191 protein-coding genes and 8 pseudogenes (2 of these 199 running past the window's edge) are annotated in these 230686 nt (G+C 61.9%); 90 read left to right on the top strand and 109 right to left on the bottom strand.

The genetic code is table 11. The annotated features are described in order from the left end of the window. The 3 genes from BLQ92_RS05885 to BLQ92_RS05875 form a co-directional block, all read right to left on the bottom strand. A protein-coding gene (locus BLQ92_RS05885) for an undecaprenyl-phosphate glucose phosphotransferase (protein ID WP_090682493.1) crosses the window boundary here: on the bottom strand, nucleotides 1-959 show its 5' portion. 421 nt of this gene lie to the left of the window's left edge; the window shows 959 of its 1380 coding nt (coding positions 1-959); its start codon is at nucleotides 957-959; its stop codon lies beyond the left edge, outside the window. Between the two features lie 45 nt (nucleotides 960-1004). Beyond that, entirely contained in the window at nucleotides 1005-2519 is a 1515-nt protein-coding gene (locus tag BLQ92_RS05880; protein WP_090682492.1) for a mannose-1-phosphate guanylyltransferase/mannose-6-phosphate isomerase, read from the bottom strand. An 86-nt stretch (nucleotides 2520-2605) separates the two neighbouring features. Beyond that, nucleotides 2606-3619, bottom strand: a complete 1014-nt coding sequence (locus tag BLQ92_RS05875; RefSeq protein ID WP_090682490.1) for a GlxA family transcriptional regulator — start codon at nucleotides 3617-3619, stop codon at nucleotides 2606-2608. 958 nt (nucleotides 3620-4577) lie between these two features. Here BLQ92_RS05875 and rfbC point away from each other — a divergent pair. Further along, a complete protein-coding gene (gene rfbC / locus BLQ92_RS05870) occupies nucleotides 4578-5126 on the top strand; it encodes a dTDP-4-dehydrorhamnose 3,5-epimerase (protein WP_090682488.1) in 549 nt (182 codons plus the stop codon). Nucleotides 5127-5582: 456 nt separating this feature from the next. Further along, nucleotides 5583-6386: a helix-turn-helix domain-containing protein gene (locus tag BLQ92_RS05865; RefSeq protein WP_244106089.1), complete on the top strand. Its 804-nt coding sequence runs from the start codon at nucleotides 5583-5585 to the stop codon at nucleotides 6384-6386. Nucleotides 6387-6426: 40 nt separating this feature from the next. Here BLQ92_RS05865 and BLQ92_RS05860 read toward each other — a convergent pair whose 3' ends face one another. The 3 genes from BLQ92_RS05860 to BLQ92_RS05850 form a co-directional block, all read right to left on the bottom strand. Continuing rightward, nucleotides 6427-6729: a hypothetical protein gene (locus BLQ92_RS05860; protein WP_090682485.1), complete on the bottom strand. Its 303-nt coding sequence runs from the start codon at nucleotides 6727-6729 to the stop codon at nucleotides 6427-6429. 333 nt (nucleotides 6730-7062) lie between these two features. Further along, nucleotides 7063-7452 carry a response regulator gene (locus BLQ92_RS05855; protein ID WP_090682483.1) on the bottom strand — a complete coding sequence of 130 codons (390 nt, stop codon included), beginning with the start codon at nucleotides 7450-7452 and terminating at the stop codon, nucleotides 7063-7065. A gap of 249 nt (nucleotides 7453-7701) precedes the next feature. Further along, nucleotides 7702-7959: a hypothetical protein gene (locus tag BLQ92_RS05850; protein ID WP_090682481.1), complete on the bottom strand. Its 258-nt coding sequence runs from the start codon at nucleotides 7957-7959 to the stop codon at nucleotides 7702-7704. Nucleotides 7960-8638: 679 nt separating this feature from the next. On the opposite strand from BLQ92_RS05850, the gene BLQ92_RS05845 reads away from it, so the two are divergent. Together BLQ92_RS05845 and BLQ92_RS05840 are read left to right on the top strand one after the other, a co-directional pair. Then, on the top strand, nucleotides 8639-9061 hold the full coding sequence (locus BLQ92_RS05845) for a DUF2844 domain-containing protein (RefSeq protein WP_090682480.1): 423 nt from the start codon (nucleotides 8639-8641) through the stop codon (nucleotides 9059-9061). 10 nt (nucleotides 9062-9071) lie between these two features. Continuing rightward, complete coding sequence (locus BLQ92_RS05840) at nucleotides 9072-10325, top strand: DUF3443 domain-containing protein (protein WP_090682478.1); 1254 nt, start codon at nucleotides 9072-9074, stop codon at nucleotides 10323-10325. 62 nt (nucleotides 10326-10387) lie between these two features. Here BLQ92_RS05840 and BLQ92_RS05835 read toward each other — a convergent pair whose 3' ends face one another. Then, nucleotides 10388-11515, bottom strand: coding sequence for a branched-chain amino acid ABC transporter substrate-binding protein (locus BLQ92_RS05835; protein ID WP_425194896.1), 1128 nt, complete (start codon nucleotides 11513-11515; stop codon nucleotides 10388-10390). A gap of 571 nt (nucleotides 11516-12086) precedes the next feature. Here BLQ92_RS05835 and BLQ92_RS05830 point away from each other — a divergent pair. From BLQ92_RS05830 to BLQ92_RS05810, 5 genes are all read left to right on the top strand, one after another. Then, nucleotides 12087-13349 (top strand): multidrug effflux MFS transporter, encoded by a 1263-nt coding sequence (locus BLQ92_RS05830; protein ID WP_090682475.1) that lies wholly within the window; start codon nucleotides 12087-12089, stop codon nucleotides 13347-13349. 455 nt (nucleotides 13350-13804) lie between these two features. Next, on the top strand, nucleotides 13805-15205 hold the full coding sequence (locus BLQ92_RS05825; protein WP_090682473.1) for a TIGR00366 family protein: 1401 nt from the start codon (nucleotides 13805-13807) through the stop codon (nucleotides 15203-15205). A 544-nt stretch (nucleotides 15206-15749) separates the two neighbouring features. After that, nucleotides 15750-16097: a DUF4148 domain-containing protein gene (locus tag BLQ92_RS05820; RefSeq protein WP_090682472.1), complete on the top strand. Its 348-nt coding sequence runs from the start codon at nucleotides 15750-15752 to the stop codon at nucleotides 16095-16097. 127 nt (nucleotides 16098-16224) lie between these two features. Then, nucleotides 16225-16950 carry an alpha/beta hydrolase gene (locus BLQ92_RS05815; protein WP_090682959.1) on the top strand — a complete coding sequence of 242 codons (726 nt, stop codon included), beginning with the start codon at nucleotides 16225-16227 and terminating at the stop codon, nucleotides 16948-16950. 219 nt (nucleotides 16951-17169) lie between these two features. Then, the gene (locus BLQ92_RS05810; protein WP_090682470.1) at nucleotides 17170-17838 is read left to right on the top strand and encodes an RraA family protein; all 669 of its coding nucleotides are present in this window, start codon (nucleotides 17170-17172) and stop codon (nucleotides 17836-17838) included. Between the two features lie 78 nt (nucleotides 17839-17916). Here the strand turns inward: BLQ92_RS05810 and BLQ92_RS05805 are convergent, their stop codons facing one another. The 3 genes from BLQ92_RS05805 to BLQ92_RS05795 all read right to left on the bottom strand — a co-directional run bounded on the left by BLQ92_RS05805 (nucleotide 17917) and on the right by BLQ92_RS05795 (nucleotide 21468). After that, a complete protein-coding gene (locus BLQ92_RS05805; RefSeq protein WP_090682468.1) occupies nucleotides 17917-18951 on the bottom strand; it encodes an L-idonate 5-dehydrogenase in 1035 nt (344 codons plus the stop codon). Nucleotides 18952-19026: 75 nt separating this feature from the next. Next, nucleotides 19027-20139, bottom strand: coding sequence for a porin (locus BLQ92_RS05800; protein WP_425195060.1), 1113 nt, complete (start codon nucleotides 20137-20139; stop codon nucleotides 19027-19029). Nucleotides 20140-20259: 120 nt separating this feature from the next. Further along, nucleotides 20260-21468: an aspartate transaminase gene (locus tag BLQ92_RS05795; protein ID WP_090682465.1), complete on the bottom strand. Its 1209-nt coding sequence runs from the start codon at nucleotides 21466-21468 to the stop codon at nucleotides 20260-20262. Nucleotides 21469-21744: 276 nt separating this feature from the next. Between BLQ92_RS05795 and nac the strand changes: the two genes are divergently transcribed. The 16 genes from nac (at nucleotide 21745) to BLQ92_RS05715 (ending at nucleotide 35413) form a co-directional block, all read left to right on the top strand. Beyond that, nucleotides 21745-22671, top strand: a complete 927-nt coding sequence (nac, locus tag BLQ92_RS05790; protein ID WP_090682957.1) for a nitrogen assimilation transcriptional regulator NAC — start codon at nucleotides 21745-21747, stop codon at nucleotides 22669-22671. 137 nt (nucleotides 22672-22808) lie between these two features. Further along, entirely contained in the window at nucleotides 22809-23285 is a 477-nt protein-coding gene (accB, locus tag BLQ92_RS05785; protein ID WP_090682463.1) for an acetyl-CoA carboxylase biotin carboxyl carrier protein, read from the top strand. A gap of 73 nt (nucleotides 23286-23358) precedes the next feature. Beyond that, nucleotides 23359-24711 carry an acetyl-CoA carboxylase biotin carboxylase subunit gene (gene accC, locus BLQ92_RS05780; protein ID WP_090682462.1) on the top strand — a complete coding sequence of 451 codons (1353 nt, stop codon included), beginning with the start codon at nucleotides 23359-23361 and terminating at the stop codon, nucleotides 24709-24711. An 89-nt stretch (nucleotides 24712-24800) separates the two neighbouring features. Further along, complete coding sequence (gene pxpB, locus BLQ92_RS05775) at nucleotides 24801-25472, top strand: 5-oxoprolinase subunit PxpB (protein ID WP_244106090.1); 672 nt, start codon at nucleotides 24801-24803, stop codon at nucleotides 25470-25472. After that, on the top strand, nucleotides 25469-26476 hold the full coding sequence (locus BLQ92_RS05770) for a 5-oxoprolinase subunit C family protein (protein ID WP_090682459.1): 1008 nt from the start codon (nucleotides 25469-25471) through the stop codon (nucleotides 26474-26476). The genes pxpB and BLQ92_RS05770 overlap by 4 nt, the downstream gene beginning before the upstream one ends. Nucleotides 26477-26483: 7 nt before the next feature. Further along, on the top strand, nucleotides 26484-26936 hold the full coding sequence (locus BLQ92_RS05765; protein WP_090682457.1) for an acetyl-CoA carboxylase biotin carboxyl carrier protein: 453 nt from the start codon (nucleotides 26484-26486) through the stop codon (nucleotides 26934-26936). 13 nt (nucleotides 26937-26949) lie between these two features. Continuing rightward, entirely contained in the window at nucleotides 26950-27717 is a 768-nt protein-coding gene (locus BLQ92_RS05760) for a LamB/YcsF family protein (RefSeq protein ID WP_090682455.1), read from the top strand. A 148-nt stretch (nucleotides 27718-27865) separates the two neighbouring features. Beyond that, complete coding sequence (locus BLQ92_RS05755; protein ID WP_090682453.1) at nucleotides 27866-28624, top strand: SDR family oxidoreductase; 759 nt, start codon at nucleotides 27866-27868, stop codon at nucleotides 28622-28624. 38 nt (nucleotides 28625-28662) lie between these two features. Further along, on the top strand, nucleotides 28663-29673 hold the full coding sequence (locus BLQ92_RS05750; RefSeq protein WP_090682452.1) for a 2-hydroxyacid dehydrogenase: 1011 nt from the start codon (nucleotides 28663-28665) through the stop codon (nucleotides 29671-29673). A gap of 330 nt (nucleotides 29674-30003) precedes the next feature. Next, on the top strand, nucleotides 30004-30705 hold the full coding sequence (locus tag BLQ92_RS05745; RefSeq protein WP_090682450.1) for an amino acid ABC transporter permease: 702 nt from the start codon (nucleotides 30004-30006) through the stop codon (nucleotides 30703-30705). A gap of 2 nt (nucleotides 30706-30707) precedes the next feature. Further along, entirely contained in the window at nucleotides 30708-31457 is a 750-nt protein-coding gene (locus tag BLQ92_RS05740) for an amino acid ABC transporter permease (RefSeq protein ID WP_208449338.1), read from the top strand. A 27-nt stretch (nucleotides 31458-31484) separates the two neighbouring features. After that, the gene (locus BLQ92_RS05735; protein WP_090682448.1) at nucleotides 31485-32213 is read left to right on the top strand and encodes an amino acid ABC transporter ATP-binding protein; all 729 of its coding nucleotides are present in this window, start codon (nucleotides 31485-31487) and stop codon (nucleotides 32211-32213) included. An 87-nt stretch (nucleotides 32214-32300) separates the two neighbouring features. Beyond that, nucleotides 32301-33149: a transporter substrate-binding domain-containing protein gene (locus BLQ92_RS05730; RefSeq protein ID WP_175772134.1), complete on the top strand. Its 849-nt coding sequence runs from the start codon at nucleotides 32301-32303 to the stop codon at nucleotides 33147-33149. A 49-nt stretch (nucleotides 33150-33198) separates the two neighbouring features. Further along, nucleotides 33199-33681: a gluconokinase gene (locus tag BLQ92_RS05725; protein ID WP_244896622.1), complete on the top strand. Its 483-nt coding sequence runs from the start codon at nucleotides 33199-33201 to the stop codon at nucleotides 33679-33681. A 45-nt stretch (nucleotides 33682-33726) separates the two neighbouring features. Further along, the gene (locus BLQ92_RS05720; RefSeq protein ID WP_244106091.1) at nucleotides 33727-34500 is read left to right on the top strand and encodes a glucose 1-dehydrogenase; all 774 of its coding nucleotides are present in this window, start codon (nucleotides 33727-33729) and stop codon (nucleotides 34498-34500) included. A 370-nt stretch (nucleotides 34501-34870) separates the two neighbouring features. Beyond that, on the top strand, nucleotides 34871-35413 hold the full coding sequence (locus tag BLQ92_RS05715; protein WP_090682443.1) for an AidA/PixA family protein: 543 nt from the start codon (nucleotides 34871-34873) through the stop codon (nucleotides 35411-35413). Between the two features lie 53 nt (nucleotides 35414-35466). Here the strand turns inward: BLQ92_RS05715 and BLQ92_RS05710 are convergent, their stop codons facing one another. The 5 genes from BLQ92_RS05710 to BLQ92_RS05690 all read right to left on the bottom strand — a co-directional run bounded on the left by BLQ92_RS05710 (nucleotide 35467) and on the right by BLQ92_RS05690 (nucleotide 43636). Then, on the bottom strand, nucleotides 35467-37704 hold the full coding sequence (locus BLQ92_RS05710) for a TOMM precursor leader peptide-binding protein (RefSeq protein ID WP_090682441.1): 2238 nt from the start codon (nucleotides 37702-37704) through the stop codon (nucleotides 35467-35469). A 111-nt stretch (nucleotides 37705-37815) separates the two neighbouring features. Next, the gene (locus BLQ92_RS05705; RefSeq protein ID WP_090682440.1) at nucleotides 37816-38169 is read right to left on the bottom strand and encodes a BMA_0021/BMA_0022 family TOMM bacteriocin; all 354 of its coding nucleotides are present in this window, start codon (nucleotides 38167-38169) and stop codon (nucleotides 37816-37818) included. Between the two features lies 1 nt (nucleotide 38170). Continuing rightward, a complete protein-coding gene (locus tag BLQ92_RS05700; protein WP_090682438.1) occupies nucleotides 38171-38536 on the bottom strand; it encodes a BMA_0021/BMA_0022 family TOMM bacteriocin in 366 nt (121 codons plus the stop codon). Nucleotides 38537-38570: 34 nt separating this feature from the next. Continuing rightward, nucleotides 38571-42638 carry a TOMM system kinase/cyclase fusion protein gene (locus BLQ92_RS05695; RefSeq protein WP_090682436.1) on the bottom strand — a complete coding sequence of 1356 codons (4068 nt, stop codon included), beginning with the start codon at nucleotides 42636-42638 and terminating at the stop codon, nucleotides 38571-38573. Next, the gene (locus BLQ92_RS05690) at nucleotides 42635-43636 is read right to left on the bottom strand and encodes an FHA domain-containing protein (protein WP_090682435.1); all 1002 of its coding nucleotides are present in this window, start codon (nucleotides 43634-43636) and stop codon (nucleotides 42635-42637) included. Before BLQ92_RS05690 ends, BLQ92_RS05695 begins: the two co-directional genes overlap by 4 nt. A gap of 584 nt (nucleotides 43637-44220) precedes the next feature. Here BLQ92_RS05690 and BLQ92_RS05685 point away from each other — a divergent pair. Continuing rightward, entirely contained in the window at nucleotides 44221-45129 is a 909-nt protein-coding gene (locus BLQ92_RS05685) for a TauD/TfdA dioxygenase family protein (RefSeq protein ID WP_090682954.1), read from the top strand. A gap of 86 nt (nucleotides 45130-45215) precedes the next feature. Here the strand turns inward: BLQ92_RS05685 and BLQ92_RS05680 are convergent, their stop codons facing one another. The 3 genes from BLQ92_RS05680 to BLQ92_RS05670 are packed head-to-tail and all read right to left on the bottom strand — an operon-like array spanning nucleotide 45216 to nucleotide 48177. Further along, a complete protein-coding gene (locus tag BLQ92_RS05680; RefSeq protein ID WP_090682434.1) occupies nucleotides 45216-46250 on the bottom strand; it encodes an ABC transporter substrate-binding protein in 1035 nt (344 codons plus the stop codon). Between the two features lie 41 nt (nucleotides 46251-46291). Continuing rightward, a complete protein-coding gene (locus BLQ92_RS05675; RefSeq protein WP_090682433.1) occupies nucleotides 46292-47122 on the bottom strand; it encodes an ABC transporter ATP-binding protein in 831 nt (276 codons plus the stop codon). Further along, nucleotides 47116-48177, bottom strand: coding sequence for an ABC transporter permease (locus tag BLQ92_RS05670; RefSeq protein WP_090682431.1), 1062 nt, complete (start codon nucleotides 48175-48177; stop codon nucleotides 47116-47118). The genes BLQ92_RS05675 and BLQ92_RS05670 overlap by 7 nt, the downstream gene beginning before the upstream one ends. A gap of 333 nt (nucleotides 48178-48510) precedes the next feature. On the opposite strand from BLQ92_RS05670, the gene BLQ92_RS05665 reads away from it, so the two are divergent. Next, nucleotides 48511-49713, top strand: a complete 1203-nt coding sequence (locus BLQ92_RS05665; protein WP_090682430.1) for a porin — start codon at nucleotides 48511-48513, stop codon at nucleotides 49711-49713. Nucleotides 49714-49796: 83 nt separating this feature from the next. On the opposite strand, the pseudogene BLQ92_RS05660 reads toward BLQ92_RS05665, so the two are convergent. The 4 genes and pseudogenes from BLQ92_RS05660 to BLQ92_RS05645 form a co-directional block, all read right to left on the bottom strand. Then, nucleotides 49797-50397: pseudogene (locus BLQ92_RS05660) on the bottom strand (SDR family NAD(P)-dependent oxidoreductase). A gap of 46 nt (nucleotides 50398-50443) precedes the next feature. Beyond that, the gene (locus BLQ92_RS05655) at nucleotides 50444-50692 is read right to left on the bottom strand and encodes a hypothetical protein (protein WP_090682429.1); all 249 of its coding nucleotides are present in this window, start codon (nucleotides 50690-50692) and stop codon (nucleotides 50444-50446) included. Between the two features lie 142 nt (nucleotides 50693-50834). Further along, nucleotides 50835-50933: pseudogene (locus BLQ92_RS40575) on the bottom strand (c-type cytochrome); the annotation flags it as partial. 167 nt (nucleotides 50934-51100) lie between these two features. Continuing rightward, complete coding sequence (locus tag BLQ92_RS05645; RefSeq protein WP_175772138.1) at nucleotides 51101-51502, bottom strand: transposase; 402 nt, start codon at nucleotides 51500-51502, stop codon at nucleotides 51101-51103. A 321-nt stretch (nucleotides 51503-51823) separates the two neighbouring features. On the opposite strand from BLQ92_RS05645, the gene BLQ92_RS05640 reads away from it, so the two are divergent. The 5 genes from BLQ92_RS05640 to BLQ92_RS05620 all read left to right on the top strand — a co-directional run bounded on the left by BLQ92_RS05640 (nucleotide 51824) and on the right by BLQ92_RS05620 (nucleotide 54961). Then, nucleotides 51824-52402, top strand: coding sequence for an isochorismatase family protein (locus tag BLQ92_RS05640; protein ID WP_090682426.1), 579 nt, complete (start codon nucleotides 51824-51826; stop codon nucleotides 52400-52402). A 2-nt stretch (nucleotides 52403-52404) separates the two neighbouring features. Further along, a complete protein-coding gene (locus BLQ92_RS05635; protein WP_090682424.1) occupies nucleotides 52405-53376 on the top strand; it encodes a GlxA family transcriptional regulator in 972 nt (323 codons plus the stop codon). Nucleotides 53377-53542: 166 nt separating this feature from the next. Next, nucleotides 53543-53794, top strand: coding sequence for a hypothetical protein (locus BLQ92_RS40570; protein ID WP_244106092.1), 252 nt, complete (start codon nucleotides 53543-53545; stop codon nucleotides 53792-53794). A 36-nt stretch (nucleotides 53795-53830) separates the two neighbouring features. Continuing rightward, nucleotides 53831-54172 carry an ABC transporter substrate-binding protein gene (locus tag BLQ92_RS05625; protein ID WP_244106093.1) on the top strand — a complete coding sequence of 114 codons (342 nt, stop codon included), beginning with the start codon at nucleotides 53831-53833 and terminating at the stop codon, nucleotides 54170-54172. A 219-nt stretch (nucleotides 54173-54391) separates the two neighbouring features. Then, complete coding sequence (locus BLQ92_RS05620) at nucleotides 54392-54961, top strand: phasin family protein (RefSeq protein ID WP_090682420.1); 570 nt, start codon at nucleotides 54392-54394, stop codon at nucleotides 54959-54961. Nucleotides 54962-55122: 161 nt separating this feature from the next. Here the strand turns inward: BLQ92_RS05620 and argG are convergent, their stop codons facing one another. The 13 genes and pseudogenes from argG to BLQ92_RS05555 all read right to left on the bottom strand — a co-directional run bounded on the left by argG (nucleotide 55123) and on the right by BLQ92_RS05555 (nucleotide 70372). Further along, the gene (gene argG, locus BLQ92_RS05615) at nucleotides 55123-56457 is read right to left on the bottom strand and encodes an argininosuccinate synthase (RefSeq protein WP_090682418.1); all 1335 of its coding nucleotides are present in this window, start codon (nucleotides 56455-56457) and stop codon (nucleotides 55123-55125) included. 141 nt (nucleotides 56458-56598) lie between these two features. Continuing rightward, complete coding sequence (locus tag BLQ92_RS05610) at nucleotides 56599-57150, bottom strand: GNAT family N-acetyltransferase (protein ID WP_090682417.1); 552 nt, start codon at nucleotides 57148-57150, stop codon at nucleotides 56599-56601. Nucleotides 57151-57188: 38 nt separating this feature from the next. Next, entirely contained in the window at nucleotides 57189-58229 is a 1041-nt protein-coding gene (locus BLQ92_RS05605) for an LLM class flavin-dependent oxidoreductase (RefSeq protein WP_090682416.1), read from the bottom strand. A 90-nt stretch (nucleotides 58230-58319) separates the two neighbouring features. Beyond that, nucleotides 58320-59261, bottom strand: coding sequence for an ABC transporter substrate-binding protein (locus BLQ92_RS05600; RefSeq protein WP_244106105.1), 942 nt, complete (start codon nucleotides 59259-59261; stop codon nucleotides 58320-58322). A gap of 43 nt (nucleotides 59262-59304) precedes the next feature. Then, complete coding sequence (locus BLQ92_RS41055) at nucleotides 59305-61176, bottom strand: amino acid ABC transporter permease/ATP-binding protein (protein WP_090682413.1); 1872 nt, start codon at nucleotides 61174-61176, stop codon at nucleotides 59305-59307. A 31-nt stretch (nucleotides 61177-61207) separates the two neighbouring features. After that, nucleotides 61208-62530, bottom strand: coding sequence for an LLM class flavin-dependent oxidoreductase (locus tag BLQ92_RS05590; RefSeq protein ID WP_090682411.1), 1323 nt, complete (start codon nucleotides 62528-62530; stop codon nucleotides 61208-61210). Between the two features lie 48 nt (nucleotides 62531-62578). Further along, entirely contained in the window at nucleotides 62579-63580 is a 1002-nt protein-coding gene (locus tag BLQ92_RS05585; RefSeq protein WP_090682409.1) for an LLM class flavin-dependent oxidoreductase, read from the bottom strand. A gap of 138 nt (nucleotides 63581-63718) precedes the next feature. After that, nucleotides 63719-66262, bottom strand: a complete 2544-nt coding sequence (locus BLQ92_RS05580; protein WP_090682407.1) for a TonB-dependent receptor plug domain-containing protein — start codon at nucleotides 66260-66262, stop codon at nucleotides 63719-63721. A 137-nt stretch (nucleotides 66263-66399) separates the two neighbouring features. Further along, nucleotides 66400-67353 carry an ABC transporter substrate-binding protein gene (locus BLQ92_RS05575; RefSeq protein ID WP_090682406.1) on the bottom strand — a complete coding sequence of 318 codons (954 nt, stop codon included), beginning with the start codon at nucleotides 67351-67353 and terminating at the stop codon, nucleotides 66400-66402. A 539-nt stretch (nucleotides 67354-67892) separates the two neighbouring features. Continuing rightward, nucleotides 67893-68237, bottom strand: coding sequence for a DUF3088 domain-containing protein (locus tag BLQ92_RS05570; protein WP_090682404.1), 345 nt, complete (start codon nucleotides 68235-68237; stop codon nucleotides 67893-67895). 128 nt (nucleotides 68238-68365) lie between these two features. Beyond that, a pseudogene (locus BLQ92_RS39225) lies at nucleotides 68366-68509 on the bottom strand (acyl-CoA dehydrogenase family protein); the annotation flags it as partial. Between the two features lie 278 nt (nucleotides 68510-68787). Further along, nucleotides 68788-69231: a hypothetical protein gene (locus BLQ92_RS05560; protein ID WP_090682401.1), complete on the bottom strand. Its 444-nt coding sequence runs from the start codon at nucleotides 69229-69231 to the stop codon at nucleotides 68788-68790. 211 nt (nucleotides 69232-69442) lie between these two features. After that, complete coding sequence (locus tag BLQ92_RS05555; RefSeq protein WP_090682400.1) at nucleotides 69443-70372, bottom strand: LysR family transcriptional regulator; 930 nt, start codon at nucleotides 70370-70372, stop codon at nucleotides 69443-69445. 181 nt (nucleotides 70373-70553) lie between these two features. Between BLQ92_RS05555 and BLQ92_RS05550 the strand changes: the two genes are divergently transcribed. After that, nucleotides 70554-71258 carry an SDR family NAD(P)-dependent oxidoreductase gene (locus BLQ92_RS05550; RefSeq protein ID WP_090682398.1) on the top strand — a complete coding sequence of 235 codons (705 nt, stop codon included), beginning with the start codon at nucleotides 70554-70556 and terminating at the stop codon, nucleotides 71256-71258. A gap of 115 nt (nucleotides 71259-71373) precedes the next feature. Then, a complete protein-coding gene (locus BLQ92_RS05545; RefSeq protein ID WP_090682397.1) occupies nucleotides 71374-72324 on the top strand; it encodes an alpha/beta fold hydrolase in 951 nt (316 codons plus the stop codon). A 149-nt stretch (nucleotides 72325-72473) separates the two neighbouring features. Here BLQ92_RS05545 and BLQ92_RS05540 read toward each other — a convergent pair whose 3' ends face one another. Continuing rightward, the gene (locus BLQ92_RS05540) at nucleotides 72474-73340 is read right to left on the bottom strand and encodes an NmrA family NAD(P)-binding protein (RefSeq protein WP_090682395.1); all 867 of its coding nucleotides are present in this window, start codon (nucleotides 73338-73340) and stop codon (nucleotides 72474-72476) included. A 156-nt stretch (nucleotides 73341-73496) separates the two neighbouring features. On the opposite strand from BLQ92_RS05540, the gene BLQ92_RS05535 reads away from it, so the two are divergent. Continuing rightward, nucleotides 73497-74411, top strand: coding sequence for a LysR family transcriptional regulator (locus BLQ92_RS05535; protein WP_090682952.1), 915 nt, complete (start codon nucleotides 73497-73499; stop codon nucleotides 74409-74411). On the opposite strand, the gene BLQ92_RS05530 is transcribed toward BLQ92_RS05535, so the two are convergent. After that, nucleotides 74404-75372: a LysR family transcriptional regulator gene (locus BLQ92_RS05530; protein ID WP_090682394.1), complete on the bottom strand. Its 969-nt coding sequence runs from the start codon at nucleotides 75370-75372 to the stop codon at nucleotides 74404-74406. The genes BLQ92_RS05535 and BLQ92_RS05530 overlap by 8 nt on opposite strands. Before the next feature lie 123 nt (nucleotides 75373-75495). Between BLQ92_RS05530 and BLQ92_RS05525 the strand changes: the two genes are divergently transcribed. Next, a complete protein-coding gene (locus tag BLQ92_RS05525; RefSeq protein ID WP_090682392.1) occupies nucleotides 75496-76020 on the top strand; it encodes a hypothetical protein in 525 nt (174 codons plus the stop codon). Nucleotides 76021-76065: 45 nt separating this feature from the next. Here the strand turns inward: BLQ92_RS05525 and BLQ92_RS41345 are convergent. Next, nucleotides 76066-76155 (bottom strand): annotated as a pseudogene (locus BLQ92_RS41345) (protease); the annotation flags it as partial. Nucleotides 76156-76441: 286 nt separating this feature from the next. On the opposite strand from BLQ92_RS41345, the gene BLQ92_RS05520 reads away from it, so the two are divergent. Further along, nucleotides 76442-77653: a hypothetical protein gene (locus tag BLQ92_RS05520; RefSeq protein WP_090682391.1), complete on the top strand. Its 1212-nt coding sequence runs from the start codon at nucleotides 76442-76444 to the stop codon at nucleotides 77651-77653. A 55-nt stretch (nucleotides 77654-77708) separates the two neighbouring features. Here the strand turns inward: BLQ92_RS05520 and BLQ92_RS05515 are convergent, their stop codons facing one another. After that, nucleotides 77709-78632, bottom strand: coding sequence for a transposase (locus BLQ92_RS05515; protein WP_143016512.1), 924 nt, complete (start codon nucleotides 78630-78632; stop codon nucleotides 77709-77711). Between the two features lie 643 nt (nucleotides 78633-79275). Here BLQ92_RS05515 and BLQ92_RS05510 point away from each other — a divergent pair. The 3 genes from BLQ92_RS05510 (at nucleotide 79276) to BLQ92_RS05500 (ending at nucleotide 84372) form a co-directional block, all read left to right on the top strand. Beyond that, nucleotides 79276-81198 carry a putative bifunctional diguanylate cyclase/phosphodiesterase gene (locus tag BLQ92_RS05510; RefSeq protein WP_090682387.1) on the top strand — a complete coding sequence of 641 codons (1923 nt, stop codon included), beginning with the start codon at nucleotides 79276-79278 and terminating at the stop codon, nucleotides 81196-81198. A gap of 295 nt (nucleotides 81199-81493) precedes the next feature. Next, nucleotides 81494-82552 (top strand): ABC transporter substrate-binding protein, encoded by a 1059-nt coding sequence (locus BLQ92_RS05505; RefSeq protein WP_090682385.1) that lies wholly within the window; start codon nucleotides 81494-81496, stop codon nucleotides 82550-82552. Next, nucleotides 82552-84372 (top strand): PAS domain S-box protein, encoded by a 1821-nt coding sequence (locus BLQ92_RS05500; RefSeq protein WP_208449344.1) that lies wholly within the window; start codon nucleotides 82552-82554, stop codon nucleotides 84370-84372. The genes BLQ92_RS05505 and BLQ92_RS05500 overlap by 1 nt, the downstream gene beginning before the upstream one ends. Before the next feature lie 18 nt (nucleotides 84373-84390). On the opposite strand, the gene BLQ92_RS05495 is transcribed toward BLQ92_RS05500, so the two are convergent. The 3 genes from BLQ92_RS05495 to BLQ92_RS05485 form a co-directional block, all read right to left on the bottom strand. Continuing rightward, the gene (locus BLQ92_RS05495; RefSeq protein ID WP_090682383.1) at nucleotides 84391-84639 is read right to left on the bottom strand and encodes a hypothetical protein; all 249 of its coding nucleotides are present in this window, start codon (nucleotides 84637-84639) and stop codon (nucleotides 84391-84393) included. Nucleotides 84640-84811: 172 nt separating this feature from the next. After that, a complete protein-coding gene (locus BLQ92_RS05490; RefSeq protein WP_090682381.1) occupies nucleotides 84812-85444 on the bottom strand; it encodes a response regulator in 633 nt (210 codons plus the stop codon). 268 nt (nucleotides 85445-85712) lie between these two features. Beyond that, complete coding sequence (locus BLQ92_RS05485) at nucleotides 85713-86051, bottom strand: hypothetical protein (RefSeq protein ID WP_090682380.1); 339 nt, start codon at nucleotides 86049-86051, stop codon at nucleotides 85713-85715. A gap of 353 nt (nucleotides 86052-86404) precedes the next feature. Between BLQ92_RS05485 and BLQ92_RS05480 the strand changes: the two genes are divergently transcribed. Then, nucleotides 86405-88726 (top strand): PAS domain-containing sensor histidine kinase, encoded by a 2322-nt coding sequence (locus BLQ92_RS05480; RefSeq protein ID WP_090682378.1) that lies wholly within the window; start codon nucleotides 86405-86407, stop codon nucleotides 88724-88726. 20 nt (nucleotides 88727-88746) lie between these two features. Here BLQ92_RS05480 and BLQ92_RS05475 read toward each other — a convergent pair whose 3' ends face one another. Further along, on the bottom strand, nucleotides 88747-89025 hold the full coding sequence (locus tag BLQ92_RS05475) for a hypothetical protein (RefSeq protein ID WP_090682377.1): 279 nt from the start codon (nucleotides 89023-89025) through the stop codon (nucleotides 88747-88749). Nucleotides 89026-89096: 71 nt separating this feature from the next. Continuing rightward, nucleotides 89097-89627, bottom strand: a complete 531-nt coding sequence (locus BLQ92_RS05470; RefSeq protein WP_090682375.1) for a lecithin retinol acyltransferase family protein — start codon at nucleotides 89625-89627, stop codon at nucleotides 89097-89099. A gap of 467 nt (nucleotides 89628-90094) precedes the next feature. Here BLQ92_RS05470 and BLQ92_RS05465 point away from each other — a divergent pair, with 467 nt between their 5' ends. After that, nucleotides 90095-90385, top strand: a complete 291-nt coding sequence (locus BLQ92_RS05465) for a hypothetical protein (protein ID WP_090682374.1) — start codon at nucleotides 90095-90097, stop codon at nucleotides 90383-90385. A gap of 5 nt (nucleotides 90386-90390) precedes the next feature. Beyond that, on the top strand, nucleotides 90391-91161 hold the full coding sequence (locus BLQ92_RS05460) for a PP2C family protein-serine/threonine phosphatase (RefSeq protein WP_090682372.1): 771 nt from the start codon (nucleotides 90391-90393) through the stop codon (nucleotides 91159-91161). Nucleotides 91162-91176: 15 nt separating this feature from the next. Here the strand turns inward: BLQ92_RS05460 and BLQ92_RS05455 are convergent, their stop codons facing one another. The 9 genes from BLQ92_RS05455 to BLQ92_RS05415 all read right to left on the bottom strand — a co-directional run bounded on the left by BLQ92_RS05455 (nucleotide 91177) and on the right by BLQ92_RS05415 (nucleotide 103485). Next, nucleotides 91177-92469, bottom strand: coding sequence for a sigma-54 interaction domain-containing protein (locus tag BLQ92_RS05455; protein WP_090682370.1), 1293 nt, complete (start codon nucleotides 92467-92469; stop codon nucleotides 91177-91179). Continuing rightward, complete coding sequence (locus tag BLQ92_RS05450) at nucleotides 92466-95525, bottom strand: peptidase domain-containing ABC transporter (protein ID WP_090682368.1); 3060 nt, start codon at nucleotides 95523-95525, stop codon at nucleotides 92466-92468. The genes BLQ92_RS05455 and BLQ92_RS05450 overlap by 4 nt, the downstream gene beginning before the upstream one ends. Before the next feature lie 34 nt (nucleotides 95526-95559). Further along, the gene (locus BLQ92_RS05445) at nucleotides 95560-96312 is read right to left on the bottom strand and encodes a peptidylprolyl isomerase (protein WP_090682366.1); all 753 of its coding nucleotides are present in this window, start codon (nucleotides 96310-96312) and stop codon (nucleotides 95560-95562) included. 76 nt (nucleotides 96313-96388) lie between these two features. Continuing rightward, entirely contained in the window at nucleotides 96389-97762 is a 1374-nt protein-coding gene (locus BLQ92_RS05440; protein WP_090682364.1) for a beta-barrel domain-containing protein, read from the bottom strand. After that, on the bottom strand, nucleotides 97740-100238 hold the full coding sequence (locus tag BLQ92_RS05435) for an FHA domain-containing protein (RefSeq protein ID WP_090682363.1): 2499 nt from the start codon (nucleotides 100236-100238) through the stop codon (nucleotides 97740-97742). The genes BLQ92_RS05440 and BLQ92_RS05435 overlap by 23 nt, the downstream gene beginning before the upstream one ends. A gap of 203 nt (nucleotides 100239-100441) precedes the next feature. After that, nucleotides 100442-101821: an efflux transporter outer membrane subunit gene (locus BLQ92_RS05430; protein ID WP_090682949.1), complete on the bottom strand. Its 1380-nt coding sequence runs from the start codon at nucleotides 101819-101821 to the stop codon at nucleotides 100442-100444. Nucleotides 101822-102030: 209 nt separating this feature from the next. After that, complete coding sequence (locus tag BLQ92_RS05425) at nucleotides 102031-102300, bottom strand: hypothetical protein (protein ID WP_244106095.1); 270 nt, start codon at nucleotides 102298-102300, stop codon at nucleotides 102031-102033. Between the two features lie 288 nt (nucleotides 102301-102588). After that, nucleotides 102589-103014: a DUF4399 domain-containing protein gene (locus BLQ92_RS05420; RefSeq protein ID WP_090682359.1), complete on the bottom strand. Its 426-nt coding sequence runs from the start codon at nucleotides 103012-103014 to the stop codon at nucleotides 102589-102591. A gap of 45 nt (nucleotides 103015-103059) precedes the next feature. Continuing rightward, nucleotides 103060-103485, bottom strand: coding sequence for a DUF4399 domain-containing protein (locus BLQ92_RS05415; protein WP_090682358.1), 426 nt, complete (start codon nucleotides 103483-103485; stop codon nucleotides 103060-103062). Nucleotides 103486-103837: 352 nt separating this feature from the next. On the opposite strand from BLQ92_RS05415, the gene BLQ92_RS05410 reads away from it, so the two are divergent. Next, complete coding sequence (locus BLQ92_RS05410; protein ID WP_090682357.1) at nucleotides 103838-105763, top strand: SUMF1/EgtB/PvdO family nonheme iron enzyme; 1926 nt, start codon at nucleotides 103838-103840, stop codon at nucleotides 105761-105763. Nucleotides 105764-105813: 50 nt separating this feature from the next. Here the strand turns inward: BLQ92_RS05410 and BLQ92_RS05405 are convergent, their stop codons facing one another. Beyond that, entirely contained in the window at nucleotides 105814-107949 is a 2136-nt protein-coding gene (locus tag BLQ92_RS05405; protein WP_090682355.1) for a serine/threonine-protein kinase, read from the bottom strand. A 299-nt stretch (nucleotides 107950-108248) separates the two neighbouring features. On the opposite strand from BLQ92_RS05405, the gene BLQ92_RS05400 reads away from it, so the two are divergent. After that, nucleotides 108249-108467 (top strand): hypothetical protein, encoded by a 219-nt coding sequence (locus BLQ92_RS05400; RefSeq protein WP_090682354.1) that lies wholly within the window; start codon nucleotides 108249-108251, stop codon nucleotides 108465-108467. An 11-nt stretch (nucleotides 108468-108478) separates the two neighbouring features. On the opposite strand, the gene BLQ92_RS05395 is transcribed toward BLQ92_RS05400, so the two are convergent. Both BLQ92_RS05395 and BLQ92_RS05390 read right to left on the bottom strand, forming a co-directional pair. Continuing rightward, the gene (locus BLQ92_RS05395; protein ID WP_090682352.1) at nucleotides 108479-108937 is read right to left on the bottom strand and encodes a (2Fe-2S)-binding protein; all 459 of its coding nucleotides are present in this window, start codon (nucleotides 108935-108937) and stop codon (nucleotides 108479-108481) included. Between the two features lie 15 nt (nucleotides 108938-108952). Next, entirely contained in the window at nucleotides 108953-111232 is a 2280-nt protein-coding gene (locus BLQ92_RS05390; protein WP_090682350.1) for a xanthine dehydrogenase family protein molybdopterin-binding subunit, read from the bottom strand. 306 nt (nucleotides 111233-111538) lie between these two features. Here BLQ92_RS05390 and BLQ92_RS05385 point away from each other — a divergent pair, with 306 nt between their 5' ends. Both BLQ92_RS05385 and BLQ92_RS05380 read left to right on the top strand, forming a co-directional pair. Then, the gene (locus BLQ92_RS05385) at nucleotides 111539-113857 is read left to right on the top strand and encodes a hypothetical protein (protein WP_090682349.1); all 2319 of its coding nucleotides are present in this window, start codon (nucleotides 111539-111541) and stop codon (nucleotides 113855-113857) included. Between the two features lie 35 nt (nucleotides 113858-113892). Beyond that, entirely contained in the window at nucleotides 113893-114831 is a 939-nt protein-coding gene (locus tag BLQ92_RS05380; protein WP_143016511.1) for an NAD(P)/FAD-dependent oxidoreductase, read from the top strand. A gap of 66 nt (nucleotides 114832-114897) precedes the next feature. Here the strand turns inward: BLQ92_RS05380 and BLQ92_RS05375 are convergent, their stop codons facing one another. The 7 genes from BLQ92_RS05375 to BLQ92_RS05345 form a co-directional block, all read right to left on the bottom strand. Next, nucleotides 114898-115158 (bottom strand): hypothetical protein, encoded by a 261-nt coding sequence (locus tag BLQ92_RS05375; protein WP_090682345.1) that lies wholly within the window; start codon nucleotides 115156-115158, stop codon nucleotides 114898-114900. Between the two features lie 62 nt (nucleotides 115159-115220). Further along, complete coding sequence (locus BLQ92_RS05370) at nucleotides 115221-115481, bottom strand: hypothetical protein (protein WP_090682344.1); 261 nt, start codon at nucleotides 115479-115481, stop codon at nucleotides 115221-115223. A gap of 62 nt (nucleotides 115482-115543) precedes the next feature. Continuing rightward, the gene (locus BLQ92_RS05365) at nucleotides 115544-115801 is read right to left on the bottom strand and encodes a hypothetical protein (protein ID WP_090682342.1); all 258 of its coding nucleotides are present in this window, start codon (nucleotides 115799-115801) and stop codon (nucleotides 115544-115546) included. A gap of 355 nt (nucleotides 115802-116156) precedes the next feature. Continuing rightward, nucleotides 116157-119519: an efflux RND transporter permease subunit gene (locus BLQ92_RS05360; RefSeq protein ID WP_090682340.1), complete on the bottom strand. Its 3363-nt coding sequence runs from the start codon at nucleotides 119517-119519 to the stop codon at nucleotides 116157-116159. 10 nt (nucleotides 119520-119529) lie between these two features. Next, the gene (locus tag BLQ92_RS05355; protein ID WP_090682339.1) at nucleotides 119530-120804 is read right to left on the bottom strand and encodes an efflux RND transporter periplasmic adaptor subunit; all 1275 of its coding nucleotides are present in this window, start codon (nucleotides 120802-120804) and stop codon (nucleotides 119530-119532) included. Between the two features lie 75 nt (nucleotides 120805-120879). Next, nucleotides 120880-122376: an efflux transporter outer membrane subunit gene (locus BLQ92_RS05350; RefSeq protein WP_244106096.1), complete on the bottom strand. Its 1497-nt coding sequence runs from the start codon at nucleotides 122374-122376 to the stop codon at nucleotides 120880-120882. A gap of 319 nt (nucleotides 122377-122695) precedes the next feature. Then, nucleotides 122696-123115 carry a winged helix-turn-helix transcriptional regulator gene (locus tag BLQ92_RS05345; RefSeq protein ID WP_090682335.1) on the bottom strand — a complete coding sequence of 140 codons (420 nt, stop codon included), beginning with the start codon at nucleotides 123113-123115 and terminating at the stop codon, nucleotides 122696-122698. Between the two features lie 105 nt (nucleotides 123116-123220). On the opposite strand from BLQ92_RS05345, the gene BLQ92_RS05340 reads away from it, so the two are divergent. Both BLQ92_RS05340 and BLQ92_RS05335 read left to right on the top strand, forming a co-directional pair. Beyond that, nucleotides 123221-124105, top strand: a complete 885-nt coding sequence (locus tag BLQ92_RS05340; protein ID WP_090682334.1) for an SDR family oxidoreductase — start codon at nucleotides 123221-123223, stop codon at nucleotides 124103-124105. Between the two features lie 460 nt (nucleotides 124106-124565). Beyond that, a complete protein-coding gene (locus BLQ92_RS05335; protein ID WP_090682332.1) occupies nucleotides 124566-125285 on the top strand; it encodes a transposase in 720 nt (239 codons plus the stop codon). Nucleotides 125286-125459: 174 nt separating this feature from the next. On the opposite strand, the gene BLQ92_RS05330 is transcribed toward BLQ92_RS05335, so the two are convergent. Beyond that, complete coding sequence (locus BLQ92_RS05330) at nucleotides 125460-126536, bottom strand: porin (RefSeq protein WP_090682331.1); 1077 nt, start codon at nucleotides 126534-126536, stop codon at nucleotides 125460-125462. 92 nt (nucleotides 126537-126628) lie between these two features. Beyond that, nucleotides 126629-127915, bottom strand: coding sequence for an MFS transporter (locus BLQ92_RS05325; RefSeq protein ID WP_090682329.1), 1287 nt, complete (start codon nucleotides 127913-127915; stop codon nucleotides 126629-126631). 180 nt (nucleotides 127916-128095) lie between these two features. Here BLQ92_RS05325 and BLQ92_RS05320 point away from each other — a divergent pair, with 180 nt between their 5' ends. Next, nucleotides 128096-128569: a MarR family winged helix-turn-helix transcriptional regulator gene (locus tag BLQ92_RS05320; RefSeq protein WP_074266757.1), complete on the top strand. Its 474-nt coding sequence runs from the start codon at nucleotides 128096-128098 to the stop codon at nucleotides 128567-128569. Nucleotides 128570-128617: 48 nt separating this feature from the next. Here BLQ92_RS05320 and BLQ92_RS05315 read toward each other — a convergent pair whose 3' ends face one another. From BLQ92_RS05315 to BLQ92_RS05290, 6 genes and pseudogenes are all read right to left on the bottom strand, one after another. Then, nucleotides 128618-130783, bottom strand: a complete 2166-nt coding sequence (locus BLQ92_RS05315; RefSeq protein WP_090682328.1) for an acetate--CoA ligase family protein — start codon at nucleotides 130781-130783, stop codon at nucleotides 128618-128620. 18 nt (nucleotides 130784-130801) lie between these two features. Then, nucleotides 130802-131638, bottom strand: a complete 837-nt coding sequence (locus BLQ92_RS05310; RefSeq protein WP_090682947.1) for a p-hydroxycinnamoyl CoA hydratase/lyase — start codon at nucleotides 131636-131638, stop codon at nucleotides 130802-130804. Between the two features lie 76 nt (nucleotides 131639-131714). Next, nucleotides 131715-133187: a benzaldehyde dehydrogenase gene (locus BLQ92_RS05305; protein ID WP_090682327.1), complete on the bottom strand. Its 1473-nt coding sequence runs from the start codon at nucleotides 133185-133187 to the stop codon at nucleotides 131715-131717. 36 nt (nucleotides 133188-133223) lie between these two features. Next, entirely contained in the window at nucleotides 133224-133991 is a 768-nt protein-coding gene (locus BLQ92_RS05300; RefSeq protein WP_090682325.1) for a coniferyl-alcohol dehydrogenase, read from the bottom strand. Nucleotides 133992-134110: 119 nt separating this feature from the next. Then, nucleotides 134111-134260: pseudogene (locus BLQ92_RS40555) on the bottom strand (2Fe-2S iron-sulfur cluster-binding protein); the annotation flags it as partial. Nucleotides 134261-134351: 91 nt separating this feature from the next. Further along, nucleotides 134352-136442: an FAD-dependent oxidoreductase gene (locus tag BLQ92_RS05290; RefSeq protein ID WP_090682322.1), complete on the bottom strand. Its 2091-nt coding sequence runs from the start codon at nucleotides 136440-136442 to the stop codon at nucleotides 134352-134354. Between the two features lie 536 nt (nucleotides 136443-136978). Between BLQ92_RS05290 and BLQ92_RS05285 the strand changes: the two genes are divergently transcribed. Together BLQ92_RS05285 and BLQ92_RS05280 are read left to right on the top strand one after the other, a co-directional pair. Then, nucleotides 136979-137290, top strand: coding sequence for a BufA1 family periplasmic bufferin-type metallophore (locus BLQ92_RS05285; RefSeq protein ID WP_090682321.1), 312 nt, complete (start codon nucleotides 136979-136981; stop codon nucleotides 137288-137290). Between the two features lie 202 nt (nucleotides 137291-137492). Next, complete coding sequence (locus BLQ92_RS05280; protein WP_090682319.1) at nucleotides 137493-137996, top strand: DoxX family protein; 504 nt, start codon at nucleotides 137493-137495, stop codon at nucleotides 137994-137996. 93 nt (nucleotides 137997-138089) lie between these two features. Here BLQ92_RS05280 and BLQ92_RS05275 read toward each other — a convergent pair. From BLQ92_RS05275 to BLQ92_RS05255, 5 genes and pseudogenes are all read right to left on the bottom strand, one after another. Then, a pseudogene (locus tag BLQ92_RS05275) lies at nucleotides 138090-138527 on the bottom strand (patatin-like phospholipase family protein); the annotation flags it as partial. Nucleotides 138528-138745: 218 nt separating this feature from the next. Further along, nucleotides 138746-138994, bottom strand: coding sequence for a DUF4148 domain-containing protein (locus tag BLQ92_RS05270; protein WP_176072116.1), 249 nt, complete (start codon nucleotides 138992-138994; stop codon nucleotides 138746-138748). Nucleotides 138995-139241: 247 nt separating this feature from the next. Next, nucleotides 139242-139883: a DUF1109 domain-containing protein gene (locus tag BLQ92_RS05265; RefSeq protein ID WP_090682316.1), complete on the bottom strand. Its 642-nt coding sequence runs from the start codon at nucleotides 139881-139883 to the stop codon at nucleotides 139242-139244. Then, on the bottom strand, nucleotides 139880-140452 hold the full coding sequence (locus BLQ92_RS05260; RefSeq protein WP_090682315.1) for a sigma-70 family RNA polymerase sigma factor: 573 nt from the start codon (nucleotides 140450-140452) through the stop codon (nucleotides 139880-139882). Before BLQ92_RS05260 ends, BLQ92_RS05265 begins: the two co-directional genes overlap by 4 nt. 100 nt (nucleotides 140453-140552) lie before the next feature. Further along, on the bottom strand, nucleotides 140553-141233 hold the full coding sequence (locus BLQ92_RS05255; RefSeq protein ID WP_090682946.1) for a peroxiredoxin-like family protein: 681 nt from the start codon (nucleotides 141231-141233) through the stop codon (nucleotides 140553-140555). Between the two features lie 218 nt (nucleotides 141234-141451). Between BLQ92_RS05255 and BLQ92_RS05250 the strand changes: the two genes are divergently transcribed. The 4 genes from BLQ92_RS05250 to BLQ92_RS05235 all read left to right on the top strand — a co-directional run bounded on the left by BLQ92_RS05250 (nucleotide 141452) and on the right by BLQ92_RS05235 (nucleotide 146369). After that, entirely contained in the window at nucleotides 141452-142144 is a 693-nt protein-coding gene (locus tag BLQ92_RS05250) for a DUF1223 domain-containing protein (protein WP_090682313.1), read from the top strand. A 32-nt stretch (nucleotides 142145-142176) separates the two neighbouring features. Then, nucleotides 142177-144366 carry a protein-disulfide reductase DsbD family protein gene (locus tag BLQ92_RS05245; RefSeq protein WP_218133028.1) on the top strand — a complete coding sequence of 730 codons (2190 nt, stop codon included), beginning with the start codon at nucleotides 142177-142179 and terminating at the stop codon, nucleotides 144364-144366. Then, nucleotides 144326-145465 carry an HD-GYP domain-containing protein gene (locus BLQ92_RS05240; RefSeq protein ID WP_244896621.1) on the top strand — a complete coding sequence of 380 codons (1140 nt, stop codon included), beginning with the start codon at nucleotides 144326-144328 and terminating at the stop codon, nucleotides 145463-145465. Before BLQ92_RS05245 ends, BLQ92_RS05240 begins: the two co-directional genes overlap by 41 nt. Nucleotides 145466-145556: 91 nt before the next feature. Then, on the top strand, nucleotides 145557-146369 hold the full coding sequence (locus tag BLQ92_RS05235; protein WP_244106098.1) for a YkgJ family cysteine cluster protein: 813 nt from the start codon (nucleotides 145557-145559) through the stop codon (nucleotides 146367-146369). A gap of 123 nt (nucleotides 146370-146492) precedes the next feature. Here BLQ92_RS05235 and BLQ92_RS05230 read toward each other — a convergent pair whose 3' ends face one another. Next, nucleotides 146493-147086 carry a TetR/AcrR family transcriptional regulator gene (locus BLQ92_RS05230; RefSeq protein ID WP_090682308.1) on the bottom strand — a complete coding sequence of 198 codons (594 nt, stop codon included), beginning with the start codon at nucleotides 147084-147086 and terminating at the stop codon, nucleotides 146493-146495. A gap of 302 nt (nucleotides 147087-147388) precedes the next feature. On the opposite strand from BLQ92_RS05230, the gene BLQ92_RS05225 reads away from it, so the two are divergent. From BLQ92_RS05225 to BLQ92_RS05195, 7 genes and pseudogenes are all read left to right on the top strand, one after another. Beyond that, nucleotides 147389-147934 carry a sigma-70 family RNA polymerase sigma factor gene (locus tag BLQ92_RS05225; RefSeq protein ID WP_090682943.1) on the top strand — a complete coding sequence of 182 codons (546 nt, stop codon included), beginning with the start codon at nucleotides 147389-147391 and terminating at the stop codon, nucleotides 147932-147934. Further along, on the top strand, nucleotides 147931-148572 hold the full coding sequence (locus BLQ92_RS05220) for a DUF1109 domain-containing protein (protein ID WP_090682306.1): 642 nt from the start codon (nucleotides 147931-147933) through the stop codon (nucleotides 148570-148572). Before BLQ92_RS05225 ends, BLQ92_RS05220 begins: the two co-directional genes overlap by 4 nt. Before the next feature lie 259 nt (nucleotides 148573-148831). Beyond that, on the top strand, nucleotides 148832-149755 hold the full coding sequence (gene bufB / locus BLQ92_RS05215; RefSeq protein WP_090682305.1) for an MNIO family bufferin maturase: 924 nt from the start codon (nucleotides 148832-148834) through the stop codon (nucleotides 149753-149755). Further along, nucleotides 149745-150524 (top strand): HvfC/BufC N-terminal domain-containing protein, encoded by a 780-nt coding sequence (locus BLQ92_RS05210; RefSeq protein WP_090682303.1) that lies wholly within the window; start codon nucleotides 149745-149747, stop codon nucleotides 150522-150524. The genes bufB and BLQ92_RS05210 overlap by 11 nt, the downstream gene beginning before the upstream one ends. A 23-nt stretch (nucleotides 150525-150547) precedes the next feature. Next, nucleotides 150548-150763, top strand: a pseudogene (locus BLQ92_RS05205) (hypothetical protein); the annotation flags it as partial. Between the two features lie 84 nt (nucleotides 150764-150847). Beyond that, nucleotides 150848-151489: a DUF1109 domain-containing protein gene (locus BLQ92_RS05200; RefSeq protein WP_090682302.1), complete on the top strand. Its 642-nt coding sequence runs from the start codon at nucleotides 150848-150850 to the stop codon at nucleotides 151487-151489. Between the two features lie 120 nt (nucleotides 151490-151609). Further along, nucleotides 151610-153307: a methyl-accepting chemotaxis protein gene (locus BLQ92_RS05195; RefSeq protein WP_090682300.1), complete on the top strand. Its 1698-nt coding sequence runs from the start codon at nucleotides 151610-151612 to the stop codon at nucleotides 153305-153307. Nucleotides 153308-153848: 541 nt separating this feature from the next. Here BLQ92_RS05195 and BLQ92_RS05190 read toward each other — a convergent pair. The 4 genes from BLQ92_RS05190 to BLQ92_RS05175 form a co-directional block, all read right to left on the bottom strand. Further along, nucleotides 153849-154223, bottom strand: coding sequence for a response regulator transcription factor (locus BLQ92_RS05190; RefSeq protein ID WP_090682299.1), 375 nt, complete (start codon nucleotides 154221-154223; stop codon nucleotides 153849-153851). Nucleotides 154224-154299: 76 nt separating this feature from the next. After that, entirely contained in the window at nucleotides 154300-154926 is a 627-nt protein-coding gene (locus BLQ92_RS05185; RefSeq protein ID WP_090682941.1) for a response regulator transcription factor, read from the bottom strand. A 93-nt stretch (nucleotides 154927-155019) separates the two neighbouring features. Beyond that, on the bottom strand, nucleotides 155020-156525 hold the full coding sequence (locus BLQ92_RS05180) for an ATP-binding protein (RefSeq protein WP_090682297.1): 1506 nt from the start codon (nucleotides 156523-156525) through the stop codon (nucleotides 155020-155022). 494 nt (nucleotides 156526-157019) lie between these two features. Continuing rightward, on the bottom strand, nucleotides 157020-157490 hold the full coding sequence (locus tag BLQ92_RS05175) for a hypothetical protein (protein ID WP_090682296.1): 471 nt from the start codon (nucleotides 157488-157490) through the stop codon (nucleotides 157020-157022). Between the two features lie 311 nt (nucleotides 157491-157801). On the opposite strand from BLQ92_RS05175, the gene BLQ92_RS05170 reads away from it, so the two are divergent. The 3 genes from BLQ92_RS05170 to BLQ92_RS05160 are packed head-to-tail and all read left to right on the top strand — an operon-like array spanning nucleotide 157802 to nucleotide 162555. Further along, nucleotides 157802-160153 (top strand): FdhF/YdeP family oxidoreductase, encoded by a 2352-nt coding sequence (locus BLQ92_RS05170; RefSeq protein ID WP_090682294.1) that lies wholly within the window; start codon nucleotides 157802-157804, stop codon nucleotides 160151-160153. Next, on the top strand, nucleotides 160140-161537 hold the full coding sequence (locus BLQ92_RS05165) for a cytochrome ubiquinol oxidase subunit I (RefSeq protein ID WP_090682293.1): 1398 nt from the start codon (nucleotides 160140-160142) through the stop codon (nucleotides 161535-161537). Before BLQ92_RS05170 ends, BLQ92_RS05165 begins: the two co-directional genes overlap by 14 nt. 25 nt (nucleotides 161538-161562) lie before the next feature. After that, nucleotides 161563-162555 (top strand): cytochrome d ubiquinol oxidase subunit II, encoded by a 993-nt coding sequence (locus tag BLQ92_RS05160; RefSeq protein ID WP_090682291.1) that lies wholly within the window; start codon nucleotides 161563-161565, stop codon nucleotides 162553-162555. Nucleotides 162556-162585: 30 nt separating this feature from the next. On the opposite strand, the pseudogene BLQ92_RS05155 reads toward BLQ92_RS05160, so the two are convergent. The 13 genes and pseudogenes from BLQ92_RS05155 to poxB form a co-directional block, all read right to left on the bottom strand. Beyond that, nucleotides 162586-162865: pseudogene (locus tag BLQ92_RS05155) on the bottom strand (transposase); the annotation flags it as partial. 167 nt (nucleotides 162866-163032) lie between these two features. After that, complete coding sequence (locus BLQ92_RS40395; protein WP_090682289.1) at nucleotides 163033-163266, bottom strand: hypothetical protein; 234 nt, start codon at nucleotides 163264-163266, stop codon at nucleotides 163033-163035. A 185-nt stretch (nucleotides 163267-163451) separates the two neighbouring features. Further along, nucleotides 163452-163871 (bottom strand): DUF3331 domain-containing protein, encoded by a 420-nt coding sequence (locus tag BLQ92_RS41340; RefSeq protein WP_090682288.1) that lies wholly within the window; start codon nucleotides 163869-163871, stop codon nucleotides 163452-163454. Nucleotides 163872-163886: 15 nt separating this feature from the next. Continuing rightward, entirely contained in the window at nucleotides 163887-164105 is a 219-nt protein-coding gene (locus BLQ92_RS05140; protein ID WP_090682286.1) for a hypothetical protein, read from the bottom strand. Then, nucleotides 164092-165048, bottom strand: coding sequence for a helix-turn-helix domain-containing protein (locus BLQ92_RS05135; protein WP_090682285.1), 957 nt, complete (start codon nucleotides 165046-165048; stop codon nucleotides 164092-164094). Before BLQ92_RS05135 ends, BLQ92_RS05140 begins: the two co-directional genes overlap by 14 nt. Nucleotides 165049-165391: 343 nt before the next feature. Further along, nucleotides 165392-166090: a response regulator transcription factor gene (locus BLQ92_RS05130; protein WP_244106099.1), complete on the bottom strand. Its 699-nt coding sequence runs from the start codon at nucleotides 166088-166090 to the stop codon at nucleotides 165392-165394. Further along, on the bottom strand, nucleotides 166080-167666 hold the full coding sequence (locus tag BLQ92_RS05125) for a PAS domain-containing sensor histidine kinase (protein WP_090682281.1): 1587 nt from the start codon (nucleotides 167664-167666) through the stop codon (nucleotides 166080-166082). Before BLQ92_RS05125 ends, BLQ92_RS05130 begins: the two co-directional genes overlap by 11 nt. A gap of 412 nt (nucleotides 167667-168078) precedes the next feature. Then, nucleotides 168079-168516, bottom strand: a complete 438-nt coding sequence (locus BLQ92_RS05115; RefSeq protein WP_090682939.1) for a PRC-barrel domain-containing protein — start codon at nucleotides 168514-168516, stop codon at nucleotides 168079-168081. Nucleotides 168517-168702: 186 nt separating this feature from the next. Beyond that, the gene (locus tag BLQ92_RS05105) at nucleotides 168703-169662 is read right to left on the bottom strand and encodes an HlyD family secretion protein (protein ID WP_090682277.1); all 960 of its coding nucleotides are present in this window, start codon (nucleotides 169660-169662) and stop codon (nucleotides 168703-168705) included. A 57-nt stretch (nucleotides 169663-169719) separates the two neighbouring features. Beyond that, the gene (locus tag BLQ92_RS05100; RefSeq protein WP_090682275.1) at nucleotides 169720-169920 is read right to left on the bottom strand and encodes a DUF1656 domain-containing protein; all 201 of its coding nucleotides are present in this window, start codon (nucleotides 169918-169920) and stop codon (nucleotides 169720-169722) included. After that, nucleotides 169904-171403: an efflux transporter outer membrane subunit gene (locus BLQ92_RS05095; protein WP_090682273.1), complete on the bottom strand. Its 1500-nt coding sequence runs from the start codon at nucleotides 171401-171403 to the stop codon at nucleotides 169904-169906. The genes BLQ92_RS05100 and BLQ92_RS05095 overlap by 17 nt, the downstream gene beginning before the upstream one ends. Continuing rightward, a complete protein-coding gene (locus BLQ92_RS05090) occupies nucleotides 171400-173577 on the bottom strand; it encodes an FUSC family protein (RefSeq protein ID WP_090682271.1) in 2178 nt (725 codons plus the stop codon). Before BLQ92_RS05090 ends, BLQ92_RS05095 begins: the two co-directional genes overlap by 4 nt. Before the next feature lie 96 nt (nucleotides 173578-173673). Beyond that, nucleotides 173674-175395, bottom strand: a complete 1722-nt coding sequence (gene poxB, locus BLQ92_RS05085) for a ubiquinone-dependent pyruvate dehydrogenase (RefSeq protein WP_090682270.1) — start codon at nucleotides 175393-175395, stop codon at nucleotides 173674-173676. A gap of 291 nt (nucleotides 175396-175686) precedes the next feature. Here poxB and BLQ92_RS05080 point away from each other — a divergent pair, with 291 nt between their 5' ends. Further along, nucleotides 175687-176607 (top strand): LysR family transcriptional regulator, encoded by a 921-nt coding sequence (locus BLQ92_RS05080; RefSeq protein ID WP_090682268.1) that lies wholly within the window; start codon nucleotides 175687-175689, stop codon nucleotides 176605-176607. A 7-nt stretch (nucleotides 176608-176614) separates the two neighbouring features. Here BLQ92_RS05080 and BLQ92_RS05075 read toward each other — a convergent pair whose 3' ends face one another. After that, a complete protein-coding gene (locus BLQ92_RS05075; protein ID WP_090682267.1) occupies nucleotides 176615-179608 on the bottom strand; it encodes an ATP-binding protein in 2994 nt (997 codons plus the stop codon). 287 nt (nucleotides 179609-179895) lie between these two features. On the opposite strand from BLQ92_RS05075, the gene BLQ92_RS05070 reads away from it, so the two are divergent. The 6 genes from BLQ92_RS05070 (at nucleotide 179896) to BLQ92_RS05045 (ending at nucleotide 185818) form a co-directional block, all read left to right on the top strand. Further along, nucleotides 179896-180651, top strand: a complete 756-nt coding sequence (locus tag BLQ92_RS05070) for a TetR/AcrR family transcriptional regulator (protein WP_244896620.1) — start codon at nucleotides 179896-179898, stop codon at nucleotides 180649-180651. Between the two features lie 199 nt (nucleotides 180652-180850). Beyond that, nucleotides 180851-181336 (top strand): VOC family protein, encoded by a 486-nt coding sequence (locus BLQ92_RS05065; RefSeq protein ID WP_090682263.1) that lies wholly within the window; start codon nucleotides 180851-180853, stop codon nucleotides 181334-181336. Nucleotides 181337-181338: 2 nt separating this feature from the next. Then, on the top strand, nucleotides 181339-182562 hold the full coding sequence (locus BLQ92_RS05060; protein WP_090682261.1) for an FAD binding domain-containing protein: 1224 nt from the start codon (nucleotides 181339-181341) through the stop codon (nucleotides 182560-182562). A gap of 73 nt (nucleotides 182563-182635) precedes the next feature. Beyond that, the gene (locus BLQ92_RS05055) at nucleotides 182636-182998 is read left to right on the top strand and encodes a DUF485 domain-containing protein (RefSeq protein WP_341806637.1); all 363 of its coding nucleotides are present in this window, start codon (nucleotides 182636-182638) and stop codon (nucleotides 182996-182998) included. Nucleotides 182999-183003: 5 nt separating this feature from the next. Then, a complete protein-coding gene (gene actP, locus BLQ92_RS05050; RefSeq protein WP_090682938.1) occupies nucleotides 183004-184650 on the top strand; it encodes a cation/acetate symporter ActP in 1647 nt (548 codons plus the stop codon). Nucleotides 184651-184687: 37 nt separating this feature from the next. Continuing rightward, the gene (locus BLQ92_RS05045) at nucleotides 184688-185818 is read left to right on the top strand and encodes an amidohydrolase family protein (RefSeq protein ID WP_090682258.1); all 1131 of its coding nucleotides are present in this window, start codon (nucleotides 184688-184690) and stop codon (nucleotides 185816-185818) included. Here BLQ92_RS05045 and BLQ92_RS05040 read toward each other — a convergent pair. Then, nucleotides 185815-186249: a DUF3331 domain-containing protein gene (locus tag BLQ92_RS05040; protein WP_244106101.1), complete on the bottom strand. Its 435-nt coding sequence runs from the start codon at nucleotides 186247-186249 to the stop codon at nucleotides 185815-185817. The genes BLQ92_RS05045 and BLQ92_RS05040 overlap by 4 nt on opposite strands. Before the next feature lie 200 nt (nucleotides 186250-186449). Here BLQ92_RS05040 and BLQ92_RS05035 point away from each other — a divergent pair, with 200 nt between their 5' ends. The 4 genes from BLQ92_RS05035 (at nucleotide 186450) to BLQ92_RS05020 (ending at nucleotide 191923) form a co-directional block, all read left to right on the top strand. Beyond that, nucleotides 186450-187577 carry an FAD binding domain-containing protein gene (locus tag BLQ92_RS05035; RefSeq protein WP_090682256.1) on the top strand — a complete coding sequence of 376 codons (1128 nt, stop codon included), beginning with the start codon at nucleotides 186450-186452 and terminating at the stop codon, nucleotides 187575-187577. A gap of 194 nt (nucleotides 187578-187771) precedes the next feature. Further along, complete coding sequence (locus BLQ92_RS05030; RefSeq protein WP_090682255.1) at nucleotides 187772-188731, top strand: LysR family transcriptional regulator; 960 nt, start codon at nucleotides 187772-187774, stop codon at nucleotides 188729-188731. A 187-nt stretch (nucleotides 188732-188918) separates the two neighbouring features. Next, entirely contained in the window at nucleotides 188919-189833 is a 915-nt protein-coding gene (locus tag BLQ92_RS05025; RefSeq protein WP_090682253.1) for a helix-turn-helix domain-containing protein, read from the top strand. A 266-nt stretch (nucleotides 189834-190099) separates the two neighbouring features. Further along, a complete protein-coding gene (locus BLQ92_RS05020) occupies nucleotides 190100-191923 on the top strand; it encodes an ATP-binding protein (protein ID WP_090682251.1) in 1824 nt (607 codons plus the stop codon). Here BLQ92_RS05020 and BLQ92_RS05015 read toward each other — a convergent pair. After that, a complete protein-coding gene (locus BLQ92_RS05015; RefSeq protein WP_090682250.1) occupies nucleotides 191913-192734 on the bottom strand; it encodes an alpha/beta fold hydrolase in 822 nt (273 codons plus the stop codon). The two genes, BLQ92_RS05020 and BLQ92_RS05015, sit on opposite strands and share 11 nt — an antisense overlap. A 333-nt stretch (nucleotides 192735-193067) precedes the next feature. Here BLQ92_RS05015 and BLQ92_RS05010 point away from each other — a divergent pair, with 333 nt between their 5' ends. From BLQ92_RS05010 to BLQ92_RS05000, 3 genes are read left to right on the top strand one after another with little or no spacing between them, the layout of a single operon-like run. Then, complete coding sequence (locus BLQ92_RS05010; protein WP_090682249.1) at nucleotides 193068-196259, top strand: efflux RND transporter permease subunit; 3192 nt, start codon at nucleotides 193068-193070, stop codon at nucleotides 196257-196259. Between the two features lie 24 nt (nucleotides 196260-196283). After that, the gene (locus BLQ92_RS05005) at nucleotides 196284-197564 is read left to right on the top strand and encodes an efflux RND transporter periplasmic adaptor subunit (protein WP_090682247.1); all 1281 of its coding nucleotides are present in this window, start codon (nucleotides 196284-196286) and stop codon (nucleotides 197562-197564) included. Between the two features lie 26 nt (nucleotides 197565-197590). Next, nucleotides 197591-199060 (top strand): efflux transporter outer membrane subunit, encoded by a 1470-nt coding sequence (locus tag BLQ92_RS05000; RefSeq protein ID WP_090682246.1) that lies wholly within the window; start codon nucleotides 197591-197593, stop codon nucleotides 199058-199060. A 219-nt stretch (nucleotides 199061-199279) separates the two neighbouring features. On the opposite strand, the gene BLQ92_RS04995 is transcribed toward BLQ92_RS05000, so the two are convergent. The 10 genes from BLQ92_RS04995 to BLQ92_RS04950 form a co-directional block, all read right to left on the bottom strand. Continuing rightward, nucleotides 199280-200320, bottom strand: coding sequence for an alpha/beta hydrolase (locus BLQ92_RS04995; RefSeq protein WP_090682244.1), 1041 nt, complete (start codon nucleotides 200318-200320; stop codon nucleotides 199280-199282). Nucleotides 200321-200679: 359 nt separating this feature from the next. Beyond that, nucleotides 200680-206265 (bottom strand): trifunctional serine/threonine-protein kinase/ATP-binding protein/sensor histidine kinase, encoded by a 5586-nt coding sequence (locus tag BLQ92_RS04990; protein ID WP_090682242.1) that lies wholly within the window; start codon nucleotides 206263-206265, stop codon nucleotides 200680-200682. After that, nucleotides 206262-206432 (bottom strand): hypothetical protein, encoded by a 171-nt coding sequence (locus BLQ92_RS04985; protein WP_244896619.1) that lies wholly within the window; start codon nucleotides 206430-206432, stop codon nucleotides 206262-206264. Before BLQ92_RS04985 ends, BLQ92_RS04990 begins: the two co-directional genes overlap by 4 nt. A 381-nt stretch (nucleotides 206433-206813) precedes the next feature. Continuing rightward, nucleotides 206814-208535 (bottom strand): FAD-dependent oxidoreductase, encoded by a 1722-nt coding sequence (locus tag BLQ92_RS04980; protein ID WP_090682241.1) that lies wholly within the window; start codon nucleotides 208533-208535, stop codon nucleotides 206814-206816. Nucleotides 208536-208593: 58 nt separating this feature from the next. Further along, a complete protein-coding gene (locus BLQ92_RS04975) occupies nucleotides 208594-210126 on the bottom strand; it encodes an alginate export family protein (RefSeq protein WP_090682239.1) in 1533 nt (510 codons plus the stop codon). Beyond that, a complete protein-coding gene (locus BLQ92_RS04970) occupies nucleotides 210116-211063 on the bottom strand; it encodes a VOC family protein (RefSeq protein ID WP_090682237.1) in 948 nt (315 codons plus the stop codon). The genes BLQ92_RS04975 and BLQ92_RS04970 overlap by 11 nt, the downstream gene beginning before the upstream one ends. A gap of 126 nt (nucleotides 211064-211189) precedes the next feature. After that, nucleotides 211190-211441: a DUF1427 family protein gene (locus BLQ92_RS04965; RefSeq protein ID WP_090682236.1), complete on the bottom strand. Its 252-nt coding sequence runs from the start codon at nucleotides 211439-211441 to the stop codon at nucleotides 211190-211192. A gap of 28 nt (nucleotides 211442-211469) precedes the next feature. After that, complete coding sequence (locus BLQ92_RS04960; protein WP_090682234.1) at nucleotides 211470-212111, bottom strand: HD domain-containing protein; 642 nt, start codon at nucleotides 212109-212111, stop codon at nucleotides 211470-211472. Nucleotides 212112-212484: 373 nt separating this feature from the next. After that, nucleotides 212485-214353, bottom strand: coding sequence for an amidohydrolase (locus BLQ92_RS04955; RefSeq protein WP_425194897.1), 1869 nt, complete (start codon nucleotides 214351-214353; stop codon nucleotides 212485-212487). 75 nt (nucleotides 214354-214428) lie between these two features. Beyond that, nucleotides 214429-215118, bottom strand: a complete 690-nt coding sequence (locus BLQ92_RS04950) for a hydrolase (protein ID WP_090682230.1) — start codon at nucleotides 215116-215118, stop codon at nucleotides 214429-214431. Nucleotides 215119-215423: 305 nt separating this feature from the next. Between BLQ92_RS04950 and BLQ92_RS04945 the strand changes: the two genes are divergently transcribed. Next, complete coding sequence (locus BLQ92_RS04945; protein WP_090682229.1) at nucleotides 215424-215942, top strand: Dps family protein; 519 nt, start codon at nucleotides 215424-215426, stop codon at nucleotides 215940-215942. A 66-nt stretch (nucleotides 215943-216008) separates the two neighbouring features. On the opposite strand, the gene BLQ92_RS04940 is transcribed toward BLQ92_RS04945, so the two are convergent. After that, on the bottom strand, nucleotides 216009-216929 hold the full coding sequence (locus BLQ92_RS04940) for a LysR family transcriptional regulator (protein WP_090682227.1): 921 nt from the start codon (nucleotides 216927-216929) through the stop codon (nucleotides 216009-216011). Nucleotides 216930-217047: 118 nt separating this feature from the next. On the opposite strand from BLQ92_RS04940, the gene BLQ92_RS04935 reads away from it, so the two are divergent. From BLQ92_RS04935 to BLQ92_RS04905, 7 genes are all read left to right on the top strand, one after another. Then, on the top strand, nucleotides 217048-217701 hold the full coding sequence (locus BLQ92_RS04935; RefSeq protein WP_090682225.1) for a DsbA family oxidoreductase: 654 nt from the start codon (nucleotides 217048-217050) through the stop codon (nucleotides 217699-217701). Further along, the gene (locus BLQ92_RS04930) at nucleotides 217698-218846 is read left to right on the top strand and encodes an FAD binding domain-containing protein (RefSeq protein ID WP_090682224.1); all 1149 of its coding nucleotides are present in this window, start codon (nucleotides 217698-217700) and stop codon (nucleotides 218844-218846) included. Before BLQ92_RS04935 ends, BLQ92_RS04930 begins: the two co-directional genes overlap by 4 nt. Before the next feature lie 36 nt (nucleotides 218847-218882). Beyond that, nucleotides 218883-220097, top strand: coding sequence for an MFS transporter (locus BLQ92_RS04925; RefSeq protein WP_090682222.1), 1215 nt, complete (start codon nucleotides 218883-218885; stop codon nucleotides 220095-220097). Between the two features lie 150 nt (nucleotides 220098-220247). Beyond that, nucleotides 220248-221390 (top strand): alkene reductase, encoded by a 1143-nt coding sequence (locus BLQ92_RS04920; RefSeq protein ID WP_090682220.1) that lies wholly within the window; start codon nucleotides 220248-220250, stop codon nucleotides 221388-221390. Between the two features lie 75 nt (nucleotides 221391-221465). Then, nucleotides 221466-222755: a c-type cytochrome gene (locus tag BLQ92_RS04915; protein ID WP_090682218.1), complete on the top strand. Its 1290-nt coding sequence runs from the start codon at nucleotides 221466-221468 to the stop codon at nucleotides 222753-222755. Further along, nucleotides 222752-223264: a (2Fe-2S)-binding protein gene (locus tag BLQ92_RS04910; RefSeq protein WP_090682216.1), complete on the top strand. Its 513-nt coding sequence runs from the start codon at nucleotides 222752-222754 to the stop codon at nucleotides 223262-223264. Before BLQ92_RS04915 ends, BLQ92_RS04910 begins: the two co-directional genes overlap by 4 nt. After that, nucleotides 223261-225525 carry a xanthine dehydrogenase family protein molybdopterin-binding subunit gene (locus BLQ92_RS04905; protein ID WP_090682215.1) on the top strand — a complete coding sequence of 755 codons (2265 nt, stop codon included), beginning with the start codon at nucleotides 223261-223263 and terminating at the stop codon, nucleotides 225523-225525. Before BLQ92_RS04910 ends, BLQ92_RS04905 begins: the two co-directional genes overlap by 4 nt. A 324-nt stretch (nucleotides 225526-225849) precedes the next feature. Here BLQ92_RS04905 and BLQ92_RS04895 read toward each other — a convergent pair whose 3' ends face one another. Continuing rightward, nucleotides 225850-226845: a LysR family transcriptional regulator gene (locus tag BLQ92_RS04895; protein WP_090682211.1), complete on the bottom strand. Its 996-nt coding sequence runs from the start codon at nucleotides 226843-226845 to the stop codon at nucleotides 225850-225852. A 384-nt stretch (nucleotides 226846-227229) separates the two neighbouring features. On the opposite strand from BLQ92_RS04895, the gene BLQ92_RS04890 reads away from it, so the two are divergent. Together BLQ92_RS04890 and BLQ92_RS04885 are read left to right on the top strand one after the other, a co-directional pair. Continuing rightward, nucleotides 227230-229734, top strand: coding sequence for an ATP-binding protein (locus BLQ92_RS04890; RefSeq protein ID WP_244896618.1), 2505 nt, complete (start codon nucleotides 227230-227232; stop codon nucleotides 229732-229734). A gap of 224 nt (nucleotides 229735-229958) precedes the next feature. Beyond that, nucleotides 229959-230686, top strand: partial view of an alpha/beta hydrolase gene (locus tag BLQ92_RS04885; protein ID WP_090682208.1) — the 5' portion only. The gene runs 313 nt beyond the window's last position; the window shows 728 of its 1041 coding nt (coding positions 1-728); it begins with the start codon at nucleotides 229959-229961; its stop codon lies beyond the right edge, outside the window.

Raw genomic sequence — 230686 nt, 5'->3', positions numbered from 1 at the left:
TTGTAGATTTTGAACACCCGTCCATCGGCCCCTTTGCGGAACTGTGTAAAGAACACCGGACCAGGCGACGAAAGCTTTACAGCGATCGCAATGATCGTTAGCAGCGGCGCCAACGCGATCAAAGCCAGAGCAGCAAAGATGCGATCAAAGATTTCCTTTTGCACCAGCGCATGCTGCGACAGCGGCGAGGCCACCAGGTTGATTGCCGGCTCGCCGATCAAATCGATCATGCTGCTATCAAACAAGGCCACGCTTTGCACATCCGGAATGAAGCGGATGTTCACGAGCTCATCGCGGAACTCGTTGACGAAACGCAAGATAGTCGACTCTTCCGACAGCGGTAGCGCCAACCAGATTTCCTGCACGTCATTGCTTCGCACATACTCGGAAAAACTCTTCAGATCGACATACACTGGCACGCCCGATGGTGCAACGCCCGCCATGGGCCGCAAGTCGAACATCGCGGATACACGAAATCCGCCGGCCGGCGAGGCCTCCATCTTGCGGACGACGCGCTGGCAGTGAGAGCCATATCCAACCACGGCCACGTTGCGCAGGTTCATCCCAGCGTATCGCACGCTTCGCAGCACCCCGTAGGCCGTCAAACGCGACGCGATGAGCGCTCCACCTGTGATCGCCGTCCAGTATGCGAACCACAACCGCGAAATAAAATCGGTGCGATGGAGCGAGAACATCAACACCAGGCCACAGGCCTGAACCACCAGCCATGCCAGCGAAACCAGGCCGATCAGCCGCAACATCGAACGGCCTCGCCAGGATTGATACAGTCCAAAGACGGGAAACGACGCCAGCGCGAACGCGACAGAAAACGTGATGAACGCCCCATCGAGTCGGCTTTGCACCAGGCCCTCAAAACGGACATGCGACGCCAATACCGCCCCAACGACAATCAGAACGACGTCCACAAGCCGCGCCAACAACCCCTGTATGCCAAGCATCTTGCGACCCCCGCTTAAAGTTGGACTGCATCACACGCCAATGCGTCACGCGCGACCGTACGTATCGTCAAACCGAACGATGTCGTCCTCGCCGAGGTACGATCCGGACTGCACTTCAATGAGTTCGAGCGGCAGCTTGCCTGGATTCTCCAGGCGATGCGTTACGCCCAAGGGAATGAACGTCGACTGGTTTTCGCTGAGCATGAATTGCTCGTCGCCGCGCGTGACCAGCGCCGTGCCGCTGACCACAATCCAGTGCTCCGCGCGGTGGTGATGCAATTGCAGCGACAAGCGTCCGCCCGGATACACGACGATCCGCTTGACCTGAAAGCGATCTCCGTGATCGATCGAGTCGTAGTAGCCCCACGGTCGCCGCACCTTTCGGTGGGCCTCCGCCTCGGGTGCCTGTTGGGCCCTGATCCTGCTGACCAGCCCCTTGACGTCCTGCACACTCGAGCGGTCCGCAACCAGCACGGCATCGTCGGTCTCCACGACGACCACATTGGTGACGCCAACGCACGCAACCAGTCGGCCCTCGGAATGCGCGAAGCTCGAGGTCGTACCTTCGAACACGACGCGACCGCGCGAGACGTTGCCATCGGCGTCCTTGTCCAGGGCATCCCATACGGCGCCCCACGAACCGAGATCGGACCAACCCGCTTCGAGCGGCACGACCACACCCGCTGCCAGTTGCTCGCCTGAGCCAAGCCGCTCCATAACCGCGTAGTCGATCGAGTCGGATGGCGACTGTTTGAAAGCATCGGCGTCCGGCCGGAAGAATGGCCCGTCGGTCGTCCCCGAAGCGTGCGCCAATGCACATGCATCATGCATTGCTGGCTGAAGGGTTCTAATGGTCGCGAGCCATACGCTTGCGCGTACCACAAAAATTCCGCTGTTCCACCAGTACTGTCCCGACGCGAGGTACTGCGCCGCGAGTTCAGCGGCCGGCTTTTCCACAAAGCGCTCGATCCGATGAGCACCTGCGTCAATCGCCTGCCCAAGCTTGATATAGCCAAATCCTGTATCGGCCCGCGTCGGCGGCACACCCAGCGTGACGATCGCGCCGTCCTGCGCGTGCTCCACGGCAAGCGCAATTGCCCGTTGAAACGCGGCCACATCAGCGATCGCGTGATCGGCAGGCATGGCGACGACGATCGCGTCCTCGCCGTCCTCACAGGCAACCTTGGCAGCAAGCGTGAGCGCTGGCGCCGTGTCGCGCCGCATAGGCTCGACGACGATGCGCGCGTCGATGCCGCTGGCGCGGAGTTGTTCTGCGGTCACGAAGCGGTGTTCGTCGCCGCACACGATAATCGGCGCACCCGCAAGACCTGTTTTGACAGGAAAACCCCGCAGCCGCGCAACCGTGTCCTGCAGCAAGGATTCGGGGCCGAGTATGCCAATCAGTTGTTTCGGATACTGTTCGCGCGACATCGGCCATAACCGCGAACCTGAGCCACCGGCCAGAACAACAGGCGCGAGGCGCACTGACGCCCGAGCCGTATCGAGCTCACCACGTCCGGCCTCGCTGGCGTGATCCAATTCACCTGTCAATGTAGCCATGCTAAGTACTCCTACCATTGAGAATCAGAAGCATCACCAAGCGGTACCTAACCTGATGGAATTCAGTGACGCAGGGTTCTTTTAAATTACGGTGAATCGTCCAACGCCGCACTGCGATTGCGCATGCGGTATTCCGAAGGCGTCAGCCCCATGCGTTTGCGGAATATCTTGGCGAGACGATCGCCATTGATCCAACCGCAGCGCTTCGCAATCTTGTCAATCGGGGAATCGGTTTCCGCGAGCAGCCGTGACGTCATCTCCAAACGGGTCTGAAGCAGAAACTCAGACGGTGTCATACCAATTTCCTGCTTGAAGCAGCGCAAGAAGTTTCGCTCGCTCATCGCCGCTACCCGTACTGCATCGCTCACCGAGATCGGCCGGCCACAATTCTCTTTTAGCCAGCGCGCCGACGCCCGCACCTTCTCGACCCGCGTCGCTGGGTTCGAATCCGACAAAAACGACGCAAGGATCGCTGAACCATTCAACGAAAGACGTCCTGCCGTCTCCCGCGCGACCTCGATGCCAAGATCACGCTTGACCAGGGTCAGAGCTGTCTTGGCCGGCTCGTAACGATCAGCGGCATCACCCATCTCGCCTCCCACGATTCCCGCGAATTCCGGCGGTAAGCCGTCGAGGCCAGTGGTCTCGCGCGACCGATCGATACCGGCAGCGGCCAACAGCATCCAACCTTCTCCGATCGGCTTCACCACCTCGCTAAGCGGCAGCACTTCGCGCAGCCAACCGACCACGCGCTCGTCGCGAGCCGCGTTTTGCGCGCCCTCTCCGCCCACGATGAACAACGCGTCAAAGCCGTTGCCGTTTCGCGTATCGCAGGCATACGTCCAGACACTGATCGATGATGAACACGCCACACGCCCTCCCTCGGCCGAGTAAAAGCGAACGTCGTAGAATGCATCGCCTCTCGATCGTGAAGCACATATCTCGTTGGCCATCTGGAACACCTCCGGAATCACTCCGGCGGTTAGCAGCGAGAACCCTTCGAAAAGAACCACGCCAACGTCTCGAACCGAGCGTCTGCGCTTTTTCCCTGTAGCGGACACCGCTCCGTTATCCGGATTGTCGAGACCTGCATACGCCATAAAGCTCCTCTCAGACGTTATTGGTTTAGCGATGTCTCATTCGCAACGAGGATTGCCGCCAGTTGCAGTGCATCATACATAGGCCGCCAAATGGCGTAACGTGACTGACGGAAACCGCCAACATGTTGGCGGATTAACCCACAGCCTCATACGTGACCGATGAGGTTGCGAATTGCCATACGGCGGAATGCCTCGTTTTCGCATAAGCGCCGAAACACTGGATTTGCGCGCTCCTTAATTGAACAAAATTCGTTTCTAAAAAAATTATGAAAAATCTACTTGTTAGTGCGCTTTCTTGATCTTTACCGTCATTATTTCCGATATCACAATGCAACCGACACGCGCCTGATGAGCGCTGCAGCGCTGAGCGCGTTTTGGCAACTATGGTTAGCAGACGACCTGGCTCCCCTGCGGATGAGCTCGAGCCAAAGCCAGCGTGTCTGTCCGGGCCGTTGCCGTCGCCATGGCAGGTTCGGCCAGACATTCTGCAGATTTTCCTGCTTAGACGGCACAACACAGCGGTTCAACGATACGAAGTGTGCTCATGCACTGGCCTCCAAAACGCCCCCGCATTTGCGTCCCATATCTTTAGTTGTCGAGAGAAAAGAAAAATGAAAATGGGGAAGAGATCGCTGTAGATATTCGTTGCTTAACATTCTTCGGGATGTCATCCGAGGATGAGATGGTGCAACGCGTGAGCAACTTTTGCCTTATTAGCATACCCACGTGGCATGCCGGACATGCGCAAGGTGGGGACTCAAATGCTAGCGCTAGTCCGCCAACGACGTCACAACACCAGGAAAAATGCGGCAGCGCACGAAGTCACTTTAACTCGCTACCAGAAGGCAGATGGCGTCCTACTCCACTGCTTTGGCGGAATCGACACAGGCTCGAGTTGTACGATTGAAGCGATGCGCTACAACCCACAATTTTGCAGCTTCCATTCCGACCGCCGTCTATGACCATTAAGGTTCACCACACGCAGATTCGCGACGTCAAGCTAATCGAGCCATACATCCACAGCGATGCCCGCGGTGCGTTCTTCGATAGCTTCGATCAAACCGAGTTCGACGAGAAGGTGGCTCGCGGCCACCTCTTTTGTCAGGAGTACCACACGGTATCGTCCCGCAACGTGCTTTGCGGCCTGCACTATCAGATCCAGCATCCTCAGGGCAAACTGGTCCGGGTCGTAGCGGGTGAAGTGCTCGACGTGGCGGTAGACCTGCGTCGTTGGTCGTCCACCTTCGGCCGGTGGGTCAGTGCGCGGCTATCAGCGGCGAACTGTCATCAGTTATGGATTCCACCCGGTTTTGCGCACGGCTTCCTGGTGTTATCGGAAATCGCAGAGGTGTTGTGCAAAGCCACTGAGCGACGCATTCCCGAGCAGGAGCGCACGCTGCGATGGGACGATCCAGACATCAACATTGCGTGGAATCTCGATCACCCGCCGATCCTCGCCACAGGGCATGCGAGCGGCGTACTTTTTAGCGCGGCCGAAGTCTACTAAGTCTACTAATAGCGCCCACAGAACGATTTTCTCTATATCGCGGGAACGCTCCGTGCGGCGCTATCTCGAGCAGGCACGCCTCGCGCTGACAAAGCATGCCAAGGGGACACCGCGAGATTCGCCCGTGCCCGCCAACGTATTAGCCTAATCGGTCAGCTCCCGGCCTTACCCAAAAACCGTGTGTAGGATGGCCTGCTAAAGAGAACCGGCGTGCACGCTGGAGGAGGCCACTTGTCTTGGGGGGATGCTTGGATGGCAGCTTTTCCGGATCGCTATAGCTTGCCTGGCCTTCAAACTCAGGGCTTACCGACTGGCCGTGCCGTGAAACATATCGGCATAGTCCTGTTTAACGGCTTTGCATTGCCTGAAGCGGCTGCGGTGGCGGAGATCTTCCAATCCGCCAATGCGCTTGGCGAGACCACCCGGGGCAGCGCCGTACGGTACAACGTCTGCCTCGTGTCGATCATCGGCGGCAGAATCTCAAGTTCCTCGTCGGCCTTGGTCTGGACTGAGCGGATCAACACCCGGTGTGGTGCAGACAACTTCCACGCATTGTTCGTTGCAGGCGGCGCCGGTGTGAAGGCGGCGCTAAGGGATGAGACGCTCGTCAGTTGGCTGCGGCGCATTTCCTCCTACGCGGAGCTGATATTTCCGATCGCCGAAGGGCGTCTGCTGCTCGATGCAGCCGGACTCGGGCCCGTTGCGGACGAACCGCGGCACGGTGAGCCGCCCTCTTCGCCAGTATCGAGCGACGAGTTAAGGGCTGGGACGTCTCCCGACATCATCAATCCCCTGCAAGCTGCGCTAAAGATAGTCGAAAGCGACCTCGGCGTCGGCATCGCCCACCATATCGCCAGCGGTATCGAGCCTCCGTTGGAAACGCAGTTCACTGCCATCCTGCGCAAGAACGCGTCGGCCAACGTCAGTGAAAAAATCCAGGCCTCGGCGCGGTGGCTGGCGATGAACGGTAACCGGCCAATCACGATGGATGAAGCAGCGAAGGTTGCCGCAATGAGCTCGCGCAACTTCTTGCGGCGCTTCAAGATGGAAATCGGCGTGACGCCTTCCGATTACCTCTTGTTCGTGCGACTGGACATGTGTTGCCGTCTGCTTGCCGAAACAGCTCTGCCAGTCGACAAAGTGGCGCGGCGCTGCGGCATCGGCAGTGGCGGGCGGCTCTCGAAAATTTTTCGCAGATATCTCGGGACAACGCCGACTGCGTATCGCGCGATCAAGCGCAGATTGGCGGCTCCGGCATAGCGGCCGGCTGATCGTCACGGCGCCACTCACGGGGTGCGGGTTACTCGAAGCCGAGTCGATGACTCAGAATTGGCGCACAGAATAGTGCAATGGCACACCCAAGCGCCTTTCCTTCGAATTCCGCCACCGCCACGCGCACCCGGTACGATTGCGTCAGCAGATCGAACAGCTGCGGAAAACAGTACAGCACCGCTAGAGCGATGAAGCATTTCTCGACGGTCCCGATGCGCCAGCCCTTCGAGAGCGCGACGGCCGCCCCGACAACACGTAGTACTCCAAATATTACGAGCGCACCCACCGCTGCTTGTTCACGTAGCAAATACGCAGGGATAAATTCATCCATCTTTCTTTCGCGTCTGAGATGTTGCCGGTGAGAAAGTCCGATCACCAACGTCCTCTCATACGCACAGAGAGAAAAACCTGGATGGACGCTTAGCTGGGCAATCGACCGCTGCATAGTACATAGCGGTTTCGCGGTCGAAGATTGAATGGCCGAATCCACCACCATGTTGGCGGATTCGGCGAAGGCATGCCGAAAGGACACTGCCTTGAGCGCATCCCATTCGCCTGCTGCGGGATGGCGTGACTGGACGCTTTGACGGTCACTACGGCCGCGTTGATGCGCAACGAATCACTGCGTCGTGCCAACGTGGCCTGCTGCGGCTTGCTATGCCATTTAGCTTACAACAGATGTGGCGTACGAATTGCTGTTGCGCCCCAAAGCATGAATATGCGTCAGCGACTTGCCGCAACTCAGCGGCTTCTCGAGACAGATGTTCGCGCCGCTATTCAGTCCTGAGACGATGGCGTCGTTCGAGGTACTCGACGTGACGCACAGGACGATTGGAGTGATGGGGCGGTACTTGGCGAGGTACCGCAGAGTGTCGTATCGGGCTGCGTCCGGAGCCGACCAGTCGAGGATGATCAAGTCGAGGGACACCTGTTCGAGCACTTCCTGTAATGACTTGTCAGTTAGTGCTCCAAAGCAGAGATGCCCTGCCGACGACAACAGTTCAAGCGCGCGATCCAGTGCTCTGAGATCGGATTCCAGTATTGCGATTTGCATAAGATCGGGTGCGCTCGCTGAGCACAGCGATGAGGGCAGTTTGAACGCGTAAGCGCACAAACGTCTCTTACCATGCTATGCAGAACGCACTGGTACGTTTTGACGCTCCGAGTTTACGCGAAAGTGCGCAAGAGAATTGTTAAACATTACCTGCCAGAGGGAGTTTGGCCACCCGAGTGACGGTAAAACTTCCCGATTAGCTCACTGGAGATGTTGGGCGAATCTTTCCCTATGCTTTCAGCATAATCCTCACAAGATGGCCAGACGGACGATGCTCAACGCAATACCTAGAGGCAGCGCCAAGACCGCCGATATCGCCATCCGCTTGAGCAAGCGTGCCCTCGCGGCCTCCCTGCTGCCACGCGCGCGGTGCGGCTGGAGTTCAAGAACGACAAATCCGCCACTATGTCGCGCCCCCGTCCAGATGGCGGATCGAAAACTGTAAGCCAGATAGACAAGGACCCATGCAAAGCAAAGTCCGGAAAGAATCGAAAGAACAGTATCCATATGGCCCCTCGTTATGTGGTCGGCTCAAACAGGCGAGCGCGGTCTAGCCTGATCGCGTACAGCGTATGCTGCAATGCCGCACGTTGGGTAGGACAACGTGTGGGCCTTATCCGCCGGTCTCATTTCGACCCATTTCATTGGGAGCGCTTTGCCGTCTCAAGCTTGCGACAGGTTGTACGGCGCCTTACGCCCTGTTAGCAGCCATCCAGATGCCCCGGAGAACGCGGCAGCCGCCCGCGCGAGGCTTATGTGCCGGACCCTGGCGGACAAGCACACACTCACCACACCATCGCGCAACCATCGTTTTACGCGCGGTCGGATCGCTAATGTGTAGCGGTTCCGAAACATTGGGGGCCGCCCCGGCACTCATCGAGCCGCCCGGCGCAAGCAAGCTCTCCGCGCAGCAAGCGTTTGAGCCCACATGGCACGGCCGTTGCAATACGACCGTCACGCACCTATTCGCGGCTTCCGATCTGTAGACCTGAGCAATCCAGTCCAGGGCAGCGAGCCCAGACGTAGCACGCGCGACTGGGGAAACGATCGCGCGGCGGCAAGGAAGTCTCGGGGCCGTTGGAAATAAACACCTCAAGATGTTTTTAAAATAATTCGTAGTACGTATTAGCGTCAAGTCAGGGGAAAACTCTTGAAATCGAATCGTCATATCGGCATTGCTTGCGCAATGTTTGTGGCGGGCTGCGCGCTGTCAATCTCAGCGCAAGCCACCTTGGGCCAGAACGTCGGCAGCGTCGCGGGCGATCTGGTGCTCATGCACGCCGTCGCGCATACCATCGACACGCGACCGGGGTACGCCATGCACCGGATCACGCTCCCGTCCGGCACGCTGGTGCGCGAGTACGTTGCGCCCGGCGGCCAAGTGTTTGGCGTTGCATGGGAAGGGCCGACTCTGCCCGATCTGAAGACCGTGCTCGGCACCGCCTTCGATCAGTACGTAGCGGCTAACGCGACGCGCCGTGCAACGCCGCTTGCCGTGTCGAACAGCGATCTGGTGATTTTCTCGAGCGGCCATTTGCGCGCATTCGCGGGCCGTGCTTACCTGCCTCTGGCGGTGCCCGCGGACGTCGATCCCGGCGTCATCCAATAGCGGAGCCATCATGCGCTGCAAGCATTCGTTCATCACGGCCCTGCTCGGGATACTCGTTGCTCTGCTCCTGACCGCTTGCGGTGGCGGCGGAGGCAGTGGCGGCTCCTCCAGCACGCCAGCACCTGCGGCGTCGGCTACGAACGCTTCCCCAGCGGCGGCGGCATTAGCCGCTAACGCCGCAGCGGTCGCGGTCGATTTCGGCGTGATCGGCGTGCAGAACATGCCCTTCGTGAGCGTCACCGTCTGTACGCCGGGTACCACGCAGTGCCAGACCATCGATCATGTGCTGCTCGATACCGGCTCCTGGGGGCTGCGCGTGTTTGCCTCGCAACTGCCGGCGTCGCTGGCGCTGCCGCAGGAGACGGACGCGTCCGGCAATCTGCTGGCCGAATGCATGCAGTTCTTCGACGGCTATACGTGGGGCTCGGTGCGGCTTGCCGATGTGCAGATTGCCAGCGAAAAAGCGGCGCAGTTGCCGATTCAGGTGATCGACCCGGGTTATAGCTCGACGCCGTCGGATTGCAGCAGTATCGGGGCGTCGCGTAACACCCCCACCACCCTGGCGGCCAACGGTGTCCTCGGAATTGGCGTGTTCAAGCACGACTGCGGCCCGAACTGCGTGCAGCAGGCGCTGCCAGCCACCTACTATGCCTGCGCCGGGAGCGCTTGCACCTCGATCGCGCTCGCCGAGGATTTGCAGGTTGCCAATCCCATCCCCTACTTCAGCACCGACAACAACGGCTCGATCCTGATGCTGCCTGCGGTCGCGTCAAGCGGTGCGGCCTCGCTCAGCGGGCAACTGGTGTTCGGCATCGGCACGCAGAGCAACAACGGTCTGGGCAGTGCTCAGGTGATCGGAGTCAGCACGTCGAACGGCACGTTTAAGACGGTGCAAAATGGCACAACCTACGCGAGCAGCATCATGGACAGCGGCTCAAACGGGCTCTTCTTTCAAACCAGCGGGCTGCCGGTCTGCGCGAGTCCGAACACCGCGTATTACTGCCCGAACTCGACCGAGCAGTTGAGCGCTGTGATTGAAGGCGTGAACGGTGCCAACAGCGCGGTGTCGTTCGAGGTAGGCGACGCCGCAACGCTGTCACAGGCCGACACCGGCGATTCGGCGATGCCGCTGCTCGCGGGGCCCGCGTACGTCAACTCGGCTATCTTCGACTGGGGGTTGCCGTTCTTCTACGGCCGCAACGTCTACGTGGCCGTCGAGCAGGAGTCGACGCCTGGGGGCATGGGGCCCTATGTCGCATACTGATCTGATGTCTCGGGCCGAGCATGCGAGAGACGCGGCATGCCCGGCCCGGTTGCTGCGACAGCTTACATCTTGACGACGTCGAGCAACGTCTTCTTGCCGCTCTGGTAGGTGTACAGCGTGATCACGCCGTGCTTCAGGTCACCCTTCGGATCGAACGTCGTTTCGCCGATCACGCCCTTGTAGTCGGTCGTCGGCATCGCGGCGAGGATCTTCGCAGCATCGGTCGAGTTGGCGCGCTTCATCGCATCGACGATGATGTACACCGAGTCGTACGTAAACGGCGCGTACAGCTGGATATGCTGGCCGAAGCGCTTCTCGTACTTCGCCTCGAACGCCGCGCCACTTGCCATCTTTTCGAGCGCCATGCCAGCTTCCGAGCACACGATGTTATCGGTGCCGGCGCCGCCAAGGTTAGCAAGGCTGCTGGTGCAGACGCCGTCGCCAGCCAGAATCTTTGCGCGCAGGCCGAGCTGCTTGGCTTGCTTGGCGAACGGGCCGCCGGTGGCGTCCATGCCGCCGTACATGATCGCGTCCGGATTCTCACCCTTGATCTTGGTCAGAATCGCGCGGAAGTCGATAGCCTTGTCGTTCGTCGCATCATGCGAGACCACGGTAAGACCCAGCGACTTGGCGGTCTTTTCGAATTCATTTGCCAGACCCTGGCCGTACGCGGTCGAGTCGTCGACGATCGCGACGCTCTTCACCTTCAGATCCTTGGCGGCGTAGTTAGCCAGCGCCGGACCTTGTTGTGCGTCGGTCGCCACGACGCGAAAGGTCGTCTTGAAGCCTTGCTGCGTGTACACCGGATTGGTTGCCGACGGCGAGATCTGCACGATGCCTGCATCGCTATAGATCTTCGAGGCCGGGATGGAGGTGCCCGAGGTTTCGTGACCGACGACCGCCACAACCTTGTCGTCGACCAGCTTCTGGGCGACCTGGGTGGCCGTACGCGGGTCGCCGGCGTCGTCTTGCGCGTCGAGCTGCAGCGTGACCTTCTGACCGTTGATTGTCAGACCCTTCGCATTGATTTCTTCGACGGCCAGCTGCGCACCGTTCTCGTTATCCTTGCCTTGTTGAGCAGAACCGCCGGTCAAGGGCGACACATGACCAATCTTGACGACCGTGTCCGCCGACGCGACACCGCACACAGCGAACATCGCCAACGCCGCGAGCGCGGACTTCTTTGTCATGCACACATTCATTACTGCTTCTCCTTGGTTAATGCTTTTTGAAAAACTGTACGATGCACAGCACCCGTTGTCTCACCGGGCGCCATGATCCGAAACTGAGTGTCGCCGCAATTGACCTGCAAGCCCTTGAGTTTCGACAATCCCGTAGCGATTCGTCGAGCCGTTGCCGGCCCCGCTCTTGTATAAATTGGGCTTTTAGTGCGTGACGACCTGGAAACGCTCGAATCAGCCAATGTTCGAGAGCCGAGATAATCTTGGCAGGATGAGTAAAACTCCAATGCAAATTGGGCATAGGCCATGCAAAAATTGCATAATCGAGCCAAACCCCCGCGCCCAAAGGAAATCTGCTATTGAATTAGCGTTTCCCCGAATACCGATGCTCTGCGGTCATGAACCAATGCGGCTGACAGGCTACGCGATTTCCCCGTCGACCGGACGCTTCAAAAGCAGCTCTGGCACAGAAAGCGGCAACAACAGGCACAATACATGGCGATGGCGCCATCCACACGCCGCGTTCGACACTCGCACCGAATCATCTCGCGTGCCGAGAATCTGCTCCTTCGATGCTCTCATGAACCACGATATCCCCGAGCGCGACGCCCTTCTCGCGCGCACACCGAACTCGCCGCGCTTCCTGCTGTTCCTGATCTGCATGTTCGCCTCCGCCGGGCAGCTCGCGATCGACATCTACGTGCCCGCGCTACCCGAGATGGCTCGCTTCTTTACGACATCGCCTCAAGCGATCCAGTCGAGCGTGTCCGGCTACATGGCGGCTTACGCATTCGGCCAACTCGTCTTCGGGCCCGTCGCCGATGCTTACGGGCGCAAGCGCGTGCTGGCTTTCGGTCTTGTCATCTTCACAATCGGCTGCTTGCTGTCGCTCGCCGCGCCGAATCTGGAGACGTTCCTCCTCGCCCGCTGCCTGCAGGGCTTCGGCATCGCTACCACCAACCTGCTCGCGAAGGCGATCATTACCGATTCATTCTCCGGGCAGGCGCTGATTCACGCGTTCACCTACATGGCAATCGCGTGGGGGCTGGCGCCAATCGTTGCGCCGGTGATTGGCGCCCACCTGCAGACGTGGTTTGGCTGGCAGGCATGCCTTGTTTTCCTGCTTGTCTACTCGCTGGTGATGTGGGGTGTGGTATGGCGCTATCGTGAGACCTTGCGGCGCCCGGTGCGACTCGCGCCGCGCACGCTGCTGACGAACACGGGCAAGGTGCTCTCGAGCCCGGTGTTCCAGAGCTGCTTTCTCGCGCAAGGGCTCTGCTACAGCATCCTGCTCGTGTTCAACATCGTCGGACCGTTCATGGTCCAGAACACCTTGCACAAGCCGCCGACCTATTTCGGCTATCTCGCGCTCGGCATCGGGATGATGTACTTCCTGGGTGGCCTGTCGAACCGCATACACGGCCCGCGTCTGCCGAGCGCGGAGCAGCGCCTGCTTATCGGTTCGCGCGCGATGGCGGTTGCGTCGATCGCGATGCTGGTGCTTGCGATGACGGTGGGCCTGCGCGTCTGGACGCTCGCCACGCCTGTGCTCGCCATGGGGTTCTGCGCCGGCGCCATGTATCCCACCTTGATGGCCAAGGGCAATTCGCTGTTCCCGCATATCGCCGGCCTCACGAGCGCGATCCTCGGGTGCGCGCTGCTGCTGGTGTCGTCGGCGATGATGGGGCTCGCCGGCTTCGTGTCGGTGCAGGTGCTGATGCCGCTCGCGGTGTTCTTCGTGATCCTCGCGCTCACTGTCGTCGGGATGGTGACGAAGCTGCTGCGACATCTGGCGCAGCTGCAGCCCGCGTCCGTCGTGCGCTCCGGCGGCGAGGTGGTGTAAGTCAGCGGCACATGAAACCGCTCAAGCCATGACTCGCGGATAGATCGCGCACATCGAGAGTAGCGCCGTGCTGTACGAACGCATGGGGTGCGGCCCAGTTCCAGAACGAAACGCTCGCGGGCCTCGCTAGAGGCGCTTGACCAGCAAGGTCGCCGGATCGCTATCGTCGAACTTGACGGTCCGCTTTTCTTCGGCTCGGCGGAAAGGGTTGAGCGAGTGGTTGGAGACGAATTGTCCGCTAGCGACTGGGTGTTGCTCGCTGCGATCCTCCCCCAATGACGGGCTGTCACGTCGCCTTGACATGCAATACGGATAAGGCGAATAATGAGATGTTCGTTTAACGAAACCGTGTTCGCATACAGAACACCGGAAAAGAACCCAGGATTCCCGCCGCACGGCGCACCGATCCGGTTCGTACCGTCCAGCAAAGGGCCGGACGCCATCTAGAGCAAAACATGAAGCGAGACACCACCCCCACTGTCGCCGGCCAGCTTGCCGCCCCCCGCGGAATCGTGGCGGGCCTGGTTTACGTTTTCGAGCGGGTCATGCCGGACCCGTTCGTACTCTCCATCTTCCTGACGTTCTTCGTGGCCGCGCTGGCACTCCTGATCGGACCGCTCGGGACCGTGCCGACGCTGCTCGACTCCTGGTACACCGGCACCTTCGGCATCCTCGGCTTCGCGCTGCAGATGATCCTCATCCTCGCGACCGGTTACGCAATCGCCGAGGCGCCCATCGTCCAGCGCGGACTGCGTGCGCTGGCGGCGAACGCGCAGACGCCGGCCCGCGCCGCGCTGCTGGTGTTTCCGGTCGTCGCGATCGCAGCGTGGCTCAACTGGGGACTCGGCCTGATTGTCGGCGCGCTGTTATCGCGGGAAATTGCCCGCCGGGTGAATGTCGATTTCGCCTGGCTCGTAGCCGGCAGCTATTCGGCGTGGTCCATCTGCAATAGCGGGCTGTCCAGCTCGATTGCACTGTCGCAGGCCTCGCACGGTAATGCGCTCAATCTCGTCGAGAAGGCCACCGGCCACGTCGTGCCGCTCAGCCAGACCATTTTTGCGCCGTTCGTTTTCATCCCAACGGTGCTGGTGGTGGTCGTGATGACCGCCATCTTCATCAAGATGCATCCGAAGCCCGAGAACGTGGTCGCGTTCGGCGCTGCCGCTGACGACGCCGGTGATGCCGATAACGCGGCCGACGCCGATCCGCATGCGCGTAGCAGCGGTTCCTCCTCGTTCGCATCCCGCCTTGAACAGTCGATGCTCGGCACCCTGCTTCTGCTTGCACTCGGCGTTGGCTATCTGGCGATGACATGGTCCAGCAAAGGGTTCGACCTCGACATCAACAACACGATCCTGATCTTCCTGCTCATCGGTCTGGCGCTGCAGCGCACGCCGATCGCCTATGCGGGCGCGATCCGGCGTGCGGCGCGCCAGACCGGGTCGATGCTGCTGCAGTATCCGGTCTATGGCGGCATCATGGGGATCATGAAGGGAACCGGATTGGCTTCGATGATCGCCAAAGCCTTCGTCACGATCGCCACGCCCGCCACGCTGCCGATCTGGAGCTATCTGAGCTCGCTGATCATCACCCTGCTCGTACCTAGCGCCGGTGGTCACTGGGCCGTGCAAGGGCCGTTTGTGCTGCCTGCGGCGCTGAGCCTGCACGCCTCGGTGCCGCATACCGCGATGGGCGTGGCCATGGCCGAAAACGTCTCGAACATGCTGCAGCCGTTCTGGGCGGTGCCTATCGTCGCGATTGCCGGCATCCGGATTCAGCGTGTGATGGGGTATACGGCGGTCACCTTTGCTGTGTCGCTGGTGATTTATGCCGCGGCCCTGTGGCTCATACCTTGAGAAAAGTTGCACGTCGACGTGTTGCGGCGGCAGTCAGCCCCGCCCACTCATATTCCGCACGCTATTCATAACAAGTAATCGTCGTTATCCGCTCGACCCTGCGCGTTTGCGAACGCCCCAGCATAGGGCTGCCGAGGTACACGACACGTGGATACGGAATCTTGCACACCTGTGCCGGGAGAAGCGCGACGCCCATCCCGGCAGATACCAGACCGACCATGCGGGACACACGGAGTTTCGCGACCTTTCAGAAGCATTTCGCGACGCATATGGCCGATTGGTCGCAAATCGCTGGAGACCGGGACGTGCAGGCGCGAATATTCGTCTGTCGCAAGAAATTGATGTCCGGTCCCAGCCAGTAAGGCGTTACCGGGACCTGACCAGCAAATTTTGATCAGTTTCGAAAAAAACCCGGAATAAACCCTTGGACCGTGTGTTCGCCCTTACGTAGACGCAGCACGCAGATCTCCAACCCTTGTTTACCCCCAGCTTGAAGTCGGTTTTCACCGTCAATTTAATCTCACATTACTAAGGAGTCTTAATCATGTCGAAGATGCTCGTAGGTCTTGCTCTCGCCGCTGCCACGCTTGGCGCCCCGGTTCTCAGCTTCGCCCAGTCGAATACACCACTTACGCGTGCAGAAGTACGTGCCGATCTCGCTCGTGTCGAGCAGGCCGGCTATGCCCCGGGTGCAAGCGATATCAACTACCCGGCTGACATTCAGGCAGCTGAAGCCAGGATCGCTGCGCAGAACGATCAGCAACTAACCAATGAGGCCGTCGGCGGGGTGGCCCAGAACGGTGGCACGGCATCGGGTACGGCATCCCATACGGCGATGCGCTCCGGCTGCGTCGGACCGGTCAGCTTCTGCAACGTGTTCTTCGGTAGCTAAGTGGTTACCGGTCAAGCCAGCTATTTTTCGCATTCCCCCTTATTGATGGAGTTTCGCCGTGAAGATTTTGCCTATCGCAGCATCGATTCTTTCATTGTCCGCTTGCCTGTTTGCATCAACAGGTGCCATGGCTCAGGATACGCAGTCCGCTAGCGCCCCGATCAAGAACATTGTTCTGGTACACGGTGCGTGGGTGGATGGCTCGGGCTGGAAGCCGGTCTATGACATCCTCACCAAGGACGGCTACCACGTGACCATGGTGCAGGAACCGCTGACCTCACTGGACGACGACGTTACCGCCACCAAGCGCGTGATTGACCTGCAGGACGGCCCGGCCATTCTCGTGGCGCATAGCTACGGCGGCTCGATCATCACCGAAGCCGGTGTCGATCCGAAGGTGGCGGGCCTGGTGTATGTAGCCGCGCATGCGCCGGCTGTCGGCGAAGACGAGTCGGACCTCGGCAAGCAATACCCCAGCTACACATTGAAGCAGCCGGGCGCCATCAAGAAGACCGACGACGGCTATACATACCTCAATCCGGCAGACTTCCCGAAGGATTTCGCTGCTGATCTTCCGCTCAAGCAAGCGCAGTTCGAAGCGCAGTCGCAGATCCTGACGGGGGCGAAGGTTTTCTCGGCGCCGATGACAGTCGCAGCGTGGACCACCAAGCCGAGCTGGGGCATCGTGGCCGCTGACGACAAGATCATCAATCCGGATCTCGAACGCTTCTACTATCAGCGTGCCCATAGCCACACCACGGTGCTGGCGGGAGCAAGCCACTCGGTCTACGAGTCGCGTCCGAAGGAAGTAGCGGCTGTGATCGAAGACGCAGCGAAGCATGCCCAGCAGTAACGTGGCCAAGGAGAGTCAGATGTGCAGCCGTATCGAAATATCCGTCTGCACGACCGCCTGAGCTGCGCCATCGCGTCGCTCGTCATAAGCGTTTCGTATTGCGACAGATCGATTTCATGTTGGCGCGCCCGGCGTGGGGAGCCTACCGTTATGGCTGTAGTACCGCCCGGGTTTGCGCGTGCGGAGCTATTTCCTCCCCTCACGAAACGAACACTGACTATGTACAAAGCCATTCGCAAGAACCCTTCGGCGGCTCAAGCCGATGCAGGGATACTGAACGCATTGCGCGACATCCCGGTCTCCGCGCTCAGCGATAACATGCATCGCAATGTCGGTAGTGTGGGATTGCACCCCTACCAGCGACCCGGCAAGAAAACGATGGCGGGTACGGCCGTCACGGTCAGGTCGCGGGGTGGCGACAATCTGACCTATCTGCGTGCTCTGGAGTTTTGTCGCCCGGGCGATGTCCTCGTTCTCGATGCGGGGGGCGATCTCAACAACGCGGTGGTCGGCGGCATCCTGTCGTTCTATGCGGCCAGTATCGGTGTAGCCGGCATTGTGATTGACGGCGCGATACGCGATGTCGCCGAAATCCGTGACCGCGACTTCCCGGTCTATGCGCGTGGCGTGACCCACCGTGGCCCTTACAAGGACGGTCCCGGTGAAATCAACGTGCCGGTCTCTGTCGGCGGCATGGTGGTCAATCCGGGCGACATCGTCGTTGGCGACCAGGATGGATTGCTGGCCATTCCTCAAGCGGACGTCGAGCAGGTGACCGAGAAAGCTCGCGCAGTTCTAAAGGCAGAGGCCGAAACCATGCGCGCAATGAAGGAAGGCCGCTGGGACCGCGCATTCATTGACGCGCTAGAGGCACGATGCAATAACTAGGCAGAGAATTGCGAGGGTCACGCGACGGTTACTGATTGCCAGGTAACCGTCGCAATTCATTCAGTTAGAGATACCGCGTTACTCGAAACTGACCAGCACCTTCATCGATTTCGTCCGGTCCCCCGCAGCTTGAAACGCCGCGACCGAATCCCGATACGGGAATACGCCCGAAATCAGCGGCTTGACGTCGATCAGATCTTTGTTCAGCAATTCCACCGCCACAGCAAACTCTTCGTGAAAGCGAAACGCACCGCGCAAATCGAATTCCTTGGCAACAATGACGTTGATCGGCAAGCTGATATCGCCTCCCAGTCCCACCTGAACGATTACGCCGCGCGGACGGAGTACGTCGAACGCACCGCGCAACGCAGCGGCGTTTCCGCTCGCCTCGAACAGGACATCGAAGCTCCCCTTCTCGGCGGAGAACGGCACCAGGGCGTCGGGCTGTTCGGCGATGTTGAACGCGAGGTCGGCGCCTACGCGCAGCGCGCTCTCGAGCGGCAACGCGCTGACATCGGTTGCAACGATGGTCGCTGCCCCTGCGCGACGAGCCGCGGCCACGATCAACGCACCGATCGGTCCGCATCCCGTAACAAGCACCCGTTTGCCCAGCAGCGGTCCTGCGCGCCGCACCGCATGCAGTGCCACTGAGAGCGGTTCCGCCATGGCGGCCTCCGCGTCGCTCAGGGTGTCGGCGACAACATGAGCCTGTGACCGATCGATGACGATTTCCTGGCGGAACGCCCCTTGTACATGGGGTGTGCGCATGGCGCTGCCGTAATATCGCATATCCAGGCAGTGATTCTGCAACCCCTGCTGGCAATATTGGCAGAGCCCGCATGGCCGGCTCGGACTGATGGAGATACGCGTGCCGATGGGCATGTCCGTCACGCCCGAACCGGCGCCCGCCACCACGCCCGATACCTCGTGACCCAGGACCATCGGCTCCTTGATGCGCACGGTGCCGAACCCGCCGTGATTGAAGTAATGAAGATCGGAGCCGCAGATCCCTCCGGCGCGAACGCGTATCAGCAACTGGCCGGCCTCGGGTGCAGGGGTCGGAATGTCCTCAATGCGTAAATCGAGGGGAGCGTGAATGACGAGTGCATGCATGGCAAGGTTCTCTGTCGGTGAATCAGTGGTCAGAGAAGACCATCATAGTCTTCTCCATGTAGAACAGTTCATCGTTCAGAACTTGTGCCGCAGGCCGATATCCGCCTCAAACAGCGAGTTGTGCCCGTAGAACGGCTGATTGGAACCGGAAGCGGCAGCCAGCGTCGTCCACGCACCGGTCAGATGGTTGTAGTCGGCACCGATATAGATGTCGGTCCGCTTGCTGAGGAAGTAGTCGATCGTCGGGCCACCGGTGATACGTGTACCGCTCTGGCCGGCGTGGTGCACGAAGTCGACATAAAGCGGCAGGTCGAGGGCAAGCGCAGGGGTGAAGTAGTATTGGAGAGCCGTGGAGAACGAGTCGTTGCGGTAGTCCGCCGGATAGACGTGACTGAAGATATAGGAACCAAAGACCTTGGCCGAACCGAACTGATAGGTCGCGCCAGCCGTGAAGACCTTCTGCGAGCTATCCGGAATCGTGAGACCGAAGTAGGTGCTGCCATACTCGGTCGTGGCCGGCGTCAGACCACCAATGTCGTTGATCACCTGATAGGCCGCACCCACGCTCAAGGGACCGTGGTCATACGAAAGACTGACCGCGGGCGACGAGTACTGGTGGAAATCGCCTGCGGTTTGGCCAAACGTGTAGGCACCTTTGGCGGTAAAACCGGCAATCGTCGGCGACGTGTATCGAACCGTATTGTCCAGGCGTCCGCCACCGGTTTCGCCTGCGCCCTGGAAACCGACCGTGCCGGTGTAATTGGCAAACGCATAGATGTCGTGCGTCCAGCCCATTTCGTGCACCAGGGTGTATTGACGTCCCAAGGTCACCGTGCCGTACTGGGTGCTGAGGCCAACCAGAGCAGTGCGGCCGAAGAGTCGGGCCGTGCCGGAAGGTGTCGATTGCTGGGTCGCACCGGTATTGGGCGTGAACCCGCCCTCAAGCTGGAAGATCGCCGCCATGCCGCCACCGAGGTCTTCCTTTCCCTGCATACCCCAGCGGCTGCCCTGAATTTCACCACCGCTTCCCATCGTGAAAAGACTACCGTTGCCGGTCTTCGTCTGATGGTTGTCGTAGCGCGCCGCCTCGTCGATGATGCCGTACAGCGTGACGCTCGACTGCGCATACGCAGTCCCCGACAATGCCATGCCAATTCCAGTAAGCACACCTAATGTATTCTTTTTCACGAGAAGATCCCCTTACGGTTTGAAGAAAATGGAAAATTTCAGGTCGACTGCCGCATCCCGCCGGTGCGGCATGTTTTTATTTGAGGATGCGACGCGGGATACCGCGCCGCATCGTTTCTCTCAGTTCAACGCCGCCACAGCTGCTGCGATCTTGCTGCAGCCTTCATCGATGACCTCGACGCCCGTGGCAATCGACATCCGGAAGAAGGGAGATACGCCATACGCCGAACCTGCCACCACCGCGACTCCGGCATGTTCAAGCAGGTAAAGCACAACATCGGCATCGCCTTCGAGGCGTTTTCCCTGCGGCGTGGTGCGGCCGATCATGCCGCTGCAGTTCACATACAGATAGAAAGCGCCGCCCGGCGTCCGGCAACTGATACCCGGAATCGCATTGAGTGCTTCCAGCGCGCGGTCACGTCGTTGCCGATAGATCCGTACGGACTCGCTGATGAAGCTCTGGTCGCCGGTCAGCGCGGCGAGCGCAGCCGCCTGGCTGACGGAGCTGGCGTTACTGGTCGACTGGGACTGCAGCGTGTCCATGGCTGCGATCAGATCGGCCGGCCCGGCGGCATAGCCGATTCGCCATCCGGTCATCGCGTAGGTTTTCGACACGCCGTTGACGACGAGAGTCCGGTCCGCCAGTTCCGGCTCGACCGACAGCAGATGTTGCGGGGCATCGCCGTCGAAGCGAATATGCTCGTAGATATCGTCCATCATCACGAGCACACGAGGATGACGCAGCAGGACATCGGCCAAAGCGCGTAGTTCGGCAGACGTATAGGTGGCGCCAGTCGGATTGGTCGGCGAGTTGATGATCAGCCAGCGCGTGCGCGGCGTGATAGCGGCCTCAAGGCTCGCAGGCGTCAGTTTGAAGCCGTCGTTCTCGGTGCAGGGCACCACTACTGGTACGCCGTCGCAGGCCAGCGTCATGTCCGGGTAGGACACCCAATAAGGCGCGGGAATCAGCACTTCGTCACCGGCTTCCACTGTGATGGCAAGGGCGTTGAAGATCGCGTGCTTGGCGCCGCACGTGACGATGATGTGCCTGGGATCGTAAGACAGCCCGTTTTCCCGCTTGAGCTTTTCGGCGATGGCGGCGCGCAGTGCCGGCGTGCCGGCGGTTGGCGTATAGCGTGTTTCGCCGCGCTCCATGGCTTCGAAAGCCGCGCGACGAATATGCTCGGGCGTATCGAAGTCGGGTTCACCAACGACCAGATTGACGATGGTTTTGCCCTGACGCCGCAGCTCGGCGGCACGGTCGGCCGCAGCACTGCTAGGCGATGGTTTGATTCGCTGGACGCGGGCAGCGATGCGCGATGCACTCACACTGGACTCCTATTCGGCGTTTAACGAGCCCTAACAGTAAGTGCGCAGAAAAGTTGGCGCTAAGAGGTCTTTCCGCTGGCGTAATAGCATCCACTTATGACGCGACGAAGTACGCGCCGCACTCAATCGCACGCCTCGCTGTCCGTGTTGCAGAGCAGTAACGCAGTCCGGCCGGCCGGCGATTCGTCGGAGTACGGGTTTTTTTCGGGCTGTGCGTCGCTCGGCGCTTGCCCTATGATTGTTGCAATCCTGTCACCAACGATGGATGCGACCACCGTGAACCTGCGGCGTTTGAAGTACTTTGTGAAAATTGTCGATATTGGCAGCCTGACTCAGGCGTCCGAAGTGCTGCATATCGCGCAGCCCGCGCTGAGCCAGCAGCTCATCACGCTTGAAGACGAGTTCCAGCAGCAGTTGCTGGTGCGAACCAAACGCGGCGTGACTCCAACGGAAGCGGGCGCCACCCTGTATCGCCATGCGCAATTGATCCTGCGTCAGTATGAGCAGGCTCAGGCCGACGTCAAGAGCGCCGGCCAGACCCTGTCGGGCCAGGTGTCGGTTGGTCTCGCGCCGGGCACTGGGGCGTCTGCCCTTTCGTTGCCGCTGTTGCGCACGGTGCGCGCCCGGCACCCGGATATCCTGCTCTACATCAACGAAAACTTCGGGACCACGCTCAGCGAGCTGATCATGAACGGCCGTATGGACATGGCGGTCCTGTATGGCGACAAGCCGGTCCACGGCCTGTCGTTCCAGCTTCTGATGAACGAGGAACTGTTCCTCGTCGCGCCGCGCAGCATGGGTATCACGCAGGAGCAGATCAACGTGACCGCCTTGCGCGACGTGCCGTTGCTGCTGCCGCGGCCTTATAACTACCTGCGCAAATACGTGGACGAAGGTTTCGCCCGGGTTCAGATGATCCCCAAGGTGGTGGCCGAGATCGAATCGGCGTCTACCCTTTCGGCCGCCGTGGGCGCGGGCATCGGTGCGACCATCCTGCCGGACTCCACTGCCCGGGTGGTCGCCGCGGCCGGCGATATCGTCCAGTGCCGCATCGTTTCCCCCGTGATCAAGATCCCTCTCTCGGTCTGCCTGTCAGATCACCTGCCCCTTTCCGAGCCCGCCGCAGCCGTCAAGGACATCCTGCTGGAGCTGGCGGGAGACCTCGCGCTCGACGTGCGTTCAGAGCCCGGCGCCGATACATAAGCGCGCCTTATCGCTACAAAGCCAAACCGTCTTGGTGCAATTTTTATGCGCCGGATACATTGAGTCCATCGTCGCTCACGCGGTTCGAATCGAGCCGGAGCGACATGCGTTTAACCGGGCCACGCACGGACTCAAAGATGGATCTCCAGAAAATTAAGGGCCTTATTGACCTGCTAGCCGAATCGCCGCTTGCCGAACTCGAACTGATCGAGGGCGAGGAAAAGGTCCGGCTGGTCAAGGCGCAGCGGCGCGGCCGGCTTGCCGCCTCCACTGCAAGCGAGGACGTCGCGGCCGCGACGCGTTTGACGACTAACGACGAATTGGGGTTGCTTACGACTCCCGCCCCCTCCTCCTCGCCCCCTACCGCCGCAGCGAGCGGGCCACGGCTGATTTGCGCACCCATGTTTGGCGTAGTTCATCTGACGCCTGCGCCAGGCGAGCCGCCATTCGTGAACGTGGGCGACGCTGTCGAGGAAGGACAGGTGCTGTGCACGATCGAGGCAATGAAGATGTTCAACGCGATTGAAGCCGAGTTCAAGGGAACCGTTGTCGAGATTCTCGTCAAGCCGGGCAACGAGGTGGAAGCGGGCCAAGCGCTTCTTCGTATCGGGTGATGACTATGCTTGAGTTAGTCGAGGTGTCGCAGTTCCGTTGCGACGAAGTGCCCTTTTTCCCGGTCGAGTGACGATGTTCAACAAGGTACTGATTGCCAACCGCGGTGAGATTGCGCTTCGGATCCAGCGCGCCTGTCGCGAACTGGGGCTCAAGACGGTAGCGATTCATTCGGAAGCGGATGCGCACGCGCGCTACGTGCGGCTGGCCGACGAGGCTTTGTGCATTGGCCCCGCAGCGCCGGGGCAGAGCTATCTGAACCGTGCGGCGATCCTGTTTGCTGCGCACGTCAGCGGTGCGCAGGCCATTCATCCCGGCTACGGCTTCCTTTCGGAAAACGCCGACTTCGCCGAACAGGTCGAGGCAGCGGGGTTGAGTTTCATCGGCCCGCACCCCCACTCCATCCGCACCATGGGCGACAAGGTGGCGGCCAAGCGAGCCATGCACGCCGCCGGTGTGCCGTGCGTGCCCGGTCCGGATGGCAGCCTGCCTGACGATCCGGCGGCGATCCTGCAGATCGCCGAAGAGGTTGGCTTCCCGGTCATCGTCAAGGCGGCGGGCGGCGGCGGCGGACGCGGCATGCGCGTCGTTCGAAGTGCCGGGCAGTTGCTGGAAGCGGTGTCCGTGACGCGAGAGGAAGCACGCCGTGCGTTCGGCAAGCCGGAGCTCTACGTCGAGAAGTTTCTCGAGCATCCCCGCCATGTCGAGATTCAGGTCCTGTGCGACACCCACGGCAATGCCCTCTGGCTGGGTTCGCGCGACTGCTCGCTGCAGCGGCGTCATCAGAAGGTGCTGGAAGAGGCGCCCGCGCCCGGCATCGATCCGGAGCTGATCCGCCAGGTCGGCGAGCGCTGCGTAGAGGCGTGCCGGCAGACCCACTACCGCGGAGCCGGCACGTTCGAGTTCCTGTTCGAAGACGGCGAGTTCTATTTTATCGAAATGAATACCCGGCTGCAGGTCGAGCACCCGGTGACGGAGATGACCTCCGGCATCGACATCGTTCGCGAGCAGATTCGCATCGCGCAAGGGCATGCACTCACGGTAACGCAAGCGGAGATCCGCACGCTTGGGCATTCGCTCGAATGTCGTATCAATGCCGAGGATCCCTTCAGCTTCATCCCCTGTCCGGGCAAGGTCACTGCGTGGGAACTGCCCGGCGGCAACGGTGTACGGGTGGACTCGCACGTTAGCAGCGGCTCGGTGGTGCCGCCGTACTACGATTCATTGATCGCCAAGGTCATCACCCATGGAGCGACCCGCAACGAGGCCATCGCGCGCATGCGGCTCGCACTCTCGGAGATGCGGGTCGAAGGTATCCGTACCAACGTGCAGCTCCATCAGGCCGTGCTGGAAGACAAAGGATTTTGCGCGGGCGGCGTCGATATTCATCATCTGGAGCGCTGGCTCGCCAAGAGGAATGAGACATGACGTCCATCATTGAGCGTGCGGCGATTGCGCACGCCGAAGCAGCTGGGCGAGTGCGACTGCGACCGGATTCAGAAAGGACTGCCCCTGCAATGAAACAAAACGATTCCGACGCTCAGCTTTGTATCAGCATGCTGGGCACGACGGCCATGTTGTTCGAAGCGCCCGGGGCGCTCGATCTGCATACGCAACGCCGCATCTGGACGTTGGCCCGTGAGGTCGAGTCGTGGCCGGGTGTGCGTGAGGCGGTGCCGGGCGTGACCAACCTGATGCTGACTTTCGCCACTCCACCTGCCGATCCGGACTCGCTTGGCGCCGCTTTGCGCGACGCATGGGCCGCTGCGGTCGAACTGCAGATCGAAGGGAAAGTCGTGGAGCTGCCGGTGGAATATGGCGGCGAGTTCGGACCGCATCTACACGACGTGGTCGCGCATACCGGTTTGTCCGTCGACGAGGTCGTGCAGTTGCACTGTGCGCCGCTCTATACCGTCTACGCGCTCGGCAGCCACCCAGGGTACTGCTATCTCGGTGGCATGGATCCGCGTATCGCCACGCCGCGCCGCAAGGTTCCGGTGCTCGGCCTGCCGGGTGGCGCGGTGTCGATCGGCGGAGTGCAGACGGGGGTTTCCGCGTCGACCGGGCCCAGCGGCTGGAACACCATCGGCCATACCTCGATGTCGTTCTTCGATCCAACCCGCGACAACCCGGCCACCCTCGCACCCGGCGACATGATTCGCTTTCGCGTCGAGAGGATCGTCCCATGATTGAGATCTTGTCTTCATCCGCGCTCGCAACGGTGCAGGATCAGGGGCGCGAAGGCTATCTGCGCTACGGCGTCGGCACCAGCGGTGCGATGGACCGCCTGGCGCTCTCGATAGGCAACCTCCTGCTTGGCAACCCCGAGGACGCAGCGGGAATCGAAATCCCGATGTTTCCGTTCCGCGTTCGCTTTCTTGAAGATCTCGCGTTCGCGATCACCGGTGCCGATTGCTCCGCGCGTCTGGGCGAACGGCCGGTGCTCCCCTGGTGGACCGCGCAGGCGAAGAAAGGCGACGTGCTGACGATTGGCATCCCGGCGAGCGGCACGCGCTGCTATCTGTCGCTCGCAGGCGGCGTCGACGTGCCAGTCGTGCTCGGCTCGCGCAGTACCCAGTTGCGCGGGCAATTCGGCGGCTACAACGGGCGTCAGCTGCAGAAAGGCGACGTGGTGCAGGCGATTGGCCTCGGCGGTCGTAAAGCGCTGACTGAGCAGGCCTGGGATGCGGGGTTCGGCACCGTCCCGCCTGAGTATTCGCTGCGCACTCCGCTTGCCACGCCGGCGGCCGACCCGGCTGAGACTGTCGTACGCGTGCTGCCCGCAGCCGAATACGACAGTTACGCCCAGGAATCGCTCGACGCTTTCTGGCGCGAAGGATGGAAGGTCACGCCGCAAAGCGATCGATATGGATACCGTCTCGCGGGACCGACCTTGAACGCGACGCATACGATCGAAAAGCGCTCGCACGGCATCGTGCCCGGCGTCATTCAGGTGCCGCACAGCGGACAGCCGATCATTCAGTTGCGCGACGCGCAGCCCTCGGGCGGCTATCCGAAGATCGGCACGGTGATCGAAGCGGACCTGTGGCGGCTCGCCCAGGCACGGATTGGTACGAAGATCCGCTTCGTCCAGACGACCTATCCGGAAGCGGTCGCCGCACTCGAAGAAGTGGAGCGCTATCTCGTCAAGGTCCGCAACCTGGTTGGCCTTTTTCGCGGTTCCAGACACTGAATGAAACATGACACAAAAAATCGAAGTGGAAATCGGCGAACTTCGGCAGATCACGTCGTGGCTGGCAGCGTGCGATGTTGAATTCATCGAGATCAGCAAGCCCGGGACGACCATTCGTCTGACGACGGAGCAGGAATCGTGCGTCGCCCCGGGCGGATTGCCGCCTTCCGCGCAGACGGTGCGTTCTGCCAGGGCGGTCGATGCGCCGAACCGCACCGAGAAGCAGACGACGACGTTGACTGCAGCCTCGGCAGGTGTCTTCCTGGCAGCGCATCCGGCACGCTCCACGCTACTGGTAGGCCTCGGCGGTCAGGTCACCCAGGGGGAGGTTGTCGGCCTGTTGCAGATTGCGCAGCTATGCGTACCCGTAGTCGCGCCGGTGGATGGGATCGTCACCCGGATGCTTGCCGTGCACGGTGAGACCGTCGGCTACGGATCCCCATTGCTTGAGCTTGAATAACGGAGAACGGATTGTGGAAATCGACCTTAACGCCGACCTTGGCGAGGGCTTTGGCCCCTACACCATGGGCGAAGACGAAGCGATGCTCGACATCGTCTCCTCCGCCAACATCGCATGCGGCTACCACGCGGGCGACCCGGTCATCATGGACAGGACGGTACGCATGGCGCTCGCCCGGCAGATCGAGATTGGCGCCCATGTCGGCTTTCCCGACCTGATGGGTTTCGGCCGGCGGCAAATTCAGGCCGATCCGCTGGAGCTGGCCAAGTACGTTCTGTACCAGATGGGCGCGCTGGCCGGTATCGCCAAGGCCGCGGGACACCACGTCACGCACATGAGCTTTCACGGTGCGCTCGGCAACATGGCCGCCGCGTCCTACGCGCTGGCCGAACCGCTGGTGCGGGCGGTAGCCGAGTTCGACCGCGACCTCGTGATCAGCGTCTCGACCAACACGGAAATCGAACGGGCCGCCGAGCGGGTGGGCATCCGCACCGCCAATACGTTCCTCGCGGACCGCGCATATGACGATCAGGGTGCGCTGGTGTCACGCAAGCTGGACGGCGCGGTGATCAAGGACCGGGCGGCGGTGCTGGCGCGCGTCAAGGAACTGCTCGAGGAAGGGACGATTACGACGATTGCGGGTAACAAGCTCAAGATCGCCGTCCAGTCAATCCTGCTGCACGGGGATACCCCCGGTGCGGTCGAACTCGCGCGCACCGTGCGCGGCGCGATCGAATCGGCGGGCGGACGAGTCGTGCCGATGTCGAAGCTGGTGCGTTGAGCATGGCGCCCGCCAGTCATAAGGCCGCCTTATCCCTACAGGCTCAATTCGTCTTGGCGCCAGATTTTCACGCCGTATACATTGAATATCGGGGTGCTCATACACCTCGAAGTGCGACATTTCACAGAACCAGAGACAGAGGTGATTCATGCCGTTTTCAGACTACAAGACCGCGCTGGTGACAGGTGCTTCGACCGGAATGGGCGCGGCAATTGTCGAGCGCTTCTGCCGCGAAGGGCTCGAGGTGCATGCCCTCGCCCGCAATGCCGAGCGTCTGAATGAGCTGGCCAGGCGCACCGGTTGCATTGCGCACGCGATCGATGTTTGCGATCTGGCAGCCGTGACGAAGCTGACGCAAGAAGTGCCGTTCGACATCGTCGTGAACAATGCCGGCGTCTCGCGCAAAGGCTCCATTCTGAATGCGGGTGTCGAAGATATCGACGTCCAGGTGGAAGTAAACCTGCAAGCGGTTCTGCATCTCGTGCGGCTGACCATGCCGGGCATGGTGGCGCGCGATCGCGGTCACATCGTCAATATCAGTTCGATTGCGGCGATCTACAACTTCAATGGCAATTCTATTTACCACGCCACCAAGGCAGGCATTCATGCGTTGTCGCGTCAGTTGCGGGTTGATGCTACCGGCAAGCGGGTGCGCGTAACCGAGATCTGTCCGGGGCGCGTCGCCACCGATATCTTTGGCCACGTGCACGGCGACATCGACGCGGCACGCAAGCAATTCATCGAGGGCTTCGAGCTGCCCCAACCCTCCGATATCGCCGACGCAATTGCCTTCGCGATTGCCGCGCCGCTAGCCGTCAACATCAGCAACATGGAAATCCTGCCAACGCTGCAGGTTCCCGGCGGACTGACAACGATCAAACGTGAGCCAGCGGATCACGACCAGTAAGCACCGGTTCGATCCGAATCCAACAAGGAGGTTTTCCCATGCGAGCATCGGTCCTGGTCACCCGTGCATCCTTTCCCGACATCGTTGACCGCTTGCGTGCCCATTTCGAAGTCACCGATAACCCCGAAGACACCCTCTGGACGCAGCCCGAACTCATTGCGCGGTTACAGGGCAAGACTGCAGCGGTGACAGCGGGCAGCGACCGGATCGACGCGACATTGCTCGACGCCTGCCCACAGCTCAAAGCAGTCTGCAATATCGGCGTGGGCTACAACAACATCGACGTCGAAGCCTGTACGTCCCGTGGCGTGCTGGTCACCAACACGCCCGACGTCCTCACCGACACTACCGCAGACTTCGGCTTCGCCTTGATGATGGCAACCGCGCGCCGCATCACAGAGTCGGAACGTTTCCTGCGCCGCGGCGAGTGGACCAAAACCGGACGCTACGACATGTTCGTCGGCGGTGACGTGCACGGCGCGACGCTGGGGATACTCGGCATGGGCCGTATCGGCCAGGCTATCGCCAGGCGCGGTGCGCTGGGTTTCGGCATGCAGGTGATCTATCACAACCGCTCGCCCCTCTCGCCCGCGGTCGAGGCAAGCAGTCGCGCGCGTTATGTCGACAAGGACACGCTGCTGCGCGAATCTGATCATCTGATCATCGTCGTGCCCTACTCGGCGAGTTCGCATCACGCCATCGGCGCGCAGGAGCTCAAGCAGATGAAGTCGTCTGCGACGCTCACCAATATCGCGCGCGGCGGCGTAGTCGACGATGCCGCCCTGGCAGTGGCGCTGGCCGAAGGCAGCATCGCGGCGGCGGGGCTCGATGTATTCGAGGGCGAGCCGGCCGTGCATCCCAGGCTACTCGGTTTGAGCAACGTGGTGTTGACTCCCCACATTGGCAGCGCTTCGGTCGCCACCCGGCGCGCGATGGCGGCGCTTTGTGTAGACAACCTGATTGCCGCGCTTGGCCTTGGCGCTACGCCCGGCAATCCGCCGACTCCCGTCAACCCGCAGGTGCTTAGGCGTTCGCCCACTGCCGCCTGAGCGCGCCTTGGAACCCCATTCTCAAGCTTGATCTGTGCCGCGCTCCTGCCTCGATGCAGGAGCGCATTTTAAAAAATGGCCGAAAACGAGCCAGATATTGGAGACAGAAACCATGCAAAGCCTCATCGAGAAAGCCGTCAACGATTCTTCACCGGTGTCATTCGTGAAACTTATTGGACCAGAAGAAAGGCGTCTGCAAACGCCAATTTTCGCGAGCTAGTATGAAATCAATGCGGGAGTCAACGGTGTCTTCCGCCTTGAAAACGATGTGACCGCTGATCAGGCGAGACAGGGAACATCGGTTCGAGCCGAACCATTGGGGCGTGCAATATGAAACTTCATTTTGACCTGGCAACCGTGCTGCAAGGCGACTACGGCGCGCTATTTCTACACGGGATCGAGCTCACCCTGGCGATGGCCGTGTTGGCATGGTTGCTGTCTTTGGTAGTAGGCATTCTGCTGACGCTGATCCGCATGACCAACAATCGCATCGCCACCGCCTTCGTGTCTGCGTTCGTTGCCTACCATCGCAATGTCCCGATGCTGGTCCAGATCCTGTTCTGGTACTTCGGGATTTCCAATGTGTTGCCGCAGGGACTGCAAACGCTTTTGAATGACTATAACGGCCAGTTCGTGTTTGCAGTGATCGCAATCGGACTGTGCAGCGCCGCCTACCTGTCCGAGGATATCCGCAGCGGACTACGTGCGATTCCCTACTGCCAGTATGAAGCGTCGCGGGCACTTGGGTTGAATTTCCTCAACGGCATGCGCTACGTCGTTCTGCCTCAGGCACTGCGCAATGCGATTCCGCCAATGGTCAATCACGCCGTCTTGCTGTTCAAGAATACGAGCCTCGCCATGGCGATCGGCGCTGCGGAGCTGACCTATGTCACCCGGCAGATCGAGAACGAAACGTTCCTCTCCTTTGAATCGTATTTTGTCGCCACGGTGGTTTACCTCTCCGTTTCTCTCGTCATCATGCTGGCGGGAGCCAGGCTCGCCACACACTACCGCATTCCTGGAGTGAAGTGACCATGTTCGAGATCTTGCGCGACAACTGGGCACTGTTGCTTATCGGGCAGTATCCGCATGGACCACTGGGCGGCATCGTCCTGACGATTCTGCTTTCGCTGGCCGCACTGCTGATCGCCTTCCCGCTCGGCATCCTGGTTGCGCTGGCGCGGGTGAGCCCGTTCCCGTTCCTGCGGGCGCCGGCCACCGGGCTCGTCTACATGGTGCGAGGCATCCCGCTGTTGATGGTGATTTTCTGGGTGTACTTTCTGGTTCCCGTGCTGACTGGCTATCCCGTCACCGGGTTCGTGACGATGTTGTGCGCATTGGTGGTTTATGACTCTGCCTATCTTGGGGAGATCATTCGTGCGGGCATCGAGGCGCTTCCGAAAGGTCAAGCCGAAGCGTCGCGCGCACTTGGCATGAGCTACCTGAGGACGATTCGCTCGGTGATTCTTCCGCAGGCGCTCTATAACGTCGTCCCGAGCATGGTCACGCAGTTCGTGTCGACAGTGAAGGAAACCTCGCTTGGTTACATCATCAACGTGCAGGAAATCTCGTTTGCGGCCGATCAGATCAACAACCGTCTGTTGACGAAGCCCTTTTCCGTGTACCTGATTCTCGCGCTGAGCTACTTCGTGCTGTGTTATGCGCTGACTCAGCTCGCGCAGTACCTGGAGCGTCGCGTGACGCGCAAACGTGCAGGCGGGGCTGCAAGCAATCGCGCGACAGCCGTTGCTCCTCTGGCCGACCCGCTCCCCACCGAGAACTAGGCGGTTCACTCCTTCCAAGGAATTCGCATGATCAAGTTTTCCAGCGTCAACAAATGGTACGGCGAATATCACGCGCTCGTGGACGTGAACGCCGAAGTGCGCAAAGGCGAAGTGGTCGTCGTATGCGGGCCGTCCGGATCCGGCAAATCGACGTTGATCCGCACCGTCAACCGGCTCGAGGAAATCGACCGGGGCCAGATATCCTTCGACGGTCAGAACATTCATGAGAAGAAGCTCAAGCTGAACGCTTACCGCAGCCGCATCGGATTTGTCTTTCAGCAGTTCAACCTGTTTCCGCACCTCTCGGTGATGGAGAACATCACGCTGTCGCCAATGCGGGTGAATGGTCTCAAACGTGCGGAGGCGGAACGCAAAGCGGCCGATCTTCTGGCGCGGGTCGGACTGTCTAACAAGGCCAACGCTTATCCTCCGCAACTGTCCGGCGGGCAGCAGCAGCGTGTCGCGATTGCCCGGGCGCTAGCGATGGATCCTCCCGCCATGCTGTTCGACGAGCCGACCAGCGCCCTCGACCCGGAGATGGTCGGTGAGGTACTGAACGTCATGAAGAGCCTCGCCCAGGAAGGGATGACGATGATGTGCGTGACCCATGAAATGGGTTTTGCACGCGAAGTCGCGGACCGCGTCTGGTTCATGGATGCCGGGCAGATCCTGGAGACGGCGGAGCCCGAGGAATTCTTTTTACGTCCCAAACATACGCGCGCGCAGAGATTCCTCTCGGACCTCCGTACGCATTGACGCAGCGCTTCTTGCGCTCACGAGTCGAGGTAAAGTTGCTGGACCATCGGATTGATTACTGCATTCATATACGTTAGGAGCATGACGATGCAAGGGAAGAAGATTGTTGCGGGGATGTTGGTCCTCGGTGGTGCCGCTGTCTGTTTTACGTCTGCTTACGCGGACCAACTGGCCGATATCAAGAGCCACGGCGAGTTGACCTGTGGTGTCTATTCGAACGTTGAGCCGTTTTCGTATCCGAATGCCCAGACGCGTCAGCTCGAAGGGATGGACGTCGACCTGTGTAACGCGATTGCCAGGCATATCGGTGTCAAGGCAAAGCTCGAGCCGCTTGCCGTCGAGGCACGCATTCCGCAGTTGAAGCTCGGCCGGGTCGATGTGGTGGTGGCTAACCTCGCCTATACAAAAACGCGGGCCAGCCAGATTGCGTTCAGCGACTCGTACTACTCGACCAAGGAAGTGCTCGTCGTCAAGAAAGCGGATGCGGCGAAGAAATTGACCGATTTCACGGGGCAGAAAATCAGTGCGGCGGACGGCTCGACCTCCGCGCAGTCCATTCCTCTGTCCATCAAGAATGGGCAGGCCGTGACGTTCCACGATACGAGCTCGGCATTCCTTGCTCTTGAGCAGGATAAGGTAAAGGGTTTCGTCACGAATCAGATGACAGCCACGAAAATCGCCAAGCAGGTGGACGGAACGGACGGCGCCGTCGCGATTGCTGCGGAGCCGATGCTGATCGAGCCGATCGCGGTGGGTCTGCGCCAGAACGAGCCGGCCATGCTCGATGCGGTCAACAAGGCCCTGGCGACGATGGAGCAAAGCGGCGAGATGAGCAACATCTTCAATAAGTGGCTTGGCCCGAAGACGGCATATGGTCTGGTGAGAACCGACAAGGTGACGCCGATCAGCCAGCTCAAGTTCACGCCGGTGTCTTGAGGAAGACACCACGGCTGAAGCGGGCAACACGATGCATAAGATAGTGGTAATGGGCGTCTCAGGCTGCGGCAAGACGACGCTCGCGCGCAAGCTTGTCAGGGTGTTGCAGGCGTCTTTTATCGAAGGAGATGACCATCACTCCGCCGAAAGTCGTGACAAGATGTGCAAGGGGATCGCGCTGTCCGACCGTGACCGCGAGCCGTGGCTGGATATTCTGGCGAACCGTCTTACCAGCGCACCCGGTGCGGCGGTACTCTCCTGCTCGGCTTTAAAGCGCAGCTACCGCGACCGGCTGCGCGGCCGGGTGAGCGGTGTGAAGTTCGTGTTTCTTGAGATTGCCTTACCGGAGGCTGTTGCCCGAGTGTCCGGACGGACCGATCATGAGTTTCCGGCCACGCTGGTTGCGGATCAATTCGACACCCTCGAGTCGCCCGTCGGCGAGGCTCATGTTCTTCATCTTTCGGCGATGTGGGATCACGAGGACAATGTGCGGGAGGTCATCCGATGGTTGAGTACGATCCACTGCAACTGATGATCGCTGCGTGTAATACAAACATACAGACGAAAGGGACTTGAGATGAATAACATCCTGGGCATGTTCGATCTTTCCGGACGCCGTGCATTGATCACGGGTTCAAGCACCGGCATCGGCTACGCGCTTGCGAAAGGACTCGCCGGCGCGGGCGCCGAAGTCATTCTGAATGCCCGTAGCGAAGCCCGGCTGACGGCGGCTGTCGAGCAGTTGCGCGCCGACGGCGCCACCGTGCACGCGGCCAGCTTCGATGTCACATCGGCGAGCGAGGTGGACGCGGCGATTGGGCGTATCGAAGAGGAGATCGGCGCGATCGACATTCTGGTCAATAACGCGGGGATGCAGCGCCGCGCGCCACTGGAACAGTTTTCTCAGGCACAGTGGCAAGAACTCATGAAGACGAATGTCGAAAGCGTGTTTCTGGTCGGGCAAGCGGTTGCGCGCCACATGATTGGCCGTCAGCGCGGCAAGATCATCAACATCTGCTCGGTTCAGAGTGAACTGGGGCGGCCGAATATCGCGGCCTACACCGCCAGCAAAGGGGCGGTGAAGATGCTGACCAAGGGCATGGCCATCGATTGGGGGCAGCACGGCATTCAGGTCAATGGCCTGGGTCCAGGGTACTTCAAAACGGAATTGACCGAGGCGCTCGTCAAAGACGAGGCCTTCAGTAACTGGTTGATCGGACGCACACCGTCCCGGCGCTGGGGCGATGTGGAAGACCTCGTCGGCGCGGCGGTATTTCTGGCGAGCAATGCTTCGAACTTCGTAAACGGCCATATCCTGTACGTTGATGGTGGCGTCACCGCGACGTTGTAGTTGCCAGCGAGTGCTCGAGTCGGAGCGGCCCCGATAGGAGTCGCGCCTGGACCGACCGTCTGAACAGGCGACCTCGCGCGATTCACGCCTTCCCTTCGCCCTTCGCAACATTCCCCCTTCGACTCAATTGAATTCTGGTTGTGCGGGTGCGAGTTACCGTGTTGCGGACAATTTTTAAATTTAACGCAAAGCACGCTGTAATTACGTGTAATCGACTCGAGCGCTCCTTCCCTCTACGCTGGTAACACTCTTTCGCGAGCCGTGAATTCTCTCACGGAGAAGCGTTGCTAGCTGGAAGAGGCGCGGGGACGCTACAGGCGTCGTCACTTAGCACATCATTTTTCAAGGTTAAAAGCCGAAAGGAATCGTCATGCCTGATATCAAGAGTACGTTCGAGATCGTCGATGTCCTGACCATCCTCGATGCAGAAACAATCCTGAAAAGTCAATCACCACTCAGTAGCGATTCAAACAAGCCGACTACGCTACTGAATAACGGCACTGGCACCGTCTATATGGTGACAACCAAGGGGAATGCCATCTCCGGCCAGGCTGGAAGCGAGTTGAATATCAGCGTCGATGCTGGCGATAACATTCGCTTTCGCACCCTTTCGCTTACCGACGCGGCGGACTACAAGTGCTTTATTCACCACACCAACGTCAGCAAAAACAAAGAGCTGCTGGTGCCGGACAACTTCACGTTCAACTGTCTCAACGTCGACGAGCCTTACCCCGCACCGGGCTGGCCAGCAAATGGAGTGAGCAGCGAGAAACGTGCAGATTACTTCTGGCAAACCACCGCAGAATCGGATGGTCAAGCAACCTATCAATTCGTCGTGGCCATTTATGACCGGCACTCGACGCTGAAGGGCTACGTTACCTGGGATCCGTACATCACTATCAAGGGCAACTGAGCCCATCTAAGCCGACGCGAGCGGGGTTGCCGCGATAAATGTTTGACCGCGGCTCAAAGAAACAGCAGCGCCTGATTCAACCCCGCTTCGCTTCGCGGCTCGTCGCACCACCCTAGCTGCACAGGAACCGAGTAGAGACGCTCGGCGCCAAAGCGCGGCCAGAAATGGCAAAGACCAGGCGCGATGACTTGCACCACAGGCAAGCTGATATCGGGCCGCGTCTTATCGACGACCAGCACGTCCATTCCGGCCGCGGCGATTCGCGCCACGCAGTGTTCGACCGCGGCCGTCAACGTACCGGCCTCGACTGGCTGCCACGTGGTGTTTTTCGTGCAGGGCATGTCGTTTGCCGGATACAGGAATCCGGTGCTTGCGAGCTTCGTGTGATCCCATGGCGGCGGCCCGTCAGCCGCGAGATTGAGCAACTGGTTGACTTCGGTCAGGGCCCGCTGCGTGGCGATGCGCGCATCCAGATGGCAACCGAAGCCGATCGAGAAGCGTCCGTCGGCCGTATTCTCGGCAAGCGCGACGACTGCTGGAACGGCCAGATCATGCGTGATATCAAGCGCCCAGAGACGCCAGCCGAGTGCTTCGTATTCACGCACGAGCGCGTCGAAATACAGGTCCGCGAAGCTCGCGAGATCGATTCCGGGTCGCGGTATCTGGTTGTACCACCAGATCGCGACTGCATCGCGCTCGATCAATTCGAGCAAGCCTTGCAGAATCGCTTCCTCGCGGGACGATCCCGCCGCGCAGCCATTGGGATTGTGGACGCATGGCACGGCATCTTGCGCGCTCTCAGGCGTTTCCGCATAGCAGTAGCTCATCGGCACGAGCCGGCGCGCGCCCGTGACGAGCGACCATGCGGGCGTCCAATCGATCACGTCACGTGGCGTGAAGCGCGGCGGCACCTGTTTTCGAATATCGCTGGTCAGCGCGTTGATGGCGTCGCGCTCGTCGAACTGACGTGCACTGAATTGCTGAAGCGCGTTGACATGGATCGGTGAAGCGTCGCATGCCGGAGCGGCGAGGAGGTCTTCCATACAGCCGCTCACACTCGCCTCGTCACCTTGATAAACGCTGCTGAAACGCTCGAGCGTTTCGCACAATGCACTCACACGGGCTTGAACGTCGGTGCGGCCCTTGCCGGAGCAGATCCTGTCGAAGCGATTGTCGCGCGGCACAGCGGCCGGACACACGAGAAATCCGGCCGCATAGACGTTGCGCAGGCCGGCGTGCCGCTTTGGCATGGGGTGCAGATAGGCGATCGCACCACTGACCGGTGATATCAAGTGCGCATAGCGCTCGAACACCTGTTGCGGGTCCGCACTGCGGTAGCCGCCGTCGTTGCGCCTGAGTGGCGTGCTATCCGTAAGCCGTGGCGCACGCGCCGCCTGCTCGCGCATCCATGCAGGATTGCCGCAGCACGGACATTGAGCTCGCCTCGACACACGGTGCTGCGCGGTGGTCAGCGTGTCGAGGCGCAGCGCGACGATATGGGTTCGCGCGCGTTCCGCAGCGGCGGGGTCGACGCTTATCCGCTCGACAGTGGCCGCAATGAGCGCCGCAGCGGCCGCTGCGCCGGCGCGCGAGACGGCCTGAGGCAGTCGCGTCGCGGCGCTGCCGTGATGCCGCGCAAGCAGCGCTTCGACAGGCCGGTTGAGACGAATCCAGTAGCGAACGCATTCGATGCAAGGCGCGTCGGCAAGCTCCGGATCGCCGGCCAACAGCGGGCCGATTAGCGGCTGGACACCGTTCGCGACTGCGATAAGCAGCGCCCCGCCGCGCAACGATACGCGTGCGGCGAGATCGGCGAGGTCGTCGCGATCATGGGAGTCGGCCAGCGCGACTGTCAACCCGGCGTCCGGCTCGATCCCGATGCCCGCTCTCGCGAGCGCGTGTCTCAGCGGAATATCGTCAGCTCCAAATGCTTCGACAGCGACGCGTTTGCCGGCAATTCGCTCGCAAGCGGCATCGCCATCGAGTCCAATGCGCTCGAAAAAGCCGCGCGCCGCATCGTCTTCGCAAGGCGAGTCGCTGCGCACGTAAGCTCGACGCACCAGATGATCGAGTCCCGCGAGCACCTGCCACTCTCCAAACGTGCCGGCAAGCGATGTCAGTGTCTCGGCGATCGTCATGCGCGCACGCAAGCAAGCGGCAATTTGCACAAAGATGGCGCCGGACAGCATCGTACGCTTGAATTCGTCGACGACGAACAGCCTCTCGGGACCCGCGTCGAGCACGAGCAAATGCGGCTTGAAGCGCAACACGCGGGAGAAATCGTCGAGCATCGTGGGATTCCATACAAGAAAACAGCAGGAAGAACAGTGCAGGCAGCGGCGCCGCCGGCCCACCCGAACTGGCGTGGGCCGCATTACCGCGCGTGGCTCAGGCGGACCGCATCAGCAGCATGTGAAGACGTAGTTCGACCCGGCGTCACTATAGGCCGCGAGCGCGACGGCCTCATCGCTGTGCGGGTCCGGCCGCTCCGGTATCCCGACCGTCATGGTGTTGAGCGGCAATTTCCAGGATTGGCTACTCTCATCCCATGCGCTCTCGTGGTCGTGTTCGACAATCTTGATCTCGAGAAGCCAAGGGCATCGGTAGTCGAAGTACCGGGCAAGCGCATCAGCAGGATGCTTCTTTAAATCGTCCTTGAACGTCTTGTTTTCCCACGAAAGCGCGATTGCGCGGAGATAGACCTGCTGAAACTCCAGCATTGATTCAAGCGTTGGGGTAGCGTTGTCGACTGCCATGTCAAACTCCCGGGCGGACGTGGTGGTCCATGAGGTAGATGTGGTTCGAGTTGTAGGAGGCCAGCGCGAGCGCGTACTGCTCTTTTTTCGCCGGTGCCGGGGGCAGGATCAGCGTGAACGTGTTGTTTTTCTGCGTGGTCCAGCCGCCGTTGATCTCAGGCGTCCATTTTGCCGAGGGGCTGTGCACCTTCAAGGCGATCTTAAACGGGTAGTCGTATCCGAAACGCTCCTTCAACGTTTCGACAGGGTGTGCCTCCAACTCTTTGAGGAACGCTTTATCGTGCCAGGCCGTAGCGATTGCCTTAATGATCACGGCTCGGTATTCGAGAAACTGCTCGTAGGTCGGGATACTAGTATTCTCAGTCATCGGCTTTCTCTCCTGAAAGAAGGAATGGGACCACTTACAGCAATGAATTCAACCTCTCTCCAGCACTCTTGACGATGCGGGACATGCCCGCCTTCGTCGCGATCTCGAAAGCGCGCCGGCAGGTCTGAAGCGCGGCGGCGCCGTTGCTGTGCGGATCGATCTCGCGCAGGTACTCGCACTTCTTCAGCAGCAGTTGCGCTTCGTAATAGCGCTCCCCAATCGAATCGCACAACGCCAGACACCGTTCGACTTGCGCGAGCGCCGCCTCATAATCGCCGCGTTCGGCATCGATCTCGGCGATCAGCGACGCGTAGTAAGTCAGACCGAGCATCCCGCCCGATTGCCGCAGCGCTCCAATATGCGCAACGGCGCCTGCGCGATCCGCTTCTGTCCATGCATGAATAATCGCTGCGTAGTGCTTGACCGCGTGCAATTGGTGAACTTGCGAAAGGCGCAGTGTGGCTGCCGACGTGGCACGGGCCGCATCGCGATCGCCGGCCCACTGCTGCGTGCGCGCGAGATACATCAGGGTGACGCCAAGGGTCGGTAAGTGGTCGAGGCAGGTCGCACAGTAGACGGCCTCGCGCCCCATCGCGAGCGCCGCTTGCGGATCGTCGTCGACGCACCAGAGAACACTCGCGAGCGACGCCATCGTCCAGGCGCGCGTATCGAGTCCCAGGATGCGCCGATGGTCCATGTCGCGCCGCGCGTCGTAGCCGGCGAGCGTCGCTTCGAACGCGGCGCGCGCGCGCGAGTAGTTGCCGTCGATCCACAGACTCATGCCGCGCATCGCATCGGCTGCGACCCGAACGCCGGCATCGCCGCAATCGGCGGCAAGCTCATCGAGCCGCACGCTGATCCGGTGCACGGTAGGGCGGTCGCCCGCGACGTGGTAGTAGGTCGAGAGCGTCCACAGCGCGCTGATGGCGAGTTTCTGGTCGCCGAGCGTCAGCACTAGCTGCAAGAGCCGCTCCGCGTGCTCGCGCACCCGCGGATCGGCCCATCCGAACCGCGCCATGGTCGCATGCGTCAAGGTTGAGTGAACGCGTGCGCTGTCGTACTCGCGCTCCGCATAGTCGGCCTTGACGAGCCAGTCGGAGGCGGACTGCGCGTAACGGATCGAGTCGTCGTAGAGGGAGCGGTCGAGCGCGCGCCGCGCCGCCTCGATGCCGTGGCCGATAGCCTCGGCGAAGACGCCCGCGTATGCGAAGTGCTGAGCGACGCTGAAGGGTTGCGCACCGGTACCAAGATCGGTTTTCATGGCTAACGCGCGGGCTACCCGCGTATGGTTGCTGCGCCGCACAGCAGGCAGCATGGATTCATAGGCCGCGTCGCGAATCAATGCGTGGCGGAACGTATAGAACACGCGGTCGAGCCGATGCCGCGCGTAGACAATCCGCGCTTCGACCAGAAGCTGTAGATGGGCGTCGAGTGTGCTTCGATTGTGCAGCGACGCGTCGGCAAGCAACTGCGCATCCACTTCGAGCCCGATCGTCGCGGCGAGCTGTGCGGTGTCGCGCGCGTCGTCGATCCGCTCGAACACGAGGCCCAGCAGACTGCCGAGACTGACTGGAAGCGGATGCGGGTCGGTTGCCCGAAGTCCGGATAGCAGGCCGTCCGGCTCGGTGGTCGCGCCGCTCGAGACGAGCTCGCGGACGATTTCCTCGATGAATAGCGGGATTCCCGCCGTGCGCTCGGCGAGCAGGCTAAGCGAAGCCGGATCGAGCGACTCCTGCTCGAACAGTGCCGAGACGAGGCGCTGCGCGTCGTTGCGCGAAAGGCGGCGCAGCACGAGGCGCTCGGTGGTGGCACGCCAGCGATCGAGGTTCTCGGGGCGCGACGTGAGCACGATGCATACCGTGCGCGCCCGCGGCGAGCCTCGCAGCGACCCGAGAAAGTCCTGGGTTGAGCGGTCGATCCATTGCACGTCGTCGACGACGAGCAGGATCGGGGCGCCGTTGCCAAGCGATATGACTAGTTGCTCCAGCACGTCGAACAGCGCGTGTTGTTCGCGTGCACTCGACCATAGGAACCCGCCCGCATCGCACGGCAGCCCTAACCATGTGGCGAGCGCCGCGCGTGCCGCCACGTGATCGCACGCCAACGGCGCGATCATTCTGTCGATCGCCGCCAGTGCGAGATCGACCGGGCCGTCGGCCTCGATGCGCCAATGAGCGCTGATGAAGCGCAGTATGGGGAACAGCGCATGATTCGCCCGCTCGGGTAAACAGGCGCAATACGCGAACGCGTGACCTTGCGTCTGGACCGCTTCACAGAGTTCATAGACGAGCCGCGACTTGCCGATTCCGGCCTCGCCGACGACGAGCTTCGACATGCCGGGCGGAGCGCTCTCGCCAGCCCTCTCGCGCCGATGTTGTGCGAGGGTCGTTTGCCAGGCGCGCAGCAGCGCATCGAGTTCGCGTTCGCGACCGAGCATCGGCGCCGTCACGCTCTCGTCGAGCGAGTCGAATGGAATGTTGCTACGGCGCTCGCCGAGCAGTTCATGGACGGGCTGCGGGACGAGGCCCGCCCGAGGCAGCCGTAGCGCGGTCGGCCGATAGTCGGCGTGGCGCTCGAGCGCGAGGCGGGCGTCGTCGCTTATCAGGATCTGGCCTGGCGTCGCGAGGCGCAGCAGTCTGGAGGTGGCGGCGGGCGTCGACACGCCTGACATCAGCGACGCGTGAGCCAGAACCTGCCCAACGTGAATCGCCGCAGCGACCTCGACGCGCCAGCTTTCGCCGGACGGCCGTGCGCCCGACGCCGGCGGAGCTGCCAGCCGGGTGCGCGCGGCTTCCCTCACCATGTCGAGCGCCGCCCGCGCCGCGCGGCGCGCCGGCCGGTCGATCTCGCTTTGCAAACCGAAATAGAGCAGCACTGTGTCGCCGAGTCGTCCGCCGACCTGCGCGCCGTAGCCTACGGCGAGATCGGTGCACTTCGTCAGCCATTGCTCCTCGTAGCCGTCGAGCCTGTCCCGGTAGTCGGCGTCGGCATATCGCTGCCTGCCATCTCCGGCGATCGTCACGCAGCAGCACAGCGTAGTGATCTGCCGGTATTCTCCGGCCGTGCCGGCGGTCTCGGCACGCGGCGCGCGGGTGCCCGGGCGAATTCGCAGGCCGGTTTGGCGGGAGTCGAACTCGCCGACGAGCGCGGCGAAGTGCAGCGTGCGAAATTGCGCCGCCAGTTCCTCGGCCGAGGCGGCCCGCTGCTCCGGGTTCTTGCTCAGCGCGCGGCGCAGGACCGAGCCGAGCGGGTGCGCGGCGATCGACGCGGGCAGCGCGATGTCGACGGGGCTGAGCTGCTGATAAAGGATGTCGGCCACGCTTGCGCCTTGCATGACGGCACGACCCGTCAGGCATTCGATCACCAGCAGTCCCCACGTGTACAGATCGCTTTTGAGCGTCGGCGCCTCGTTGCGTAACTGCTCGGGAGAGCAATATTGGGGCGTGCCGAGCACTTCGGTCGCCTGCGTCGAGTCGTGACCTTCGATGCGCTCCGTATCCGGCAGCAGCGCACCAATGCCGAAATCGAGAATCTTCGCGTGCGGCCCATCATCCGCCATCGTGATCAGGATGTTCTGCGGGTTGAGATCTCGGTGGACGACGCCGCGCCGATGCACGGCCCCGAGCGCGTCGAGCACCTCGGTCATCAGCCGCCCGGTGTCGACGGCCGACAGCGTCCCCTCGGCAGCCAGCCAGTCACGCAGGGTTCGGCCCTGCACGAATTCGAATACGGCAAACAGGCGCCCGTCAGGCGCTTCGCCCTGATCGAGCAACGCCACGACGTGCGGGTGCTGCAGCCCCTCGCACAGATGCGTTTCGCGCCGAAAGCGCGCACGCTGGCGCGCGCGCTCCGCCGAGGTCTTCGTAACGTCATCGCGGATCAGCTTGATCGCGACGTCCTGCCCCGTGTCGCTACAGATCGCACGAAAGACCACACCGTTGCCGCCCTCGCCCAATCTCGGGCCGAGGCGGTAGCGCCACTTGCCGGCAAGCTCGACGAACGGCACGGCGCTGCCCGCCGGCGAACTGAGATCTCGCGGCTCCGGCGTGTGCGGTGGGTTGCTGTATGTGGGTGGCAACACGGGCGCTTCCCTGACGTTCATGCGGGTTGCAAGACCAGGTTTGGCGTCAGGCCGTACACGTCGATGTACTGCAGCACGCTCGACACCGATTGACACTCGAGCTGCTCGCCGCGAAAGATGCGAAACGGAAAGTTTCCGAAGCGAACGCTGCCGCGCCGGCGTTCGACGAGCTGGCTGGCGTCGAGTCCGGGGAGCGCGGCGAATTGGGCCCGTGCGCGGTGAATCTGCACATTGACATGGGATGGATCGATGCCGAGCATGCGCGCCAGTTCGTCGAGTTCGAGCCAGCCTTGTGAGGCGGTTTCGTAGCCCGCCTGCATGTCGAAGGAACGGGCTCGCGCGAGCGTGACGAGGCTGTAGTGATGGGCGCGCTCGCCGAGATCGACCGTGCCGCCGCGTATATACAGCAGCGCACGCACGTGCTCTTCGTTCTGGCTAACCAGGAAGTCGAGCCGCTGCGTCGGCGCCCCCAAAGCGGCGGGCAATGCAAGCACGGTCGTCGAACTGCTGCGCACCAGCGCGAGGCGCCAGGCGGCGTCTCCCGCGGATACTTCGTCGCCATGATGCAGGATGCGCGGCGGCGATGTGTCGTCGCAGAGCCATTCGCCATCGGGTGATCTAAAGATTGTGATCGACGGGGTGGTGTTCGCGGGCAGTACCTGGCTCGCTTCGAGCACGATCGGCCGCACTGGGCCGCATATCGGCCAGAGCGTATCGGCCGGGTCATCGAGCGTATCGACACGCCATGGGGCGACGCCCAGCTTGCCGAAGCGAATCACATCGCCTTGTTTCAGGACCGCGCGCTCGCCATTGCGCAGCAGCGTGCCTGATACCGACGTGCCGTTGCTGCTGTGGTCGTAAAGCTCCCACTGTCCGCCGATCCAGCAGATATGGGCATGAACCCGGGAGACCGATGCATCGCGAATGACGGTTTCGCAGCGTGCGGCGTCGCGACCGAACACGTGGTACTCGTGCAGCAGACACGCTTCTCCGGAAGCCTCGTTCTTCAGTGTTGCCATGGCCGCCCCACTATGGATTCGCCCGGCGCTCGACCGAGATCGACGCGACCGCGCGGACGATTGGTTCGACGCCGCGAACCATCGTGGAATGTTTGTGTCCCCGCTTTCGATTTCTGTCGCTTATTTTTTAAATCACTGTTTAGTCGATATGCATTTTTTTGCCAACCCATATCGCCATGCGCTTTATTATTTTACTAAATCACCGTGAAAAAATTCTGCCAAAGTTTTATTTATACCGCAACCTGAAAAACGCACTCATTACGCATAACTATTTGAATATTTGACGTTTTTTAACGATTAATCGACATGGAAATGCTAATGGAATATTTTCGCTTTTTATAATCCAACCTGCCACCAATCACTTCCTCGCTCTGACACTAAAATTTCACCCCACTATTCTGGCGGCGCTTTGACAAACCTGAATAGGGGTTACGCAAGCGCCGATGCAGCAGCGGGTTTATCATCGCAGCAGATAAGCGTATCGAATTTGCTTGGTTGCTCTCGCCCGTATGGGCCGGTAGATTGGCCCTATCGCGCCGCGACCGGCGCTTCCGTTCGGACTGAACAAAGAGTGACCTGTGACGATTGCTTCCGACTCCGCCGTTCCCGCCCAGGCCGCCAGTTTCGGCACGGCGGTCCCTCAGCCTGTTGAAATCCGTGCCTTCGGCGGCCCGGTGGGCGCCGAAGTGCTGGGCCTAGATCTGAGCCAACCGCTGGCCGCCGAGGACTTCGCGCGCATTCATCGCGCGCACCTCGATCACCACGTACTGGTGTTTCGCGACCAGCGCATCACGCCCGAGCAACAGATCGCCTTTAGCCGCCGCTTCGGGCCGCTGCAAATCCATGTGCTGCACCAGTTCCAACTCCCGGGACATCCGGAAGTGCTGGTCGTGTCGAATATCGTCGAAAACGGCAAGCCGATTGGTCTGGGTGACGCGGGCCATTTCTGGCATTCGGACCTCTCATACAAGGAAAAGCCGAGCCTCGGTTCGCTGCTGCACGCTCAGGAGTTGCCAGGCGAAGGCGGCGATACCTTGTTTGCGAACATGCACCTCGCGTGGGACACCCTGCCCGCTCATCTGCGCAATGCCGTCGAGGGGCGCGTCGCGGAGCATACCTACCTCGCGAAGTACGCGGAATTGCAGAAGCGCAGTCCGTGGCGGCCGAATCTGTCGGCCGAGCAGATTGCAGAGGTCAAGCCGGTCGTGCATCCGATCGTGCGCACCCATCCCGAGACAGGCCGGAAGGCGCTCTTCGTCAGCGAACATTTCACGACCCGCGTGATCGGCCTGCCTGAAGACGAGAGCAAGCAATTGCTCGAAGAGATCTTCGCGCACAGCGTGCGCCCTGAGCATCTCTACCGGCATGTGTGGGCGGAGTGCGACATGGTGTTCTGGGACAACCGCTCGCTGATGCATCTCGCGGCCGGCACGCCGGATCATCTGCGCCGCAAGCTCTACCGCACGACAATCGAAGGCGACGTGCCGTTCTGACTGCCGTGCGCCGCTGGGGCATATAGATATCGCAGTCATGCCGGCGGCGATGCCAGCATGACTGGCCTGCAAGGCCCTGCGAGGCCTTAAGCGAGCACGTCCGAAAACACCCGCGTCGCGAGCCGGTTTGAATCGGTGCCGCTGTTGAGCACATTGACCGCTTTCAGATCGTCGGCGTAAAGCGCAATCTCTTTCCTGAACGCCTCACCCGTCGGGTGATGATGATCGGTGTGGCTCTTCAGCATCGCAGTCAACTGGTTAACATCTGCGGACGGCGCGTGTACCGAGAAAATCGCCGCTGCTTCTGCAGGATTGTTGGCAGTCCATTCGGTTGCTTCCAGCAACGCCTGGGTCAGCGCCTGCGCAGTGGCCCGGTCCTTGCGGATCAGCGAGCCGCGTACTCCGAGCACGCAGCATGATCGCGCCTGATACTCGCCGCACAGGTTGTTCGACACTTCATATAGATGGTCCGACTCGCGGATGTTCCAGATGGTCGGATCGCCATCCGCAATGGCGTGGACCTCGCCTTTTTTCAACGCTTCGCCGAGCAGATTGGCCGGATACTGCCGCCAGCTCACCTCCGTCTCGGGATCGACGCCCTGCTTCTTCAGCAAGATCGCAAAGAAGTTCTTGGTCGGACTCGCCATATCGCTCACGCCGACAACGCGGCCTTTCAGTCCGGCTACGTCGACGATGCCCGAGGCGCGCGTCGCCAGCAGCCGCATGCAGCCACCGTGTATGCCGGCCGTCAGCTTCACGTCGAAGCCCTGCTCCAGCGGCTTCAACCAACGCAACGCCATGCCGACACCCGCGTCGGCCTTGCCCGTGGCAATCGCCTCGAGAAGTTGATCGGTCGAGCCGGAGAAGTTAATCAGTTGTACCTGCAAGCCATGGCGGGTGAAAAAGCCCTGCTTGTCCGCTACCGCGACGGGCGCCGTGCAGATCGCTCCTGCATTCCATGAAAGACTCAGCGGCTTGAGCGGTGTTTGGGCGGATGCGAGCGGCACCGCCAGACCCAGTGAAGTGCCGCCAAGCGCTGCCGCCCCGGCCGCCCAGGCTGTCTTGCGCAGCCACGCGCGGCGTGCGTAGCTCGCAGGAGAGGTATCGTCGGCAAATGTCATTATTTTCTCGTCGTGTGGTCGATGTTATAGGTAGCTTTGTTTCAGATATCGAGACCTAGTTGCGCAAGCACTTCGCGGCGCAGCGCGACCAGTTTCGGATCATCCCGATGCCGGGGATACGGTGCATCGTTGCGAACCTCCGCGACGATACGCGCCGGCCGCTCGCTGAAGACGATGACCCGATCAGCAAGCAGTAGTGCCTCTTCGACGTCATGCGTCACGAGCAGGACCGAGAAGCGCGCGTCCTGCCATAAGCGCGCCAGTTCACCCTGCATGCGCATACGCGTGAGCGAATCGAGCTTGCCGAATGGCTCATCGAGCACCAGCAGCGCAGGATCGTTGACGAGGGCGCGCGCCAACGCGACGCGCTGCGCCATGCCGCCCGACAACTGGTGGGGAAACGCATCGGCAAACTCGCTGAGACCGACGAGCTGCAGTACGGCGTCGACACGATCCTGCGTATCGTCATGATGCGCATTACGCCACCAGCCGCGCCCGCGGCGCTGAGCCTGCGGGCCAACGCCAACATTGCCGCGCACCGTACGCCACGGATACAGCGTGGGGTCCTGGAATACGACGACCCGCGACGGATCGGGTCCGGCGATCGCGGCGCCATCCGCGTGCAGCGTGCCTTGCGTCGGCTTGTCGAGGCCGGCGACGAGCCGCAGCAAGGTCGATTTGCCGCAACCGCTCGGCCCCAGCAAGGCGACGAACTCACCCGGCTCGACGGCGAAGTCGATGTCCTGCAACACCGGCAGCGTCGCGCCACGCAGCGCGAACTGGTGGCTGACATGACGCACGTCGATTCGCGCGCCGCCACGTAGTGCTCGCCCACTCCCAGCTCCTGCTAACACTTCGGGTACGGCTACCATTTGAGCAATCCTTTCTGCCATCCAAGCAGCCGGTCGCGCACGCGGAACAGCAGCGTGATGAGGCCCGAGCACATCAAGGCCATCACGAGCAGCGCCGCGTACATGTTCGCGTAGGCGGCCCAACCCTGCGCCCATTGCAGATACCAGCCAAGGCCTGCCTTCACACCCATCATCTCGGCGACGATCAGCACCGAGAACGATGCGCCAAGGCCCATGAAAAGACCGACGAAAACCGACGGCAACGCGGCCGGGATCGCCACCCGGAGAATCAGAAAGCCGGGCCTCGCGCCCAGCGTGCGCGCAATGTCGTAGTAGGCCGAGTTGACGCTCGCGACGCCCGACCATGTCAGCACGGTCACCGGAAACGCGGTAGCCAGCGCGATCAGGAACACGCTTGCGCTAAAACTCGATGGAAAGAAAAAGAATGCGAGCGGCAGCCACGCAGTCGACGGCAACGGCCCAATAAGGCGCAGCACCGGATGCACCCAGTAGCTCACCGCCTTCGACCAGCCGATACTGACGCCCGTAACGAAACCAGTGACAGCACCGAGCACATAACCGCACGCCAGCAGGCCAAACGAGTGGGCGACGCTCGAACCGAGCCGCGGATTGTCCTCCGCAAACACACCGATCAGCGCCTGCGGTGGAGCAAAGAACGGCCGCGGCAACCATTCGAGTTGCGCAGTCAACACTTCCCACGCGCTGATGCCAAGCGCCAATGCGAGCAGCCAGGGCATTGCGCGAACCCATGTCTCGACCCGCGACCCAGATGTCGCGTTGCGGACTTCACGCGTGCCATCCACGCCAGTGCGCCAGCCAAGCGCAGCAATAGCGATGGCGAACGCCGCCAGCACCACTTTGAACACAATGAATTGCCCGGTGTAAGGCCACTCGTCGGCGGCCGGCCACCACTGCGTCAGCGCCGCGCTGCCGAGCCAGGCCAGGGCGGCGAGCCCAGTGATCAAGGCACTGCGCGGCAGCTTGGGGCGCGTTAGTGCAGCCGCTTCCACGTCGGCCACGTCACGGACCGCGGCCGGTTCGAGCTGGGTGGACATGATGTTTCAGATCTCCCGCATGGTTTCGGTTGCGCGTGCAACCAGCCAGGCAAGTATCGCCCTCGTCCTCGTACGCTCCAACAAACAAATTGCGCTTTGCTTATTTTTGGCGTTCAGGAGCAAGCCCATAAGAACATGACGAATCATGGTGTAGGGCCTGCACACTGTTGCAAGAACGAGACATTGCGAAATTTTCTATCCCTAAGCAATTTGGCCTGGGCCACTTTCACGGAAATTTAATTTGGCGCCGACAACATCGCCCCGCCTGATGGCGTGAATGTCGTCCCTAGGCGAGCGATAGATCCCTCCTCAAACAAAGTGAAAAAAATGAACATGAAAAAGACCTCGGTGGCCCTACTGGCACTTGGCGCGTTTGCTGGCGCAGCTCATGCGCAAAGCAGCGTGACGCTGTACGGCATCGTCGATACGGGTTTGCTGATCAACAACAACGTCAAAGGCCTGCACGAGTACGCGCTCTCGCAAGGCACCTCGTCACGCTGGGGCCTGAAGGGCACGGAAGATCTGGGTGGCGGCCTCGCGGCGATCTTCGACCTCGAAAGCGGCTTCACCACCGGCACGGGCACGCTGTCTCAAGGTGGCCTCGAGTTCGGCCGTAAGGCATTCGTCGGCTTGAGCAGCAAGCAGTGGGGTACGCTCACGGCCGGCCGCCAATACTCGGTCAGCAACGACCTGACCTCGTCGTTCGCGTCTGGCGCCGATTGGGCTGCCTCGGGTCTTGGCTACGGTACGCGCGCGAGCGACGTCGACAACGTCGATACGTCGAACCGCATCCAGAACTCGATCAAGTACGAGAGCCCGAACTACAAAGGCCTGCAAGCGGGCGTGCTGTACAGCCTGGGCGGCGTGGCGGGCAATTTCTCGCAGAATTCGATCTGGGACGCGGCGGTCTCCTATCAGAACGGCCCGATCAGCCTCGGTGCAGGCTACACGTTCGTTAAGGATCCGTACTACTCGTTCTTCGGCAACCAGGGCAATTCGTCGACCCCGTCGACTCCGACTACGGGCAGCCCGAACGACAATATGAACAACAAGATCTTCGGCGGCTATGCTTCGGCCGGCTCGCAGCAGATCATCGTGGCGGGCGGTTCGTACGCATTCGGTCCGGCAACCGTCGGCCTGTTGTACTCGAACACGCAATTCCAGAAACTGGGCACGGTCAGCAACCCGGTCGGCGCGATCCCGGCTCCGAAGTACACGAGCGGCACCGCGACCTTCAACTCGGGCGAAATCAACCTCAAGTACCAGTTGAACCCGTCGCTGCTGCTGGCCGGCGCGTATATCTACACGCACAACAGCGGTGCAGACAACCTGGGCAGCGCGAAGTACAACCAGTTCAACCTGGGCGTGATCTACTCGCTGTCGAAGCGCACTTCGCTCTACGCGATCGGCTTCTATGAGACGGCTTCGGGCGTCGATTCGACGGGCAAGCAGGCCGTTGCCGACCTCAACGGCAGCGCTTACTCGGCCAACAACCACCAGCTCGCCGGTATCTTCGGCATCACGCACCGCTTCTAAGCGAAACAACGGCCGCACTCGCGCGGCCGTTAGCATCATGCGCAGCAGGAACTCATCCGGCGTCATGTTGGGAAAGTTTCACCTTAAAACGTTTCGCTGAATGGTCGTAGATCGATTTCCTGTGACCATGCGCTGCGCCCTTGCTGATGGAGATGCCAATAGGCGTCGGCGATCTCGGCCGGCTTGAGCAGGCCATCCTCCCCGCGTTCGGCAACCCGGTGCGGCGCCGACGTACGCAGGCGCTCGCCGTCGATGCCGCCATCGACCACCACATGCGCAACATGGATATTCTGCGGCCCAAACTCGCGCGCGAGACTCTGCGCAAGTGAGCGCAAACCCGCTTTGGCCGATGCAAACGCCGCAAATGGCGGACGCCCGCGCAGCGAAGCAGTCGCACCCGTGAACAACAGCGAACCCCGGCCCGCGGCCAGCAGGGGCCGCAACGCCGCTTGGGCAAACAGGAAACCACCGAGGGTCGTCACACGCCACGCAGCTTCGAACTGCTCGGCACTCAGCTCGAGCGTCGGGGCACGCGTCGCGCCGCCGGCATTGAAAATCGCCGCATCGAGCGTGCTCCTGAGCGAAACGGCGCGCGAGCGCAGCGCCTAGTCCAGCACTCGCCCCTACCCCGGCAATCCACGCGAGACGCTTGTGCGACTGGTCTTTCCCGACAACCTCGGTCATTACTTTCTCCATCGTGTCGTCGCCGCTTGCGCGCGGGACACGAGTGTCACTCTGGTCGGATATCGAGCGGCACGACAAACATACCGGCGGTGTATTCCATATGGAAATAACCGCAGCGCGCGTAAGCGGCAATGCGTTCATGCCGCTCGAGTGATTGCGCGCCATGGGCCGTTGCCGATGGCTCGTCTGAGGATGGAGCCGGTGTGACTTGCACGCGTTTTGACAACTGGTTCTGCAGGCTTCGCACCGGATGTCGAAGTCCGCCCCAGATAAGCGTCGCTGAAAGTGTGGCCATAGGACCTCCGCCGACTCATCGCTATACCAATGAATCTAGAGACCTCAATAAGCAAGCGCAAACAAGTTTTTGTGGATTGGTTTTCGGAAAACGCAGCAAAAACCCTACCGGCAATGCGCGTAACGCCAAGCCTCAGCGCAATTCAAAGCCGTCCAGGTCGTGGATCCGCAACGAATCCGTCGCGATTAGGCATTTTCACCGCCGGCAAAGACCTTGCGTCCAGCCGGGTATCCGCGGGCACGCCGCAGAGCATCGCGGATCAGTTGCAGCAATGGTTCGAGGAAGAAGACGCCGACGGCTTCAACATCATGTCGCCGCGGCCTCAGAACCGCTATACCCACCTCGCGGCGCCCGCACGCGCAGGCTGACCGGCAAACCAGCGATGCCCACGCGGAGCATCGAAAAACCTCAGGCCGCTTCGAGCGGCGCGCGCCACGTTTGCGGACTGCTCCACGAGAGGCCCTTCAAGCGGTCGTGATTCGGGTTCGCCGGCGGATGGTTGAACGCATCGCCAACCGGGCCGCGCAGCGACACCTTCCGGCCGGCGGCATTGAGCCGTCTGACGATTTCGGCGAGCGTACCGTCGGCTTGCCACTCTTCAAAGCGGCGGCGGCAAGTCGGGCGCGATGGATACCAGCCTGGCACCCTGGACCAACTGTGTCCGGTCGATAACGCCCACAACACCGCGTTGACCACCACGCGCGGCTCCACACGCCGTCGGCCGGACCGGTCAGGCGGCACAGCTTCATTACAGAATAGCCCTTCGATCAGGGCCCATTCGCTGTCTGTCAAATCGTCAAACTGAATCATCTCTTCGATCTCCGGGGCGCGGCAGCCGTTTCTAGCGACGCCCGCAATCTTAGGTGCCGTGCGCCGTTCGTCGAAGTGATCTTTCGCGTTAAGCAAAGATTCGGGCGTGGAAAGAGGTTGCTTTGCTTCGAAGGCGCCGATCCGCTTTGATTGACGATGCCCGCAACCGTGTTCCTGAGACGTCTGGCGCGGGGCCGTTCGAAGCGTCGGCATCCTCCTCGATTGGATGGCCGATTTTGTCCCATTCCTGTCTGCAAACACGCTCGATATCTTCGTTATAGGTGTCTATGATTGACTCCTCTATCCTCGGAGTTACAGAAAATGTCCGTATTCAACGCCGCCAGATCCGCTCTCCTCATCATCGATGTGCAGGAATCGTTTCGTCACAGACCCTACTGGTCCGAAGCGGACCTGCCGGCCTTCAAGGAGGCCGTGCTGCGGCTGGAACGCGGCGCGCGCGAACATGGCGTGCCGGTCATCCACGTGTTCCATATCGACCAGGACGCAGCGTTCACCAAGGAATCCGGGTTTGTCACTGCGCTGGATTGGGTGCCGGGCGGACCGGATGTCGTGTTCGAAAAGCATACCCACAATGCATTCACCGATACCGGGCTCGATCTGTGGTTGCGCCGCCGCGGCATCAACCATCTCGTCATTACCGGCATACGCACCGAGCAGTGCTGCGAAACTACGACACGCGTCGCGTCGGACATCGGGTACGCGGTGGACTACGTGACCGAGGCCACCCTCACGTTTCCGATGACGCACGCCGGCAGTGGCCGCGTCTACTCCCCCGAGGAAATCAAGGCGCGCACAGAGTTGGTCCTGGCGGGGCGCTTTGCACGCATCGCCAGCGTCGACGATGCGTTGGCCGGCTGGCAATCACAACGCGCGGCCTGATCATGAAGACGTCCGTATGGTTCGTGCTGACGCCTCCCGTGCTGCTGCTCGACTATGCGGGCCCCGCCGAGGCTCTGCGCATGGCGGTGGACTCCGGCGCGCCCTTCGATCTGCATCATTGCGCCCCGCTGTCGCGGCTGACGACATCGATCGGTACCGCGCTCGACGGGCTCGCCCCGCTTCCGGACACTCTGCCGCCGAACAGTCTGGTCATCGTCGTGGGCACGCACGAAACGCCCGAGCCCGGGGCTAGCAAGGCATTCGACGCCGTCACTGACTGGCTCAAAACCGTGCCCGCAGCCGATGCGCGCATCGCCAGCATTTGCTCCGGTGCACTCCTGCTTGCTCGCGCGGGACGCCTGACCGGCCGCCGTTGCACGACCCACTTCAGCCTCCTGGACTTACTCAAGCACGAGGAGCCCACGGCGCGTGTGCAGGACGACTGCCTGTTCGTTGACGACGGCGACGTACTCACGAGCGCCGGCATCACAGCGGGCGTCGATCTGGCGCTGTATCTGATCGAACACTACGCAGGTGCGGAACTGGCCGCTGATATTGCGCGCCGCCAGGTGGTGTATCAGCGCCGGGCTGGCGAATACTCGCAACTGTCGCCGTGGCTCGCTCATCGCAACCACATGCATCCGGCGGTACACCGGGCCCAGGATGCCATCTCGCAAGATCCCGCCCGCGCGTGGAATGTGACCGACCTTGCCCAGGCCGCGCATGTCAGCGCGCGGCATCTCAGCCGGCTCTTTGCCGAGCATGCCGGAATCACCATCCTGGCCTATCAACAGCGCCTGCGCGTGGCCCGCGCGCAGCAACTGCTGGAGCGCCCGGAACTCACCATCGAACGGGTGGCCGAACAGGCGGGGTTCGCCTCGGCACGCGATTTCCGGCGCGTATGGCGGCGCTATTGCGACACGCCGCCCCGTGAAGCGGCTGCGCGCACCCGCCAGACAGGTAGCCGCGAATGAAGCGTAGCGTGTCGCAAGATGACGTGTTGACCTCTGTGCGAGGTCATATCCACCCGTCCTGGAGGTTGCAAAGACGCTGTACTGCTATGGATATGCGAAAAAAATAGTTCGCCACGTTCGCAGGATTGCGGACACTCGATATGTTCAAATCGACCTGCCGACCACCATGAAGGGATTCGGATATCACCCTCATCGAACGCTCGATGAAGCCGCGGAAAGCGAGGCTGGCCCGTTTGAGGACCCACATCGCATCTCCGTTAAACAGGTAGCCACCGTGCTGCTGGTCGGCGCCATTCTGGCGTGCATCCACAGGGAAATTTCGGGTGCGGCCGATGGGTCGCTCGCGTCCCTCATCACGGGATATGCTCGCGGCACGCTGCACCATCTCGTGACGCTCGTGGCCAGCCACGGTCCATGATTCCTGATCGAACTCGGCGGCAACGCCGTCAACGGCGTGACCACTAATACGAGCTTTTTCCCCGGCGATCCGCGCCCAGAAGTGCAAACCTTCGTGCACGACTTCGAGGCGAAATATCATCGCGAGCCAGACGCGTTCAACGCATTTGCCTACGATGCGGTGGTTATCGCCGCTTACGCGCTGCGTACCGGTGGCGCTGATCGCCGCGGCGTGCGCGATGCACTGCCTAAACTGCACGACATACCAAGCGTCGTATTCGGCAAAGCGACGTTCGATCCCACGACGCGGCGCGTGATCGGCGTAAAAAGCATCAACCTCGTTGCCCGCGACGGTCATTGGATATTGCGCGACAAGAGCGCTGCAGTCGCGACGAAGTGACCCGCGTCCGGTGCCTACCCGCGATGCACCGCTACCCAAATACCGTTACCGTCTCTCATCGGAATAGCTAGACCTGTGGGCCATATTTGCTATCACGAATATGTCATTTGACTTCGCTGGTCGCGGCACCAAGAATGGGTTTCATGTTGCGACGCATCACCTTCGCACCATGTTTTCGAAGTCACCACCCGTGCACGTCTACTACCCTGGAGTAACAAGATGACCCAGTCTGCTCAGGAACAATTCGCCGCAGCACAAAAAAGCCATGCCGACGCATTCTTTGGCCTGACCAACAAGGTGTTCGATGGTTTCGAAAAACTGACCGTCCTCAACCTGCAGGCCGCGAAATCGATCATTGCCGACACTCAGGAAGCCGCCCAGAAAGTGCTGTCCGGGAAAGACCCGCAAGATCTGCTCAAGCTGCAGACCTCACTGACGCAGCCGTCCGCCGAAAAGACCCAGGCATACGGCCGTCATGCCTATGAGATCCTCTCGGCGACGCATGCGGAATTCATTAAGTTCGCCGAAGCGAGATTCTCCGAATACAGCCAGAGTGCACAGACTTTTGTCGACAGCGTGACCAGGAACGCACCAGCCGGTTCGGAATCCGCGGTGGCGCTGCTGAAGTCGACCATCACCGCTGCCCAAACCGCCTTCGATAGCGTTAAGAAGGCAACCGGGCAAGCAGTGGAAATTGCGGAAAGCAATTTCGACGCTGCGACTACCGCCGCGTCGAAAGCTGCCAAGGACAGCGCGGCGCAAGCGTCGCGAACCGCCAAGGCCGCCTGACGACGCGGCTATGACTCTTTCACTTGACCACGTCGTAATCCGCGTGCGCGATCTCGATGCCAGCATCAGCCGGTATCGCGCACGAGAGCGGCTCCCGCTTTGCCAGCCGTAGCCGTCGACCGGATGAAGGAGATCTTCATCCGGTCTTGAACTGCCTCGACTTACTTGCTGTCGCCCTTCAACTGCGGCAGCGCCAGCGCCTCGCCCGGCGCGAGCAAGCCTACTTCCGAGTAGATCTGCAGCTTGGCGCGCGTATCGGTGATGTCAAGATTACGCATCGTAAGCTGGCCGATCCGGTCGCGCGGCGAGAAGGTCGATTCGACCTTTTCCATCGAAAGACGCTCCGGCTGGTACGTCAGGTTCGGCGACTTCGTGCTCAGGATCGAGTAGTCGTTGCCGCGGCGCAGTTCGATCGTGACTTCGCCCGTGATCGCGCGTGCCACCCAACGCTGTGCCGTTTCGCGCAGCATGATCGCCTGCGGGTCGAACCAGCGGCCCTGATACAGCAGGCGGCCCAGGCGCCGGCCGTTTTCGCGGTACTGCTCGATAGTGTCTTCGTTGTGGATGCCCGTGACGAGACGCTCGTAAGCGATGTACAGCAACGCGAGCCCCGGCGCTTCATAGATGCCGCGGCTCTTCGCCTCGATGATCCGGTTTTCGATCTGGTCGCTCATGCCGAGACCGTGGCGCCCGCCAATGCGGTTCGCTTCCAGCAGCAGCTCGACGGCATCCGTGTACTGGACGCCGTTCAGCGCGACCGGATGACCTTCTTCGAAGCGGATCGTGATCTCTTCTTTCGCGATCTGCACGTCATCTCGCCAGAATGCGACGCCCATGATCGGGTTCACGATCTTGATGCCGCTTTCGAGGCTTTCCAGATCCTTCGCTTCGTGCGTCGCGCCGAGCAGGTTCGAATCGGTGGAATAGGCCTTTTCCGCCGACATTTTGTATTCGAAGCCCGACTGGCGCATGAATTCGGACATCTCCGCCCGGCCGCCCAGTTCGTCGATGAACGTCTGGTCGAGCCAAGGCTTGTAGATCTTCAGATCCGGATTCACGAGCAGGCCGTAGCGGTAGAAGCGCTCGATGTCGTTGCCCTTGTACGTGCTGCCATCGCCCCAGATGTTGACGCCATCTTCCTTCATCGCGGCGACCAGCATCGTGCCGGTCACAGCGCGGCCGATCGGCGTCGTATTGAAGTAGGTCACGCCGGCGGTCGAGATATGGAACGCGCCCGATTGCAGGGCGGCGATGCCCTCGGCGACCAGTTGGGCCCGGCAGTCGATGAGCCGCGCGCCTTCTGCACCGTACTGGATCGCGCGACGCGGAATGGAATCGTAGTCGTCCTCGTCGGGCTGGCCGAGGTTTGCCGTGTAGGCGTAGGGGACCGCGCCCTTGAGCCGCATCCAGTGCAGCGCGGCGCTCGTGTCGAGGCCGCCGGAGAAGGCGATGCCGACTTTCTGGCCGGCCGGGAGACTTTCGAGAATTGTACTCATGTGGAAAACCGCTAGATCGAGGTAGGGAGAATGACGTGCGACCTGAAAGTATCGGCTTTGCCCGACTTTCAGGCAAGTCCGGCGTGCAGGCGAGGCCCCGCGAACCCAAGATCATAGCCGAATTGCGCCGCAGCGCCGGCGTTAGCCGGCCTGCAAGGGCGACAGGTACTTCTCGAACAGGACGCCAGGCGGCTCATCCTCACCGAAGTCGTGCGCGGACAGCAAGGTATAGCCATTGGTCTGGTATAGGGCGACCGCCTCGGGCTGACGAGGACCGGTGCCGAGGTACACGCGCGCATAACCCTGGCGGGCCGCCTGCGCCTCCAGTTCCGCTAGGACGCGGCGGGCCAGGCCTTGACGGCGGTGGTTGCGGCTGGCCCAGATCCGCTTGAACTCAGTGGTGCCGGGGTCCGTATGGGGCATGAAGGCGCCGCCCGCGATTGCCTGCCCGTCTCGCAGCAGCAGCACAAAGGCGCCCTGCGGCGGCGCGAAGGCCTCGGCGGGATAGCGCTGCATTTCCCTCGCGATCTCGGCCGCATCGATCAGACCTGCGTAACGGGTGCTGTATTCATAGGCCAATTCGTCGAACAGAGGCTGGGCCAACGGGTCGTGCACCGAAACGTAGACGAAGCGATCATCGGGCGCGGTTTGAATCGGCTGTGAGGCAACGGGACTAGAGGTGGCTTGTGTCATAAGGTCAATCACTCGATCCGGCAAGGTGCGCACCGCTGCTAAGCCGCAAAGGACTCGCGCGCGACGGCGGGCCGCCAGCCCAGTTCGGGGGCGATGCGCGTTACGAAGTCCTCGAGAATCTGCTGATAATTCTCAAACGGCAGATCATACGGCAGTTCCAGGCGCAATTCGCTGATCTGCCCCACCACCGGATCGTCGAGCAACCGGGCGACGATCTCGTCGGACGTACCGACCAGATCGGGCACAAACAGCGTGCGCCGCTCGCCGTGCGGCGTCAGCGTGCGCACATGGCGCCCCTGGGCGAACTCGCGATAGCGCTGGCGCGTGCGGGCATCGGCGCCGTCGATCGGCACGATCACGCGGCCCAGCGCGATCCGCGGCGCTCGCGCTTCGCTCCAGTGCGAGCGGAACAGATCGAGTTGGCGTAGCTGCGCATCGCGGTAGTCGTCGGTTCCCTCGCCCGTCGTGATGTTACCGATCAGCAGATTGAAACCGTTGCGAGCGGCCCACTCGATCGAGCGCCGCGAGCCGCCGCCGTACCACAGCCGTTCGGTCAGGCCCGGCGCATACGGGCCCACGCGCGGCCGCACGCGACCTGCCGCCGATTCGACGAAGGTATCTTCGCCGCCGAGCCATTCTCCCGCCAGATTGCGGCGCAAACGCTCGACACGAGCATGCGAGAAGTCGATCAGTTCGGGGTTCGCATCGAACAGCCGTTCGCCGAGCAGGATGCCGTGCGTAGGCGCACCCGCGCTCAGCCCGATATTCAGGCGGCCGCGAGACAATATATCGACGGTGGCGAGATCCTCAGCGAGGCGAAACGGGTTCTCATACCCCATCTGGATCACCGCCGCGCCGAGGTCGATGCGCGTCGTACGCTGGCTCGCAGCCGCGAGGAAGGTCGCCGCCGACGACACCGCGCGCTCCAGATGGCGCTGGCGGACCCACGCACTGTCGTAACCGAGCGCCTCGCCGGCGCCAAACAGTTCAAGTGTCCGCTCGAAGCCGGCGAGCGGTGCATCGTCCGGGTAATTGCCCGGTGTCAGGAAAGCTAGATGATCAATGCGCACAGCACTCATACGGGCCCTCAGTGGTTCTGGCGATGCGTCGGCACCCGCTTGACGGTAGCTCGCATCGGCGTTGTGATTCCCGCCAGGGAACGTCCTTGATCAGGCGTCTGGAAAGCCGGGCGGATTAGTTTCCGAGCGATCGATGGCTTCCGTCTGCAGACCCCAGCGGGCGAGCGCAGCGCGATATTGCCCGCCACGGATCAAGCCGTTGGTCGCCGCCGTCAGCGCTGGCGCGAGGCCGCTACCCTTGCGTGTCGCAATCGCGACATCCGCCTTGAATGGCCAGCCCGCGTTGACCGTGCCCACCTGACGGATCTGCCCTTGTGTCGCGGCCTCGTAGGCAAGCGGCGCGTCCGGGTTGAAGATCGCGTCTGCGCGCCCCGACAGCAGCGCCAGCCGCTCCGACGCGCCATCGTCGTAGGACTGCAGCGTGGCCTCTTTCAGCCCGTGCGCTACGTTGCGCTGGTTCCATTCGAGCAGGATGCGCTCCTGGATCGCGCCAGAGCCGGTGATGATGCGCAGCCCCGCGATATCCTGCGGTTCGCGGATCGACTTGATCGCGCTGTCAGTCCGGACGTAGAACCCGTGCAAACCCAGCCGGTAGGTCGTAAAGTCGAACTTTTGCTTGCGCTTCTCGGTCACGCCGACGTTCGAGATCACCGCGTCGTATCGGCCCGAGGCAAGACCGAGCGGCCAGTCCGGCCACGCGACGGGCACCAGCAGCAAGCGCAGACCGAGTGTATCGGCGATGAGCTGCGCGTAATCGGGATCGGCGCCCACGACAGTACGGGCGTCGGTCGCATAGGTTGCGATCGGCGCAGCGAACGGCGCGATGGCCACCGTGAACACGCCGGGCGTGACGAAGCGATAGCCGGCGAGCAGGCGCAGCGCGTCGGGATCCCTGGCTGCGCGGATACGCCCGTTCTGCTCCGGGCCAAAGTCGAAAGACTGCGTGGCAGCCCGCGCGAATCCGATGGGCCACACTAGCGGCGTGGCCGCCAGCGCGGTCAAGCTGGCCACGAACGTCCGTCTGCTGGTCAGCATCGGTTGTCTTGAGTCGTAACGTTTTGCGCGTCGCATGCGATCACAGCACCTTCGAGAGGAATTCACGGGTGCGCGGATGGTCTGGATCGCCAAGCACTTTTGCGGGCGCCCCCGACTCGACGATGCGTCCGCCGTCCATAAAGACGATCGTGTCGGCCACCTCGCGTGCAAAGCCGATCTCGTGCGTGACGATGATCAGCGTCGTGCCCGAACGCGCAAGCTGGCGGATCACGTCAAGCACCTCGTTGACAAGCTCTGGATCGAGTGCGGACGTGGGTTCATCGAACAGCAGGACCTTCGGCTTCAGCGCAAGCGCACGCGCAATCGCCACACGCTGCTGCTGGCCACCCGACAACTGGCGCGGCCACGCGTCGGCCTTGTCGGCGAGGCCCACGCGCGCGAGCAGCGTGCGGGCTTCGGCCCGGGCCTGCACATGCGGTACGCCTGAGGCCAGCGGCGCTTCGATGAGATTGTCGAGCACGCTCAGGTGCGGGAACAGGTTGAAGCTCTGGAACACCATCCCGACGTCGGCGCGGCGCCGCTGCAGGATGTCATGCTCCTTGAGTTCGTAGAGCGTGCGTCCGACCCGGCGATACCCGATCAGTTCGCCATCGATATCGATGAAGCCATCGTCGACGCGTTCGAGGTGGTTGATCGACCGCAGCAGCGTCGACTTGCCCGAGCCCGACTGGCCAAGGATCACCGTGACGCTGCCCGACGGAACGGCCAGTGAAATATTATCGAGTACCTTCAGCGCGCCGAAACTCTTCGACACGTTATGAATGCCCACCGTGCCGCCGATACGCCGCTGCGCCCAGCCGCCCGCTGTATCTGCCTCGGTACGTGTCTCAGTATGTGCTTCAGTGTCCGCCTCGAGGCCCGCTTCCGTGTCCACTTCCGCTGCCGTGCGAGATTGCGTCCCCGGCCGGGCAACACTTTCGTCCCGTGCAGCGCGCACGCTACGCCACCGCCCGAACAGCGAGGTCAATGGCGACACCGCCACCTGCTCGCGGGTCGCGCCGCGTGCGTAGTAACGTTCGATGTGAATCTGGATCGCCGACAACACCGTGAGGATGATCAGATACCAGACCGTCGCGACCATCAACAACGGAATGACCTCCAGATTGCGGTGATAGATGATCTGCACCGTGTAGAACAGATCGGGCATGGCGAGGATGTAGACGACCGAGGTGCCTTTCGCCAGTCCGATCACATCGTTGAATGCGGTCGGCAAGATCGCGCGCATTGCCTGCGGCAGCACGATGCGACGCACCTGACGGGCGCCCGGCAAGCCCAGCGCAGCAGCGGCCTCACGCTGCCCGTGATCGACGGACAGAATCCCGCCGCGGATCGCCTCGGCCGAAAACGCCGCATGGTTCAGTGTGAGCCCGAGCACCGCCGCGAAGAACGGACTGATCAGGTTGGTGGTCGATTCGTCCAGTAGCACGATATGCGTAAACGGCACGCCAATCCAGATCGTCTCGTACAGGTAGCCCAGGTTGTTCAGCAGGAGCAGCAGTACGATCGGCGGGATCGAGCGGAACAGCCAGATGAACGCCCACGCGCAGCCGGCCAGTAGCGGCGAACGCGATACGCGCGCCAGCGCTAGCGGAATGGCGAGCGCGAAGCCGAACAGCGCACCAAGCCCCGTGAGTACGAGCGTACGCCCGAGGCCCTCGATTACCGGTCCGGCGAAAAACCACTGTGCGAAGACATCCCAGCCCCAGCGAGGATTGCCGAGTATCGAGTTCAGCACTATCGCGATCAGCACGATCGATAGCACGGTCCCTGCTGTCCGCGCATGATGTCTTGCCGGAACGACCCGATAGTGTGCGTATTCGGGACCCGCTGCGTCCTCTGTTGCGCGACCCGCGTGAGCGGGACTGACAAACTGCTGGGTGGTGTCGCTCATGATGTTGCCCTCCTGCGATGCGAGCCGTCTGTCATGCCGTTTGCGCGGTTGCGTAGCGGCTCTCGCGTCGCGGCAGCCCGAGGTGATCGCGCAGCGTTGAACCGGCCAGCGTGCGGCTGTAGCGGCCGCGCGCCTCCAGCGCCGGGATCACGTAGCGGACAAAATCGTCAAATCCCTCGGCCTGCACCGGGAAACCGAGGATGAAGCCATCGGCCGCACCGGCGTCGAACCAGCGGATCAGCTCGTCGGCGATCTCCGCGCCCGTGCCGATGAACTGCGGCTTCGGTGTGGCGACTTCCAGTGCGACCTCGCGCAGCGTCGAACCCTTCTTCTGCGCCTCGGCCTTGATGCGGTCGGTGGTAGAACGGAAACTGTTCTTGCCGAGTTCGCCGAGATCCGGGAACGGCCCGTCGAGCGGGTATTGCGTAAAGTCGTGGTGTTCGAAGAAGCGGCCCAGATAGGCGAGCGCCTCCTCAACGCTCAGCAGGTCGCGAATTGCGCGATATTTCGCTTCGGCTTCGTCCCGCGTCGCGCCGACGATCGGACCAATGCCCGGGAAGATCTTCACGTCGGTCGCGGCGCGCCCATGTTCGACGGCGCTCTGCCGCACGCTCTCCGAGAACGCCCGCGTTTCTTCGAGCGACGGCGAATGGGTGAACACCGCATCCGCATACTTGCCGGCCAGCGCGATTCCGGAATCCGACGCGCCGGCCTGGAAGATCACCGGCTGCCCTTGCGGTGAGCGCTGGATATTGATCGGCCCGGCCACCTCGAAAAACCGGCCCTTGTGATCGAGCGTGTGGAGCTTCTCGCGGTCGAAGAAACGCCCGCTCTCGCGATCGCGCACGAATGCGTCGTCGTCCCAACTGTCCCACAGCCCCTGTACTACCTCGAGATACTCGTCGGCGATCTCGTAGCGCAGCTCGTGGTCCGGATGCTCGCCACCGTAGTTCTTCGCCGAGCCTTCGAGTGGCGAGGTCACCACGTTCCAGCCCGCGCGCCCGCCGCTAATCAGGTCGAGCGACGCGAACTGTCGCGCCACTGAAAACGGATGACTGTACGAAGTCGACAGCGTGCCCGCCAGACCGATTTTCGTGGTCGCGGTCGCCAGCGCCGAGAGGATCGAGATCGGCTCAAAGCGGTTCAGGAAGTGCGGAATCGATTTTTCGTTGATATAGAGACCATCGGCCACGAAGGCGAACGCAATACCGTTGGCCTCGGCCTTCTGCGTGATGCCGGTGACGAAATCGAGGTTGACGCTGGCATCCGCGGGTCCGGCGGGATGCTTCCACGAGTTCATGTGGCCACCCGCGCCATGCAGCATGATGCCGAACGTCAGGTTCTTCTGTGTCATGTCCTGCTCCGTAAAACGGGAAAAGAGGCGAACCTCAGGAGGCGCAAGTCAGACGCGCGCGGCCTGTTCCGCACCGGCCAGCGCCTCGAACGAAGCGAGCCGCAGCGCGTAGTCCGCTACCGGGGTATCGATCACGAATTCCTCGATGCCGAAACGTTCGTGCAACGCGTCGAGTTCCTGGCGCACATCGTCCGGCGTGCCGGTAACAACGTGCGGATGCAGCTCATCGAGCTGATAGTCGGTCACGCCAGTCTGCCGCGCGAACTCCGCTGCGGCCTCGGGACCGGGGAGATTGACACTCTGCCCCGTAGCGAGCCGCAGCTTGAAAATACGCAGTGACCCGACATGACGTTGAGCCTCGGCCTTCGATTGCGCTGCAAACGCAAAGAGCGCAAGCAGCGGCGTGCGTCCTGTCGCATTGCGATAGGTGTCAATCGAGCGCTCGATGCTGGCGCTATCGCCGTTGAAGTGGCCGGCATAGCAGAACTGCCAGCCGTGCTTGGCGGCTAACGCGGCGCTCTCGGGGCTGCCGCCAAGCAGGATGCCCTGCGGAGCCTCGGGCGGCGTGGGCAGCGCCACTGCTCCTGCGAGCGGGTGGTCTTCCGCGACACCCCACTTCAGGAACGCATCGAGTTCCGCGAGTTGATGGGCGAAATCGGGCTTCTTCGCCTTGTCGTGAAACCACTGCAGCGCGCGCGTCGTCAGCGGCAGTCCGCCCGGCGCCTTGCCGACGCCGAGGTCGACGCGGCCCGGCGCCAGCGACGCCAGCACCCGGAACGTCTCCGCGACCTTGAAAGGACTGTAGTGCTGGAGCATCACGCCACCGGAGCCGACGCGAATACGCGAGGTATGCGCGAGTAGATGGGACACGACGATTTCCGGTGCGGAGCTGGCCAGCCCTGGCGCGCCGTGATGCTCGGCGATCCAGTAACGCTTGTAACCCAACTGCTCCGCGCGTTGCGCGAGCCGGACCGTGAAGCGCAGTGCATCGTGGGCGCTGGTGCCGTCGGCGATCGGGCTTTTGTCGAGAATCGAAAGTGAGTAGGACATATCGATACCACCCAGCGCACCTCGCGATGCGTGGGAAAAAGTTTTGGGAGATCTGCTGTACGACATCCGCTTGTTTCATTATCGCTATGGGGCGCAGAAATCGTTCGAGCAAATTTTGCTATGCATATGACAAATCGCTCAGAACGTGTAACGCGCCCGCAGGTAGTAGAAACCACCGTCCTCGCCGATCGTCGAAGCAAACGCGTCGTACTGCGCCCCTTCGAGTTGCGCCTCGTAGGGCAGCTTGGTCGGATACACGTTGAAGAGGTTGTTTGCCCCCACTGCGATCTGGAATTTCTTCGTCACGTCGTAACGGACCTCCAGGTCGGTCACGTACCTCGCCGCATTCTCGAAATGGATGAACTGCGTTGTCGAGAACGCATTCGGCCCGACGATGTAGGTCTCCTCGCTCGAGGTCGAACCAAAGCGCGTCTCGTGCAGGCTCACCCCCCACTTGTCGAGACGCCACGTGCCGCCAATGATGATCTTGTTCTTCGGCGTCGAGGTGGAGAGCCAGCCGATCTGCTGCGCATTGAGTTCCGGCTGACCGTTCGCTCCGGTTGCCACATGCGTGACCGAGGTCGTGTTCAGGTTCACGCCGAGATCCCAGTCAACCTGTCCATAAGCACCAAAACTGGTGTGATAGGTACCGGTGAAGTCGAGCCCACGCGTACGCGTGCTCGCGCCGTTGGTGAAGTAGCTGGCGGACACCGCTGAGGCCGGAATCGAACTCGGCACCGACAGCCCTGCTGCCTCCATGGCCGCGATCGCAGCTTCGCCCGACGCCGTCCCACCTTCGACGATCCGATTGCGGATGTCGATCTGGTAAGCGTCGATCGTCAGATGCAGGTCTTTAGCAGGCGTCAGCACGAAGCCGAGGTTGTAGTTGGTCGACTCCTCCGGCTTCAGCGGCTGGCCGCCAATCAGCTTCGCCGCCGCCGAGTTGGCCGCCAGAAGGCCGCTGACCGATGCCGGCGATTCGTTGACGTTGCTGTAGTACTCCTCAGCCAGCGAAGGAGCACGGAATCCGCTACTGACGCTGCCGCGCACGGCGATCTGCGGCGTGAAGTCGTAGCGTGTCGAGATCTTGCCGTTCGTCGTATCGCCGACATCGCTGTAATGCTCGAAGCGCCCCGCCAGGTCGACCGTCCATTTCGGTGCCAGGTGTGTCGACAGGTCGATATACGTGCCGACCACGTTGCGCGAGTTGTCGCTCGCGCTGACAGGCGCGAGACCCGGCAACGCCTGGGAACCGCCATCGATATATGACGCCTCATCGCCCGCCCCCACGCTGTAGGTCTCACGTCGTTGCTCGACCCCGACCGAGACGTTCACCGGAGCCGGCAATAGCGGCAGATGGAACGCACGCGAGAAGTCGAGGTTATTGGTCAGTTGCGTGTTGCTGACCGTCGCGAGGTGGAAACTGGTCGGCGTATAACCTTCGGCGGCATACAACCCGGTGTTGGCCGAATTGTCCATGCCGATAACCTCATGGTCACCGCCATAGGTCGTGCTCAGATCCCATGACCAGCCGAACAGGTTCTGGCCTTTGATGCCCGAGGTAATCGAATAGTCGTTCTCGTTGACCGTCTCGGTCGGCACAAATCCGTTTGGATACACCTCGGGAAGGACAAAAGGCGGCCGGTAGTTCTGATAAGCCTCTGCATCGCGATGCGCATAGGTGCCAAAGCCGTACAGCTCCACATCGTCGCCGAGGTAATACCCTGCATTGAAGCCCACCGATTCGCGCGTGCTGGCCGGGTTCCCCTCGATCGGGTTGTAGTAACCACGCCCCGGCTGGAAGGTGCCGAAATAATCATCGGGTCCGGTGCGGACTGTATGGTTCTGGCGGTCATATTCCGCCGCCAGATCGAGAAATCCTTGATCGCCGAGATTCAGGCCGATATTGGCGGACTCGCCATTCTTGAAGCCATCGCCCGCATAGGTCTGGCCGTTTGTCGTCTGCAGCGTGCCCCCGTGCGAGTTCGTCTTCAGGATGATGTTGATCACCCCAGCAATCGCGTCCGACCCGTACTGCGCCGACGCACCGTCACGCAGAATCTCGATGTGATCGATGAGCCCAACCGGGATCGTATCGATGTCGACGCCGGTCGACCCCTCGTTCAGACCGCCGTCGAGAGCAATATTCGCCGTGGTATGGCGACGCTTGCCGTTCACCAGCACCAGCACATGGTCCGGCGTCAGCCCATGCAACGACAGCGCGTCGGTCAACTGCGCCGTGTCGCCAGCATAGGTCTCCCGCGTGATCGACGGCGACAGTTGCACCAGCGCGTCGCGCAGGTTGCTCTGCCCGGTGGCCTGCAACTGCGCACCGCTGATCACATCCACCGGGGTCAGGCTCTGGCTCGCCTTCGTACTGGTGCGCGTGCCGGTTACGACCACGGTATCCTGCTGGACGGTACTGGTAGCGCCAGCCTGCCGTGCGGCAGACTGCTGCTCTGCCGGCCGGGTGGTCGCGGGTTGTGCTGCGGCTGGGGAGGTTTGCGCGGGCTGAGCCCCGGGTGCGGCGGTCGCGGCATCGCTCGCCGGCGTCGGTGTGGCCGCACCCTGAGCCCATGCTGCGCCGTTGCATGTCATCGCCAGCACGGCGGCTGATAGCAATTTCCTGCGAACCCCAGTGGCAGCCTGAGCGGCCGGCATTTTTCTGTTTTCCCTACGCATCGACTGTCCCGTTGGTAATAGGCGAACACCATCCTCCAGCACACCGGCGGATATCCGTCGCGTGAGGAGTAATATTTTAGTAATACTTAGGATATGCAGCTGACCATCGTCCAGGCAGCTAGCGCTGCCCGGCTGAGCTAACTCTTGGGTAGCCCCGGCGGATTCGTTCTGGCCTTATCGATCGCTTCGGTGCCCAGACTCCAGCGATCGAGTACCTGAGTATATTTTCCGCTGCTAATCAGATCGTTCAGTAGCTGTGTGAGCGGTGCGGCGAGTCCGCTACCCCTGCGCGTCGTGATCCCGACATCGGCCAGAATCGGCCAGCCGCCACTGATGGTGCCGACTACGCGTATCCCGCCTTTCTGCGCAGCCGCGTAGGCGAGTGCCGAGTTGACGCTCAGAATGGCGTCGGCGCGCCCCGAACGCAGTGCGACATCCCGCACGGCCAGATCGTCGTAATAGAGAACCTGCACCGGTTTGAGCCCATGTGCGACATTTTCCTTGTCCCATGCGAGCAGAATCTTTTCCTGGTTGGTTCCCGAATCCGTAATGACACGCAGCCCAGCGACGTCCTTCGGTTCACGGATCGACTTGATCGGGCTTGAATCGGGCACGTAGAATCCGAGCACGTCACGCCGATAGGTCGAGAAGTCGAATTTCTCCTTGCGCTGCTCGGTAACCGTCACGTTGGACACAACGGCGTCGACCTTGCCGGACTGCAAGGCGAGCGGCCAGTCTTCCCACGCGATCGGAACGATCTTCAGCTTGCGGCCCAAACCGTCAGCGACCAGTTGCGCGAGGTCCGGGTCGAAGCCGACAACGGTTTTTGCATCGGTCGCGTACGTGCTGAGCGGCGGCCACGCCACGCTCAAGCCGATGACCAGTTCGTCCTTCTGGGCGAACTGAAACGTCGCAGGTACCGCCTGGATGGCTGCAGCGTCAGGCGTCGTGCGGACGCGATCGTGCTGGTCTGGACTCAGATTGAATGAGCTTGAGGTTATGCTTGCCGCCTGCGCTGTGCCCGCTAAGCCCATCGCCAATGCGACGAGCGTTCCGGCCACTGCCGACAGAATATTCCGACCGTGTTTCATGACTTGTTATGCCCTGTTGAAGTAGACGGTTTAAGCAATGCGTTGCATGCATTGCTACCCATGTCGAACGATCGAACAGCAGTGGATAGCGATCGAGCATAAACACGATAACAGGCCACTTAAGGCAATTGAACCAAGCATTTAACGAATCGTCATTCCCGGCAATGTGTAACTATTTTGTTAACCTAATTTATTCAACCCCTATCTCGACAATGAAACGTCGAAAACACCAGGATATCCGCGTTAGATTAATTCGCAATGGCGCTTGAGCGGTTCGGTGACATCCGCTCAAGCGCGATTCTGTCCGTTGAGCGATTTTGGCCTCTGCGACCGCCACGCTGACGGGACGAAGCCGGAGTGCAGGATATTGATGTTCAGATGCAACTGGCACGGCGGCTGCCGGCCCGGAGCGCGACTCGTGGGGAGGTTTCCACGGCTAAATCAGCTTCGCTCGCCTCACACGGCGAGCGGCGCATGGCACATGGCGTGGCTTCTCACCACCAGCCACTCTGCGTTGAACCGGTGGATGAGCTAGCGCGTCAGTGCACTTTCGGAAAGCCGTGGCGTTCGGCGAGCAAGGCGAGGATGCGGTTGGTGTCGGTGACGAAACGCTTTTCACCTAGCGTCTGCGCGTCGGCGGGAGCAGGATGCTCGTCGCCTAGGATTAGCACGGGCAGGCCCTGATGATCCGCGTCGAGCGCCTTGATCGCGACCTCACGCGGACGCGCAAACGGCAAACGCTGAATGTCGAGGCTCGCGGTCCTCGAGGGGTCGCTGGCAAGCAGTCCCTCGATCGGCGCGCCATGGGGGCAAATAAAGCGTTCGCCAGGATGCTTCGGATCGGTAAAACCCGGTTCGAGAAGTAAGAGGAAGTCTCGGCTCATGATAGGCGGCAGTCCAGAAGGTGAAGAGTCGAACGATTCTCATCCGTCGATTGGCATCGCGCCACGAATAAATCGGCACAACGATATGCGACTGGCAACTTAAGGAAACCGATGGCCGGCGCTGGTATGTCGTTGAAGGTGGAACGCGGCGCCAGCAACATCAATTCGGTCAGATCGAAATGGATCCGCAACGCGTGCGCGACATTAGACTCGTGCGCAGCCAGAGTGGTAATCACGTGAAACAGATCTTCCAGCGTGCCGGCAGGGCCGCCGCCGATCACCAGCACGTCGACGTCGTAGCGCGCACCTGCCGAGGCGTCTTCCACATTTCTTGTCTGCTGGGTTGCGGCGCTCATGAAGCCCCTCCCGTCTTGATGGACCGATCTGGAAAGCTATCCTTTCCGCTGGCGTCGGCAAACCAGGAATTGCAGATATTCATATGAGTGGATGACGAAACCGGCCTGGGCTGATTTCGATGCAGAACCAACACCCGGAATGCTCGCGTCACCTTGACTTCCGTGCCGCGAGCTTTCCAGGTATCGGAACCGCGTTACGGCGTCCCGGCGCTGCAGCAGTATGCCAACAGAATGGTAGGAGTGCCTGGGTCTGTTGCGACAATCTCTCCTGCTACGCGGTTCAGCCTGATCGTCCCCGAAGGATCGGGACCATTGTCAGGATCATGATCGAGCTCGGGCAGCGGGCCGGTATTGAAGTCATGCACAACGATAGCTACGGTCCTGCCGTCTTTCGTCTTTGGGGCAGCCAGATTCCGGTCCTGCTCCGCGAACCGCTCCTCACGAGTCGCAACAAGGCCGACCTGGCCCTCGCAGTGTCCGTGGGTTCCCGACATGACGTGAATGGTGTGGCCACCGCCGCTCAGTCCGGCTGCGATCGTATTCAATGCCGCCGCGACGTCCCTGACAGTACACCTATCGTGAAAGCCCCAGATTTGCGGGGCACCTGAATGTTCGGAAATTCTTACGAGTGTCACCATCGTACTTCTCCTTAAAGTCTTCAATCGTGAAAAATCGATTTCGAATCCGAGGAGATGAGTGCAACATCGACGTGAACCGACCCAAACCCTCGGATGGTTCAACCTTAGCCGCGCGACTCGGCCCGCGAAATAGAGCGCTCGTCACGCCCCGCGGTGTGCCGTTCTTCACGGGAAGCGGAATGAGTATGTAGGTGTACTGGAGACTACTGTTTCAGAGACGCAGACGTTCCCGGCATACCGCTAGCGTCAGTTGGCGGAGCCAACGATGAACAGGATCGACTTCTAAACGAGGATGCCACATCTGCGAGATCGTAATCTCCCCGGTGGTCACGGGAAGCTCGAAGGCATGAGTGGTGGCGGATGTGGGCAATTCCTGCTGTTCGGACTGGCTACGCAGAAGAGACGCAGGCACGAGCGCGATCAAGTCGGAGGCTCGCGCAACAGCGAGCGCGGCGGGAAAACTCGGAACGACGGCGACAATCGTTCGCTCTAGTCCTAAAGCGGCGAGCGCCTCATCAACCGGTCCACTGGTGCGACCGCGTCGTGAAGCGACCACATGGCCGAACGCGGTGTACCGTTCGGCCGTCACCTCGCGCTCCATCGCGAGTGGATGGCCCTGTCTCACCGCACCCAGAAAGCGATCCCGGAATAATGCCTGCACGCGGACCTCCGGCCCCATCTCGCCTAGAACACCGATCTCAAGATCAGCGGAGCCGTCGCGCAGATACGCCGCCGTCTTCTCAAGCTTGGGCGCAAAACGCAAACGCACGAGTGGCGCAACCGCGGTGACCGCGGCGATCAGTGAAGCGCCGAAGCCCTCCACAAAACCGTCGTTGGCGCGAATCGTCAAGGTTCGCTGCAGCGTTGAAAAATCCGCTTCCGTCGTTGAGGGACGAAGTACGGCACGCGCCTCATGAACCGCATTCTGGGTGCGTTGACGCAGCGCCTCCGCATGAGGCGTCAATACCATACGGCGTCCCGCCCGAACCAGTAACGGGTCACCGGTCGCCTCGCGAAGCCGCGTCAAGGTTCGGCTCATTGCCGAAGCACTCAGTCCCAGTCGACGCGCAGCACCGGCCACGCTGCCATCGGCAAGCAAGACGTCGAGCGCAATGAGTAAATTCAGGTCGGGTTCCGGCATGCCCGATCGTAGCATCATCCGCCGAGACATGGCGTCTGGTGCAGGTTATAAGTGCAACTGCTGCGTCTTCCGCCATGTCTAGCGCATCGATATATTCCACTTACCGGCTCATGACGAACGCGCGGCACCTCAAAGCCGCGTTCTATCGGGTCTCACGGGCCTCACTTACAGGGAGCTATCGATGCAAGACAACTCTGCGCAGAAAACCGTCCTCCTTATCGGAGCATCTCGCGGGCTCGGATTCGCAATGGTCGAGGAATACCTCAAGCGTGGCTGGCGCGTGATTGCCACTGGACGGGAGGGTTCAACAGAAAAGCTGCGTCAACTCTCGGCGGGCACCCAAGGCGCGCTGGAAGTTGAAGCAGTGGACATCACGATTCCCGACCAGGTCGCCGCGCTACACGGCCGTCTTATGGATCGACGGCTGGATGTTCTTTTTGTGAATGCTGGCGTCAAAAACGACGATCTTGAGACGATCGCCGATATCTCGACCGAGGAATTCGTGCGCGTGATGGTGACAAACTCGTTGAGTCCGATGAGGCTAATCGAAGCGTTTCAGGACCTCGTACAGCCCGCTGGAACAATCGGTGTCATGTCGTCTGGACAGGGTAGCCTCACCAACAACACGAATGGCAATTACGAGGTCTATCGGGCCAGTAAGGCTGCGCTCAACATGCTCATGCGCAGCTTTGCGGCGCGCCACCGGGACGACGCGAGAACCTTGCTATTGATGGCGCCTGGATGGGTGAGAACGGACATGGGCGGTCCTGACGCGCGTCTAAGTATCGCGGAAAGTATCCCGAACCTGCTGAGCACGATGGAGGCTTACGAAGGGCGCTCCGGATTGCATTACCTGGACTATCTGGGAAGAGTCGTTCCCTGGTGAGCTAAGGGCAAACAAGACCGCTACGCCGCCGGGGATTAAAGAATGCTACGCTGCGCGGGGAAAATCAGCTTTGTATTACCCCATTCACCGTTCCCCTGATCGTAGGTGCCGCGCGATGCAAATCGAGACTGGAGACTTTGCCACCAACGGGATCGAGCTACGAGCCGACCTTGCCGGCAGCGGCATGCCCGTCCTGCTCTGCCACGGCTTCCCTGAGTCGCGGCATTCCTGGCGCCATCAGGTGCCGGCGCTCGCCGAGGCGGGATATCGTGTGATCGCGCCGGATATGCGGGGCTATGGCGGCAGCAGCGCCCCGGAAGCGATCGAAGATTTTACGATTCTGCATCTGGTGGGCGACATGGTCGGCTTGCTCGATACGCTCGGGCATCCGCAAGCAGTGATCGTTGGTCACGATTGGGGCGCGCTCGTCGCCTGGACGGCAGCCATGCTGCGGCCCGACCGGTTTATTGGCGTCGCTGGACTGTCGGTTCCGTTCATCCCCCGCACTCCCTCGCCACCGCTCGCGACCCTGCACGGCCGGGGGCGGGAGCGCTTCTACTGGCTCTGGTTCGAACCGCGGGGCCGCGCCGAGGCGGAGCTTGACGCTGATCCTGCAGAAAGCCTGCGCCGCATTTACTGGGGTCTCTCTGGCGCCGTGCCCGATCCGCTCTGGAACGGCATGGTCGCCGAGAGCGGATTTCTGGCTAGCTTCGCGGCGCCCTCCGGGCTGCCGGATTGGCTGACGGCGGAGGATCTACGCCTGCAAACAGCGGCGTTCGCCCGGGGCTTTCGTGCGCCGCTCGACTGGTATCGCAACTTTGATCGGAACTGGTGGCTGCTCGGCGCCTTTGCCGGCGCACGCATCACCCAACCGGCGATGTTTCTCGGCGGTGCACGGGACCCTGTGGTGCATTGGCGACGCGATGCCTATGCTGCCCAGGCGGAGAGCTTGCCGGGCCTTGTCTCCAGCGCACTGCTCCCCGGCATCGGCCATTGGATACAGCAGGAGGCGCCGGAAGTGGTCACGGCGGCGCTGCTCGACTTCCTGCGGACCATTAAGGGCTGAGACTATCAGCCACTGGAACCGCGATCGAAGGCGCGCGCATACAGTCCCCGCTCACGCACCTCGATCAACGGCACACCAAGCGAAGGAAACGATCAGCGCAAAGCACCCGGCAACGCGCCATCCTGTACGCGTCGCCGGGTGCGCCTTCGTTAGCCCGCCTGCGAGACGAGATCTCGCACCACGGCTTCCAGTTCCACTTCGCCCTTGACGATGCCGGCGCCCTCGCCTTCGAAGGCGATCCAGCCTTCATTGAACCCGTCGAGCATGCGCATCCGCGGCAACGGCTCCTTCATCCCTTGGGAGCGGAACAGCGCCTCCCACGTGTCGCGCCTCACCACCTCCGCACGAACCGGATGACCGAGCACCTGGGCAAACGCCTCGGCCAGATCGTTCGGGCTCACACGTTGCGGCCCCTCCAGTTCGACAACCCGCACGCCGTGCCAGGTTTGTTGAAGCAGTTGCGCAGCAACCCGGCCCACGTCCGCGGTCGCGACCATCGGCACGGCCTTGTCGAGCGGCTGCAGAAAGCTGGCGATCATCCCGGAGTCCCGGGCGGGCGCAACGTCCCATGCGGCGTTTTCCATGAACCAGCCAGGACGCAGGAAGGTCACGGGCATCGCTAACTCGCGCAGCGCCTGCTCCATCAGCGTACGTTGCGTGAGCAGATTGGTCTCGGTGGCCTGCGCGCCGATCGTCGACAGACAGACAACCTTGCCAGGCGCCGCCGACTGAAGCGCCCTGCGCACGGCCTCAATCACAACACGTGCCTCGGGAAAGCCCGGCGACGGATCGAACTCGGACGGCGGCAGAATAAAGACGCCTTGCGCGCCCTCGAAAGCGGCGGTAAGGGACGCCGCATCGTCCATGTCGGCTGTCACCACTTCGCACCCGCGCTCGGCCCACGAACGTGCCCGAGCGGCATCGCGAACCACCGCGCGTACCGGCTGGCCCGCTGCGAGCAACGTGCGCGCCAGCGCACCGCCGACCTTTCCTGTTATTCCTGTGATTGCATACATTGCAGTTTCTCCTTGCGTAGAGGGATGTGAACCGTTGAGATGCATTGTGGGCAAGCGCGAGGAGAAACTAAATGGCATGAATGGCACTTATTAAATGACTGATAGTTACTAATGAGTCATAGTGCTGTGATTGATGCACTGTCCATGGCCAGCCAAATGAGATCGTCCAGCGAGAATCTCTCTAGCGGTATCAGCGTATTTGCTGCCGTCGTCGATGCGGGGACGTTCGCCGCTGCGTCCGAACTGATGGATATGTCGCCACCGGGGGTTAGCCGGGCGATCGCCCGGCTCGAAAAGCGGCTGAAAATACGGCTCTTCAATCGGACCACCCGCTCCGTTTCCCTGACTGAAGAGGGCCGGCGGTTCTACGAGCAGGTCATGCCGCACTTGAGGGGAATGGAGGAAGCGGCCGCAGCCGCGGCAGGAGGCGCCGCGGCCGTGCGCGGGAAGCTGCGCATCAATCTTGATCCGGTTTTTTCGCGACTCATTCTGGGCCCGAGGCTCGACAAATTCATGGATGTGCATCCTGAGCTTGAACTCGAACTCATTGCACGAGATCAACTCGGCGACCTCATCATGGACGGCTTCGATCTGGCCTTGCGCTTTGGCGAACCTCGCTCATCCAGTCTGATTGCGCGAAAGCTTCTTGACACCGCGGTTGTCACGGTCGCATCCCCCTTGTACCTCGCTCGCCGGGGGCGGCCGGCGGAGCCTCAAGAGCTGGGTCGCGGGGACCACAGATGCCTGGAATTCAGGAACCCGGAAACCGGAAAGCCGTATCCGTGGGAGTTTCATCGCAAGCGCAAAAAGCTTGTTGTCGAAACGAATGGACGGCTTACGGTGAATGATCCGAGCGCACTGCTCAACGCGTGTCTGGCAGGCTCCGGCGTCGCGCAGATGCTTCTGCTCGGAGCCGAACACCTGATCCGCGAGGGACGGCTCGTCAACCTGTTCCCGGACTGGCCGGATGAGCGCTTCCCGCTCTATGCATACCATCCGTCGCGGCACCAGGTGCCGGCCAAAACACGGGTATTTCTTGATTTTGTCGTCGCTTTGACGAGTGCTACTTAGCACGATCGCTCTCCCGCGACCTCCGTGCAACTTTTCCCTCACCTGCGGCGTCAGCGCTCTGGTATCTAACGTGGTCGATGAAGGCGCGCAGTTTCGGCAAGACCTGGTGTCTGCCTGAGTGGTATAGAAAAACCCCTGGCGTTGTGACGGCGAAAGGTGTCAGCAGCGCCTGCAATCGGCCGTCAGCAATCGGCGCTGCAGCAAACGGGCCGGGCACCTGTGCAAGTCCCACACCTTGAATCGCTGCTCCGAGGAGCGTGGGATAGTCTTGCGCGATTAGCGGCCCGGAGACGATTGCCTCAACGGCCTTCTTGCCATCGACAAAGGGCCAGGAAGCGATCGCCCCGTTCGAGCGGCGCATACGCAGGCAGGCGTGGTCACGCAGATCGTCGATGCGCTCCGGCCGGCTTCGTCCACGCAGATAGTCTGGACTGCAAACCACCTCTAACGGGAACGGCGGCGTCAGTCGCACCGCGACCATGTCGGCCGCGATGAACTGGCCTAGCCGGATGCCGGCGTCAAACCCTTCGGCCGCGAGGTCGACCAACTCCGCGCTTGCGGCGATCTCGACCACTACCTCGGGATAGGCCCGGCAGAAGGATGCGATCAGTGGCTGCAACACGATCGGCACTACCGCGCTCGGTACCGCGAGCCGCAATAGTCCGGCCGGTCGCTGCCCGAGCTCGCGCGCGACCTCGCTTGCGGCAACGAGTTCTGCAAAGGCCGGCTTTGCTCGCGAAAGGAACCGTTCGCCGGCTTCGGTGAGTCCGACACTCCGCGTTGTGCGTACGAAGAGCGCCGCGCCGATGCGCGCCTCGAGCACGCGTACCGTCTGGCTGATCGCCGAAGGCGTCACGCCGAGTTCCGCAGCCGCTCTACGAAAACTGCGGTGCTGGGCAATGCTCAGGAACGCCTCGACACCGTCGAGCGCGCCTTGCCGGACTGTGAAGTTTTGCTTCATAACCCGTCAATATTATCGCGAATAGTCACTCGTTGAAAGCGCTCCTAAAATCGGCTTGTGAATCAGGAATCCCGCGAATCTCGCGCCCCTCGACACCGATAGCCCCCTGCCAGGAGTTCCGCAATGTCACCTGAAACCGTCTTCCGGATCCACCTCGTTCTTGGCTATGTCGCGTGGCTGCCTTGCTTCGTCGTGTACGTGCTGCCCAAGCTTAAGTCGATGGAGCGTATCGACGCGCAACGCGCCATCGCTACGCTGCACAGCTTCCGCTTCTTCGGGCTCGTCTTCATCCTTCCTGGCGTCGTCGGACCCAGTCTGCCAGCCAGCTTCGCCCAGTTCGCCGCTTATGGCGACTTCGCAACCGGCGTGCTGGCCATCCTGGCGCTGCTCAGCGTCAGGATACGTCCGCTCTTCTGGTTTCTCGTGTGCGCCTTCAATCTCGTGGGGGCGGCCGATATCATCGTCGACTATTACCACGCGACTCGGATCGGCCTTCCTGCGATGGCGGGACAACTGGGGGCCACCTACGCGGTCCCCATCCTCTACGTACCCCTGCTGATGATCACGCACTTTGTCGCGTTCTATTTGCTGATGCGTCGCCGGCCCACGGTGGCGTGGGGTTTTGCCGGCGATGCGGCCGCATCGTAGACAGCTTCCGTCGACTCAGACCGAGTGGGCGCCCCCTCTGAGACTTCATACCTGGAGCGCGATCCTGGTGCCGAGCAACACCAGAAACTGGGCCAGCCATTGCGAATGGGCGGTCCAGGCCGGGGCGGTGACAAAAAACGAAATTGAAAGGCACTTCAAACAGATCGGTGACTTCCCCGCGTCAGCGTGCCGGACGCCCGCCATGGCCGCCGGAACAGGCAAAAATTTCCGGACCGGCAACGTCGCTGCCGCTATGGTTGTCCTGCATATAGTCTTTCGCCTGGGTTATACCCGGAAACACTATCCTGGGACCTTCAGGACGTGCTAAAAAGAGTCGATATCCCGGATGCGCGACTGAAAATCCGATCCGGCGATTGGAGAATCCTACGCGGACTGTCGCACGGAATCCCGAGGTGAAAGAATGGAAAAAAAAGTGCTCGCCGCGGTGGCCGCCGCGCTGATGTCTTCTGTGGGCGCCCTGCATCCCGAATCCGCCCGTGCCGCTGATGCTGCAGTCTCGGCGTACGAAGATTCGAACATCGACGCCTCTCTCGATCCCGGCGAAGAACGCATCTCCGCCGACGCCGACAATCAATCGCACCTGAAGGACCTGCGCTACGCGTATTTCATCGGCTATAACGCGCGCGCCAGGGAAGACTCGAAATCCTATGCGACCCTGGATGACGAAGTGAAGCATCCGCAGAAGCAGCTTGCCGCAGAGGCCAGGCCCGCATCGCCGAAGCCGGTTGCCGAGCGGGTTGCGCCGCCAAGGCGGCCGGTAGCGCAAGCCGCGTCGCTGAGGCCAGTAGCCGCGCCGGCCGCACCGGCGAAGCAAGTGGCCGCGCCGGTCGCATCGCCGAAGCGGCTTGCTGCTGCGCGAGCTGCACCGTCCAGGCAGGTCGTTACACAGGCCGAGCCCGCGCCGCTGAAGCGCGTTCCCGCGCAAATCGCACCCCTGCCGCAGAAGCATGTTTACGCGCAAGTCGAGCCGCTGCCGCCGAGGCGGGTCTCTGCGCCGGTCGCGTCGTTGAAGCAGGCTTCGGTGCAAGTCGCGCCGCCTAAGCGGCCCGAAGTGCAACCTGTGCCTCTGAAGCAGGTTTCGCCGCGGGCTACGCCGTCGCAACGGTTTGCCACCGAGTCCGAACCGCCGATCCTGATTCCGACGCAAGCCGTGACGTCATTGCCTGACGAAAAACCGGCCAATGACGACGATGCGCAGGCGACGCAGAGCCGCGATTCGCAAAACGCTCAGCGGGCGGCGCCGCAGTATCGGCAGCCCCAGCAATACGCGGCGGCGCCGGCCTATAACCCGGCGTCGACAGAGTCGCAGGATTCAGGGGGGTACGCCGGGCGGGAATACGCGCCGCCGCCCCCGCCGCCTCGAACCTATCAGGCTAACCAGTACGCGCCTGCGCAGTACCCGCCCGCTCAGTACCAACGGGCTTACGCGCAGTCCGCCTACGTACCTCGGCCGCCCGCTCAAGCTACGGCGCAGCAGGTCGTCGTTGTGGGCCGCCCGCCTGCCAATCCGGCATATGATGACCAGATGTACACGCCGCCAGAACTGCGGCGGCCGTACCCCGCCGGTTACGGCAATTCGGTGCAGCCAGCCGGGAATCAGGGATGGGAGTAGGCACACTCGCTCTCATCCATGCCGATCCCGACGGCCGTGCACCTTGTATACTTAATTAGCACTGCAACTTAATGTCTTCGTGAAAAAAATCATCCTGCTCAAGGTTCACGTGGACTTTCGCTGCCGGTTGAGAAAGCGGTAACGCTTTCAATACGGGGCTGGCTTTTAAGGTCTCTGTGATTGTCGGGACCGGGCAGTGCTGATCGATCCATTTGCGGGCCCAACCCAGCGCATACTGTTGACCGGCCTCGGCTTTGACGAAAGGCGGACCGATGAGCCCCGAACGCACGACACGCCGCCCGTCCTTCACGATATCTGCCCAGCCGCGAAACGAGCCGTCCGCAAGCGTATCGGCAGCGGCGTATATCACGTAGCCTCTCGCGTCTGACACCTGTTTGCCACGTGAGAGCAGGCCCATCCACGGTGAAAATCCGTTGCGGCCCGCTTGCAGCGCCTGGTCCTCCTGCGCGATCGGCTCCCCCTCGAGCGCGATGTGCGGGTTGTTCTCCCCTCCCGAAAGTCGCCGCGCAATCTCCGTAAATGGCGTCGTCTCGCGCACCCGCTCCATCGTGCCGGGGGCGCTCTGCCATGCCTCCGCGCTCTTCCAGAGCACCTGAGGGGCGCCGTCATTGCGGAAAAACCGCGGACTTTGCGGGGCCGCGCGGCCTGGGTAAGGGGAAGACGTTGTCGGGACAAAGGCAAACGTCCGCCCGTGCTGCGATAACACGGCGACCAGCGCCGAAAGTGTGCCGTTCGCGCGCCACTCCTCGAAACGGCACCGGCAAGTTGGAACGGAAGGATATTCGCAGGGAAGCCTGGACCACGGCTCGCCCGTGGTCATCACCCACAGGACGGCGTTGACCACGACGCGCAGTTCCGCGCGCGGCCGTCCCCGGCGGTTCAAGCGGTAAGCGGCGGCGTCCTGAATCAAGGGTTGAAGCAGCGACCACTCATCGTTACTTAGCTTATCGAAATACATGTACTTCTCCACATCACCATACGCGATACACCGCTGGAACGTCACGAACTCGTCACGACGGATCCATGCGGCACGCCCAGATCACCCAGTGTTTCTGCGCTGTTCGGCGGCATGAAGCAGGCTCACGCTGGCACTGAGCCGGCGCGAATACTCATGGTGTCGATGCGCGCAAGCTGGTCTCGCTCGCGTGTGGAGTATGTTTGCGGGAAGCGTACCCAGCACCTCAACATCAGCATGGCTGGGTGTGAGAACTGGAAGCCCCTCGCTTTGCCCTTTCCGCTTACTCGGGGATCTTGAGCCCCGTTCTCCAGCAAGTTCAGCGAGGAGGCATCGCCTTCACGAAACATTGCGGATAGGTCGATCCTAAGCGCGCGATAATTTTGGTCGAAGTCGGGTAACGGGAAAATTTCTCGGGACTCTTGCTGATTTTTGTGTCAGGAAATGCCTAACGTGACGCGCGCCCGTGCGTTAGGCCGATGCCGAATTCCATGCAAGGAACTCCCTGGCCGCGCCCTGCCCAACCAGTCCTCACGACGATTTCAGGGAATCCCTACCCCAATCAGACTAAAGAGATCGAAGCGCGTCGCCGTATACCGATGTATGGGCGATTGGACTCGTTAGCGACAGATCACGAGGATGCGTAATGTTGCAGTTCAAGAAATTCTTGAAAGCTGCCAAAGAGATTGCAGTTATCCCGAAACACAATCCGGATCTACTGATCGCTCAGTATCGAGCCTTCACGTTTCAGATGCCCCTCATGTATGTGGTCCTGATGATCAACACATGGGGCCTCGCGACCACTCACATGCGCGTGGCGCCGCGGTGGCTGACAATCGACATACCGGTCGTCATGACCGTGCTTTCGTTCATCCGCGTTGTCGGTTGGCTGCGTCGTTCGAAGCGGGAAGCAACCCGGGATGTTGCGCTACAGGCGCTCTCCCGCACCCAACGGCTCTCCGGCATCATTGCCGTCGCCTTCACGCTGTGGGCACTCGCGCTGTTCCCCTACGGCGACGCCTACGAAAAGACGCATGTCGCCTTTTATATGGCGATTACGGTCATCGGTGTGATTTTCTGCCTGATGCATTTGCGGCCGGCCGCTTTTACGGTTGCTTTCATCGTCAACGGCTCGTTTGTCATTTTCTTTTCCCTCTCCGGCAACTCGGTTTTCGTCGCCATCGCCATCAACACCGCGCTGGTCTCCGCAGCGATGCTTACCATACTGCTGGTGCATTATCGCGACTTTACCGGCATGGTGAGTGCACGCGCGGAAAACTTCCGGCTTGCAAATATTGACAGCCTGACCGGGTTGGCCAACCGCCGTGCGTTTTTTTCCTACCTTGACAACGCCTATGCGAAAGCGAAATCCGACGGAACGCGTCTTGCCGTCGGCATCATTGACCTGGATGGCTTCAAAGCCGTCAACGACATCTATGGCCATGCAACCGGCGACAAGCTGCTTCAGACAATTGGAGCGCGCCTGAAAGACGTCTGCCCGACGAACTACTATGTTGCAAGGCTCGGTGGGGATGAATTTTCGATTGTGGCTTCAGACTTCGGTGATACGGCTGAACTCCTGGCGGCTGGAGAATTTATCTGTTCCGCGCTACGAACCGCCGCCTCGCCAGGAGAGACGACGCTGCAAATCGGTGGATCGATTGGCTTCTCGGTCTATCCCGACATGGCAAGCGACACGGTGCAATTGTTTGCCAATGCCGACTATGCCCTCTATTACGGAAAGCGCACGAGCCGTGGCAAGGTGACGCTTTTCTCTATCGATCATGATGCCAGGATTCGAGCCGACGCGAAAATCGAACAGGCGCTTCAACACGCGAACCTTGAAGATGAACTAACGGTAGTGTTTCAACCGATCATCAATGTCTCGAATCGAGAAACGATCGGATTTGAGGCCCTGGCTCGCTGGTTCAGCCCGACCTTGGGTTCAGTCTCACCTGCACAGTTCATTCCCATTGCCGAACGAACGGGGAGGATCGAAGCGATCACCCGGATGCTGTTGAAAAAGGCGCTTGCGCATGCATTACTTTGGCCCAGCGATATCCGTCTCGCGTTTAACCTGTCCGCTCACGATCTCAGCTCGCCCGATAGCGTCCTCGAGATAATTGGGGAGATCGGCAAGAGCGGCTTCGATCCCACACGCCTCGATCTGGAGGTCACCGAAACCGCCTTGATTCGTGATTTCCCGCAAGTGCGTAGCGCCACGGAAACGTTGCGATCACTCGGATGCGGCATTTCTCTGGACGATTTTGGAACCGGATTCTCGAGCCTCACGCACCTCCATGCGCTGCCGCTCACCAAAATAAAAGTCGATCGCAGTTTTGTCATGGATATAAACAAAAATCCCGCGAGCTACAAAATCGTCAAGTCGCTTCTCGCGCTCAGTCGGGACATGAGCATCGATTGTATTGTTGAAGGTGTAGAGAGCAGAGACGAACTGGCCATTCTCAAGACACTTGGATGCGAGGCGGTTCAAGGATATCTGTACTCCCGGCCAATCCCGGCAGACGAAGCCATGCGTTTCCTTGAGCAGCCGCTAACCGTTGCTTAGGCCACAAGGGTGCAGCGATTCGTCCGATCATTGCCGCTTGAGTGGCGCCACCGGCCAATCGCTCGAGTCTGCTCAGACCCGATGCCCCGGTTTTGTCATAGAGCGGACACGTCTCCAACATAGCGCGAATATTGGCGCCAGTGACGCAACACGTAAAATCAACTGACGCGCGTCACAGTTAAAACGGAACATGACCGCATTACGTCATCGAGCGTATAAAGATGGAGACGAAGTGGTCAAGCCCCTAAATCGTAGAGCAGCGCTAGTCGCCCTGACTCATGCTGGCCTGCTGTGCATGACACGCCCCGCTTTCGCATCCAGCTCCGCGCCGCGCGTCGTCTTCCTCAATCCTGGCGAGGCCATCGAACGCGGGACAGGACAGCACTGGCAACTGGTTTCGCAATTCATGCGGGTGGCGGCCAGAATCTTCGGCATGCAACTGGAGGTCCTGTACGCCGAACGCGACCACCTGTTGATGATGCGTCAGGCAAAGGAAGTCGCAGAGCGCACCGACGCGCCCGACTACGTGGTGATCGTCAACGAGAAGATGGTCGCCGATCACATGCTGACGACGCTGGCGCGTTCGCCCGCCAAGGTCCTGCTGATCCACAACGACCTCACTCCGGGTCAGCGTCGCGAGATCGGCAACGAACGGGAAGGCATCCGCAACTGGATCGGCACGGCAACAGCCAATGCCGCCCAAGCCGGGGAGCGCCTGATGCAATACCTATATCAGCGCGTAAGCCCGGGTGGCGCGCAGGTGATCGGCATCACGGGGGATCCGAATACGCCGGTGTCGCTCGAGCGTGCCCAGGGCGTCGAGAGATTCCTGTCGCAGGTTCCGGATGGGCACGCGTGTCAACTGGTGTTCGGCGACTGGAGCTATGCCGATAGCGCACAAAAGGCACGCGTGCTGCTGGCGCGCTACCCACAAGCCAACGTGATCTGGGCCGCGAACGACGCGATGGCGCTGGGTGCCCTGAGCGCAGTCGCCGAGCGTCATGCGCACGTTCTGGTGGGCGGCATGGGGGCGTTGCAGGAGGCCCTGCTTAGTGTCGCCAATGGCGGTCTGGCTGCCATGGTGGCAGGCGACTATTTCATGGGAGCGTGGGCGATGGTTCTGCTGTACGACTACCATCACGGCAGGGACTTTGCCGCATCCGGCGGCGTGCGCCAGAAGCTCGACTACCTGCGTGTGATCCACCGCGAGAACGCCGCCCAATACTATGACGCCGTGTTCGCGCATGGGGAGTCGCTGAACTTCGGTCTCTACTCAAAATACCTGTATCCTCGTTCTGGTCCGTACGACTTCGCTCTACAACGGCTCCTGAACACCGTCCCGACACTTTCGTGATGCACTTTTCGCCGCGCCATGCGCTGCGCTCGCTGAGCCTGCACGCCAAGCTGATGCTGGCGCTTGCCCTTCTCGTCGCGGTGGTTGCCAGCAGTTCGGCCTATGTCGTGGCCGAGCACGAACGCGAACGCCGCTTGAGCGCACTGGAGCAACGTGCCTCGCGGATCGCGGATCTGCTCAGTCATTCGCTGGCGCAGCCGCTGTGGAATGTTGATCGGACAGCGATCGACGAACAGCTCGCTGCGCTCGCCCCCAACCCCGAGGTCGTCGAATACACGGTCACGGCGACGAATTACGGCACCGTGTCCTCAGTCAAGGGACCGCACCCGGACGGCAGCAACGATAACGTGGTTCGTGTGCGCCCAATCGAATACACCCCGCCGGGCGACGCGCCGCGTGAAAAGATTGGCGAGGTCCGGGTGGTCTTCACGCGCGCCGTGGCCGAGCAATCCATCAGCGCCGCGCGCCGGGCCATCCTCTGGACAGTGGCCGCCATCGTAGCGGCGCTCTATCTCGTCACTTTCGTCCTGCTCAAGCGCATGGTGCGCGGTCCGATCAATCGTCTTGAGGAAATGGTCGACCGGATCGCCGGCGGTGACCTTCACGCACGCTGCGTCGTGGAGTCCGGTGACGAACTGGGGCGGCTCGCCCTGCGCGTGAACTCGATGGCGGACCGGCTGCACCAATCCACCACGTCTTTGCGCGAAAACGAAAGAAAGTACCGCAGCATTGTCGAAAACGCGCTGGAAGGCATCTTCCTGCTCGATCGCTGCGGCAGGCTCACCGAAGCCAACCCCGCCATGGCGCACCTGCTCGGCTATCCGGACCCGGCTGAGCTGATCGCGGCGGGCGCAGCGGCCTCCTACGAACATCCGTTTGCACCGGAACAAACCGCGGAGCTGTTCGACATACTGCGCGCCAAGGGCGAGATTGTTGGTGTCGAGCTGCGCTTGACCCGTCTGGACGGCGTCCCGATCTGGGTGGAACTGAACGCCCGCGGCGTCAATGTCGACGGTAACTACGCGCCCTTGCTGGAAGGCCTGATGACCGACGTGACCGCCCGCAAACGGGTGGTGGAAAACCTGCGGCGGCACAGCGCCCAGCTCGAACGCGAAGTGGCCGAGCGCAAGCGCACCGAGGCCGAATTGCTGGCTTCACGCGAGCGCTTGCGGCAACTTTCCGCGCATCTGGAGGCCATTCGCGAGGAGGAGCGCAAACGCATTGCGATGGAGATCCACGACGACCTTGGGCAGTTGCTGACCGCCTTGAAAATGGACGTCTCGTTGCTCCGCATGCACCTTGTGGACGATTCAGCTGCGCTTCACAAGGCCAACGGCATGCGCGAACTAGTCGAGAAAACCATCGAGATTGTGCGCGGTGTGGCCAGCCACCTGCGTCCGGCCGCGCTCAATTTCGGCCTCGCCTCGGCGCTCGAGTGGCTTGCCCACGATTTCACGCGCTATGCGCAGATTCCCTGCCACTTCCATCTCGAAGGTCCTGAACCGCGCCTCCCCGACGCATCGGCAACGGCGATCTTTCGCATCGCGCAGGAATCGTTGACCAACGTCGCCCGTCATGCCAACGCGTCCCGCGTCGACGTGACGCTGTGCCACAACGAACGGGGTATCGAGCTGACGATCCGCGACGACGGACGTGGCTTTGACGTAGCGGCCGCGCGCGAAGGCTACTCATATGGCCTGCTGGGAATGACCGAACGCGCGCGATTGATCGACGCCAACCTGCGTTTCGAAAGCACCACGGAAGCCGGGTGCGTCATCCGTCTCTCTGTGGGCGCGACATCAATCGCTACCTCATGCTGATTGTCGCGCGTCGTGCGATCAGGCGGCCCGCCGGCCAATATTCATCGCAGGCCCGCGGCTCGCGGGCGGAAACACATGCCAGTTGCCATCGTCGTGGCGGAAGAAGAACAGGACGACCAGGCCACTCGAACTTCGTGCCTCGATGCAGACACGACAGATCCTGCCGGAGCTGGATCGCTGCGTACGCAACACCCGTACCGACTGCGGACCGGCCGCCCCCATCCATTTGTCGACCAGTCCGCGCAATGAATTCTGCGGCGCAACCATAGCCCCTCCGAGGTGCCCATGAACGCATCGTAGGGCGTTCATTAATGCGCCTCCATCGGGAGCTGCGGATAGTTCAGTCAGGATGAGCTGATTCCCAGTTCGGAATTTCCTGAACGATCCTGACGGGAGACGTTCTTCCCAAACGCCCCCCGGCGAACCGGAGGTGTCCCGCTCATTCCGCGGCGAGACCGTGTCTGATCGCGTAGCGGATCAGTTCTGCATTGTTGCCTAGACCCAGCTTTTGCATGAGCCGCATCTTGTGCGTGCTGATGGTCTTCGCGCTGAGCGCGAGCGTCTCGGCGATATCGTTGATACTCTTGCCCGACGCCAACATCTGCAGCACCTGAAATTCGCGGTCGGACAGCACCTCGTGCGGCGGCGCGTCGCCCGAGTGCGTCTCGAAGACAATCGCGTCGACCAGCTTCGGGTCAATGAAGCGGCCGCCCGCAGCCAGCTTGCGGATCGCAGCCAGCAGCACCTCGGGATCGCTGTCTTTAGTGACGTAGCCAGTCGCACCCGCGCGCAACGCGCGCGACACGACCTGGGCCTCATTGTGGATACTTAGCACCAGCACCGGCAACGCAGGTTGCTCGGCACGCACTCGCCTGATCAGGTCGACGCCGCTGATGCCAGGCATCGTCATGTCCAGCAGCAAGAGGTCGATGTCGCAGTTACGTACCTTGTCAACCACCTCTGACCCTTGCGCTGCTTCCCCGGTCACGACGATATCGGCTGTGGTTGCGATGATCTGTTTCAAGCCCCCGCGCACAATCGCATGGTCGTCCGCAATCAGTATTTTGATCATGAATATGATCCGCCAAGGGGCGGAATGTGAATGGAAAGCGCGAGACCCCTGCCGGGAGCGCCCTATTCCCTTGAGTGCCGTAACTCTCGTTTTTCCTATTCTGCACTCGTTGGCGAATCGCGGTCTACCGATAGTTCGCCATGGCGCCACTGCGACGCCCGAGGGACTGCGTGGCCATTATCGAATACGCAGTCCGCTTTTACCCACTTTGACCGGCCTGGTCCGCGCCGGAACGCAAACCACCCTGATCCGAGCCGGGACATCTGCCTTACGCGGAAACCGCCCGCACGGATTGCCTGTCAATCGCTCGCGCGCCACGTTCTGGCACTGATGCCTGAAACAGAATCTCGTCCGCACAGTCCGCAAGCTCGAACAACTCCTGCATCGCCTCGGCGCTGATCGTTTCGAGGTGAGTCTTGCGCAGTTCCGATAGCGTCTCGCGGAGCCGCCGGATCGATGCAGGCTGGCTGTCCATCAGCGGCCAGCAATGCAGCAGGTACGTGAGCGGTGTCACGCTGCGATGCTCGCACCACAAATCGAACAGGCGCATGCAAACCGAGTTGATACGCTCCACCGCATTTTCACGTTCGGACAGGTGAGGGATCATGGGTGGCACCCGCGATAGATTTTCCATGACTGATACTAGGCTGGTGGCCTGCTCGACACAGTCAGGAAGCACGGAAATTCCACGAGATGGACACTGAAGAGAGCGTAAGGAAATCCCTACCCCCCCAAGGGAGTTGGCTTCGCAGATCGCGATTGCGACGGAATATGCCACCGAAAACGTCAGGAAGACGGGAGCTCAGACTCACCCTATCATAAGGGTGAGGTCCGGAATAACCCGGCCGGAGACCTCGTCGAACTGCAAGACAGGTGAAAGACAGCCACTAGCCCCTCTATCCGAATACCCACCTGAAGGTGCAACTCGACGCCATCCTGGATGGGTTCAGCAGGCAGCGTATGAACGAATCCGCGAGCAACTCGGTGACCGATGCCGTTTTGACAGAGCTGACAAAGCAAAATGCCGCTTTGCGAGAGGACGTGGCCAATCTGCGGCGGCAACTCGTCGAACAGGAGCAAGGTCTGCACCTGAGAAACCTGGTCCTCGATAGAGTACGCGAGAGCGCTTATCTGAGCGATGAAGATGGCCGTCTCGTCTATGTCAACGAAGAGTCCTGCCGATCGCTCGGATACAGCGCGGCTGAACTGTTGCAACTGCAAATAACGGATATCGATCCAGACTGGACAACCGAAAGGGAGCCCCATCCCCTCGATGAACGAAGCGAGACCGCTATCCTTCTGTTCGAGGCCAGGCACCGTCGTAAGGACGGCAGCTTGATACCTGTCGAGGTTAGCACCAGCCATGTCGAATTCAGCGGCAAAGACTACTGCCTGTCACTCGTGCGGGACATCGGCGCAGAAAGCCGAAGCGAAGCACTGCTAACCGAGCAAATGGAACTCGAAGAAAAATTCAGGAGACTAGCAGAAAACACGCTTCATATTATTTGCCGCTATGACCGGCAATGCCGCCTCGTGTACGCGAATTCCGGGCTCTCCGCAGCACTACGCAAACACTTGCAGGACTTGATCGGCAAAAAGCCGACGGAACATACGTCCGATCCACAATACGTGCAGTATCAGGCGTCCATAGCCGCGGTGATCGACAGCGGGATAGAGTGCGATTTTGACATGATCGTGAGCGAGGGCGACAGCGAGCCACGCCATCATCACATTCGCATCGTGCCCGAGCGCGGGTTGAACGGCGAGATCGTGGGGGCGCTTGCACTCGGGCTCGATATTACCGAGCGTCGCGAAGCGGAGCAGCGGCTCCATGCGAGCGAACAGGCCTTTCGGGCCGTCGTCGAGCATTCGCCGGACTATATCGCCCGCTACGATCTAAGCTACCGTCGCGTCTACGCCAACCCGGCGTTATTAAAGCTGATGGGCCGCCGCGCCAGCGAAGTGCTCGGCACAATGCCCACCGAGCTGTCGTCGTTTGTCGATACCCAGCAATACATGGATCAGCTGCAGCGCGTAGCCGAGACAGGTAGCGAAGTAACCGGGGAGGTGCTGCTCCATGACGTCTCAGGCCGGGTCCGTTGGGGGCACATGCGAATCGTTCCTGAATTCGCGCCCGACGGCAAGGTCACCAGCATGCTCGCGATCAGCCGCGACATTGACGAACTAAAGAGAAGCGAGCAGCTCTTTCGCACATTAACGGAGAATTTCCCGGACCCCATCATCCGCTACGATCGAAACTGCCTGCGCACTTACGTGAATCCGGAGTTCGAGCGCGTCAGCGGCGTCACGGCCGCGAAGCTGCTTGGCAAAGCGGCAGGACGAATAGCCGGTGCGACGCCTGAAGTAGCCCGGCGCTTCCGGGCAAAGCTGAAGAAGATCATGGCAAGCGGCGTGGAGGCCAAATTCGAACTCGCCTGGACCAACGACGGCAAGGCGCAGTGCTGGTATGTCCACGCGGTACCCGAAGCCGACGCGCACGGAACCGTTCAGAGTGCGTTGACCGTCTGGCGCGATATCAGCGAGCGCAAGGAGGCCGAGCAGCGCCTGCGCGAATCGTACGAGTTGCTGCGGGAACTCGCGTCGCAACGCGAAACGGCCCGCGAGGAAGAGCGCAAGCGAATCGCACGCGAACTGCACGACGAACTTGGCCAACAACTGACGGCGCTACGGATGGGTACGTCGACGCTGCGCATCCGCTTCGGTCATGACAATCCCGAGCTCGCCGCCCATGTGCAGAAAATACTGACTCTTGCCGACAAAACGATGCAGGTGGTCCGGGATGTCGTCACCTCATTGCGTCCCGCGGTTCTCGACGCAGGCATCGTTGCAGCACTGGAATGGCTCGCGGCCGAATTTTCGCGTAACGGCAAGAGGACCTGCTGGCTGCGCGTGCCGGAAGAACATGTGGCAATTGCCGAAGATCGGGCGATCGCGCTGTTCCGAATCGTCCAGGAGGCTCTCACCAATGTTGCACGACACGCGCAGGCCAAGCAGGTATTCATCACACTGGAGCAGAAGGGTTTCGATTGCCAGCTGGAAGTGCGCGACGACGGCAACGGATTTGATCCTCTGACGATCGGCAAGCAATCCTTTGGGTTGGTCGGAATGAAGGAGCGCGTGTTGATGCTCGGCGGCGAGATCATCATCTCCAGCACGCCAGGCAACGGCACCTCTATCCGGGTACGCGTTCCCCTCGTCGGCGGCATCGGACCTCGTGAGGCGGGTCATGACTCCAGTCGAGACGCCTTTGCTGCCGGTTAGACCCTGCAGGCGGCTGCCCGTCATCCTGCGCATGTTGTGAAGGCGCACGTTCCGGCGGCCCGCCGGTAGCCATTCATCGCCGGTCGCTCGGCTGCTGGCGGGAACACGTTCCACGAACCGTCATCATGGCGGAAGAAGACGATCGAGAGCAGGCCGCCCGGACGCAACGTCTCGACGCACACCGCGCGCCCGCGCCGCGAACCTGTCCGGCCCATGCGGGTAATACGTGCCGGCGTCGCCGGGGTGGGCGCGAGCCACTTGTCGACGATCCAATGCAAAGACTTTTCCGCAGCAGACATGTCATTCTCCTTCAAAGCTTCAGGCCCGCAGGCCACATCTCGTTCGCAACCCAGGCTCCCAAGAGCGGCGCTCAGGCGATACGAGCACCCCTGTGCATGCCCTTCAATTCCGCTGCAACAAGGGCCTTGAACAGACTCGCCAATACATGCAGCCCGGCACGCGGATGCGCGAGGCAAGTCTCGACCTGCTGGCTGCGACTCTCGCCGGACAGGCACCATGCACAAAAATGCTCGCAATTGTTTGTCAGGAGGCTGTAGCGGTTTTCGCCCAGACGCGAACGGGCGCGCCGTACTGCCTCGGCGCCCGTGTACTGCGCACAGGGATGAAGGCGGATTGCAATCGCACTACCAGCAGCAAAGCAGGCGAGCGCGACTTCGACTACGGGACCACGGCAGTGGCCGGCAGCGAATCCGGCGTAGTGAACGACCTTGCCTGCGCCGGCATAGATGCCATGGTGTTCGTAGCCACCACGGCTCGTCACGAGATGCGCACCGAGCGGTACGTCCTGCTCGTCCGTGAACGGAATATCAGACGAGGCGCCAGCCGTGCCACGCGTTGCGCGTTGCCGTTCGGTAAGGACGTCTGGTTGATTGCTGTTCATGGCTCGCCTCTGTGTTCCGGGTTCGTGGAAGCGCCGCTTGCGCATATCCAACACTGTTGCGAGCTCTTTTGCATCAACCGGACCAGCGCGCTCAAGCCATTGATTTCCTTGAATAATCAGCAAATGTTCGACGACAACGGACGCCCGTATGTCAGCGCGTGGCCAACACCTCTCGCGCCGAACTGTCGGCGACTGCCCGCCACATCAAGAAATCCTGAGTGTGCCGGCGCGTCCGCCCGATGTGTTGGGTCGCCAACACAAGGACTGCCCCCGCTGTTGGCGGGGAGCCCACATTCCGCCTCGCGCGGTGCTCCGCCTAGCGCGAGATCTACAAATAACGCCCACGCAATCAACGGTTTACCGGCAAACTCGCGAAGCACCGCAAAGCTAGCACGTTACTTGCACCATATCGGCCATCTACCCCGTGACCCGCGGTCGCGAGTCGGCGACCACCCCGGAGATTCGACATGGCTTCCATTACGATTCACGACCTTCCAGACAGCTTCGCGCTCGACCACAAGGCAATGACGACGATCCGCGGCGGGGACGGCGCCCCCTGGATATACGGCTGGATCCAGCCGTATACGCCCAGCACGCCAAGCGTGGGCCCGGTCGTCGCCAACCTGTACCAGATCACCAACAACTTCTATGCTGGACAGATGATCAACCAGTTCCAGTCGATCAATGTCAACAACACCGGCGCGAATGCGAACATCAACGCTTCCCCCGGCGAACGCAGCACGAACCATGCGGTGTAAATGCCGTGACCTGTGCCAGTCAATTCAGATGGATATCGGCGGCCCGCTCGGATGTGGGCCGCATCCGCGAGCACAATGAAGACGCCTGCCTCCAGCAGCCGGAGCGAGCCTGCTGGGTGGTCGCCGATGGCATGGGAGGCCATGCCGTCGGCGATCTCGCTAGCGGCTTGATTGTCGATGCGCTAAGCCGCCTGTCTACGCCCAACAGCATCGCCCGCTACCTTGCGGATGCCCGCAAGCGTCTGCTGACGGTCAATCAGCGGCTTAGGGATGAGGCTGCACGGCGCCAGGTATCCGTGATCGGCAGTACCGTCGTAGCACTGCTCGCGTGCGATGGCTACTGCGGCTATCTATGGGCGGGCGACAGCCGGCTGTATCTCTACCGCCAAGGCCACCTGCGGCAGTTGACCCGGGATCACAGTCAGGTTGAAGAGCTCAAGGCGCTCGGCCATCTGACTGAAGAAGAAGCGATCAATCATCCGGCCCAGCACCTGATTACCCGTGCAGTGGGCGCGACCGCTCAGCTTGAACTCGACGCCAATACCATGGCAATCGCTGACGGCGACATGTTCCTCTTGTGCAGCGACGGTCTGAGCAACGAACTGAGTGCGCAGGAGATGCAGGCCGCGTTGACCGTAGCCGATTGCCACGCGGCCTGCGAGGCATTGATCGAGGCTGCCCTCGCCCGCGGCGGCCGGGACAATATCACCGCCGTCGTGGTCCGTGCCGAAGACGCCTACGCCGCGGACAAAACCCTGCTGAATCCCGCGCCCTAGCGTTGCAACCGGGCGTCAGCTGCTGCCGGGCTCTTCGTCGCGCTGCTGGGCGTTGCGATGACGGAAGTCCTTCGAATGCAGTCCATGTTTCTTGAGCAGCATTTGCAGGTGCGAGCGGTTCATGTCGACGCGCCGCGCCAGTTCGGCGACGGTGCCGCCTACTTCCTGAAGACCGCGCTCGAGAAATACCTTCTCGGCCTCGTCGCTGGCGGCACGTTTGGCGTCGCCGAGCGACATCAGGTTCGTCACCACGCTCGCAGCAGGTACGGCTGGGGACGCCGAACCGGGCCGCACATCCACCGGCAGGTGCTCGATATCCGCGGTATCGCCTGCAAGGCAGGAGATCCGGTACATGACGTTGCGCAGTTCGCGGATGTTGCCGGGATAGGGATAGGTCAGCAGGAAATCGCGCAAACGCGGTGTCAATCGAACCGGACGGCGCTTCAGGATGCCGGCTGCTTCATCGCTGAAGTAGGCAAGCAGAAGCGGAATCTCGTCGCGCCGTTCGCGCAGCGGCGGCAAAGTAATGTGTATCACGCTGAGCCGGTAAAACAGGTCTTCGCGAAACTTGCCCTCTTCGCTCAAACGCCGCAGGTTGCGGTTAGTCGCCGCGACAATCCGCGTATCGACCGCAATCGTCTCGTCCGACCCCACGCGTTGGATTTCATGCGCTTCCAGTACGCGCAGCAACTTGACCTGGCCCGCCAATGGCAACTCGCCGATCTCGTCGAGGAAAATCGTCCCCATATGCGCACTTTCGAACTTGCCCTTGCGATCGCCCGATGCGCCGGTAAACGCCCCCTTCCTGTGACCAAACAGCTCCGACTCCAGCAGGTTCTCGGGGATCGCACCGCAATTGACCGAGATAAACGGCTTGTCCGCACGGCTGCCGTTCGCATGAATCACCTTCGCCATCAGTTCCTTGCCGGTGCCGCTTTCGCCGTCGATCAGCACGGGCAAGTCAGTGGGCGCGGCCTTCTCGGCGATTTCAAGCGATTCGAGCAGTTGCGGATTGTCGCCGAAGGTACCCTCGAAAACGAAGCTGCGCGCAAGCAACGCCTCGCGTCGCGCGCCGCGCGACTGCTCGATGCGCGCCGGCTCCGCCACTGCCTGCACGAAACGCTCCTTGTGCGACAGCTGCATCACCTCGTCACGCAGTGCGCTCGCCTGCCTGAGCACTTTCTCGATGTCGGCGCGCTCGAGCTTCGACGCCCAGCGCAGCATGGAACGCAGGATTTCGATCTTCTCGATCAATCCGGCGTAAGAGATGGCAGGACTCGGGTCCTCGGTCTGGTCAAGTATCTTCATCCGGCACTCAGCTGTTTCTGTATAAGCTGGTAGTACATCCCCTTGCGCTGAACCAGTTCCTCGTGACGCCCCTGTTCAGCGATGGCCCCTTCGTACAGCACCACAATCTTGTCGGCGCGCATGATCGTACTCAGGCGGTGCGCGATGATCACCGCGGTACGCCCCTTCAGAATGTCGTGCATATTGCCGAGAATATTGCTTTCGCTCTGCGTATCGAGCGCCGAGGTGGCTTCGTCGAACACCAGCAGCTTCGGGTCGTGGTAGAGCGCCCGCGCGATGCACAAGCGCTGGATCTGGCCGCCCGACAGTCCGATGCCGCGCTCGCCCACCACCTGTTCGTAGCCGAGCGGCATCTTGCTGATGAACGCGTGCGCGTCCGCCATCTTCGCGACCTCCTCGATGCGGCGCCGGTCCGGCGCATCGTCGCCGCTCGCGATGTTGTCTGCGATGGTGCCGGAAAAGAGCAGATTGGTTTGCATGACGTAGCCGATCTGCGCGCGATAACAGGCCTTGTCGATCACATTGAGGTCGTAGCCGTCGACCGTCATCTTGCCCTCGTTGGGACCATAAAAGCCGACCAGCAGCTTGGCAAGCGTCGTCTTGCCGGAGCCGCTGCGGCCCACGATCGCCACGAGTTCTCCCGGCTTGATATCGAAGCTGATGTTCTCGAGCACATATTCGTTTTCACTCCCGCCGTAGCGGAAATACACCCCGCTCAAGCTGATCTCGCCCTGCAGGTCCGGCAGGATCACGCGCGCGGCCAGCTCTTCCGGCTTCTGTTCCGGTTCGATGTCGAGCACATCGCCGAGCCGCTCCATGGCGACGCCCGCGTCGTTGAGCATGCTCCACAGGCTGACCAGCCCCATCAGCGGACCCAGCACGCTACCCATGAAGGCATTGAAGGCGATCAACTGGCCGATGGTCAGTTCACGGGCGAGAACCAGATTGGCGCCCACCCACAGAATCGCGATAGTGGTCGCCGCGTTCAGCAACTGGCTGCCGAGGCCAACCAGAATGTTGAACGCCTGCCCCCGGTATTGCACTTCGAGTGCCTTCGCGTATTTCTTTTCCCACCTCAGCCGAACCGGACGCTCCATGCCCATGCCCTTGATCGTCTCGACCCCGGCGAGCGCCTCCATCAGAAACGCCTTGGCATCCGTCGACGCGGCGAACACTTCCCGTGCGTAACGCTTGATCTTCGGCGTGGCGAGCGCGGTCAGCGCAACGATTGGAATCACGAAGGCGATCAGAACCAGCGTCATCTTCACGTTGTAGACGAACATGATCGTGAAGTAGATGAACACCATCAGCAGATTGAGCGCGGTCGTCACCGTCGATTCGGTCAGAAACGCGCGAATGGTCTGGTTCTCCTGAAAGCGCGCAAAGATGTCGCCAGTCTTGCGACTAGCGAAGAACGAAAACGGCAGCGACATCGTATGTTTGAAAAACTGCGACATCATCGCGAAGTCCATGTTGCGCACCATGAAATTCGCCAGATAAGCACGCACTGTCGCCATCAGTTGCGAAAATACGCTGGAGACGATCAGCCCGGCGATCAGCAACTCGAGCAAGCCGACATTCTGGTGCACGACGACCCCGTCGAGAATGTTCTGAATGATGAGGGGTGGAATCACGCCAAGCACCTGGATCACGAAGGTCGCGAGAAAGAGGTGCGCAAGAATTTTCCGGTACGGGGTCAGGTATCCAACGAAACGGATCCACGGCGAGCGGGAAGCGGCGATCTGCGCCAGGTTCGGCCCAGGTGTAAACAGCAGGCAGGTGCCGCTCCAGCCCCGCTCGAAGTCCTCTACGCTCAGCTTCCTGAAGCCGAGCGCCGGGTCGGCTATCCACACCCATTCCTTCGAGGTGCCGTACACGATGATGTAGTGGTACCCCTCCCAATGCACGATGAAGGGCAACTCGAAGCCGCGTAGCGACTCATAGATGCACTGAACCCCGCGCGTGGTGAATCCGAGCGATTCGCCGGCACGGGCCAGGCTGTCCAGCGTCGCGCCCATGGTCGTCACGTTGCACAGATCGCGCAGCTTGCCCAGCGTCATCGAGATACCGTAGTGCCGGCAGATCATCGCGAGACAGGCCGCGCCGCAATCCATCTCCTCAGCCTGCTCGACGAGCGGAAAACGCCGGATCACCTTTTCGCCAGACTCGGGTTTCGTATGAAGGTCGAGCACGACCGGGTGCTTGCGTCTTTGCTCGAGACGCTTTTGCCTTTCCAGTTCCCGCTCGGCAAAGCGGATCCGTTCTTCGAGCGCCTCGCGCAGTTTCGCGTTGCGCTCCAGAATGAAGTGCACCGTTTTCTCGGGGATCACGAGCAGCCGTGTCTCCGTGTTCGCAATGACCGATACCATCTGCTCCTGGCGCAGCAGACAGGCCTTCTCGCCGAAGATCTCGCCTTGCCGCAGGGTGGCCAGCACGTAATCGCGGCCCTCTTCGTGCCGCACAATGCGCACTTCGCCCTGACGGACCACATAGAGCCGGCGGTCTTCCCGCGCACCCTGCCTGAGGATCTCCTTGTCCGCGCTCACCCGTTTCGCGCCGACGCTGCGCACGCATTCTTCCAGTTCGCCCTTGTTCAGCTTGCTGCGTAGATCGAACAGTTGCGTGACAAACCCTCCGGCCGAGCTGATGGCGACATAGCTGGTCACGAACGCCAACGCGTCGGCGTTCGCGCCTATCACGGGCTCGATTGCGGTACGCGGGATAAACAGCAGCTCGGTCTTCGCCGATGCGCGCACCGACGACTCGTGCAGATAGTTCCGCAGCATCGCGATGTCGGCAAAGATCTCACCCGTCTTGCGCACCCCCATGCTGATCTCTTTACCGCGTTCCTCGGTAAAGATACGCACCGACCCGGACTTGATCACAAACAGCCCGTCCGCGGGTTCGCCGGCATTGCATACGGTTTCGCCGAACGCGAAGTGCCGGGACTCGGCGTGCGCGGCCAGCCGTTCGAGTTCGTCCCGCGAAAACGGCGACAAAATCTCGACTGTCGACAGGAAGTCGACCGCGGACGAAGCTGTTTGGGGTGCATCCATATGCTTGCGAACCTCGACCTTGCCAGCGCTGGGTCTAACGCACTTCGATCACATGTTCCTGGGCCCGCGCCATTAGCCACTCTTCGCGCAACAGGCGCTGGATCTCAGCCTCGACGTCCTCGTCGAGGGTCGCCGGATACTTCGCCGTCACCGCGAAAATCTCATAGCAGGAGCCGTCGGGTGACGCAAACGGGCCCAGCAGGTCTCCCGCTTCGGCATTGAAAATCTTTGCCTCGACCTCGGGCTTGAGCGAGCCGCGCAGCACCTTGCCAATCACGCCGCCCCGGTCCCGGGTCTCGGCAATCGAATGTTCGCGCGCCATCTCGGCGAAGCAGTCGGGATCGTCGCGCAGCACCGAGATCATTTCGCGTGCTTTTCCCTCGCTATCCAGCACGACATGACTGACCTCAATCGCATCGAACCTGGGTGAGTTCAACGAAAAGTACTCTTCCACCGCAGCCCGCTCGGCGACGCTTGCGAGCATCTTTTCCTGGTACAGGCCGTCGGTGATGAAGCGCTCGAACTCGTCCAGACTCACCCCAAGCGCATCAAGGTAGTGATTCATCTCCGCCGCGCGATGCAGGCCGCGCACCCGGCGAAACTGGTCGGCGCGCTCCTGTATTTCGTCTTCGGACGGCCGAACGCCCTGTTTTTTCGCCGCGTGAACCGTGAGCTTTTCTCGCACGACCTGCTCGATCAGGCTCTCGAACTGTCCGCTCAGTTTCAGTAGACGTATGAACTCGGCGACGTCCACGACTTCGTCATCGATCCGCACTATCACGCTCATCTCATCCGCTCCTTGAATAGAAGCCTGCATGCCTCACGCCAACCCTCGGGGCCGGCTGTGGCGCACCGAACCTGCGTCATCCGGCCAGTTGCCTGAACGGATCGAGGCCGAGATCGATCAGGCGCCGTTCGCGTACGACGATTTCGGCATTGGCGGTCATCCCGTAACGCAACGCGTATCGGCTGCCCGCTACCTGGTAGTAGTTCTGTTCGAGTGCAACCCGTCCTTCGTAGACGGGCTGCTTGTCCTGTGAGGAGGGTTTCGTCGCCGGCGAGATGTACTCCAGGGTGCCATTGATCAACCCATATCGCTGATACGGAAACGCATTGAACTTCAGCTTGACTGACTGGCCTTCGTGCAGAAAGGCCCGGTCGCGCTCGGCAATCTCGATCTTCAGCACCGGCCTTGCATCCTTCGGCGCAATGGCGCCGAGCGGCGTGTTGGCCTGAACCTTGTCGCCGGGTTGCGTCGAAGTCACATCGGTGACGACGCCCGACACCGGCGCCACAATCAGCAGGAAATTGTCCTTGTCGATATTCTCGAAGCGAATCCGCGCGGCGGCATCCGCAACGAGGCGAGCGCTCTCCAGTTCCAGCCGTACCTTGTCTTCGGCTGTGGCGATATCCCGCACCGCGGAATCGTATTGAATCTGCAGGTTGGTGGCTTGCTCGCCGCTCGTGGCGAGTTGTGCATTGGCCTGCGCATATTCATGACTCAACTGGAAATCCAGCTCGGAGAGCTTCGACTGGGCGACACGGTAGGCATTTTCCGCCTCCTGATAGGCGTTTTTCTTCGCTTCGACCTGAAGCTCCGCGACGCCCCCACCACCCGGCTGCGCAAACAGGCGCACGTATTTATCCTGTTCGTCGCGCGCCGCATCGCGCGCATGCCGCGCGTTGTCGAGATTGCTGCGCGCCTCCTCGAGGAGCGCGCGCTGTCCTTCAGCGAGCTTGGTCGTGCCCTCCGACACGCGATTCTGGTGCAGGCTGGATTCCACTTCCATCTGTTCCTTCAACGCCGCCGCCTTGCGTTCCATCAGCGCCTTCTTTTCAGGAAACTCGCGCCACTCGCGCTCGGCCTCCTCAAGCTTCAGCTGTGCCTGCAAGGCGTTGCTCGCCGCCTCGATCGCGCCGCGGGCATTCAGACGCGCAAGCACATCGCCCTTCGAGACCGGCTGGCCTTCGGCGACGTAGAGATCCGCAAGTTCACCGTCGATGGGCGCGTAGAAGCGGCGCACCTCCGATTCGGGCGCAAGCGTGCCTTGCGCGCTCACGATCACGTCCGCGCGCCCAAAAAACGACCAGAGCAGACCGGCGACCACGAGCCCGACCATGACGAGCACAAGCGCGCGGGCAAGCCGCACCGGCTCCGCGGTCAGGATCGCGATACCTTCGGCGCTGTGATCTTCCAGCGCCTCGGCCAGCGGCTTAAGGTGAATTTCCCGCTTCACTGCCTGTGCCTCCGATCAGGGCGAGCTTGGCCCGTAACAGCTCCGGGTCCAGCACCATGCGCAGCTCCTGCAGCGAGCGGCGTTGCAATTCGACCTCGGCGTTGATCGCGCTCAGCAGACTGTCCCAGTCGCCGGAATGGTCGGCGCGTAGCTGCGTATAGATGCGCATCCCTTGTTGCGCGACCGACTGCGCTTCCGATAGCAATCTGGCCTGGCTGCGAAACTGTGCGGAGATGCCGGACTCGAGCCGTTGGGCGCCGCCGATCGCACCGTTCTCGCGATACTGACGCCATAGGGCCTGGGAATGCGTGAGCCAGTCTTGAGCGCGAGCGAGCGCCTTGTCGCGTATCGAGGACACGTCGGCGCCGATGGCTTGCACGAACCAGGCGTCATCGACGGGATCGAGCGTGCCGTAGAACGTCAGCAATTGCTCGTCGTAGTCCTTCATGCCACGCGCCTTTTGCAGCGCACCGAATTGATCGAGCACGGCCTGCTTGTGGGCCCGTTCCTGAGCGAGCACATCGGACCATGGCGAAGGCGGCATCGACTGCAAGCCGGCGAGCGCCTGCTGCCCATCGCCGCGCTGCCACGCCGCAGCAACGAGGTCGTGCTGCCGGATCACCGCATCCGAAGGAAGCTGCGTCGCGGCGAGCTGCCGGTACTGTTGCTGGAATGGTGGCGTCGTGAAGCGAGCGGATTTCATCAGCGCCACCAGGGGCGCGAGCTTTCGCGTACGCGCCTCGTCGGCGAGCGCGGCGTACTGCTGAAGGTCTGCTCGCAGCCGGTCCAGACCGGCAAGGCGCGGGTACTTTTCGGCGTAGTCGCTAAACATCGCCCGCAGCGTATCGAAGTTGCCTCGCGGCAGCTCGGTGGCGATCGCCGCGTTCAAGCGCGCAATCGCCGGCAGATACACGGAATTGTCGCTCTGCAGCGCACGCAAATGGCTCATCGCCTGCGCGTATGGCTCGGCGAACTCGGGCACGTATGACGAAATCCGGTCCAGCGCGTGTTGATGCGCCTGCGGGTCCGCGTTCCAGCGCGCAAGCAGCCCGGTGATACGATCTTCGTCCGCGTTCATCCTGATTGGCGCCTGCGTGCCGCCCCTGCCTACGACGAAACGCTCCAGATCGCCCACCCATGCCAGTTCATCGACGAGTGGCTTCGCGTCGGGGTTGGGTTCGGCCAGCGTCTTCGCACTCGCGATCGCCGCCGCCGCGCGATCGAAATCGCCTCTGCGCAATGCCGAGAGCCATTCGGGCACAGAAGCCTTCATCAGCGCTTCGCTCGCCAACGCCTCCATCGGAGAATCGGCAGGATGACGTTCGAGATCCCGGTTCGCCACCGTCACGGCATGGGAATAGTTGCCGTCCGCCAGCAGCGCCTTCACCTCACGCTGCGACGCGCCTCTCATATAGAGCGTAACCGCCACAACCAGCAGCAGCGCCACGCCCGCGACGCCCCACACCGCGCCGTGCCGGATCGCCGTGCGATCGCCGCCCGAGAACACCCGCATCAACTCGGAAGCGAACACGCGCCATTTGTGCTGGCTGTGTGGAAGCTGGGCGTCGCGCTCAGGTGCGTGCGCAACGTGGGACACGGCCTCATTGACCTCATCCTCGCGCTGCGCGACCTGATCGATGCAAAAGATCTCGAGAAATGAATGCGCGGCGCCGACGAAGGTGGTCTTGTCGGTATCGAGCAGTTCGCACTTGGTGGGGTCGGAGACGGATATCACGGTCACAGTAGCCTCGAGGTCGGACGCGTTGTGCAATTGCACCTTGTAGACGAAGTGGTCCCCGCCGAATGCAAGGACATCACCGTCATGTAGGGAAATTGCCGAGTCCTCGAGCCGCTTGCCAGCGAGGAAGGTACCGTTCGTACTGCCCAGATCCTCGATGCACGGAACGCCCGCCTTCAGAAAGATGTGCGCGTGACGCCGCGAAATGTAATTGACCTGATGCGGATAGTGCGTCTTGTAGCGAGCGAACAGGTCGTCGGTCTTGCTGACCAGAAATGGGAAGCTGCGCACTTCGATAGGCTGAAGCCCGAGGTCGCCGCGCTCGGGAACGAGCGTCAGGATCACGGACTGTGACGTGCAGGCTTGCGCATGCGCAGAGGGTTCGATGCCCACGCGATAGCACAGCGTGCCGCCAAAGCAGAGTTCATCGCCATCGCGCAAGCGGTGCGGCGTTTGCCGCACGCTTGTGCCGTTGATCGAGGTGCCGTTCTTGCTGTCGAGGTCGGCGACGTAGGCCGCACCGTGCTCGATGAAGACTCTGGCGTGCCTGCGCGACAGCACGGAGATCAGTTCGTGAGGATAGCCGGTAAAGGGAGATTCGCCGCGACCGACTGCGAACAGGCTATCGCCAATGCGGATCGTACCCAGCTCCGGGTGCGAGACAGGCGAGAGCACCACATCGAACTCCCGTTCGTGGGTCACCCTCAACTCTGCAATTGGAGCCTCGCCGGGAGTCATTTGTCTTCATCACGAAGCGTTGATCCGCTGCCACGAATGGTTCAGCGAAGGGCCGGCGAGACCCGCAGCACCAATGCTCTGGCGCGATGAACCGCCGGACGGGCGATGACAATCGAATTGTAAGACACGCATCGCGGGAGTCAATTATCCGTTTGCCTTTGGTATTGCCATTGGTGCTGCCTGCGTGTTATCTGAGTATTCACTTAGTTTTCCTTCACTTCAGCCTGAACATCGACTGCGGGCCAGCCACCGCCCAGTGCCTTATAGAGCAGCACGGTATCCGAGAGAATCTGCTGATGATTGGCCAGCAGCGCGAGTTGTGCTTCGAGCAGCGTGCGCTCCGTCTCGAACACTTCAAGCTGCGACACCACACCTTCTTTCAACTGCGCTTCGATCTGATCGGCAACGAGGCGCAAGCGCGCGACCTCTTCCTGCAGTTCCACGCGTTGCTTGCGATGCGAGTCGAGATTGACGAGTGCGTTCTCCACCTCTTCGAAGGCGCCCATCACCGTGCGGCGATACTGCTGCTCTGCGACGTCGCCCTGTGCCTTGGTCGTCTTCACGTGTGCCCGCACGCTGGGGTCGAGAATCGGAAAATCGATGCTGGGCATCAAGCCATACGTGAACGCCTTCAACAGGGCGGACAGCGCAAAGCTCGCCGTGCCTGCGTGCCCCGTCAGACTGATGGTGGGCAATTGGGCAAGCTTCGCCTGACCGACCAGGTCATACGCTTCGAGGACGCGAAATTCCGCGGCCACGATATCGGGGCGCCGCGCCAGCAACTGGGCCGGCAACCCTGCGGGCACCGGTGGCAACTGGACGCGTTGCTGCAAATGCCCGTCCGGTAGCTGAAACTCGCCCGCCGGCACGCCGATCAACGTGGCAAGCGCATTGTTCGCGAGATCGCGTGAGCGCCGCAGTTCCAGCAACTCGTTGGTCAGGCGGTTGATTTCGGCCTGCTGGCGCATGACCTGGGTTTGAGGGATCAGACCATTGCGGCTTTGCCCATCGTAGATCGCGAGTATCTGCCGGTTGGTGGCCAACGTCTTCTCCTGCTGTGCGATCTGATCGTCGTACTGCAGAATCTGGAAATAGGTAATGGAGACGTTGGAGACGAGCTCCAGATATCCCGCACGCCAGTCCGCTTCTGTCGCGTGAAATTCGGCTTTCTGTGCCTGTACGCCCTTCTCGACCTTGCCCCAGATGTCGATGTCCCAGTTGACCTGGGTCCCCAACATGTATTGCTGCTGGAACGGCACGCCTGTGCTCTTCTGGAAGTTCGCGCCAGCACCCGCATCCATGGTGGGCAGCGCGCCCGCCTGCGCCTCGTTGATCTCGGCGCCCGCCACTTGAATGCGTGCGGCAAGGATCTTGATGTCGAAATTGCCAGCTATCGCCTTCGCAATCAGCGAATTCAGATACGGATCCTGGAAGCTCTTCCACCAGTCCGGTTCGATTGTGTCGGCGGCCGAGACGGCGACGCTCCCGTTCGACCACGCAGCCTTCGCCGGCGTATCGGGGCGCTGGTAGGCGGGCATGCTGACGTCGACACAACCGCATAGCACTATTGCACACAACGCCATGGCCCCGAGCACTCGCCGCGTCGGGCCTCGATGCTCGAGGCGCGTACCGCTGCCGGTATCTTCTTGCGCCACTGCCGCAACCGGCGTGCGCTGACCACCTGCCAGACAGAACAAGGCAGACACGATTTTCTCCAGTAAGTGCGACTGTATCGACAGAACGATCAGTTGCAGGCGCGTTTTGACCGCGCCCTGTGGCCGGAACGCGCCGGTCAGATCAGCGTGATGCTGTTATTGGCGGACTGATGCGGTGTGATGGTCGAGGAGACGCCGGTCGCGAAGGCCGTGTCCATGCCATTGACGTTGTCGATGCTCAGGCCTTGATTGATCAGCTGTGAAGCGCTGACCGTCGTGCCGTCGCCAAACTTGAACTGGCTGAGCGAGGGAAGCTGGGGCATCGGGGCGCCTGCCGTCAGGCCGCCGTGCACGGCGCGCATCGTCTTGCGGTCGAGTTCTTCGGTGATGGGCAGGTCGGTGATCATGAGCGTGTTCATTACGGTTCTCCAGAGGACTGCGAGACGCTTGTCCGGGGGTGGGAGCATCTCGTGTCTGCTCGCACCCAGCTTATGCACAGGCCGTGCCAATGCATCGCTGATTTGCGGGCAAAGACCCAATCGCTTGAAATCACGCCGGTATTCAGGAAGTAACGGCACGCTGTGTCGCGCGCCGCCAAGGCAGGCAACCCGCCATATGATTGCCGCTGCCCAACACGATCGGTTCACAGCGTTGGCGCCACACCAACAGGCAACGCTCGACACGCATTGATGTAGCTACTTGACGTAGATAGTGATCTTCTTCGAATAGACCGGTGGATCGTGCGGCATATGCATATAGTCGCCCATCAATAGCTGCAGCGTGTGTTTGCCGGGCGGCAGCACCAGAGTCGTTTCGGTTTCGCCTGCGCCGAAATGCAGGTGGGTACGATCGGAGGGAATCTCCTGATCGAGCGGCGGCAGATCGGTGTCGATCAGCAAGTGATGGTGGCCGGTGTTCGGGTAGTTAACGCCTTTGGGCGCCACGCCCATATTGCGCAGGCCGAACCAGACGCGAAACGGCTTGCCGGCGGGCAACGTCTGTCCTTCGTTCGGGTAGCCGATATAGCAAAAGGCACCGGGCGGCGACGGCGTGCCAGCCGCAAAGGCCGGATTCAGCCAGATCGTGGCGGCCAGTGCCGCGAGAGCGATTATCTTGTTCATCGTGCGTGCTCTCCGTCCTCGCAGACCGAAGCGTACAAAGCGGTCCTAACGTACGTAAATGGTGATCTTCTTCGAATAGACCGCGGGAACATGCGGCACGTGGTTCTCGTCCCCAAGCAGAAGCTGCAGCGTATGGGTGCCCGGCGCCAGTTCGACGCGCGCGTCGGTTTCGCCTGCGCCGTAGTGCAGGTGGTTGCGGTCGGAGGGGATCTGCTGGTCGAGCGGCGGAAGATCGGTATCGATCAGTAGATGATGATGTCCGGTATTAGGAACGTTGACTCCCTTCGGACAGATCCCCATGCCGCGCAACCCCATGCGCACCCACAGCTTGCCGCCGTGAATCACGGCGCCGTCGGGTGGCCAGATGATGTACTCCTCGGCGCCTGGCGGGGATGGCGTCTGCTGCGTGACGGGCGCCGCAGCCGTCAGGAATATCACGGCCAGAACACTGAGCGCTGTTCTTACTGGCATGTTGCGCCTCCTCCGGGAGAGTGGCTCTCTCGCCCGCTGCCGCACCACGTGTCGACCGCGCGGTCAACCGCAGATTCGCGAGCGGCGTGCGCATCCGCATAGCGAGGCATCTGGCAACGCGCCCCGAACCGGACCTCGTATTTCGTCCTTTAGCTTAGGACGTAACTTCACAAAAAGATACGAACCATTCGTTAACCTTGTGACGCATGTACCGCGTGCTATCGTTGTTTACGACCGTCGCGAAACTGCCAACACAATTCGCATGCAAGCTGCTGTGCAATGCGTCGCCGCCCCGATGCCGGAGTGTTCGCCATCGGATAGCGGGTTCGGTACGGACAACCAGGATTTGAATATGTGGCGAAAATTCCTGCTGGTATGCATAGCCGGGGTCCTACACATGCCGTGGACGGATGCCAACGCTGTCACGCAAGTTAGCAGCAGCGCGATTCTTCAGACCACAGCACGATCCGGCCAAGGCACGGGTGAGCGGCGCATTGCGCTTGTCATCGGCAATAGCGATAGCGGCGCCATCCGGCCTGACAACGCCAGCAACGACGCCCGCAGCATGGGCGCGCTGCTGGCGTCGCTCGGCTTCGAGGTGAGCGTGCTCACCGACGGGAGGCCGCAGCAGATCCAGCAGGCACTTGCCGCGTTTCACACGCGTCTGGCGGGCGGCGGTGTCGGCCTCTTTTATTTTGCCGGGCACGGTCTGCAGGTCGGCAACGAAACCATCCTGGTGCCGGAGGGTATCGACGGCCGCCACCCCGCCGCTCTTCTCATCAATGGAATCGGTCTGAGCAGCGTGCTCGCAGCGATGTCGGCACCCCGAGCCCACAAGACCAATCTGGTCATACTCGACACCTGTCTGCAAAACCCATTCCGTTCCGCCGATGTCGACAAGCCGGGTTCGCCGTTGCCGGAGCAGACGTTTATCGCCTACGCCACGGCGCCTGGCGGATTTGCAGCCGACGGTAACAGCCACGGTGTCTACACACGCGCGCTTTTGCGCGCGCTCGCCACTGCTCAGGAACGCGACGTGGACGGAATCATCCGCGGCGTCGAGCGAGCCGTACGCGCCGATACCAGCGGTGAGCAAAGACCGTGGGCGGTATCGTCGCTTGCCGGCGTCTTCCGCTTCGCACGCTATCCGGGTAGCGGCGTGGCAAGCACGGCAAGCCCGGAGCTTGCCAGCACAGCGATTGTCTCCATGCGTAGCCGCGGCATCATGCCGAAGGACAGCAGCGAACAATACGAACTGACGTTCTGGGATTCGATCAAGAACAGCAACTACGTGAGCGATTACGAGGCGTACCTGAAGGCTTACCCCAACGGCCGCTTCGCAGCGCTGGCGAAAGCGCGTATCGAGCGCTTGCAGGCCGCGGCTTCTGCGCCGGCTCCGGGCGCCGCGCCGGGTGCTGCGCTACCCGCAGCGCCCGCCGCATCGAAAGCTCAGGCGGCCACGCCGCAACCGGGTCACGCGGTTGCGGCGAGCACACCGGCGCCCGCGCCTGTAGCCGCGACGCCCAAGGCGCCGGTCAAATCCGCAGCCTTCAGTCCAACGGCCGGCGAGAGCAAGGACTGCGCGACCTGCCCAGTGATGGTGTCGCTACCCGCCGGCTCGTTCACGATGGGCAGCAATTCGGGCGATATCTCGGAGAGGCCGCCGCATCATGTCACGATCGGCACGCCGTTTGCGATCGGCAAGTACGATGTGACTGTCGAACAATGGAATGCATGCGTTGCGGCCAATGCCTGCCCGAAGCTGTCGGGCGAAAACGGTCCGGGCACGAACGCTCCCGCTCGCGACCTCAGTTGGGACGATGTCCAGCAGTACGTCAAGTGGCTCGCCAAGGTGACCGGCAAACCCTACCGCCTGCCCACCGAAGCCGAATGGGAATACGCCGCACGTGGCGGCACCTCGACGCCATACTGGTGGGGCGATCAGATGCGCAAAGGCAACACCAACTGCAAGGGCTGCGGAGATCCCTGGCACGAGGCGGGGCCGGAAAACGTCGGAACGTTCGGCGCGAACCCCTATGGTCTGTACGACATGGGCGGCAACGTCTGGCAATGGGTGAGCGACTGCTGGCACAGTTCGTACAAGGACGCGCCGGCGGACGGCCGGGTCTGGGATGCGTCCGGCTGCGACGCGCGGGTCATTCGCGGCGGCTCGTGGCGCGAAGGCGCCGACTACATGCTGGTTTCGACGCGCTTCAAGTACAGCGAGAGCGTGCGTCAGTCGCAGAACGGCTTCCGGGTTGCCAAAGATCTGAAGTAAATGGAAGCCGTGATGAGCGTGACACCGAAGGGGGCCGCCAGGCGTGGCCCTCAGTGCTTGCGGGGCTGGCTGTTGATCTGAGCCACATCGGCGACGATGTGATCCGCTCCGTACTTGCCTGCAATCTGGGCGAGACGTGTGTTCAGTGCGCGTAGATAGTCCGCGCGCGCTTCGCTTTCCGGCCGGAGTGCGTTAAACAGCGGGGCCGGCGTGATCAGCAGCACCACCAGTTCAGTCCCGAACGGTTTGGCAATCACCCAGTCTCCTGCGCTGCCGACGGTCGCCGCATAATTCGGCGGCGCCTGGTTATCCGGCTCGCGCGGACTGGGCACCATATGCACGACGCTGCCGTCTAACTGGTAGTAGTCGATATTGACGTAGGAATCGTAGCCCGGCGTCGTTACGCTGACCACCAACGGATCGCCCTCGACGAGTTGCCCGTCGGTCGCTTTCACCTGAAGCGCGGCGGGGTGGCCAGCCTGCCAGTTGCGAGTCCAGTATGGCGCGAAAAACTGGATGACATCGCATTTGTCCGCGGCAAGCGGCGTCACGTCGACGTTCAGCGCGCTCACGCCCGGCAGCGCATTCAGGCGCTCCTTCAGCGTGGCGATACCGTTGGACTGCGGCACGAAGCCGTGCACTTTCACCGTATGACCATGCACCGACGCGGCGAGCGCGGAACATGGCATCTGCGCGAGCAATGTGGCGACCGATGCGAGCGTCGGTGGAAGCGGTGCCGGCGCCTCGGCCAAGGTCGACGCCACCCCTGACGCTAACGCGGCTTGCGACGCTGGCGTTGGCGCTGGCACGCGATCGCTCAGCGCTTGCTGCGTTGCCGGCGCCGCCCCAATCAGCGGCGCCGATGGCGCCTGCACCGCGCCGGTGGAAGCGCCCTGCCCCCGGTACCAGAGGAATCCAAGACCGGCTACACCCAGCCCCGCGAGCGCAGCGCCCCCGGCAATCAGCATGCGTTGTTTTGTGACTCGCGGCTGCGCAGTGAATTCGTCCACGAAGCGGGTGACCGTCGGCGTACGTGCCTGGCGATCAAAGGCGAGCGTCGCGCGCAAGGCCCGCCACGGGCGCGTAGCCAGGCCTTCGGGACGTTGCGGCTTGAGATCGGCGCTGCGCGCCTGGGTGGCCGAGAGCCGGTTAAACGGGTGATGTCCCGTCAGCAGTTCATAGACAATGCAGCCGAGCGCATACACATCGTCGCGCGGATCGGGCTCGAGATGCTCGAGCATCTCGGGGCTCGCATAGGCGGGCGTCAACGCGCCGAGCGTTCCCGGATCGAACACGGTTGCATCGCTCTCCTCTTCAGGACGCTGAAATACCCGCGCAATACCGAAGTCGATCACCTTGACATCGCCCTTTTCCGTCAGCAACACATTGCCTGGCTTGAAGTCGCAGTGAACGAAACCATGCTCGTGTGCATAGGCGAGCGCATTCGCCATGCCTTTGACGATCGGCAGCGCCTCGCCGTACGGCATGCCCTTGAAATTCTTGTTGCGCAACAGGTGGCTGAGCGGCTTGCCGGACAGATATTCCATCGTCAGGTAGACGACCGCGCCGTCCCGGTCGAAGTCGTAGACGGTGACGATATTGCGGTGCGCCAGCACCTGGGCCTTCTTGGCTTCGCGTTGCAGCGCGATCAGCGACTGGGGGTTGCCGCGAAACTGTACGTTGAGGACCTTGATGGCGACGTAGGGCTTGCGGTCGGATGCTTCCAGCTTGCGCAGGTCAAGTGCCTTGTACACGGTGCCCATGCCACCGACGCCGAGGCACTCCTCCAGCACGAAACGGTTATTGAGCGTATCGCCAACGCCTTTGACCGGTTCGGAACCGGTAGTGGGCTGAGCAGCAGAAGGCGCACCCACCTGTCCCCCGCTGACTGCCGAGCCAGCCGGGACACGAGCAGAGGAAGCGGGATATTGCAGCGTGGTCTGCACGCGGGTCTCGCCGCCGCCCAGCGTCAGGTTCGTGCTGCTCATGCGCTCGATCCTGCGCTGAACTTCCGCGTACACCTCCGGGGGCAACGGCATGTGGGTGTGTGCTTCGCCCAATATCTCCAGCAGCCGCGCCGAACCCACACTGTCCTTCGTCAGCGTACTGTCGAGCTGTGCGATGAACTCATCTTGCGACAGCTCGCCGTTCTGGAATTCGCTAATCGCGTGCGCAAGGTTCGCCATTTGTGTAAAGCCACGCAGCTCCCGATAAACCGTGATAAACCTGTCGTAAGAAGTTACATGCCCACGACCGATACTAGCCCGCACCCCGGCCTTCCGCAATTCAGGATTGCCCAACAATATTCGGTCAATGTACGGGTAGTGCACAGGTGTTGTGCCGCTCCTGACAGCATCACCCTATTGTGTTGGTTGCAACCCATCACTTCGCGAACGTCGCGCCGAGCGCATCAGTGCAAAGCAAGACACGTGCGAACGATGCATTGTCTATACTGGTTCGAAACGTCACGACATAAGGAACAGCCATGGCCACCCTCACAATCAAGGATCTCCCGGACAGTGTCGAACTCGACAGGCAGGCCATGGCGGCCATCGTAGGCGGCGCGCGAAGCGGCGCACGTTACGGCTCGCTTCTACAACCGGCATCGGCCCCAACCCGTCTCTTCGACTATCCGCAAGGCTTTTCATCCACGCGTCAACTGGCTCCCACCGCACATGCATCGTCAGGCGTGCGACACAAATAAGCACCGGCGCTTTAGCCGGGTTTCTTTCGCGCGGCCTCATGAATGGCCGCCCGGATGCGCGGATAGGTGCCGCAACGGCACATTACGTTCGACATCGCGTCGTTGATATCCTGGTCGCTTGGCTTTGGCTTCTGCTTCAGAAGCGCTGAGGCCGTCATGAGTTGCGCGCTCTGACAATAGCCGCATTGCACCACGTCGATGGTGCTCCAGGCGGCCTTGAGCGCGGCAGCCTCGGCGCCTTCGAGTCCTTCTATCGTGGTGATCCTGCGGCTTACCAGATCAGCGATGACGGTTTGGCACGACACCTGCGCTGTGCCATCCAGATGCACGGTACACGCTCCGCACACGCCAATCCCGCAGCCGAATTTGGTTCCCGTCAAGCCCAGTTCACACCGCAGCACCCAAAGCAGCGGCGTAGCCGGGTCCGATTTCACCAGCACCTGCCTGCCGTTGATGTTCAGCGATAGCATGTTCTCTCCCGCCACTCAGGCGAGTGTCAGTGGCAGCGTACGCAGACGCTGGCCGGTGAGTGCAAAAACCGCATTGGCCACGGCTGCGGCAATGGGCGGCGTGGCAATCTCGCCCACGCCTTGCGGCTCGGCCTCGCTCGGCATGATTTCGGTGTCGATTGCCGGGCAGTCGTCCATGTGCACGATTGGGAACTCGGTGTAGTACTGCTGCTGCACCTGCCCGTGGTCGAGGGTGATCGCTTCGTACAATGCCGCCGACAAGCCGAACACAATGCCGCTTTCCACCTGCTGGCGGATCAGGTTCGGGTTCACCGGCGTACCGCAATCGACTACGCAGACCACCCGCTGCACGCGCACGCTTTTGTCCGCGCCGACCGAAACCTCCGCCACCTGCGCGACCACGCTGCCAAATGCCTCATGCAGTGCCACGCCGCGTGCGCAGGCAGCACCGTCGGGAGCCCGCGCAAGCGGACGCCCCCAGTTCGAAAGCGCAGCGGCACGCTGCAACACGGCGAGATGCCGCGGATGATGCGCGAGCAGACCGGCACGGAAGGCCACGGGATCCTTGCCCGCGGCCGCGGCCAGCTCGTCCATGAAGCTCTCGACAAAGAACGCCTGATGCGAATGTCCCACCGAACGCCAGAAGCCGACCGGAACCGGCAGCTCGACCGTGGTCTGCACGACCCTGACATTGGGCCATTCGTAGGGCTGATCGAACGCGCCCTCTGCCGTGGTCTTGTCGATAAGCGGGTCGGGAACGCCGTAGTTGCGCTTGAGCGATGCGGCGACGGCCGACTGGCTGGCCGACAGGTTGCGCCACGTCACCACTTCACCTGCGCTATTCAGCCCGGCCTCGAAGCGCGACACGCAGGCTGGCCGGTAGAAGTCGTGCATCATGTCTTGCGGACGGCTCCAGATCGTCTGCACCGGCCTGCCGTCAGCCTCACGGGCTATGGCGGCAGCCTGCGATACGTAGTCCACTTCCAGGCGTCTGCCGAATGCTCCGCCGAGCAGTTGCACCTGAACATCGACCTTTTGGGTGTCCAGATGCAACACCTTCGCCACGTGCTTGCGCGCGAGCGCCGGGACCTGGGTGGAGACCCAGACCGTGGCGCTGTCGTCCTTCACCTGCACCGTGCAGTTAAGCGGCTCAAGCGGCGCGTGCGCCAGATAGGGCGCACGGTATTCGGCGCTCACGGTCCGGGCAGCTGGGTTCAGTGCGCTATCGACATCGCCTCGGCTGTAGTAAGCATGACCTTCTGAATGGTCCAGTGCATCCGTGAGGCTGCGGAGCACGTCCGCATCGGAGACGTTGGACGCTGCACCATGATTCCATTCAATCCCCAAGGCGGCGACCGCATCCAGCGCGTACATCGCAATGAAGGCGTTCTCCGCGATCACCGCTACGCCGCCACTGCCGCCGTTATAGGCATCGACCTTCAGCACCTTGACGACACCTGGTAAGAAGCGGGCCACGGAGTCGTCGAAATCCTTGAGCGTTCCCCCGAGCGTCGGACACATCAGCACGCTCGCGTACAACAGCCCGTCCGGGAACGCGTCGATACCGAATCGCGCACTTCCGTCGAGCTTGGATGGGCCATCGATACGCCTGAGCGGCTTGCCGATCACCCTGAACTGGGCCGGGGTCTTCAGCACGACGTGAGCAGGCAGCGATTGCTGGCCCGCGAGCTCGGCCAACTCACCGAAACTTGCTGAGCGTCCCGACGGATGCAGCACGCGGCCGTTCTCGGCGCGGCACTCGCCTACCGGCACGCGCCATTTTTCGGCCGCCGCGCGGCACAACATCGCGCGTGCGCCTGCGCCGGCCTCACGCATCGGCAACCACAGGTCGTTGATGCTCGTGGAACCGCCAGTGATCATCGTGCCGAAATCGCGCGAGATCTTGCGCGACATCCAGACCGTAAACTCCTCGATAACACTGTGATCGTCCGGGCGAAACGGAAGATCGCCCGCGACGTTGTCCAGATTGTTGTAGATGCCATCGACCGGCGACGCCTGGACCTTCACCTGTGCCCAATCGGCATCCATCTCGTCCGCGAGCAGCATGGCCGCCCCCGTGTAGATGCCCTGGCCCATTTCCGCTTTGCACATCATCACTGTCACGCTGTTGTCCGATGAAACCTTGACCCAGCCGTTGAGCGGCACCTCCGTGCCCTGTACCGGCAATGGCGCGGAGGCCGACAGACGCTGGCGTGGCGGTAGCGCCGACCACCCGAGGACCAGTGCGCCCACAGCGCCAAGACCACCGATCACGAACGTTCTGCGCTTTAGCATGAGAGGTCTGAGAGCCGGTAGATCATCGTCGATCAGTCCTGTTGCCGAGTCGGCAAACGTGTATCGGTCATCAATAGAAGAACGCACGCGCCGGCGTGCAATTGAAATGCGGGACTCCAGATCGTTTTGAAGAAGAAACGCGAATGGCACGACCGAGGGCATCCGCTAGTACTACGCGCACCAGAATCACCTATATTAGTCTGGGCAATGGCCCGCTGAAACCGGCATTCACACCAGGCTCGAGGCCGTCAACGCACCGCACGCTGCCAGCAAAGCCCGAATAGCAACGCCACGCAGAGGTCGCCGATGCTCGTTGATCTTGTACGCGATTTGCTGTATCGCATCGCCCCCGTCTGGGAAACGAGCTTCGCGCGTCACGGCCTCGACCTTCACGCGGCACACACTGCGAGCGAACTCGCCCGGCCGCTGAAGATCGACTGGACCGATCCGGGTGTCGCCGATTTGTGCCGCTCTACGTACCGAGCCATCGAACCCGGCGATCCGGCACGCAGCCTGCTTTACCACATGCTCGCTCGCCCAGCGGACGGCCCTTCGTGCGAAAGTGTCTCGCCCGATGAGTTGGATCTGCTGGAGAACTACCTCTATTCCCGGGCAGGGCCACCCGACGACTGGCAGACGCTGGATATCGCGGTGCTCGCTTATCAGTATCGCCCGGCGCGCCGCACCGGACACCAGGTGCACGCGGACATGGTGTTCTCGCGGCTGGGCATTGCCCGCAATGGCGATCGCGAAGCCCGGTTCGATCGGCGCGGCCGCTGCTTCTCGCCCGATGCTGAAGACGTTGCACATGTCCGTGTATTGCCGGCGCGCTTCGGCGCGTTCCTCGTGCGTCGCGGCCAGGGACCGCACGCGCTGGCATTGATCGAAGGCGAGCAAAGCGGCGATCATGCGCGGCCCTTCGTCGCGCCCGTCTATAAACTGTTCCAGGGGTCCGAATGTCTGCCGGGCGTCCCTGTGTCGCTCTCCTTCGTTCAACACCATGTCGGCGACAAGCTCAAGCGCGCCGCGCAGGCACGCTGGGGTGTGACGGTGCCGCCCGCAACGGACCTGGACGCGGCGCCGTTCACCATGACAAGCAGCGGCCGCGCCTCCGACACAGTGGGATTGGAGCATGTGGGCTCCACCGTGCTGGTCATGCCCAAGCCCCTGCCGCTTGTCGAATCCGTGCCGGCCGAAACCTTTCCCGTACATAGCTTCAAGGTTCCGCGCGAGTGGCCATGGCCGCTTGGGATTGTCAATCGGCGCTATACCTCGATGCGTATCGTCACTTCGCTGCTCCGGGTGTTCCTCGCCGGGATCGACGAAGAGCGGCAACTCTATTTTCCGCACTTCGCGAAGAACTGGCTGCGCTATCCCGAGCCGCGCAACGCGCCGGAATACATCAACATCCGTCACCCGGCAAGACGTGGAGACGGACCGGCGCCGGACATGCGGATCCACCCGGAAAACCGCGCGAGATTTCTGAAGGAGGTCAAAGACGGTGGATACGAAACCCGGCTTTTCATCGACCATTGCGTCGAGGGCGTGGTCAGCGTTGCGCTCGACGAGGCGGCAGCGTTGCGCGTTCTTCCCGCTTACTCGATCGTAGCGGCACCGGATTTTTATCCATACGCCGATCAAGTCGAGTTGCAGCGCTGGTTTCAGCAAACGCATACCGATCCAAAATCGCAGTTCAGAAATGGCGGCCCTTCGTCCCTAAGCGGCGAACGGCTGGCCGCCAACCCACAGCACAACGATCCTCTCACCGGCAAGCAGGCATTCCCCCGCGCCGACACGACGATTTCCGTCGCATTCAGTCTCGCGGCCCGCACCGATCATCACACGAGTCCGGCGGCATCCAGCACGAGAATGGTTTCATTCCTCTCGGACGCCTCGTCCAATGTATTCGCACCCGGCTGGGACGTGACCTATGCGAGCGATCGCGGTGGAATATTTCTCGCTACGCATGGGCTCGGCAGCCCGTTCGCAGAAGACGTCAAGCTATGTGCTGCCTCGAACAGCTTCTGGCCCGCGCTCAGCCCCGACGCCTCGCGCACCTTCAATCGCGCCGATGCTCCGACCGCCATCCCGATGCTGGACGAGGAGATCGGCCTGCATCCCGGGCATCCGCTGGTGGTCGAGGGCGTAGCCACGGCCTGCCGCGGATGGGACGGCGAGTTTGGCCCCTATCTGACGCCCGATGGCATGGCCGAATATGCAGACATCTATCGTTCGGATTACGTAGCGAATGCCATTGCAGGAAACATGCTGTACGGCGCCTTGCAGGATGTCGACTCTGCCGAGCTGATCCGCCGCATCAGGGCGCTACGTCACGCCGTGGCTGCTTGCGATCACGGACAGACGCCCGCCCATACCCGGTTGTGGCTCATCTCGGCGCGCCGCGTCAACAACAGGCCCTCGATTGCGCAGACCGCTTACCGCTTCCTGTTTGTGTTGCCACTCGACCATGGTCCGCAACCGGTGCAAACGGCGCCGGGCCGCTTGCGCGTGCCCTATGCACAAGCGTTGTGTTGCGATTCGACCGCGACCGAGCGGCTGAACGACGTTCTCACCGCCGCGCCGGGTGCCGAGGCGTTGGCGCTTTACTTGCGCGATGGGCGATAAGCGATGCGCGGCGGATCATACGTTAGCGGTGCTGCATGGTAAGCAACGCCGACCTGGTCGTCATTGGCGACGGGCCCGCCGCTTGCGCTGCGGCCATCACAGCTACACGAGCGGGACTCGAGGTCGTCATGCTCGGCCGCGGCCGCTCGAGTGGCGCGCCAGAGTACCTCTCACGTGCTTCCGTGATGCTGCTGGCTGCCATGGCTCCACGTCTGTCGCATGTGAGCGATATCTGGCTGGACCCAGAACCGTTGCCGAAGTCCGGCCGTGCTCTGATGCGCGGCAAGTTCGATCAACTCTTCAGGATCGAAGCCCTCGATACCGGCGCGCGATACATTTCTCTCACAGCCGGACGAGTCGAGCCGCGTGTTGCGCAAGGCAGAATTTCCGGCGTGCATTGCGGAGGATCATCGATCTCAAGCCCCGTTGTGATCGACGCCAGTGGCTCAAACTGCTGGCTTCGACGCGCCATGCAACTCGAAGAATCGATCGATTCTCCAGCGTTGTGGCTGGAACGTGGCCTCGCGGCAGCGAGTACCAATGCGCCGGACCAACACTGGCAGATCGGGCAGCAAGGGTGGCTATGGATCAAACCGACCACCTCGCAGACGATCTGGACATCCCTGTCGACCCAGCGTGAGGCCACGGTTGCCTGGCCTGATGGCGTGCGGCCCGTTGGCAGGAGCTGGCGCGATTGCCGCCGTTGGCGCTGCCTTCAGCAGGCAGCCGGTCCCGGCTACTTCGTATGCGGGGACGCCGCCGTGCAGCTAGATCCCGCCACGGGCGACGGATTCAGATTCGCTATCGAATCCGGCGCCCGCGCGGCATCGCTGGCGGCACAGCTTCGCCGCCACCCCGAACGCTCCAGTCTGCTCGAGGCGTTGTACTCGGACTGGGTCTTGCAGTTTTATATGTCCCGCAAGGCAGCGCTTGCAGAATGCTACGCGAACGCCGCACTGCTCTGGACCGGATAAAGAGCGTGTGGTCCCAACGCTTGCCGTGTGCAGCACCGCCCTCCCCATGGGCGATGCCGCGCACCGCTACAGCCCGCTCAGCTGATAGCCACCGAAATTCTGAATGGTCGGAATGCTGATATTCAGATGCTGACTCGCGTCGGTGGTCGTCACGATCGGCCCGACCTGGACGCCGATGGTGGGGCTGGCAAAGCCGCCGCCGCCGAATACGTTGCCGGAATTTCCGCCGACGCCGGCGATTGCGCTGCCGCCGCGAATCGCGGACATGCCCTTGCGGTCGAGTTGTTCGCTAACGGGCAGATCTTTGATCATAAGGGTTGCTTGCATGACTGGCTCCTGGAGATGAGCGGACGGGGGCCACCCTCCGCGAAGGGTGGCGCCGGTACCTGTTACAGCAATACGCCTTGCGCGCCGCCAAAGTTCTGGACCGTGGGGATGCTCAGGTTGAGATGCGAGCTCGCGTCGGTCGTGTTGACGGTCGGCCCGACCTGCAGGCCCGTCGTCGGGCTGGCAAAGCCACCGCCGCCAACGACGTTCTGTGAATTGCCGCCAACCACCGAGATGGCGCTCCCGCCGCGGACAGCGGACATCGCCTTGCTGTCGAGTTCTTCGGTGATGGACAGATCCTTGATCATGAGGGTCGAGTGCATGATTAACTCCTGGAAGAGAAGATTGATGTGGCCACCCCATCGTGGGGCGGCACGCACATTGTTTAGACGACGAGCTGGTTGCCGCCGAAGTTCTGGATCGTGGGGATGCTCAGGTTGAGATGCGAGCTGGCATCGACCGTGTTGACGGTCGGCCCGACCTGCAGACCCGTCGTCGGGCTGGCAAAGCCACCGCCGCCGACAACGTTCTGGGCGTTGCCGCCAACGACGGAGATAGCGCTGCCGCCACGCACGGCTGACATCGCCTTGCTGTCGAGTTCTTCGGCGATCGGCAGATCCTTGATCATCAGAGTCGATTTCATGGTTAATACTCCTAAAGTGTTATGCGGGTTACGTGAGGTGAGCATCGGGTGTCGCGCTCACACCAGCTAACGCATAGGGTGTGCCAGGCGAGAGGATGAAGTGCGCAAAGGGGCCTTGGAGCCTTGCTGCAGAAGGGAAAGAGCGTGTTGCGGCGGCCCCGGGATGGGTGGCCGGCGTTGAGTGGGATGTTGTGTGTGGCCAGACAGGCGGGCGGCGATAGTTCGCCGATAACAGACACCAGCGGCAAGTAGCGGGCGCAACGCTGGGCGAAGGTTGCGGCGCGCTGGAACGCTCGCACCCTGTCGGAAGCCGGCGAGTGGCTATCCAGCCTCAGAACAGGCGCACGCCGCTTCGCTAGACTGGCGCGCCCTCACCCGCCGGGCTTGGGCCACCCGCCCCAGCGCCGCCACCCGTGCCACCGCCGTCATGACCACCCCCATCATCTGGTGTGCCGCCGCCATGCTCGCCGTCTTCACCGTCGCGATGGTGAATTTTGTGCGAGACCTCGTCGAGCTTGTCGCCGAGCAGTCGCCGTACGACCACATAGAACACCGGAATCAGCAGCAGACCGAGGAACGTGGCGAACAGCATGCCGCCGATCACGCCGGTGCCGATTTCGTGGCGCGAAGCGGCGCCTGCCCCCGATGAGACAACGAGCGGGAACACACCCAGAATAAAGGCCATCGAGGTCATCAGGATCGGCCGCAATCTCAGCCGGGCCGCTGTCAGGACGGCATCGCGCAGCGTCATGCCACGTTGCTGACCCTCCACCGCGAACTCGACGATCAGGATCGCGTTTTTCGCCGCGAGACCGATCACGGTCACGAGGCCGATCTTGAAGTATATGTCGTTCGGCACGCCGAACGAGAGACAGAACACCAGCATGCCAAGCATGCCGAGCGGCACGACCAGCAGCACTGCAGCCGGAATCGACCAGCTTTCATACAGTGCGGCGAGACACAGGAACACCACCAGGATCGACAGCATCAGCAGCGTCACCGCCGACGAGCCTGACAGCAGTTCCTGGAACGACTGCCCGGTCCAGTCCGCCGCGAAACCTAACGGCAACTGGTGGTCCACGATGTTCTGCAACACATCGATCGCCTGACCGGTCGAATAGCCCGCAGCCGAGTTACCGACGATCTCGATTGCCGAGTAGCCGTTGTAGCGCGGCAGCACCGTCGGCCCGAAGGTCCATCTGGTATTCACCACGCTAGAGAGCGGCACCATGTTGTAAGGGCTGATCGATGTATTCGCGGGCGACGGGTCGACAGGCGTCGCGAAGCCGTTCGATGCGGTCGCGCTATTCGCCGACAACTGGCTCGCGGTCGTGCTCGTGCTGCTGCCGGTTGTGAACAGGCTCGGCGTATACAGGTGCTGGAGCGCGTCGAGCCCCATCCGGTACGGTGCGTCCGCCTGGATATAGACACGCTTCACGCGCCCGCCGTAAGTGAACTGGTTGACGTAGAACGGCGCGAGCTCCATCTCGAGCGTGTCGTAGACATCGGTCAGCGACAGGCCCATCGCTTCGGCCTGGGTCCGGTCCACTGCAACGTCCAGTTGCGGCGCGCTCGGCAGCGAGTTCGGGCGGATCCCGAATAGCACCGGGCTCTTCGATGCGTTCCCAAGCAACGTGCCCGTGGCCTGGGCCAGTTCCGCGCGCGACTGGCCGGCACGCGCCTGCAGATACATATCGATGCCGCCGAACTGGCTGAGGCCGCGGATGGTCGGCAGATTCACCGCGAAGATCTGCGCATCGGGAATGCTATGAAGAATCTGGTTGATCCGCGGAATCAGCGTCATCGCAGTGTCATGGCGCTTGTCCCAGTCTGCCAGCTTGATGAACGACATGCCGACGTTTTCGCTCGTACCGACAAAGCTGAAGCCTTCTGGTTGGAAAATACCTACGATCTCCTTGCCGATCGGACTGTTCGCGAGCTTGTCGCGCACCTCGGCCATCACGTGATCGGTACGCTGCAGGGTCGAGCCGGGCGGCAGATTGATGAGTGCGAGCACGAAGCCCTGGTCCTCGTCGGGCACGAAGCTGGTCGGCAGTTTCGTATACAGAAAGCCGGTTAGCACGACGACGAGCACAAACACCACCATCCAGCGTGGCGCATGGTGCACAGCACGGCCGGCATGGCCGAGATACTTTTTCGACGTCCAGTCGAACGTGCGGTTGAACCAGCGGTAGATCGCGCTCTTCTTGTCCTCGTGCTCGGGCCTCAGAATCGCCGCGCACAGCGAGGGCGTGAACGACAGCGCGAGGAACGCGGAGAATCCCATCGACACCGCGATCGTCAGCGCGAACTGGGCGTAGATGATGCCGGTCGCGCCCGGCTGCAGCGCGGACGGGATAAACACGGCGGAGAGCACCACCGTGATCGCAACGATGGCGCCGGTGATCTGCCCCATTGCCTTGCGTGTCGCCGCGCGTGGCTCCAGATGCTCCTCGCTCATGATGCGTTCGACGTTCTCGATCACGACGATCGCGTCGTCAACCACAATGCCGATCGCCAGCACCATGCCGAACAGCGTCAACTGGTTGAGCGTGTAGTGCAGCGCCGACAGGCCGATAAAGGTCCCGAGCAGCGCCACTGGAATCACGAGGGTCGGGATGATCGTAGCCCGCAGATTCTGCAGGAAGATCAGCATGACGAAAAACACCAGCACGATCGCCTCGATGAGCGTGCGGATCACGTCGACGATCGACGCGGTGATAAACGGTGTGGTGTCGTATGGCACGCTCCACGTGACGCCTTCCGGCAAATCGCGCGCCAGCGTCGCCATCTCGGCTTTCACCGCCTTCTCGACCGCGAGCGCATTCGCACCCGGCAGCAGGAAAACCGCCATGCCCCCAGCGGCTTTGCCGTTATAGACCGGCGCGAAGCCATACGTCTGCGAGCCGAACGAAATACGCGCCACGTCGGAGAGCTTGACCGTCGTGCCGTTGCTGTTCGCCACGATAATGATGTCCTGGAACTGCTTGAGCGACGAAAACAGGCTGTCGCCCGTCACGTTCGCCGTAAACACCTGCCCTTTCACGGCCGGATCCGCGCCCAGCGAGCCGGCGGCGAACTGCGCATTCTGCGAGCTCACGGCATTGAGCACCTGGGTTGTCGACAGCCCGTAGCTCTGCAGCTTGTCGGGGTCGAGCCAGATGCGCACCGCGTACTCCGAGCCGAGCAGCGTGGTATTGCCGACCCCGTTCACACGGCCGATGTTAGGCTGGATCTGCGAGGCAAGAATGTCGGACAGACGCCCGGCATCGATGGCGGGATTGTCTGACTGCAGCGCGACGAACAACAGGATGTCCGGGCTCGCCTTCGCCACCACCACCCCTTGTTGAGTGACCTGCGAAGGCAGCAGTGGCTCGGCGAGCGTGACCTTGTTCTGCACTTGCACCTGGGCAATGTCGGGGTTGGTGCCGGTCGCGAACGTCAGGACGATCTGTGTCTGGCCATTCGAGCTCGAGTTCGAACTGAAATACAGCAGATTGTCGATGCCGGTGAGCTGCTGCTCGATCACCTGAGTCACCGTCGATTCCATCGTCTGGGCGCTCGCGCCCGGATACTGCGCAGTAACGGTCACTTCGGGCGGGGCGATGTCCGGGTACGAATCGATCCCCATGCTGTGCACGGAGATAATGCCGAACAGCGAGATCAGGATCGCAATGACCCAGGCGAAGACGGGGCGGTTAATGAAGAAACTCGGCATGAGCGCTCTCCTACTGCGCCACGCCGGCCGAAGCCGATGACGCTGCAGAAGCCGGCGCAGCCCCGGAACCCGGCGTCGCCGCTGGAGCTGACGCGGTCGGCACCGCGGAAGCAGCCGCAGCCGCAGCCGCCCCCGACGCTGCCGCAGGCGGTTGCCACGCGACGGTCTTCACCGGCGTCCCCTCGCGCGCCATCTGTACCCCTGTCACGATGATCTGGTCACCATCTGCCAGCCCGTGCGTGACGACCCAGTTGTTGCCGAGGCTATTGGCCGCCTCGACGTCCTTGCGCCCCACCTTGCCGTCCGCGCCGACCACCAGCACGTATGCGCCGACCGTGTCGCGCTGCACGCCCTGCTGTGGAATCAGGAACACATTGTTCTGCTGGCCAAAATTGACGGTCAACGTCACAAACATGCCCGGCAACAGACGCCGCTGCGGGTTCGCGACGAGCGCACGCATATTGATCGAGCCGGTCGCCGCATTCACCGTCACGTCGGAGAAATCAAGCGTGCCCGTCGTGCCGTACGGCGTACGATTGGGCAGTCCGATCTGCACGGTGGTCTGGTTCTGCTTCTGCAGATCGACCGAGCCGCTGCTCTGGGCCTGTTGCAGCGTCGCCAGATCGGCCGAACTGATCGTGAAGTTCACGTACATCGGATCGATCTGCTGGACAGTTGTCAGCAGCGTGCCGCTGCCGCCCGTGTCAGACGTACTGGTGCCGACCACCGCGCCAGCAGTCACCTGTTGCTGTCCGGCTATACCGCCGATCGGCGCCGTCACGCGCGTGTAGTTGAGCGAGACCCGTGCGCTCTCGACGACCGCCTGGTCGGCCTTCACCTTGGCCGCCGCGCTGCGCTCAGCGGCATCGGAATTGTCGACCGTCTGCTGCGAGACCGAACCGACCGGCAGCAGCTTGCGGTTGCGCAAAGCGGTGACGTGATCATTGACATAGGTGGCCTGATCCTCGGCCAGCACCGCGAGGTCGCTATCGAGCTGCGCACGGTAAAAGACCGGATCGATTTCGAACAGCACTTGCCCCGCGCGAACCTGGGTGCCTTCCGTGTAGGTGCGCCGCAGAAGCACGCCAGACACACGCGCCGTTACATTTGCGCTGTAGTAAGGCGAAAGCCGGCCGACGAACTGACGCTCGAGCGGCACCGTCTGCGATTGCGCCTTCACCACGGCAACCTGCGGCGGTGGAGGCAGCGGCGCATGTTTCGAGCAGGCGGCGAGTACGATCAGACACAGATACGACAGCGACGCGCGCTGAGGACGTGACTTCATGAGAACTCCGTTCTTGCTTGAGGCCGGCACACGCAGGCTGCGCGGCATGCCCGAACTTATGGAACAGCGTGTCAGTCAGTCGGCAGACTGCGCCGATGCGGGTCGTACTGCAGTTGCCGAAGCGGGTGAAGAAGCGGCGGCCGGCACCGAAGCGACCTTGGCGTCATCACGCTGCCAGCCGCCGCCAAGGTTTTTGACGAGTAAGACGTTGCTCTCGGCGAGCAGCGCTTGCGTGTCGTGCAAGCTCTGCTGCGCCTGGACCAGCGTCAGCCGCTGCGTCAGCACGTTCTGCTGACTGCTTGCGCCGGCATCGAACTGCGCCCGTTGGCTCGCAAACAGCCGGCTGCTGCTGTCGAGCACCTTCGCGAACGCGGCTTCCTGGGCCCGCAGGTGATTCATCGACGAGAGACTGTCCTCCACGCTCTGGAACGCCGTCAGCACGGTATTGCGGTAGTTCGCGACGTCTTCGTCGTAGGTCGCGCGCGCCTTGTGTACCGCGGCCGTGCGTTCGCCGCCGTCGAAAAGGGTGCCGGCAAGATCGGGGCCGAGCGTCCAGAAGCGGCTCGGCACCGTGAACAGGTGCGCGAACGTGTTGTGGGCAAAACCGCCCTCGGCCGAGAGCGTAAGCGTCGGAAAGTACGCGGCCTCGGCGACACCAATGCTTGCATTGGCCGCTGCCGCCGTGCGCTCCGCGCTCACCACGTCGTAGCGACGCTCGAGCAGTTGGGAAGGCAGCGCGGGTGGCACGTCAGGTTGAAGGAAGCGATAGTCGGGATCGGGCGCGATGCTGAATGATTCGGGCGGCGTGCCGGTCAGAACGGCAATCGCGTGTTCATCCTGCTCGCGGGTCGTCTCGGTCGTCTGCAGGTCGGCGATTACCGTCTCGAGATTCTCCTGTGCGTTGAGCACGTCGTCGCCCGATGCTGCGCCTTCCTTGAGCCCGGTCTGCGTCATCACGAGAATGCGGCTATAGATGTCCTGCTGTTCCTTCAGCGCGCGAATGTCGTAATCGGCCTGGCGTAGCTGGAAGTAGTCGGTCGCGACACTGGCCGCGATCGAAATGCGCTCACCGGCAAGCTGCGCATCGGACGCCTGGGCGTTCGCTTTCGCTTCCTCGATCTCACGCCGTATTTGTCCCCACAGGTCCAGTTCCCAACTGACCGTCCCGGTAGCCGCCACAGCGTTGCCCGCCAAGGCAGATGAGCCGGTGCTCGCCGAGAGCCCCTGGACGTTGCCGCCGGAGCGCGCACCGGCGAGGCCCGCCGTGACGACCGGAAACAGGCCCGCCTGGTTGGATTCGACGGTCGCAAGCGCAACGCGGTAGGCGGCTTCGGCCGCCGCGATCGACTGGTTGGCCTTCAACGCCTGCGTGACGAGATCATTGAGCTTCTCGTCGCCATACATGCGCCACCAGGTGCTCGAGATCGCGGCCTGCGGATTCGCCTCGGCGCGCTGCCAGTCGACGCCTTCCCTGAAACCCTCTGGCACCTGGATCTCAGGCTTGCGATAGTCCGGGCCTACCATGCAGGCCGCGAGAGACGTGGCGAGCACGAACACCAGCCCGCTCTTCACCGCTCGCCGCGATCGGGAGCATGTTGCATTTTCGTAAGCAAACCCCAAGGTACGTGAATGACTCTTCAAGTGCATTCCCCTGTGTCCACTGGAACAAGCGCTTTAGCTGTCGACCGGACCAGCAACCCGACAACGAGATGACCCGTACTTTAGCGGGATTGAAAAAAGTCTGCTGATGACAGGACTGCTGGATTGGCAGGTCCCGAGCGGGAAGCATTCGATTCGCTGAGCACATTCTTTGGCAGAAACGCGGCATACGGTGCGCTCATGGTCACGCGCCCGGAGACGATCGGGTAGCGAGGATGGCGTGCGAACTCTCTTACGCAGATTCCTTCACGCTGTCAAAGTGCAGGCGGGCCGCTGTGACCGCAGCATGATTCTCGTCGGCCCACTGAATCAAGACGTTCAACGCCTCGAACATCGAACGGCCGAGTTCGGTCAGGCTGTATTCGACACCCGGTGGCTTCGTCGGGAAGACCTCGCGATTCACATAGCCGTCGCGTTGTAGCTCATGAAGTGTCTGCGTGAGCATCCGCTGCGAAATGTCCGGCACCAGGCGGCGAAGTTCACCGAATCGATAGGGGTGCTCGGCCAGCGCCAACATCAGCAACGAACTCCACCGCCCGCTGATGACATCGACGACGTCGCGCACCGGGCAATTCGTCAAAGGACCGAATTTGCTCCGGGCCTCGTCCAGCCTCGTCTTGAGAGCGCTAGCCGACACCTTGGTGGTTCCCATTTGGTAACTATCTCCTGAAAAACTGCCTTCTTTACGTAAGAGCGCAGACGCCTGATTATCGAGTCGCTCTCAAATTGAGAGTAACACTCAGAGTGAGGCTAGTCCATGAGCGACACCATTTTCGTCACCGGCGCATCCGGTCAACTCAGCCAGCTTGTTATCAAGCATCTGCTTGCGCGTGGCGTGACGCACAACCGCATCATCGCCGGCACGCGCAGCCCCGAAAAGCTTGCCGGCCTCGCGGCAGCAGGCATTGAGGTTCGCAAGGCGGACTTCGAAGACCCGGAGGGTCTGGCCGCAGCTTTCAAAGGGGTCGGTACAGCCCTGATCATCTCAACAGATGCACTGGATGGGGCAAACACGCGATTGAAGCAGCATCGCAATGCGGTCTCGTCAGCCGTCGCGGCAGGTGTCAAGCGTCTCGCCTATACATCGATGCCCAATCCGGACAGTTCGTTTCTGACCTTCGCAGCGGACCACCTGGAAACCGAGCGGACCATCAAGGCCACCGGTCTGCCGCACGTGATTTTCCGAAACGGCTGGTATCACGAGAATCTGCTCAGGTCGCTCCCCAATGCGCTGAAGAGCGGGCAATGGCATTCGGCGGCTGAAGATGGGAGAACGTCGTACGCCGGACGGGAGGACATCGCTGAAGCGATTGCCGCAGCGCTCGCTACGTCAAGCTCCGATAGCCGGACCTACACCCTGACAGGCTCTGAGGCGCTATCCAACGAAGAAATCGCCGACCTCGCTCGCCGGGCTACAGGCAAGCCTCTTGCCGTCGTCCATGTGACTGACGAGCAGCTCGCCACGGGGCTGAACGCGGCGGGTGTTCCTGACGTATTCATTTCTGCATTGGTGTCAATTGAGGCGGAGGTTCGGGCTGGCAATCTTTCCATCGTCACGGACCACCTCGAATCGCTCATCGCCCGCCCTGCGAAACGGCTTGCCGATTATCTGCAAGAGGCCAAAGCCACGTATACAGTTTGAGTGTCTTTTTGTGCTGTTCTTGTGACTGGTTCCGGGTCCCGGTGATTTGTCTGCGGATTGCCCAGTCTCGGATTTGAGGCTATCGCTATCGTTCGGATACCTATTGATGAAATTCTCCACAACATTACGCGGGGCTTGAACCGGTTCAGGCTGGATGCAAATGGGGACCAGCGGCGCTTCGGCCGCTGCACCGCCTAGCCGATGTATTGGTGCCGGATGGCGCGCGGGTAGAGTGTCTGGAGTTGAAGGTATATAGCGCGGCGCCGCTATTCAGCGGCGGCATAAAAAAGATGCCGGCTGCGATCGGCAAATCAGCGAAAAGAGGCCATAAAAAAGGCCTATTCGCGATGCAGACGCAAGCCTATGACCGATAGACTTTAGTCCTATACCCACGTGACGCAGCGTCACACGTCCGATCTCTGTCGGATCGATTTCTCAGCGAATTTCCGGTTAATTCAGCATGACACGGCTTGCACGGCACTACGTCCCAGAACAACCGCAGCACGTTATCTTGCAGGGGCTCACGGGGCCCGCATTCCTGGACGAAGGAGACTACCGGTACTTCCTCGCCTGCCTGGCAGACGCGGCGCGCGTCGCCGATCTGGCAGTTCACGCGTGGGTACTGATGCCCGACACGATACAGTTCCTCGTCACGCCCTCGTACGAGTCGAGCGTGGCCATGGCGATGCAAGGGATCGGTCGGCGTTACGTCGATACCTTCAACCGCCGCCATGGACGCCGCGGTACGATGTGGCGTGGCGAGTACCGGGCAACAGTGATCGAGCCCGACCGGTATTTCCTGCTCGCGAGCCAGGTCATCGATCATGCGCCGGTGCGCAACCGCCTTGTAGCCGACCCGGGAAGCTACCAGTGGTCGAGCTACACGCACCACATCGGGCTGCGTGCCGATAGCTTTATCAAGGACCATCCACTCTACCGTGCGCTCGGCGATACGCCGGTCGAGCGCTACCAGGCTTACCGCGATCTGGGCGCACAGCTTCTTGACGAACGCGACGTCAATAGTCTTATGCAGTCGACGCTCGAGGGTTGGGTGCTTGGCAGCCCCGCGTATTGCGAGTGGGCGGCGCAGACAGCCAACCGGCGTTTGATGCCCGTGCTGCTGCGCGACCGGCCGGCCAAGGTTCGCTCGACACTCGCCCCCGCACGCGTGGGCTATTGACATCCTCCCCGCCCTAAAGGAGACGGGGATTCCTGCGGTGCCAGGTCACGGTGGCCTGAGTCACTTCGGCGGGTTCCTGCTTCACAGAGCGGCCCGACTGCACCGGCTCTCCACAGAGCTAACTTCTGTGCTGTTGCGCCATGCGGTGAGGTGAACCGATGGAATTGCCAGCCCTCAGAAACGCGTCTGGACGCCAATGCGGCCGATGAACTGCGACGCGCTGCTCGATGCCACCATCACGTCGTTGATCTGCGCCGCCGCACCCTGGTTCGTGCGCTGATAAAGGGCCGCCACGTAGACGCCGGTGCGCTTCGACAGCTGGTAGTTCACCATCGCGGTGAGCTGGTGCGCGTGGTTGTCGTCGACCACCTCGTTGCCCTTCATGTACATATACGCGCCGCTCAGCGACCACTCCGGCGCGATCTGCCACACGCCGCCCAGTTCGGCCTGCCAGACCTGGCCGCCGTTCAGCTCGTTACGCACTGCCGTATAGAGCGCGGTGGCAGTGACGGAGCCGATTCGGTAGTGCGCGCCGACACCCCAGTTGCGCACGCTGTCCTGCGCACCCGAGACCGCCGTCTTCACCTGCGTATAAGCGGCGTTCGCGCCGAATGCATCGTGCGTGTAGTTGATCCCCGCGCTCACGCCGCTGTTCGAACCGAACGAACCTGCGACGCCGCCGAAGCTATACATCGCACCTGCGGAGAAACCGCCATAGCTTATGCTCTGATACTTCACCGAGTTGTTAACGCCGACGCCTGCCATGCGATCCCAGTCGAATGCGCCGGTGGGATTGTCCGGCAACGCGAGCTTCGCGAACGGCCCGTTACGAAAGTCATAGATGCCCTGCGTATAGATCGCCGCGTCGTCCAGCCCGAAGAACAGCGAATCGGTCATGAAGTCGTACTGGTTGCCGAAGGTGAGCCGGCCGTAGCGCTCGTCGTCGAGACCGACAAATGCCTCGCGGCTGAACAGGCTGCCGCCCGGCATGAACGAGCCCGTGCCCATCTCGAACTGGTTTGTCAGCACGAAGATGGCATGCGTGCCGCCGCCCAGATCTTCCTTGCCGGTGAACTTCAGCAGGTTCGGCACGGCAACGCCGTCATCGAACTTCAGCACATGGCCGCCACCTTCGTTGCTGACATAGGACACGCCGGCATCGAGCAAACCGCTCAGCGTAACGTTGCTTTGCGCGTACGCATGGCACGCGAACAGTAGCGTGGCCGCCGCGCAAAGGGCTCTGGCTTTCATTGACTGTCTCCTGAATCGAATTGTTATGATTCGCGACGAGATCGCCGCGCATTGTGTGAATGTTTGGATAGCGAGGGATACGCGGTGGCGCGTCAGGCGATGTCCTTCGACACGCCGAGCGCGGCGCCCGGAGCCACGTCGTTGCGTCTGCGTGGCGCCGTTTCGACGAGGAACAGCGACACCACGGCGCCCACGACAAGGCCGCCGAGCGCGAAGGTCAGCGTGGACGACAGGCCGAAATGCTGTGCGATGAATCCGGCGATCGCCGGTGCGAGTCCACCGCCGAAGATTTCACCCGCACCCGACACGAAGCCCACCGATGAAGCGACGAGTCCTATTGGCGCCGCTTCTGTCGCGATCGGGCCACTCAGGAGACCAAGCAGGCCAAGCGCGAACACCGAGACGCCGAACAGCAGGATGAAGAGCGTTTGCGGATTGGCGCCGGTCTGTGCGAACAGATATAGCAGCACCGCCGCGCACACGAACGCGATGATTGCCGCGTTGCGCCGACCGATGAAATCCGACACCCCCGCCACGCCAAACGAGCCCACGAAGCCACCGAAGCCGATCGCCGACACGACGAAGCCCATCTTCTGCGTGTCGAGATGCAGCACTTCGACGAGATAGGTCGGCACCATCGCGCTGACCACGAAGATGCCCGCCATCGCGCACAGGATCGCGAGTGTGGCCAGCCAGACATTGCGACGTTTGAACAGCGTGGTCCAGCGGGGTCGGTCCGAACTGAGCTGCGCAGGCATCAGTTCGTTGCGCGGCTGGTCCTTCAACGTGCGCGCGATGAGAATCGCGACAATCAATCCCGGCACCGCGGAAATCGTGAATACCCAGTGCCAGGACGGCACAACCCGCAGCAGTTGCGTCGCGAGGATCGGCGCGAAGCCAAGACCCAGCAGCGAGAACATGCTGAGCTGCAGTCCCAGATTGAAGCCGCGCCGCGACGGCAGCGACGCCTCGCCGGTAGCCGCGACACTGGCCGGCGTGAACGCCCCTTCCGCAATGCCCATCACTGCGCGGATCAGCATCAGGCTAGCGAAGCCGCTTGCAAGACCCGACAGGCTCGAGAGCAATGAAAACGCGACCATCGTCGCGACCAGAATGCGCTTGCGACCGATGCGATCGGACACGGGCCCCATCGCGATCGCCCAGACGCCCCACGCGACACTCAGAATCCCAATGAGGCTACCCAGTTGCTGGAAGTTCAGATTGAGATCGCGCATCATGTGCGGAAACAGCGGCGCGACGATCCAGCGGTCCAGTCCGACCAGGCCGAAACCGAGGCCGAGCAAAACGAGTGTCTTTATTTCGTATACCGAATCATGTTTCTGACCCGTTTTCACATGTTCAGGTGAAGCAGAATGCATGAGGGTGTCTCCTGTCCAGGTTCTCGGAATTTGTTTATGTTTTATATTTGTTATAGATGATAAGTTGTTTATCAAAAAACGCAAGAATCCCGGGTTAGGGGAAAACGCTGAATTCGAGGTAGTCGCATGCTATGATCCATCGAGCCCGTTTTGCCATGTCCACACCCATGTTCCACGCCTATGTCGACCAAACCCACCGCCGATAACATCAACGACGATCTCGTCGGTCAGGTCGACCAGTCGGAACTGCTGGATCTTCTCGGTTACAACGTGCGGCGCGCATATCTGGTGATCCAGGCGCACTTCGACATGCAGATGGAAAAGCTCGAGGTGCGTCAGGCCGATTTCGCGGTGCTCTCCACCCTGCGGCGCAATCCGGGCATCAATCAGAAGTCTCTTGCCGAGGCGCTTGCCATCGCGCCGCCCAACCTCGCCACGTTGCTCGACCGCCTCGAATCTGCCGGGCTGCTGGCGCGTCAACGCAGCACCGGCGACAAACGCATCCAGCTCGTCTCGCTCACGCCGCAAGGCACGAAGCTCCACACTCAGGCAGTGAAGGCCGCGCGCAAGGCCGACGAAGCGGCCGTGCACCGGCTGTCGAGCGATGAGCGGGATCAGTTGAGACTGCTGCTGTCGAAAATTTTCCAGGACTAGCGCGTGCCGGCGGGGAACGACACCGCGTTCCCCGCCGGCACGTCGCGTTCAGGTAGCGATCGGGTCTGCTGCAACCAGCATCAACGCATCGAGCGCCAGCACGCCCTGCCCACGCGGATAGACGACCACCGGATTCAGGTCGATCTCGCGAATATCCGCTGTCGTTTGCAGCAGGGCCCCCAGATGCACGACCACCTCCGCGAGCGCTTCGACATCCAGCGCGGGCGCACCGCGATAACCATGCAGCAGCGGCGCACTCTTCAGCTTGCCGATCTCGCGCACCACCGCCTCTCTGGTCAGATCGTGCGGCAACAGGCGAATGTCGCGCGTCACCTCGGCAGCGACGCCACCGAAACCGATCAGAATCACCGGCCCCCACTGCGGATCGTGGCGCGCCCCGACGATCATCTCCAGCCCACGCTCCCCCATCCGTTCGATCAACACGCCATCGAGCGCGACTCCGGGAGCGCGTTGCCGCACGTTGTCGTGAAGCTGCGCCCACGCCAGTCTGAGCGCATCGTCCCCGCTCGTGCCGAGGATCACGCCGCCTACGTCGCTCTTGTGGCTCAACGCGGCCGCCTGCACCTTGAGCGCGACCGGGTAGCCGAGCCGCCGCGCGATCGTCAGCGCGGTGTCGAGATCGGTGGCAAGCTCGCCGCGTGCGAACGGCACACCTAGCGGCGCAAGCAGTTGCTTGGCCCGGTATTCAGGCACGACGCCGTTGGGCAGCGCCATGCCGGGCGTGATGGGCTCGAAGACGGCCTGCGCGAAGTCGCGGGTTCCGAGTTCCGACAGACGGGCGACCGCGCGCAGCGCGCGCTCCGTGCTCGGGAAGTACGGAATGCCCACCTCGCGCATCTGCGCGATGTAGTCGGCCGGCACGAGCGCGCCTTCGTCCAGGCCGGCACAGATCACCAGTTTCTGCGGCCGCAGTTCGCGCACCGCGCGCAACACCGGCGGCATCTTGATAGCGCACGTCACCGGGTCGGTCTGGATGAGACCGATCACGATCGCCGAGAAGCGGTCGTCGTCGAATAGCGCAGACAGCGTACGGTAGTAAAGCTCAGGATCGACCAGCCCCTGCGCGGTCAGGTCGAGCGGATTGGCCACCGCCACGAACGCCGGCATCACGGAGCGAAGCGCGGGTGCATTGTCATCGTGAAGCGCGGGCAGCTCGAGATCGAGCTCCTCGCAGAGATCCAGACACAGCGCCTTGAATGCCCCAGACTCGCCAACGATCGCGGTGCCGCGCGCGGGCAGCTGCGCGCAGCGCAGCCCGATCTCCGCGATGTCGCCGAGTTCTTCCAGCGTGTGGGCGAGCACGATGCCCGCGCGTTCGACCTTCGTGCGCATCAACGCATGGTCGCCGGCCATGGCGCCGGTGTGCGTGGCCGCCGATTCGCGCGCGGCGGCGCTCCTGCCCGGATGCAGTAACACCAGCAGCTTGCCCGCCTCGCGTGCCCGACGCGCCGCTGCGAGCAGCCGGCCCGGTTGACGGAACTGCTCGGCGATCAGCGCGATGACGCGCGTGCCGGGATCATCGAGCAGGAATGCCAGATAATCTTCCAGGTGGCTAGCCGCCTCGTTTCCCGTCGACACTGCGTACGACAGCGGCAAATTGCGGCTTGCCAGCGTCGTGTTGAGCACTGCCATCATCGCGCCGCTCTGCGACAGAATACCAATCGCCGGATGCTCGCGGTTGCGCTGCGCCTGCGCGTCGCTCACTGTCGTTTCGATGAACGTCAGCGGCACGCGATCGAGATAGTTGATGCAGCCAAGGCAGTTGGGCCCTTCGACGAGCATGCCCGCTTGCGCAGCGATGCGCGCAATCTCGCGCTGCTGCGCGATGCCTTGCTGCCCTGCTTCGGCGAAACCCGCCGAAAAGATCACGACCGCCCCGACCTTGCGTGCCGCAAGCGCGCGCACGGCATCGAGCACTGCGGGTTGCGGAATTGCCAGCACGGCGACATCAATGCCATCGGGCAACTGGTCAATCGAATTCACGCACGGCCGGCCGTCGATTTCGTCGCGCTTCGGATTGACGAGGTAGATGCGGCCCCGGTAGTCGTTGCGCTCGAGATTGGCCAGCACCGAAGCGCCGAGCGCGCCGGGCGTCGGCGAAGCACCGACGATGGCGATCGACTCGGGCCGCAGCAGACGTCCCACAGCCTGCGCGCTCACTGCGGAGCGCACGTCGGATTGACTCGGGTTCATGTCGGCGGGCTCCCGGGCTCAGGTACGCTGGCGTGTCAGATCGTACGTGCCAAGACCGGGCTTATAGGTCTTGTCGTCGAGGAATTGTCGCAGACCTTCCTTGCGGCCGTCGTCGTCGTAGCTGTTGGCCGCTTCCTGGGCACGCACGAGAAAGTCTTCCGCGTTGTCGTAGGTCATCTCGCGCACCCGGCGGACCGCGTCCTTGGTAGCCTTCAGCGCAACCGGATTCTTTTTCAGCAGCGCCTGCGCCACCTCGACGACGCGCGCACGCAATTGCGCGGCAGGCACGGCCTCGTTGACGAGCCCCCACTCCTCGGCCTTGCGACCATCGATACGCTCGCCGAGCATCGCGTGATACATCGCGCGACGAAACGACAGCAGTTCCGCAGCGACCTTCGACGCACCACCGCCCGGCAAGATGCCCCAGTTGATCTCCGACAGGCCGAAGTGCGCGTCCTCGGCGCAGAACGCGAGATCACAGGCGAACAGCGGGCCATAGCCGCCGCCGAAACACCAGCCGTTGATCATCGCGATGGTGGGCTTCTGGTACCAGCGCAAACGCCGCCACCAGCCGTAGCTCTCACGCTGCGCCTTGCGCGTGCCTGCGAGACCATCGGCCTCCGTATCACGGAAGTATTCCTGAAGATCCATGCCGGCCGTCCACGCGGGCCCTTCTCCAGTGAGCACCAGCACACCCGCGTCTGGATGGAATTCCAGCTCGTCGAGCACTTCCATCATGCGACGGTTCAGCGCCGGGCTCATCGCGTTGCGCTTTTCCGGACGATTGAATTTTACCCACGCGATGCCGTTCTCGATGCTGAAAACGACGGTCTGTTCTTCTGCCTGACTGCTCATTGCCGACACCTTGTTCGAAGAGAAATGATAGATCGGGGCGCCGGACTGCAATACCCTACAGACGCCCCGCTGCTGCCTAGAATGGATACTGCGGCACGGCGTCCTTCACCGTGACCCACTGCCAGTGGGTGTACTGCTCCCAGTCCGCGGGACCGCCCACGCTGGTGCCGTTGCCCGAGGCGCCCGTGCCGCCAAACGGGTTGATCACCTCGTCGGCCACGGTCTGGTCGTTGATATGCAGAAGGCCCGTGTGCAGACGCTCGCCCAGTGCCATCGCGCGTCCGACGGATGCCGAGATCACGCCGGCGGACAGGCCGTATTCGGTGTGGTTGGCGAGCTCCACGGCTTCATCGTCGGTATCGAACGGAATCACGCTGGCGACGGGCCCGAAGATTTCCTCATCGAATGCGCGCATGCCCGGCTTTACGTTGGACAGCACCGTGGGCGCGTAGAACAGTCCCTCGTGCGTCGCACCCGCCTCGACTACCGCGCCGGCCGCCACCGATGCGCCGACGATGTCGACCACATTCTGCAACTGCCGCTGGTCGATGATGGGCCCGAGCGCCACCTGTGCGACGGCTGGGTCGCCCACCGGCAGGTGACGCGCCTTGTCGGCGAGACGCCGCGTGAGTTCTGCAGCGATGCCGCGCTGCACCAGCACGCGGCCGGTCGCCATGCAGATCTGTCCCTGGTGGAACCACGCGCCGAATGCGATCGCGGAGACCGCGCGGTCGAGGTCGGCATCGTCGAGGACGATCAGAGAATTCTTGCCGCCCAGTTCCAGCGAGACCTTCTTCAGATGCCGGCCCGCCAGTTCGCCGATTTTGCGGCCGGCGGCCGTCGAACCGGTAAACGCGAGCATCGGCACGCCGGGTGCCTCGACCAGCGCCTGCCCGACGTCCGCGCCACCGGGCAGCACATGCAGCAGGCCCTTCGGCAGGCCTGCGGCCGCCAGCACTTCGGCAATCACGAAGCCGCCGGCATACGGCGTGCGCGGATCAGGCTTGATCACCACCGCGTTGCCGACAGCCAGCGCGGGCGCCACCGAGCGCAGAGACAGCACCAGTGGGAAGTTGAACGGCGAAATCACGCCGATCACGCCCAGCGGCAACTGGCGCGCGATGCTGAGCCTGCCAGGGACGCTCGGCAGCACGCGGCCGGTGGCTTCCAGCGGCATGGCCGCGGCACGCTGCAGCAGCACGATCGCTTCACGCACCTCATGCTCGCCCTTAGGGAGGATGGCGCCGGTCTCACGCGCAATCAGCGCTGCTGCAGCCTGAGCGTGCTCCTGAAGCAGCGCTGCCGCGCGATGAAACACGGCAGCACGTTCGCGCGGTGGCGTGGCGGCCCACGCGCACTGTGCCGCACGCGCCGCGCGCACCGCAGCCGTGACGTCCTCCTGCGTGGCCTTGCCGACCTGATGCAGCGGCCGACCGGAAGCCGGCTCGATGACGTCCAGCGTGCCCGGCACGCGGACCCAGTCGCCGTTGAAGATCGCGCCGCGCCATGTATCGGCGTTGGCAAGCGAGAGGCCTGACGGATTGCTCATGACGAATGTCTCCAGTTGATGTTGAACCTGCTCTGTTCAGATAGCCGTGGCGGCCAGGCCGCCGTCGACGGGCAGATTGACGCCGTTGATCCAGCGCGCGGCGTCGGAGGCCAGAAACACGATAGCTTCGGCGACTTCGTCAGCGTACGCGGGGCGTTTCATTCTGGCGGCATCGGCCTCCACGCGCTCGGGGCCGAGCATCGTGACGAAATCGCCCAGAATCGGCGTAAAGACGGGTCCCGGCGAGACGCTGTTGACGCGCACCGAATGCTTCGCGAACCAGTCCTGCGAACGGCGCGCGCTCCACACGATCAGCGCTTCCTTGAAATACTGGTAGCAGGTGGCCTGGGGCACGGGATGCGCGGCGAGCCAGCGCGAGCCGGCATCGAAGCCGTCCGTCCCGGCCAGCTCCCGATGCAGGGCCAGCCGTTGCGGCCATTCGGCGCCGAGGATCGACGCGACGTTGATCACGTTGCCGCCCGGCGCGAGACGCGGCAGCAGCGCCTCGCACAGATGGCGCAGCCCCAGATAGTTCACGCGCGCGACGACGTCGACCGGCGCGGTGCCCGGCACTCCGGCGATATTCGCCAATGCGTCGATGCGAGCGGGCAGGCGTTCGACCAGCGCGTCGATCTCGCCCGGGTCGCCCAGGTCCGCCTGGTGGAACGCATCGAGGGTCATGTTGACTGGCTGACGGTCCACGCCGATCACGCGGGCGCCATGAAACCGCGCGAGGCGGGCGGTTTCCGCGCCGATGCCGGACGCAACGCCAGTGACGATCAGGGTCTTGCCATGCAGATTCATTGAGCTTGTCTCCTTGGTTCCGGTCGAGTGCCGTTTGATTGTTTTATACCATAATAGTTACATCGTATAACTATTTTTTCAAGCAAAATTTCAGCATGCGAGACTTGGCGCGGAAACGGCTAGAGATCGAGCACGAGGACGGGCGAGCGTGAGCGCGAGCAGCACGGCAGGAAGTACTCGCCGGCGGCCTTCTTATCGTCGGTCAGGTAGCTGTCCCGGTGATCGCGCTCGCCTGCCAGCACGCGCGTCACGCAGGTGCCACACACACTCCGGAGAAGCCGGATCACGGCATCGTGGCGACCGGGAAGAGCAAGCTGACGTTTCCGGTGCTCAGCGATTTCGGCAAACGGATTGGACCTGTCAATCCATCATCTCGTCTCGCGTATCGCCTGTGATGAGCCGCGTGCTGCGCCGGTAGGTGAGATACGCCCAGAGCCAATCGAGAATGACGATGGCCCGGTTCCGTCCGCCGACCAGAAAGGCGATATGAATTGCGCCCCAAAACCACCACGCGGGCTCCCCCCATACGCGAAGCTTGCCGATCTCGGCAACGGCCGCCTGACGCCCGATCGTGGCAAGACTGCCAAAATGCCGGTAGCGAAACGGCGGCGGCGGGCGCCGCCCCGTCAGACTGGCCGCGATCACACCAGCCACATACCGGCCCTGCTGTTTGGCCGCCGGCGCGAGACCAGGAACAACTGCGCCGCGCCATCCCAGACAGGATGCGGTATCGCCGATCGCATAGATCCGTTGCAGAGCCGGCACGGACAGATCAGCGGCGACAGCAAGCCGTCCCGACGGATCAGTGGTCTGATTCAACCATTGAGCAGCGGGCGATGCTGCAACGCCCGCTGCCCATAGAACGGTACGGGCGGCGATGCGCTGCCCGCCAATGTCGACACCCTCGCTGTCCACTCCCAGCACCCGGGTGTCGACCCGAACCTCGACCCCGAGTGCTTGCAGTGCGCGTTCTGCGGCGCTGGATAGCGTAGTGGTGAAAGTGGGCAGGATCCGCGGACCCGACTGCAACAGGATCACGCGAGCAACGGCCGGATCGATCATGCGGTATTCCTCGGCCATCCCGTGCCGGGCCAGTTCGGCAATGGCCCCAGCCAGTTCGATGCCGGTGGGACCGCCGCCGACGATCACGAAAGTCAGCCAAGCGGCACGCTCGGTCTCGCTCGCCGCGCTTTCGGCTTCCTCGAACGCCCGCAAGAGGCGGCTGCGCACGGCGGTCGCATCTTCGATGCTCTTGAGTCCTGGTGCAAAAGGCGCCCAGCTGTCCTTGCCAAAATAGCTGTGGCGGGCGCCCGTCGCCAGCACCAGATAGTCGAATTTCACGCGTACCACGCCGACCTGTACCTCGCGCGCAGCCGCATCTACCCCCGTCACCTGCCCTAGCCTGACCTGAACGTTGCGCTGACGCCGGAACAGGCTGCGGATCGGCGTGGCGATCTCGGCGGGCGACAGCGCGGCCGTAGCCACCTGGTAAAGTAGCGGCTGAAATAGATGATGGTTGCGCTGGTCGATCAATGTGACGCGACAGCGCGCATCGCGCAACCCTTGCGCGGCCGCGACGCCACCAAAACCGCCCCCGACCACAACGACATGTGGCAGGTCCTCCGGGGCGGAATCGTCTTCCTGCGACTCACTCCCCGTCCATCGGTCAAGCAGCCAATCGAGGGAGAATACGCCACCGCCCGCGACCACAAGCACAAAAAGCAGAAGCAGGACTGCCAGCCGGTCGTCGGTCGACATGGCGATACCAGCCACTGGCACCATCACCGCGATGAACAGCGCGGCAAACCGCGTCGCACAGCCAAGCGTCAGTGCCAACGCGAGCGCCGCCGCACACCAGGCTGGATGGACAAGAGATGTCGCCGCGGCGCCCAACATCGCTTTCTGCAACCACGAACCAGCTGATAATACGAAGTTAACGAGTGAAGCGGCAAGCCCAGCACGTATGACAAACTGAAGAAGCGGGCCCAGATAGCGTTCGAGCCAGACATAAAGCCCACGCGTGAGCCTGATTGGGCGAAACGGGATCCATGACAAACCGCGCCCCAGAAGATTGTCCAGCGACATGGCCCCCGCCCCGCTTACGATGAGCCACGAAAGGAGCGCCAGTTTGGCTCCCTGTGCGCCCACCGCCAGCGCACCGTGACTGTCTGCGATTGTCTCGATGAGCAGCACCAGTGCAACGGGACGAGTCAGCAGCCCCATGGTAAGCAGCAACGGCACCACACTGTGCAGCGCTGCATCGAGCCCGGATGGGACGCGCAGGCCGCCGGATAGCAGACCACCATGAGGGCTTTCTGCCATCGTCATGATCTGGTGCACGAAGACGACCTGCCCAAACCAGATCCGGGCAAGCAACAGCAACCAGGGCATGCACAGCACGCGCAGCGCCAGGCCGAAACCGCAGGCACGTTTAAGGGTCTTTCGTAACATAGCGATAGAAAGTCCAGATATCCATGAACGGCCCGGCGCTCCGAGACCATATCGTCCACATCCGGCTGATAGTTCGTCCCCGGCACGCAGAAGGTTACGGTCGCTGAAAAATTTCTCTTTGGCGCTCAGATGCCAGCCCGCAGGAGAAATCGAGTGCGCAAAATCGCCCTGTTCGCTTAGCAATACACAATAATAATGCCGAACTCAGATCGTAAGATCTGTCCCGAACACAGGCGCCACTCATGCAGCTGGTTAGTCCCTGACGACCGGAACAGCCTCATCGCGTCGACCCAGTTGTGCCTGGCTGGCGCGGGGGCGGGATGACTGGCGTTTAGTGTCGAATTTGCACCGCCGCTAACACGGCTGTTGCCTGCTGCACATCCATGCCTTCCTCAACTAATCAAACGGCAGATGTCATCGCCCCACAGGTCGAAAGCAAAAAAAAGCGATTTCCCTGTAACCAGACATCTACAGCCCACGAATTAGATCACGTATCCATCACGGGTACCTTCTATCCCAACCACTGGAGAAATTCAATGTCCACAAAGATCACGGTCAGTTCCACCCTGCTCGCCGGCGTTGTCGCGAGCCTGCTTGCATCAGTCGCCCACGCAGCGCCGCTCACGCAGGCCGAAGCCAGCGCCGCCGTCGCCGCACACAAGGAGAAGTGCTACGGCGTTGCCCTGAAGGGGCAAAACGACTGCGCCGCCGGTCCCGGCACCACGTGTCAGGGCACTTCCGCGATGGATTTCCAGGGTAACTCGTGGAAGTTCGTTCAGGGTGGCACCTGCACGAGTATCGAAGTGCCGGGTGGCGGCCACGGCTCGCTCACCCCGTTGAAGTCCTGATTCGGCGAACGACATGAGGAACGGGGCGGCCATGGGCAATTCCAAACGATGACAACGGCAGTTGGCCAAACAGACCGCCCCGTGTTGTGGCCACAGTTACGGCTACGTTTCAGGCAGCCCCGTCCTTCGATCTCCAGGCCAACCTGGCAGGGATGATCTCAGCCAGCGTGTTTACCGCCGTCCAACATGGAGATTAATAGAGATGTCGAACCAACAGAACGTAAAACTGCCGCTTCCGGACGTAGTCATATCCGCGATTGGCACGGCGAGGCGGCTGATCCAGCAGCTCGCGCAACCTTGGCTCGTTCAACTCGTGCTGCGGCTTGCTCTGGCTGTGCCGTTCTGGAAATCGGGTATTCTCAAATGGAACGGCTTCCTTCAACTGAACGATACGGCGATCGACCTGTTCACGGACGAGTTCAAGTTGCATCTCCCAGGCGGTCCGTATCCGTTTCCCGCCCCAGCTGTTTTTGCGTTTCTGTCGGGCTGCGGCGAGGTGACATTCCCGGTGCTGCTCGTGCTTGGCTTCGGAACCCGGTTCGCCGCAGCCGGCCTGATATTTATGACGTGCATCGTCGAGCTGACCGTACCGGACGGCTGGCCCATCCATCTGACCTGGTTGGCGATGGCACTGGGAATTGCAGCCTGGGGGCCTGGCCTGATATCGATTGACTATCTGCTTGGCGACAGGTCGCCCAGGTCGTGATCGGGTGCTTTCATGGCGATACACGACTGCGTGAGAGGGCGATGGAATCACGGCAACGATGCCACGATCGTTCAGCGGTTCCGCTCGCTCTACTCACGCATGTGTGTGTTCGCGTAGCTCACCCGGGATGAATCCGCGCTCAAGACCGCCTTCGTTCAACCATGCACGCGTCTTCGCGGCTGCACGCTCAATCAGGCGGTCGCACTGCGTGTAGTCGTAAGGCGATACATCGAGCGGACACAATGGTGGCACGACAAAGATCTCTGCGCGGGATGAGTAGGATTCCAGATCGCGCACAAGCTGACGCGCAATGAGAAGTGTCAGCGCGTGCATGGCCTGCGCGATTGCGTTACCGGGCGGCTTGTGCAGCGCGCAGGAAAACCCGGCCGGAAGCACAATGACGCGTGTCGCACCGAGTGAGATGGCCACGGAGATCGGCGTATTGTTGGCCACGCCGCCATCGACCAGATCCACCCCGTCAATGCGCACCGGCGGGAACACACACGGAATCGCAGCGCTCGCGCTCGCGCTTCGTCGGCATCGGCATCGTTTTCATCGGATCTGCAGTTTCATTTTTTCACGACTTAACATTAGGATAACTATATACAGTACCCGATTTATTCCGACCTTAACCTGACTTGTGCATACCGCGGGACATGCCTCACGTCAGGATCTCCCGTGCCCGTATTACTACCGCGAACGGATTGAACCTCGGCGATCTGTTTGCCTTGCTATTCCCTGCCCTCCGTTTAGTGCCGGGTGAAATTCGGTGTGCCGCCAGGCCCATAGGGATCGGGATTACCGAAACGCGGGATGGTACCGTTCATGCGAGCGTGAGCCAGTTCCTCACGCACCTGCTCGCGAGTCTTCGGACCTTGATTCGATCCTGCCGCCATTGAGTTTGCGTCAGCGGGCTGTACAGATTGAGCGCTCGCCAGCGCCGGCATGCCGAGAGTTGCCACGGCTATGATCATCGCCAACTTGTTCACTTTCATCATTACTCTCCCAAAGGGGTATTGATCGACCTGCCCAGATGCCAACCAATCCTGGCGCTCCAGGTAGTCCGGAGTTCCCGGCGTCGATCGCTCAAGCACAGGCTTATGCCTGCGCTTCATAAGGTATTTCGCCTATTTACCCGGCTTGGTTACAGAACGGACAAAAAATAAGGTTGGGTTTCAGTTACGCAGCGTCAGGCCGTCAGCACGCACCTCTGCGCAGCGCTGGCTGAATACAGTTTGACCTAACTCACCAGTTCAGCAGCCGGGGCCCCAGCGCCACGCCAGCAAGCGTGGGAATCAGCATGCCGAGGAGATACCAGACGGCCCAGAATGGCACACCCATCTCCGGGCAGTGGAAACAGTAAGCAATCGCGGCAGTCGCTCCCGCCAGAAGGCCGCCTGCGGCGCCGGCCAGCCTGAGACGCGTGGGTGCCAGACCTCGCATCGCCCAGAACACCGTGATGAACACTGGCACTGAAAGCAACGCGATATTACGAGGACATACGCGCCACGTATTGCCCATTACCAGGGGCAAGCGCGCATCGGGAGGGGTCAACCACAACAGGACGAGCGTCGCAATCCACACGGCGAGCACAGGCGCAGCAAGCGCGGCCCACGCGCGGCCTACCTCCATTCCTGGCCGGGACAGTCGCGCCGTCGCCAGCAACGCAGCGAGTGTGAGGCACAGAGGCAGAGCCAGCTTGATCCAGAACAGCGGCGTCTTCATCGCCGCGCCGATATCGGGGCGAATGCCATAAACGATTGCCATGAGCACCGTGGAACCGACACCGCCGCATAACATCGCCCAGCTGAATCGCTTTGCCGACACGTTCTGATCGATAGCGGGCACCCCCGCGGCCAGCAGTGAAACAAGATCCTCTGTCTTCATGATGCGCCTTGAAACTTTAGTGCCAATGCTTTCAAACCGCGGTGCACGCCAACCTTGACCGCCGATTCCGACAGGCCGGTGAGCTTTGCGGTTTCAGTCACCGACAGCCCTTCCAGCTTGACGTGCAGAATCGGCAGGCGCTGGCGATCGGGCAACTGTTCGAGCAGCTTGCTTAGATCACGCCGGGCCTCCGCCGGTTCGACATCGCAGGTGGCGAATATCTCGAGCTCGTCGTCCAGCGGCATGTGCAAGGCTTCCCGGCGCGATCGTGCGCGAAAAAAGTCCGCCAGTTTGTAGCGGGCGATCGCATGCACCCAGGCCGTCAACGGCTGGTCTGGACGGTAGGTATGGCGTCCATTATGCACTGCCAGCAAAATCTCCTGGACCAGGTCCTCGATATCGTCTTGCAGATAGAAGAGACGCTTTCTCAGGAAGCCGCGCAGATGCCCGGTCAGGTCGCTGAGAAATGCTTGATAAGCCGCCGCGTTCCCCTCCAGACCACGCACGAATAGACCCTTCAGTCGCTCTTCGACGGGACGCGCCGGTCCATCTTCGGTAGTTCGGTTCATTGCGGGTTCTGGTTACAGTTGGCGCGAAATAAACTGCGTGAGAAACATTTACACGGATAGCAGAGAAATGTTTCCCCCCTGGAGGCGCGGTGCAAAAATCTCATGCCCGGCCTCCGGCGGCAAGTCTGTCAAGAACCGGAAGCAGCTCGGCGGGGTCGGGACGTTTCGTGCAGTCCGGACTCACCTCGGCGTAAGCGATGATGCCGTCCTTGCCGATTACGAACCTCGCCGGCATCGGCAGCGTCCACGAGGGGTCGTCGTTGAATGACGACAGGTCGGTCCCGAATGTGGTCAGGTACAGCTCGACAAGATAGTCCGGCAACGCGACGCGCAGTCCATAGGCTGCCGAAAGTTCACCACGTGGGTCTCCGAGTATCGGGAAACTGAGGCGGTTCTCACGGATCGTCCTGCGGCTATTGACCCCGTTCTGCGGCGAAATTGCCATCAGGCTCGCTCCACGGGCGACGATATCGGGCAGTGCCGCCTGCAGCGCCTGAAGCTCCAGATTGCAGTACGGGCTCCACACGCCGCGATAGAACGTCAGTACCAGCGGGCCATCGGCAATCAGCTTGCGCGAACCGATCGGCCGGTGGTCTGGGTCCTTCAGGACAAAGCACGGCGCGACGTCGCTGACCTTTTTTGCGCGCTCAGCAAGGCCAGATCCGATCAGTTCGGCGGTCGCCCGGCGAAGCGTGTCGACGACCGAACGATGCACATTGTAGGGAGGTAGCCCGGACTCGAATGCCGCCTTGAAGGCATCGAGACGTTTCTGCAATGACATCATAGGGTTCTCCGGTTAGACGCGTGCCCACCGCTCGACCTTTAGTCGTGGCTCGCCGCCAAAGATGACACAAGATATAACCGGAATCATTCCGCCTTCCTGGTTTTCCAACAACAACAGATACTGCTCAAGAGGTTCCTCAGTTTTTCTCGTCGGACTGTCATATCGCCTGCCCCACCGCGACCAATGCATGAACGATCCTCACCAGGAGTCAACTCATGCTATCCCGTCTGCTTGCTTCCGCTGCACTGCTTGTGGCCCTCCCGGTCGCCGCGGCAACGCCCCGGCCGGTGGTTGTCGAACTGTTTACGTCCGAAGGCTGTTCATCCTGTCCACCGGCTGACGCCTATCTGTCGGAGTTAAGTCAGCAGCGAAGCGACATTCTCCCTTTGGCTTTTCATGTCACCTACTGGAACAGCCTCGGATGGAAGGACCCTTTTTCCCTCGATATCGCCACCCAACGTCAGGCGGAATACGGTCGACGTTTCGGCGACGGTTCCTACACGCCTGAAATGGTCGTCGACGGAACAACCGCCTTCGTGGGTTCAGACCGGTCATCCGCTGAGGTAGCGATTCAGAAAGCGAGGGACGCGGATTCAACGTCCGCGCCGTTGTCCGCGGTGCGCAAGGGCAACGCCATTACTGTTTCGGTCGGCGCCGGCTCCGGAAGCGCACAGGTGATTCTGGTTGGTTACGACGCACAGCACGTGACCGCCGTCGGGCGTGGCGAAAACGGGGGGCGAACGCTGAAGGAGTCCAACATCGTTCGCTCGTTCCAACAGATTGGTCAATGGACCGGCAAACCGGCTGTGTTCGACCCCCAGGTACCTGCGGGTGAGAAGACCGCAGTATTGCTCGAGGCACCGGACGGACACATTGTCGGCGCTGCCCGCGTGACAGACGAGCCTTAGCGTGCTCTTCCTCCGTCTCGGGGGGACGCCTTGTGAAAGCCCGATGTTCTTACAATCTTTTCGATGAGGAGCAAGCGATGCCCCGATTCACTCGCGTTGGCGCCTTCCTTGTCCTTGTCGCAACGCTTGTTCTTGCTCCATCGTTCGCAGCTCGTGCGGCGTCGTCCAACTGGTCTGGCGATCAACGGGCCAGTGTGCGCATCATCACAGCAACCAACGGCGTACCAGGCAGCACGCTGCAGATAGGCGTCGAGTTCCGGTATCCGAACGGGTGGCATGGTTACTGGCGCACACCCGGCGATGCCGGCATCGCGCCGATTTTCGACTGGTCTCGGTCCCGGAATGTCGCATCGGCATCCGTGTCCTGGCCAGCGCCGTCCCGCCTCGTTATCTCGGGTCTGCAAAACAGTGTCTATACGGGCGATTTGATTCTGCCGGTGAGCCTCAAGTTAGACCATCCGCACGAGGCGACCCGCATTGCGCTGACTCTCGACTATGCGAGTTGCGCGAATGTCTGCGTGCCTGAACATGCGGAGGTGGCGCTCACATTGCCGCCGGGCATGGACGGACCATCAAGCGAAGCCGCAGATATCGCCGCAGCGGCGCAAAGGGTGCCGCAAACGCCCACAGAGGCCGGAATCGGCGTGGTGCATAGCACACTGGAGCAAACCTCCGCCGGCCGGCGCCTGAAGGTCGATCTACGTAGCGAGGGCACCCCGTTTCGGTCGCCCGACCTGTTCGTCGAAGGAGCCGAGGCCGGTCTGCCCGCAGCGCCGCAGGTACACCTTTCAAACCACGGGCACCGGGCTGCACTGGAAGTCGAACTGCCGCCTGCCGGTGCAGCGAAAGACCCGCTGCGCCTGACCGTGGTGGACGGATCCAGAGCGGCCGAGTTCATGGCCGCACCAGTCATCTCCACGGGAGACGACGATCACGGCATCGTCGTCATTCTGGCCTTGGCGCTGCTTGGCGGCCTGATTCTGAACTTCATGCCATGCGTGTTGCCCGTTCTTTCAATCAAGGTTTTCTCGGTAGCAAAAGCCGCAGGCACCGAACGCAAAACGGCAAGGCGGGTGGCGCTCGCGACGGCCCTGGGAATTGTCACGTCTTTTGGATTGCTTGCAGCCGTGCTGTCAATCCTCAAACTCGCGGGTGCGTCGCTTGGATGGGGCATACAGTTCCAGCAACCGTGGTTCCTCGCAGGCATGGCCGTCGTCACGACATTGTTTGCGGCAAGCTTCTTTGACTGGCTCCCGATCGGTCTTCCGCCAATCCTTTCCGGAGGTGCGAGCGGTGCAACCAATCGGGGGCCGCTTGTCGAGGCGTTCGTCGGCGGCATGCTTTCTACGCTTCTTGCGACACCCTGCTCGGCTCCGCTCGTCGGCACTGTGGTCGGCTTTGCGTTGGCACGTAGCCCGGTCGAGATTACGGCGGTGCTTCTCGCACTTGGGGTAGGAATGGCACTCCCGTTCCTGACATTGGCACTCGCGCCGTCGCTCGCGACGCGGCTTCCGCGCCCCGGCCAGTGGATGATCCAGTTGCGCAAAATCATGGGCCTGCTGCTGCTGACGACTTCGGTCTGGCTGATCGCGTCGTTGTGGAATATCGCGGGTATGGCCGTCGCGTCACTCGTCAGTATCGTGCTTATTGCCATGCTCGCGGTGCGGGCCGTCGTTACCAGATTGGCAAGCCTGCGGACCAACCGATGGTCAGGCGCAACGACTGCGCTCCTTGCGTGTTGCGCCATTGCAATTGCCTCGCTTACCCCTTCCGGCGCAGGAGACCGAAGCGCTCCACCGTCCGAATGGCAAGCGTTCGATCCGAATGCAATCAGCACGCTGGTCGCCAGCGGCAAGACTGTGCTCGTCGACGTAACGGCAAGCTGGTGTCTCACCTGCAAGGTCAATGAGCTGTCTGTTCTGGACACGGCTGCCGTGCGCACCCGGCTCAGACAGGACAATATCGTGCGCATGCGAGCCGACTGGAGCCGGTATAACCCCGGGGTGCTCGCCTACATTCAGGGTTTCGGTCGTTTCGGCATTCCGCTCGACGTCGTATATGGGCCTCGCATGCCACAAGGGCAATTGCTGCCGGAGGTCTTGCAAACTTCGACACTCTTCCGTGCGCTCGACAATGCCACGCCCCCGCAAACGGCGAAGAGCAATTCATCCGCCGGTTGGCATGGCACAATTTCTTCGGACGACGCACATTCCTTCAGATAAGCGCAAGTCAGTACCTCGGTTGGAAACCGCGTCGCCGTCGCAAATAAATACCCTCTTTCGTGTAACCCGAAGCACTTTTTGGACGAATTTAAGGGGCGAGGTCGAACCGGCACAACACGTCGACCGCATAAAAAAATTGGACAATCCGTCGTTTGTAGCGGCTTCCCGTTTGCCCGAAATGTCCCTGAGAAATGCTTCCATTGCGACCATGACTCCAAAAACGATGCTCAGCCTCGCTTCACGTCTCTTCGGACAGGCGGAACCCGCACATAGTGTGGATCGACCGCTTCTTGATAGTCTGCTCGCCCTCGCGTGGGTGGTAGAGGCCCGCGACCCATACACCGGCGGCCATTTGTGGCGAGTCTCCCGTTACGCGAGTCTGCTGGCACGACAGATCGGTCTTTCGGATCGCGATGCGGCGAACGTCTCGGTGGGTGGATTCCTGCATGATCTTGGCAAAATTGCTGTCCCCGATTCGGTCTTGCTCAAAACGGAGCGTTTGACCGATGCGGAGTATGCCGTCATCAAAACGCACCCTGAAGTCGGCAAACGACTGCTTGCGAAGCACCCTTTCGGCGAACGCATTGCGGACGCGGTTTACGCCCATCATGAGCGACCCGACGGCAAAGGTTATCCGTTAGGCATCACTGGCAATGAGATCACCCCCATGGCTGCAATCATCGGCATCTGCGACGCCTTTGACGCCATGACCAGCACACGCCCGTACCGTAAGGCGATGCCGATTGACGATGCCTTTGCTGTCGTACGCGACAATCTCGGCACGCAGTTCAATAGCGAATATGGAGAAATGTTTCTGGAACTGCGTGGGAGCGTCAACCTGTACCACATCGCAGGCCATAGCGATGAAGGAATACCACTCCAGCATTGCCAGACATGCGGTCCAACTGTGGTCGTCAGATCGGATACACCCGAGGATACCGAAGTATTTTGTCCCGCCTGCACAGCAGGCTACCGATTCAAAGGTATGTTCTCCGCCATGCCGCCGACTGGAAACAAGGCGAGTGCCGCCGACCTGGCTCCCTCACCGGACCTGCCGCTCATTGCGCGCGTTACGGGTCAGCTACACACCTTGTCATGACACCGCTTGCCTGGCGAATCATGCGAATGCAGTGGCTGACGCTACCAGCAACGCTGCGACCACGATGTGTTTGACGAATCGCATACGGTTCATGATTAAACCCTTTCGCTTTCTGAACCCCGAGATCGACATGACCACGGATTTAAACTTTGCATGCACGATGTGCGGCGATTGTTGTCACAATCTTCGCCTGCCCCTGAGCGTCAACGAAGCCATACGCTGGTTAGAACGTGGCGGAGATGTCCAGGTGTTTTGCGAAGCGATACCGTGGCCTGTCGAACCATCAACGGACGATGGCCAGGTGCAACACAGGCGAATCCGGTCGTTTGCCGCCGAAAGCGGTGAACTTGCGATCCGTGTGATGGTGACAGTCGTTGCCGCCTTCGACGGCGCCTGCCCGCATCTGCAACCCGATATGCGATGTGGCGGATACGAGGCAAGGCCCAACGTGTGCAGAATCTATCCGGCTGAAGTCAATCCTTTCATCGAACTTATGCCAACACACAAGGCTTGCCCGCCTGAGGCGTGGGCCGTCGACAGGCCCTCATTCATCAAAGGCGGTCGAATCATGGATTCCATCACGGCGGATCTGATCCAGAACTCGCGTGAGGCAGCCGTCGATGATGTTCCTGTGAAGGAGCGTCTGTGTGGAAATGCTGGTTTTCGTACCGCATCTTTGGCCAATGAGGGGTTTGTGACGTACACGCTCCCTCCTCGTGCAATGCTTGATGAGTTATACAGAGCGCTGGATCCTGCCTCGCCTGCTACGCAAGCGGTGCCGTGGCGCATCCTGTCAAATCGACGCACTACCGTAGACACCCTCAATTCGGTGGGCGCTCATTCGGAAATGCACACGGCTCTATTGCCGACCGAGGGGTACATCCCGCTTTTCGAAGCGAACTAGCGTCCGTCCCGTTGGATTCCGAAGGGCAACAAGCGAGTCCTTGTATGTGCGATGCCATGCGCCACAAATTCGAGCGACTTCGCCGCAAGCGGTGGAAACGCCATGTCCGCCCGTGCCGACCGCTCAGTTGATGTTGGGCTCCAGAAGCGCCAGCGCCGGTCGGACAACCCCCTCCAGCAGCGTACGCTCCGGTCTTGTCCGGGCAAGCACCCGTATGCCGAGATGCACCCCCAGCAGTAACCGGGCAAGATCATCAGCAGGCTGCGCACTGGAAATCTCGCCAGTCTGCTGGCCCGCATTCACACAGCGCCGGAAAAACGCTTCGACCTCCACCAGTACGTTTGCGATCGTCGCCTGAAAATCGGCGTCGTGTGGTGCAACCTCAAGCGCCGAATTCACCAGCAGGCATCCCTTACGGTCCCTGTCGCAGACCGACCGCTCGACAATCTCCCGGAAGAATGCCTTGATGGCATCCAACGGAGGCAGGCTTCGCTCAAATCTCGATACCCGGTCACCAAAGCTTCTTTCAATGTAATGTGCTAGTGCTCGTTCAAACAGCGACCGTTTGTCCCCGAACGCGTTGAACAGGCTTGCCCCAGTAATTCCCATACCCTGCGCGAGATCCCGGACCGAAGTAGCTGTATAGCCATAGATCCAAAACTGGTGGGCGGCTGCATCAAGGACCGCATTTTCATCAAATTCCCGTGGTCGAGCCATGTCAACTCCTGCCATCGCGTCACGTTTTGCCGGTCGGCATTGCAACGTCACACTCGTTACGATATTCTAAATCAATTGATCTAAAATGACCTGAGGCGATAGCAAACCTCCCCGGGGGTCCTACGAAAGCCATGGTGCACGCATCAGGCGGTCTGAACGCAACGCACAGTACATGATGATCGACTTCTATTCTCACCCTACGCCCAACCCTGCAAAGGTTGCCCTGATGCTTGCCGGCATGAAAGCCGTGCTTGACGCAGCGGTTCGGGACCACTCTGCTCTTTGACCCGGGAGTCAGTACCGTGTATTCCGCAGAGCAGCGTCTGAAAACATTGTTTGTCGCGGGCCTCGCGGGCAACGCATCCGAATATCGCTCGTTCCTGTCCGAACTGACGCGCCACCTGCGGGGCTATCTTCGCAAGCGGATTCCACAACTCCACGACGACGTCGAGGATCTCGTTCAGGAAATCCTGCTTGCCGTACATAATGCACGTCATACATACCGCCCGAATGAACCTCTCACCGCGTGGGTCCACGCGATCGCGCGTTATAAGCTGATGGATTTCTTCAGGACGCGTGCGCGCCGCGAGTCGCTGCACGAACCGCTTGACGAGCACGACGACATTTTCGCCGAATCCGACGACGAGCCCGCAGATGCCCGTCGTGATATCGGGAAACTACTTGGTCATCTGCCGGACAAACAGAGACTCTCGATCCTGCACGTCAAGTTGGAGGGACTTTCGGTTGCCGAGGCCGCCAAGTTGACAGGGCTATCGGAGTCGGCCGTCAAGGTCAGTATCCATAGGGGACTCAAGGCTCTGGCCGCACACGTCCGGAGAATTGCATGAGAACAGATGATCTTGTCGGGTTGCTTTCGACCGGCATAACACCTGTAAGAAGAGGCACTGCAGCCCGTCGGTTCGGCATCTCACTGCCTATCGCCGCTATTGGCGCAACGGCGTTGATGGCTACTGTGTTTGGCGTTCGCCCCGATCTGGGTGCCGTCGTCAAAACGCCGATCTTCTGGGAAAAGCTCGCGTTACCACTATGCCTCGCATTCGGTGCCCTGATTGCGACCGTTCGGCTGGCGCGCCCCGGCGCCAAGATTGGAGCCGGATGGCCCGTCATGACGACACCGGTGCTAGTCGTCTGGATCGCTGCAATTATGATTGTCGTCACCGCGGCACCAGAAGACCGGCTGCCTGCGATACTCGGGCACTCGTGGCGGTCATGTCCGTTCAATATTCTTCTGCTCGCCGTTCCAGGCTTCATCGCCATATTCCGGGCCGTCAAAGGTTTGGCGCCCACGAGTCTCCGGCTTGCCGGTGCTGCCTCCGGACTGCTCGCGAGTTCGATCGCCACAGTCGCGTACTGCTTGCATTGCCCTGAGATGAGTCCGGCGTTCTGGAGCATCTGGTATATGGCGGGCATGTTGCTCCCAGCCGCGCTCGGGGCGGTGCTCGGTCCCACATTCCTTCGCTGGTGAGCAACGCCCTGACAATGTGCAGTGCACTCCCCTGGTCAAATGGCTGATGTCGACCACCACAGGCAAAAAAAGCAAACTCCCCTGTAACCAGACGTCTGTGACCCACGAATTAGATGACGTATCCATCACGGATACCTTCTAACCTCTGGAGAAATTCGATGTCCACAAAAGCCACGATCGAAGTGCCGGGCGGTGGCCATGGCTCGCTCACGCCGCTAAAGTCCTGAACCGGCCAACGGCTTGATGAACGGGAGCGGCCATGAACGATACCTCAAGGACAACGGCGGTTTGCGAGCCTGGCTGTTCGAGTGGCGTGACACGTCGCGCTCAAGGGCTTGTCGGAACCAGTTTCAAGCATGAACACCTGAGCGCGATTTGCGCGGACGGCCTGAAGGATGGCTTCTTCGAAGTTCACGCCGAGAACTATATGGGCGCCGGTGGTCCACCCCACCGAGCACTTGCTGCGATCCGCGAGGCCTATCCGCTCTCCGTTCACGGCGTATGCATGTCGATCGGCGGACCTGGAGCACTTGACCTCACGCATCTCGCGCGCTTTCGCGACCTGGTGACGCGCTACGAGCCCATGCTGGTGTCTGAGCACCTCGCGTGGTCGTCACACGGCGGCACATTCTTCAACGATCTCCTGCCGTTGCCGTACACGAAAGCAACGCTCGAGCACGTGTGCGAACACATCGGCCAGGTCCAGGACGCGATCAAACGTCCCCTCCTTCTTGAGAACCCGTCGACCTATGTCGCGTTCGCGTCCTCGACATTGAGCGAAACCGAATTCATCCGCGCAGTCGTTCAACACACCGGTTGCGGCCTGTTGCTGGACCTCAATAACGTGTTCGTTTCCGCGACCAATCACGGCTTTTCCGCCGAGGCGTATCTTGACGGATTACCGCTTGAACAGGTGGGCGAAATACACCTGGCCGGACATAGCGAGCAGCGCGACGACGAAAACGAACTGCTGCTCATCGATAGCCACGACTGCGCCATTTCCGATCCCGTCTGGCGTCTCTATCGGGATCTCCTTGCGCGAATCGGCCCAAGGCCCACGCTGATCGAATGGGATAGCAACCTTCCCGCATGGCCTGCGTTGCGGGCTCAGGCGCTATCCGCGCGGCACATCATGGCTGAAGAAGGCGTATCAGTAGCTGAGGAGGCCAGCCATGCGGCCTGAAAATCCTTCGGGCGGCCACGCCACCGCGTTTGCACTGGGTTTGACGGACCCATCGATCACCGCGCCTGAAGACGTCATCGCCGCGCCTGGCAAGCGTGTGGTCAAGCGCTACAACGTTTATCGCAACAATGTCACGGTCAGCCTCATCGATGCGCTGGCAGCGGTCTATCCTGCTATCCAGCGCATCACCGGCGCCGACTTCTTCAGGGCGATGGCCCGTTTCCATCTCCGCGCGACGCCTCCCACTTCGCCGCTGCTGTTCGAGTACGGACGGGACTTTCCTGCGTTCATCGAATCCTACGAATATGCACGCGAGATGCCCTGGCTTGCGGATACCGCGCGCATCGAGCGGGCGTGGCTGGATGCCTATCACGCAGCCGACCTGCCTGTGCTTGCTGCCGAGGCGTTAGCCGGGATCGAACCGGCGTCTCTCGCCGAAGTCCGCTTCACGCCACACCCCGCCGCGCGAGTGGTGCGATCACGCTATCCCGCCGTGGCCATCTTTGCGATGAACCGGAACGATGGTCCCGTTACGCCGCTCCGCTCAAGCGAAGCGGAGGACGCACTCGTGACACGACCCGAACATGAGGTTTTGGTATCGCGCCTGCCGGCTGGCGGTGCGGCCTTCCTGACCCATCTTCTCGAAGGCGCATCACTGGGCGAAGCGGTCGCGGCGGCGTTTCAGGAGGCGCCCTCCTTCGACATCCAGGCCAACCTGGCAGGGATGCTTTCAGCCGGCGTATTTAACGGCATTCAACACGGAGATTGACCAGGATGTCGGACCCACAGAACATGAAACTGTCCTTTCCGGCCGTACTCGTATCTGCGATCGGCACGGCGAAGCGACTGATCCAGACGCTCGCGCAACCGCGGCTTGCTCAGCTCGTGCTGCGGCCTGCGCTGGCGGTGTCGTTCTGGAAATCGGGCATTCTGAAATGGCACGGCTTCCTCCTGCTCAACGATACGGCTATCGACCCGTTCACGCAGGAGTTTCAGTTGCATCTCCCGGACTGAGAGCGTACCCGACAGCCGGTGCCCGTATTGCATCGCGTATCCGCTTTCAAAACGTTGGGACGTTTTCCGTCGGGCAACATGAGAACTTCAGATCTGATACTAAGGTTAACTAAAAATTTGACACCAATCGAGTCGAATTTTGCTTCGAGGCGGCTCAATCGTGCGCTTAGTGTTGGCATGACCAGCAGCACGGCTTTGCTGGTGGTACTTTACGGCATCCGCAGCGACATGCCGGAATTGATACTGACGACGATGTTCTGGGTACGACTCGCGTTTCCGGTAACGACACTCATCGCTGCATTGAACCTCGCCGGACGTCTTGGACGGCCCGGTGCACCCGTCAGGCTGGCATGGTTAGCGGTCACACTACCATTCATTATCATGTTGCTCGTTGCCACGTTCATGGTATTCGCGACCCCACCAGGATATCGCCTGCAACTGATGTTAGGTACAACATGGAGAGTCACCACAGCGAATATTGTTCTGCTCTCTCTACCATCGCTTGCCGCAGTGATGCACGCCTTGAAGGGACTCGCTCCCATCCGCCTGATATTGGCAGGCACAGGCGCCGGACTGCTCGCTGGCGCGCAAGGTCTGCTTGTATATTCGCTTTACTGTTCAGAGATGTCGGTACCGTTCTGGGGTGTCTGGTACGTACTGGGCATCAGCATAACCGCCGGTATCGGTGCCCTAACTGGTCCGCTCTATTTGAGGTGGTAGTCCGGGAAGAGCACCAGGAGAAATCACGTCGCAGGAAAGCAGCTTTCCTGATCAATACAGGTTGTACGTGTTGATTCGACGCTGAGTCAACAGTTGCAACCCACATGCGAAGGAAACGTCGTGAAAACTATTGGCAATCTCAGGATAGGCGTTCGCCTTGGAATTGGATTTGGCGTGACGCTCGTTTTGCTATGTCTTGTAGGCGCTCTAGGCCTCGCCCAGACTTCCCGCATTTATTCAGGCACGCAAGATCTTGCAACAAATCTGCTTCCCAGTGTCCAGCGTCTGGGCAATATACGGGCGCTGGCTGATGAGGCGCGCCAGGCTTCCTTAAGTTACCTGATTGCAACCAGCTCTTCGGAACGTCAGTTTCAGCGCTCGAAACACGACGCAGCGCTGAATGAGCTATTGCGGGTGTGGCCACAGTACGAGGCGGTAGTCGGCTCTGCTGAAGAACTGCAATTGTCGAACCAGATCAAGACAGCATGGAGCACCTATCTCTCGCTGGACAAACGGCTGAACGAGCTTGCCGACAGCGGAGATGAGCATTTCAGTGACGCCCGGTCTTTCGCTGGGGGTGAGTCTTTGCGCGCATTCACCAAAGTCACTGACCTCATTGCGCAGGACATCTCCCTGAATAGCCAGGGAGCGGACGACTCCAGTACCGAGGCAGCGACCGCCTTTCACAGCGCCTTGCTGCTTACGTGCGTGCTGATCGGAATAGCCATCGCGTTGAGCCTGATTGTTGCGTTCATCATCACTCGCTCCATCACGGCTCCAATCCGTATGTCCGTGAAGATTGCCCAAACGGTCGCACAAGGCGACCTCACCTCGAAAATCGAAGTACGCGGCAAGGACGAAACGAGCCAGCTACTGCGAGCGCTCAAACACATGAATGAGAGACTCGCGGAACTGGTTGGACAGGTACGATCCGGCAGCGAGACCATTGCCACGGGCGCTGCGCAGATCGCAGCAGGTAATACCGATCTGAGCCAGCGCACGGAAGAACAGGCTGCGTCGATTGAGGAAACCGCTGCGAGCATGGAGGAGCTGACTTCCACCGTCAGGCAAAACACGGAAAGTGCCCGGCAAGGCAGCACGCTTGCGGCCAACGCGTCCGATATCGCGCAGCGTGGCGGCAATGTTGTAGGACGGGTGATCGAAACCATGCATGCGATATCGGAAAGTTCGGCCAAGGTGAGCGAGATCATCGCCGTGATCGAAGGCATCGCTTTCCAAACCAATATTCTCGCGCTCAACGCGGCAGTCGAGGCGGCACGTGCGGGCGATCAGGGGCGCGGTTTTGCCGTTGTCGCGGCAGAAGTACGGACCCTTGCGCAACGAAGTGCCAGCGCCGCGAAAGAGATTAAAGGACTCATCACACACTCGGTCGACCGCGTAAAAGCTGGTTCAGATCTGGTGAACGAAGCAGGCATGACCATGGGGGAGGTAGTCCAGGCGGTCAAGCGCGTCGCCGACCTGATGGAAGAGATTACGACAGCCTCGCTCGAACAGCATACTGGTATCGAACAGGTCAACACCGCCGTTGCGCAGATGGACCAGGTGACGCAGCAAAACGCCGCATTGGTTGAAGAAGCCTCGGCCGCAGCACAATCGATGTCAGCACAATCCGGCACGCTGCGCGAGGTCGTGTCAATTTTCAAGCTGGCAGTCGATCCTTCGAAGACCGCCCCTGCGACGCCTCGAGCTGAAGCTGCTGCTGTACAACCATTCAAACCAGGCCAGAAACGAAAGGCAGCGGAAACGCCTGCCATTCGCGACGCGGCGGAACCGCACACGGAATGGGCTTCGCTTTAGCCGACGTTTGCTATTTACGCCGGACCCGCGCGACGGCACGCCTGCCGTCGCGGCGTTTGTGCCAGCGAAATCATCGAACGTCTTCGACACAATCTGGATAGTCGGCAAAAGATATTGGAATTACCCGGAAGCCTTGACTGGCGGAAGGCAGCAGATTCCAACAGTTGACCGAAAAGCTGCGCCAGGTTTGGCTCCCACATCTCCGAGCCATGCCCTACCCATCATCCTACCCACACAACGAAATCACCCGCCCAAAAGACCCGAAAAATCCCCGCAGACTGCTTCCGACGCGGTCCTTGCGAGTGGGCGTCAAGAGCTCAGTCAATTTTCCCGCCAGACCGGCCATACCAGCTGGCCGCCGTGCTGTCAGGCTTTCTGCGACATCATGAGCACCGGTACCGAATTCTTATTCCAGCAACTAATCGACTGCCACCGGCACACGCACAACCCGCATGTTATTTCGCGGTGGCGGTTCGAGTGAATGAGGTATGAGACGGTTTCGCGATACAAAATCGTTGATTTAACAGACATGCCTTCGCGCTTAGTCCGTCCCGTTCCTGCGTCCAGTGGCAAGCTCGAGCGAGTCGAGCAGCACTTCTTCCTCAAACGGCTTGCGCAGGAAACTGACCGCCCCATGTTGCATGGCTCGTTGAACGATGTCGTCGTCGCCATGCGCCGACATGAATACCACAGGAATGCGCCTGTGTTCCGCGTTCAATTGACGCTGCACTTCGAGGCCCTGCATGCCCTGCATTCTGACGTCCAGCAACACACACAACGCATCGTCAATCACCCGAGAAGCAAGGAATTCCTCTCCCGATGAAAACGTCACAGTCGTATAGCCCGCTGACTTAAGCAGGTTTCCGACACCACTTCTTACCGAGGCGTCATCGTCGACGATGCAAACAAAGCTCATAGCTGCCAATACTCCAATTGCGCCGACCTCGTTACAGAGAAAAATATCCGGCGCGATATTTATTGCTTCGGGATGCTCATCGTGCCCGGCGCATCACTTCCCACATTCTGGCCAGATCGATGAGCGTCTTTGCCTGCATCTTGCTCATCACGCGCCGTTTGTGAACCTTCACCGTCACCTCCTGTGTGCCCAATTCGTGCGCCATCTGCTTGATCATCCTGCCTTCCACTGCAAGTTCGAACACATCCATTTCGCGCGGCGTGAGCAACGCCGCACGTCGCAGTACATCGGCGTTGAAGGCACGCTCGGCAAGGTTCGCCTCGTCCTGAGCGAGCGCTCGCCTGACGGCCTCGAGCAGTTCGTCGTCGTCGACTGGCTTGGTGAGAAACTCATGCGCACCCGCCTTGATTGCTCGCACGGACATCGGGATCGATCCGTAGCCGGTCAGGAAAATCACGGGTACCTGAATACCCTTCTGCGCGAGCTGGTTTTGCACGTCGAAGCCATTCGTGGTCTTCAGGTTCATATCCAGCAGGATGCACGTCGGCACGCCCGGTAATTCTTGCGAAAGCACTTCCGTGGCTGACGCGAAACCCTGCGCGTTGAAACCCGCCGATCGCAACAGGCGCGCAAGCGCTTCCCGCACCATTTCTTCGTCGTCAATCACATACACCATCGGTTCGAGTTCCGAAGGAACAGGCATTCCAGATTCCAGAAAATTGGAGATTTGAGTGCCGTCATGGTACATGAGACCCAACATCGAACGCTCCTTTCCAGACCGCGGCCCACACTGCGCTCAGCGCGCCGCGACGGCATCCATTGCAAGCGGGCCGCCGAGCGACGCCGCGCTGAAAACCCGCCCATACAGCTGCTCGTCAGCGGACGCCAGACAGGTCGCTTTTCTTGCCAGCATTTCGTCCGCCTCGTCCGATTCGTACAGCTTGAGCAGCGCATATTCACGCGTGGTTTCCAACAGGAAGTATTCCTTGATCTTACTGTCGAAGGTCGTCAGGAGAAAACACTTCGAGGCAAGGCCCACGATTGCCGCCGTCACGTCGTTGCGCGACAGCCGCCCGCACGCCGCCACGGCACAGGCGGCCTCCAGCGTAAATCGCGCGGAGAAAACGCCTAGCCTGTGGAGCACCACGCGCTCCGTCGTGTTGAGAAGCTGGTAGCTCCAGTCAAGCGTAGCCTCCAGCGTCTGTTGCCGCGCCGGCGCAGTCCGGCGGCCACCTGTCAGCGCCTGGAAGCGGTCGTCCAGCTCGGACACCAGCTTGCGAATGCCGAAGACCGCGGCCCGGGCCGCCGCCAGTTCGAGCGCGAGCGGCACGCCGTCGAGCCGGCGGCAGATCGTCGCGACCATTTCCAGACCGCTCCGGTCGACTTCGACCGCCGTATTGAGCCCGCTCATCTGTGCCAGGAACATCTTGACCGAACTACAGGCAAGAATGGCCTGCGAGTTGGCGTCTGCGTCGGGCGTATCGAGCGGCGCAACCCAATAGAATTTTTCATCCCGGGTCCGTAGCGGCTCACGGCTCGTCGCCAGAATGCGCAGGTCCGCGCAAGCCTCGACGAGCCGCTCGCAAATAGTTGCCGCCGACTCGATCACATGCTCGCAGTTGTCCAAAACGACCAATAGCTTGCGGCCGCGAATCGCGGCGACGATCGAGTGCAGCGTGATCTCGCCCTCCGCGCACGCCATGCCCAGACCTTTGGCCACCGTGCTGACGACGCTCTGGGCGTTGTCCACCGAGGACAGCGTGATAAAGCAGGCTTCCATGTCCGACACGGCTGCAATCGACCTCGCGACCGCGATGCCGAGCTGCGTCTTGCCGATGCCGCCCGGGCCGAGCAAGGTAACGATCGGCGTTCCCTTCAGCGCGCGGGTGATTTCAGCAATCGCCTCATCGCGTCCGATCAAAGGCGTATGGCAAACCGGCAAGCGCGCGAGGCGCGGCATACCGCCTTGCACGGCAGAAGCGCTAGCGGGCGAGCTGACCGGATCATACGTCTCGGCTGGCATGGTCAGCCGGTAGCCGCGACCGGAGATCGTTCGAATCACCTGACTGTCGCCCCCGAAAATCTTCCTGAGCGCCGACAGCTGGACGTGAATATTGTTTTCCTCTACGACCGAGTTCGGCCACACATGCCGAAGAATCTCGTCTTTCGTGACCGTTCTCCCCTCTGCACGGATCAGCAGTTCGAGGATATCGAATGCACGCGAGCCGAGCTGGAGCACGCGATCCTCCAGGTACACCTCGCGCATTTCCAGCGACACTGTTAGTCGACCGATCGTTATCATGCTGCTCTCACGCCTGGTTGATTAGCGGGACGGGCACGTTTGAAGACTTCACCCATTGCACCAACGCGGCCGGTGCGGAGGCTTGCGTCGTTAGACCCATACTAGTTGGGAATATCATCCGAGCATATTATCCATAGGGATACGGTGGGCGCCCCTGCGGTTGCCTTGCCCGACCCACTTCCGTGCGACCGGCAAACGCCGGCGCCCGTCTCCGGCAGAGCCACCCTACAGGCCACATGCTGGACATCACACCTTGGTATGACTCCGTCATACGTCCAGCTGGATGCCCCTCAGGGCGGCGCACCCGCGGCCGCCGCCCTTGCGCGGCGAGGCTGCCACTTCAATGCGTGCAGGCCGCGGAGGGCCGAAACAGCCGCATATCGGCGTGGCTAAACTACGCACGCTACGTTGGGAACCTGGCGTGCGCGGCTACTACAGGAAAATCGAAGACTGGAAGAACTGGACGTGACGCCGCCTCGGCGGCGCCTGGCGGATCACGCTTCGTCGGGATAGATGCCGGCCGAGACGAGACAAACAAAGGCCGTCGCCTTCAAGACACACTCCATCGAAGACAGCACGAACCCCAACGGGAACACCCGATATTCGGCAGGCAACGCGAACGCCACCGCCATCAGGCCGATCGTGCAAAGAAACGTGAAGGCGATGCGCGCCACCCGGCTGCCGGCCAGAACAAAGCCCACCAGCGCGACCCACAGCAGCTTTGCCGTGACGCAGGCCAGTGCGTTGCGGGCGGACGTGCTGACCCAGATTTCAAACGGCAACTCGATGAGCGACCAGACGGCGCTCGCAATGACCACCCGGCGCGTCCATCGTCCAAGGACCGCGGGTTCGGCGGGCGCCCGAGCGGTCGCGCGCCAGTCCGGCAGGTCGAGCCCGTCGGCGTCACGCAGAAGCCTTGCATCGCTGCCGTTGATGTCATGGGTCGAATTGTCCAGATATCGCATAGTGGTTGCTCCGGTGAACTCAGGTATCGGCGCGGGACAGACCGCGAGGAACGCGGCGCCCCCCGCGTCGACTTCACGCGGCCCCGCCGGTTGAAACCATTATTTGTCGAGGCGATCCGCCAATCTTTCAAGATCGGCTGTGAGCTTTCGAAAATGCACGGCGCGTCCATGACGCCGTCGACGCACAGCGCATCCGGCGTGCGTCGACGGAGTGCGAATCCGAAACGGACGGGCATTTAAACAAGAGCCGGCTTCGACGGCGGCCCATGCTTTCACCTTAAGTTCCTCAACGAACCATTAGGGAAACGCTCATGGCCGAAAAGAAAACCGTCCGCATCTACAGCGAACCCGCCGGCGGCTGGGGTGCGCTGAAGGCAACCGGCGAGGCGCTCGCGCTGCAAGGCGTGGCTGTCTCCGGCGCCAAGACGCTTCTGCGCATGAACCAGCCGGAAGGCTTCGACTGTCCGGGCTGCGCGTGGCCGGACGCGAAGCACACTTCGTCGTTCGAGTTCTGCGAGAACGGCGCCAAGGCGGTGGCGTGGGAAGCCACGGCCTATCGCTGTACGCCCGACTTCTTTGCCGCGCACAGCGTCTCCGAACTGACTGCCTGGGACGACTACGACCTCGAAATGGCCGGCCGCCTGACCCACCCGATGGCGTACGACGCCGCCTCCGACCGTTATCTGCCGATCGAATGGGACGATGCCTTCGCGTTGATCGCGAAACATCTGAACGGTCTCGACAGCCCCGATCAGGCGGATTTCTATACCTCGGGACGCGCGTCCAACGAAGCCGCATTTCTCTACCAGATCTTCGTGCGCGAGTTCGGCACCAACAACTTTCCCGACTGCTCGAACATGTGCCACGAGGCAACCAGCGTTGGCCTGCCGGAATCGATCGGCGTCGGCAAAGGCACGGTGTTGCTCGACGATTTCGAGGAAGCCGACGCGATTTTCATCTTCGGCCAGAATCCCGGCACCAACAGCCCTCGCATGATGAGCGATTTGCACAGCGCCTCGCGGCGCGGCGCGACGATCGTGTCGTTCAATCCGTTTCGTGAACGGGCGCTGGAACGCTTCGCCTCGCCGCAGAATCCGGTGGAAATGGCCACCCTCGGTTTTACGCAGATCAGCTCGTTTCTGTATCAGGTCCACGTGGGCGGCGACGTCGCCGTGCTCAAAGGCATGATGAAAGCGATCGTCGAAGCCGACGACGCAGCGCTCGCCGCCGACGCCCCCCGTGTGCTCGATATCGCGTTCATCGAAGGGCATACGCACGGCATCGACGAACTGCTCGCCGATTTGCGCACCACCAGCTGGGATGCGATCGTTCGCCAAAGCGGCTTGTCGCGCAGCGACATTCAGAACGCCGCCGACATTTACATGCAAGCGAAGAACGTGATTCTCGTCTATGGCATGGGGCTGACGCAACATCATCGCGGCACGGAAAACGTTCAGCAAGTCGCCAATCTGGCGCTGCTGCGCGGCAACATCGGGCGGCCCGGCGCGGGCGTGTGCCCGGTGCGCGGACATTCGAACGTCCAGGGCAACCGGACCGTCGGCATCACGGAGAAGCCTTCGCCAGCATTGATCGACGGCATTGAACGGGCCTTCGGCTTCCGGCCGCCGGCGGCGCACGGCCACGACGTGATCGCCACGATCGATTCGATGATGCGTGGCGACGCCAAGGTATTCATGGCGCTCGGCGGCAATTTCGCGGCGGCCGTGCCGGACTGGATTCGCGTGCAGGCGGCGATTCGCAAGCTCGACCTGACGGTTCATATCGCGACCAAACTCAATCGCAGCCACCTGGTGCATGGCAAGGATGCGTTGATTCTGCCCTGTCTCGGGCGCACCGAGATCGACGTGCAGGCCGATGGCCCGCAATCGATCACCGTCGAAGATTCGATGTCGATGGTGCATGCCTCCGGCGGCCGCAACGAACCCGCGTCGCCCCATCTGAAGAGCGAACCGGCGATCGTCGCGGGTATTGCCCGCGCCACGCTAGGCCCTCACTCTCACGTCGAATGGGAACATCTCGTCGCAAGTTACGACCGTATCCGCGACAAGATCGAAATCGTCTATCCGATATTCCAGGCGTACAACGAACGGATTCGCGTGCCGGGCGGCTTCCATCTCGCCTCGAGCGCACGCGAACGCGTGTGGGCCACGCCGACCGGACGCGCGAATTTTCTCGTCTTCAAAGGACTCGACGAAGATCCCGAGCATAACGACCCCGATGCATTGTGGCTCACCACCATGCGCAGCCACGACCAGTACAACACCACGCTCTACTCGCATTCGGACCGTTACCGCGGCGTTTTCGGCCAGCGTGACGTCATTTTCATGAACTCGCGTGAACTCGAGAAGCGTGCCCTGCATCCGGGCGGACGCGTCGATGTGTACGCGCTCTCGACCGATGGCATCGAGCGTGTAATCCGCAGCTTCAAGGTGATTGAATATTCGCTGCCGGACGGATGTTGCGGCGCTTACTACCCGGAGGCGAATCCGCTCGTGCCGCTCTATGCGTTCGATCCGAAAAGTCGCACCCCCTCATACAAATCCGTACCGGTGAAGATCGCGCGCGCGGCGGCGGTCGGTCCCGACTCTACTCATCAGGCGGCCCTCGTCAGCACCGCTGGAGTTCATCATGCATCTTGGTAACGTACTCGATCTGTCACGCGCCCAGTTCGCGATGACGGCCATTTTTCACATCATGTGGCCGATTCTGACGATCAGCCTGTCCGCTTTCCTGGTACTCGTCGAACTACTGTGGCTGCGTAGCGGCAAGGTCGGCTATTACCGGCATGCGCGCTTCTGGAGCAAGCTGCTGGTGCTGAACTTCGCGGTCGGCGTGGTCAGCGGTATTCCGATGGAGTTTCAGTTCGGCACCAACTGGGCCGGCTTTTCGCGCTACAGCGGCCAGTTCTTTGGCAATATTCTCGGCTTCGAAGGCGCGATGGCCTTCATGCTCGAAGCGGGCTTTATCGGCGTGATGCTGCTGGGCTGGGGACGGGTGCCGCGCGCCGTGCATCTGTTCGCCACCTCCATGGTCGCGCTGGGGTCCAGCATCTCCGCATTCTGGATCATGGTCGCCAATTCGTGGATGCAAACGCCGGCCAGCGTGACGGTCGAGAACGGCAAGATTATCGTGACGGACTACGCTGCCGCGATCTTTAATCCGGATATGGTGTGGGGCGTCACGCACATGTGGGTTGCGGCGATCGAAACCGGCATGTTCGTGATCGCCGGCATTTCCGCGTGGAATCTGTTCAAACAGCGCAATCCGGAATTCTTCGCGCGCTCGTTCAAGATCGCTTTACTGGTGCTCGTGTTCGTCGCGCCGCTCCAGATCTGGCTGGGCGATTCCAGCGGCGGCAGCGTGTTCGCGTCGCAACCGGCCAAAGGCGCCGCAATCGAAGGACACTGGATCACGAACAAGCCCGGCACCGCCGCGTCATGGTCGCTGCTCGCGTGGCCGGACAAGCAGGCGCAGCGCAACGACTGGTCAATCGAAGTGCCCGGCATGTTGAGCGTGCTCGCCACCCATACGCTGGACGGCACGGTCAAGGGTCTCACCGACTTCCCCCCCGCCGACCAGCCGCCCATGCTGCCCTTGCTCTATTACGCATTCCGCGTAATGGCCGGCATCGGCTTCGCTTTCATGGTACTCGCGTTCTGGACCGCTTACGTCCTGCGCAAGACACGCGGCAATCTCGAGCAATTACTCGCGCAACGCAAGCTTCTGCTCGCATGGGTGCTGTGCATTCCGCTGCCCTATGTGGCTGTCGAAGCTGGCTGGATTGTGCGCGAGGTGGGACGTCAGCCGTGGGTTGTCTACGGGCTGCTGCGTACGAAAGACGCTGTGTCGACGGTGGCCGCGTCGTCGGTGACGCTGAGCATGGCGATGTTCTTTGCTTTCTACGTGGTGCTGCTCGGCACATTCTTCGTGCTCGCGCGCAACTGGCTGCGCGCCGGCCCTGACCTCACGTTGAATCCGCCGGCGCCGCTCGAAGCTGAACGCGCGGCTGCTGTCTCCGAGTACTGAATCATTCCCATTGCGAGGAAGTCCCATGGATAACGCTACTCACACGATGCTCGCCATCACCTGGTTCGGCCTGATCGGCCTTATGCTGGTGTTTTATGTCGTCACCGACGGCTTCGATCTCGGCATCGGCATACTCAGCTTGCTGCGCAAACGTCGTGAGGATCACGACGTCATGGTGCAGACGATCGGCCACGTCTGGGACGCTAACGAAACATGGCTCGTCGTGCTTGGCGGCGCCTTGTTCGGCGCCTTTCCCGATGCGTATGCGTTGCTCTTGCAGGATCTGTACTTGCCGGTGATGCTTCTAATTGCGGGGTTGATCATGCGAGGCGCCGCCATCGAGTTTCGTCATAGCGTGTCGCATGGTGTGCTCTGGGACAAGGTGTTTGGAATTGGCAGCCTCGTCGCGGCGATCGCCCAAGGCGTGATACTCGGCAAGGTGATTACGGGCCTGGCTCCCGGCGAGTTGAGCGGCGTGTTCGTCGCTGTCTCGGCGGTCGGCGTGGTGGCGGGTTATTCGTTGCTCGGCTCGACTTATCTGGTCAAGAGGACGGCCGGTACGCTTGAGCAATGGTCGCGGCGTCTTGCTTTGCTGAGCGCGTTTGTCACCGTGGCCGCGGCGGTGGTGCTGACCGCCGCGACGTGGTTTATTAGCGCCGTGGGGCATGAGCGCTGGACTCAACCTGGGGTGTTTCATTTGCTTATTGCTTTAGGCGTGGCGGCTGGGTTGGCTTTTGCTTACATCATGGGGGCGTTGTATCTCGGGAGTTCCAGCGGACCGTTTCGGGCGTCTGTTGCACTGTTTTTTCTGTCGTTTGCCGGCCTTGCAGTTAGCCTCTTTCCGGATTTTGTGCCGGGGAAACTCGGTATTGTGGAGTCGGCGTCGGATACGTCGACGCTGGCGTTCATGTTGATCGGGATTGGCGTTATCTTTCCTGTGATGATCGGGTATAACTTGTATCAGTATTATATTTTTCGAGGGAAGGTGATGGGGAGTGGGGTTCGGGGTGGAGAGTGATGGTTGGTGCCCCCTGTGGCGGCGGCCGCCGGGCAACCTCGTCATGCCATCGTCGAGCCCCGTAAAGTCACGATACAGCGGTACTGCATAGAGCGCTTCTTCCATCGCCGGGTCTAACAGCCCAAACCCCTGTTGCATGAAGTGGAGCGGCAATCGGAAATGGCGGCCGTCCCGTTTTAACCTTCGGATAGTGCCGTCCAACCAGGGCAATCAGTTGCAACCATGGCACCACGCGCCTCATCTCTTCGAGAAATTCCCGTTTGCGCGTGTGCGTCGTTGACAGATGCAGACCAAGGCCAAGTTGTGCCAGCACGAACCCCTTCAATTCTCCTGCTCCCAGGATAGTCCCCGCTCACATCAATGCCGGGATTTTTGCAGATGGTATGGACGCCTCCCCCTGGAATCGGGCCGTCATGGGACCGGGCGCGGGAGACTTGGCACGCATCGGTCTGCGTGTGCCAAAGTTGGGGGTGCCCGTCAACCGCGCGTCAAGGAGAACCGGAAATGAAACCCACCCTTATCGGAATGGACATTGCCTAGCAGGCATTTCAGCTTCATGCGCTCGACCCGCAGACCGGCCAGATCGAAAGACTCAAGCCAAAGCGTGCACAGCTTCTCGAGTTCTTCGCTAGACGCGCACCTTCGACTGTTGTGATGGAAGCGTGCGGCAGCGCACACGACTGGGCGAGACGGCTGCAGCATCTCGGTCATGATGCGAGGCTCATCTCCGCCCGATCGGTGCGGCCGTATATGTTGCGTAAGAATACCGACGCGGCAGCGTGCTGCCTTTACCTGAAAGCCAAAAAATCGCAACACTGCTTGCAATCCGGGAGGTGTCCACATAAGACTTTCCCTAACACCCGCCCCCCACTGCCGAGAACAAAAAACCCCAAACCTCACTCCTGAACAGCCGCATGAACCACACCCCGAAGAATCATAGCCCGGGCATTAAGCGGCGCCGGCCTGCAAGGCCTAGGCTTATAAATAGCATCACCGGGCCGAATAGCCCGCCCACTCATCGCGCAAACACCAGCCGATCTCGCGCGACTAGCGTGCCAAACCTGATCTCCATAAGAACAGTGCATCGAATCACGCCAGACAATCGTCGCGGTCGACTGCGTAGGCCGATCAATCACATAAACCTGCACATCAAACCGCTCCCCCATCACCGGCAAGCGGCACCCCTTCCGCGCTGTGGGCGCCAACACCTTCACGGCAGCCGCTTCGCCAGCACCACCGCCAACATCGCCTGAAAGAGCGGACAACAACCCAAGGGTCTGCAGCCACGGGTCAGTAAAATCAGCTTTCGCCAGCATGATTGCACTCCTGTTTCAGATAACCTGATTGATCATCGCGGCAGCTTCGCCAGACACCGTAAATCCAAATGCCCTGTCGGGCAGCCGATCACGCTCGAGCATCGCCCGTTCATCGTCCACCCCACCCGTACCGTCTTGCGACAACCAGTACTCATTCGCCCATTCAACACCGGACTGCCGCAAAAATACTTCGCTTACAGCGAGAAACGCTTGAATCTGCTTAACGATCGACATTCGCTTTCACCCTCCAGCAATACGGTGTCTCTCCAACAAGGCGCTTGAACACCGTCGTAAAGTGAGCCTGCGACCGAAAACCGCAACTCAGTGCAACATCGAGCACGTTGTGTTTCGACGCAAGTAAAAGATGCTGTGCATGTTCTATCCGCCGACGCAACAGGTACTCGTGCGGCCGCATGCCGGTCGCGCGACGGAACTGCGACGCGAAATGCATGCGGGTCAGTCCCGTGCTGTTGGCGATATCGGCGAGTCCAATCGACTCGGAGAGGTGCGCGTCGACATACTCAATCGCGCGGCTCAGTCGCCACGACGGCAACGCACTCGCTTCACGTGTCTGCCGGTCAGCCACCGTGAAATGCCGCGCAATCACGCGCGAAACGATCGCAAGACTCACGCTGTCGGTAAAGACCTTGCCGAGCGCGGCGTCGTCAGATTGCGATACGGCCAGCGCCTGACCCAAGCGCTCCAGCGCCGGGTCGCGCACAAGCTTGGGGTTGTCGACGCGAATCTCGCCTGCATGCGGCCGGCCGAACATGTCCTCGAAACATTCGCCCAACACCTGCTGTGAAACGAACAGGTGCAGCACGTCGGCCGGCGACTCGAACCGGGCGCTGCACGGCACATCCGGTGCCGTGATCTGCGCGACCCCCGCAGTCACCCGTCCTCGCACAAGCGTCTTTCCAGCATGAGCAAATGTCAGCGACGTGCACTTGAGATTCATCGCGATGCAATGGTGCGCAGCGCTACCCGGATTGACGACCTCCAGGGCCTGGGCTTCGTTACGGGTCCAACGCGCGGCGAGAATCCCGCCTCGCTGCGGCGTATCGGCATGGTCGCCACCAGGGCAGCGCCATTCACGCTCCATGCCGATCGGGCTCACCCGACTCTTCCGGACGACCTCCACCGCGGGTTCGGGATACAACGTCGACGAGCTGATCATGATCTGGTCATCAGGTTAGGTGGTGAGACAGTGCCGAACAAGTGCGGCGCTGCAATGACTCCAAGGTATCGCATGGGAAATCGTCCAACTAGCCCTACATACGGTTGTCTGAAATGACCAATGGTTGGGTCGTTTCATATCCAGGTTTAGTCGCACCACCAAGCGCGCAGGCTGCGCTGCGCCGCGCCCCGGACTTGACGAGCGCCGACGCTTGTCGAAACGAACGGGAACTGCCGTGCTTCTTTAGCTCGACGCGTTGAACGACCTATACCTGCGTATAGATTCAATAGCCGTCGGGTGCGGCGACGCAGTGCGCAAGCCGCGTAGCATCGCGCGCCGTGAGTCAGACGCGCGAATGACGCGCCTGTGTCGTCATGCCTTGCGGCGGCTTGATGCCGAGCGCTTCTGCCTTCAGTACGAAGTCGGCAAGCGAGCGCGCGCCCATCTTGCGCATCGCCTGACCGCGATGAATCTTGACGGTGATTTCGCTAAGGTTCATTTCACCCGCAATCTGCTTGTTCATCAGACCGGAGGCGACAAAGGCCATGACTTCGCGCTCGCGCGCCGTCAACGAATCGTAGCAACGCCGCAGATCCGCTACGGAGCGGCAAGCCTCGCGGCGCTCCTCGTCACTCGCCAAGGCATTCGTAACGGCGTCCAGCATGTCCTGATCGCGAAACGGTTTGGCCAGAAAATCCTTGGCGCCGGCTTTCATGGCCTTGACCGTCATGGCGATGTCGCCATGCGCGGTCATGAACACGATCGGTAAGCCTAACTGGCTCGCCGAGATCTGTTCCTGCACCGCGAGTCCGCTCTGGCCTTTAAGGCGGACATCGAGAATCAGACAGCTCGGCACGTCCGGCATGTCGAAGGCGAGGAATTCCTGCGCGGACCCAAAGGTTTCCACATTCAGGCCGACCGAGCGCAGCAAATTGCGGACGGCGTCGCGCATCGATTCGTCATCGTCCACGACATACACCATGGTGTTGCTCGCATTGCTGTCCGTGTCCATGCCCGTCTCGTTGTGCCCATTACTGCTCATGACACCTCCCTTCATCAACGGGCAGGATGAACTGCAGTACGGCGCCGCCCGCTTGCGGCGATTCGGCCCAGATGCCGCCGCCGTGCGCTTCGACGATCGAACGGCAGATCGACAATCCCATACCCATTCCCTCAGCTTTTGTCGTAAAGAACGGATTGAACAGACACCCGGCGTTTTCCTGGCTAATACCCATACCGGAGTCCTGCACGATCACCTGGGCCTGCCCGTCGTCGAACTGGCGCGTCACGATCGTGAGCTTGCGCGGTCCGGCGGCCTCCGCCATGGCCTGCACGCTGTTCAAAATCAGGTTGATCATGACCTGCTGCAATTGCACGCGATCGCAGCACGCCATGAGCGACGGCGCCGCAAGATCGACGTGTAATTCGATACGATGGCGCTCGAGTTCGGCCCGCACGAGTTCGATCGATTCGCCGACGATCGCATTCACATCCACGGTCGCCGGCAGCCTGTCGCGCCGTTTCGCTACCGAACGGATTCGCTGGATCACCTCGTCCGCGCGCTTCGCGTCGCGAATCATCTGCGCGACCGACTGCGCCGCTTCATCGAGTTCCGGTGTGGGACGGTTCAGCCAGCGCAACGCGGCGGCGCCGCACGTCAGGATCGCGGCGATCGGCTGCGTGACTTCGTGCGCAATGGAGGCTGCCAGCTCGCCGAGCATGGTGATTCGCGTCACGTGGGCGAGTTCGTCGTTGGAACGCGCCAGCGCTTCCTGCGCGCGCTTGGTCTCGGTGACATCCATCAGTGCGCCGACATACTCACGCTCGCCCGACTGGGTCGTCGTGAGATAGGCGACGTAATGCACATGCTTGACGCTGCCGTCGGGCATAGCGAGCCGGTGTTCGACATCGACTTGCGACGCGCCGCCAGCCGCCTGTTCAAACACGCCAAGCACGAGCGCGCGATCGTCGGGATAGGTGCGAGCGAGGATCGCCGCGACCGACGGCACAGTCTCCCGCGCGTAGTCGAAAATGCGGTACGCCTCATCGGACCACCACATCTCGCCCTCAGGAAACCGCACGGCAATACTGCCGGTGCGGCTCAGCCGCTGCGCATCACGCAGGAGGGCCTCGCTGCGCTCGAGCGCCTGTTGGGCGGTCCAGCCGTACAGCGCCTCGGCGCCGCGATTCCAGAAAGTGACGCGGTCGTTCATATCGTGCACGACGATAGCGTCGTGCTCGAGGTTGAGCAGTTCGACCTGCTCCTGCAAGGTCGCTGTCGCCGCCAGGTTTCTCAATGCGAGGATCGAAGTAGTGGCGATCGCCAGCAGACTCACCACGCAACGCGCAACCGCGCCGCTGGAGTAGGCGTCGTCATGCGACAGCACAAAACCGAGCAGCGTCAGCACGACGCAGCCCCACGCGGCGCCGTGCGTGGCCGCGCGGTTGCCAGTCGAGGCGACCAGCAGCACGACGACAACGTAAAAGACGGCGACCGCGATATCGAGGGGGGTGAACGCATCGATTGCGAACACGACGAGCGCGACGACAGCGGCCAGCAGCGACACGACATTCGTGTCGAGGGAGACCGTGGGGAGCGAGCGCCGGAGCGTTTTCATGGCAGCCGGATCAACGCGCCGTCGCACGGCAACTGAACGAAGCGGAATGGTTAATCGTAGACATGGCGTTCGAAGCGGGCATTCGTTGACGAAGACCGGCAGCCTGTCCGTCAGGATGACAGCCAGCGCGGCTGTCAAGGCACATGACACTCAGACCTACCGGCGAGCGATAGCTTTTAATCTGGATGTGATCATGCGCGAGCCCGCCTCGATGGCGGTACTTATTTTTCCTTAAACCTTCCAAAATGCTTCTCGGGCGCGTCCCCGGTTTAACGCCCGGAGGCCCGTCCCATGGGGGTTTTGATGCGATGCGCAGGGCCTGCTGCATTGCCGCAGGCCATCCCGCATGGCGGGAACCAGGCAGGGTCAAACCTGCGCGGCGGCCGCTTCCGGCGCCGCGCGGGCGCGTCCATCAGTGGTGACCGAAGTCCTTACGGGCGATCGGCACCGTGCGAACCTTCGAATACTGGAAGGCGGGAATGGCCTTGACCGCGTCGCGCGTGGCGCCGGCCCAGACCAGCTTGCCATCCACATAGTCCAGTTGCGATAGCGGAATCGCTACGTCGTGCTGCGATACGCCGAGAAACTGGTGCGCCGCCACGATCCCGAACGACACCGCGTTGTCCGGTGCGATGATGATGTCGTGAAGCACGCCGACCTTCTCGCCGCTGTCGTTATAGATGCTTTTGCCCAACAGGCTCTTCTTGACGCTCCAGCCTTCAACGATCAGTTGGGTCTGCTCCACGCTGGTGCCGATAGGCTGTTCGCCTGCCACCTGGGCGTTGGCCTGCTGGCACATTGCACCGAACGCCGACGCCGCCAGAAATACGAGTGCCCACTTTGCCTTCATCATGATTTCTCCACGAGATGCATTGATTAAAAGAGATGAATCGCGACACGGTGACGGTATCGACGCTGCCGCCTGCCTATGTCGCGCCAAGCATCACTATGAAGCCGTTTCGTCCGCGCCGTTTTCGAATTCGCACGGTGGCAAGCGCCACGCGATCAACCTGCGGTTCCGCGCGCCACAGCAAGCTCAATCGCCGCGCTGCGGGCGCAGCGTAACTGTGCAGGTCATGCCCATCGCAAGCTTGACCCCGGCGGGGATCTGATCGAGGTGAATGCGCACGGGCACACGCTGGGCGAGCCGCACCCACGTGAAGATCGGATTGACGTCCGCCAGCAGGTCGCCGTTGCTGGTCGGGTTGTCGCGATCGGCAATCCCGCTCGCCAGGCTGTCGACATGCCCCTGAATGTCCTTGCCGCCCGACAGCAGCCGCACCACCGCCTGATCGCCGACATGCACGTGCGGCAGCTTGGTCTCTTCGAAATAGCCATAGACCCAGAACGAGTGCGAGTCGATCAGCGCCATGCGCGCGACGCCGGCGGTAGCGAAATCGCCGGGATAGAGGTTCAGATTCGTGATGTATCCGTCCGACGGCGCGCGCACTTCGCTGCGCGTCAGATTGAGCTGTGCCGTCTGCCGCGCTACCACGGCCGCCTTGTACATGGCTTCTGCCGCGCTGTAAGCGGCGACATCGGCGGCATAGGCGGCGGCGGACTGCCTCGCGAGCGAAGCCGAGTCTTGCCGGCTTTCATCCGAGATCACGTCGCCGGCGAGGTTCGCCCGGCGCGCCGCCTGCGCGCGCTTCATCGCGAAACCGGATTCGCTGCCCGCCATCTGCGCCCTGGCCTGCGCCATCTGCGCCTGAGCCCGCAGGAGATCGGCGTCGGCTTGCGCGACCGCATAGTGGAAGCGGGCTGGATCGAGCACGAACAGAATGTCGCCTTTGCGCACCAGTTGATTGTCCTTCACACGCACTTCGCTGACCAGGCCCGAGACGTCGGTGGCGACCTGCACGACCTGCGCGCGCACGCGGCCATCGCGAGTCCAGGGGGAGAACATGTAGTCGACCCACAGCATGCGAACCAGCACGATCGCCACCACGAGGAGCGTGAGCGTGAAACCTGCGCGCAGGATGGATTGCTTTTTCATCGTAAAGGTCTGGCGTGAGCAGTCAGTGGATTCATGGGAGCGAGTGCCTTTCCTGGTTCATTGCCACAGCAGCAACGAAGCACCGCTGAACAGGGTGGCGAACAGCGCGACCCGGAACAGGGCCGGATGCCATGTGTAGCGATAGAAACCGAGCCTCGCCAGCACCAGATCGAGGACGACGAACAGCAGCACGCAGCCGGCGAGAATCGGCAACAGCCCCGGCACGAGCAGAGACAGCAGATCAATTTCGCCCGGCATCGCCCGCTCCTTGTGAAACCCGCTCGCCGGGCGCTGCCGCGAAACCGCCGCCCAGCTCCTTCATCAGCAACGCCCATGCATCGAGTCGTTTGGCCTCGATCGCCGCGAGGCTTTCCTCCTGCTGCAACTGTTCGTTCTGCGCGGCCAGCACGTTGAGGAATTCGGTGATGCCGCTGCGATAGCCAGTGTCGGCGAGCCGGAACGATTTGCGCGCCGAATCAAGCGTGTTTTCAACCGAGGCCTGCTGTTGCTCGAGCGAGTGCAACGACACGACCTGCTCTGCGACGGCCCGCATTGCATTCACCACACTCTGGTTGTACTGATCCACCGCTGCGTCGCGGGAGGTCACGGCCACGCCGTAATTGCCGCGCCGCCGTCCACCGTCGAAGATCGGCAGCGAGATCGCCGCGCCCACGCCGTGGCCCATGCCGTCGCTGTTCAGGAAGTTGAAGAAGCCCCCGAACGTCGCGGCCGATCCCAGCGACGCAGTAGCCAGCAAATTGATGTCCGGATAAAAATCGGCGTGCGCCGCGTCAATGCCTTTGTCCGCGGCGAGCACGCGCCAGCGCCCCGCCACCACATCCGCGCGATGCCCGATCAGCTCGGCCGGCAGCGACGCCGGCAGCACCACCGGCACGCTCAGCGCGAGGCTGGGCCGGCGCAGCAAATCGCCGTATCCCGGCCCCTTGCCGGCGAGACCAGCGATGCTGATACGTTCGAGCGCAAGCTGCTGCTGCGCCTCTTGCACCCGAGTCGTGCTCATGGCTAGCTGGGTTTGCGCCTGGCTGACCTCGAGATTGCTGCCGACGCCCGCGTGCCAGCGGCGCGTCGCGATGTCGACGGTGCGCTGCTGTTCGCTCTGCACGGCGCGGTAGACGTCCAGCAATGCATATTGGAGCGACAACTGGACGTAGCTGCGCACCACCGCGGTCTGCAGTTCAACTTGCGAGAAGCGCGCGTCGGCGGCCGCCGCATGCACATTGTCCAGCGCGCCTTCGCGAATCGCGTGCGACTTGCCCCACAGATCGAGGTCATAGGACAAATCCGTCTGGATGCTGTTGCTCCACACGGTCGTGCCGCCCGGCGGCGCCGGGGTCGTGTAGCGCGCGTAGCGCCTGCGCTCGGAACTGCCGCCCGCATCGAGTTGCGGCAATTCAGCGGCGCCGGCGATCTGCGCCTGGAAGCGCGCCGCATCCAGCCGTTCCTGCACGACGCGCAGACCAGGATTGCCGTCGGTGGCGTCCTGCACCAAGGCGTCGAGTTGCGGATCGTTCCATTGGCGCCACCAGTCGTCGGCCGGCCATTTCGCGTCGGCCTGGGTGGCGCGCAACACTGCGCCCGGATCGAGTGTCGTGGGATCGATCATCGACTCGTGCGTGTGGATGCCGCCACTGTTAATACACGCGCAGAGCAGCAGCGCACAGGCTAGCGCGGCCGCAGTCGAGCGGTGCGGCGCGAACGTGGGCAGGTCATGCAGTTTCATGCCCGGGTCTCCGCGGTTTGCCACAGGGACAAGGTGTCGTCACGCAGCGTCAGTTCGGTGAAATGCAGCAGCGCCCGCATCCGGCAGCGCGTGAGCATCGTCGCATCGACCGTGATGGTGTGCGCAAGCGGCAATGTGTCCAGCGCCCGCCGCGTCGCGGCCAGCGCGCCTTCGGCGGCCTGCGGCGTGGCGGCGGCGAACACGTCCGCGAGCGCCGTCAGCCAGGCGCGCTGCACGTCCGGCCAGCTCGCCGGCAAGATGTTGCCGAGCCGCTCGGTGTCGAGCCGCATCTGGATCATCGCGCGGCCGATCTCCAGCGCCGCGAACGCCCAGCCGATCAGATAGTTGCGATTGACGCGCGCGTCTGCCGGCGCGGACGCGATCTGGATGATGAAATCACGCAAGCTCAACTCGACGGTAAAGAGCAGATCATCGAGGTCGTCGTCATACGCACTGTCCGCCACCAATGCGCGAATCTGCTTCAGGTATTGCGCGGAAATCCAGTCGCCCGCGCGCGGCACGATGACTGAAAACGCGACCGCGGCCGCTGCGATGCCGAAGAGCAACGCGAAGCCGGTGTCGAGATACGCGCTCGGGTTATAGACGGTCGGATTCGACATGCCGACGATAAAACAGAAATAGATACTGAATCCAAGCCCGAGGATCGCCGTCTTCACAAACGTGTTCAAATAGCTACCCACCATCACGAAGATGGCTATCGACGCGGCGAGCAGCACGAACCCGTCGAGCTTCGGCAGCAGGAAAAAGTTGAACGCAAAGCCGGCGAGCCAACCGGCGAGGCAACCACAGAAGATCTGCCAGCTCGCGACGGCCGGATTCGGTACGAGCGCAAACAGCGCGCTCGTGATCGCCACCGCGACAATCGCGCTCGATCCGCCGACCCAGCCGGATGCAAGCCACGCCGCGCCGACCAGCAACACGGCCACGGCGGCGCGCGCGCCGGCGATGGTCGCGGCCGTGCGATTAGCCGTCGCCCGCGTTCTGCCGATGTGGGTGATCGCCTGAATCACCGACTGCGACCACGGCAGCCGATCCATGGTGCGTGCTTCAATATAGCTTCTGCACAGCACGCGCAGATCGGCGATTGAAAAGAACAGCGCGGAACCGGTTGTCGCAACGAACTGGCGCTGATGCGGCACCAGGTCCGACAGCGATTGCAGCAGCCGCCCCAGATGCGCGGGCAAGGCCTGCTCGAAAGCGTCGAGGTGGCTCGACAAGGTCTCGACCTGTTCGAGCGTCACCGTCTCCAGCGGCGCCTCGTTCGGCACGATCGCAAGCAGGCCGCCGATCAGTTCATCGACCGCCGCGAGCGCGCGCGGATCGGCTTCTGCCGCAACCCGCGCCTTCAACTGATGCAGCGCATGAATCCAGGCGACCGTGTCGAGAAAGCTGCGGTCGAGGTCGAGAAAGACATGGTTGTGCAGGCGAATCGACGGATCCTCGAACACCGCACCGCTGCGCAGACTTTCCACCCCCGCGCGTTCACGGATCAGGTCGAGAAACGTGTCGAAGCCGCCAACGGCCGTCGCACGATCGAGCATCGCATGCACTGCGTTCAACAGGTTCGTGAAGTTGCGCCGGCTCGACGCGTACAGCGCCGGCGTGACCGCCTGCGGGAAAATCACCGCGCTGACCACGCTCGCGCAGACCACGCCGATCACCACCTCGCTCACGGTGAACACGACATTGTCGAATACGCCGTAGGGATTGGACCAGGCCGGCATCGCCGTGATGGCGGTGCCGTACCCGGCCAGCACGAATCCATACGACTGAAAGTTGCGGTAGTACGACGCGCCGAATACGCACGCGCCGATCCACGCCGCTAACGCGATGAAGAACAGCAGGGGTTGTTGCGGAAAAAGCGCAATAAGCAAAAGGCCTGCAAAGCTGCCGCACACCATGCCGAGGCCGCGATAGAAACCGCGCGCGATCACCATGCCGCTTTGCTGATGCATCATCACGATGACGCACGACACCATCGCCGTGGCGGGCGTGCGAAGCTCGAGGCGCATGCACAGTCCCATCGCGAGCGTCATCGCAATGGCGACCTTGGCGATATGCCGGAACCGCGGGCCGTCGTCTTTCCAGTAGGCCTTCAGCTCGTCCCGCCATCGTGGCGGGACCGTGCTGCGGGCATCCGCTTGCAGGGTCATAGGGCACTCGTCAGTCGCTGATGGTCCATGTGATTCCGGTCATGCAGGGCCTCGAGCCTTGCGAATGCCTCTGTGCATACGGTGTGTAGCGTGCGGCTAGCGCAGGTTAGTGCGCGCCAGTTCGATGATCTCGTCACCGCGTCCATTGAGAATGGCGCGCATCATGTAGAGGCTGAAGCCCTTCGCCTGGGCGAGCTCGATCGTGGGTGGCATTGCGAGTTCGTGTTTCGACGTGACCACGTCCACGAGCGCCGGCCCCGGATGGTCGAACGCCTGCTTCAACGCGCCCGCCACGTCTTCCGATTCTTCAACGCGAATGCTGAAAATGCCGGCGCCTTTCGCAATGGCCGCAAAGTCGGTTTTGCTCAGATCGACATTGGTATCGAGGTAACCACCCGCCTTTAATTCCATCGAGACAAAGCCGAGCAAGCTGTTGTTGAACACCACCACCTTGATCGGCAAATCGAGTTGCCGCGCGGTGAGCAGATCGCCGAGCAGCATCGACAGGCCACCGTCGCCCGATAGCGACACGACCTGCCGCCGCGGATGCGCGCCTTGTGCACCCAGCGCCTGCGGCATTGCGTTGGCCATCGAGCCGTGATTGAACGAGCCGTGCAACTGACGCCTGCCGTTCATGGTCAGATAGCGCGCGGCCCAGACGGTCGGCGTGCCGACGTCGGCAGTGAAGATCGCGTCGTCGCTTGCGGCTTTGTCGATCATCTTCGCCAGATACTGCGGGTGGATCGGGCGGCCCGGACCGGCCGGTGTCGCCAGATCGTCCAGGCCCTTGCGGGCGGACGCATAGTGCTTGCGCGCGTTGTCGATGAAACCGCGGTCCGTCTTGCGCTGCAGCCTGGGCAGTGTCGCGGCGATGGTTTCCTTCACCGTGCCGACGAGCCCGAGTGAGAGGGGCGCGCGATGACCGAGCTGCGAGCCCTTCCAGTCTATTTGAATGACCTTCGCGTCGACCGGATAGAACGGGCGATAGGGGAAGTCGCACCCGAGCAACACCAGGGTGTCGCAGGACATCATGGCGTGATAGCCCGAGCTAAAGCCGATCAGCCCGGTCATGCCGACGTCGTAAGGATTGTCGTACTCGATGAACTGCTTGCCGCGCAGCGCGTGAACCACCGGTGCGCCAAGCGTATCGGCGAGCGCCACCACTTCGTCGTGTGCGCCTTGCGTGCCGCTGCCGCACATGATCGTGACCGCGTCGGAGTCATTCAGCAACGCGGCGAGGCGCTCGAGGTCCGCCTCGGCAGGGAGAATCCGCGGCGGCGCGCTTTCCGTCCAGGACGGCAATTCGGCGGGGCCTTCGCTCAGCGCCACATCGCCCGGCAACACGATAACCGCCACGCCGCGCTCCTCGACAGCGGTGCGCATCGCGCGCGCCAGCACGCGCGGAAACTGCGCGGAGGAGGACACCACTTCCACGTAATGGCTGCACTCCTTGAACAGCTCCTGTGGGTGCGTTTCCTGAAAGTAGCCCAGACCGATTTCGGTCGACGGAATGTGCGCGGCGATGGCAAGCACCGGCTGGTGATTGCGATGACAATCGAACAGACCGTTGATCAGATGCAGGTTGCCAGGACCGCAACTGCCGGCGCACACCGCGAGACGTCCGGTCGAGGCCGCGTCCGCACCGGCGGCAAAGGCAGCCGCTTCCTCGTGACGGGTGTGCATCCAGCGGATCGAGCCGAGCTGATCGAGGCTGTAGGCCAGTCCATTCAAACTATCGCCCGTTACGCCCCAGATCCGTTCGACACCCGAGGCGGCGAGTGTGGCGGCGAGATAGGCGGCAATGGTAGTACTGGCCATGCTTGACTCCTTTTCACGGTAGAGGGGGTTCGACCGGGCGTTAAAAACCACGACCACGGCCGCGAAGCCGGCACAGACAGCGGCGCCGCGATCCGGCGCAGCGCTGGTATGCCACACCTATCAAGCTATGTGAGGCGCGGGGAAAAGTCCTGAATTCAGCCTGAAAACACCTGAATCAAACTGACTGACGGCTCTCGGTAATTCAGCACCGTACGCGTTTCACCGATACGTGCTAGCGCACAGCGGGGATTCAAGTATCCTGATGGTCCGCATCAAATCCGGCTGTATGACATGAATCTCTCTTTTGAAGTCCTGCAGGTCCTCGACGCGATCGATCGGACCGGCACCTTTGCGAGCGCAGCGGAAACGCTGCACAAAGTTCCGTCGTCGTTGACCTATCTGGTGCAGAAGCTGGAGCTCGATCTCGGCGTGAAACTGTTCGACCGCAGCGGCCGCCGGTCCGTTCTCACGCATGCCGGGCGCGTGGTCGTCGAGGAAGGGCGCCGCCTTCTGGAGGCGGCGGAAGACCTCGAATGCAAGGCAAAGAGAATCCAGCATGGCTGGGAATCCGACCTGCACGTCGCCGTCGATGAGATCATTCCGTTCGACTTGCTATGGGATCACGTCGGCACGTTCTACAAGCTGAAGCTGGACACCCGGCTGCATCTCTCGAAAGAAGTATTGGGCGGCTCGTGGGACGCACTCTTGACGCGCCGCGCGGACCTGGTCGTCGGCGCGGCGGGCGATCCACCGCTGATTCCCAATCTGGTTGCGAAATCGATCGGCTCGCTGCGGCACGTGTTCGTGGTAGCGCCGGATCATCCGCTCGCTTCGATGCCGGGGCCGCTAACGCTGGATATCGTCGCGCGCCATCGGGTGGTCGCAATCGGCGACACGTCGCGCAAGCTCGCGCCGCGCACGATCGCCATTGCCGCCAATCAGGAAGTCATGACGGTGCCCACGCTCGAAGCGAAGCTGGCCGCGCAAATCAGAGGGCTCGCCGCGGGCACGATTCCGGAATGCCTCGCCGCCGAGCCGTTGGCGCGGGGCGAATTAGTGCAAAAAGAAGTGCTCGGCATGCGCGACATCACGCATTTTTATCTGGCGTGGCGCGGTGACGAAACCGGCAAAGCCCTGCGCTGGTGGGTCGAACAGTTGGGCCGCCCGGATCTGATCGACGAGGTTGTGCAACAGAGGATGTTGCACGGCTGAACGCCGTTCAGCCGCGTTGCGCGATTTCTCGCGGCGGCGGCGCATCACACGTGTTCACTGCCGCAAGCTGGGCCGCAGGGCGAATGACCGAAGCGGCGGGGTTGTGAGCGATCGCCCGCGTCGTGATCTGCAGTAGACGGGTGGCGGCTTCGAAATCGTCCCAGTCGAGACCTTCGGCGAGTCTCGTGCTGGCGGATCGTATCAGCTGGACGGCCTCCGCGCTCCGCCCTTGTGCATGCCAGAGGCTCCCCAAGCTGCTTGCGGCGCGTAATTGCAGCGAGCGGCAGCCCCGCATCAGCGAATCCTCGAGGGCTGCGACAAAGCAAACCTCTGCGTCCCGAGCGACCGTTACCGACGGTGGCGCGCCGACCTCCGCCATGAGCAGCAGCTCGCCATGGATGCGCCTCATCTCTCCGGCATACCAGTGATCGCCGGTTTCATCGCACTGAGCCAGCGCGCGCACCACTGTGGCGATGCCCTCTTCGGGCCGGCCCGAGCGGCCTAGAGCGAGGCCGTATTGCCCGACGAGCATGGCGCGCGGCGCGCCGAATTCGAGCGAATCCAGATCGTCCAGGGCCTTTCGGAAAGCGTTCAGGCGCTCTGCTGCGGCGTCCCCCATCGAATGCAGGTATTCGTCGAAACACCGGCAGCAGGCTTGCGCTACGCTGAGGCCGGCGCGCGCCGACACCTCATGCAACAGGGCAATCGCCTGAGCCGCTCGCTCGCGCTTGTCCGACAGCAGCGTCAGCGGCACCAGCGCCTCGACCAGCACATAACACGTCATGATCGCCTGTTGCTGATCGCACGCGCTCAGCACGCTGTCCTCGGCGAGCCGCAGCGCCTGATCGCGGAAGCCCTGCAACCACAGCACCCGCGCGAGGGTCGCATGGCCGACAATGCGCTGGTCGACGGACTGCCCGAGCGGCAAGCCATGCTGCAAGTCCTCGCTGTGCCGCAGCAGTTGTTCGAGCGCCGCGCGCGCTTGCTGTTGATCGCCCGTGTAATGCGAAGCGATCCCCAGCAGCCGGTACGCGAGGATCGTGCCGCTCGTGTCGCCTACCTCGAGGGCGAGCAACTCGAAGCGTCGCGCGAATGCCAGCGCATTGCGCGCCGCGCCGGACGATTGACTTCCGTTCCACATGCCCCACAAGGCGCGGGCTTCAAACGCCCGGTCGCCCAGCCCGATCGCCGAAGCCAGAATCTCCGACCAGAGGCCGAGGGTTTCGCGATTCGGCCCGATGACGTAGACGAGCGCCGCGGCAAGCGCCGCCTGCAGTTGCATGCGTACACGCAAATGGCGCGTCGAACGCGAGCCCTGATGGGTGGCGGCCACCGAGTCGAGCGCGCGCCGCGCCCACGCGCAGCACTCGTCGACCAAAGACAGTTCATAGAGAAGAAACACGACCTTGACTGCCAGTGCTTCGCCGAGCACGTCGTCGCCCTTCGGCGTCAAGGCCCAGGCCAGCGCCGCGCGCAGATCGTCGAGCAGTCCGCGCATCCGCTGATGCCATCCGTCGCGGTGCGCGCCCTGCGGCTCAGCGCGGCGCTGCTCATCGCGCTCGAGGAGACCGAGGAAGTATTGCGCGTGACGCAGCGTGACAATGCGCCGCTCGCCGTTATCCTCGAGCTTCTGCATGGCGTAGGCGCGCGTGGTTTCCAACAGGCGATAGCTCGCCCTGCCGCTCTCAACGTGCGTCACCAGTAGCGATTTTTCGACCAGTCCCGACACCGCGGCGATCACATCGAGTTCACGCAATACGCGGTCGCCGACGACAGCGATGGCCGCTTCCATGGGGAAGCTGCTGACGAAAATACCGAGTCTGCGCAGCGTGGTGCGCTCGGCATCGTCGAGCATCGCGTGACTCCAGTCGAGCGTCGCCTTCAAGGTCTGATGCCGCGGCAAGGCCGTACGATTGCCGCCTGTCAGCATGTTGAAGCGGTCATCCAGATGGCCGGCGAGCGTTTCGATACCGAGTATTGCGGCTCGCGCGGCCGCCAGTTCGAGCGCCAACGGTATGCCGTCGAGCCGACGGCATACCATGCCGGTCAACTGGATGCTTCTATCATCGGATGAAAAGCGGGCATCGATCGCACGCGCGCGCGACAGGAACAATTCGACGGCGCTACATTGCAGAACATCTTGCCCCTGATCCTCCTGCGCAGGCACCTGTAGCGGCGCGACCCAATACAGATGCTCGTTCAGCACCCGCAGCGGCTCGCGGCTGGTCGCGAGTACGCATACGGCGGGACCGACGCCGAGCAGGGTCTCGGCGAGCTCAGCCGCGGGTCCGAGCACATGCTCGCAGTTGTCGAGCACGAACAGCACGCGCCGCTCGCTAAGTTCTTTACTGACGCGCGCGAGCGTCAGCGGTCCAATGCCCGGATTCACGCCCATGCAGGCTGCGAACGCCGCGAGGACACTGCTGGCGTCGGTGGTGGAGGCGAGCGGCACCAGATAGACACCGTCCGGAAAACGCGTCAGCAAGCCGCGCGCGACCTCCATCGCCATCCGCGTCTTGCCGATGCCGCCCGAGCCCACCAGGGTCACGTGGCGTGCGGCGGCAAGCGCCAGCGAGACGTCGTCAAGCGCTTTGTCGCGTCCGATCAGCGGCGAAAATTGGGCGGGCAGGTTGTTCGGGACGCTTCGGCCATGCGTGGAATTCTCCAGGAATTCGTCGCGCTGGCCGGCCTCGCCAGCAGCGCTCGCCGTCAAGGCGCCTGGCACCAGCCGGTAACCGCGTCCGGACACCGTCTGTATGAGTCCGCGGTTTTCGCCCAGGATCTTGCGAAGTGCTGACATATGCACTTGCAGATTGTTCTCTTCAACGAATGCATTCGGCCAGACCTGCTTGAGGAGGTCGCTCTTCGACACCAGGCCGCCGTTCGCCTCGATCAGCACGACAAGCATGTCGAATGCACGGCTGCCTAGCTGCACAGGCTCGCCGTCGATGCACACTTCCCGACGGTCGATATCCACCTGAAGCGGGCCAATGCGAATCATGCGGGATATCCTGTACGCAGCGATTTGAAGAGCAGTCAGCACACGCGGAAGAATTTAAAATAGCCGAGTAGCGTTGCGTCCCCGAAGTCTAGATCAACGGGCGATCGACATGCGCGGAAAAAACTGAACCTACCGTTCAAATTTTTTGTACTAAGCGCGCGCTTTTTAAGCGCCGTGAACGCCCCACTCACCCCTTGCACCGCACCGCCCGGCGGGCTTCTTGCGGCACCGCGCAGCCGCGCCGCCTGCCGCGTGCCGTTGCCTAGCCAGACGGGGGTAATCTTTGTATGATGCGTCCCAACATACAGGGTGCCGAACAAGCCATGCCGAGAAAAGTACGAGCGGTCGAGACAGCGTCGGGAAACGAGGTGCATGACAATGAGAAAGTCGTCACGCGCCGCCTCGCACCCGAAGTCCGGGAACGCCAGATCGTGCTCAAGGCCGTCGACCACTTCGCCACCCATGGCTTTTCCGGCAGCACCCGTGAACTCGCGCGCCAGCTCGGCGTAACGCAGCCGCTGCTCTACCGCTATTTTCCAAGCAAGGAAGCACTGATCGACCGTGTGTACGAAGAGGTCTATCAATGGGACACGAGCTGGGAAAAGCTGATCAAGGACCGCTCCGTCCCAATCCAGGCGCGCATGGTCAGGTTCTACTCGTCGTACGCCGTGGTGATTTTGCGGCGCGAGTGGATCCGGATTTTCATCTTCGCCGGCTTGACGCGCGAAGGCATCAATTCCAAATATCTCGCACGACTGCGTGAACGCGTGTTTCTGCCCGTGATGGCGGAAATCCGCTCGGCCTACGACTTGCCGGCGCCCACCGGAGCAAGGCAGCGTGAGATCGACTTGGAGTTGATCTGGAGTCTGCACGCGAGCATCTTCTATCTCGGCGTGCGGAAATGGATCTACGGCCTCCCGGTTACCGATGACATTGAAGACCACATCGCGCGCCAAGTCGACGCGTTCCTCAATGGCGTGCCCGCGGCGCTCGAGCACGCGTCCAAAGAATCGGCCCGCTCGAAGCCCCCCTCCAAAGCCTGACAGACGTCCACACCCAGGCCGCCGGTCACACCAACCGCGCGGCCGGCCGTTCGCTTCACCTCTCATCGCCCCACTCCTGACTTTTCGCGTTCTTCCGGGTAAACACCGGCGCTACGCCGCTTTTTCCTGCCTGCGAATTCACCTACAATTTATCTAACGATCACTAATCGATCGATAAATAGCATAGCAGGAGTCGAACATGCCCGTTTCAAAACTTGCCCACTACTCGATTCGCACGACCGACCTCGCGCAATCCTGCCGCTTCTATGAGCGGATCCTCGGTTTCAAGCAGGGCTACCGTCCGCCTTTCGATTTTCCGGGCGCGTGGCTTTACAAAGGCGGCGACGAAGCCGACTTCGGCACGGTCCATATCATCGGCGTGGATCCGAACAACCCCGCTGGACTCACCGCCTATCTCGGCGACAAGCCACTGCCCGCCAGCGGCACCGGCACAGTCGACCACATTGCGTTTCTCGCGGCGGGTGTCGAACAGATGTGGGAGACGCTCAAGGCGGAAGGCATCGCTTATCGCGAGCGCACCGTGCCGAGCCTCGGCCTTCATCAGGTGTTCATTGAAGACCCGTCCGGCGTGACCATCGAATTGAACTTCCCCGCCGAAGAAATCAGTCGCCTGGCCGAAACACAGCCGGCCATCGCGCAAACCACCATCAGCGCCGGAGAGTAATCATGACCCATGCTTCCGCACGCGCCAGGGCAATTATTGTCGGCGGCTCGTTGGGCGGCCTGTTCGCAGCCAATCTGCTGGTCCGCAACGGCTGGAACGTCGACGTGTTCGAACGGGTTCCAGACGAACTCGCTGGACGCGGCGCCGGTATCGTCACGCATCCCGAATTGTTCGAGGCGCTTGCGGCGGCAGGTATCGATTTCGACGACTCCATTGGCGTCAAGGTGCAATCACGCGTCACGTTCGCGCAGAACGGCGCGGTGCTGTCCGAGCGCAATCTGCCGCAAACGCTGACCGCGTGGGGCAAGATGTACCACGTGTTGCGCGCTGCGTTGCCGGACGTTCACTACCACGCCGGCGGCACGGTCGCATCGGTGCAGGACGGCCCCGACCAGGCGATCGTGACGCTCACCGACGGCACCGTGTTGCACGCCGACCTGGTGATCGCCGCGGACGGCTTCAAATCGTCGATACGCGAGTACTTCCTGCCCGACGTCAAGCTTCAGTACGCCGGTTATGTCGCCTGGCGCGGTCTCGTCGACGAAGCAGATCTGTCGCGCGAAACCCGCGAAGCGCTATTCGAAAAGTTTGCCTTCTGCCTGCCGCCGCGCGAGCAGATTCTCGGCTATCCGGTCGCCGGCCGGGGCAACAGCACGACCCCGGGCGAACGCCGCTACAACTTCGTCTGGTATCGCGCAACGAGCGAAGACATTCAGTTGCCGAACCTGCTGACCGATCGGTCCGGCAAGCGCTGGGTAGGCGGCATTCCGCCGACGCTGATCCGCCAGGACGTCCTCGCCGAAATGGAAGACGCCGCGCTCACCTTGCTCGCCCCGCAATTCGGCGAAGTCGTGACCAAGGCGAAGCAGCCGCTCTTCCAACCCATCTTCGATCTCGAAGTGCCGCAGATGGCGTTCGGCCGGATCGCCTTGCTGGGCGATGCCGCCTTCGTCGCGCGTCCGCATTGCGGCATGGGTGTCACCAAGGCGGGGAGCGACGCCATGGCGCTCGTCAAGGCGTTGCAAGCCCACACGGGTGTTCGGGACGCGCTGGCGGACTATAGCCGCGAGCGCACCCAGGTCGGCGCGGCAATCGTGCAGCACGCGCGCCATCTCGGCGCCTATATGCAGGCGCAGTTGAAAAACGAAGTCGACCGTGAAATGGCCGAGCGCTATCGCACGCCCGACGCCGTGATGCGCGAGACCGCGGTACCCGCCCGCTTTTAATCTCCGTTGCGTTTGCGGCGGGTCCGATCAGTTGATGCAGCATCGAAAAGCAATCGTTTCGAAAGGATACAAAGTGAAACATGGTGCCCCAACCTATTCGATGAGCGCGCAGTACGTCGCCACCGACCCGCCACCCGCGGCCAATCCGCTACTCGACGATCCGCGCTTTCGCGCGCTCGTGCGTCAGCGGCGCACCTTCTCGTGGACGCTCACGATCCTGATGCTGGTCGTGTACTTCGCATTCATCCTCACGCTCGCCTTCGCGCCCGCGCTGCTCGGACGGCTGATCGTCGACGGCTCGCCCGCAACATGGGGCATTCCGGTCGGCTTCGGCATGTTCGTCTTTACTTTCGTGCTGGTCGCGGTGTATGTCGCGCGAGCCAACACCCTCCACGATCGCGCCGTGAATGAGATCCGGCAAGGAGTACGGCAATGACACGCATGTCTCAATGGCGCGGCGCACTGCTTTTTTGCGCTTTCAACGCACTCACCGCCCTGCCCGCGGCCGCCGCCGAAACCGTGGCGCCGGCACGATCGCACAATCCGATCGCGATCGGCATGTTCCTGCTGTTCGTCGCGTCGACGCTGTTCATCACGCGCTGGGCGGCAAGGAAGAACAACAGCGTTTCCGATCACTACGCGGCAGGCGGCAAAATCACGGCGTTTCAGAACGGCTGGGCGATTGCCGGTGACTATATGTCCGCCGCGTCGCTGCTCGGGATCTCCGCCCTCGTCTTCACGAGCGGCTATGACGGCCTGATCTATTCGATCGGCTTTCTCGCCAGCTGGCCGGTCATTCTCTTTCTGATCGCCGAGCCGTTGCGCAATCTCGGCCGCTATACGCTCGCCGACGTCGTGTCGTACCGGCTGCAACAGCGGCCCATTCGCGCGTTCGCCGCTTCCAGCTCGATCGTGATCGTTCTGCTCTATCTCGTCTCGCAGATGGTCGGCGCGGGCAAGCTCGTCGAATTGCTGTTCGGCTTCAACTACACGGTCGCCGTCGTGATGGTGGGCGTGTTGATGGTGGTGTATGTGTTTTTTGGCGGCATGCTCGCCACCACCTGGATCCAGATCATCAAGGCCGCCCTGCTGCTCGCGGGCGCCGCCTTCATGGCGTTCATGGTACTGAGCCGCTTCGGCTTCAGTATGAACGCGCTGTTCGCGCAGGCGATACTCGCACATCCGAGGCATGCTGCGATCATGAGTCCGGGCGGGCTCGTGTCGGATCCGGTTTCCGCCGTCTCGCTCGGTTTGGCGTTGATCTTCGGAACGGCCGGACTGCCGCATATTCTGATGCGCTTCTTCACCGTGAGCGACGCCAAAGCCGCGCGCAAGAGCATCCTGTACGCGACCGGCATTGTCGGTATCGGCTACGCACTGATCATCATTATCGGCTTCGGCACGATTGCACTGGTTGCGACCGATCCGCACTATCACACGGCCTCCGGCGCCGTGATCGGCGGCGTGAACATGGTGGCCATCCATCTGGCGCACGCCGTGGGCGGCAACGTATTTCTCGGCTTCATCTGCGCGGTGGCTTTCTCGACGATTCTCGCGGTCGTGGCGGGGCTGACGCTGGCCGGCTCCTCCGCGGTGTCACATGATCTGTACGCGAACGTGATTCGCCGCGGCGCCGCCACGGACCGCGAGGAAATGCACGTGTCGCGAATCACCACGCTGGTGCTCGGTGTGCTCGCGATTCTGCTGGGCATCGCGTTCGAGAAACAGAACATCGCGTTTATCGTCAGTCTGACTTTCTCGATTGCGGCCAGCTCGAATTTCCCGGTGCTGCTGGTCTCGATCTACTGGCGCGGGCTCACCACGCGAGGCGCCGTGCTCGGCGGCTCGCTCGGCCTGATCTCGGCCGTCACCTTGACGATTCTCAGCCCGACCGTCTGGGTGCAGGTGCTCGGTCATGCGCATGCGATCTACCCGTATGAATACCCCGCGCTGTTCTCGATGATCATGGCTTTCGCAGGCGTGTTCTTTTTCTCGGTCACCGACACCTCGGCACGCGGTGCGAGCGAACGCGCACTGTATGGCAACCAGCTTGTGGACTGCGAACTCGGCATGGCGAAGCACGGATAACACTCGCCACTAAAAAACCCATAACGGAGACTGACTCATGGATTGCACGTGTTGTATTTCGCCGAAACGCCGCCGCTTGCTCGGGACGATGGCCGCGCTCGCCGGCAGCCTCACCTCGGGACGGCCGGCCACCGCCGCCACGCCCACGGCCACCGGCGCTGCGGGCGCTTCCGGCACCCTCGGCAAAGGCCGGTCGATCGATATTCACGCGCACTATTACCCTGAAAGCTATTGCGGACTGGTGGGCAGCGAAGGCGCGAAGTTCGGCGGCAAGTTCACCTGCGACGCCACCAGCTTCAGCTTCCAGACACCGGCGGGTGGACTGGGACCGCTGCCGCTGAAATTCATCAAGATCGACGAGCGGCTCGCCGACATGGATGCGTCCGGCGTCGACATGCAGGCCTTGTCATTGAGCGTGCCGATGGCCTACTGGGCCGACCGTGCCTTCAATGCGAAGCTTGCCAGAACGTGGAACGAGGCGGCCTCGAAGGCCCATCTGCAGCATCCGACCCGCTTCGTGGTGCTGGCCACATTGCCGATGCTCAATCCACACGACGCGCTTGACGAACTCGATCGCGTGTTCGAGTTGCCCGGCGTCCGCGGGGTCTACATGGGGACCAACATCAACAATCGGGATCTCGACGACCCGTTGTTCGAGCCGGTCTTCGCCCGGATCGAACAGCTGGATCTGCCGGTATTTCTGCATCCTCAGCAGACAGTAGGCGGTGCGCGGCTGGGCGATTTCTACTTGAGCAACCTGCTGGGCAACCCGTTCGACACGGCCATTGCCGGTTCGCATCTGATCCTGGGAGGCGTGATGGACCGGCATCCGAGGTTGAACATTACGTTGCCGCACGCCGGCGGCGCGTTGCCGATCCTGATGGGCCGCATCGACGCAGGCTGGACAGTACGCCCCGAAACACGGCGACTGGCGCAGAAGCCAAGCAGCTATTTGCGCCGCTTCAACTACGACACGGTCTCGCACTCCGGACCCGTACTGGACTTCCTGATCCAGAACATCGGAATCGACCGGCTGGTGCTCGGCAGCGACTACTGCTTCGATATGGGCTACGAGCAGCCGGTCACGTTCCTGGATCGTCTCTCGCTCCCCCCCGACCAGAAGAACCTGATTCTCGGCGGCAACGCGGCGCAGTTGCTGAAGCTCTAGTATGCATCGGCTTCCTCGGCCATGACGGGCATCCGGTCGATGGCGGAGGCCAGCATCATGGCCGCGGCGTTAACCGGTTTCGTGCTCCGCACTCTCGGTTTGTAGATCAGATCGTCGCGGCGGATCAGCAGCCCACTCAGCGCGCAGCGCCCCTTCAGGCGAGCGCGGCAACTAATCCACACCTGATCGTCGTAGCGGCAGCGGGTTGCGTCCTGCCACCGCACGGCAATCGACGTGTCGGACAGACGCTCGATCACTTCCACCACGATATGCGACGACAACCCGTAAGCGGCCACGCGAGACGCCGGTCGCGTCGGGCAGGGCTCGCCTGCGCCTTCGTGGCAATGGTGCGGCAGAAGCCCATGAATCACGTGATCCCACACGGAGACACGATCCGTGTAATGCGAGATCGTCTCTGTTGCCGTTTCCATGGGTTGTTTCCTCGAATGCATGAAAAAAGCATACGACGACGCGTTCAAAACCGTTGCTAATTTTTATTAATTGTCCTGAGGCCACGTGCCGATCGACGGGTTTGCACAGGCATGATTCGCTAATGAAGCGCTAGAGTTCGCTACAGCGGGCATCGGATGCGTCAACTGGAGAGCAACATGAACACAGCATCGAGGCCGACATGAAGATTGCCATCGCCGGAGGTTCCATCGCCGGACTCGCGTGCGCGTTGACGTTGACGTGCACGGGTCACGACGTGCACATTTACGAGCGCTCCGTTGCGCCGCTGCGAGGGCGCGGTGGCGGCGTCGTGGTGTTGCGGCAGATGCTGCAGTTTCTCGACCAGCACGGCCATCGGACCCGCGCCATGCTGGCGGTGCCGACCCACCGACGGCGCTGGATCGATAGCGCCGGCACGGTCATACGCGACGACCCCGAGTTGCTGCCGTTTTCATCGTGGGACACCGTCTACCGGTCGCTGTGCAGCATGCTGCCGGCCGACGCGGTTCACTACGGGCACGCCGTGGCAAGCGTTGCCGAAGACGCCGAAGGTGTCGAGATCCGTTTCAACGACGGTATTGCACCGGTTCACGCGGACCTGCTGATCGCCGCCGACGGCACCGCCTCGCGACTTCGCGCCATGCTGTTCCCCGGCAGCGCTGCGTCATACGCGGGCTACATCGCGTGGCGCGGTGTTGTGGAAGAAAGCGCTTTCGACCACGCCGACATCGCGGATCTGATCGAGAACATGACCTTGTTCCAGGCGCCAGGCGAACTGTTCATGACGTTCCTGATTCCCGCACTGGACGGCTCCCTCGAACCCGGCAAGCGCCGTTTCAACTGGCTCTGGTATCGCAATGAAGCCGATGCGTCGGCGATCGACGCGTTTCTGACCGGGCGCGATGGTCGGCGGCATCATGCCTCCGTGGCGCCCGGCGAACTGTCAGCGCAGTCGCTGACGCACCTGCAGCGCGCGGCGCTCGACGGACTACCCGGCACGCTATCGCAACTCGTGTGCGCAACCGGGGCACCTTTCATGCAGGCCATCTCCGACGCGCTGAGCCCGTCGTTCGCCAAAGGCCGGATTGCGCTGGTGGGCGACGCCGCGTGCACACTGCGCCCTCATACGGGCTCCGGCACCTCGAAAGCCGCCGGCGACGCCGTCAGCCTCGCGCAAGCCCTGAGCGAGCCCGCTCAGGACGTGGTACAGGTACTCGCCCACTGGGCCACGGCACGGCGCGCGGCTGTCGAGCCGCTGCTTCTCAAGGGCCCGCGGCTTGCCCAGTCGTTCGGACTCGGTTCGCCTTGACGCTCACGCCGGCGTTTCTGCGGCATTCCGTCCAGCCGTCGCATGACCCTATACGAGCGGATTAGAACCGTGAATGCATTGGTGAATGTGCCAACCCTATGTAGGGATGGCGCGAGCCCGCTACGGATCGTATTGTGTCCACATCAGGCAAGACGTGCCACCTGGTTCAACCGGATCAAGAGGTCAAAGCGGCTATGGACAGAATTTTCAGCATGCGCGTGTTCTCGCGGGTCGCGGAGACCGGCAACTTCAGCTCGGTTGCAAAACACATGGAATGCAGCGCCGGCAACATTTCTCGCGCGGTCGTGGCGCTCGAAGAACATCTCCACACGCGGCTTCTGCAACGGACAACGCGCAGTGTCTCGCTCACCGAATGCGGCGAGCGGTACTACCAGCGCTGCAAGAAGATCCTCGCAGATATCGACGACGCCGACGCCGAAGCCAGCGACGCACACACGCTGCCGCGCGGCAAATTGAGAGTTCACGCCTTGCCCGACATCGGGCTGAAACAGTTGACGTCCACGATCGTCGAATACCGCCACGTGTATCCAGCGGTCTCAGTCGATCTGAAACTGCTGCCCGGCATGGCGAATCTGATTGAAGACGAATTCGACGTGTCGATCGTATCGGTGTCGTCGTTGCCGGACTCCCGCAACGTGAGCCGGCTCATCGGGCGGTGCGAGCGCATTCTGGTCGCCGCGCCGGACTATCTCACGCGGCATCCGATCCATAGTGTGAACGACCTACCGGATCACACGCTCATGCAGACCAGTTCGTCCTTCGATCCGCCCTCGGACTGGCCATCGGAGCTCACCCGCAATAGCGCGGCGAACCCGGAGTTGGCCGGACACTTTGTCGTCAACACAATGCAGGCGCTCCGAGTCGCGCTGCTGGCGGGCGCCGGCGTGGGGGCCGTGCCGACTTACTCGGTCGTGGACGAACTCAAGGAAGGCAAGCTGGTTCAGCTCTTTCCGGAGTATCCGCTTCAAACGACCAATGTCTTTGTGGTTTATCCGTCACGCCAATTCGTCGATGCGAAAATAAAAACGTTCGTTGAATTCCTAATCGTGTCGCTAAAACGGAAACTAGATTTGCGGATTGCGGATCTGACGGCGGACTCGGCCGCCCAAGCCCAGCCGGAGCTTCAGCCCTAATAGACGCTGCCCGCCGAAATCCGCTAAATTAATTGATCGCTTGCAAAACTCGGAGCCGATCGAAATTTAATACTCGACACACATAATTTCCGACATAATCTGGGCAGCACGCCGATTATCACCACCCCCTGCTTTTGCAACGCGAACGGACTTGCGTATGTAGCGCGACAAACAGAGGTGACGGATCATGTCGAACCATACAAATACATTCATCGCCACGGCAGCCCTGCAGAAAGACTCGCTCGGATGTCTTTCGAATCAATTACACAAAGATCTGGAACTCGAAGCAGGCGAATTTACGTTTTATCGCAAATGCAGGCGCCATGAGAAAACCAGCGAAGTGGCCACGCCCGCTTCGGATCGCGGCTTCCTGATCGGTGTTTCGCTAACGGCCGGCCACCGCCGCCGGATCATGTCAGGAAACCTCTCGACGTTATACGACTTCGAAAAGGATTCAGTCTACGTTCGTAATTTCGAAGAGGACTACCGTGCCGATTTGCACGGCGCGTTCGACTTCGTGTTGGTCGAGTTCTCCCACGCTTTCATCACGAACACTTGCTACGAGCGAAACGGCTCGGCCATCACAGGCTTTTTAGCGCCCCCCGGCCGCAACGACGCTGTCTTCGGTCACCTCGCGCGAGTGCTCGCGTTGACACTGGAGCGCCCGGGTGAGGCGAGCCCGCTGTTTGTCGAGCAACTCGGCATCACGATCGCAACGCATTTGATCGACCAGTACGGCAACGCGCCGCCTCCATCGGTCAAGAAAAGCCAGCGACTCTCGCGTCTGCTCGAAACGCGCGCCAAAGACATGCTGCTTGCAAAAACCCAAGGCAACGTTTCGCTCGAAGAGATCGCGAGCGCTTGCAACCTGTCGCGCAGCTACTTCATCCGCGCATTCCGCGAAACCACGGGCCGCACTCCGCATCAATGGCTGCTGGAGCGACGCGTCGAACGTGCGCGCGAACTGCTGCGGCATTCCGACTCATCGCTGTCGGAGATTGCCATTGCGTGCGGCTTTTCCGACCAGAGCCACTTCACGCGAACCTTCTCGCAGATGTTGGGCACACCGCCGGGAAGCTGGCGCCGCCGGGCCGGCAACTGAACGCTGAGCAAACCGCTCACTTCGCGGTTTGCTCAGACCGGGTTTGCTTCTGCCGCCTTTATCAAACAAGAGCCAGCCGGGCGCATAGCGTTCTGGCTACGCCATAGACTTTCCTACAAAGCATCGCACTAACGTGCAAGACGCGCGAACGGTGGCGCGATAGGCTCAATCATGCAAGGTCCAGCGCATGCTCCACCCTCTCCCGTTCGCGCAGGCGCCTCGCATTATCTGCTTACTCAGTCCCTTGTCTTCAACCTGTAAACATCATGATCGAAATAGGTCGCTTTCAGATCGATCTCGAGATGCGCACGTTGCGGCGGAACGGTGAAGTCGTGCATATCGGCTCTCGTGCCTTCGATATCCTTGCCGTTGTCGCTTCGGCCGGCGGACAACTTGTCACGAAAGACGAGTTGATGAATGCGGTCTGGCCCAACACCGTCGTCGAAGAAAACAATATTCAGGTTCACCTTTCGGCGCTGCGAAAAATACTCGGTCCGGACCGGGACCTGATTCTCACGGTGCCGGGCCGTGGCTATCAGCTTCTGCAACGGCAGAAGACCACTGCGTCCGACGAAGCCCGTGCGCCGGCGTCAGGCGTGCGACGTCCGCCACCACTTAAATCCGGGTTGCTGGGACGCGACGCCGAGGTCGAGTTGATCCGCTCGATGCTGCAACAAGCTCATGTGTTGACGCTTGTGGGCGCTGGAGGAATCGGCAAAACGCGGCTGGCGATCGAGGCCGCTCGCCATACCCGGGCGAACTTGACGGAACCGGTCTGCTTTGTCGAACTCGCCGCGCTGACTACGCAGGAGGCCGTGCTCGGCGCCATTGCCGAAAGCTGCGGAGTGACGCGGACCGGCGCGCGGATCGATATCGCCTGCGTAGCGGCCGCGCTAGCCGGCCAATGCAAGCTCCTGGTGCTCGATAACGCGGAGCATGTCATCTGCGCCGTCGCGCTTATCGTGGACGCATTGGTGGCCGTCAACGATACGCTCCGGGTGCTCGTCACGAGCCGCGAGCCGCTTCGGATCATGGCCGAGACAGTGTTTCGCGTCGATCCGCTTGATGTGCCGCCGCCGGATGCCACCGATGAGGACATTCTCCAATGTTCGGCAGTGAAACTGTTCCTCCTGCGCGCCGATTCGTTGCAGACAAGCGTGGCCACCGATAGCGCGGAGATCCGGCTCGTCGGCGAGATTTGCCGCCGGCTGGACGGCATTCCGCTCGCCATCGAACTGGCGGCCGCTCGCGTGGTCACGCTCGGCGTGGAAGGCGTATGGCGCCGGCTGGATGACCGCATGGCGATTCTGGCGGGCGGTTACCGGACCGCGCTCCCGCGTCATCAAACCTTGCGCGCCACCTTCGACTGGAGCTTTGCGCTACTCGACATCGGTACGCAATCCATCTTCCGGCGTCTCGCGATATTCGGCGGCAGCTTTACTTTCGAGGCGATGTGCGCAGTCGTGTGCGACGACGAACTCACGGCGGCGAATGCGATTGGCGGCATCACCGAACTCGTGGCGAAATCGCTCGTTAGCGTGGGGTTCGAGGGTCCGGCAGCGAACTATCGCCTGTCCGAATCGACCCGCGCCTATGCGATGGAAAAGCTTCAGGCCGAAGGCGAGGTGCAGGACATCGCCTTGCGCCATGCGCGCTATCTTTCCTTGTGCTTTCAGACTCGATCGTCTGCTGATCGCCCAAACGATAGCGGCAATCCGCCGGATTTTCAGCAAACACTCGACGATGCACGTGCCGCATTCGACTGGGCGTTTTCGCCTGATGGCGATCTGCGCGTCGGCGTCGAGCTGGCCTCGAACCTGGTCGCGGCGTTACGCGATGCCGGCATGATCGACGAATGTTGCACGCGCGCCGCACAGGCCGCCCGTGCATTGGACAAGTTGCCGGCCGGATCGGTGGATGCCGCCAGCGAGCGGCGTGTGCGCGTCCCGCTGGCACCGGCATCGCCCACTGTGCGCGGGCAGGTGTCGAGGCCGACTGAATCGGCCCGCACACGGGGCGCAGCCGAACGGGACGCCCATGCTCGGGCGGACACCGTAACGGTGCCGCCGACGTACTCCATTACGACTTGAGGAATTCCAGCAGATCCGCATTCACACGGTCCGCGTGCGTCGTGCACAGACCGTGGGGTGCACCTTCATAGACCTTCAGCTTGGCATTCGGCATGATTTTCGACGACAGCTTGCCGGAGTCGTCGAGCGGCACGATCTGATCGTCGTCGCCCTGCAGGACGAGTGCGGGCACCGTCACCTTCTTCAGATCGTCGTTGAAGTCGGTTTCCGAAAATGCCTTGACGCAGTCGTACAGACCCTTGATCGAGCCTTGCATACCGATCTGCCAGAACGCGTCGATCGTGCCTTGCGACACCTTCGCATCCGGGCGGTTGAAGCCGTAGAACGGCACGGCCAGATCCTTGAAGAACTGCGAACGGTTGTTTTTCACGCCCTCGCGAATGCCGTCGAACACCGCGATCGGCAGGCCGCCCGGATTCGCTTCCGTCTTCAACATGATCGGCGGAACCGCCGCGATGAGCACGGCCTTCGCCACACGCTTCGTACCATGCCGGCCAATGTAGCGAGCCACTTCCCCGCCACCGGTCGAGTGACCGACCATCACGATATTCGTCAAATCGAGCGCTTCGATCAGCTCGGCGAGATCGTCCGCATAGGTGTCCATTTCATTGCCGTTCCACGGCTGCGATGAACGGCCGTGACCGCGCCGGTCATGCGCAATCACGCGATAGCCGCGTTCTGCGAGAAACAACATCTGCGCGTCCCATGCGTCCGCGTCGAGCGGCCAGCCATGCGAGAACGTAACTGGTTGGCCTGCACCCCAATCCTTGTAATAGATTTCCGTGCCGTCTTTGGTGGTGAAATATGCCATCGTTCTTGCTCCTGTGGAAGTAATTGGCCGGCATGCACCGGTGGGTCATGCGTCAGGTGAGTATTGGCTACGGCGATCCTGGGCTTCTTTCTGATCGCCCGGCTTTTTCATATTTGCACGGTTGAGCGCAGGATCGACGCTCTATCGCCCTGCCCACGACGCACCGCAGTGCGAATTCACAAAGACAGTGCCGCGCGCTGAAGCCGCATAGCCCGAAACGACCTACGCTGCAGCCATCTCAAGTGACCAATCCGGTTCACTCGGCACCCACGTCAGTCTCTGCGTGCAATGCACGCCAGCAACCCATCAGTCTTCCGTCATCAGGACACCGTCATGTGGATCGTCAGACTCGCCTTGCAACGGCCCTACACGTTCATCGTTCTGGCTGTGCTGCTGTTTATCCTGGGTCCGCTGGCGATCCTCCGCACGCCCACGGACATCTTTCCGAATATCAACATTCCGGTGGTCAGCATCGTCTGGTCGTACAACGGCTTTTCCGCCGAGGACATGGCGCACCGGATCACGTCGAACTATGAACGCGCGCTGACAACCGACGTGGACGATATCGAACATATCGAATCGCAGTCGCTCAACGGTGTCTCCGTCGTGAAGATCTTTTTTCACCCTGGCGCCGACATCAACCGCGCGATTGCCGAAGCCGCCTCGAACTCCGCGTCGATCCTGCGCGTCCTGCCGCCGGGTACGCTGCCGCCGAACATCATCACCTACAACGCGTCGACCGTGCCGGTGCTTCAGCTCGGCCTGTCCAGCAATACGCTTCCCGAACAGACGCTGTACGACCTCGGCAACAGCTTCATCCGCACCCAGCTCGCCACCGTGCAAGGCGCCGCGGTGCCGCTGCCGTTCGGCGGCAAGATTCGCCAGATCATGGTCGAACTCAATCCTCAGGCCTTGCAGGCAAAAGGGCTCGCGCCTGCAGACGTCGTCAATGCCGTAAACGCACAGAATCTCATCCTGCCGGGCGGCACCGCGAAGATCGGCGCGAAGGAATACAACGTTCAGATGAACGGCAGTACCGATACGGTCGCCGCACTGAACAATCTGCCAATCAAAACGATCGACGGCGGCGTGGTGTACGTGCGCGACGTGGCCCACGTGATCGACGGCTATGCGCCGCAAACCAATATCGTGCGCAGCGACGGCAAGCGCGCCGCGTTGCTTCAGGTGGAGAAGACCGGCAGCGCGTCCACGCTCACCATCATCCAGCAGGTCAAGGCGATGCTGCCGAAAATTGCAGCGGGCCTGCCGAAGGCGCTGGTCATCACGCCGCTGTCGGATCAATCGGTGTTCGTGAAGTCGGCGATCATGGGCGTGGTGCGCGAAGCACTGATCGCGGCCTGCCTCACGGCAGTGATGATCCTGCTGTTCCTCGGCAGCTGGCGCGCCACACTGATCATCGCCGTGTCGATTCCGCTCGCCGTTCTGACGTCCCTGATCGCGTTGTCGGCCCTCGGCGAGACCATCAACATCATGACGTTGGGCGGCCTCGCATTGGCGGTCGGGATTCTGGTCGACGACGCGACCGTTGCAATCGAAAACATCACGCATCATCTGGAGAATGGCGAGCCACTCCACGATGCCATCCTGAACGGCTCCGGCGAAATCGCCGTGCCGACCTTCGTGTCCACGCTGTCAATCTGCATCGTGTTCGTGCCGATGTTCCTGCTCTCCGGCGTCGCGCGCTATCTGTTCTTGCCGCTTGCGGAGGCAGTCGTGTTCGCGATGTGCGCGTCGTATTTCTTCTCGCGCACCTTGATTCCGACGCTCGCGATGTATCTGATGCGCGCCCCGTCGAAAGAGCGCACCACCGAGCAAGGGCGCTTCGGTGCGCTGGTCCGATTTCAGGCCGGTTTCGAACAGCGCTTCGAGGTACTGCGCAGCGGCTATCGCAATGTGCTGCAAGAAGCAATTGCTCACCGCGGCCGCTTTATCGGCACCTTCCTGGTGTTGTGTTTCAGTTCGCTCACGCTGATCCCGTTTGCAGGCCGCGACTTCTTCCCCGCGGTCGATACCGGTGAAATCCGCCTGCATCTGCGCGCACCCACCGGCACCCGCATCGAACAGACCGCTCGTATCACCGACGAAGTCGAAGCCAGGATCAACAGCGTCATTCCCAAACAGGATCAGGCGGCCGTGCTCGACAACATCGGCGTACCGGTCAGCGGGATCAACCTGACCTACGACTCGTCCGATCCGATCGGCCCGGAAGACGCCGATATCATGCTCACGCTCAAGCCGGGCGCCGGCCCGACCGCAGGCTATATCGCGAAACTGCGCAACGTGCTGAACGCGTCGTTCCCCGGGGTGACGTTTTCGTTCCTGCCAGCCGATATCGTCAGTCAGATTCTCAACTTCGGGCTGCCCGCGCCGATCGATATCCAGATCGTCGGCAACAAGCTCGAAGCAAACCGCGTCGTGGCGGATCACCTGCTGGCGAAGCTGCGCAGCGTCAGCGGCCTCGTCGACGCGCGCATTCAGCAACCGGGCGACGCCCCCGCGATCGACGTGGACGTCGATCGCACGAAAGCCATCCAGGCCGGCCTCACGCAACGCGACGTCGCGCAGAATCTGCTGATCGCGCTATCCGGCAGTTCGCAAACCACGCCGAACTTCTGGCTCGATCCGAAGAACGGTGTGAGTTATCCGTTGATGGCCGAAGTGCCGCAGTACGATATTCACTCGCTGCAAACGCTCGCCAACATTCCGATAACCACCTTTGGTCTCGCCATGGGGCCGCAAAATCTGCTCGGCACGCTCGGTGTGATGTCGCGCAGTACGCAACAGGCCGTTGTCTCGCACTACAACGTGCAACCGGTGCTCGACATCTTTGCGTCGACGCAGGGGCGCGATCTGGGCGGCGTCGCCACAGACGTGTTGCATCTCGTCGATGCCGCGCGCGCCGAGCTGCCGCCCGGTTCGTCGATCGTGATCCGCGGCCAGGTGCAGTCGATGAAGGAATCGTTCAACGGCCTCGAATCCGGGCTCATCTTCGCGATCGCGCTTGTCTACCTGCTGATGGTCGTGAACTTCCAGTCCTGGATCGACCCGCTCATCATCGTGAGCGGCCTGCCGGGCTCGCTCGCCGGCATCTCGTGGATGCTGTTCACGACGCACACCACGCTCAGCGTGCCGGCCTTGACCGGCACGATCCTGTGCATCGGCATTGCGACGGCGAACAGCATTCTCGTGATCAACACCGCGCGTGAGCTGCTGCAACAAGGCGCCGATCCGCTCAGCGCCGCGCTCGAGGCGGGTTTCAGCCGCTTCCGCCCGGTGCTGATGACCGCGCTCGCCATGCTGATCGGCATGACGCCGATGGCGCTCGGTCTCGGCGACGGCGGCGAACAGAATGCGCCGCTCGGCCGCGCCGTGATCGGCGGCCTCGGCATCGGCACCGTTTCCACGCTGCTGTTCGTGCCGGTGGTGTTCGCGCTGGTTCACACCTTGCTCGCGAAGCGCCGCGCCCGACACACCGCGGCCACCGCCACGCCCCAAGTGCAATGAAAGTGCCCACGACAGGAATCCATCATGAACACGCCTGATACCCATCCGGAACACGACGGCGCGGTCACGAGCTCGGGCCTGCCGGCTCTGCGCGCGACGCCGCCACGCGCGTCCGTCCGCTCTCGCGCGTGGCGCCGTTACCGCCTGCCGCTGATTCTGACGGGGGTGGCCGCTGTGCTGCTGATAATCGGTATCGTGCCTCGTCTGCGAGCCGGTTCGGCGCTCAGCGAACAGGTCGCCGCGCAAAGCGCGCTGACCGTCAAGGTCGTGTCGCCGGGCCTCGCGCCGGCTTCGCAAGAGCTGCTTCTACCCGGCGCCGTCATGCCCTATGCGGATGCTTCCGTGTATGCGCGAACCAGCGGCTATATTCAGCGCTGGTACGTCGATATCGGCACGAAGGTGAAAGCGGGCCAACTGCTCGCGACCATCGAAACACCGGAGCTCGACGCGCAATTGCAGCAAGCGCGCGCCGACGCCGCCACCGCGCAGGCCAACTACAACTACGCTCTCACCACCTCGCAACGCTGGCAGCAGATGCTGCAAACACAGTCCGTTTCGCAACAGGACGCGGATACAAAAACCGCCGACATGCAGGCTAAACGCGCCACGCTGGCATCGGCTCAGGCGAACGTCGCGCGGCTCACCGAGATGGTGTCGTATGAAAAAGTCACTGCGCCGTTCGACGGCGTGGTGACCGTGCGCAACGTGGACGTCGGCGCGCTGGTCACGGCAGGCGGAACGCCGGGACTTGCCGCGCCCGCCAACGAACTGTTCCACGTCGCGCAGACGGATGTGTTGCGCACCTTCACCGATATTCCGCAGAACGACGCGAGCTTCGTCACCGTGGGCACCCAGGCCTATCTGACGACCCAGCAGTATCCGGGCCGCCACTTCCCGGCGCGGGTCGCGCGCAGTTCGGACGTGATCGATCCATCCAGCCGCACGATGCGCGTGGAAGTCGACGTGGACAACAAGGACGCCGCGCTGCGTCCCGGCGCTTACGTGCAGGTGCATCTCGCGCTGGATACCGCGCACCCCGCGCTCGAACTGCCGGTGAGCGCGTTGCTGTTCCGCCCGAGCGGCGTGACGGTAGCGGTGGTCGGCGACGACAACAAGGTCGCGCTGAAGACGGTGACCATTGGCCGCGATTTCGGCACCTATGTGGAAATCGCCACGGGTCTCACGGCGTCCGACCGCGCGATCGACAACCCTGGCGACGCCGTCACAGCAGGCGACGCCGTGCAGGTGATGCGCCCGGCCGCCGCCGCAAAGCCGGCCCCGGCCACGTCGGCCGCACACGGCTGATGCCGTCCCACTCAAGGAAGCGGACCATGCCCACTCTGCCCGTGACATTCCGACGCAAGACGCTCGCCCTCGGCGTCGCGTGCGCGCTGACGGCGTGCTCGACCTTGCCCCACTACAGCGTCCCGGAGGCGGCCGTGCCGGCTCGCTACGCGGCGCCTGCTGGCCCCGTGCAGGCGGCGCCTGGCTGGGCCGTGGCAACGCCTGGCGACACGCACGCGCGCGGCGACTGGTGGACGCTCTTCAACGCCCCCGAATTGAACCGGCTCGAAGACCAGTTGCCCGTATCGAATCAAACCATCAAGAAGGCGGTCGCGCAATTGCAGCAGGCGCGCGCGATGATCGACTACCAGCACGCGGGCTTTCTGCCCACGATAACGGCCGGCGCCGCGCAATCGCGCACGCGCCTCTCGCAGAACGTGGAAGGTCATTCGCTCGCCGGCCAGACCGTACCCGACTATTCGCTCGGTCTCGCCGCTTCGTGGGAACCGGATCTGTTCGGGCGGGTACGCGACGCCGTGGTGAATGCGCACGACAACGCCCAGGCAAGCGAAGCGGATCTCGAGGCGGTCCATCTCTCCATGAGCACCGACTTGGCGAGCGATTACTTCGCGCTGCGTGCGCTCGACATCCAGAAAAAGCTGCTCGACGACAGCGTGACCGCTTACGCTGCGGCATTGGCCATCCTCAAACAGCAACTGGCCGACGGCGCTATCGACGCGTCCGCGACCGCGCAAGCCGAAACGCAACTGGAAGACACGCGTTCGCAGGCAAGCGATATCGAGGTCCAGCGCGCCGAGGTGGTCCATGCCATCGCGACGCTGATCGGCGTGCCCGCCTCGTCGTTTTCGCTGGCACCGAGGGTCGAGTCGATCCCCGTGCCGCAGATCCCGGCGGGGCTGCCGTCGCAACTGCTGGAACGCCGGCCCGACATCGCCGCAGCGGAACGGCGTGTAGCCGCCGCCAACGCGCAGATCGGCGAGGCGAAGGCGGCGTTTTATCCAGACCTCACGCTGAGCGCCAGCGCCGGTCTCGAAAGCACCTTCTTTGCGCCGTGGCTGACGGCTCCGAGTCTGTTCTGGTCGATCGGTCCGCAACTCGTCGGCACGCTCTTCGACGGCGGCAAACGCGACGCCGCGTTAAAGGGTGCAACGGCTCAATACGACGGTTCGGTGGCCGATTACCGGCAGACTGTGCTCGTCGCACTCCAGCAGGTCGAGGACAACCTCTCGGCGCTCGATACGCTCGCCAGCGAAGCCCAAAGCCAGCGGCGCGCCACGGCAGCTGCGGAACGCTCGCTCGAGCTGACCCAGAACCGCTATCAGGCAGGCGCCGTCGGTTACCTCGACGTCGTCACCGTGCAAACCATCGCGCTGGCCAACCAGCGAACCGAAGCGCAGATTCAGGCGAGGCGTCTGGATGCGAGCGTGCAGTTGCTGAAGGCGCTCGGCGGCGGATGGGATCGCACGGCGCTCTCGTCATCGCAAAACCAGGATTAAGTCGCGCTCCGGCGGCGTCGTGCGAATCGGCAACTGAGTCGAGATCGCCTTTGCGGCGCTTGAATGTCACGCATGCAACGCGAATGCTGCAAAACGGCCGGCGCTGCCCACAAGGCAGTGCCGGCCGTCTTAATTGCGGATCCTCATCAGAAGGATCCTGGCGAATCAACCGCTCAAAGGCTATCGACATGCCGCAGATCGCGGCATGTCGCTTTGAAGTTACTTCGCGAGCGCATGATCCAGCATGCTGCCTGCCAGTGCCATGGCGCCCAGCGCAGCGGGCGTATTGCGCAGCGGATTCAGCATCATGAAGTCATGCATCGTGCCGAGGAACCGTACAGCCGTCACATTGACGCCGGCCTGCGCGAGCTTGTGCGCATATGCCTCGCCCTCATGCCGCAACACATCGTTCTCGTCGGTGATGACGAGTGCCGGCGGCAAGCCCTTGAGCGCGTCGAGCGATGCCCGCAGCGGCGAGACGTGCGGGTCGTTGGCCTGCGCTTCAGTTGCGTTCGGGAGATACGCGTCCCAGAACCATTTCATCGCCGGTTTCGTGAGCCACGGGCCGTTCGGGAACGCCTCATAGGTCGAATCATCCAGCGTGTAATCGGTCACAGGGTAGAACATCGCCTGGAAGCGGATCGCCGGGCCATGACGCTCTTTCGCCATCTGTGCGACGACAGCCACCATGTTGCCGCCCACGCTGTCGCCGGCGAGAGCGAGACGGCTTGCATCGACGTCGAACTCTTGCGGATGCTCGGCGACATATTTTGTCGCGGCATAGTCCTGTTCGATCGCCACCGGAAATTGCGCTTCCGGCGAAGGTTCATATTCCACAAAAACGACCGTTGCATGCGCACGGTTCGCGAGCTCGCGGACCAGTCGATCGTGCGTTGCGGCGTTACCCAGAATCCAGCCGCCGCCGTGGAAGTACATGATGACCGGCGTGGCGCCCTTGAGGTCGGCTGGCTGGATCACGCGAACCTGTGTCTTGCCGGTCGGGCCGACGGGCAGCGTGACTTCCTTTTCTTGTGCTGGGGCGAGTTTGCCGTTCGGATCGGCCTGCACATCGTCCAATACCTTGCGCGCGGCCTGCGGCGTCATGGTGTAAAGCGGCGGGCCGCCGGCGGCGGTTAGCTTGTCGATAAACGCCTGGGTCGTGGGCTCGAGTTGCGGAACCGTTTCCGCCGACGCAGCACTCGCAAGTGAACCGGCTAGCAACACCGAACCGACAGCCATCAATGAAACGACTTTCTTCATTTTTTTATGCTCCGTAGTACCGGCTTTTAGCCGATCGTTTGAAAACTGCCCCGTGTCGCGCCGTCGCATCAACGTGATGCAAGTCGTCTCACGAGCACTGGCAAACCACGAAAGAACGTTATCCGAAGCGCATGGCTACAACCATCCCTACATCCGTTTCACGGACGCTGCGAATGGTTTGGCTTCCTCATATCTAGGTTTGGCTCGGAGAAGAAAAGTCCTCTCCGGGACGTAAACGAACCGCGCCCGCTGCATGGGCGGGCGCGGTTCGCCGAGTGAATGCGTGGATATACGAAGGTGTGAAGGCGCGCTGTGCGCGCCGCGACAAATGCGCTAAACGCGCCGCTTATCCAGCTTCGCTAGCCCGCCACCGGCAGAGTGAACACGAAGACCGTTCCACGAGGGTAGCCAGGCCCGGCTGTGAGCGTCCCGCCATGCGCATCGATGATGGATTTGCAGATCGCGAGTCCCATCCCCATGCCGGTTTCCTTTGTCGTAAAGAAAGCGTCGAAGATGCGCGAGGCGATCTCCTCGTCGATCCCACTGCCATTGTCTTGCACCGATACGACCACCATCCCCTGATCGTTGACGCAGGAGGTCACGCTCAGCCAGCGCTGCCTCGCGTCGAGATGATTCATTGCATCCGCGGCGTTCATGACCAGGTTGAACAGCACCTGCTGCAACTGCACCCGATCGGCCATCACCGAACAGTCGGCCGAAAGATCGAGCCGGACTGCCAGACTCCGCTGTTCGATTTCAGCGGCCGCCAGTTCGAACACTTCACGCACGACCCCGTCGATCGGGATCGGGACGAAGCTCGGCTTGGATTCCTTCGCCAGCGACTGCAATGACCGGATGATGTCGCCCGCCCGCTTGCCGTCCTTCACGATATCGCGCAGGCCGCCCAGCGCTTCGGGAATGTCCGGCACCGGCCGGTTGAGCCAGCGCACGCCCGCACTTGCGTTCGACACGATCGACGCCAGCGGCTGATTGATCTCGTGCGCAATCGAGGCCGCCAGTTCACCCATGGTGGTCGCCCGCGAAGCCTTTGCCAGTTCGATTTTGGCGTTCTGCAGGGCCAGTTCGGTCGTGTGCCGATCAGTGAAATCCGTGACCACGCCGACAAAGTTGCTGACGCCCGACGGTTCACCGAGCACTTCGAGATGTTTAATGGTGCCCTCCGGCGTCACAACCCGGAACTTCTGCCGAAACGACACGCGATTGCGAGCGGCCCGCTCGACGGTCTCCTGGTAGGCGCCGACGTCTTCCGGGTGAATCCGCTCCAGGATTGCCTGGGTGCCCAAGCTCCCTTCTTCCATCGGCAGGCCGAACACGTTGTAAAGCTCTTTGGACCAGTAGCGTTCACCCGTCAGCGCGTTCCAGATATAGCTTCCCGAACGACTGATCCGTTGTCCCAGCGCAAGCGCCTCCTCGCTCATACGCAAAGCCGCTTCGGTTTCCTGGCGCCGCTTGTTTTCTGCCAGAAGCTCGGCGTAGAGGCGCGCCGTTTCGAGTGAAATAGCCGCTTGCGCCGCGAGCAATTCGAGCACGGACGTTCGGCTCTCCGTGAACACGCCCGCGGTCAGATTGTTCTCCAGATAAAGCGCACCGACAGCGTTGCCCTGTTTGACGAGCGGCAAACAGCACACGGAGCGAACTGACCGGCTCGCGAAAGCCGCATCGAACGAAAAGCGCGGATCGCGTTGCACGTCATCCACCACGACCGGTTTGCGTGTGCGCAATGCCGTGTAGACCACGGAGCCCGGCACCTGCTCACGCGTGACCGCGTCGACGCTCAGCGTCACCTGAACGCCATCTGGCGCCTCCTGCCCGCTCGCCTCGACAACCGGCACATTGCCCTTCAACAGGATCAACATACCGCGCTGCGCACCGGCGTGAACAATCGCCAGCGTGACAAGTGTGCGGATCAGTTTGTCGAGCACGATCTCCTCGGACAGTGCCTGCGACGACTTCAGCGCAGACACGAGATCGAACCGCGCCTGCGCATCGGCAATTTCAACCGAGGGGCGCGACGCCGCCGGTCGTTCGATCGACACCTGTGCCGGACGACCGGCACGTTCGAGCTGTGCGACCTTGGCCAGAGCGCCCCAACGCGTGTAGCTGTCGATCGCGTGGCGACGATGGTGGCGCGCCGCGCTGAAGAGACCGCTTGCTTCGCAACAAACCGACGCCAGTTCGTGTGCGAGCGCGGTGCTGTGATTGAAGCCGTTTTCCGAGCCGGCCACGCCGGCCTGCTCGTATAGCGCCATGGCGACGAGCGGCGTGCCCTTAAGCCGTGCCACTTCGGCCTCGACCAGGAGCAGCTTGTCGCGGAAGGTCGGCGGATTGAGCTGCGCCCAAGTCCTCAGTCTCGCGAGATGCGGCTCGATTTGCGCCACCGCGCCAGCCGCCTCGTCCGCTGCCGAGTACACCTTTGCGAGATTGAGCGCCGCATAAAAGTGATAGTCGAGCAGATGGATATGCGCGGGGGTCGCCCATTTCAGTTCACCGGCTTCGGCAAGACAATACCGCGCGTGCTCGTACTCACCCTGAAAATAACAGGAGACGCCTTTCAGCAGCCAGATCCAGAAGCGCAGCGTCGCCATCTGGGTGTCGAGCAGGTCGGCGTCGAACGTCATGCGTCCGTCGACCACCACCCCGAAGTTGCCCGGCAAACCGGGGCCGCCCGTCAAACTGTGCACGTAGCGCTTCTGCAGTTCGAGGATATCCTCGACGTCCTTGAACCGCACGCGTCTTGCGAACGACAGGCCAAGGTCGATTTCCCTGTCGACCTGGTCCAGCGGCACGCCCATCGTCAACAGATCCGAGACGATGTGATTGCATGAATAGCAGCTCATGGTCAGATCGCCGCTTGGACGCGCCGACTCGAATGCGTCGCGCGCGCATCCCAGTACATAGGGAAGCGGCTGGGTCCAGACTGCGACCGTGTCGAGCGCAACCAGCGCGCTCGTGGCCACCGTGTTAAAGCCGCGCTCTTCCACCAGCGCGCGTGCCAGGCGGGAGAACTCAAAGCCTTCCTCGTAGCGGCCGAAAAATTCCGCCACGTACACGCCGAACCACGCCAGACAATGTGCCGATGTCGCGGTGATGCCGTGATCAATGGTCAGCTGCACCATCCGGCACAGATGCAGGAAGCCCAGCCGTTCGTTCACGAACGATGCGGGCGCGTAGATACTTGCCAGCAGATTCATTTCCGACTCGATGACCTCGTCATGCAAGGTCGGCAAGTCAGCGAGCGAGGCGATCGTTCGCCCCTTCAGCGACTCGGTGAGCCGGCTGTAAGCGGTTTCGACATCGACGGCTTGCGGATGGCGGGGCAGATAGGTACCGAATAGCTTGACACCGTCTAGCGCCGTCTCGACGGCGGCCTCATAGTCCGACAGATGCTGGTACATGTTGGACTTCAACTGGTACACCAACGCCCGCGCAACGATGGACAGCTCGTGGCTGAACAGCTTCTCGATCTCCGTACCCACCGCCTCGAAGTTCGCATCCAGCATGTGACACTGCACGCGCAGAACCCCCATATCGAAGCCGAGGGATTGCGCATAGTCCAGGCCGCTCGCGTCGAACAGCCTCTGCGCGACGTCGAGGTAACTCAGGGCGGACTGAATGGCGATCGCTTCTTTCGCGTGACGCGCCGCCTGCAGGCAGATCTTCGCGAAAACCGTGGTCTCGTCCGCGTCCAGATCGCCAAGCGCACCGCCGGCCTGGGCGCGCTCAATGTGGTGAGCAAGATAAAACGCCGACTGCTGAACGGCATGCACATCGAATTCTCGCAACAGGATGCGTGCGATACGGGCATGTTCGACGCCGCGCTCAGCCGCCGGCGTCAACTCGTAGGCGGCCTCCTGAATCCGGTCATGAGCAAAAGCGAAGCCGGTCCGGTCGGAGACGATCAGCCCCGCCTCAAAGGCGGGATGCAGGCGCTGCTCCAACTCCGCCCCGTCCGCGTGATCGATCCGCGCGAGGATCGATCTGTCGAGCCGGCGCCCCATGAACGCCAGCAGTCTGAGAGCGGCCTGCGCCTCGCGAGGCAATCGCGACAGACGCGCCACCATCAGATCGACGACGTTATCGGACGACTCGTACTCGCCGATGCGATCGATATTCCACATCCAGCTGGCCGTAGCGCCGTCGTAGGAAATCAGTTGATGATCAACCAGCGCGAGCAGCAACTGCTTGACGAAGAACGGATTGCCGCCGGTCTTTTCATAGACGACGGCGGCTAACGGACGGACATGCGCGGCGTCGCAATGCAGCGCGTCGGCCAGCAACGCAGCGACGTTCGCGGTGTCGAGCGGCGTCACGGCGAGCGTTGTCACGCGCGCACCGGTGTTCGGCAGCGACGTCAGGAAAGCCTTGAACTTGGGCGAGCGCTCGACTTCGTTGTCGCGATAGGCGCAGATCAGCAGCACATGCCTGATCTCTGCGGTCGCGACGAAGCTGGCGATGAAATTCAAGGTGGCGTCGTCGAACCAGTGCACGTCGTCGAAGAACAGGATCAACGGGTGCGCTTGCGTCGCGAAGACCGACAGCAGGCGCGTAATCAGCGCCTGGAAACGAAGTTGCGCTTCCACCGGCGGCAGATCGGTCACGTCCGGTTGCGGGCCGAGCACCACTTCCAGTTCGGGAACGAACCTCACGAGGAGTTTGCCTTGCAGGCCGATCGCGTCGCGCAGCACCTCTCGCCAGCGATCCAGCTCGCTATCGCTCTCGCCCAGAATACGCTGGAACAGCGAGCGTATCGCCTGCATCAAAGGCGCGTAGGGCGCGTTCTGGCCGTACTGTTCGAGCTTTCCCGACGCAAACAGCGTAGGGGTCTGCGCGGTCGCACGATGCACGCTGCGCACAAGTTCGGATTTCCCCGCGCCCGAGTAACCGGACACGAAAATCAGTTCCGCGACGCCCTGCTGCGCATTGCGAGCGAACGCGTCCAGCAAGGCGCCATATTCTTGCGCGCGACCGAACAGCCGCGTGGTGACGGCAAGGTTTCTGACGTTGTCTTCCGCGGCCGGCTCGAATGGAACGATGTGCTGCATTTCGTTCCAGTCGGCGAGGCAACGCCGCAAATCGGCCTCGAGACTCGCGGCGCTTTGATAGCGCTCCACAGCGTTTTTGGCCAGCAGCTTCAGTACGATCGATCCCAGTACGGAGGGAAAGGACCGACGGTATTGCCGCGGGTCGGCAGGTTGACGGGCCACGTGGTTATAAACCCATTCGACCGCATCGGCCGCCTCGAAAGGCAACTGCCCGGTGAGCAACTCGTACAACGTCACGCCGAGCGAATAGAGATCGCTGCGCTCGTCGGCCAGGCCTTCCGCGCGCCGCGCCTGTTCCGGCGACATATAGGCCAGCGTACCGTACAGCGTATCCGCGGACTCGGCGGCCGAATCGCCCGCCTGGCTGAGGGCGTCGCGAAAGCCTAGCAAGCGAATGGTGCCGTCGGCTGCTTCGATCAGATTCGAGGGCTTGATATCCCGATGCAGCACACCGCGCGTATGCGCGAGCCGCAGCGCACGCGCAGCGCCGACCGCAATGCGTAGAAAGCGGCCAATCGCGATGGTGCTGTCGGCAGGCGGCAAAATCAACGCACCGCCGTTATCCTCGTACACCAGTACCGGGCCCCGCGAGAGTCGTATCAGCGCGAGCGGCCGCACGGCCCATGCCGAATCGAGTTTGCCGGCCAGTGCGAACTCGCGCTGCAAGCGCCGCGACACGGCTTCCGAGGGCACATCGGCTGGCACGGCGACCAGCCACGACTGCACGCCGTCGTGCGACCTCGCGCGATACCGCACGATGTCGCCGTCGACCAGCAGCGCCTCGCGCGACAACTGGTCGAACCAGACCTGATCGAAATGCACCGTGACACCGGAATCCGGCGACGATCCGCGAAACCCTTCGATCAATGCCTGTGTGCTCAATTCACTTCTCCCTTTCGTCCGGTGGCAAGCAGGATCGAATCGAGCAGTACGTCTTCCACAAAGGGTTTGTGCAGAAAACCGACTGCGCCGTGCAGCATTGCTCGCCGAACCGTTTCGTCGTCGACGACCGGCGAAGCAAGAAATTCCTTTTCCGATGCAAACGTCACTGCCGTATAGCCCACGGCCTTGAGCAGGTTGCCAGGACCGCTGCGTACCGAGGCGTCATCGTCGACGATGCAAACAAAGCTTATAGCTGCGGATACTCCTCGTGCGTCAACATGATGCCGTTCGTCAGTTTCTGGAGCGAAGTCTACCGCGTCAGCGGCGTCCCGCCCTGTCTGGACCGTGCAGGCCCCGCGCTTCTGTTCGCCAGCGGAATGCGCAGAAGCGCAAGCGCGCCCCCATCGCATGTTACGGGGGGGAGAGGCTTGCGCAACATCACACCTAGGTATGACTTCCGCATGCCGCCCACCGCTCGCTCCGGGAAGACATGCCGCGGACTCGCGCCCAATCGCCTTAGGACGGCCGCGGGCTCGCGCCCAATCGCCTTAGGCCGCCGTGGTGGCGAACCGGCTCAGATAGGCATGAATCTGACTCACGACGGCAGCGCCGTCGCCGACCGCGGCGGCCACGCGTTTCGCGGATTCCGATCGCACGTCACCGACGGCGAACATGCCCGGCACGCTGGTTTCGAGCGGGTACCGCGCGCCGGCTTCAGACAAACCGTGCTCGCTGCGAGCGGACCCGGTCACGACAAAGCCCCGGTTGTCGAGTTCGACACCGCTCGAACCGAGCCAATCGGTTTTCGGGTCTGCGCCGATAAAGAGGAACAGATGGCGCGTGGGAATGACTTCGTCCCTCTCCTCTTCTTCATGACGGATATGCAACTCCGTCAGTCCCGCTTCGTCGCCTTCGAGGCCGCGCAGCACACAACGCGTGCACAGCGTAACGTTCGGCAAGGAGCCGATCCGGTCGATCAGGTATTTCGACATGCTCGCGTTCAGATCCTCGCCGCGAATCAACACGCGAATGCTGCGCGCGAAGTTGGCGAGAAACACGATCGCCTGGCCGGCGGAATTGCCGCCGCCCATCAGGACGATATCCTGCCCTTTCACCAGTTTGGCCTCGATCGTCGACGCCCAGTAGTAGGTGCCGCGCCCTTCAAAGCGCTCGAAGCCGGGCGCCGTGGGTTTCCGGTAAGCAGCGCCGCTCGCGACCACGACGGTCCGCGCGCTGATACGCTGCCCGTCAAGCAGCGCCAGAAGGAAGATGCCTTCATGGCGCCTCACGTCCATGACCTTGCCGGGAATCGCCAGATGCGCGCCGAATTTCAACGCCTGCTGGAATGCGCGCGCCGCGAGCGCCTGGCCCGAAATTCCCGTGGGAAAGCCCAGATAGTTTTCGATCCGCGAGCTGGCGCCGGCTTGACCGCCCGGTGCGCGCTGATCGAAGACGGCGACCGACAGACCTTCGGTCGCTGCGTAGACGGAGGCCGCCAGACCCGCAGGCCCGGCGCCGACAATCGCCACGTCATAGATATACGAGGGTTCGAAGGTCGGTACGAGCCCGAGGCACGATGCGAGCTGCGCCTCGTCCGGCGCACGCAGCACATAGCCGTTCGGGCAGAACACGAGCGGAAAGTCGCCGGGGCCGGTCGTCATGCCGCCGAGCAGCGTGATCGCCTCGGGATCGGTGCGGGCGTCGATCACCGTCGCCGGATAGGCATTGCGCCGCAGGAAGCCTTGCAGCCGGACGAGCCGCGCGTCGTCGCCATTGCCGACAATGACGGGCCCGAGTCCCTGTTCGATCAGCCCGAGCCGCCGCAAAATCAGCGCGCGCATGATGTGCTCGCCCAGTTGCGCGTCGGCGACGATCAACGCACGCAAGCGGTCGGGTTCGAGCACGAGCGTCTCGACATCCGTCAACGCGATGCCGTCGATCAAGGCGGGCTTGCCGGAGAGTTGCGCCATCTCCGCCATGAAGTGCCCGTCATCATGTTCGGTAATGACGGTCGAGCGCCCGAAGCTGTCGCGCGACACGATCCGCACGCGGCCATGCAGCAGCACGAATAGCCCGAGCGCCACGTGCCCGGTTTCGAAAATCAGTTCACCGGCCTTGAACGACATCGGCCGGGCAAAGCGTCGCAGACTTTGGATCTCGTCCGCCGAAAGACGGGGGAACATCTGGTGCCGACGGTACTCCAGCGAGGAGTATGGGCTCTCGAGTTCCGAGGGAGTCGCTGCGTCTACGGATACGTCCGGGGTACTCATAACATGACCTCATCTAGCCTGCCATCGCCATGACAGTTTGCCGATAGCGTGCCGGCATCTACCAGCCGAATTTGAGTTCGGCGCCTACATAGTCGGCATTACGCGCGCCGAGTTCGCGCAGCGACGGTCCGACCTGGAAATGCACCGCTTCCAGCGACGCGGCGAGGTTCGCGGTGACCGCCCAGTCGGCGCGAAGCTGCGTGTAAAAGCCGGTCCACGGGCTGCCATGCCCCGCTGTGCCCGGCACGACCGCCGAGCCCTGCTGGTAAACCGCATCCGCGGTGGTCTCGCGCCATTGCAGGCCCACACCGGCCAGCAGCGTCAGCTTGCTATTGGGCTTGAGGATCAGCGTCGGCTTGATGTGCACCAGGTTCGTATAGCCGGTATAGCCGGCCAGCGCGAAATAGTAGCCATTCGGAAACAGCGGGTTGAACGTGCCGATGCGGCCGTCGCCCGGATGACTGTCGCCTGACGCAGCGTCCACCTGAATGCCGACACGCGGCGTCCACGGTGCGGACGCCAGCGTGTAGCCGGCAAGCGAACCCACCGCCCATGCGCCGATCGTCTTGGTGCCGACATGTCCGGACTGATACATCGCCTCGACGTCCCAGTCGATATGGGCGACATTGCCGGCGTAACGTGTATCGAACACGTCGCGATGTTCGTCGCCGCTCGCGTCGAGAAAGTGAGCGTTAATGCGGTTGTAGCGCGAGTAGTACGCGGACAGGTCGCCTAACCCGACGTTCTTGCGCTCCACGCGCACGCCGCTGAAGGTCAGATCGCGATTGGAGACATCGTCGAAATCCGAGTTGTCACGGTACTGAACCGGCTGGGTCGCGTAGGCGATCCAGCGCCACGGGCCGGTTTCATAGTCGGCCCAGATTGCGTCGAACGCCTGACGCACGTTCGGGCCGTCTCGAACGGAGATGAAGCGCTGCAAGTCGAATGCCATTTCCTGGCGGCCGACGCGGACCTTGAAGGTGCCGGGCCCAAGCGGCTCGGTAACGGCGACGAACGCCTGACGTAAATCCAGCGGGTTTTTGTCGACCGGTGTGACGGAATCTTTGCCGTAGGGTTGTGCGTCTTCGAACTGCGTGAAGATCTGCACGTGGGGACCGAGGCGCACGTCCGCGTGGACTTCAAGCCTTTGCAGCAAGTAAGTATCGTCATGCCCCGAGCCGAGCCCGAAGAGCGGCGCATCGTTGATTTCCAGCCGCTCGCGCAGCACCGCGCCGAGCGAGATATACGCATCGGGATTGCCGAACAGCGGAATGTACTTCAGCGAATCGAAAGGCTCTTTCGGCACACAGGGATTGGCCAGCACCGACCAGTTTTCCTGCCAGCGGTTGAACATGATCGCAGGCCTCGCGCACGACGCAGTTGCCGCGGCTGCCGCGGTGACGGCAGCGGCCGCGCTGCCGCTCGTCGAGGTATCGTCGGCACCGCCCAGCGCCGTGTCCGCCGCCGAAGCCGGCAGCGCCGCCGCCAGCCCGGTGCTGATCAGCAGCGCGCGGATGGCGCGCAGCTTGCGATCACGCTGCGCACGCCGGGCTGCCTTCGTCGGGATGGTGACGTGTGCGTCACTCGCCATCGTGCACTTCGGCAATGTAGCCGCCCGGGAATTCGAGCATGGCGGTCTTGCCCGATCCAGTGCCATACGCCGGATACAGCACCTTCGCGCCGGCCGCTTGCGCGCGATCGAGCGTTTGCGCCAGATCGGCGACGCCGTAGCCGGTCGTTTCACGCCCGAACGGGAAAGGCAGCTTGCCGTCCGTCACGAATACGACCATACGGCCAAAGCCCGACGTGATGAGAATCTCGCGGACCGTCTCGCCCGGGCGGCCGATCACGCCGGCGTCCGCATGCGGGTTGTCCGACACCACCTTGCCGCGCGAGAAGTGCACCCAGCGGCGCACGAAGTTGTTCGCCTCGTCACGCGATACGTACACGCGGTTGTCCGGCACGCTTTGCAGCGGTGCGTAGTTGGGCGCCTTGGTGTGCCAGTAGAGTTGCATGGTCAGGCCGCCCGGCCATTGAATGATTGCGTCCTTGCCGATCGGATCGTCGAACGGTTCGACCAGCACGTTAGCGCCGGCCGCGCGCGCCGCCTTCACGCCCTGATCGATGTCGGTGACGAGATAGCCGGTTCGTTCATTGCCGAACGGATATGGAATCGGCGTCTCGAAGCCGAACACCGACAGCATACCGACCGGCGTTTGCACGTACTGCGAGGCAGTCTTGCTCGGCGTCGGCGTCACGGTAAAGACTGCACGCGGCGAGGCCTTGCCGCCGAACGTCGCGAGGAAGCTGTTGACGAACGCGTCGAGGTCGGCCGAAGCGACATAGACATGGGTGGTGTCGTACTGTGCGCCCACCGATACGTCGGGATGTTTCACGAGCGCGGTTTTGCCGGTGGACAGTTCCGGCGGACCGGCATCGGCGAAGGAGGACGAAACAGGCGCCAATCCGATCAGCAGCGCGGCGGAAAGAAGCGCGACGGGGCGCAACCGTTGAAGTGACTTGAACATTTGATTACCCGATGGAATTAGCAACGTTTGAAGAGTCGGCCTCGCATCGAGGCCATGTAGGCAACATAAGCGGTGTCGGCGCAGCGTTGGTGCACGCCGTCACGAGATCAGCGCGCACCCACCTCATTAACCGCCTTCCTTGGTCGCGCCTGGCGTCCCCGGCTTTTGCGCCGCGCTGCCCTTGATCTGCCCGACGACCTGCGTCGTTGTCGTCTGCGCAAACAGCTGCGCTTTCACAACCGGTATCGCGTGCTCGCCCAGCACCATGCCGAGCAGACCGGCCAACGCGATAAGCGGCGGCGCCGGCGATTGCACCTTGAGCAGCCAGTAGAGAAGCCCGACGCCAAAGCCGACGCCCAGTGAAATGATGTAGCCCATGCTGATCGTCCTTTCAAAAAAACATCCGTCAATTCGGCCAGTCCGATCCCAGCACCAGTCCGCAGAAATTCAGCCGCCGATAGTTCGGATCCCAGCGGTCCAGCACATCGGCATTCACGGTCCCGAAAGTCGTTTCAGGACGATTCGCCATGCCACGCGCATACGCCTCGATCAGCTTCTTCTTAAAACCGGATTCGCGCGGGTAGGCCTGCACGATGTCGTCGCGCTGCTGCGCGGTGAATTCGTCGTAGCGCGCGCCTCGCACATCCATCTGCACGCCGGCGCTAATCAGCGCAACCAGCGCTGACAGGTGCTCCGGAATGCCTGGCGTGGTGTGCAGCGCGATCCCCACCCAGACCTCTTCAATCTCCCGCTCGGCAATGTCGTACTGCTGCAGGAACTCGCGCGCGGCGTTGGCGCCATCCACTTCGAACCGGTACGGCGACCCCTGATACTGCAGGTTCAGCCCGACGTTGTGAAACATAGCGGCGACATACAGCAGTTCCGGATCGAATGTCAGATTCTCGCGGTATCCGGTTAGCGCCCCGAACAGAAACGCCCGTAGCGCGTGGTGGAACATCAACTCGGACTCTGTGGCCCGGATAAGATCAGTTGCCGCCTGGGCCATGACACCATCTGGGATGCCAACGCCGGCAATGGTTTTCTTCATCTCGACTCCTCCGTGTCAGTCCCCCCGGCGTACCCCTTTGTGCGTGCCGAACGAGCAGCGCAACCGGGCGACGTCCCGGCGCGTCAACAGTCCAGGGGCCAATCCATTGCAGCGTAGCGAATTAAATCTATAAAGACTTTGGCGAATTCTTAAAAAGACTTAATCGACGCGCGACCTATGCCAATCCGCTCAAAACGTCAGTTCATGGAAGCGCCGCACGCCGTCGCGAATCCATTGCAGCAAGCCGCCCGAGCTCTCGTCGACATTGCTCGGCGAGAAAATCGAGGACCAGGATACCCAGGCCAAACAGCACATCGTCAGTTAGCGTCGGCATCGAGGTCCTCGCTCGCGTAGTTGCATGAACCTGTAGAGATCAGAACGCGAAACAGCTACAGCCCAACGCGCCCCAGAATCCGTTCGAATCGCTGACCGGCACGTTTTTACGCCATGCCCAGCCGTGTGCATGCGCGTGCACGCCGCACAGATTCACGCAGCCGTCCACGCAGGCCACCGCCGTCGGCTTGTAACGGCTATAGCCGCCGAATTCGGCAACCGGCGACCACGACGGGCTGACCGGCAGGGCAGGCGGCGCGAGCGGCGCGAATTCGTCGTCCGCGTACACGACCTTGCCGCCCACCACCGTCATGGCCGAGGTCAGGAACTTGATGCGGCTTTCGTCGATGGAGAAGTAATCTTCGCTGAGCACCGCAAAGTCCGCGAACTGGCCGGGAACCAGCGCGCCTTTGCGCTCTTCGTCGCTCGAGAACCACGCACTGCCCACTGTGTAACGGCGCAACGCTTCCATCCGGTCGAGCTTGTTTTCGCTCGAGTACATCGCCGTGCCGCCGACCGTTTTGCCCGACACCATCCAGTACAGCGACACGAACGGGTTAAAGCTCGCGACACGCGTGGCGTCCGTACCCGCGCCGACCGGCAGGCCGGCGTCGAGCATGTGACGGATCGGCGGCGTGCGCTTCACGGCCTCCGCGCCATATCGCTGGATGAAATACTCGCCCTGGAAAGCCATCCGATGCTGGATCGCGATACCACCGCCGAGCGCACGCACCCGTTCGATGTTCTTCTGCGTGATGGTTTCGCAGTGGTCGAAGAACCACCGCAGCCCGTTAAACGGAATCTCGGCATTCACCCGTTCGAATACGTTCAGGAAGCGCTCAATAGATTCGTTATACGTGGCATGAAGCCGGAACGGCCAGCGGTTTGCGACCAGCAGTTTGACGACCGCTTCCAGTTCGTCTTCCAGCGTGTCGGGCAGATCCGGGCGTGGCTCGAGAAAGTCTTCGAAGTCCGCAGCCGAAAACACCAGCATTTCGCCGGCGCCGTTCACGCGCAGGAAATCGTCGCCTTCGCCCGGCTTGGTCATCCTCACCCACTTCGCGAAGTCCTCGATTTCCTTCTTCGCGTTCTGCGTGAACAGGTTGTAGGCAATACGTACCGTCAGTTCGCTTTTCTTCGCGAGGTCCATGATGACAGCGTAGTCATCCGGATAGGCCTGATAGCCACCGCCCGCGTCGATCGCGCTCGTCACGCCGAGACGGTTCAGTTCGCGCATGAAGTGACGGGTGGAATTGCGTTGATCTTCGAGCCCGAGTTTCGGACCTTTTGCCAGCGTCGCGTACAGCAGGCCGGCGTTCGGCCGCGCGATCAGCATGCCGGTCGGGTTGCCGCGCTTGTCGCGCTGGATTTCCCCGCCGGGAGGATTGGGGGTGTCTTTCGTATAGCCCACCGCGCGCAACGCCGCTGCATTCAGGAGGGCGCTGTCGTACAGGTGCAGGATGAACACCGGCGTATCCGGTGCAATTGCGTTGATTTCTTCGAGCGTCGGGCCGCGCCGCTCGGCAAACTGGAATTCGTTCCAGCCGCCCACCACGCGAACCCATTGCGGCGCCGGTGTGCGAGCCACCTGCTTCTTAAGCATGTCCAGCGCATCCGCCAGCGAAGGGACGCCGTCCCAGCGCAATTCCATGTTGAAGTTCAACCCGCCTCGAATGATGTGCAGGTGGGAGTCGTTCAGACCGGGAATGACGGTGCGGCCTTTGAGGTCGACCTGCCGCGTGTTGCCGTTCACGTGGCGCATCACGGCGTCGCGCGAGCCCGCAGCGATAATGCGGCCGTCCGCGACGGCGAGCGAATCGGCAAAAGAGCGCTTGTCGTCCTGCGTGGCGATCTTGCCGTTAAAGAAGACAACCTCGGCCGGCGTCGGCGCGGAAGTATTGGAAGTCATGTCGATCCTCATTGGGAGCGCTCCGCTTTTCATGCGCGGAGCTATTCATGGGAAGCGGGCGCTCGTCGCGACTCGTTACTTCTTTGCCGGCACGGGTGCCAGAACTTCGTGGGTCCCCGTCGTGCGCTGCGGAGCCTTGTGCACCATCGTGTAGGCATAATCCACGCCCATCCCGTATGCACCCGAATGCTCCTTGGCAATCGCCATGACTTCGTTGTACGTCTCCTTGTGCGCCCAATCGCGTTGCCATTCCAGTAGCACCTGTTGCCAGGTCATCGGCACCACGCCGGCCTGAATCATGCGTTGCATGGCATAGTCGTGCGCGTCCTTGGACGTGCCACCCGATGCGTCGGCGACCATATAGATTTCGTAGTCGCCTTCGGCCATCGCGCACAGCGCAAATGTGTTGTTGCAGACTTCAGTCCACAGACCCGCCACCACCACCTTCTTCCGGCCGTTTTCAGCCAGCGAGTCGCGCACCTTCTGGTCGTCCCACGAATTCATGGACGAACGTTCAAGCACCTTGTGCCCCGGGAAGACGTCGAGCAATTCAGGGAATGTGTAGCCCGAAAAGCTTTCGGATTCCACGGTCGTGATGGTGGTCGGAATGTTGAACACCCGCGCTGCCTTCGCGAGGCCGACCACGTTGTTCTTAAGGACCTGACGGTCGATGGACTGGACGCCAAAAGCCATTTGCGGCTGTTGGTCGATGAAGATGATCTGCGAGTTAGCAGGCGTCAGCACTTCAAGTTTCGGATTTGCCATGGCGTTGTACGTCCTAATGGTTTGGTGAACATGGGAGGAGATGCCGCACTTGGTCGAAGTGCGAGGACAACTGAGGCCCAGTCTATCGACGGCTGTTCACTGAGTCCTTGGCAGAGTCCTTAATAGTTCTTAAATAAACCTTGCGGGGCGAAACCCTCGACGGGCCATGGCGCGGACATCCTGATTCGCGGTTCAGAACATTTCATGTTTTCTGCAGGACTTTACGGGTGCCGCATTCCTACAATGCAAACGCCTGAAGTCAGCAACTCACACGCTGCCACTCTCGACAATGACAAGGACTCTCTATGAAAGAAGCGCTTACAGCGGCAGCCCATCGCGCGGCCCCGCTTAAAACCCCGACCCGCCTGACCGAAGATGCGACCCGCGACATCGCCGCCGCTCTGACCACCTTGCTGGCCGACGTGTTCGCGGTGTATCTGAAGACGAAGAACTTCCACTGGCATATGTCGGGGCCGTACTTCCGCGACTATCACCTGTTGCTCGACGAGCAATCGGATCAGATCTTCGCGGCGACGGACCCGATCGCGGAACGCGCCCGCAAGCTAGGCGGCAAGACGCTGCATTCCACCGGCCAGATCACGAAGTTGCAGCGGATTCTCGACAACGACGCGGATTTCGTGACGCCGAGCGACATGCTGGCGGAATTGCGTGAAGACAATCTGGCGCTCGCCGGCTACATGCGCGAGACGCATTCGCTGTGCAGTGAGTACAACGATGTCGCGACGGCCAGCCTGCTCGAAAACTGGATCGACGAGGCAGAACGGCGCGTGTGGTTCCTGTTCGAATCGGGACGCCACGCGTAGGACTGCGCAAGCGGGTGCCGCGCAGCCTGCCGCGAGCACTCAGGCAACGCGCTAGCAGGGTGCCTTTCAGCCTTCAAGGGAAGCGTGAAGGCGCGCTTCGAGAAACTGGATAAGCGCCCGCACCTTGCTGGACTGGCGGCGATTGGGAAGATACGCGGCGTACACGACGGCGTCGCCTTGATGGGGACTCGCATCGAAGTGCTCCAGCAAGCGCATGAGGCGTCCCGCGCGAATCTCGGCCGCGACGTGCCATTCGGGCAGCAACGCAATGCCGCGTCCCGCCAGCACGGCTTCGAGCAGGATGTCGAGATTGTTCGACAGCAGATGACCATGCACGTCGACGCGCTGCTGCGCGTCGTCCCGCCGGAAGGTCCAGACCTGCCGGGAACGATAGCCACCGCCGTATGCAAAGCGAAGGCACTCGTGAGCGCTCAGTTCTTCCGGTGTTCGTGGCGTGCCGCTACGTTCGAGGTAGTCGTGGCTGGCCACCACGCAGCGCGGATTGTCCGCCAGCTTTTTAACGATCAGGTTGGCGTCGCGATCGAGCTGGCCGATCCGGATCGCGACGTCGATCCGCTCGAGCGCGAGGTCGACAAAGTGATCGGCAACGACAACATCGAGAAACACGCGGGGATGGGCGGAGAGAAACGCCGCCAGGTGCGGTGCGAGCCGCAGGCGGCTATAGGTGGACGGTACCGCGATGCGCAGTGCGCCGACCGGCGACGCGCCGCTGTCGAACACGCTCTCGTCCGCCTCGGCCAGGTCGTCGAGCACCTTGCTGACCTGTTCGACGTAAGCAATGCCGGCGTCCGTGAGGCTGACCTTTCTAGGTGTGCGGGTCAGCAGCGCGGTGCCCAGGGAGGCTTCCAGAGAGTCCATCAAGCGTGTGACCGAGGAGGTGGCCACCCCAAGACGTTGGGCGGCTTTCGAAAAGCCGCCGGCGTCCGCCACTTCCAGTAGCGTTTTCACCGCGAGGAATTTGTCCATGGTCGTTCCGGCCTCCGATTTGGTTGCAAAAAACGCAACTCTCGCTTGCATTTTATCCACATTCAACAATTTTAACGCAACGTATAAGCTGCATCCATTACCTAGTGAGGGGTGCAACATGCAAGCCATTCAGATCGAAATCAATTACGACTTCATTTGTCCGTGGTGCTGGATCGGTCAACGCAATCTTGCTGCGGCGCTGGCGCAAGCCGGCACCGGCGCGGCTGTGTCGATCCGTTACGTGCCGTTCGAGTTGAATCCGTCCATGCCGGCCGAAGGTATGGACCGGCGCGCCTACCGGACCCGGAAATTCGGCAGTTGGGCACGCTCGCAAATCATGGACGCGCAAGTGACGGCAGCGGGTCTGGCTGCCGGCGCGCAGTTCAACTACGACGCAGTGTTGCGCACGCCGAACACGCGTCTGGCGCATCGCCTGATGCAGTTCGCGCAACAGCGCAATGAACCGATGAAAACCGCCGTCTTGTATCAGGCCATCTACGCCGCCTACTTTTCCGAAGGCCGCGACATCGGCTCGCTCGATACCTTGACCGCAATCGCCGCGGACCATGCTTTCGATGCCAACGAAGTGCGCGCGTACCTGCTCTCCGCTGCCGGCAATCAGGAGATGGACGCCGCGCGCGCCCGGGCCGACAAGCTCGGCGTTCAGGCCGTGCCGACCATCCTGATAGACGGCCATGTGATCAGCGGCGCACAGCCTCCCGTGGTCTTCACCAACGCGCTGCGTTCGGCAGAGCAAAGGAACGCAGCATGAGATCGCTTGAAAAACCGCATGCCGTCGTAATCGGCGGATCGCTCGGCGGGTTGCTCTCGGCCAATACCTTGCGGGCGGCCGGCTGGGAGGTCGACGTGTTCGAAACCTCGCCGAATCAGTTGGAAAGCCGCGGCGGCGGCGTCGTGCTTCAACCGGACGTCCTGGATGCGCTGCAGTTCGCCGGCGTCGCGTTGCCGGTTCCTCCGGGCGTGGCGTCAGGCGAGCGCATCTATCTGGATCGCGACGACAAGCGCGTCGAACAGTTGTACATGCCGCAAATGCAGACTTCATGGAGCCTGCTGTATCGCGCCATGAAAAATGCGCTACCCGCGCAGGCGCTGCACGCCGGCGAGACTTTTGTCGATTTCCGTATGGAAGGCGAACAGATCGTCGCGCAGTTCGAGAGCGGCCGCAGCGAACAGGCCGATTTGCTGATCGGCGCCGACGGTATTCGTTCGACGCTCAGGCGCCGCCTGCTCCCCGAAGTTGTGCCGGCCTACGCGGGGTATGTCGCGTGGCGCGGGCTAGTCGAGGAAGCCGATCTGCCCTTGCCGGCCGCGGACATGTTGCGCGACCGCTTCAGCTTTCAGCAAGGCGACGGGCATTCCGGGCTCTGCTATCTGATTCCCGGCGACAACGATTCGACTGTGGTCGGCGAGCGTCGCTGGAACTGGGTGTGGTACCGCAAATACAGCCGCGAGCAACTCGACGCGTTGCTGGTCGACCGTCACGGCGTCGCGCGGGCGTTTTCGTTGCCGCCTGGCTCGACCAAGAGCACCGACATCGCCCAGTTGCGCGAAGACGCAAAAACCTGGCTTGGGCCGACGTTTCGCGCGCTAGTCGATGCCACCGACGATCCGTTCATGCAGCCGATCGTCGACCTGCGCTCGCCGAAGATGGTGTTCGGCCGCGCGGTGCTGCTCGGCGACGCCGCCTCGGTGCCGCGTCCCCACACGGCGGGCAGCACTGCGAAGGCGGCGGCCAATGCCCATTCATTGGCGCTCGCGTTGTCGTCGACATGGCAAAGCGGCGCGACGATCGATTCAGCCCTCAAGCGTTGGGAGAACCAGCAGCTGCAACGCGGCAAGTTGATGACCGATCTGGGTATTTCGCTCGGCGACCGGCTGATGAACATCGCCCGCTGAGTCCACTTTTTCCGTTTCGTACTTCAGGGAGTTCTCATGTCAACCCAGGCATCCACCGCGACGGGCGGCACCCATCCCGTCAAACTGACACGCGGTCTGATCGCGCTGTTCGCGTTCTGCTGCGGCGCTATCGTCGCGAATCTGTACTACGCGCAACCGATCACCGAACTGATCGCACCGGACATTCACATGTCCGGTGGCACAGCCAGCCTGATCGTGTCGCTCACGCAGATCGGCTATGCGTTTGGCCTGTTCTTTCTCGTGCCGCTCGGCGACCTGCTGGAAAACCGCAAACTGATGATCACCACGGCCCTCGTGTCGATCGTGAGTCTTGCAGCCGCGGCGTTCGCGCAGCAACCGGGCTGGTTCCTCGCGATCTCGCTGCTAGTCGGCTTCAGCTCCGTCGCCGTGCAGATCTTGATCCCGCTCGCCGCGCATCTCGCGCCGGACGAGTCGCGCGGCAAGGTGGTCGGCACCATCATGAGCGGGCTGCTGCTCGGCATTCTGCTGTCACGCCCGATCTCCAGCGTGGTAGCCGGGCATTTCGGCTGGCGCGTGGTGTTCGGCGCCGCAGCCGTGCTGATGACGATCGTGACCAGCGTGCTCGCGCTGACCATTCCGCGCCGCCAACCGGATCACAAGGCGACCTACTTCGAACTGATCGGCTCGCTCGGCCACCTGGTCCGAACGATGCCAGTGCTGCGTCATCGCTCGCTGTATCAGGGGTTGATGTTCGCTTCGTTCAGTCTGTTCTGGACCGCGATCCCCGTCGAGTTGACGCGTCATTTCGGGCTCTCGCAAACCGAGATCGGCATCTTCGCGCTGGTGGGTGCGATCGGCGCCACCTCGGCACCTGTTGCGGGACGTCTGGCCGATGCGGGTCACACGGTACGCGCAACCTTGATCGCGCTGGTAGTGGGCGCGCTCGCCTACGCTCCCGCACTGATCCATCCGGCGTGGGGCGTGCTGGGCCTCGTGGCGACCGGCATCGTGCTCGATTTCGCCGTGCAGATGAACATGGTGCTGGGTCAACGCGAGATATATGCGTTGCATGCGGCGAGCAGAAACCGCCTGAACGCGCTGTATATGACGAGCATTTTCGTGGGCGGTGCGTTCGGTTCTGCGCTCGCCAGCCCGCTCTATGAGCATGGTGGCTGGCCGTTGGTGGCCGCCGTCGCGACGGCGTTCCCGATCATTGCGCTGGCGCACTATCTCGCGATTGGCCGTCCGCACGCCGCGCGCATCGCCTGATCTACATCGCCCAATCACGAGACCGGACGGCCTGCTGTCCGGTTTAACAACATTTCAGGGCGTCTTCAGGAATTTCCGCGGGGTTGACGATACGCTAACCCGGATAGTCATTCACCTGAACGACACCCAATCGCTTGCAAAGGAATCGTCATGTCCTCCCTTTCACCCCTGCTCGACGGTTACGACCTGAATGGGCTGCGCCTGCCGAATCGCGTCGTGATGGCGCCGATGACCCGCTCGCGCGCGCCGTTGCACGGCTGTCCGACGGAGATGATGGCGCAATACTATGCGCAGCGCGCGTCGGCGGGACTGATCATTACCGAGGCGACCAATGTCAGCTCGGCCTCAGCCGCCTTCGAACTCACGCCCGGCATTATCACGACCAAGCAGATCGACGGCTGGCGTCATATCACGAGCCAGGTGCACGCCGCCGGCGGCCGCATCTTCATGCAGTTGTGGCATGGCGGACGCGTCAGTTCATTTGCACTGCTGGGCGGCGAAGCGCCGCTCTCGCCTTCAGGTGTAAATGACGACCTCGAACAATTGCAGGTCTGGGCGCAACTGCAAAACGGCCAGTACACCAAGATCCACGCCACGCCGTCGCGCGCCATGTCGCTCGATGAAGTGAAGCTCACCATCGACGCGTTCAAACAGGGCGCGGCCAACGCGATCGCGGCCGGCTTCGACGGTGTCGAAGTCCACGCGGCGAACGGCTACCTGCCGCATCAGTTCCTCTCGTCGACCACCAATACGCGCGATGATCGCTACGGTGGTTCGATTGCGAACCGCGCCAACTTCCTGCGCGACATTCTCACGGAGATCGGCTCGGTGGTCTCGCTCGACCGGGTCGGCGTGCGCATCTCGCCTTACGCGCACTACAACAACGTGCGCGATGCGGACCCGGACAGCACTTACGATTATGTCGGCAAGATGCTCGGAGAATTCGGCATCGCCTACCTGCATGCGGCGGACACCAACGGCTGGAGCGGCGCTCCGGACTTGCCGCGCATCATCGAACGCATGCGCCGCGCTTTTTCCGGCACCTTGATGCTTAACGGCGGCATTTCCATCGATCAGGCCGACGCGCTGATCCGCGACGGCCACGCCGACCTGATTGCATTTGCACGCGCGTATATCGCCAATCCCGATCTGGTCGAACGCATTGCGACCCATGCGCCGCTCGCGACACCGAGGCCGATCGGCTGGTATGGCGGTGACCACGCCGGGTATATCGACTATCCGTTCGACAGCAGCGCCGGGCAAAACGCCCAGGCAGGCCCGGCGCACGCATGACGCATTCCGTGAGCCGCGCACCCGGCGTAGTCCGTGCGGCATCTTCGATTCAAGACTTCTCTGATAGGTGCGTGAATGACTCGCAAGTCTAAATGGCTGACGGTGGGCGGGGTGGTCATCGTGGCCGCGCTGATCGTCGCTACGCTGCTGATGTGGAGGCCTGCCATCGCCCCGATCAGTCCTCCTGCAGCTTCATCGTTCGACGCGCAAACAAAGCTCGCCGGCGCGCGCGTAGTCGCGCTCGGCGATTGCATCGTCTGCCATACCGCGAAGGGCGGCCAGCCGTTCGCCGGCGGCCTGCCGCTCGCCACGCCGTTCGGCACCATCTACGCCACCAACATTACGCCCGACGTCGAAACCGGCATCGGCAGCTGGTCGCTTGAAGCCTTCACGCGCGCGGTGCGTTACGGCGTCGCTCGCGACGGGCACCTGCTGTATCCGGCGTTTCCGTATATTCACTTCACGCGCATGTCCGATGGCGACATTTCAGCGGCCTACGCGTATCTGATGACACGCGAACCGGTCAGCGCGACCGCCCCGGCCAACGACCTGATTTTCCCGCTGAACTTCAGACCCTTGCTGGCTTTCTGGAACGTGTTGTTCCTGCACCCCGGCGCACAGCAGGCGGACGCCTCGAAGGACGCCCAGCGGAACCGCGGCAAGCTGCTGGTGGATGGCCTTGGCCACTGCGCGTCGTGCCATTCACCGCTCAATGCAATCGGCGGCGAAAAGTCGGGGCAGGCCTTCGGCGGCGGCATTGTCGACGGCTGGGAAGCGCCTGCGCTCACCGCACTGGGCGCGGCACCCAAACCGTGGACCCAGCAGCAGCTCGTCATGTATCTGCGCACCGGCCGCGCCAGCGAACACGGTGCAGCCGCCGGCCCCATGTTGCCCGTCACGCGCGATCTCGCCACCGTGCCTGAAGAAGACGTACAGGCGATTGCCGCGTACATCCTGTCGATCCAGAAGCCGCAGCCGGCCGCAGCGCACGCCACGGCCGATATCGCCGCTCAAGGCGGCAACTCGCCGCAAGCGCAACGCGGCGCGGCCTTGTTCGCTGCATCGTGTGCGCAATGCCACGGCCCTGCTGCGCCGATGCAGTCGATCGGCGAGCGCCCCACGCTCGCATTCAGCACCGCCGTCAATGCCGCGACGCCGCGTAACGCGGTCCAGATGATACTGAGCGGCAACGGCTGGCATGGCGAGGACAGCATGAACTACATGCCCGCCTTCAACCAGGTTTACAACGACCAGCAGATCGCCGATCTCGCGTCCTACATTCGCGCGACCTATTCGCAGCGCGGGCCGTGGCAGGACGTCGAGACGATGGTGGCAAAAGTCAGACAGGAGAACAACGCGCGATGATCAACCTTACCGTCAATGGCGTGCAACATGCCCTCGATATCGATCCGGCCACGCCGCTGCTTTACGCGCTGCGCAACGACTTGCAACTTCATGGTGCGAAGTTCGGCTGCGGACTCGGACAATGCGGCGCATGCACCGTGATCGTGGACGGCGAAGCCGTGTTCTCGTGCCTGATGCCCGTCTCAGCGGTCGGCAAGCGGCCGGTGCGCACGATCGAGAGTCTCGGCACGGCCGAGCATCCCGGTCCGCTGCAGAAGTCCTTCATCGACCATCAGGCTGTGCAGTGCGGCTACTGCATCGCCGGCATGATCATGCGCGCTCAAGCGTTGCTCGAACGCAATCCGCGGCCGACCGAACGCGAACTCCTCGCCCACATGGAACCGAACCTCTGCCGTTGCGGCACACACACGCGCATCCTGGCCGCGATCCGCAAAGTGGCGCACCTGCCGGCCGCCGGCGCGACGTCGGCCTCATCCCAAGGTGCGGTCAGTCACGGAGGCACGCAATGAGCGTCAAAGAGGAAGAAATCAACGAGGGACGCCGCCGCTTCATGATGTCCGGCGCGCTCGTGGTGAGCTTCAGTCTGTTTCCCGGCGTCTCGGCCATGGCACAGGAAGTGATCGCCGACGAAGGCGCCGCGGTGCATATCGGCAAAGCGACCCAGGCGCTCGCCGGCAGTCTGAAGACCAATCCCTATCTGGACGCGTGGATCAAGATCGATGCGGCAGGCAAGGTCACCGTCTACACCGGCAAGGTGGAACTGGGCACGGGCGTGCGTACCGCGCTGCTGCAAGTCGCCGCCGAAGAGCTGGATATGGCGCCGTCGCTCATCACTTTCCTGACTGCCGACACCGGTGCCTCGCCCGACGAAGGGCTCACGGCCGGCAGTCATACGATGGCGGACAGCGGCAGCGCGTTGCTGAACGCGTCCGCGCAAGTGCGGGGTCTGCTGATCGACGCTGCCGCCGGGCATTTCGGCGTCGACAGCCAGACCTTGAGCGCGCATAACGCGATCATCAAGGCGCCGGACGGCCGCAGCATGACTTACGGCGAAGCGGTGAGTCTCGTCGACCTGCATCGCATGGCGTCGCCGACTTCACCGTTAAAGAGCCCCACGACGTTCGACACGATCGGCACGTCATTGCCGCGTGTGGATATTCCCGGCAAAGTGACCGGCGGCCCGAGCTACGTTCAGGACATGTTGCTGCCGGGCATGTTGCATGCCCGTGTGGTGATGCCGCCCGTCTACGACGCGAAGCTGATCGACACCAATACGCCCGAAATCCTGAAGATGCCGGGCGTCGTCAAGGTGATCAGGAACGGCAACATGCTGGCCGTGGTCGCCAAAGGGGAATGGCAAGCCGTCCAGGCGCAGCGCGCGTTGGCCGCGGGAAGCCACTGGAGCGCCGGGCGTGTCTTGCCCGATCCCGCCACCGTGCATCGCGATCTGAAACAGATCTCCACCGAACACATCGAGATCGCGAACACGCACAATGCGGCCGGCACGCCGGTGAAAACGCTCAGCGCGAAATACAGCAAGCGCTACATGATGCACGGCTCGATCGGCCCATCCTGCTCGGTGGCAGTGTTCAAGGACGGCGTCATGACCGTCTGGACGCACTCGCAAGGTGTCTATCCGCTGCGCGACGGGCTCGCGGAAATGTTGTCGCTGCCCAAGGACAAGGTACGCTGCATTCACGTCGAAGGGTCGGGCTGCTACGGCCACAACGGCGCGGACGACGTGGCCGCGCACGCCGCGTTGATCGCGCTTGAAACCGGCGGCCTGCCGGTGCGTGTGCAATGGATGCGCGAGCAGGAACATACTTGGGACCATTTCACGCCCGCCATGGTGACCGAAGTAAGCGCTTCGCTCGACGCGAGCGGCATGATCGTCGACTGGAACTATGCGCTGTGGAGCAGTTCGCACAACGAGCGGATTGTGAACGCCGGGCGTCTGATTCCGGCGCAGTTGCTGGAGAAGCCGTTCGTGCCCGCGCCGTCAACGCCGATGCTGCAACCCGAAGGCGGCGGCGACCGCAACGCGATTCCGCTGTATGCGCTGCCGAACATGCACATCATGAACAATTTTTCGCCGACCATGCCGTTGCACTCGTCGGCCATGCGCTCGCTCGGCGCGCACATGAACGTCTTCGCAATCGAGACGTTCATGGACGAATTGAGCGCCGCCGCCGGTGTCGATCCGGTCGCCTTCCGGCTCAAGCATATGCAGGATCCGCGCGCCCGTGACGTCATTAAGCTGGTGGCCGAAAAATTCGGCTGGCCGAGGCCGCCGCGCAAGGCCAATCATGGTGTCGGCTTCGCGTTCGGCAAGTACAAGAACCTGATGGCTTACGTGGCGATCGCCGTCGAGATTTCCGTCGTGCCCGAAACCGGCCAGGTTACCCTGGAGCGCGCCGAAGTGGCGGTGGACGCCGGACAGATCGTCAGTCCTGACGGTATCCGCAATCAGATCGAAGGCGGCATCGTGCAATCGGCCAGCTGGACGCTCTACGAAGAATTGAAGTTCGATAGGGAGCGGATCAGAAGCTTCGACTGGAGTAGTTATCCAATTCTGCGTTACTCCGCCGTGCCGCGCAGTATTAACGTCCATCTGATCAATCGCCCCGGCGCGCCGTTTCTGGGCGCAGCGGAAGCGTCGATGGGACCGACCGCCGGTGCGCTCGGCAACGCGTTGTTCGACGCGACCGGAAAGCGCTTGCGCGACATGCCGTTGGGCGGCGACGGTTTGCGCCGTCAAATAGAGGCATAGCGAGTCCCCGAAGTGCCGCCCAGTGCCTCGAGCGAAACTGCAGGGCGTTGCCGGCAACCTCGGCACGCGCGAGGGCCGAGACGCGCTGGCGCAAGCCATGCCACAGACCGACATTCTCGTGAACAATCCTGGCTGGCGGCCTGTGGATTTCGGTCATGACGTGCCTCCTTCGTTCGTATGGCATCGCCCGGTGCGGGCACATATCGTGACGCAGCGTCTCGATCTCCTGCGCCTTGGAGCAGGCCATAATCACGTGCCGTTATTCCAAGTATTCGCGAGATGGCGCTAGGTTTCATAAGTTGGCTCCTTCGGATCAATAGGAATTCAAGCCGCCAGCAAGGCGTGGTGCACGCCTGCCTCTGCGGGGATCAGGTGGGGGGATGACAACGGCCTGAACGGTGCCGGGTCGGAATCGAAATCGAAATCGGCATTCTCGCTAAAGTAGCGGACGAGGTGATCAATCAGTCTGCGCACGCGCATGGGCTGGTTACGTCGCGACCGGTACAACAACTGGGTCTCCAGCGGCGGTGCTTGCCAATCGGTCAGAATACGAACCAGTTCGCCACGCGATTCCGGAATACGCGCGATCTGCTCCGGCACGATCACCACGCCCAGGCCGTCGACCGCGGCAGAAATCAGTGCGCTCGGGCAATTGGTGCGAAATGCGCTGCGGGCGCTGAGTCCCGAGCACTCGCCCGTCGATGAATGGGTAAGCTGCCATGAAGCTTGATGCGACCCGGCCATAACCGCCATGCACAGATCCGGGCGCACATCATCCGGATGCACGGGCATGCCGGCGCTGTCCAGAAACTTCGGGCTTGCGTAGATGCCCAGGCGCGTTGCGGCAAGCGAGCGTGCAACACATGTGGAAGGAGCGGATCTGCCGACGACAATGGAAAGATCGGCCAGATCGCCCAACGTCTCGACACTGTTATCCACGAGGCGCGTATCCACTCGCACCTTGGGATACTCGCGCATGAAGCTCGACAGAACCGGTGCAAGCCGGCTCATGCCGAACAGGACGGAAACCTCGACACGCAGATCCCCCGAAACATCGAGCGCGATATCGTTGCTGACCCGTGCAAGGTCTTCGTAACAGTCCAGAACCCCGGTGGCGTGTTCAAGCACCGTATGCCCGACCGATGTCAACGACACCTTCCGGGTGGTTCGATTGAAAAGTTGCACGCCGAGGAGTGCCTCCAGATCCTGCACCGCCCGGCTCACGGAGGGAACGCCTACGTTGGCGGCATCGGCCGCCTTGGTGAAACTACCGTGGTCCACCACGGCTTTAAAAATCTGCAGTGCTTTCAGACGTTCCATGATTATCTCCGCGTCAAAGGACAGAATGCATGGACCGAATAGTGAGCTGACGCCTCCTCGAATGCGAGTTACGTGGTGTTAAGTTTTGCTAGCCGCGCATAGCGGGCGAAAAAGCGCGTGTTTCGGATCTGTCGGCAACCGCTGCCTGGTCTGCTCGAGGAGAGGCGGGGTAGCCGCACGAATCGATCGATCCAGCGGGCTTCGGCGCGTTGCCGCCGCGTTCGATTTCAGATCTTTTAACTTGGCGGCAGCGCGGGGTTCCGCAATCATGCAATATTTTTCCGGATGCCGTGCTCCGGAAGCGTTGCCACTACTGGCGACCACTACACACGTAAGGGTAGTTTGATGACCTCCTCGTACAGCCTGACGTTCGGCCCCTTCATCTTGCATTTCCCGCAGCGCGCCCTGACGAAAGATGGCGAACCCGTCCGGCTGGGCAGCCGTGCCCTCGACATTCTGGTTGTGCTGGTCGAAAGCGCCGGCCAGCTGATGTCCACACGGGAACTGTGCGATCGCGTGTGGGCCGGCAGCGTGGTCGACGAAGGCGCCCTCCGCGTGCATATGTCGGCGTTGCGTAAGGCATTGGGCGACAGCAACGGCGGAGTCCGCTATGTCGTCAACGAGACAGGGCGCGGCTACCGGTTTGCTGTGCCGGTGACGAAGTCCGTTTCACGCGCCTTTGCCGCGCCCCCCCCTGGCGACGCTCGAACGTTGCCGGTCAGCCTGGCACGCGTGATCGGTCGCGACGACGTCATTGCGGGCCTGACGGATCAGCTTCCCGTGCGACGCTTTCTGACAATCACCGGGCCCGGCGGAATGGGGAAGACGACCGTCGCGTTAGCCATCGCCCATCGTTTTTCCGAGCACACCGGCACCCGCGCCCTCTTCGTCAATTTTGCCCCCGTCTCGGAGACCTCCAGCGCGGCCAGTACGGTGGCTTCCGCCGTAGGCGTCGCCGTTTTCAGCGGGGATCCCGTTCCGGATCTGATCAAGGCACTTGGCAACACGCCTGTGCTGTTGGTGCTCGATAACTGCGAGCACCTGATCGACGCCGTCGCCGAACTGGCTGAACAGTTGCTACAGGGCTCACCTGGCGTCCATCTGCTCGTCACGAGCCGGGAGCCGCTGCGGGCAGACGGCGAGTCGGTACACCGGCTCGCGGCACTACCCTCACCGGGATCGGGCACGCAACTCAGTACGGACGAAGCGGGGGAATATCCCGCTATCGCGTTGTTTCACGACCGCGCCAAGGCCGCGAACGATTCATTTGCGTTGACGGAATCGAATGTCACGGCGGTGTGCGACATCTGTCGCAGACTCGACGGCATCCCGCTGGCGATCGAATTCGCAGCGGCCCGGGTCGGCTTGATGGATGTCCACGCCATTTCCGCGCGCCTCGACGACCGCTTCGCGTTGCTCACCCAAGGCCGCCGAACCGCGCTACCCCGGCAGCAAACACTGCGCGCGACGCTGGATTGGAGTTATGAACTGCTGCAGCCACAGGAGCAGCAGGTTCTGCGGCGCCTGTCCGTCATGCGTGCGTCCTTCGACATGAGCGAGGCGGCCGCGGTCGCGAGCTGCCCGGAACTCGACGATCTCGCCGTGTTCGATGCCACGACGGGCCTGATCGCCAAATCGCTGGTGTCCTGCGACGTCAACGGATCGCCCTTACCTTACCGGCTGCTGGACACCACTCGCCACTATGCGCACTTGCGCCTCGTAGAGGCCAACGAGGTCGACGCGGTGAGGGCCCGGCACGCGGAACATTGCTGCCAGATCTTTGCGGATCCCGCAGCGGCCTGGGAAGGTAAGGCACCCCGCGAATGGCTCGCCATTCACAGCCGACGTATCGACGATATCCGGGCCGCGTTCGACTGGGCGTCGCGTCAGGAAGGCGATCCTACCCTCGCCATCAGGCTGGTGATTGTGACTGCGCCACTATGGTTCCACCTGTCCCTGCCCCATGAGTTCCTCGCGATGGCCGAGCACGCCATCGCCGCCGCGGAGGGCTCCGATCTGGCGGGCACGCCCCAGCACATCGAATTGCTCGCGGCTTATGGCCATGCCCTGTGGCATACGCGTGGACCGACAAGCGCCATGGCGCACGCCTTCGAGCACGCCTATGAAGCGGCCACGCGTCTGAACGACGTGGGAATGGCGTTGCGGACGTTGTGGGGAATCTGGGCCCAGCGCATCCTGGCGGGAAGCTATTCGGAAAGCTTGCAACTGGCCGAACAATTCAGCGACCTCGCGTCTGGAACCGGCGATTTCTCTGCCTCACAGACCGCCGATCATATGTTGGCCCTATCGCATCATTTTCTGGGGAATCAAGTCAAAGCGCGGTCTTTGATCGAAGACGTCATCGCTCGCGACGAAGATCCCATTCGGGCGAATCATGCGAACCACGCGCAGGTCGACGGCCGAATCGCCTCGATGTCCCTCCAGATGCGCATACTGTGGCTGCAGGGATCAACCGGTGAGGCTGCGGCACTCGCCCGCGAGTGCGCGGAACTGGCGTTGGCAATCGACCACGATCTATCGATTTGCTATGGACTCGCGATCGGCTCAATCCCGATCATGCTATGGGAAGGCAACACGGCGATGGCACGCGAGCTCACCGGCAAATTGCGCGAACGGACCCGCAAACGCGGGCTGTCGCACTGGGATAAATGGGCGGAGGGGTTCGAACACCTGCTGGAAGGGCGGCAAATCGTCGTACGGGACGCCACCGTCATGCAACTGGAGCTATTCGCGAGCGCCAACTCCGAGGCTTGCGTCGACGCACTGATCGCGCAGGGTCGCCTCGACCAGCCCTCATGGCTCCGCGACCGCCTGCACGAACGGCCTGGCGCCAGTGGAACGAGACCTGGTGAGTTCGCCGCGGCATGACTCCCTGCCACCTCGCTCGGCGCGCTCACTTGGCCGGAGAAGCCCGTCTGGCGGGCTGATAACAGTTCTTAGCAAAGCTTAACTGACGCCTTGGCGGGTGTCCGCATGAGAATAGCTGCAGACGGAGTGTTCGTGATTGGCAGATCGACCCACGCTCTACGGAGAGCAGCGCAAGGTGTCGATCGCGAGCATCCACAACGGCCCTTCTCATCGGAACCCACGTCATGAATCAACCCGCTTCCACCGGCACATCCCAGGGCTCGACATCGACTCTGGTGAAGCCGTCGTCGGCACACCCGGTCCTGGATCCCGAGACCCAGCAATTTCTCGATCTCGTCGCAGAGGCGGGCCAACATCCCGATCGATTGCTTCTTCAACGTCCGGCGTCTTCGGACGAGTCCGACCCGCGGCAAGCTCAATCCTCCGAACCGTTTCCCGTTACCACAGAAGATCTGACGCTGCCCATCGGCCCGACGGGTTCGGTCGACGTTCGCATCGTGCGCCCGCTCGGCGCTTCCTCCGCGCTGCCCGCCGTCGTGTATTTTCCCGGCGGCGGATGGAGCATGGGCGACCGCATCACCCATGATCGACTGATTCGCCGGCTGGCGGTGCAGGCCGAGGCGGCAGTCGTATTCGTCGAGTACACGCGGACACCGGAAGCACGTTACCCCACGCAGAACGAGCAGGCCTATGCCGCGTTGATCTACGTTATCGAGCATGCCAGTTCGCTTGGAATCGATAGCCGGGCGATAGCCGTTGCCGGCGATGGCGCTGGCGGCAATATGGCTGCCGTCATCACGTTGCTGGCCAAGGTGCGGCGCGGCCCGCGCGTCGCGCTGCAGATTCTGTTCTGCCCGATTCTGTCGGCAAACATGACGTCTGGCTCTTACAACCGATACGCTGACGGCCCCGGATTGACTGCCCTTGCCTTGCAATCGTTCATTCGCGCGCA

This window comes from Paraburkholderia phenazinium, from assembly GCF_900100735.1.
Lineage (GTDB): Bacteria > Pseudomonadota > Gammaproteobacteria > Burkholderiales > Burkholderiaceae > Paraburkholderia > Paraburkholderia phenazinia.
Note: the sequence above shows the minus strand (reverse complement) of the source record. Positions and strands in the feature narration are given on the sequence as shown.

Bases quoted from the DNA above. Each gene is read 5' to 3' on its own strand.
- BLQ92_RS05845 (WP_090682480.1), top strand. From the start codon at position 8,639: ATGTTTGTGGCGGGCTGCGCGCTGTCAATCTCAGCGCAAGCCACCTTG.
- BLQ92_RS04915 (WP_090682218.1), top strand. From the start codon at position 221,466: ATGACTCGCAAGTCTAAATGGCTGACGGTGGGCGGGGTGGTCATCGTG.
- BLQ92_RS05535 (WP_090682952.1), top strand. From the start codon at position 73,497: ATGAGATCGTCCAGCGAGAATCTCTCTAGCGGTATCAGCGTATTTGCT.
- BLQ92_RS05090 (WP_090682271.1), bottom strand. From the start codon at position 173,577: ATGACCCTGCAAGCGGATGCCCGCAGCACGGTCCCGCCACGATGGCGG.
- BLQ92_RS05125 (WP_090682281.1), bottom strand. From the start codon at position 167,666: ATGAAAACGCTCCGGCGCTCGCTCCCCACGGTCTCCCTCGACACGAAT.
- BLQ92_RS05570 (WP_090682404.1), bottom strand. From the start codon at position 68,237: ATGAGCCGAGACTTCCTCTTACTTCTCGAACCGGGTTTTACCGATCCG.
- BLQ92_RS05825 (WP_090682473.1), top strand. From the start codon at position 13,805: ATGAAGCGAGACACCACCCCCACTGTCGCCGGCCAGCTTGCCGCCCCC.
- BLQ92_RS04910 (WP_090682216.1), top strand. From the start codon at position 222,752: ATGATCAACCTTACCGTCAATGGCGTGCAACATGCCCTCGATATCGAT.
- BLQ92_RS05025 (WP_090682253.1), top strand. From the start codon at position 188,919: ATGTCGAACCATACAAATACATTCATCGCCACGGCAGCCCTGCAGAAA.
- BLQ92_RS04945 (WP_090682229.1), top strand. From the start codon at position 215,424: ATGAAAGAAGCGCTTACAGCGGCAGCCCATCGCGCGGCCCCGCTTAAA.
- pxpB (WP_244106090.1), top strand. From the start codon at position 24,801: ATGAAACAAAACGATTCCGACGCTCAGCTTTGTATCAGCATGCTGGGC.
- BLQ92_RS05330 (WP_090682331.1), bottom strand. From the start codon at position 126,536: ATGAAAGCCAGAGCCCTTTGCGCGGCGGCCACGCTACTGTTCGCGTGC.
- BLQ92_RS05400 (WP_090682354.1), top strand. From the start codon at position 108,249: ATGGCCACCCTCACAATCAAGGATCTCCCGGACAGTGTCGAACTCGAC.
- accC (WP_090682462.1), top strand. From the start codon at position 23,359: ATGTTCAACAAGGTACTGATTGCCAACCGCGGTGAGATTGCGCTTCGG.
- BLQ92_RS05575 (WP_090682406.1), bottom strand. From the start codon at position 67,353: ATGAAACACGGTCGGAATATTCTGTCGGCAGTGGCCGGAACGCTCGTC.
- BLQ92_RS05500 (WP_208449344.1), top strand. From the start codon at position 82,552: ATGCACTTTTCGCCGCGCCATGCGCTGCGCTCGCTGAGCCTGCACGCC.
- BLQ92_RS05850 (WP_090682481.1), bottom strand. From the start codon at position 7,959: ATGGATACTGTTCTTTCGATTCTTTCCGGACTTTGCTTTGCATGGGTC.
- BLQ92_RS05750 (WP_090682452.1), top strand. From the start codon at position 28,663: ATGCGAGCATCGGTCCTGGTCACCCGTGCATCCTTTCCCGACATCGTT.
- BLQ92_RS05555 (WP_090682400.1), bottom strand. From the start codon at position 70,372: ATGCCGGAACCCGACCTGAATTTACTCATTGCGCTCGACGTCTTGCTT.
- BLQ92_RS04950 (WP_090682230.1), bottom strand. From the start codon at position 215,118: ATGGCAAATCCGAAACTTGAAGTGCTGACGCCTGCTAACTCGCAGATC.
- BLQ92_RS05480 (WP_090682378.1), top strand. From the start codon at position 86,405: ATGAACGAATCCGCGAGCAACTCGGTGACCGATGCCGTTTTGACAGAG.
- BLQ92_RS05160 (WP_090682291.1), top strand. From the start codon at position 161,563: ATGGATAACGCTACTCACACGATGCTCGCCATCACCTGGTTCGGCCTG.
- BLQ92_RS05385 (WP_090682349.1), top strand. From the start codon at position 111,539: ATGCTCGTTGATCTTGTACGCGATTTGCTGTATCGCATCGCCCCCGTC.
- BLQ92_RS05515 (WP_143016512.1), bottom strand. From the start codon at position 78,632: ATGTATTTCGATAAGCTAAGTAACGATGAGTGGTCGCTGCTTCAACCC.
- BLQ92_RS05730 (WP_175772134.1), top strand. From the start codon at position 32,301: ATGCAAGGGAAGAAGATTGTTGCGGGGATGTTGGTCCTCGGTGGTGCC.
- BLQ92_RS05310 (WP_090682947.1), bottom strand. From the start codon at position 131,638: ATGAGCAGTCAGGCAGAAGAACAGACCGTCGTTTTCAGCATCGAGAAC.
- BLQ92_RS05345 (WP_090682335.1), bottom strand. From the start codon at position 123,115: ATGGGAACCACCAAGGTGTCGGCTAGCGCTCTCAAGACGAGGCTGGAC.
- BLQ92_RS05530 (WP_090682394.1), bottom strand. From the start codon at position 75,372: ATGAAGCAAAACTTCACAGTCCGGCAAGGCGCGCTCGACGGTGTCGAG.
- BLQ92_RS05450 (WP_090682368.1), bottom strand. From the start codon at position 95,525: ATGGATGCACCCCAAACAGCTTCGTCCGCGGTCGACTTCCTGTCGACA.
- BLQ92_RS05735 (WP_090682448.1), top strand. From the start codon at position 31,485: ATGATCAAGTTTTCCAGCGTCAACAAATGGTACGGCGAATATCACGCG.
- BLQ92_RS04930 (WP_090682224.1), top strand. From the start codon at position 217,698: ATGAGATCGCTTGAAAAACCGCATGCCGTCGTAATCGGCGGATCGCTC.
- BLQ92_RS05435 (WP_090682363.1), bottom strand. From the start codon at position 100,238: ATGACTCCCGGCGAGGCTCCAATTGCAGAGTTGAGGGTGACCCACGAA.
- BLQ92_RS05140 (WP_090682286.1), bottom strand. From the start codon at position 164,105: ATGTCGATCGTTAAGCAGATTCAAGCGTTTCTCGCTGTAAGCGAAGTA.
- BLQ92_RS05285 (WP_090682321.1), top strand. From the start codon at position 136,979: ATGTCCACAAAGATCACGGTCAGTTCCACCCTGCTCGCCGGCGTTGTC.
- BLQ92_RS40570 (WP_244106092.1), top strand. From the start codon at position 53,543: ATGAAGGGATTCGGATATCACCCTCATCGAACGCTCGATGAAGCCGCG.
- BLQ92_RS05720 (WP_244106091.1), top strand. From the start codon at position 33,727: ATGAATAACATCCTGGGCATGTTCGATCTTTCCGGACGCCGTGCATTG.
- BLQ92_RS05015 (WP_090682250.1), bottom strand. From the start codon at position 192,734: ATGGCATATTTCACCACCAAAGACGGCACGGAAATCTATTACAAGGAT.
- BLQ92_RS05680 (WP_090682434.1), bottom strand. From the start codon at position 46,250: ATGACATTTGCCGACGATACCTCTCCTGCGAGCTACGCACGCCGCGCG.
- BLQ92_RS05765 (WP_090682457.1), top strand. From the start codon at position 26,484: ATGACACAAAAAATCGAAGTGGAAATCGGCGAACTTCGGCAGATCACG.
- BLQ92_RS05485 (WP_090682380.1), bottom strand. From the start codon at position 86,051: ATGATCCCTCACCTGTCCGAACGTGAAAATGCGGTGGAGCGTATCAAC.
- BLQ92_RS05560 (WP_090682401.1), bottom strand. From the start codon at position 69,231: ATGGTGACACTCGTAAGAATTTCCGAACATTCAGGTGCCCCGCAAATC.
- BLQ92_RS05875 (WP_090682490.1), bottom strand. From the start codon at position 3,619: ATGGCGTATGCAGGTCTCGACAATCCGGATAACGGAGCGGTGTCCGCT.
- BLQ92_RS05665 (WP_090682430.1), top strand. From the start codon at position 48,511: ATGAAAAAGACCTCGGTGGCCCTACTGGCACTTGGCGCGTTTGCTGGC.
- BLQ92_RS05415 (WP_090682358.1), bottom strand. From the start codon at position 103,485: ATGCCAGTAAGAACAGCGCTCAGTGTTCTGGCCGTGATATTCCTGACG.
- BLQ92_RS05210 (WP_090682303.1), top strand. From the start codon at position 149,745: ATGCGGCCTGAAAATCCTTCGGGCGGCCACGCCACCGCGTTTGCACTG.
- BLQ92_RS05105 (WP_090682277.1), bottom strand. From the start codon at position 169,662: ATGAAAAAGCAATCCATCCTGCGCGCAGGTTTCACGCTCACGCTCCTC.
- BLQ92_RS05815 (WP_090682959.1), top strand. From the start codon at position 16,225: ATGGCTCAGGATACGCAGTCCGCTAGCGCCCCGATCAAGAACATTGTT.
- BLQ92_RS05395 (WP_090682352.1), bottom strand. From the start codon at position 108,937: ATGCTATCGCTGAACATCAACGGCAGGCAGGTGCTGGTGAAATCGGAC.
- BLQ92_RS05840 (WP_090682478.1), top strand. From the start codon at position 9,072: ATGCGCTGCAAGCATTCGTTCATCACGGCCCTGCTCGGGATACTCGTT.
- BLQ92_RS05770 (WP_090682459.1), top strand. From the start codon at position 25,469: ATGATTGAGATCTTGTCTTCATCCGCGCTCGCAACGGTGCAGGATCAG.
- accB (WP_090682463.1), top strand. From the start codon at position 22,809: ATGGATCTCCAGAAAATTAAGGGCCTTATTGACCTGCTAGCCGAATCG.
- BLQ92_RS05445 (WP_090682366.1), bottom strand. From the start codon at position 96,312: ATGAGCGTGATAGTGCGGATCGATGACGAAGTCGTGGACGTCGCCGAG.
- BLQ92_RS05260 (WP_090682315.1), bottom strand. From the start codon at position 140,452: ATGAACCGAACTACCGAAGATGGACCGGCGCGTCCCGTCGAAGAGCGA.
- bufB (WP_090682305.1), top strand. From the start codon at position 148,832: ATGAACGATACCTCAAGGACAACGGCGGTTTGCGAGCCTGGCTGTTCG.
- BLQ92_RS05355 (WP_090682339.1), bottom strand. From the start codon at position 120,804: ATGAAGTCACGTCCTCAGCGCGCGTCGCTGTCGTATCTGTGTCTGATC.
- BLQ92_RS05820 (WP_090682472.1), top strand. From the start codon at position 15,750: ATGTCGAAGATGCTCGTAGGTCTTGCTCTCGCCGCTGCCACGCTTGGC.
- BLQ92_RS05705 (WP_090682440.1), bottom strand. From the start codon at position 38,169: ATGGCAGTCGACAACGCTACCCCAACGCTTGAATCAATGCTGGAGTTT.
- BLQ92_RS05715 (WP_090682443.1), top strand. From the start codon at position 34,871: ATGCCTGATATCAAGAGTACGTTCGAGATCGTCGATGTCCTGACCATC.
- BLQ92_RS41055 (WP_090682413.1), bottom strand. From the start codon at position 61,176: ATGAGCGACACCACCCAGCAGTTTGTCAGTCCCGCTCACGCGGGTCGC.
- BLQ92_RS04970 (WP_090682237.1), bottom strand. From the start codon at position 211,063: ATGTTCAAGTCACTTCAACGGTTGCGCCCCGTCGCGCTTCTTTCCGCC.
- BLQ92_RS05315 (WP_090682328.1), bottom strand. From the start codon at position 130,783: ATGAACCCGAGTCAATCCGACGTGCGCTCCGCAGTGAGCGCGCAGGCT.
- BLQ92_RS05080 (WP_090682268.1), top strand. From the start codon at position 175,687: ATGAATCTCTCTTTTGAAGTCCTGCAGGTCCTCGACGCGATCGATCGG.
- BLQ92_RS05725 (WP_244896622.1), top strand. From the start codon at position 33,199: ATGGGCGTCTCAGGCTGCGGCAAGACGACGCTCGCGCGCAAGCTTGTC.
- BLQ92_RS05710 (WP_090682441.1), bottom strand. From the start codon at position 37,704: ATGCTCGACGATTTCTCCCGCGTGTTGCGCTTCAAGCCGCATTTGCTC.
- BLQ92_RS05170 (WP_090682294.1), top strand. From the start codon at position 157,802: ATGGCCGAAAAGAAAACCGTCCGCATCTACAGCGAACCCGCCGGCGGC.
- BLQ92_RS05670 (WP_090682431.1), bottom strand. From the start codon at position 48,177: ATGTCCACCCAGCTCGAACCGGCCGCGGTCCGTGACGTGGCCGACGTG.
- BLQ92_RS04980 (WP_090682241.1), bottom strand. From the start codon at position 208,535: ATGAGTACCCCGGACGTATCCGTAGACGCAGCGACTCCCTCGGAACTC.
- BLQ92_RS04960 (WP_090682234.1), bottom strand. From the start codon at position 212,111: ATGAAGAAAACCATTGCCGGCGTTGGCATCCCAGATGGTGTCATGGCC.
- BLQ92_RS05375 (WP_090682345.1), bottom strand. From the start codon at position 115,158: ATGCAAGCAACCCTTATGATCAAAGATCTGCCCGTTAGCGAACAACTC.
- BLQ92_RS05880 (WP_090682492.1), bottom strand. From the start codon at position 2,519: ATGGCTACATTGACAGGTGAATTGGATCACGCCAGCGAGGCCGGACGT.
- BLQ92_RS05265 (WP_090682316.1), bottom strand. From the start codon at position 139,883: ATGAAGACAGAGGATCTTGTTTCACTGCTGGCCGCGGGGGTGCCCGCT.
- BLQ92_RS05190 (WP_090682299.1), bottom strand. From the start codon at position 154,223: ATGAGCTTTGTTTGCATCGTCGACGATGACGCCTCGGTAAGAAGTGGT.
- BLQ92_RS05645 (WP_175772138.1), bottom strand. From the start codon at position 51,502: ATGATTCAGTTTGACGATTTGACAGACAGCGAATGGGCCCTGATCGAA.
- BLQ92_RS05040 (WP_244106101.1), bottom strand. From the start codon at position 186,249: ATGGAAACGGCAACAGAGACGATCTCGCATTACACGGATCGTGTCTCC.
- BLQ92_RS05365 (WP_090682342.1), bottom strand. From the start codon at position 115,801: ATGAAATCGACTCTGATGATCAAGGATCTGCCGATCGCCGAAGAACTC.
- BLQ92_RS05655 (WP_090682429.1), bottom strand. From the start codon at position 50,692: ATGGCCACACTTTCAGCGACGCTTATCTGGGGCGGACTTCGACATCCG.
- BLQ92_RS04905 (WP_090682215.1), top strand. From the start codon at position 223,261: ATGAGCGTCAAAGAGGAAGAAATCAACGAGGGACGCCGCCGCTTCATG.
- BLQ92_RS05010 (WP_090682249.1), top strand. From the start codon at position 193,068: ATGTGGATCGTCAGACTCGCCTTGCAACGGCCCTACACGTTCATCGTT.
- BLQ92_RS05270 (WP_176072116.1), bottom strand. From the start codon at position 138,994: ATGATGAAAGTGAACAAGTTGGCGATGATCATAGCCGTGGCAACTCTC.
- BLQ92_RS05165 (WP_090682293.1), top strand. From the start codon at position 160,140: ATGCATCTTGGTAACGTACTCGATCTGTCACGCGCCCAGTTCGCGATG.
- BLQ92_RS05130 (WP_244106099.1), bottom strand. From the start codon at position 166,090: ATGAGCAGTAATGGGCACAACGAGACGGGCATGGACACGGACAGCAAT.
- BLQ92_RS05755 (WP_090682453.1), top strand. From the start codon at position 27,866: ATGCCGTTTTCAGACTACAAGACCGCGCTGGTGACAGGTGCTTCGACC.
- BLQ92_RS05605 (WP_090682416.1), bottom strand. From the start codon at position 58,229: ATGAGTGCTGTGCGCATTGATCATCTAGCTTTCCTGACACCGGGCAAT.
- BLQ92_RS40395 (WP_090682289.1), bottom strand. From the start codon at position 163,266: ATGACCGAGATGCTGCAGCCGTCTCGCCCAGTCGTGTGCGCTGCCGCA.
- BLQ92_RS05045 (WP_090682258.1), top strand. From the start codon at position 184,688: ATGGATTGCACGTGTTGTATTTCGCCGAAACGCCGCCGCTTGCTCGGG.
- BLQ92_RS05855 (WP_090682483.1), bottom strand. From the start codon at position 7,452: ATGCAAATCGCAATACTGGAATCCGATCTCAGAGCACTGGATCGCGCG.
- BLQ92_RS05360 (WP_090682340.1), bottom strand. From the start codon at position 119,519: ATGCCGAGTTTCTTCATTAACCGCCCCGTCTTCGCCTGGGTCATTGCG.
- BLQ92_RS05405 (WP_090682355.1), bottom strand. From the start codon at position 107,949: ATGGCGAACCTTGCGCACGCGATTAGCGAATTCCAGAACGGCGAGCTG.
- BLQ92_RS05690 (WP_090682435.1), bottom strand. From the start codon at position 43,636: ATGGCAACACTGAAGAACGAGGCTTCCGGAGAAGCGTGTCTGCTGCAC.
- BLQ92_RS05035 (WP_090682256.1), top strand. From the start codon at position 186,450: ATGAAGATTGCCATCGCCGGAGGTTCCATCGCCGGACTCGCGTGCGCG.
- BLQ92_RS05070 (WP_244896620.1), top strand. From the start codon at position 179,896: ATGATGCGTCCCAACATACAGGGTGCCGAACAAGCCATGCCGAGAAAA.
- BLQ92_RS05475 (WP_090682377.1), bottom strand. From the start codon at position 89,025: ATGTCTGCTGCGGAAAAGTCTTTGCATTGGATCGTCGACAAGTGGCTC.
- BLQ92_RS05095 (WP_090682273.1), bottom strand. From the start codon at position 171,403: ATGAAACTGCATGACCTGCCCACGTTCGCGCCGCACCGCTCGACTGCG.
- BLQ92_RS05470 (WP_090682375.1), bottom strand. From the start codon at position 89,627: ATGAACAGCAATCAACCAGACGTCCTTACCGAACGGCAACGCGCAACG.
- BLQ92_RS05300 (WP_090682325.1), bottom strand. From the start codon at position 133,991: ATGAATCTGCATGGCAAGACCCTGATCGTCACTGGCGTTGCGTCCGGC.
- BLQ92_RS05305 (WP_090682327.1), bottom strand. From the start codon at position 133,187: ATGAGCAATCCGTCAGGCCTCTCGCTTGCCAACGCCGATACATGGCGC.
- BLQ92_RS05290 (WP_090682322.1), bottom strand. From the start codon at position 136,442: ATGTTACGAAAGACCCTTAAACGTGCCTGCGGTTTCGGCCTGGCGCTG.
- BLQ92_RS04935 (WP_090682225.1), top strand. From the start codon at position 217,048: ATGCAAGCCATTCAGATCGAAATCAATTACGACTTCATTTGTCCGTGG.
- BLQ92_RS05380 (WP_143016511.1), top strand. From the start codon at position 113,893: ATGGTAAGCAACGCCGACCTGGTCGTCATTGGCGACGGGCCCGCCGCT.
- BLQ92_RS05510 (WP_090682387.1), top strand. From the start codon at position 79,276: ATGTTGCAGTTCAAGAAATTCTTGAAAGCTGCCAAAGAGATTGCAGTT.
- BLQ92_RS05320 (WP_074266757.1), top strand. From the start codon at position 128,096: ATGTCGACCAAACCCACCGCCGATAACATCAACGACGATCTCGTCGGT.
- BLQ92_RS05065 (WP_090682263.1), top strand. From the start codon at position 180,851: ATGCCCGTTTCAAAACTTGCCCACTACTCGATTCGCACGACCGACCTC.
- BLQ92_RS05550 (WP_090682398.1), top strand. From the start codon at position 70,554: ATGCAAGACAACTCTGCGCAGAAAACCGTCCTCCTTATCGGAGCATCT.
- BLQ92_RS05635 (WP_090682424.1), top strand. From the start codon at position 52,405: ATGAAGACGTCCGTATGGTTCGTGCTGACGCCTCCCGTGCTGCTGCTC.
- BLQ92_RS05745 (WP_090682450.1), top strand. From the start codon at position 30,004: ATGAAACTTCATTTTGACCTGGCAACCGTGCTGCAAGGCGACTACGGC.
- BLQ92_RS05060 (WP_090682261.1), top strand. From the start codon at position 181,339: ATGACCCATGCTTCCGCACGCGCCAGGGCAATTATTGTCGGCGGCTCG.
- poxB (WP_090682270.1), bottom strand. From the start codon at position 175,395: ATGGCCAGTACTACCATTGCCGCCTATCTCGCCGCCACACTCGCCGCC.
- BLQ92_RS05640 (WP_090682426.1), top strand. From the start codon at position 51,824: ATGTCCGTATTCAACGCCGCCAGATCCGCTCTCCTCATCATCGATGTG.
- BLQ92_RS05340 (WP_090682334.1), top strand. From the start codon at position 123,221: ATGAGCGACACCATTTTCGTCACCGGCGCATCCGGTCAACTCAGCCAG.
- BLQ92_RS04940 (WP_090682227.1), bottom strand. From the start codon at position 216,929: ATGGACAAATTCCTCGCGGTGAAAACGCTACTGGAAGTGGCGGACGCC.
- BLQ92_RS05620 (WP_090682420.1), top strand. From the start codon at position 54,392: ATGACCCAGTCTGCTCAGGAACAATTCGCCGCAGCACAAAAAAGCCAT.
- BLQ92_RS04895 (WP_090682211.1), bottom strand. From the start codon at position 226,845: ATGGAACGTCTGAAAGCACTGCAGATTTTTAAAGCCGTGGTGGACCAC.
- BLQ92_RS05610 (WP_090682417.1), bottom strand. From the start codon at position 57,150: ATGACACAAGCCACCTCTAGTCCCGTTGCCTCACAGCCGATTCAAACC.
- BLQ92_RS05335 (WP_090682332.1), top strand. From the start codon at position 124,566: ATGACACGGCTTGCACGGCACTACGTCCCAGAACAACCGCAGCACGTT.
- BLQ92_RS05740 (WP_208449338.1), top strand. From the start codon at position 30,708: ATGTTCGAGATCTTGCGCGACAACTGGGCACTGTTGCTTATCGGGCAG.
- BLQ92_RS04965 (WP_090682236.1), bottom strand. From the start codon at position 211,441: ATGGGCTACATCATTTCACTGGGCGTCGGCTTTGGCGTCGGGCTTCTC.
- BLQ92_RS05580 (WP_090682407.1), bottom strand. From the start codon at position 66,262: ATGCGTAGGGAAAACAGAAAAATGCCGGCCGCTCAGGCTGCCACTGGG.
- BLQ92_RS05200 (WP_090682302.1), top strand. From the start codon at position 150,848: ATGAGAACTTCAGATCTGATACTAAGGTTAACTAAAAATTTGACACCA.
- BLQ92_RS04920 (WP_090682220.1), top strand. From the start codon at position 220,248: ATGTCCTCCCTTTCACCCCTGCTCGACGGTTACGACCTGAATGGGCTG.
- BLQ92_RS05455 (WP_090682370.1), bottom strand. From the start codon at position 92,469: ATGAAGATACTTGACCAGACCGAGGACCCGAGTCCTGCCATCTCTTAC.
- BLQ92_RS05525 (WP_090682392.1), top strand. From the start codon at position 75,496: ATGTCACCTGAAACCGTCTTCCGGATCCACCTCGTTCTTGGCTATGTC.
- BLQ92_RS05545 (WP_090682397.1), top strand. From the start codon at position 71,374: ATGCAAATCGAGACTGGAGACTTTGCCACCAACGGGATCGAGCTACGA.
- BLQ92_RS05175 (WP_090682296.1), bottom strand. From the start codon at position 157,490: ATGCGATATCTGGACAATTCGACCCATGACATCAACGGCAGCGATGCA.
- BLQ92_RS05390 (WP_090682350.1), bottom strand. From the start codon at position 111,232: ATGCTAAAGCGCAGAACGTTCGTGATCGGTGGTCTTGGCGCTGTGGGC.
- BLQ92_RS05520 (WP_090682391.1), top strand. From the start codon at position 76,442: ATGGAAAAAAAAGTGCTCGCCGCGGTGGCCGCCGCGCTGATGTCTTCT.
- argG (WP_090682418.1), bottom strand. From the start codon at position 56,457: ATGAGTACAATTCTCGAAAGTCTCCCGGCCGGCCAGAAAGTCGGCATC.
- BLQ92_RS05585 (WP_090682409.1), bottom strand. From the start codon at position 63,580: ATGTCCTACTCACTTTCGATTCTCGACAAAAGCCCGATCGCCGACGGC.
- BLQ92_RS05370 (WP_090682344.1), bottom strand. From the start codon at position 115,481: ATGCACTCGACCCTCATGATCAAGGATCTGTCCATCACCGAAGAACTC.
- BLQ92_RS05495 (WP_090682383.1), bottom strand. From the start codon at position 84,639: ATGGTTGCGCCGCAGAATTCATTGCGCGGACTGGTCGACAAATGGATG.
- BLQ92_RS05280 (WP_090682319.1), top strand. From the start codon at position 137,493: ATGTCGAACCAACAGAACGTAAAACTGCCGCTTCCGGACGTAGTCATA.
- BLQ92_RS05030 (WP_090682255.1), top strand. From the start codon at position 187,772: ATGGACAGAATTTTCAGCATGCGCGTGTTCTCGCGGGTCGCGGAGACC.
- BLQ92_RS05235 (WP_244106098.1), top strand. From the start codon at position 145,557: ATGATTAAACCCTTTCGCTTTCTGAACCCCGAGATCGACATGACCACG.
- BLQ92_RS05860 (WP_090682485.1), bottom strand. From the start codon at position 6,729: ATGGATGAATTTATCCCTGCGTATTTGCTACGTGAACAAGCAGCGGTG.
- BLQ92_RS05135 (WP_090682285.1), bottom strand. From the start codon at position 165,048: ATGATCAGCTCGTCGACGTTGTATCCCGAACCCGCGGTGGAGGTCGTC.
- BLQ92_RS05695 (WP_090682436.1), bottom strand. From the start codon at position 42,638: ATGAACGTCAGGGAAGCGCCCGTGTTGCCACCCACATACAGCAACCCA.
- BLQ92_RS05805 (WP_090682468.1), bottom strand. From the start codon at position 18,951: ATGCATGCACTCGTCATTCACGCTCCCCTCGATTTACGCATTGAGGAC.
- BLQ92_RS04955 (WP_425194897.1), bottom strand. From the start codon at position 214,353: ATGACTTCCAATACTTCCGCGCCGACGCCGGCCGAGGTTGTCTTCTTT.
- BLQ92_RS05465 (WP_090682374.1), top strand. From the start codon at position 90,095: ATGGCTTCCATTACGATTCACGACCTTCCAGACAGCTTCGCGCTCGAC.
- BLQ92_RS05675 (WP_090682433.1), bottom strand. From the start codon at position 47,122: ATGGTAGCCGTACCCGAAGTGTTAGCAGGAGCTGGGAGTGGGCGAGCA.
- BLQ92_RS05100 (WP_090682275.1), bottom strand. From the start codon at position 169,920: ATGCCGGGCGAAATTGATCTGCTGTCTCTGCTCGTGCCGGGGCTGTTG.
- BLQ92_RS05000 (WP_090682246.1), top strand. From the start codon at position 197,591: ATGCCCACTCTGCCCGTGACATTCCGACGCAAGACGCTCGCCCTCGGC.
- actP (WP_090682938.1), top strand. From the start codon at position 183,004: ATGTCTCAATGGCGCGGCGCACTGCTTTTTTGCGCTTTCAACGCACTC.
- BLQ92_RS05075 (WP_090682267.1), bottom strand. From the start codon at position 179,608: ATGATTCGCATTGGCCCGCTTCAGGTGGATATCGACCGTCGGGAAGTG.
- BLQ92_RS05020 (WP_090682251.1), top strand. From the start codon at position 190,100: ATGATCGAAATAGGTCGCTTTCAGATCGATCTCGAGATGCGCACGTTG.
- BLQ92_RS05490 (WP_090682381.1), bottom strand. From the start codon at position 85,444: ATGATCAAAATACTGATTGCGGACGACCATGCGATTGTGCGCGGGGGC.
- BLQ92_RS05250 (WP_090682313.1), top strand. From the start codon at position 141,452: ATGCTATCCCGTCTGCTTGCTTCCGCTGCACTGCTTGTGGCCCTCCCG.
- BLQ92_RS05540 (WP_090682395.1), bottom strand. From the start codon at position 73,340: ATGTATGCAATCACAGGAATAACAGGAAAGGTCGGCGGTGCGCTGGCG.
- BLQ92_RS05700 (WP_090682438.1), bottom strand. From the start codon at position 38,536: ATGACTGAGAATACTAGTATCCCGACCTACGAGCAGTTTCTCGAATAC.
- BLQ92_RS05810 (WP_090682470.1), top strand. From the start codon at position 17,170: ATGTACAAAGCCATTCGCAAGAACCCTTCGGCGGCTCAAGCCGATGCA.
- BLQ92_RS05230 (WP_090682308.1), bottom strand. From the start codon at position 147,086: ATGGCTCGACCACGGGAATTTGATGAAAATGCGGTCCTTGATGCAGCC.
- BLQ92_RS05115 (WP_090682939.1), bottom strand. From the start codon at position 168,516: ATGAAGGCAAAGTGGGCACTCGTATTTCTGGCGGCGTCGGCGTTCGGT.
- BLQ92_RS05240 (WP_244896621.1), top strand. From the start codon at position 144,326: ATGGCACAATTTCTTCGGACGACGCACATTCCTTCAGATAAGCGCAAG.
- BLQ92_RS05410 (WP_090682357.1), top strand. From the start codon at position 103,838: ATGTGGCGAAAATTCCTGCTGGTATGCATAGCCGGGGTCCTACACATG.
- BLQ92_RS05220 (WP_090682306.1), top strand. From the start codon at position 147,931: ATGAGAACAGATGATCTTGTCGGGTTGCTTTCGACCGGCATAACACCT.
- BLQ92_RS05255 (WP_090682946.1), bottom strand. From the start codon at position 141,233: ATGTCATTGCAGAAACGTCTCGATGCCTTCAAGGCGGCATTCGAGTCC.
- BLQ92_RS05425 (WP_244106095.1), bottom strand. From the start codon at position 102,300: ATGATCACCGACCTGCCCATCACCGAAGAACTCGACCGCAAGACGATG.
- rfbC (WP_090682488.1), top strand. From the start codon at position 4,578: ATGACCATTAAGGTTCACCACACGCAGATTCGCGACGTCAAGCTAATC.
- BLQ92_RS04975 (WP_090682239.1), bottom strand. From the start codon at position 210,126: ATGGCGAGTGACGCACACGTCACCATCCCGACGAAGGCAGCCCGGCGT.
- BLQ92_RS04995 (WP_090682244.1), bottom strand. From the start codon at position 200,320: ATGAAGAAAGTCGTTTCATTGATGGCTGTCGGTTCGGTGTTGCTAGCC.
- BLQ92_RS05835 (WP_425194896.1), bottom strand. From the start codon at position 11,515: ATGACAAAGAAGTCCGCGCTCGCGGCGTTGGCGATGTTCGCTGTGTGC.
- BLQ92_RS41340 (WP_090682288.1), bottom strand. From the start codon at position 163,871: ATGCTGGCGAAAGCTGATTTTACTGACCCGTGGCTGCAGACCCTTGGG.
- BLQ92_RS05430 (WP_090682949.1), bottom strand. From the start codon at position 101,821: ATGGCGTTGTGTGCAATAGTGCTATGCGGTTGTGTCGACGTCAGCATG.
- BLQ92_RS05005 (WP_090682247.1), top strand. From the start codon at position 196,284: ATGAACACGCCTGATACCCATCCGGAACACGACGGCGCGGTCACGAGC.
- BLQ92_RS05180 (WP_090682297.1), bottom strand. From the start codon at position 156,525: ATGATAACGATCGGTCGACTAACAGTGTCGCTGGAAATGCGCGAGGTG.
- BLQ92_RS05590 (WP_090682411.1), bottom strand. From the start codon at position 62,530: ATGACACAGAAGAACCTGACGTTCGGCATCATGCTGCATGGCGCGGGT.
- BLQ92_RS05185 (WP_090682941.1), bottom strand. From the start codon at position 154,926: ATGCCTGTTCCTTCGGAACTCGAACCGATGGTGTATGTGATTGACGAC.
- BLQ92_RS05325 (WP_090682329.1), bottom strand. From the start codon at position 127,915: ATGCATTCTGCTTCACCTGAACATGTGAAAACGGGTCAGAAACATGAT.
- BLQ92_RS05420 (WP_090682359.1), bottom strand. From the start codon at position 103,014: ATGAACAAGATAATCGCTCTCGCGGCACTGGCCGCCACGATCTGGCTG.
- BLQ92_RS04925 (WP_090682222.1), top strand. From the start codon at position 218,883: ATGTCAACCCAGGCATCCACCGCGACGGGCGGCACCCATCCCGTCAAA.
- BLQ92_RS05830 (WP_090682475.1), top strand. From the start codon at position 12,087: ATGAACCACGATATCCCCGAGCGCGACGCCCTTCTCGCGCGCACACCG.
- BLQ92_RS05505 (WP_090682385.1), top strand. From the start codon at position 81,494: ATGACACGCCCCGCTTTCGCATCCAGCTCCGCGCCGCGCGTCGTCTTC.